The organism is Amphritea sp., assembly GCF_048266285.1.
GTDB lineage: Bacteria > Pseudomonadota > Gammaproteobacteria > Pseudomonadales > Balneatricaceae > Amphritea.
In genome coordinates, this window is sequence record NZ_JBLWZV010000001.1 from 263,034 (window position 1) to 492,224 (window position 229,191).

Consider the following 229,191-nt stretch of genomic DNA (forward strand, 5'->3'; position numbering starts at 1 on the left):
GGGATCAGGGTGTGCATCTTTACCGGTACACAGTGCTGCCGTTATGGCCGCAATGGCGGTCGTGATCCCCCCAAACAATGCGGTGATGAGCGAGATGCCGCCGGTACAGAGAAAGATAGGCCTGGCCGGCGTATTAAACCCCGAGGCTTTGAGGATGGCAAAGCCCGGTAAAAACTGTCCGCTCAGGCTCACAATCACCAAGGGTAAGGCAAGGCTAAGGGTTGCACTGAAGGTGAATTCAGGGGCGATAAAGATCGGTACCGTAAGGTTGAATGACACCGACTGCAGATTCGTTTCACCCAGAGCGATGGCTCCGAGGAGGCCGATGCCTAGCAGCAGAAGCAGGCAGTATTTGGGCAGCAGTCGACGAAAAATAAGGTAGCTACTGATCATCAGAATGCTCAGTTCCGGCATGACCTCGATGGAGAGGAAGGCATTCACACCAAACTGAAATAGGATACCCGCTAGCATGGCATAGGTTATGCCTCGAGGGATGATATTCATAATACGGTCGAAGTAGCCGGAAAAGCCGATCATGATCAGTATGACCGCCGCCGTAATATATGCCCCCACCGCTTCATTTAGTGAAAGTTCGGGAAATAGAGTGATCAGCAAGGCGGTGCCCGGTGCAGACCAAGCGGTAATGATCGGAGCCTTAAACCAGATGCTAAGAAAAATGCCGGATACGGCCGCGCCCATGGAAACGGCCCAAACCCAGGAGGAGATCATCTCGCTGGAGATATCGGCACTCAGTGCGGCTTGGTAGAAAATAACCAAAGGCCCGGAATAGGAGATCAACACAGCCAGTAAGCCCGCCGTAACCGCTGATATTGAAAGGTCTTTTCGCATAAGGGGTACGCTTCCGGTTATTTTATTATTGTTGGTTGTGCTGAGTATACCGCAAGGTGGCGATGCACTCCTGAGCGCTTATTGACGCTCTGCTTGTCAGGCTAATGCCGCCAATGAGATTAGGCTGAATAGCGTGGTCAAAACCAGTAGCTGGGCAATACGTTGGGTATGTATGCCATACAGCATCCCAAAAGAGAATACTGCGGTGGTGATCGGCCCAGCGGAACTGAGCATATAGAGGCTGCTATCTTGCGTTTGTGGGGCAAAGAAGGCCAGGGTGAGCCAAACAAAGAGTGGCAACACAATTAGTTTCAGTCCGGTAAACAGCCAGACGATTTTATCTGGATGCAGTGATATTTGTGATAGCACCACGCCCAGTGCCAGTAGCGCAAGGGGGGCTGCGGCTTTGCCATTAAAACTAATGAAGGTTGCTATCGCATCTGGGAGTTGTATTTGAAGAAGGTTTAGCAGTAAGCCTACTGCGATGGCAATAATCAGCGGCAAACGTGCCACAATGCTAATAACGCGGCCTAATGAGGGGCGCTCTGGGCGGGTCAGTTCGAGGGCAAACAAGGTGCCGGTAAATAACAAAATGGTATCCAAGGTCACAATGGCAATGATCGCGGTAGTATTTTCACTGCCGAACAGGAATTGACTGATGGGTAGTACCAGAAACACATTGTTGACGAAGACGCAGCCGACTGACATCAAAACGGCTTCCTGTTTTTCCAACCCAAGCTTGCGCCCTAACCAGAATGCCAGCGTTATCAGTACGGCCTCAGCCGATAGGTAAGCGCATAGCGGTGCGAGACTAAACTGCTCAATCGGCGCATTGCTGACCAAGCCTAAGACGAGGATGGGGAGAAAAACAGCGGTCGCGACCCAGTTAATGCTCTTCGCCTGCTCATCACTGAGTTTTTTACAGCGGCCTAAATAAAACCCTAACGCCAAAATGGCAAAAACCGGTAATACCGGGTTAATCAGCACCGCTAACATCTGCATCGGTTGTCTCATTTCATTGTTATTTTTATCAATGTGCATGCACATCAAGGCGCAAGCTTAAGGGGGAAGGGCGTGCGACTGCACCCATGATATATGTGTAACTTTATGATCTAAAGCCGTTTTGTGGGTATTTTTTTAGTTGTAGACAGTAGCGTGAAGTGTGGGGGAGTCACTCAGGCAATATCATAACGATCCTATTGGCTGTACTGGTCGTTGTGAATGTCAGTAAAATATGACGAAAGACCTGTGTGATCGATATACATTGTCGATGTGAAAAAGTGGCCGTGGTTGGACGGTAGCTTTTTAGGCTAGCTGAATGTAACGCCGCTGGCGCTTTGATTAGTGACGTATCAAGTAATCAAACGCCCCAAGGAATCTGTTTTATGGGGCTCCTATCTGATCTCTATGATGGAAACGCCGATCAGTATCGGTCTGATTCTTCATGGTTTAACCCACGGTCAGCTATCTGCTTCTTTAACCTATCGGGTAATCGTGATGAAGTGTTCTGTGGGGAGATTGCTATCTCAATTATGAACCAAGCACTTGGAAGACAGAATATCTGGTTAAGGCCATTTTCTATCATTATAGGGTATTGAATGAGCGCTTTTTAAGTGTGCTGACCCGAGCGAAAAGAGCACGTAGTTCTTAGTTCGAAACGATTGTGTCGTTTGCTTGAGGGACGCGACTCGATCGAAAATTCTTTATTCTGTTTTAAAATCATAACGGTTAGCATTCGGGTCACCTTGCTTCATCTTAACGCTGGGTGAACGCACAGAATTCACCTTCTTGACAGCATGACTGCCTTGAACGGAGGTCCCGCTACCACTTGCACTGGGAGCAATCGGTGCTTTTTCATCACAGTGTGGGTGGCACAGTGCGGATTTCTTGATGATGATATCAATGCCTGGGATGGGATCATCGCCGCCAATTGCCAGAGCTGTCGATGAAAATGCGATAGAGATCGCGATGCTAGATAGTAGTAATTTAAGTTTCATGCATGTCCCTATTGTGATTTATATTGCGAGAGCTGAGTGTTCACTCCCTCGTTACTGTTCAGAGTATATAGCATGGATGAATGGAACCTTAAAACAACCTTGTAATGCGAATGCCGCAAGTTCTTTACCGCTGTATCACACGTCACTCGGGCTCGACGGGACTCGCTTGCAAAAGCCAGAGCATGCCACCCGTCATCGATAGGGCTGTAATGAACAATCTGATGGCTATATCACGCTATTGTTCAGGCATAAGGAAGATGGAAAAGCCACCGCTGTTGGGCGGTGGCTTTTTAGATGAATTGAATGCAACGCCGGTTGACGCTTTGATTACTGACGAATCAAGTAATCAAATGCCCCGAGTGCAGCGGTTGCACCGGCGCCCATGGAGATAATGATCTGCTTGAACGGCACGGTGGTGACATCACCGGCAGCAAACACGCCAGGCATACTGGTTTGGCCACGGTCGTCGATAACGATCTCGCCGCGGTTGCTCAGTTCGATAGTGCTTTTCAAAAAGTCGCTGTTGGGCACTAAACCGATCTGGACGAAAATACCGTCTACATTGACAATGTGGCTTTCGTCGGTGGTGCGATCCTTATACGAAAGGCCAGTGACCTTATTGCCATCCCCCAGTACTTCGGTGGTCATCGCCTCTTTAATGATGGTGATGTTAGGCAATGATTCGGCCTTCTTCACCAGTACCGCATCGGCCCGTAAAATATCGGAAAACTCCAATACCGTTACATGTTCAACAATTCCAGCAAGGTCGATCGCGGCTTCGATGCCGGAGTTGCCGCCACCAATGACGGCTACGGGTTTGCCTTTAAATAGAGGGCCATCACAGTGCGGGCAGAAGGCGACCCCTTTGGTTTTATATTGCTCTTCGCCGGGGACGTTCATTTCGCGCCAGCGGGCACCGGTGGCTAGAATCACCGATTTAGCCGTTAAGGTGGCACCGTTCTCCAGTTCGACCTGTTTGATCTGTTGGCCATCAGGCCCAGCTATGTCACGGATATCGACGGCACGCTGGTTCGTCATCACATCGATGTCATACTCTTTGACGTGCTCTTCTAGTCCCGCGACCAGCCGAGGGCCATCGGTTGCCTTAACCGAAATAAAGTTCTCGATAGCCATGGTATCCATCACCTGGCCACCAAAACGGTCAGCGACAATACCGGTACGAATGCCTTTACGGGCAGCGTAAATCGCGGCGGATGCGCCGGCGGGGCCGCCACCGACGACCAGCACATCAAAGGGTGCTTTAGCGGCGAGTGCTGCGGCTAGTTTCTCGTCGGCACTATCATCGACCTTGTTAATAATCTCTTCTAAGGTCATGCGGCCATTGCCAAAGGGTTGGCCGTTTAACATTAGGGTTGGCACTGCCATGATACCGAGTTCTTCCACTTCTTGTGGGAAGACTCCTCCATCGATCATGGTTGCGCTGATGTTGGGGTTCAGTATCGCCATCAAATTAATGGCCTGAACTACATCGGGGCAGTTGTGGCATGAGAGCGAGATATACACTTCAAAATTGAGTGGCTTGGTCAGGCTTTTTGCCTGCGCCTGTAGCGCTTCACTTTCTTTACTCGGGTAGCCACCGGCTTGTAGCAGGGCTAACACTAGCGAGGTGAACTCATGCCCCATCGGCACACCGGCAAAGGTGACTCTGGCGACTTCTCCTTTAGGCGCAATCGCCATGCGGGGTACGCGGCCTGAATCATCGGTTTTGATGTTTAGGGTTATGTTGGCTGATAGCTCAGCGATCTCTTTCGCGAGAGCTTCCAGCTCGTTTGATTTTGGAGTTTCGTTTACAGACACCGTCAACTCAATCGGACTATCGATTTTCTGAAGGTAGGTGCCCAGTTGTTGTTTCATGTTGCTGTCTAACATAAATCACCATCCGGATTGAATTGAGTTAAAAGATATTGAGCGGTAGGTTAAACCCCCCACCATCAACGCTTTTAAGAAGCGTGATGGCGGGTGTCTTTCTTCGGCGATGGGGTAGCCTATAAAAGGCCCGTCATCGCTGGTGGATCAGATTTTGCCGACGAGATCGAGTGATGGTGCTAAAGTCGCTTCACCTTCTTTCCATTTCGCTGGGCAAACTTCACCTGGGTGAGCTGCAACATATTGTGCGGCTTTGATTTTGCGCATCAGGTCGTCAGCATCACGGCCAATACCTTCGGCAGTGATTTCCATCGCTTGAATCACACCTTCTGGGTCGATCAAAAAGGTCGCACGATCCGCAAGGCCTTGGCCTTCACGCAGTACACCAAAGTTGTTAGTAATAGTGGCAGTCTGATCACCAACCATGTAATAGTTGATAGTGCCGATAGCGTCAGAGGTGTCGTGCCAAGCTTTATGGCAGAAGTGTGTGTCGGTAGAAACAGAGAACACTTCAACGCCCATTTTTTTCAGCTCTTCATATTTGCTGCCGAGGTCTTCCAGTTCGGTTGGGCAGACAAAGGTGAAGTCAGCAGGGTAGAAAAAGAAAACAGCCCATTTGCCTAATACATCCGCTTCGGTGATATCGACGAATTCGCCCTGTTTGAACGCTGTAGCTGAGAAAGGTTTGATAGTTGTGTTGATCATGATAGTCACTCCAGTGAGTAATGTGTTTGGGAACGAGATCTATGATGCATCACCGGGGTGTATAGGTTAAATTGATTGTATTTAAAAAGTTAATAGTCAATACCAATCGAATTTAAGTTAAGCGACTTTGATGAGGGAGAGCAGAAGAGAATGCAAATGCATTGATGGCTTGCTCTGAGTGGGGGAGCGCTTAACAAGGGATACGGACCAATGTCGTGGCCCGCAATAGCACACCGGCTGAGCAAGCCAGTGCTATTCTATTTTTAGCCTCAGATGAAGCCGCTTACATTACAGGTCTTGTCTTGCCTGTGGGCGGGGGGATCAGGGGTAATACTCAGAGTGTCAAACGAGGGTTCTCAGACCATAGCGATGATGGCCTGAGAACAAATCAAAAGTACAAACTTGACGATGGGGCTAGATTACTCTGGTTTTAAAACCAGATGACCCACGGCAGTGTTTGAACCTGGTACGTGATAGTGGCGGTGTAACGGTTTAACATGATCGCCCAATGCGCCACGCATAATCAGCCACATAACCATCTCAATACCTTCAGAGCCTGCTTCACGCAGATATTCGATGTGATGCATCTCTCTTAGGCGTTGGGGGTTGGCGGTCAGATCATCTAGGTAGGCGTTATCAAATGCTTGGTTAATTAGTCCTGCCCGTGGCCCTTGTAGCTGGTGGCTCATGCCACCGGTTCCCCAAATTTGTACATTGAGGTCTTCAGGGAAACTCTCTACGGCGCGGGCAATGGCCTCACCTAACATCCAGCAGCGATTGCCTGTTGGTGGCGGGTATTGCACAACATTAACGGCAATTGGTACAACTTTAACCGGCCAAGCATCAGGCTGGCCAAACATCAGTGACATCGGTACGGTCAGACCATGATCAACATCCATTTTATTAATAATGGTCAGATCGAATTCATCTAAGATGCAGGACTGGGCAATGTGCCATGCTAGATCAGGTTCGCCAACGACCGGTGGTACTGGTCTTGGGCCCCAACCCTCATCCGCCGACTGATACTCTTCAGCGCAGCCGATAGCGAAGGTCGGGATTATATCCATCGAGAAGGCGGACGCATGGTCGTTATACACCAGAATAACGACATCGGGTTTCTCGTCTTTTAGCCACTGCTTGGTCCAGTCATAGCCTGCAAACAGGGGTTGCCAATAGGCCTCTTCGGTTTTGCCGTTATCGATGGCCGCGCCAATGGCGGGGACATGACTACTGGCGATGCCTGCGGTAATTCTTGCCATGATTAATTTCCATCCTTTATTGAGCGCAGGCCTTCTGGCGAGCGGCCGCCGGCGATCATCATTGCTTGGTAGTCTTCTGGGGTCATGCCGGTCATGGTGCCGACCGCTTGTAAGAAGCTTAAGCCATCGGTTGAAAATACCTTGGCTAAAAAGTAGATGTTGCCGCCTTCATCGAGGGCTGCATTGTAATCACGATTAAGAATGGTCTGTTTCTGAGCTTCAGTCATTGCCCATTCATCGAGGTAGGCTCGCTCATCCGCTTTAAAGCGTTCGCGGTTTTCCGGTGTCATCAGACTCATGCAAAACTGATTTAGCCAATAGCCTTTCCGGCCTCTTTGGGCGGTATACACCCGGGTGCCGGGTATGTCTTCAAACTCGGCAAGATACTCATGAATTGATTGTTTCATTATAATTTTCTCATTTTTCACAGCGATAGAACGTGCATCGCTCGCCCAAACAACTCATTGTCGCGAGGCGATTAATCAAAGCGCTAAACGAATTTCTTCCTCACTCTAGAGGTCTCCCCGAAGGTAGTCAGATAGCTAAAACGATGGATGGAAAGAGTATAGGGTATCGAAAAGGCTAACCCAATAAACAGAAAGGCCGTATATGGCATGTCAATCATTCAATTTTTGCGCCGGGCTATAAGTAATCAGCTTTGCTTGAACCATCCCTGTGTATTATCCCGTTTTGATACAGTACTGCAGAGCTTAGTCCGTCGATGATTAAGGCCTAAAGGCGACACAATTGTGGCTAGATTATCGCTGTCATTCATACCCAAAAGCGCACTACTAAATCTCATTTTATGAGGGTTGTGATCGGTTGGTTATCAGTGAAATACCAATATAGTTTTGATGTTACTTTTATTTTTAGATCTTTATTTCTGTGTCAAAGTGCTGAGTTATTATTTTAATTTACTTTAAAAACAATTAATTAAATGGCTATTTAGATTGTGTATAGGCCGACTTGTAATCTCAATTGGTATGCTGACAGCGTTCCGGTAGTCTGGTTTGAGTCCTAATGACTATGAAGACCCCTAACAAAAACATTAACAAGGGATACCGAGATGAAAAAGACCTCTTTGCTATTTGCAGGTGTCGCACTTGCGTTAAATATAGCCAGTGCTCAGGCTGCTACGTTAAGAATGGCCTATGATGCAGACCCTGTTTCTCTTGACCCATATGAACAGCTTTCAGGCGGTACGCTGCAGCTTTCTCATATGACCTATGACCCATTAGTTCGTTGGGATAGGGATTTAGGCTTTGAGCCGCGTTTGGCGGAAAAGTGGGAACGTATTGACGATAACACCATGCGTTTCCATCTGCGTAAAGGCGTTAAGTTCCACAGCGGAAATACGCTCTCGACAAAAGATATTGAATTTACCTTTAAACGCTTACAAGACTCCCCAGACTTTAAAGGTGTGTTTGCGCCGTTCAAAGCTCTCAATGTTATCGATGATTACACTTTTGATTTAGTCACCGCTAAGCCATTCCCGCTCGTCCTCAATAACATGACCTATCTGTTCCCGATGGATAGCGTTTTCTTCTCTGGTGAAGATGCTAATGGTAAGCCAAAAGACTTGCTCGTTAAGCATGGTGATTCGTTTGCCTCACGGACTATTTCGGGTACCGGACCGTTCACAGTTTCTTATCGCGAGCAGGGGGTAAAAGTTGAGTTTGCGCGTAACCCGGATTACTGGGATACCAACTCCCCGGGTAACGTTGATAAGATTGTCTTCACACCGATCAAAGAAGCGCCGACCCGGGTAGCGGCTCTGCTGGCAGGAGATGTCGATTTTATCGCCCCAGTGCCACCGACGGATCATAAGCGTATTGAAAGCAGTGATAATGTTGATCTGGTCACCATGAGTGGCACACGCATCATTACCTTTCAGATGAACCAAGAGCGCAATGAAGCCTTTAAAGATGTACGCGTTCGTCAAGCGGTTAACTATGCGATCAACCAAGAGGGCATCGTTAAGAAAATCATGAAGGGGTTTGCGACGCCTGCGGCACAGTTCTCTCCTAAGGGCTATTTAGGTTATAACCCTGCCTTAACGCCACGTTATGATCTTAAAAAAGCGAAAGCGTTGATGGCCGAAGCGGGCTATAGCGATGGTTTCTCAATCACCATGATGGCACCTAATAACCGTTATGTGAATGATGAGAAAATTGCTCAGGCGGTGGTGTCTATGTTGGCAAAAATCAACATCAAGGTTGATTTGAAAACCATGCCAAAAGCACAGTACTGGCCTGCCTTTGATGAGCGTGCTGCTGATATGATGATGATTGGCTGGCATTCAGATACTGAAGACACCAACAACTTCTTTGAGTTTTTGTCTGCCTGTGCCAATAAAGAAACAGGTGCTGGACAATACAACAGTGGTAACTACTGCAATCCTAAAGTTGATGCGATGATGGCTGAAGCGAATGCAATGACTGACTCGGTCAAACGTGCCAGCTTGATGCAAGCGATGGAAAAAGCCGTCTATGACGATGCTGGCTTTGTGCCACTGCATTGGCAGAACCTCAGCTGGGGTGCGCGTAAAGGTGTAGATATTGCGCCTATTGTTAACGGCATGAACTTCCCCTATATCGGTGACCTTGTCATCAAAGAGTAACGCGCTTTAGTTTAAACCTCGCGTTTTGTAATGCCTGTTTACAGCTTTATGTATTCAGGCATTACTATAGCCTTTGGGGAGCGTTGCCCCCCTAAAATAATAAGCAGATAACCTGGCGTTGGAACAACAACGCCAAACCCTAAGGCTGATCATCATGATTGCGTTTTTTGTAAAACGGTTTTTTCAAGCGGTTGTTGTGATGTTTGTCATCAGCCTTATTAGTTTTTCTATTCAGGATAACTTAGGTGATCCTTTAAGAGAGCTAGTAGGGCAATCCGTTTCAGAAGAGGAACGTCAAGCGTTGCGTGAAGAGATGGGCTTAAATGATCCCTTTCTGGTGCAATATCTGCGTTTCGCTAAAAAAGCAGTGCAGGGTGACCTTGGTGATTCCTATTTTTTCAAGAAACCCGCGTTTGACGTGATTATGAAAAAACTACCGGCGACATTGGAGTTAGTCTTTGGCGCCACCATTATTATCATTCTTTTTTCAGTACCGACTGGTGTGTACTCTGCGATAAACCCCCAGAGTTGGTTTTCAAAAACAGTGATGGGCTTGAGCATCGTCGGTATATCGATTCCAGTATTCTTGACGGCGATAGGGCTTATTTACCTGTTTGCCATTGAGTTGAACTGGCTACCCTCCTATGGGCGTGGCGAAACCTCCAACCAGTTAGGTTGGGAAACCGGCTTTTTGACGGTCGACGGTTTAAAACACCTGATATTACCGAGTTTCACCTTAGCATCCATTATGTTGCCGCTGTTTATTCGCCTGATCCGTTCAGAAATGATGGAAGTGTTGCAGTCTGAATATGTGAAGTTTGCTTGGGCTAAGGGGATCTCCCCAAGACGTATCTACTTTGTACATGCGCTCAAAAATACCATGTTGCCGGTTATTACGGTGGGCGGCGTGCAGATAGGCACCATGGTGGCTTACACCATTTTGACCGAAACGGTTTTCCAATGGCCAGGTATGGGCTTTTTGTTTCTTGAAGCGGTGAATCGCGTCGATACGCCATTGATTGTGGCTTATTTGATAGTGGTGGGTGCCATCTTTGTTGTGACCAATACCTTGGTTGATCTTATTTATGGTTTGGTTAATCCGACCGTTAAGCTGGCAGGTAAAAAATAATGTCTGATTCTAGTTTAAAGATGGAACAGTCGCCGACCGCTTTACAGCGTTTTAAAGCATCGCACTTTTGGCATAGTTTTAAAATTGACCGGGTCGCCCAGCTAAGTTTTTTGATTTTTTTAGCCTATGTGGTACTGGCTGTCTCCGCTTCATTGATCGCACCGTATGATCCATACGATGCCTCTCAAATTGATATTATGAATTCAGAAATACCGCCTAGTTGGCAAGAGGAAGGTGAAAGCGACTTTCTTCTGGGCACCGACGCGCAGGGCCGGGATATGCTGTCGACCATTCTCTATGGCACACGGGTGTCCTTGATGATTGGGCTTTGTGCGGTGGCGTTGCAAGCACTGTTGGGGATTGTTATCGGCTTGACGGCGGGTTATATCGGCGGGCGGGTCGATAGTTTCTTGATGCGTATCGCTGATATTCAGCTGTCTTTCTCGACGCTCATGGTCGCTATTATTGTGTTGGCGGTGTTTCAGGCAACCTTCGGCACCGAACTGTATCAACAGCTGGCCATGATCATGTTGATTTTGGTGATCGGTATTGCCGAGTGGCCGCAATATGCACGTACGATTCGTGCTTCGGTGTTAGCCGAGAAAAAGAAAGAATATGTCGATGCGGCGCGGGTGATGGGTTTTGGGCGGCTAAGAATTATGTTTCGCCATATTCTACCGAATACACTGTCGCCTATTCTGGTGATCTCGACCGTGCAGATAGCCAATGCGATTATCTCGGAAGCCTCGTTGTCTTTTCTAGGGCTCGGAATGCCGGTTTCACAGCCTTCGCTGGGGTCGCTGATTTCCAGCGGCTTTGAGTATATTTTTTCTGGTGTGTGGTGGATTACCGTTATTCCTGGCGTTGTGCTGATTGTGCTTGTTCTGGTGATGAACCTGCTAGGCGACTGGATGCGCGATGTTCTTAACCCAAAACTGTATAAGGGGTAACGCATGCCGTTATTAGAAGTTAATAACTTAGAAGTATGCTTTGGCCTTCGCAGTGGCGCGGTTAAAGCGTTGCGTGATGTGAGTTTTACCCTCCAGCGCGGTGAACGCCTTGGCGTGGTAGGAGAGTCCGGTGCGGGCAAATCCGTCTTGGGCTTCTCGATTATCAATCTGCTATCACGCCCCGGCCATATCTCATCCGGCAGTGTTCATTTTGAAGGTAAAGATCTGGCAAGTTTAGCCCCAGAAGAGCTACGCTCTATTCGCGGCAATCGCATCTCGATGATTTTTCAAGACCCGATGATGACCCTCAATCCGGTGCTGACCATCGGTGTACAGATGGTCGAGTGTCTTTTAGCGCATCGCAAAATCTCGAAGGCGGATGCTAAACGTATCGCCCTGAAGAAGTTGCAGCAGGTGCAGATCCCCTCACCGGAAAAACGTTTGGATCAATACCCCCATGAACTCTCTGGTGGTATGCGTCAACGTATCGTGATCGCTATCGGCTTATTGCTTGATCCTGACATCATTATCGCTGATGAACCCACCACCGCGTTGGATGTCACCATCCAAGCGGAAATTATGGATTTGATGCTGAATCTGTGTGAGCGAAATAATGTGGCATTGATCCTCATTACCCATGACTTGGGCGTTGTTTCGCAGGTAACTCAGCGTATGTTGGTGATGTATGCTGGGCGTATTATCGAGCAGGGGCCGACGAAAGAGATCATCAATGATGCACAGCACCCCTATACGCAAGGGCTTATGAACGCCTTGCCGCAAATGGCGCTGCCGGGCCAGAAGCTGAATCAAATCAAAGGCACGATGCCGCCTTTACAACGTATTCCTAAGGGCTGTTCGTTTAACCCTCGGTGTGAATATGTCATGGATATCTGCAAACAAACACTGCCGTCTTTCACTCAGTCGGGTAACTGTCAGGTTGCTTGCCATATGGTAGCTGAACCCATGCAAGATAAATTGCTGATTAAAGAGGTCTGATGATGGCAGAGCAAGCTAATTCACTGGTACAGATCCGAGATTTATATAAACGTTTTTCTATCTCTGGCGATTTGCTAGACCAGTTGCAATTTAAGGGTGGCAAGTTAACCCGTCATCGAGAGTATGTGCATGCCATCAATGGGGTTTCTCTTGATGTGATGCAGGGCGAGGCCTTGTGTGTGGTCGGTGAGTCTGGGTGTGGTAAATCAACGGTTGCCAGAACGGTGATGGGGTTACTCTCGCCGACCGCTGGGCAGATTGCTTATCGAGGCGAGCGTATTGATAACTTGAGCGATAAGCAGATGTTGCCTTATCGTAAAAAGATGCAGATGATTTTTCAGAATCCCTATGCCTCGTTGAATCCGCGGATGACCATTGTCGAAACCTTGCAAGAGCCGATTAAGTTTCATAATCCGTCGATGACTAGCGGTGAGATTCAGGACAAAATCGCCGAGGTAATGTTATCGGTCGGGGTTGACCCTAGTTGGGGGGAGCGTTATTCCCATGAGTTTTCGGGTGGCCAGCGACAGCGAATCAGCATAGCCCGTGCGTTAGCGGTTAATCCTGAGTTTATCGTGGCCGATGAGCCTATTTCAGCGTTGGATGTGTCAATTCAGGCGCAGGTGCTGAATTTGATGATGGATGCACAGGAACAGCGTAATTTAACTTATCTGTTTATTACCCACGACCTTTCGGTGGTCGAGCATTTTGGCACCCGTGTGGCGGTAATGTACTTAGGTTCACTGTGTGAGCTGGCATCAACTAAACAGCTATTTTCTAGCCCTCGTCATCCCTATACACAGGCGTTGATGTCGGCTATTCCGCGTTTAGAAGATGACCGTCCCGACTACATTAAGCTAAGCGGCGAAGTCCCCACGCCCGTTAACTTGCCTTCTGGCTGTGTGTTTCATGGCCGTTGCCCCCATGCTAACGAGCGCTGCAAGCAGGAAATTCCCGTACTGACGCTGCTTGATGATGGTACTCAGGTAGCTTGCCATGGTGTCGAAGAGGGTCGTCTTTAAATGGGGCGCTTAAGCCGATAAAGTAGCGATAATGACGTTTAAATATCGCGCTACTTGTTTTTAAAAAATTGTTATAACCTTTTTTATATAGGCATGAGCATGCTCAAGATCAGCAGCCAGTTTGATGCGGGCAATATTGAGGTTGTCGAAGCTTCATCGTTACAAAATATTCAGCTTAGCATTCGCAAAGATCAGCATTCAGATTTTTTTCAGTGGTTCTATTTTCGCGTGCAAGGCGGTCAAGGTGAAGCGCTGAGAATGCGTCTAGTGAATGCTGGTGAGGCGGCTTATCCCGATGGTTGGGATGATTATAAAGCGGTGGCTTCTTATGATCGTCAAACCTGGTTCCGGGTGCCGACCGTCTATGAAAATGGTGAATTGATCATTGAGCATACACCAGATCAAAACAGTATTTATTATGCGTATTTTGCCCCTTATAGCTTTGAACAGCACCTTGATTTAATCGCTGCGGCGCAGCAGTCTTGGCGCTGTGAGGTTGTCGATGTCGGCAGCACCTTAGACGGTCGAGATATTAATCTGTTGCGTATAGCGCCCGATGAATCAGCCGCTGACCATCGAATGAATATCTGGATAACGGCACGCCAGCATCCAGGCGAAACCATGGCAGAGTGGTTTGTCGAAGGGGTGTTAGAGCGTTTGCTTGACGAAGACGATGCACTGGTCAATTGGTTATTAGAGCGTTGTGTTTTTTGGCTGGTGCCGAATATGAATCCTGATGGCTCTGTTCGAGGGCACCTGCGTACTAACGCTGCCGGCGCTAACCTCAACCGAGAATGGCAAACACCGAGCTTAGAAAAAAGCCCTGAAATTTTATTTGTCAGAGATCAGATGATGGTTCATGGTGTCGATCTGTTCCTTGATATTCATGGTGATGAAGCGTTACCGTGTAATTTCATTGCTGGGCAAGCAGGCGCGCCCGATGTGACGGATAAAATCTTAGCTGAAGAAGCGCAGTTTGTTGCAGAGCTTTGTCGTGTTAACCCAGATTTTCAAATGGACCGGGGATATGAGCCGGGTAAGTTTGGCCCAGAGACCCTGACGGTGGGTTCATTTTGGGTTGGCCACCATTTTAAGTGCCCAGCGATGACGATAGAGATGCCGTTTAAGGATTACGATAAACGTCCAGACCCTGTTTATGGTTGGTCTCCTGAACGTTCTCGAAAACTGGGTGCATCTATATTGCATCCCATTCAAGATTGGCTGGCGACGCGCTAATAACATTAGGGATAGGGATAGGGATGTGGGGTGGATAATGTTCGGAGCATATAGCGCATGGAACTGAGGTGGCTTGATGATTTTATCGCCTTGGCTCGTACACGCCATTTCTCACGAGCAGCGGAGGAATGCAATGTCACTCAGCCAACCTTGAGTCGTCGCATCAAGTTGCTTGAGGATGAGATGGGGGTCACACTGATTGATCGAAATACCCTGCCATTGAGCTTAACGCCCGCCGGTGAGGTGTTTCTATCAGGCGCTGAGAATATGTCGCGTATTGCACGCGAGACCAAATCGCAATGCCGTGAAATACGCAAACAAGTCGAAAGCCGTTTGCGGTTTGCCACCACCCAAACCCTGTATTTGCTATTTTATCGCAACTGGTTAATGCCGGCTTCTGAGCGGCACAGCACGCCGGTGGATTTGAACCTGAATTCAACCTCTTGGGCCGCCAGTGATTTTGTCACCGCGTTAACACAGGGGAAGTGTGATCTGGTGTTGTGTTACTGGCATCCATTGACCCATGTATTTCAAGAGCTGGAAGGGCCGGAATTTGAACACATCGTCGTCTGTGAGGAGGAGTTAGTGCCGGTTACAGGATTAGGGGAGGATAATCAGCCTCTGTTTCAGCTACCGGGCAGCTCCCGTAATCCGCTTCCTTATATCAACTATCACGCTAGCTCATATTTAAGGCCATTGGTTGATCATTCGCTATTGCAGGTAGAGCAGCCTCCACACTTGGTGACCATTAATGAAAATATGCACTCGGTGAATGTCAAAGCGATGGTAAAAGAGGGCTTTGGTGTGGGGTGGTTACTGAAGCGTTTGGTGAGTGAAAGCCTAGCGTATAACAGCCTTGCCTTGGCAGGAGATGAGCAATGGAATATCCCGCTACAAATTCGTTTATACCGTTTAAAAAATAGCCACCGTACAACGCTCGATTCTTTTTGGCGAAAGCTGAGTGAAGAGCTAGAAACCGATGGTCTTATAGAGGTGCCGAATTAATGACAGAGTTTCTGTTTAAAGATCACTTAGCGATTCTGCAACAACGCAGTGCCGATCTATTAGCGCAAGAGGCGCTGGATGCCCTGCTGATTCACTCAGGCAGTAGTAAAAACTACTTTCTCGATGACTATGCCCCAGCGTTTAAGCCCAATCCACACTTTGTACAGTGGATGCCGTTTCTAACCGAACATCCCGAATGTTGGCTGCTCATCAAACCCGGTAGTAAGCCGAGTTTATATATCTACTCGCCGGATGATTTTTGGCATATGACCGCATCAACGCCCACGGGCTTTTGGTGTGAGCTATTTGATGTGCAGTTATATACGGACCGCGCCGCTCAGATAAAGCAGATGAAGGTCAAGGGTGAGGTTGCTTTGATCGCTGAAGATTATATCGAGTTTTTACAGTGCAAGGTGCAGCATAATCCCGAAGCATTGATGCACGCCTTGCACTATCGACGCGCCGAGAAAACGGCATGGGAGCAGCACTGCATTCGTGAAGCTAACGCTATCGCCGTTAAAGGGCATCGTTATACTCAGCGTGGTTTCTTAGCAGGATTGAGTGAGTTTGAATTGCACCAAGGTTATCTGAGTGCTACGGTTCATCTTGAAAAAGAGTTACCGTACAGCAATATCGTCGGCCTTAATGAACATGCTGCGGTATTGCATTATCAGTATAAAGATCGTATTGCTCCCCCACAGATGCGTACTTTATTGGTTGATGGAGGGGCGGTATATCACGGTTATGTCGCCGATATTACCCGCACGGTAAGCCAAGGTAATCAGGACTTTCAAGCGTTGTTGTCTGCGATGGATCAAGCACAACAGGCGCTGATTGAAACCATTAAGCCGGGTATCTCGTTTGTTGCGCTGCATGAAACGATGCATCAGCAGCTGTTTGCGATGCTGTGTGATGCCGGCATTGTTAAGCATGATTCGCTGCTTAGCCCTTCTGATCAACTGATCATCACCCGCACTTTCTACCCACATGGCTTAGGCCATTTATTAGGCATACAGGTGCATGATATCGGTGGTTGGCAGCAGGACAAGCATGGCCTAATGGCCGCACCGCCGGAGCCGCATCCCTTTTTACGCTTAACGCGAACGCTGACTGAAAATATGGTCGTGACGATTGAGCCGGGCTTATATTTTATTCCCTTACTGCTGGAGCAGTTGAAAGCTACCGCGCTAGCCAATCACATCAACTGGGCGTTAGTAAACCAACTGATACCTTGGGGAGGCATTCGTGTTGAAGATAATGTCTGCGTGACGGCTAATGGGGTCGAGAACTATACTCGTGATGCTTTTAATGGATTAAATTAACAGCGTATCAAAACCTTAAAAAAGCCGCGCCAAAGAGCAGCAAAAAAGCACAGCACTAAAGCTTTGCACAAAAGCGTGGCACAAAAGAGTAGAGGGTTATGGCAACTGACAATAAGGCCGATCATCCAACCGATGATAGTTTTAGCTATGATGACGAGCAACGGCACAAACAGGTTGATGATCCGTTAGCCGCCATTAAAAAAATGCGTTTAGAGCAGTTGGCGGTATGTCGCCTAAAAACAGAGAAAGAGCTGCAAGCGATGCAAGACAAAGCTAACAAGAGTCAGGGTAAAACCTCGAGCTAAAGCGTTGTTATCGCAAATTATCGCAAAGGGTGGGGCATTATTGATTCCCCAGCCCTGAGCGCTGTGTATTGATTGGTGTCGGTCGGTTCAGATATTGAGGGTATCCCGTGGGCTTAGAAAGAGCACCGGTTTGCCTTTTGCTACCATCTCTTCTGTGTAGTTGACCCAGTCAATTCTGGCGCCCTGTTGATCATACAATTTGATAATATCACCCTTATTGGACAGCCTTAATGGCGATAGCTTTCTCAGTATAACGGAGCAGCCCGGTTGTAAGAGGGTGTTATCAATTAGGCTGGTTAAAGGGATGGTTCTATCTGAGTTATCCGCGAGTTGCCAGCCGGCAAGGTCAATCTCTGTTGCGCCAAGGTTTATCAAGCTAACCCATTCATGACCCGAATCAGTTCCGACGGGGTCAACTAATGCGGCACAGATGAAAATATCACAAATATCATCATGAACCGTTTGCCGAGTTTGTCCTTTGGCTAGGATATCGGCGGGTTTAGCTATTTCAATATTCTCTGGAAAATGACTGACATTCTCTTCAGCGGTGACATGATCGCCGGTGTAATACAATGGGTTGGCTTGATAAATTCGGTTATCGAAACGTAAACCGGTTAGCGCCTCAATCTCACTCACGGTCACTTGATAGTGTTGGTTATTGTAACGGGACCGTCCTTTTTTATCGCTCAGGGCCTCTTCATCTTGATAAATAATAAAGGCACGTACGTCGAGGCTATTGGTGTTTTTATTGATGAAACAAACAATCTTAAAAAAGCCGGCGGGAATTAACGCGGTTTCTCTACCTGAAGGTCTTACCGTCCTATCGTTTGCGCCGTAAAAAGGTCCCGAGAATGAGGTGATTTTGCCATCGGTATCAAGATCGAGATCGAAAACCCAATCCTCTAAACCGCGCCACTCATCTCGGTTGAGGTTTTCATGCTGTAAACAACTGTTTGAGTAGTAGAAGGTTTCATTTGCCGCATATTGAGCATCTCTGGCGGTTTCGCCCTGTGCTGCCGAGGTTCTTTTGGCCATGTGGCCTTTATCCCACGGATTACTCGCGTAATAAGCGTTATCCAATTGGTGACTGAAACCAATACGATTATCTATTTTCCAGGCATCCGAGCGAGTGGTATTTTTCAGGTTACTTTGATCAATATTGAGGCAGACGATCACGGCTGATCGCTTTACTTGGGCACTATTCATAATGATTGAATAGTTGGGGTAGTCGAATACTTTGCCCACATCCAGCACTTCTTGGGATAGCTCTGTTGAGAATGTGGGTAGCGGTAAGACGATGCCTTTCAGAAAATCTTGACGGTAACCTTGCATCGGGCTCTCCCTAGACGTTATTTCCAGCGCTACAGTTTAAGCGCATAAAAAGCCTAGCCGTTGTTGGAGAAAGAGCAACGTTAAACTCGCTATAGACTAATGATTGATCAATTTTTGGCTGTTTTTTACACATTATCATCAGAACTGAGCTATACCGAATGACTCGTACTGACGAAATGCTAAATAACGATAAAGGGTAAGGAGTGTGGATATGGCTGCAAAATTTGAGATATATGAAGATAAAGCGGGTGAGTTTAGGTTTCGTTTAAAGGCGGGGAATGGCGAAAACATCGGTGCTTCTGAAGGCTATAAGGCTAAAGCGAGCGCCAAAAATGGTGTTGAATCCGTCAGGAAAAATTCGGTGTTGCCAGAACGGTTTACGGTATTTGAAGGAAAGAGTGGTAAGTGGTACTTCAATCTTAAAGCCGGCAATCATGAAATCATTATGACCAGTCAAGGGTATACAACGGAAGCGGGGGCTAAGTCTGGCACTGAAGCGGTCACTCGTGCTGCGCCAGAGGCCGAAGCGGTAAGTGTCTAAAGGGTATTTTAATCAGCGGACATAAGGGCCTTTAACAGCCCTTTTTTTGTGCCCACTACTTAGCAGGTCTATATACTCATAAAAGATTTTAGCGACTTCATCTTTAGCATCCACTATACCGCTACAGCCTACAACAGCGGTTGTATGTAGAAGGGCTAAATGTAGAAGGACTAAAAAACGGCTACAGGCGTAACCGTTTATGTTTTAGGGTATCTTTCTAAAGTTACAATCCTAGCTTCTCAGCCACGTAGTCAGCGTCTTTATCACCACGGCCGGATAGGTTAACCAGAATGGTTTTATCTTTGCCAAGCTTCGGTGCTTCACGCATCGCCCAAGCGACCGCGTGGGCGCTTTCCAGTGCCGGAATGATACCTTCCACTTGGGAGAGAGTCATAAAGGCATTGAGGCATTCGTCATCGGTGACGGATTGGTACTCAACCCGTTCGATATCTTTCAGATAGCAGTGTTGTGGGCCGACACCGGGGTAATCGAGACCCGATGCGATGGAGTGAACCGGCAGCGGCTCGCCATTCTCATCCTGTAGAACATAGCATTTGAATCCGTGGATTTCGCCGGGTGTGCCTAGTGTTAAGGTAGCGGAGTGGTCTTTGGTATCCAGTCCTTTCCCTGCAGGCTCGACGCCGACGATTTTAACATCATCATCGTCTAAGAACGCGGTAAACAGACCCATCGCATTGGAGCCACCACCGACACAGGCGGTGATAATGTCCGGGTTTTTGCCATGCCTGTCGTTAAACTGCTGACGCGCTTCGCGGCCAATAATGCTTTGGAAATCACGTACCATTTTCGGGAACGGGTGCGGGCCAACCACGGAGCCGATGGCATAGATGAACTCTTCCGGGTTTTTCAGATATTCTTCAAAGGCGCTATCGACTGCATCTTTGAGGGTGGCAGTACCACGGGTAACGGGCACCAGTTTACAGCCGAGGATCTTCATCTTGGTGACATTAGGGTGTTCTTTCTCAATATCGACCTGACCCATATGGATTTCACAGGGGATGCCCACTAAAGCACAAGCCGTCGCGAGGGCAACACCGTGTTGGCCAGCACCGGTTTCGGCAATGACTTTCTTTTTGCCCATGAACTTGGCCAGTAGCGCTTCACCTAAGCAATGGTTAATTTTGTGCGCCCCGGTGTGGTTGAGATCTTCACGTTTAAGATAGATCTGTGCGCCGCCGAGCTGTTCGCTTAGACGTTTCGCATGATAGACCGGGCTTGGGCGACCCACATAATCCTGATTGAGTTGCATCAACTCGGTTTGAAATGATTCTGTATGACGGATCTCTTCGTAAGCCCGATCGATATCATCCATCACTTTTTTCAGTTCTGGGGGAAGTATCTGGCCACCGTAATGACCAAAGAATCCCTCTTTGTCGGGCATCGGGGCAAAATCAAACTTACTCATAGGACCTCTCTTAGTGCATCCGCAACGGCGCTATAACGTGATACCGTCAGTGACGAATAACTGAAATGTTTGTAATGTTTTTGCAACAAGAGAAGAAATATATCGCTGCAGCCAGTGGATGCCAACTGTTCGGGGCAATTATTTGCCTAATAGCGGGGTGTTGTGCAGAGGATTAGCCGAAATCGAGTTCGATCTGCTGCTCTTTGGTGGCGGTTTTTTTAAAGCCGAGGGCTTTCTGGCGACGACTGATCTCACGCAGTTGCGCCCGCGCTTCATGATAGCAATGAAAAATGGTGTGATTGATCGCATCTTTGTTATTCTGGCTGTTGCTCCAGGATTCGCTCAGCACCCAGTCCCCCATCAGATCCTGATAGAGTCGGACAATAAAATAATCCTGATGCTTGCGCCAACGAATAATCAAAAAGTAACCTGAACTTATTTCCCGAGAAATGATGTCAAACCGTAAGGCGGGCAATTATAATCGGCGTTTCCTCCCTTAACCAGCTGATTTTATAACCTTTGGAGTGATCTTTGAAACAATCCAGACTGAACATCGTTGCCGACGAAAATATTCCTGCATTGGAGCGCTTATTTGGTGATCTAGGTGAGATCCATAAGGTGTCAGGCCGGACGATGAGTCACGCTGATGTAAAACATGCCGACCTTTTATTAGTGCGCTCCGTCACCCAGGTCAATCAGCAACTGCTTGAAAATACCCCGGTGCGCTTTGTTGGTACCGCGACCATTGGTACAGATCACATTGATACCGCTTGGTTGGCGCACCAGCAGATCGGTTTTGCCAGTGCGCCGGGTTGTAATGCGGATGCAGTCGCTGAGTATGTGATCAGTAATCTGTTGCTGGTGGCCGGTGAGCAAGGTTTTGAGTTGACCGATAAGGTGGTGGGCATCATCGGGGTAGGGAATGTCGGACGACGTTTACAGCAACGCTTGGAGCGACTTGGTGTGCCGTTGTTGCTAAATGATCCTCCTCGGGCGGATGCCGGTGAAGCTGGTTTTGTCGCTTTGACACAACTACTGCAAGAGGCGGATATTATCTGTTTGCATACACCGCTAACCATCGCTGGTAATCATCCGAGCCATCACCTGTTGAATGCTGAGAATCTTGAGCTTATTCGGCCCGCAGCCGTGCTGTTAAATGCAGGTCGAGGCCCGGTGATTGATAATGAGGCGTTGTTGGCTTGGCATGAAAGACGTACAGATGTCACCTTGTTACTCGATGTGTGGGAGCATGAGCCTCGTGTCAACGGTCAACTAGCGCAACGGGTTCGCATCGGCACTCCGCATATCGCTGGCTATACCCTGGATGGTAAAATTCGCGGTACCTGGATGCTTTATCAAGCGTTTTGTCAGCACCAAGGGATCGATCCGGCGATTAGGTTGTCGGATTGTTTGGCCGAGGTGGCCGTGCCCCAGGTTCAGTTGCAGGGCACAGAGAACCTCAGCGATATTGTCCATGCGATTTATCAACCGGAGGCTGATCATCAGCGCTTTATGGCGTCGTTAGTCGATGTTGCCGCTCAGCCATTGGCGTTTGATCAGTTGCGTAAACATTACCCAGTGCGACGGGAGTTTGTCGCGGCGCAGTTGTGTGGTGAGAAACCCACTGGATCACTGTTGGCGCAACTTGAAGCGGTGGGGTTTGTGATCGATTGACCGGTCAGTTGAAACTGTTGCGCGTTGCTGGGCTGCTATTGGTTGGCGGATTTGCTTTAATCGCGCGATTGAGTGATTTAACTTTTATGATTCAGAATGCGGAAACGGTCTAATGGCTCGGAAACTGGCATCCATTCAAACGGAAAAAACACTAGCGGATCTGCGTGTGCAGATTGGCGATCCTGTTCGTGTTGAGATCCGTTCACCTCGAGCAAAATTTACCGCTCGGTTGGTGGGGTATATGGACAACGGCGGCATTATGATTTCGGCACCGTCGGCCACCAGTGGCGTGCCCACACTGATTAATGAGGGTAATTTAGCCAGTCTGCGTTTGATTACGGGCAACCGTATCTGCAATATGACCTGCAAAATCCTCAAGCAGTATGATCAGCCATTTGGCTATTGGGTGTTGGAATACCCTCAAGCGGTCGAGTCTAAGCGGATTCGTGGGCATAGCCGAGTGCCCGTCAGTCTAAGTTGTTCCATCGATGACTATGATGAGATGTCTGAACGGGAAGGGCTGCCGGCCAGCGCACTCTGTGTGGATATTAGCCAGAGCGGCTTATGCCTGCAATTGCCCTATACCTTGGGCGAGGTGGGTGAGCATTTTTATCTCACCACGCGGGTGCAGATCGGCGATATTGATCAGGTGTTGTTGGTGCCTGTTGAGTTGAGAAATGTTCATAGTAACTCGGTGGAATCAGGCAGTTTATATCATCACGGATTTAAATTTTTTGAGCTGGATGAAGATACCCGACTGATCATCGCGGCCTTTGTCTATCAGCAGTTATTAGTAGAAACCGGTAATCTCGATCAGACCGGACAGGAGTTATAGATGTTTCGGCTTGGTTTGATTGTGAATCCTTTGGCGGGAGTGGGTGGCAGTGTTGCGTTAAAGGGCAGTGATGGTGACGCGACGGCCCAGAAGGCACTGTCGCTAGGTGCCGAGCCCAAAGCCAATCTACGCACGCAGCAGGCATTAGCGGCGCTGACTGGGCTGGAACTTGAGATCTTAACCTACCCCGGTGAGATGGGTGAAGAGAGTGCCCGACAAGCAGGGTTTGATCCGCAGGTGATCGGCCAGATTACCGCCGGACAGACGGGCGCGGAAGATACTGAACGGGCGGCTCGAGACATGGCGGCTCAAGGGGTTGATCTGATTCTGTTTGCCGGTGGTGATGGCACTGCGCGGAATATTTGTCATGCGATCGGCGACTCGACCCCGGTATTGGGAATTCCCGCCGGCGTGAAAATACATTCCGGTGTTTATGCTGTCACCCCGAGCGCTGCTGGCGAAGTGGTTGCGATGCTGGTGCGCGGTGAACTGGTGACGCTAGCGGACCAAGAGGTTCGGGATATTGATGAAGAAGCGTTTCGTGCAGGGCAGGTGCGGGCCAAATATTATGGTGAGCTGTTAGTACCGGAAGAGGGGCGTTTTTTGCAGCATGTCAAACATGGCGGCCGAGAAGTTGAAGAGCTGGTACTGGATGATATCGCTGCCGATTTTGCTGAGAATATGCACGATGATGTGCGCTATATCATGGGTTCCGGGTCTACAGTGCAGGCATTGATGGATAACCTTGGGCTGGAAAACACCCTATTAGGTGTCGACCTGATTGAGAATGGTGAGTTGATCGGTGAGGATCTGACGGCTCAGCAATTATTGGATATGACGGCGGGCTACGATACTAAACTGGTGATTACAGTGATCGGCGGACAGGGGCATATTATTGGTCGCGGTAATCAGCAACTCAGCCCCGAACTGCTGCGTCGACTCGGGCGTGAAAATATTATTGTGGTGGCGACTAAAAGCAAGATAAAGGCGCTAGAGGGACGTCCTCTGATTGTTGATAGCGGTGATCTTGAATTGAATCATCAGCTTGCAGGATTAATACGGGTCGTGACCGGTTATCGCGATGCCATTCTCTACCGTGTCGCTGATCTATAATTACCTTACGTATTGCCGGCTCAAACGGGCAAAATGCTGATTCTTTGATAAGCTGAATACAGGTTTATTAAAGGAGTAAGACGATGGGGTTGGCATTAATACGCTTTTATCTGCAACTGCTATTACCCGAATGGATGCGTGATAATCGTCCCGATAGAGATCACTTCTTCCGCCGTAAGTTTACCGAGGCCTATAAAGCCCGCTTACGCTGGGCATATCGTATCTGGCTAGGATCAGCTCTGTTGATGCTAGCGATACCCTCTCCGCCGGTGATTATTGGCTTAGGGTTATTTACCACTTTCATCTCTTTTTCATTGCTAGACGAGAGCTAAGTTATCTCTACCGTAAGTTGTTCGCGGGTCTTTATCATGCGAGGGGCTGTCACTTTTTTACTGTATTAATGGAGCCTCAGCCTCCTGGATACGGCCCTGACGGCGTTACATCGGTCATTAATTGCTGGCGTAAAACACCACGCTGCAGACTCTTCTGTTTTTAATTATGGCTCAATGGGCAAGATGAAAAAAAGCCGGGCAGAGCCCGGCAAAGATGTAGAAACTGTTTTGGGTGATCAAAACAGCAGGGCCTTACGGGGACGCGTAAGGTAGATCTGGCAGACAGGGGCCATCCTGCCTGCCGGATAGGAGATCAGGCCGCTAGGAAAAGATAGCTGCCGATGCCCGCAAGCATGAGGCCTGCATAATGGGTTATCCGTGGGGTAATCCAACGGTTTGTCGCCAGCGCCACCATACCGGTGAAATGTAATATCGCCGAACTGCCTATAAAACCTAACGCAAACAGCAGAGTTGAGCCGCTCGCTGCTTCTAGACCGTGGGCTTGGCCGTGAGCCAAGGCAAATAGCATGGTTAATGTCAGACTGATAGCCGCAGGCAGGCGTGCGGTGGTGGCAATGATCAGGCCGCCGATTAATACAGAGGCCGCAATAGTTTGTTCAATAAAGGGTAATACCGCGCCGTTAATCGCGAGGGCAAAGCCAACTCCCAGAAAAATCAGGAACGCGAAGGGAATACTCAGCTGCTGTGATTTTTTTTGCATGGCGGCCCACACCCCGATGGCTAACATCGCCAACATATGATCTAGTCCTGTAAACGGATGGGTTAGTCCTGCCTGTAGACCTGTAGCCGCCCCGTGGCCGGTATGTGCCATGGCGGGTGCAGCAACAAGAATGGAGAGAAACGTTGCACTGCTTAGCAAAGGGCTGAATTTCATCGGTGCTACCTTTTATTGTTGGATTCACATTTATGGTGTGATTGCGCTGTGCAGATCGATCACCTTTGTTCTGAAAAATGTCACGAAACATCGAATACAATAGCAATAAGCAAATCTAAGGCCAAGATAGTCAAAATGATGCAGGTATTCTTAACGTTTACTACAGCCCTCACCGTTAACCGGTTGAGGGAGCTAAACGATTAGCAACCCCTTCTATAGTGACTACAATAGACTGGAAAGTAGCTTTCCATTTGATGCTGAAAGTGGCTTTAAACTGTATTTTCACACTTTTAGTTAGGGCTTTATGATGTTAGTCACGTTTTTCTGCTAATAATGTTTGTGCTGCACCTGCGTAATATGGAATATATACATTTGTCGTTCGATTAAATTTCTGATCGGTTCTAATGGCCTACGGAGTAAGTCTCTTGAGTACACGATATCTCAAACGCTTTTTTAAACCTAAATCGATTGCGGTGTTTGGAGCCTCTGACAAAGAAAACAGTATGGGCGGCGTGGTGCTGCACAACCTTATTGAGGGTGGCTATCAGGGCAAGCTGATGGCGGTTAATAAGCGCGGCTACGATACGGTGCATGGCATCACCTGCTATAACGGTTTAGCGCAACTTCCCGAGATGCCCGATCTCGCCATTATTTGTTCGCCTCCTGAGAGCGTTGCCGATCTAGTGCGCAGGTTGGGGCTGAAGATGGTAAAGGCAGCGATGATCCTCACCGGCGGTTTGTCCCGGGCCCGTGATCCGATGGGTAAAAATATGCGTGATGAGATTACCGAAGCGGCTAAGGCCCACGGAGTGCGCATACTCGGGCCTGATTGTATGGGCATGCTGGTGTCGGGCCATCATATGAATGCCAGCTATTCACACCTGAATATCCGCAAGGGTAAGGTCAGTTATGTTGGCCAGTCTGGCCTGTTGGGCACCGCGATGATCGATTGGGCCAATGGTCAAGAGATCGGTTTCTCACACTTCCTGACCTTGGGTGAGGGGGTCGATATCGACCTGCCGTCGATTATTGATTACTACGCCCAAGATCCATATACCCAGTCGATTTTGATTCAGTTGGATCACCTCGTGGGGTCATCCCGCAACCTGTTGAGTTCGCTGCGTTCTGCTTCGCGGAATAAACTGGTGCTGGTGCTGAAGTCCAATATGATCTTCACCGAAGATAAAGAACACCTTCCTGCTTTGGGCATCAAAGATGAAGACCTTGTGTATGATGCGGCGCTGCGTCGTGCCGGTGTCGTGCGAGTGAGTACGGTCGATCAGCTGTATAACGCGTTAGAAACATTGTCGCGAATGAAACCGATGCGCGGTGAGCGCTTAGCGTTGGTTTGTAACGGTATGGGGCCTAATGCATTGGCGACCGATCAGTTATTGCGCAATGGCGGTGAATTGTCTCAACTGTGTGATGAAACGGTTAGTGCTTTGCGAGAGGTGTTGGATAACCACTGGAATCTGAAAAACCCTATCGATCTGCATGCCGATGCGACCCCCGAGCGGTTTGCTAAAGTTACTCAGTTATTAACGAAAGATCCCAATGTAGATGCCGTATTGGTGATTCATGCGCCGACTCGCATGGCTCCCGGTGCCGACACCGCCAAGGCGGTCATCAATGTCGCCCGCAATACACCGCGTAATATTCTCACCTGTTGGATGGGGCGTAGTACGGCGATCGAATCACGTAATCATTTTAACGCGGCGGGTTTGCCTACCTTTATTACTCCGGAAGAGGCGGTTGATGCCTTTATGCATATGGTGGAGTTTCGTCGCAACCAAGAAGTGATGCGACAAACCCCGGCACCCTTTGTCGACCCGAACGAGCAAAACCATCTACAGGCGAAAAACCTGATTGCGAATGCCTTGGCTGAGGGGCGTGATTATTTGAGCCACAGTGAAGCGACCGATCTGTTGGATCAATATGATATTCCTGTCTCCCACAGCCAATATGCCGAAGATGTTGATGGGGTGGTTGAGATTGCTAAGCGGTTGGGCGGAACTGTCGCCGTTAAAGTGATGCATAAGGATAATGTTTACCCCTTTAACTATGACAATCGCGCTCAACCACGTTGGAAGGATCTCGCGCTTGATCTGTTTTCAGAAGAAGAGGTGCGACAGGCGGCGACTAATTTGGCTTTTCGGGTGCAGGAACGCTTTGGCGAAGAAGGGCCAAAGGGGTTCTGTGTACAACAGATGAAGCGTGGATTTCAGTCGTTGCAGTTTAATATGGGTATCACTCGAGACCCGGTATTTGGTCCCTTGTTGCTGTTTGGCAAAGGCGGTTATTCGGTCGATGTGCTGGCGGATCGTCAGGTGATGTTACCACCGCTGAATTTGAGTCTAGCGCGTCGGCTGATCAGTACCTCGCATATGTTCTCGGTGTTAAAAGAGAGTAGCACGCAGTTGGAACGGGATCTGGAACAGCTCAGTGATCTGTTGATTAAGTTGTCACAGATGGTAGTCGAACTGCCCAACCTTAAAGGGCTGGAGATTAACCCGCTGCTGGTTAATCGGCGGGGTGTCTTGGCGGTCGATGTTTCGGTGTCATTAGGCGAACCATCGGTCTTAGCGATTTCACCCTATCCTGAGTATTTGAGTGAGCATATCTCGCTACGTAAATCGGGCCGTAAAGCAATTGTACGGGCGATTCGGGGGGAGGATGAGCCGAGCCATTTGGAGTTTTATAATAAGCTCAGCCCTGAATCGATTCGCTTACGCTATTTTTACAGTCGCGGCATACCGACCCATCAGGAACTCGCCAATTGGACTCAGATTGATTATGACCGGGAGATGGCTTTCATAGTCACAGCGCCAAAACAGGGTGAGCCCGGTTGGGAAACCCTCGGGGTTGTTCGGGCGGTGACCGATGCTGATAATGTGCGTGCTGAGTTCTCAGTCGTCATTCGAGACGACCTGCAGGGCGAGGGATTAGGTGCGGTGCTGATGAAGAAGGTTATTGATCATTGTAAAGCGCGAGGCACGCTACTGTTAATGGGGTCGACACTGACATCCAATAAAGGCATGCAGGGGCTAGCGCAAAAGCTTGGCTTTAAAAACCACTACAATATGGAAGAAGATGTGGTGGAAATGGAGATGATGTTGAACGAGCCAACCGAAGACTGGCAGCGAACACGGTTGCAGGGGTAATTGCAGTGTAAAAAAAAACCACCGTTATCGGTGGTTTTTTTATGCCGAACGTTTTTACAACCTGCGTTGGTGATCGTGGGTGTTTATACGTTGGGGCAAAACATCTCATGCAGCGTATGAATAATACGTGTCGCGGTATTACCCGAGAGAGAATAGTAGATGGTTTGTGACTCGCGTCGAGTGCTGACCAAACCGTCCTTGCGCAGCACGGCTAAGTGTTGGGATAGCGCGGATTGACTCAGGTCGAGGCAATTGTTTAATTCGGTAACCGAAAGTTCTTTACCATCGAGATAGCATAAAATTAAGAGGCGACTTTCGTTGCCCAATGCCTTCATGAGTTTGGCGGCTTTGGTTGAGTTCTCTTTCATCATCGCGAGTGTTTCGGGAGTCATCTGTTGGATCGCTGTATTCAATCGATATTCCGCCTGTTGTTATTATTTTACGGAACGTTAACAACTGATCAAACGCCCGACAATAGAGCCGTTATTCTACTGTAGCAGCGCTTGAATCTCAATTTACTAATGTAGTGCTTTTAAATATTAGCACATACTAATATAATAGTGACATTAAAGTGCCGATATAAAAAACAGGAACAACCGATGCTGCAAACTTCACTGGTTAATCTGTCCATGAATCGCCCTAAGTGGGTGTTTTTGGGCGTATTACTACTGACCTTGATAGCGGGATTGCAAATTCCCTCGATTCAAGTCGATACCGATCCCGAAAATATGTTGCCTGCTGATAATGAGGCACGAGTGTTTCATGATCATGTCAAAGAGCGTTTTGGTCTGCATGACATGATTGTGGTTGGGGTGGTGAATAACTCAGCTAAGGGCATCTATAACCCGCAAAGCCTCGCGGAGTTACAGCAGCTTTCCGATGCGATTGTGCAGATGGATGGGGTGGTCAGCCAAGACCTGATGTCACTCGATCGGGTGGACAATATTAGTCAGGAAGGGCCGGGCACTATTCGTTTCGAGTGGATGATGAAGCAGGTGCCGCAAGACCAAGCCGGCGTCGAACAAATTCGGGCTTCGGTTGAGCGCTTACCCTTGCTGAACAATACCTTGGTATCGGGGGACGGTAAGGCGGCTGGAATCTATGTGCCGATTATTAAGAAATCGGAAAGTTATCGAATTTCGGGACTGATTCAAAATGAGATTCAGACTCTCAGCGGCAGTAATGAATATTATATTTCCGGTTTGCCCGTGGCGGAAGACACTTTCGGTGTTGAGATGTTTCTGCAAATGGCGATTTCTGCGCCGTTGGCTGGGTTAATGATTTTTATCCTGATGTGGGTGTTCTTTCGCAGCTTACTGCTGATCACTGCGCCGATGCTGGTGGCGATGGCCGCTGTGATCGTCACGATGGGACTGTTGATCGGGCAGGGTTACACCGTTCATATCATGAGTTCGATGATTCCGATCTTCTTGATGCCGATTGCCGTGGTGGATTCTGTGCATATTTTGTCGGAGTTCGCTGATCGCTATCGTCCCGGTGAAGATCCTAAAGCCGCTTTGAAAGAGGTCCTAGGGCATCTGTTTACACCCATGTTATATACCTCGGTGACTTCTGCGGTAGGCTTTGCCTCTTTGGCGTTTACGCCCATACCGCCGGTACAGGTGTTTGGCTTGCATGTGGCGTTTGGAATTATGCTGGCGTTCCTGCTTACCATTACACTGGTGCCGGCTTATATTATTAGCCTTTCGCCCGCGCGTATGGCGCAGATGAAAGACCATAATATCGATGAAGATGACCAGTCATTGCTTGGCCGCTTATTGATTTTTATTGGCCGTTTCTCGATTGCCCGGGCAAAAGGTTTGCTCGTGCTGTTTATCCTGGTTGTGGTTGGCAGTGGTTATGGTGTGTCACAGATTCAAATTAACGATAACCCTGTGCGTTGGTTTAAACCGGATCATCCATTACGGGTGGCCGACCGAGTTATGAATCATCACTTTCCGGGCACCTATAACGCCTTTTTAGTCCTCGACAAGACCAGTGATATTCGCGGTGAGTTAGAGCGGCAATTATTGAGTCGCGCGGCGCAAGAGGGGGTCGAGTTACAGCAGAAATTGGATAGCGTTAAGACCGACAGCTTTATCGAATATACCAACGGCCTGATCAATTTATTTGATCAGCTGAGTTATGACGATAGTGCCCATGAATCGATGTGGCTTGCATTGCTAGAGATGAGTGAGCAGGCGCAGATAGGCAGCAAGTATTTTCTGACGCCGGCAGCGATGCACTATCTTGATGAGTTGCAGACCTTCTTGGATCAGTCTGACTATATAGGTAAAAGCAACGGTTTACCGACACTGTTGAAAACCGTATATCGGGAGCTTAACGGAGGGGTTGAAGAGCAATTTAAACTGCCTCCCAGCGCCGCCGCTGCCGCGCAAACCGTGTTGAGCTTTCAGGGATCACATCGTCCGGATGATCTATGGCATATGGTGACACCGGATTTCCGTTCGACCGTGTTGTGGCTACAACTTAGCAGCGGTGATAATCAGGATATGAGCCGGGTGTTGGCGCTGGTGGATGGTTATGTGGCCGAGCATCCGCTGCCCGAAGGTGTTGCCCTAAACTGGGCGGGTCTGACCTATATTAATGTTGTCTGGCAGGATGAGATGGTTAACGGCATGTTGAGCAGCTTAATAGGCGCGTTCTTTATGGTGCTGCTGATCATGGTGGTGCTGTTTAGATCGATCAAGATTGGTTTGTTGTCGATGCTGCCGTTAACCGTCACTATTCTGTTTATCTATGGTCTGATCGGCTTGGTCGGTAAAGATTATGATATGCCGATAGCCGTATTGTCGGCACTGACATTGGGTTTGTCGGTGGATTTCGCGATCCACTTTCTGGAACGCACTCGGGCGATTTATCGTCAATGTGGTGACTGGGAGCAAACCGTTGCTGAGGTGTATCGCGGGCCTTCACGCGCCATCAGCCGTAATGCGGTGGTGGTGGCTATCGGCTTTACTCCGTTGTTGTTTGCCCCATTGGTGCCCTACATCACAGTGGGCTTCTTCTTAGCCACCATTATGGCGGTGTCAGCGGTGGTCACCGTGATGTTATTGCCGGCGGTGATGCAGATGATTAACGATAAAGATAGTTTGTTTGGTGTTAAGTCCGCAGCAAAGGAGAGTAACTCATGATTAAGCAACTATTTACCACATTAGTGATTGGGCTAACCTTGAGTACGCCGGTTCAGCTCAATGCGGCCGATCTTACTGATGTGAACGAGATCGTTAAGCAGGCTAACCTAGCATCCTATTATCAAGGTGCCGATGGCCGCTCTGAAGCGCGGATGTTGATTCAAGATTCCCAAGGGCGTCAACAACAACGTCAGTTCACTATTTTGCGCCGGGATTATGAAGACGGCGGTGATCAGCAGTTCTTGGTGGCCTTTAGTCGCCCTGCGGATGTTCGGGATACGGTTTTTTTGGTTGAAAAGCATACCCAGAAAGATGATGACCGCTGGCTCTATCTACCGGGACTCGACCTCGTTAAACGGATTTCCGCCGGGGATAAACGTACCAGCTTTGTTGGTTCCCATTATTTTTATGAAGATGTTTCTGGCCGAAATCCTGAAGAGGATCAGCATAAACTATCGGATATTACCGCTGAGAATTATGTGCTCGATAACATCCCTAAAGATGCCAGTGGAGTTGAGTTTAGTCGTTATCGGGTATGGATCGATAAAACCACGATGTTGCCAGTGAAAACCGATTATTACGATACCAATGATAAGTTGTATCGTCGGGTCGAAGTGTTGGAAACCGAGGTTATTCAAGGTGTTCCTACGGTGACTAAATCGCGGGTTAGCGACCTTGTTAGTGGCGCCAGTACGACCATGGAGTTTCGCTTTATTCGTTATGATCTCGGCATGGACAGTGTGGTCTTCTCCGAGCGTTCATTGCGTAATCCGCCTCGTCAGTGGCTTAAACGTCCAGCGTCATGAGTAGGCCGGATATGAATATGCCGATAAAAAGTATCGTGTTGTCGATGGCATTGGTTTTTGCTGCTGAGGTGATGGCGCAAGAGGATGTACCTGTCGGGTCCGCGCCGAGTGAGCAAGACTGGGGCGACGATGGGTGGGGTGACGATAGCTGGAGTGAAGACAGTAGTGCTGAGGCGAGCATTCAGGTCTGGCATGGCTTTATTGAAGCGGGGCTAGGCAATCGGGTCGGTTATGATCCAGCGCTCAATGAGCGTTTTTCACCGATGGATGATGCTAGCCTCGCGGATTTACGAGTACGCTTAGAAACCAGCGGCTTTGTTGGTGATGACCGTTATGCATTGAAGGCCGATGTGTACGCGGATGGGGTCGAGCGAGGGGGGCGAATCGATCTGCGTGAAGCTTCCTACACTTTGTCCCCGAGTGAGCGTACGGACTTGAAACTGGGTCAGCAGGTGTTGACCTGGGGGACTGGCGACTTATTGTTTTTGAATGATCTATTTCCGAAAGATTGGCAGTCGTTTTTTTCCGGTCGAGATACCGAATACCTGAAAGCGCCGGTGCTGGCGGCGAAGGCTAGTTATTACGGTGATGCTGCCAGTATTGATCTGGTATGGATGCCGGATTATACCTCTGATCGCTATATTAATGGTGAGCGGTATTCATGGTTTTCGCCCCAGGCAGGGCAGAATGTAGCGGCACCGCAAGGCCGTATCGATGCGCAAGAGCCTGCGAATAGCTTTGCTAATGGCGAGTTTGCTGTGCGTATCTCCGGTAATATTGATAGCACCGAATGGGCGCTTTATGGTTATCGGGGATTTCAGAAGCAACCGAATGGCTTGGATAATGCCGGAAATGCCATCTTTAGCCGTCTGAATGTATTGGGTGCCAGTGTGCGGGGTAATCTCGGGGCGGGTTTAGCCAATGCAGAGGTTGCTTGGCATATGGCGGACGATAGTGATGGCAGTGATCCTGCGTTGCCTAATAGTCAGTTCCGCTTTTTGTTGGGTTATGAACGGGAACTACTGCCAAGGTTAACCTTGGGATTACAGTATTATCTTGAGCAGACCTTAGACTATCAAGCGCTAGAAGCGGCATCCGCTTCGCCTTACAACCCGGAAGAGTTCCGTTATCTCTATACAACGCGACTGAACTACCGAATGTGGCAGGATAATCTGGTGTGGTCACTGTTTGCATTCTACTCACCCAGTGATGAAGATCATTACTTCAGACCTTTGGTCAGCTATCGCTACAGTGATAATCTGAGTTTCGCCGTGGGAGCGAATATCTTTGAAGGGGCTAAGGCGCATACTTTCTTTGGTCAGTTTGAAGATGCCAGTAATGTTTATGGTCGCATACGCTATGCTTTTTAACGGATAAGTTTGTCTCCGAGGTAAAACAGAAAACCGGGCGATGCCCGGTTTTTTTAAGTCAGTTCTGCTGCGACTTTATTCTGCCTGTTTAAGCTTGCTCGTCAGTACTATCCGCTAAGGTTTGTGTTTGTTTCAGCAGGGTATCGGTGAGAGCAGAGAGTTTATCCTGCACTAGCTCATAGGTCTTATCGATATTGGCGGCGATATCACCATCGAGTACCTGCAGTCCTTCTAAAATGTCGCGGGCCTCGGCGAACCCTTGATTAATACCACCGCTAATGATGTCAACAAAGCTTTGCGCTTGAGTTTGGCTATCCATTTCTGGATGTTGTTCTTGATAGCTACTAAAAAACGCCGCACTCAATGACACAATGCGCTCCGCGGTGGCTTCCGGGGTGACGTCTAGGCCAGAATCATAGGCTTGCTGAATAGAGGATGCACCTAGGTCCGCTTCGAGGACGTTGTTTAGCTCGTTTACGGCGGTGCGATAGAGCAGCGCTAAAGAGTCATTTCCCGAGGAGATGCTGACTTCCAACGAGGCCTCTAAAATCGCTTGATTATGCGCGGTCTTAGTCTGCTGTGCCTGAGTAGCCTCGGTTTTACTCTGATCGGTGATCGTCTGGGTTGTAGATTTGATCTCCATATCATCTCCTTTATATATAAGGTTGCAGGGTGGCTGTGTTCAGCCGCTCCCAGTCAGGTAGAAGGTTATCGGCAGCAAGGTGGATTTCTGTTATGAAAGTTTTTCATCGGTAGCCTGATGTTTCGTCCTGTATCGCACTGGGCTATTTCATCATTCTTATCATGGGACTGTGATGCGTTATTGTTACTGCGGGTTTTGATGGGGGTAATCTAATGAAGAGTGATAAAAAAATGCCGCAATGGCGGCATTTTCAGCTGTTCTGTTAGCGCGTTGAGAGCACTAATATAACGCGATTATGAGACTTTCTTAAAGCCCAGTAATGAGGCGATAGTAAAGGCTGGGCACCAGCCGGTGAAAGCCGATTGCAGCAAACTGGCACCGACGATGGTGGTGATATATAGCACCCATTGTGGTGCAGCAAAAATCAGATAAGCGGCCACGGTGCCCAGTACCAGTGAACCCGCAATAATATGGACACCCTGGTGTACACTCATACCCGTTATACAGGTTTGCTCTTTTAGCTTGAACATCCGAAAAATCGTCATGGCGGGACACCATTGGGTAAAGGCTGATTGCAATAAATTTAGGCCAACAAAGCCGGTGAGGTAATACCACACTGGGTTGAGATAAGTGCCTAGCACTAGGCTAATAAGAATAACTGATCCGGCTAATAGGCGAAGCGCAGCGTTAAGCGTCATAGAAGTTAACCTCGTTGTTAGTTAATGTGCCTTTAGGCTTGATGACAAGTATATATTAGAAATCACTAATATTAAATGAGATTTACATAGTCTCGTATTTCGTCGTTGTTTGGCGAGGTGATTAAGGCTAATTTATTTGTGCTGCATCAACGATTTGAGTTGGCAAATGAGGCTGGCTAGCTCATGCTTTAAGCATAACCACTAAGGAGGTTCTATTGTGGATATCAGTAAAATTTTGGTGAACATCGAACAGGGGGCTGATTCGGCACTGCTGTTAGAAAAAGCGCTGCGTTTGGCCGAGGGTAGCGGTGCCAAAGTAGAACTTTTTTGCTGCTGTTACAATGCCTCATTACGTAATAGTTACCTCTTTGATAAAGCCGCTCTCAGCCATGCCGAGCAAGCTTATCAGCGCCATATTGAAGCAGAATTAGAACCGCTCACCACACCTTTCAAGGAACTCAATATTGAGGTTGATATGGATGTGTGTTGGCACCGACATCAGGCCGAAGCGGTGGTGCAAAAAATTTTGCGTTTTGGGCCTGATATTGTGTTACATCCGGTTAAGCAGCACAGTCGTCTTGGCCACTATATTTTTGATCAAGCGGATTGGCAGTTAATTCGGGAGTGCCCGGTGCCCCTGCTATTAGTGAAGCAGAAGGTCTGGTCTGATGGAGGGCATGTTGCTGCCGCCGTAGACCCTTTCCATGAATGCGATCTTCCTGCCGCGTTGGATCATATGATTTTAGAGTGGGCGCGGCGCATGGTTCATGCCCTCGAAGGGGATCTGAAAGTGATGCATAGTTTCAGTGTGCTACCCCATTCCGTTATTTTTGATGAGCACCTCGTGACCGATTTTGAAAGCATGCAACACACGGTGAGAACACTGCATGTTGAGGCGCTAGCGAAACTGCTTAAACCCTATGGTTTGACGACGGATAGCCCGGCGGTCACCCTCAAAGAAAAAGAGACACCACAGGCGATTTTGGAATATGTGGATGAAGCTCATATCGATATTTTAGTGGTCGGTGGTGTGGCGCGGGGAATGGTCGATCGAATCTTAGTGGGTAGTACTATCGAACGGATTCTAGATGACCTGAAGGCGGATTTAATGGTGGTTAAACCGCCGGGATTTGTTAGCAGCATCGATCACAATGGCTAACGCCTGACGTTGATCTGGTTGCCGGCAAAGTCGATAGTTAGTAAAAAGGAGCCGATGGCTCCTTTACTTTTATTGACGATGGCGACACCGATTGCATGAGTCGATAGAGTATCGATTAACGCAGGTAGTTTTGGCTAAACTCTCTAAATTGATCGGTGCCTGATGTTTGAATCCATTCAAAGCCGACCATCTCTTTGGTGACAATATGAATGCCGCAGTGGCGCATTCGTTCTAATGCCGCGGCTTTATCGGCGGGGTTACGCGATGACACTCCATCGGCTACCACAAATACTTCTCGGGCTTGCTGCTTGATCTGTATTGCCGTTTGTAAAACGCATACATGGGCTTCCATACCGACGATAACCACCTGATTAGGTTTAATGCTGTTGATCTTTTCATTACAGCTAGGCTCTGCCATACAGGAAAAGTGCATCTTTTCCATGAAACCCTCTTTCGGTAAAACATCCTGCAGCTCTGCAACCGTTGGGCCTAAGCCTTTGGGGTATTGTTCGGTGGTCAGCACGGGCACATTGGCGAGTTTGGCGACTTCGGCCAGCCAGCGGACATTGGCGATAACCGCATCGCCTTCATGTATTGCCGGTGCGAGTTTTTCCTGAATATCAACGACCAAGAGGCAGGATGAGTTTGGGTAGATCAGCATATCAATTCTCCGCATTACAGTGGCTGAAGCCAAGCTTAAATATCGGACTTACATGCTTTATTGATTAAGTGAAAGCAGGCCGACAGAAACCTAATGCTGGTAAGAATATACCCTCGGTTTGTATTTGGCTATGGCCTTGCTAGGCGGTGATTTTAAAGGACTAACGGGGTGTTTTTGCGGGCAGTACCCAACAGCGAAAGCTTATCAATGACAGTAATCCCATCAGCGCGATGGTGGTAGCCATCGTCGTGGGGGTGCCGCTGTGATAGTGACCTACCAGCATACCGACACTGGCGGCGATCAGCGATTGAGTAAAACCAAGTAGTGAGGAGGCGGTGCCGGCCATCTTGGCGAAAGGGGCCAATGCACCAGCCATCGCCTGTGGCATCACCATTCCAACTCCACACATATAAACCACCTGAGTGATGGCGGTCAGCCAGAGGTTATGTATGCCAAATAAGGCGGGCAGTAGCATACAGAATCCGGCTGTCACGCTGACAAGTGTACCCCGTTTAAGTACGCCATTGATGCCCCGTCGAGAACCGATGCGCTGGGCAATTAAGGTACCGCTTATAAAACCGCCGGAAGCTAAGGCATAGAAAATACCACTGTGTTCGGCGGGTACCTTAAAGTAATCGATCAGTACAAAAGGGGCACCGGAGAGAAAGGCAAATAGACCTGCAAAGATAAAGCTACAGCAGAGGGTGTAGCCAAGATAAACCCGATGTGTCAGCAGGGTTGAAAAATTGGCCGCAATGATAGCCGGTTTTAATGAGCTACGATTCTCAACTGTGAGTGATTCTGGCACTTTAAAGGCAATCAGTAACAGGGAGATCAGGGCATACGCGGTGAGAAAGATAAAGGTCGAGCTCCACTCGAACCAGACGATCATATAACCGCCAATGATCGGAGCCGCCGCCGGGGCTAACGCCATCAGACTACCCATCATTGAGAGCACTTTGGCTGCGTTTACTGGCCCGTGAATATCACGCACCATGGTGCGCCCTAACACCGGCCCGCTACAGGCGCCGAGAGCCTGTAGGAAACGATAGAGGATTAACTCTTCAATGGAGCTTGCTTGAGCGCAACCAAACGATGCGATAGTGAAGAGTGCCAGACCTGCTAGCAGGATGGGTTTGCGTCCAAAGCGGTCAGCCAGCGGGCCATAAAACAGTTGGGCGACGGCAAAGCCATAGAGAAAGACGGAGAGGGTTATCTGCACCCGATCGACGCTGGTATTAAAGGTCTCTGTTAGTCCCGGTAAGCTAGGTAGATACATATCGGTCGATAACGGCCCTAGCGCAACCGAGGCGGCGAGGGTGATGATGACAGCGGTGGAGTGCGGTTTAAACATCGAATTTCCGTCGTAACGTTCAGCCATGCGAGCTGGTTGCGGTGTTGGGTAAAAAGTTAAGCTGCATCATAACAACAAGTTACTTAGCATGTTAATTATATTCGGTGAAAATATAAATACGGGTATTCCTGTATATAAGAATGCGCTAAAATAGCACCCATGTGAGAATAATCAGGAAAGTGGATATTACATTATGAAAGTCTATGCAATCGATGGTATTACACCCGTGGTTGATCCAACCGCTTATGTTCATCCAACCGCTGTGCTAATTGGTGATGTGATCGTCGGGCCGGGATGTTATGTCGGCCCTAACGCTTGTCTGCGCGGTGACTTTGGTCGCCTAGAGTTAAAGCGCGGTGCTAATCTGCAAGATACCTGTGTGATGCATGGCTTTCCTGGCACCGATACGACGGTTGAAGAAGACGGCCATATTGGCCATGGAGCGGTGCTGCATGGCTGTGTGATTGGCAAAAATGCGTTGGTCGGCATGAACTCTGTCATTATGGATGGCGCGGTCGTGGGTGAATCATCCATTGTGGCAGCGATGTCCTTTGTGAAAGCGAAGATGGACGTGCCTGATCGCACGTTGGTGGCAGGTTCGCCGGCGCGTATTATCAAAGAGTTGACCGATAAAGAGATCGACTGGAAATCGGCAGGTACCCGTCAGTATCAAGATTTGACGCTGCGTAGCATGAATACCATGCAGGAAGTTGAAGCCTTGTCGGAAGTGGAAGCTGATCGTCTCCGTTTAGATGTAGGTGTTGAAGGGGCGATTCCTAAATATAAAAGTTGAATAATATCATCGTCAGATCGGGCTTCTAGCTACGGGAACACCTACCCTGTGGCTGTTTAATCTCGGCTGAGCGAATATCACTAAGTTAGTCTTGTTAGACTAACTTAGGATTTGACGGTGTATCTCCCTCTGCATCTTTGAACGCCTTCTATTGGCTAACTAAGGTTAGCGCACGGATTATTACAGCGACTTAAGCTGCCGTTATTTCTTGAATATCATCGATAAATGCCGAGCATCACTTTAGTGGTGATGCCTCATACCGTGAGATCTATTGATATCTTCGTACAATTCCACGTTGATTCTATCCCCTATCTCCTATCTCCTATCTCCTATCTCCTATCTCCTATCTCCTATCTCCTATCCCTAATAGGCTTGTTGCGCAGAGTCGTTGACAGGGTAGAGTGTTTGTTCTACTTACGAGGTAGTCATGCTTAAAACGCAAATAGCCGCGCGTCTTGAGGCGGCATTTAGTCAATACGGTTTTGCCGAACCCAGCGTTGCACAGTTAAAAGAGGCCTGTGAGGTCAGCCTTCGCACTCTGTATAAACACTATCCCTCGAAAGAGGCGATGGTGGTGGCGGCATTGGCCTATCGTCATCAACGCTATTTGGCATTTCTATTACATGAGCATCCGCCAGCAGGTGTTGAGTCGATTATTTATATTTTCAATCGGCTAGAGCAGTGGATGGCGGAGTATGCGCCGCACGGTTGCTTGTCCATGAATGCCATCGCGGCTTTTCCTGATAATCAGCAGATAAACGCGGCGGTACAAGCGCATAAGACGGCGGTACATCAGTTTTTGGCTGAGCAAAGCCTACGAGATGATCTAGCGACGGCGATTTTTCTCTTACACGAAGGCGTCTCCAGCGCTTGGCCAGTACTAGGCCGGGATGCGGTGATGGCGGCTCAACAGGCGCTATTAACACTTTTTAATGAGGATCAATGATGACTATACCAACAACGATGCAGGGTATTCAGCTAATCGGTCACGGTGGCCTGGAGATGTTGCAACTCAATGAAACGATTGTCGTGCCAACGCCCTCAGCGAATGAGGTATTGATTCAGGTGGCGGCGGCAGGAGGTAATAATACCGACATCAATACGCGTATTGGCTGGTATTCCAAACAGGCTGTTGACGGTGATAACACTAGGAGTGAGATCTCCGCGGAGGATGCCAGTTGGGCTGGGAATGCCTTACGTTTTCCGCTGATTCAAGGGGCTGATGTGTGCGGAACCATCGTTGCGGTTGGTGACAATGTTGACGCCCAACGTATCGGCGAACGTGTGTTGATTGAGCCCTGCCTTCGCGAAGCCGGTGGCCAACGGTTGGATCAGCCTTGGTATTATGGTTCTGAATGCAATGGCGGATTTGCACAGTATACAGTGGTCGCCGCGCGGCATGCCTATGCAGTTGATAGTGCGTTGACGGATATCGAACTGGCCTCTTTTCCATGCTCCTATTCCACCGCCGAAAATATGCTGACCCGTGCTAAGGTTGTCGCACAAGATCGGGTATTGGTCTCTGGTGCCTCGGGTGGTGTCGGCTCGGCGGTGGTACAGTTGGCCAAAGCACGGGGTGCTTATGTCATCGCCATTACGAGTTCGAGTAAAAGTGAACAGTTGTTAGCATTGGGGCCGATGAAGTCGTTCTACGGAATTCTGATTTAATCGAAGTCTTGGCAGAAAACAGTGTCGATGTTGTGATTGATCTGGTGGCTGGACCGCAGTGGCCACAATTTTTACAGTTGCTAAAGCCGGGTGGCCGTTATGCGGTATCGGGCGCGATTGGTGGACCTTTAGTCGAGTTGGATGTTAGAACGCTGTATCTGAAAGATTTAAGTCTATTGGGCTGTACAGTGCTTGGCGAGGAGGTATTCCAAAACCTAGTGCAGCGGATTGAGCGGGGAGAGATTAAACCGATTGTGGCGCAAACTTTCCCTTTGGCACAGATCGAAGCGGCCCAAGCGCAGTTCTTGAAAAAACAGCATGTTGGTAAAATAGTGTTAACACTAGCACCCTAATACAGAGGCTTTATATAAGGTGTTGTTCTGATGGCACATCTTGCCATCCATCACAGCCGGTTACGATGTCTGTAACTCGGCTGTGTATTTTAAACCGGCGTCAGACGCCGAGTCTCTTCTTAGTAAGCAAGGCAGATCCGCTGTTGTGGATGTGCACCGGATTCAACTTCATCGAGTAAACCTACAGCATAATCCTGTACGCTGATTTTGCAGTTACCTTCGGCATCGCTCAGGAGTTGATCGCCACCCACGCGATATTGCCCCGTTTTTTCACCCGGGAAAATGTCAGCCGCTGGGCTAATAAAGGTCCAGTTAACAGTGCTACCACTGTTTTTGAATATATTAAGCGCTTCGCCTTGGGCGAGGCCTTCATCTTTAAACTCTGCTGGAAACTCCGGAATAGAGATTAGCTTAACACCCGGTGCAACTTCAAGAGAGCCTGCGCCACCGACCCAGACCAGACGGTTTAGTGAAGTAGTTGGTAGTGCCGCTAACAGTTTTTTGGCGCTAGCCGCGACGATCTCATGGTTTCCCTTTGCGCGTCCGCTAATGGAGACGATCAACGCATCCGCACCGTCAATAACGCTGGCGATATCATCTTTTTGAATATCAAAATCACGCTTGGTGATGTTATCAGCCAGTTTACTGCTGTCTCGCGCGAGGCCAATGACGTTATGGCCCCGTGCCGTTGCTTCTGTTGCGATAGTCGAACCGATCCAGCCGGATGCACCTAAAATTGCTATGTTCATGTTTGTACTCCTGGCGTTTGTTATGCCTGTTGATTAAGGATTGAGTACAGTTTATTGATAACAAATTAAGTGATAAATATGTAAAATTGTTCTTCTTTGTAACAGATAAGGATCTAATTGATGGTGCAGTTGGATGCGATGCGCAGTTTTGTTGAGGTGGCTGCACTGGGGAGTTTCACGCAAGCGGCAGATCAGTTGAATATTCCGCGTATGCGCATGACACGACATATTCAGGAACTTGAAGACTGGCTACAAGTGCGCTTGTTACATCGGACTACTCGACGGGTGAGTTTAACCACCGCGGGGGAGGAGGCCTTACGTATTTGTGAACGAATACTCAATGATGCCGCCGCGCTTGAAAACAGTGCCCAGCAATATACTCAAGGTTTGGTGGGTGATATTCGTATTGCCGCACCGATTGGCGTCGGCCAAGGAAAATTATTACAGCTGATAGAGGGTTTCTGCCAGCAGCATAAAAATGTCAGTTTTCAGTTTTTACTCTCCGATAAAAATGCCCAACTGGTGGATGAGCGAGTGGATATCGCCCTGCGATATACCCATCAACCGGACGATAATCTAATCGCGCGTCAGTTGTTTGAGTCGGGGCCGGTGTTATGTGCTGCACCGGCTTATCTGGCGGAGCAGGGCACCCCGACTACTGTGGCTGAGCTCAGTCAGCATCGCTGTTTGGTGCACCTCAATCAATCCCAGTGGCACTTTCCCTCCGGCGAAGAGGTTAAGGTGCGTGGCCCTCTAAGAGCCAATGACGCGGTAACACTGGTTGATGCCGCACGTGCGGGAATGGGAATCGCTCGTTTGCCTTCGGACTTGGTTGACGGTTTTCTAGAAAATGGTGAACTCGTTGCATTACCGGACATCTTTGCATTGTCGACACAGGCGGTGTGGGCGGTATATCTATCGCGTAGCTATCAACAACCGGTTGTTAGGGCCTTTATCGATTACGCGGTCGAGCAGTGGCGCTGATGGACTATCTTGGCGTTTAAGCGGGCTCATCTGAGCGTACATACTGACAAGTAGGGCATGAGTGTGCGTTGCTGATGAGTCGCAGCCCGAGTAGGGCTTGCCTGAAGCCGTTGCAACACCCGCTTAATCCGGTAGAATCTGCGCACACATTTACGAATCACTGCGAACCATTCAATTCGCATTTGCCATTATTTAGGAGTCGCTTGTGGAACTCGCATGTCTTGACCTAGAAGGTGTACTGATCCCTGAGATCTGGATCGCTTTTGCTGAAGAAACTGGAATTGAAGAACTGAAAGCGACTACCCGCGACATTCCTGATTACGATGTGCTGATGAAACAGCGTCTGCGTATTCTCGATGAGCACGGTCTGACACTACCACAGATTCAAGCCACCATCGATCGTTTGTCGCCGCTAGAAGGGGCACGGGAATTTATCGATTGGCTGCGCGAGCGTTTTCAGGTGGTGATTTTGTCGGATACCTTTTACGAGTTTGCCGCTCCGCTGATGAAGCAACTGGGCTATCCAACCCTGTTGTGTCATAAGTTAGAAGTAGATGAGACCGGGCGGATTACCGATTATACCCTGCGTCAGAAAGATCCTAAGCGTCAGTCGGTACGTGCCTTTCAGTTACTGAACTACCGGGTAATCGCGGCGGGTGATTCCTATAACGACACCACCATGCTAACCCAAGCGGAAGCCGGCGTACTGTTTCATTCGCCGCAGAATGTGATCGATGAATTTCCGCAGTTCCCCGCAGTACAGACCTTTGATGATCTGAAAAAAGAGTTTATCAAGGCCAGTAATCGCGATCTGACGCTGTAATATTTGCGGCTAGCCAGACAACGCGCCTTTAGCTGATTAAAGGTGTAGTTCGTCAGGCTAGCACAATCATAAGAAGAGCGCTGAGGCGCTCTTTTGTCATTCATGCTGCGACGTTTGTGCGATGCGATTAGATAAATTTATCTGTAAAAGTAGCGAATATTCGTTGCCCGAGGCATTAGCGTTAATCAAACAGCAACGGCTTGTGGTCAATGATCAGGTTGTCACTGAGGCATCCCATCAGATACACCAAAATAATGTTGTCACGCTGGATGCTCAACGTTTAATTCCACGTCCCTTTCGCTACTTTTTACTGCATAAACCTGTCGATATGATCTGCTCCAATATTGATGAGCAATACCCGTCCGTGTTTAATCTTTTGACGGTTGATCGTCCAAGTGAACTGCATATCGCTGGCCGTTTGGATGCCGATACCACCGGACTAGTGTTATTGACGGATGATGGTCATTGGTCTTATAGACTCACATCACCTAAACATCATTGTGAAAAAATGTATAAAGTGGAGCTAACACGGCCACTGACGGCTGATGCAGCGCAACGCTTTCAGGCAGGTATGCTACTTCAAGGGGAAGCCGTACTAACACGACCGGCAACGCTGCAGGTTATTGATCCTTACCATGTGTATCTAACCCTTACAGAAGGGCGTTTTCATCAGGTTAAGCGGATGTTTGCCGCGATCGGTAATCGGGTGAAGGCGTTGCACCGCCAGCAAATAGGTAGTCTTTCGTTGGATGTCGAGCTGGGTGATTGGCGCAGCTTAACGGCAGCAGAAGTTCAATCTCTTGCCGGGGATGATAAGAGTTATCATGCAACAACTATTGCTGCCACACATCCGACTAACACTCCTTATTCGTAGAGTTATAATTCAAGACCATGACGAGAAAAACATTAAGTTTAAAGGTTAAAAAAGATAAGGCCGCGGATAAGGTAAGCGAAGATCCGTTTGAGGCTGATCCGCAAAAGCGTTTTTTAAATGGGGTGGCGATTCATCCGACTCCCTGTATTCGTCTTGAAGCGGGTTCTGCCGAATTGTCTATGCGGGCAATGGATCTGATTACCCCCATCGGTATGGGGCAACGAGGGCTGGTGGTTGCACCGCCGGGTTCGGGTAAATCGACGCTGCTAAAGCATATTTGTCAGTCGGTCGGGACGGCCTATCCTGAGATCAAGCTTTATGCGCTACTGATTGATGAGCGGCCTGAAGAGGTGACGGATTTTAAGCGCAGTGTGACCGCAGAGGTGCATGCTTCATCGTCGGATGAAAGTTATGCTCAGCATGTGCGCGTGGCGAATGAGTTACTGAATAAGGCGCGTCAGGAAGCCGGTGAGGGTCATGATGTAATGATCGTCATTGACTCACTCACACGGCTGTCTCGGGTTCATAATGCCGAGCAAAAGAGCAGTGGTCGCACGATGTCGGGCGGTGTCGATGCCCGTGCATTGGAGATACCACGTAAGCTATTTGGTGCCGCGAGAAAAATTGAAAACGGTGGCTCTCTGACGATCTTGGCAACCATCCTTGTGGATACCGGTAGTCGTATGGATCAGGTCATCTTTGAAGAGTTCAAAGGCACCGGTAATATGGAAGTCGTACTGTCACGGGAGATTGCCAGCTACCGTATTTTCCCTGCGTTGGATATTGCCAAAAGTAGCACCCGTCGAGAAGAGCTGCTGTTGGATGCAAAAGACATCGCTAAAATTCACACGTTGCGCCGCTCATTGACGAACCTGAAACCGATCGATGGGGCGAGACGCTTAGTTGAGCTGTTAGAAACATATCCAACCAATGCCGAGCTTTTAAATGCAATGGTGACGGATTAGCACTGACGTGATCGTTACCCAAGAATGAGAAAGAGCGCGAAGGCGCTCTTTTTTGTTGAAGGCTTTAAAGGGCGATTTAGAAAAGGGTTTAGAAAGGAACGGCATTTTTTGACTTTTTCGAATCATGCAGTTGAGAAACTCGCTTTTGTGGTGTTTCAACGATTGGCAACTTGAGTATGTAAATTTGGCTAGGCCATTATGTCCTACAGGGAGGGGGAACAATCCGAAAGTCTCCCCCTCACCTCAATAAATAGCGATAGAGCAGTGGCCGTTATTCGACCATCCTGAACTGCCCACCCGAGCTGGTGCAGGCCTGCTTTACTTGCTCCGGCTCGGAGCCGTAAAGATAATCATGCGTTTGAGTTTCCCCGATAGCACTGTGGTGGCTGCAAATGGCCTGTCGGGTAGTATGATCACAGCTGGCTATTACCTTGTTTGTACCCTGGGAGCACTGACTCCGGAACTGATCCGCTTTAGCCCGGCTGTAAAGTGTATAATCGATACAAATGAATGAACCAGGATCGTAGCAACTTAACTGAAATATACCCTTATCGTCCGCTGATATGGTTTGCCCTTGCCCAGCCGGTGCAAGCTTCTGTTTTAGCGTATTAAGGTTCTGGCCGTCTCCGCCGACGAGTACATCCTTTGCAAAGGCATTGCCTATATCCACTTTCTTTGTATCTGAAATCCCCGCGCTACCGATCACTGCCAACCCGGCCCCCAAAGCAATAAACTTGCCTAGATCAGGAGCCGCGCTATCCTCTATACCATCATCGATCAATTTGTCATCGGAATAAATTCTCGTAAAATGCTGAACCCGGTCTCCTATGTCGGCTATTGTTTGTACCCTGAAAGCCCCTTCACGCTTGCCGTTAACGTAGGTTCCTGTGTAGCTCTCATTGGTGTAGTATTGGTTGACATAGGCGCCGTATCCCTGTCCGTGAAGTTTACCTTCCTTCCAATATCCAACTAGTAGCTTACTCACACCATTGGTCCAAGCTCCGGGCCCATTCAGCTCTCCATCAGCATAATTACCTATCCAGGTATTCCATACTTTGCCGTCACCCCAAGGCCTGAGTTTCTGCTGGGCGGCAAAACCCTCAAAAGCCCCATTTTTGTATTCACCAATAGATCTGACGATCATAAGGTTGGTGTAGCCCCAGATGTTTATGCCAAAACCGTTTATTACCCCGTCTTTAAAATCACCGTACCGGTGCCATTGGTAACCGTCCTTTCTTACTTTGGTGGTCAACAGGCGAGCAGTGTGATCCTTACTGGGGACTTCTCCCATCTGAATAAGCTTCATGCCATCTTTTAGGGGCATAGTGAACACACCCTCAACCATCACTCCCTGATCAAAGCGCCCAACAAAATGAGCGTTTAGTTTCTCATCAACGGTTTCACCGACCCCGTGAGCCAGGCCATCGGAACATTCGCCTCGCACAAAGCGCCATTTAAATTGTTCCTTATTCACTTCGTCAGTCACCGCATAAGCGCCGTTATCCACGAGATCACACCCTCTCTCTGAACCTATATGAGGGTAATGGGCTGCCACCGCTGCATCATACCCAGCACGAGCCAGATTGATCATCTCCATCATGGTTGGTTTGTTGAAACTGTCTTGGAAATAACTAATGATGGCTTCATTGCGTGGGTCAAAGATAAGGTGATAGGGAGCATCATACTTCCTTTCGGCCATGGCAATGGATTGGACTTTTTCCTCAAGATCTTTAAGTTCGGGCTCAAGGATAAAGGGATTATCCCCTTGCTTATGAAGATCGGAAACAAAGTTTTCACGAGTAGTGGAACATCCGCCCATTAGCAGCGATGTGATAAACATTAGAGTTATTACATTGGTTTTTGACATATTTCCTCCGCTAAAAGTATGTCGTTATGTCTATGATATTTTTATCTCGAGCTAGTCAACCCATAAGCATCTCTGCACGCCCTGAATTAGACATTCGAGTAGCAAACACAACAAGCAGAAAGAGCTCCAAATATTGTCGGCGGAGAGCCTCCTGAAAGTTTTATCCCATAGACTGGGCTAGGGGGGCTAGATACATAGGCTCGGTATAGGGTTTCGGGACATAAGCAGAGTCCTGTTCTCTGGGCTATTGAAATGGCCAAATCGACTAGGTTGATTTTTCCAAGAGTATAAATGGACAGGAACATAGCATACCTTTGTCTGGCTCCATATCTCAACTATTTCAGGCGCAACAGGTTTCGACTGATATTCCGTAGCCCTTAGGGATACTTGATGTCATCACATTAGAAAATCAGAAAAAGTTAGACGTTAAGCGTTAGAAAGAGGTTAGAAAGGACAGGCACTTTTTAAAAAACATTTTCTGACAAAAGTGATTAGCTTAGTCGTTGAATAGGTTGTCTTGTTGGCTGTGGGATAATTAGGAGATTGTTTCTAGCTGTTTTCTGTTATTTTTAGATGTGTAAATGACTCAGAGTTGAACTGAGTATTGGTAGGGCTGAGGCTTAACTTAAGCCGTTTGTTTCGATTGTCTTCGAGGTCGTCGTTTAGCTGCAACTTTCTTAGGATAGTGTTGCTCAAAACCACTCGCATTGTTTAGCCAATTTTGTGGGGCTGCTTCGAATGTAGAGTAAATGTAGAGGAGTAGCACCTCGTTTGCCTTGTCGAATGATTCGTCTCGTGCTGACTTTGGGCTTAGGATCAGAGTATCGACTTGTTAATTAAGTAGCAATTAAGCAATGCCTGTCCTTGTTTGGAATCTGAAACCGATCGATGGGGCGAGACGCTTAGTTAAGCTATTAGAAACATATCCAACCAATGCTGAGCTTTTAAATGCAATGGTGACGGATTAGCACTGACGTGATCGTTACCCAAAAATGAGGAAGAGCGCCAAGGCGCTCTTTTTTGTCGACGATGTTTACTCAGCTCTTAGCCCCAAATATGTTTATTGGGTCGGTCGTCATTTTTATCGACAGAGGCTTTTTTACCCCGGCTTTTATGCGCGGCATTCGCTCTGTTTTGTGGTGGCGCTGTGTTGGATCGAGATTTTTGTGAACCGCTTTTAGGCATCGGAGGCTTGCTGGTACGAACAAAATTTAACACGGAGACCGGCACCTCTTTTCTCACTGCGAAACCATCAATCTCCTTACGTTCGATAATCTGGTCAAGACGACTTTCAATGGCACAAAGGTTTTTAAAATCCCCCATGGCGACAAAAGAGATCGCTTCACCCGTAGCGCCGGCACGACCGGTACGGCCAATACGGTGGATGTAATCTTCCGGCTTGAAAGGTAGATCGTAATTCACAACCCGACTGAGTTCGCCAATATCTAAGCCTCGGGCGGCAACACCGGTGGCCACTAAGTATTTAAGCTTACCCGACTTAAAATCCGCCAGAATTTTCTCACGCATCGCTTGGCTTCGATCACCATGGATGGCTTCCGCGACAATGCCGCGCTTCGCCAATTGAACCACCAGTTTAGCCGCTGCGTGTTTCTTCTCAATAAAAATTAGCGCCTGATCCCACTGCTGCTCATTAATCAGGTGGCTCAGCAATGCGGATTTGGTGTCTTTATCGACCGTAATTAACCACTGATGAATGGTGTTGGCCGCCTTAGTCTTGGGTGAAACCGATATCTCAACGGCAGGGCTGGCGACTTTGCTATCGGTGAAGCGATCGGCGATATCACGGACATCGTCACTCATGGTGGCTGAAAATAGCAGGTTCTGGCGGGCTTCAGGTAAGCGGTCGATGATCTTATTAATATCCCCGACAAACCCCATATCTACCATACGATCCGCTTCATCAAGCACCAGTACTTCCAGCTCATCAAAATGCAGCGCACGTTGATGGGCGAGATCAAGCAGACGGCCGGTTGTCGCTACTAAAATATCCACCCCTTCGATCAGCCGCTCTTTTTGTGGCTCAACATCCACTCCGCCATACACCGCCATCGAAGTAAGATTGAGATGACGACTGTATTGCGCAACATTGTCCGCCACCTGAATCGCTAATTCCCGTGTAGGGGTAATAATCAGTGCGCGTACGCGCTTACCCCGCAGTGTACGTTCCTGATTAAAACGTTCCAGTATCGGGAGAACAAAGGCTGCGGTTTTACCGGTGCCGGTTTGGGCAGTGGCAATCAGATCTTTACCAGACAGAATGATCGGAATCGCTTGCTTCTGAATCGGTGTAGGGGCGGTATAACCCAGTTCGTTAATGGCGTGTAGAATCGGATCGGATAATCCAAGGTTTGAAAATGGCATAGAGGTTCGGGTAGCTCGGCAAAGGAGAGTAGAGCGCAGTATAGCTTAAAAGCATGAAGGCTGGTGCGAGTTGTTAGATGTGGCTTCGCCACATGCTAGAGCGTCGCAGTGCTACTCACTAGAAAACACAACGGTTGTCGTCATCGGTGGGACAATTGCGATAGCGTTAAATCCGGTAGGTTACTGGCGTAGCCGTATTTTAGTTGGTAACTTTGATCGGTCTATGTAGCTCGGCTAGGGACTGAATAGACCCTGTACATAGCATTGTGTAACAAACCAACACTTTGTATAGCAATGTAACTACTAGAAAGCGACGCAGTGACGCCTAGCCACTGCGCTTACCAATTGTCTCTTCCAACGGCCACAATAGGTTGTTCACCTTATCGTAAGTCTCCTGATATTCGTTGGCGGTTTCTGAATCGGCGACGATGCCACCGCCGGCCCAGCAGTGGACCTCTCCTTTTTGGCAGATCAGGGTACGGATGGTGATGCTGGTATCGATCTGGCCGGAAAAGCTAAGGTAGCCGATTGAACCACAGTAAACTGAGCGGCGGTGGGGTTCGAGTTCTTCGATAATTTCCATGGCGCGAATTTTGGGAGCGCCGGTGATTGAACCGCCAGGGAAGCTGTGTTCGAGTAATTCTATCGGGCTTTTATCCGCTGCGAGTTTGCCGGTAATGGTACTCACGAGGTGGTGCACGTTGGCATAGGATTCGACGGCAAAGAGTTTAGGCACGCGGACACTGCCATGTTCACACACTTTGCTGATATCGTTGCGCATCAGGTCAACAATCATTAGATTTTCAGCCCGGTCTTTTTCGCTGTCATGCAGTGCCAGTTTAAGCTGTGCATCCAACGCCGGATTGTCACCCCGTGGGCGGGTGCCTTTAATCGGCTTGGTGGTGACTTTCGCATCACGGACTTCTAGAAATTGCTCGGGCGAATGGGATAGGATCGCGCCGTTGGCAGTTTCGATATAGGCTGAATAGGGTGTTGGCGCATGTTCTCTTAAGCGTTTATAGGCATTCCAAGGATCGCCTTGATAACGGCTGCTGAAACGCTGGGCAAAATTCACCTGGTAGCAATCACCTGAGTGGATATAGTCGTTTATCCGCGCCAGAGAGGCGTGATATTCCGCTTCACTCATATTGCTGCTAAAAGGGCAGCTAAGCTGAAAGTCGTCGGTTTGCGCTACTGGTTCACCGTTAAGTCGCTGCAGAATCGTGGTGGCCTCGGTCTCATTCACCAGCGGCGTGGTCATTAAGATAGCTGTTTGTAACTCATGGTCGACGATAACGGCCCAGCCGTAGATGCCCACCTGCATATCCGGTAGATCAATATCACAAAGGGTCTGTTCAGGCAGGGTTTCAAGGCTGCGGCCGAGGTCATAGGCGAAATAGCCCAGGATCCCCCCACAGAAAGGCAGCGCTTGGACATCGGCCTGTTCCGGGTGTGGGCAACGGATTTGATATTGATTAAACAGCTGTTGTAGGTGGGTAAAAGGGTTACCACTGAATTGCTGTTCACTGGACTGACGGTTAATCCGGGTGACTTGGTTTTGATAACTTAACTGCGCGTCAGGGTCGGCAGCGATAATATCGTATCGTCCGTATAAACCTGCGGGCTTACCACTATCGAGAAAAACTGGCGCCGCTAAGTGGCGGATACGTTCAAAATAGTGGGTTGAGTTGGGCAAATAAGGAAGCGGAAAAAGTCTGTACACCCGATAAACCTTCGTTCTTGCCTGTCTTGCGTTAAGACTGGTCGTTGTTATGTCAGTGACTCGCTACCAATGTATAGCGGTGCCGTTAAAGTCGGATTGTTAAACCCACTTATTCATGTCGTACTAACGCTCTGAAGCCAAGGTTTCAAGCGAATGTGAAAGCCGATTGTAGCTGGCTGGGGTAGTGAAAGCGAGATGCACAGGTTTTTTCGCCCACGACAGGCATTCTGCCGCGCAACAGGCTATCATTCTTCTTTTTTGTCTCGCCCGGATTCGTATAAACCAGAGTAATCAGACAGAACGATGATGAAACACCCGTACAAGATCAGTTTGCACCAATTTAATCTTCCCGATCAACAGATCAGTTATCAGCTTTATCGCAAAACCTGTGAGGGGACGCCCCGCCGTCTAGTGGTGTTGCATGGCGCGGGTGTTGCTGGCCAAGATACTTGGGCTGCCATTGCGATGCTGGTGACCCAGTGGGATGAAATTTTAATTCCAGACCAGCGGGGCACCGGTAATACCCGTTATCCTGATGGTGAAGAATATCCTTTTACGGTGAATGAGCTGGTAAATGATCTCAGTGGTCTCGTGGATCACCTGGGGTGGTGGGCGTTCGATCTGGCGGGCTATTCGATGGGGGGGATGGTCGCACTGTTATATAAGCAGCGTTACCATGATCGGGTGCAAAAACAGTTTTTGTTGGAAGCGGCAGTATTGGATAGGCCGAGTTGGGCATCGACGGTTGATCTTCGTCTTCAGTTTAGTGCGGCGGCCGAACAACTTAAACAGGACCAGGCGGAAAGCGGTATTAAAGCGTTTCTCGATACGATTTCACCCCATCGTAAAGTAACGCCTCAGACCGAGTTGTTGACAATCCAAAGGCTCGGCGCTCGACCACTGGGCTTTGCGAATGCCTTGAACTGTGTCACTGAAGCCATTAATGGGATTGATCGGGAGGCACTTGTCGCCGCTCAAGGTGATGTGACCAGTTTTATTGGTGGTCACAGTGTCGAACAGATGCATCAGTACCAGCGTGATCTGGCTGAACGCCTGCCAAATTGGCATTATTTTATCGTGCCAGGCACCGATCATTCCCTGCCATTCCAGAAACCTCGCCAGATTGCCCGTATTATGGATGCGGAGTTAAGCCGCTTTCTGGCCTGACCTAAACTTCTCTACTAGACTTAGAGCCTCGATTTCCGGGGCTTTTTTGTATCTTTCCTATACCCTAGGGTGATGCTAGGGTATACCCCTATACTTTTGTGGTATGTCGACAGTTTCGCCTTTAGTATGGTTGACGATCTACTTATTGGGCTGTATTGTTACCGAAATAACAAGATTGTCGACAATCCACCAAGAAGGTTGTAATGACAGAAATAATTGAATCAAGCGAGAGTGCCGCCGCAGTACGCACCTTAGCAGACCGAGTAAGCGGGCAGTTAATTACCGCCATTGTGCGCGGCGATATCCCCCCGGGTCAAAAAATCAGTGAACCGGAATTAGCGCGTACTTACGGCATCAGTCGTGGGCCACTACGTGAAGCGATTCGTCAGCTGGAAGGGCTGCGTTTGGTGGTTCGAATTCCCCATGTTGGCGCCCGTGTGGTGTCTTTGACACCGGAAGAGCTGATTGAGATTTACCGTATTCGTGAAGCACTCGAAGGCATGGCTTGTCGTTTGGCCGCCGAAAACATGTCGACAGATGAGATTAACAGTCTGCGCGAGCTGCTTTATCAGCATGAGAAAAATATTCAGGAGATCGATGGTCGCGCTTACTTTCAAAAAGAGGGCGACTTGGATTTCCACTACCGAATTGTTCAGTCCAGCAAGAATGCTAAGCTGTTTGAACTACTTGGTGGCGAGCTTTATCACCTGGTACGGATGTACCGTTATCAATTCAGCGTTTCTAAATCGCGTCCACAACGTGCCCTAAAGGAACACCATCGCATTTTGGATGCGATAGAAGAGCGGGATGGCGAGTTAGCAGAGCTGCTGATGCGTCGGCATATAGGCCGAGCACGCCGCAACATTGAAGAACGTCTGAATCCAACGAACAAAGAAGAGAGGGAGTAACCCATGAGCAAGCTAACCGCAGGCGGCCGTTTCCGCAAAGCACTAGAAGAGACTAATCCATTACAGATCGTCGGTACTGTTAATGCGTATCACGCCATGATGGCTGAGCGTGTTGGCCATCGTGCGGTTTACCTGTCCGGTGGTGGTATCGCTAACGCATCTTATGGTCTGCCTGATCTAGGCATGACGACCATGAATGACGTGCTTGAAGATGTTCGTCGTGTTTCCAGTGCTGTTGAAACGCCACTGATTGTTGATATCGATACCGGTTGGGGTGGGGCGTTCAATATTGCCCGTACCATTAAAGAAGTGATCAAGTCCGGTGCGGCGGGTTGTCATATCGAAGATCAGGTAGCGCAGAAGCGTTGTGGTCATCGTCCGAATAAAGAGATCGTATCAACCGCTGAAATGGTCGACCGTGTTAAAGCGGCTGTGGATGCCAAAACCGATGATGATTTCTTCCTGATTGCCCGTACTGATGCGTTCCAAATGGAAGGTCTGAATGCTGCGGTTGACCGTGCTCAAGCTTGTTTAGAAGCCGGTGCTGATGGCATCTTCGCTGAGGCGGTGCATACTTTGGACGATTACAAAGCTTTCGCTGAAGGTATCAATGGCGCGAACTTGCTGGCCAATATTACTGAATTTGGCGCAACCCCTCTGTTTAATACGGCTGAACTGGCTGAAACCGGCGTGAACATGGTGCTCTATCCATTGTCGGCATTCCGGGCGGCCAACCAAGCGGCGCTGAATGTATTTGAAGCGATTCTGCGTGACGGCGATCAGAAAGCCGTGGTTGATACCATGCAGACCCGTATGGATCTGTATGATTTCCTTAACTACCACGACTTTGAACAGAAGCTTGATGCGCTGTTTAAAGAAGGTAAGAACAAGTAATCAGCCTGTAGCTGAGCCCGGTCTTATCTGGCCGGGTATAAAACAACCTTAAAGCAATAATACTGTAACGGGTCGCCATGGTTGTCCAGGCTCGGAAGCAGAAAGGAGAGATAGGATGGCAGAAGCTAAGAAACTGAGTGGTGCGGGTTTGCGTGGTCAATCCGCCGGCGAAACAGCACTCTGTACGGTTGGGCAGTCAGGCGCAGGTTTGACTTACCGTGGTTATGACATCAAAGAACTGGCGGATAAAGCCCAGTTTGAAGAAGTGGCTTATCTGCTGCTGTACGGCAAACTCCCTAACCAAGGTGAGTTAGATGCCTATAAAGCCCGCCTTAAGGGGATGCGCGCTCTGCCGGACGCTCTGAAAACAGTATTGGAACAGATCCCGGCCGATGCTCATCCGATGGATGTGATGCGCACGGGTTGTTCAATGCTGGGCAACTTAGAAACGGAAATGAGCTTTGCTGAGCAACACGATCATATTGATCGTATGCTGGCAGTCTTCCCGGGCATGATCAACTACTGGTACAACTTTAGCCACCACGGCAAACGTATCAATGTTGAAACCGATGCGGACTCTATTGGTGAGCAGTTCCTATGGACGCTGCATGACAAAAAGCCAGAGCCACTGCATGTGGATGTGATGCATGCCTCGCTGATTGTGTATGCCGAGCATGAGTTTAATGCTTCGACCTTTACGGCTCGGGTGTGCGCTTCAACATTGTCGGATATCCATAGCTGTATCACGGCGGCGATCGGTTCGCTGCGAGGACCTCTGCATGGTGGGGCTAACGAAGCGGCCATGGCGATGATCCAAGATTGGCGTTCTCCTGAGGAAGCCGAGGCGGAAGTCATGGGCATGTTGGCGCGTAAGGATAAGATTATGGGCTTTGGTCATGCGATCTACCGTGAATCGGATCCGCGTAACGCGATCATTAAAGAGTGGTCGAAAAAGCTTTCAGAGCAGGCGGGTGATAAATACCTCTACGCTGTGTCTGAACGGGTTGAAGCGGTCATGTGGCGGGAGAAGAAACTTTTCTGTAACGCTGATTTCTTCCACGCGTCTGCCTATAACTTCATGGGTATTCCAACCGAGCTATTCACACCAATCTTTGTGTGCTCTCGGGCAGCCGGTTGGGCGGCACATGTGATGGAGCAGCGGGCCAATAACCGTATCATTCGTCCATCAGCCGATTACACCGGTCCAGAAAGTGCTGAGTGGGTTGATATTGCCGATCGCGCTTAAGCCCTCTCCAATAAGCCTTTGAGTAAGACAAGAAGGGGCGTTGCCCCTTCTGACTGACGATAATATTTTCAAGACAGGTGTTATATGAACACTGAATACCGTAAATCATTAGCAGGCACCGACCTGGATTATTTCGATACCCGTGCGGCTGTCGACACAATTCAGCCGGGTGCTTATGCAAAACTGCCGTACACCTCACGGGTATTGGCAGAACAGCTGGTGCGTCGCTGCGAACCTGAAGCGCTGACCGATTCCCTGAAACAGCTGATCGAACGCAAACAGGATCTGGATTTTCCATGGTATCCGGCCCGTGTTGTTTGTCATGATATTCTTGGCCAAACGGCGCTGGTTGACCTTGCCGGTCTGCGTGATGCGATTGCCGATCAAGGTGGCGATCCAGCCAAAGTAAACCCAGTGGTTCCTACTCAACTGATTGTTGACCACTCGCTGGCAGTTGAAGCGCCGGGGTTTGATCCCGATGCCTTTGATAAAAACCGTGCCATTGAAGACCGTCGTAACGATGACCGTTTCCACTTTATCGAATGGTGTAAAACCGCCTTCGACAATGTTGATGTGATCCCTGCCGGTAATGGCATTATGCACCAGATCAACCTTGAGAAGATGTCACCGGTGATTCAGTCCCGTGATGGCGTTGCTTTCCCTGATACCTGTGTCGGCACGGATAGCCATACCCCACACGTTGATGCACTGGGTGTTATCGCTATCGGTGTAGGCGGACTCGAAGCCGAAACCGTTATGCTCGGTCGTCCATCCATGATGCGCCTACCGGATATTATCGGTGTTAAGTTGATCGGTAAACGTCAGCCAGGCATTACTGCGACGGACGTTGTACTGGCGATAACTGAGTTTCTGCGTAACGAGAAAGTTGTTTCTGCCTATCTAGAATTCTTTGGTGAGGGCGCTAAAGACCTGACCATCGGTGACCGTGCGACGATCTCCAATATGACCCCCGAATTCGGTGCCTCTGCCGGTATGTTCTATATCGATGAGCAGACCATTGATTATCTGAAGCTGACTGGCCGTGAACCTGAACAGGTGGCACTGGTTGAGCAGTATGCCAAAGAAACCGGCCTGTGGGCGGATGACTTGGTTGATGCTGAATATGGTCGGGTGTTGGAATTTGATCTGTCGAGCGTGTGCCGTAACATGGCCGGGCCTTCTAACCCACACCGTCGTTTGCCAACCGCCGATTTAGAATCCCGCGGTATTGCGGTTCATCTTGATGAAGCGCTGGCAGAAGAAGCCGAAGGGCTGATGCCGGATGGCGCCGTTATCATTGCGGCGATCACCTCCTGTACGAATACCTCTAACCCGCGTAACGTGGTGGCGGCTGGTTTGATCGCCCGTCGTGCGAACGCGTTAGGCTTGGTGCGTAAGCCTTGGGTTAAGACCTCTTTTGCGCCGGGCTCTAAAGTAGCTAAGCTCTACCTAGAAGAAGCAGGCCTGCTGTCTGAGATGGAAAAGCTGGGCTTCGGTATCGTCGGTTATGCCTGCACGACCTGTAATGGTATGAGCGGTGCGCTTGATCCTAAGATTCAGCAAGAGATTATCGACCGTGACCTGTATGCTACGGCGGTTCTGTCGGGCAACCGTAACTTCGATGGCCGTATCCATCCTTACGCGAAACAGGCGTTCTTGGCATCTCCTCCCTTAGTGGTTGCCTACGCGATTGCCGGTACGATTCGTTTTGATATCGAAAAAGATGTATTGGGAACCGATAAAGAGGGCAACCCGATTACGCTGAAAGATATCTGGCCAAGTGATGAAGAGATCGATTCGATCGTCGCCAGCTGTGTTAAACCTGAACAGTTTAAACAGGTTTATATCCCGATGTTTGATCTGGGTAAGGTCGAAAAATCGATCAGCCCTCTCTATGACTGGCGTCCACAGACCACCTACATTCGTCGTCCTCCTTATTGGGAAGGTGCGTTGGCCGGTGAGCGAACCATGAAAGGTATGGTGCCGTTGGCGGTATTGGGTGACAACATCACCACCGATCACCTGTCACCATCGAATGCGATTCAGGCATCCAGTGCGGCCGGTGAATACTGCGCCAAAATGGGCTTGCCGGAAGAAGATTTCAACTCCTATGCGACTCACCGAGGCGATCATCTCACCGCACAGCGGGCCACGTTTGCCAATCCTAAGCTGCTGAATGAGATGTGCCGCGATGAAAACGGTGAAGTGAAGCAGGGCTCGTTGGCACGTATCGAACCTGAAGGCACTGAAAGCCGCATGTGGGAAGCGATTGAAACCTATATGGAACGTAAACAACCGCTGATCATTATTGCCGGTGCAGACTATGGTCAGGGTTCTTCCCGCGATTGGGCTGCGAAAGGGGTACGGCTGGCGGGTGTTGAAACCATCGTTGCTGAAGGTTTTGAACGTATTCACCGTACCAACCTCGTGGGTATGGGGGTGTTACCGCTGCAGTTTAAAGCCGGTGATAATCGCAATACTTACGGTATTGATGGTACTGAAACCTATGACGTTGTTGGCGAAATTAGCCCACGCTGTGACCTAACAGTCGTGATGACACGTCGCAATGGTGAGGTGGTTGAGATTCCGGTGACTTGCCGTCTGGATACTGCAGAAGAGGTGCATGTCTACGGTGCCGGTGGTGTCTTGCAACGTTTTGCACAGGATTTCCTCGAAGCAAACGCATAATACCGTACGGCTATAACGAGGGTTGGACAGCGCTGTTGTCTGACCCTTTAGTTAACTCTTTGAAATTGCTTAATCAGTTGATTGCTCACTATCCTACGGCATTTAACGCGATGACCTGATTAAGCATTTTCTGAACAGAAACATCATCGAGGGATGATGTTTAGAGACACAGGAAGATAACCATGACATTTGTACCGCAGATCAAAATTCCCGCCACCTATATCCGTGGCGGTACCAGTAAAGGTGTTTTCTTTCGTCGTCAGGACTTACCTGAAGTGGCTCAGGAGCCGGGTGCCGCACGGGATAATATACTCTTACGGGTGATTGGTAGCCCTGATCCTTATGGTCAGCAGATCGATGGAATGGGGGGCGCAACGTCCAGTACCAGTAAAACTGTGATTTTGGATAAGAGCGAACAACCGGACCATGACGTTGATTATCTGTTTGGTCAGGTCGCGATTAACAAAGCTTTTGTTGATTGGTCGGGCAACTGCGGTAACCTCACTGCTGCGGTCGGCGCTTTTGCCATTAGTAATGGCTTAGTCGATGCTGCGCGTATACCGGATAATGGTATCTGCGTGGTGCGTATCTGGCAGAAAAATATCAACAAAACCATTATCGCCCATGTGCCGATCACCAACGGTGAAGTACAGGAAACCGGCGATTTTGAACTCGATGGCGTGACCTTTCCCGCCGCCGAAGTGGTGATCGAATTTATGGACCCCGCTGATGGCGAAGGGTCTATGTTCCCAACCGGTAATTTGGTGGATGAGCTTGAAGTGCCGGGCATTGGCACCTTTAAGGCGACCATGATTAATGCGGGTATCCCAACGATCTTCCTGAATGCGGCGGATATTGATTATACCGGTACCGAGCTGCAAAAAGATCTTAATTCAGATGCGGCGGCGCTAGCGCGTTTTGAAACCATCCGGGCTTACGGTGCGGTCAAAATGGGGCTGATCAGTGATATTAGCGAAGCCGTTGCCCGTCAGCATACGCCAAAGGTTGCTTTTGTAGCCCCTGCGACTGATTACACATCCTCCAGTGGCAAACAGATTTCAGCGTCTGATATCGATGTCTGTGTACGCGCCTTGTCGATGGGTAAACTGCATCACGCCATGATGGGTACAGCATCCGTAGCGATCGCGACTGCCGCGGCAGTTCCGGGCACGTTAGTTAATCTGGCGGCCGGTGGTGGTGAGCGGGAAGCCGTCACCTTTGGGCATCCGTCTGGCACATTGCGGGTTGGTGCGGCGGCAGAGCAAAAAGCCAATGGCGACTGGACCGCGAAAAAAGCGGTAATGAGCCGTAGCGCTCGAGTCTTGATGGAAGGTTTTGTACGTATTCCCGGTAACAGCTTCTGATCTATTGATGAAATGAATGATATGTCCGGCGACAGTTGCGATCGCCGGCATATTTCCCTGTCGAAGTGGCAGTCAGACGTTCGGGCCTCCCTATCAAGGATCGTGCGTTTCACTTCACGCTTAGGCCCTGCACCGTCGTGCGGGGCCTTTTTTTATATTTTTTCAATGAGCGATTAACGCTTCTTTTGTGTTTGTCTTGCTTCTTCGTTTTCCTTTCCATGATTGTATGTCACCTGTTGTGACGCTCATCATATTCCCTGTGTTGCTTTTGCTGTGATCACGGCAGATTAGCGATTTCGTGTTATGGGTTCGCTATATCGCCTAAGCATGTCTATCACCGTTCATCCATGTTGGCCCCACGTTGATTGTGCTCATAATTTTAGATTCATCGTAAATGTGTTGACCCATCGATAGGGCGCCAATCACGGTGGCAAGTGATTAACCGCTTTGGTGAACGGCTGGATAGATAGTTGTCCTCTGAGTATGAGTGAATGCTTTGTAGCACCCGTGGATCAACGCCTTGGTCGAGTTGGAACGTAATTTGCTGAAATCAATAAGATTAATAATAACGAGAGACGGTACGAACAGTTCCTTAGCGTTTGCATTTCCTCCGGGCAGAGGATGAGCCGATCGTAAAGCGGACTCTTTGCACCTTCCACAAGGCGAGCCTGCTGACGGAGATAACCGCAATGCCTCAATCGATTGAAACCTTCTATGAAGTGATGCGACGCCAGGGAATTACGCGTCGTAGTTTTCTGAAGTACTGTAGCCTGACGGCTGCTGCATTGGGTCTGGGGCCGGCGTTTGCCCCCCGTATTGCCCATGCAATGGAAACGAAGGAACGCACCCCGGTTATCTGGGTGCATGGTTTGGAATGTACCTGTTGCTCTGAATCCTTTATCCGTTCGGCACACCCGTTGGTGAAAGATGTCGTGCTGTCGATGATCTCGCTCGACTACGATGACACGCTAATGGCCGCCGCAGGTCATCAGGCAGAAGCGGCGCTAGAAGAAACTATTCAGAAATATAAAGGTAAATATATTCTGGCGGTTGAGGGTAATCCTCCGCTTAACGAAGACGGTATGTTCTGTATTGTCGGCGGTAAGCCTTTTCTTGATCAATTGAAACATGCGGCCAAAGATGCCGCCGCCATTATCGCTTGGGGCTCTTGTGCATCTTGGGGCTGTGTACAGGCGGCTCGACCTAATCCCACACAAGCTGTGCCAATCCATAAAGTGATTACCGATAAGCCGATTATCAAAGTGCCTGGTTGCCCACCAATAGCCGAAGTGATGACTGGGGTGATCACCTATATGTTGACCTTTGGTCGGTTGCCCGAACTGGATCGTCAGGGTCGTCCTAAGATGTTTTACAGCCAACGAATTCATGATAAATGCTATCGACGTCCGCATTTTGATGCTGGTCAGTTTGTTGAGCATTGGGATGATGAAAGTGCGCGCAAAGGTTATTGCCTCTATAAGGTGGGCTGCAAAGGGCCGACCACCTACAACGCTTGCTCAACGGTGCGCTGGAACGAAGGCACCTCCTTCCCGATTCAGGCCGGTCACGGTTGTATCGGTTGCTCTGAAGATGGTTTCTGGGATAAGGGCTCATTCTATGACCGCCTAACCAATATTCCCCAGTTTGGTATTGAGAAAAATGCCGATGAGATCGGTATGGCGGTTGCCGGTGGTGTTGGCGCGGCCGTGGCGGCGCATGCAGCCGTGAGTGCCATTAAGCGGGCGCAGCACAAAGGAGATCAGGAATAATGAATACCCCGATGAATACTAACGATCTTGATAACTCTGGTCGCCGTATTGTGGTTGATCCCGTGACCCGGATCGAAGGGCATATGCGTTGTGAAGTCAACGTCGATGAAAATAATGTAATCCGTAATGCGGTATCGACCGGCACGATGTGGCGCGGGCTAGAAGTGATTCTAAAAGGTCGTGATCCCCGTGATGCATGGGCCTTTGTAGAACGAATCTGTGGTGTTTGTACCGGTACCCATGCACTGACATCGGTGCGGGCTGTTGAAGATGCCTTGGGTATTCAAATTCCGTTGAATGCGCACCTGATACGTCATTTGATGGATAAAACCCTGCAGGCCCATGATCATATTGTGCATTTCTATCACCTGCACGCGCTGGATTGGGTTAACCCGGTTAATGCTTTGAAGGCCGACCCAGTAGGGACTTCAGATCTACAAAAAATGGTATCACCGCACCATCCAAAATCGAGTCCTGGTTATTTTAAAGATGTGCAAACGCGATTAAAAAAGTTTGTTGAGACTGGTCAACTCGGGCTGTTCTCTAACGGCTATTGGGATAATCCCGCCTATAAATTACCTCCCGAAGCGGATTTGATGGCGGTGGCTCACTATCTTGAAGCGTTGGATATGCAGAAAGAGATCGTCAAAATTCACACGATCTTTGGCGGTAAAAACCCACATCCTAACTTTATGGTGGGTGGGGTTGCTTGCGCGATTAATATCGATGGGATTGGTGCATCCGGTGCGCCGGTGAATATGACCTCGCTTAACTTTGTTTTGCAGCGTATTAAAGAAGCTCAAGCGTTTACCAACAATGTTTATCTGCCGGACGTGTTGGCCATTGCCGGCCTTTATAAAGACTGGCTCTATGGTGGTGGGTTAGCCTCGCAGAATGTATTGGCTTACGGCACCTATCAAAAAGTGCCTTATGAAAAATCCACCGATCTATTGCCGGGTGGCGCGATCGTCAATGGTAACTGGAACGAAGTACATGAGGTCGATGTCCGCGATCCTGAGCAGATCAAAGAGTTTGTTGATCACTCTTGGTACACCTACGAAGGTGATAAGAAAGGTCTGCATCCTTGGGACGGTGAAACCGCGCCTAAGTTTGAGCTAGGGCCGAATACTGTCGGCAGTCGCACTAATATCAAAGAGATCGATGAAGGCGCTAAATATTCCTGGATTAAGGCGCCACGTTGGAAAGGGCACGCGATGGAAGTGGGCCCGTTGGCACGGTATATCATCGCGTATGCTTCGGGTAATGATTATGTACAGGATCAAGTGGACCGTTCGTTAGCCGCCTTTAATCAAAATACAGGCTTGTCATTGGGCTTAAAGCAGTTCCTACCTTCTACTCTTGGTCGTACTTTGGCACGGGCGCTGGAGTGTCAATTATGTGTTGATACGATGTTGGATGATTGGCATCAGTTGGTTGGCAATATCAAGAATGGTGATAGCTCGACCGCCAATGTTGAAAAATGGGATCCGGCTAGCTGGCCAAAAGAGGCGATCGGGGTGGGTACTAACGAAGCGCCCCGGGGAGCGCTAGGTCACTGGATTAAGATTAAGGATGGCAAAATCGAAAACTATCAGGCGATTGTACCGACTACCTGGAACGGTTCGCCGCGCGATGGTGAGGGCAATATCGGTGCATTCGAAGCGGCCTTGATGAATACGCCGATGGAGCGTCCGGATGAACCGGTTGAAATACTGCGGACGCTGCACAGTTTCGATCCTTGTCTGGCCTGTTCTACCCATGTGATGTCTGAAGATGGTCAAGAGCTGACTAAGGTCAAAATTCGTTAAGACGAGCCCCATGCGGGTCGCCCTGCGGCCCGTATGTTGGAGGTATGCTATGGAAACAATCAAACAGAGAACGCAGACCGCGGTGTATGTGTACGAGGCGCCGCTGCGTCTATGGCACTGGACAACGGTATTGTCGATTATTGTACTGTGTATCACCGGTTACTTTATTGGCTCGCCTTTGCCAACGATGCCCGGTGAAGCCAGTGATCACTTTCTGATGGGCTATATTCGCTTTGCGCATTTTGCCGCCGGTTACGTTGTGGCGGTTGGTTTTTTAGGGCGCATCTATTGGGCTTTTGTCGGTAACAGCCATTCCCGGGAGCTGTTCCTGGTCCCTTTTTTCAGTAAGAAGTGGTGGAAAGAGGTGCTTCATGAGGTGCGCTGGTATCTGTTTCTTGAGAAAACTCCGAAAAAATATATTGGTCATAACCCGTTGGGTCAGCTGTCGATGTTCTGTTTTTTTGTCATCGGTATCACCTTTATGATCATTACCGGATTTGCGCTGTACGCCGAAGGACTCGGGCGGGGTAGTTGGGCGGATACGCTGTTTGGTTGGGTGATTCCCTTGATGGGGCAGAGTCAGGATGCGCATACTTGGCACCATCTGGGTATGTGGTATCTAGTCACCTTTATCATGATGCATGTCTATGTTGCTATTCGTGAAGATATTATGTCGCGGCAGAGTCTGATTTCGACCATGATCGGCGGCTGGCGTATGTTTAAAGATAATCGCCCCGATTGAATCAGTGATCGATGATCGGGTGATTCATGCGCTATGGATCACAGGCGAGTGAGCTTGCCGGAGCCATGCTCCGGCCTTTTTTGTTTATCAATCAGTCGAGGAGACGCTGATGCAGCCGCTACGGTTTCATGGACGACGCCCTGAGCACCCCGGCGCCTTTCTGGAACGCTGCTATCTAACGCCGCTGCATCTCAGCCAGTCCCGTTTGGCTAAAGAGTTAGGTATTTCCCGCCGCAGGGTCAATGAAATTGTTAACGGCCAGCGAGCAATTAGCGCCGATACCGCATTACGATTAGCTCACTTCTTTCAGACCTCGCCGATGTTTTGGTTGGAAAAACAACAACGTTGGGATCTGTATCAAGTGGGACGAGAATTAAGCTAAAGATTTGATCACCTAGATACCAAACTGATAACTAACTATCCACTTAGTCTTCTCCTGCCGGCTGTAACCCCCTCTGTAACACCCCCATATTAGGTGCTTCGGCGAAATCGTTCGAATTGGCATAAAGCTTGTAGTCTTAGTGATGAGTAACAACATAATCGGTGCAGGGAGTGGTAGGTCGCATGTCAGGATCTCAATCAGAACTTAGCGGAAGCAGTGGGTCAGTCAATTCAGCGGATCAGACGCAGCCATTGCGGGTGATCATTATGGGTATCGGTAATCTGCTCTGGGCCGACGAAGGCTTTGGTATTCGAGCCGTGGAAACCCTGCATCAGCGTTATCAGTTTGCTGACAATGTTGAAGTGATGGATGGCGGCACGCAAGGGCTTTACCTGGTGCAGCATGTGCAGCGCTGCGACCTGCTGGTGGTGTTTGATGCCATTGATTATGGCTTGGCTCCCGGCACCATGAAGGTGATTCAGGGTGATGATGTGCCTAAATATATGGGGGCAAAAAAGATGAGCTTACACCAGACCGGTTTTCAGGAGGTGTTAGCGATGTCGGAGTTTACCGGTAACTATCCGCAGCATCTGCTTTTGATCGGTGTGCAACCGGTTGAGCTTGAGGACTTTGGCGGCAGTTTAAGGCCTGCCGTACAGGCTCAAGTGGATCCAGCCATTCGTACCGCCTTGGATTACCTACAGGGTTTTGGGGTTATCCCTCAGCCTCGTCAGCAGCCTCTGCCACCCCAAGAGCAGTTGGCTCCGACAGAATTACAGCAACATCGCTATGAAGCCGAACGTCCTTCAGAGGCCGATGCTTGTCGGGTCGGTGATGAGCGCTTTCTTAATGAGCGTCAAGACTGATGTGTATCGGTATCCCTATGCAAGTTGTGAGCTGTAACGGTTTGCAGGCGGTGTGCGAGGCTGATGGTGAACAGCAAACGGTGGACTTGAGCTTGGTGGGCGAATTAGCGTTGGGTAGCTGGGTATTAGTATTTCTTGGCACGGCCCGTGAACATCTTAGCGTTCAGCAGGCGAAAGAAACCGCGGAGGCTGTCAATGCATTACGCAGTGTTATGCGAGGGGAGGCGGTCGATCTTGATCGGGTGTTCGCCGATCTTGTCCAACGGGAGCCACAGCTGCCGGAGCATCTTCGCAGCTCAATAGAGGAGTCATAAAGGTATGTCTGTATTGATTGAACGCTTAACGAGTGAGTTAGGGTATCCATTACTGGATCACGCTAACGTCGATGACTTTATTCAGCAGCAACCTTACTCGGTGCTGTTCTTTACGGAAGATTCTAGCCGCTTTCCTGAGTCGTTGGATGTCGCGGTGATTCTGCCCGAATTGTTGAAAGTTTTTCCTCAATTAGTCCCTGCGGTAATTCACCGTGATGCGGAAAAGAGTCTGCAGGGACGCTATAACTTTACTGTTTGGCCGACCCTTGTGCTGCTCAAGCAGGGCCGTTATTTAGGGGCGATCAGTAAAGTGCAGGACTGGGATCTTTACCTGAGGGATATCGAATCGTTACTGCAGCGAGAGCCAACCCGTAATCCCGGTATTGGTATTCCGGTGGTGGTTAATCCTTCATCGCATTCGCCGTGCGGTTGATGTACTCGCGTGAACAATAAGACTCACAACGACAGGACTGAGAAGATGAACCAGGCTGATATTCCACTGATCAATATGCCCGTAGGCCCCGGTAGCCAACGCGCCAGCGATGATAATGCTGTGCTCGACTATATGCCGATGCCCAAGGAGATGCATACCTATGATATTCCGATGTTGCCGGATACGGAGCAGTTAGAAAGTTGCCCTGAAACACTGGCGTTACTGGAGCATCTGCAACAGCAATTAGATAGCTATACTCCTGAGCAACCGGTGATCAGTCTCGACCTGAATAAACTCTCTGCCGATGGACTCGAGTTGATCAATCAAATCCTTGGTGAAGGCGAGGTGAGTTTGATCTGTAAAACCCAAGATCATAGCGGTGAAGAGGTGAGGGCGCAGGAGACGGTGTTAGCTGGTGTATGGCGTTTGCGTTATATGGATACTGATGGTCGGCAGTTGCGGGAAACCCTTGAGATTGCCGATGTGCCCACCGTGGCTCGCGAGTATGCTTTTTCCCAAGCACAGCCATTGGCGGTTGAGCAGGCAGCATGGCCGGTAGGTGTTTTGAATGCTCCGCCGGTGTTAATTGAGTTGCAGCATAAGAGTGATCGTTATCAGGTCGGCGATGAACCCCATGTGATCAATCTGTCGTTACTGCCATTCTCACCGGCGGATCATCAGTTGCTCGAAGAGTATTTAGGTCAGGGGTCATTGGTAGTGCTATCCAGGGGCTATGGTAATTGCCGCATTAGCAGCACCGCGATCAAGCCGATCTGGCGGGTGCAGTATTTTAATTCAACTGACCACCTGATTCTGGATACCCTTGAAGTGGTAGATATGCCTGCAGTGGTGTGCGCCGCCCCAGAAGACTTGCAAGACAGCGCGTTACGACTCAAAGAGATCAGAGAGGTTTTAGTGTGATGAGCAGTGAACCGGGGCAACGATTTGAGGGCAGTTATCTGGGGCAGAATGATCAACTGAGCGACAATACTCGCTTGGAGTGTAAGATCTGCTGGTATGTTTATGATCCATCTCAGGGCGATGACGTTTGGCAAATTGCGGCGGGTACGCCATTTAGCCAACTACCAGAACATTGGCGTTGCCCGGAGTGCGATGGCGATAGAGATCAGTTTATGGTGTTGGATAACTGATGATTGAGACGGCGCTGATTGAGTCCCGCTATAACGATATTCTCCATACCAAAATGGAGGGGGTGGCGGTACTTAATCACAAATTACAGGTTAAAGCGGTAGGCTTTCAAGCCTTCGGTAACGAGCAACTTGGGGTACTGATAACCCCTTGGTTTATGAGTTTGATGTTGCTGCCTGAGGCGCCAGGCGAATGGACGGAGAATGATGTCGGTCGTAAGGTAGTGCGCACATTTCCTTCGGGTGTTTATGAATTTATTCTCGGTTGGGATGACGCTCTTGAGGGGTATGCTATGTGCGCATTGTTTTCCCCGATGTTTGACTTTGTCGATCAGGCCGCGGCGCTGGCGACGGCCCGTGAAGTGATGAAGGCATTATTTGAAAGCGAATATTTTGCCCCGACGGATCGCCAGCGGGAACAGCAAAAGCAGCGCTTAGCGGCAGCAGAGTTGCAGCAGCGTGATACTGATCGTGATGATAGCCTGACGGCTGGTCAGGTAGCTAATGTATCCGATCACACCCGTTCGGTTATAACGAATGATCCGAAAGTCGATAGCGGCGTTGCAACCGATAACCAACACAGTGCGGTTGTAAGTCGTCGGCAGTTTTTACAGGGACGGATTCGCACCAAAGACGGTGGCGAGCATGGCTGAACTCGCAGGACGCATTGCCGCTGAACTGGATTGGCAGCAGGGACAGATTGTCGGCTTGAATTTAAACTCGAGTCGGCCAGCACAGCTCGGGCGATTATTTTATGGCCGCAGGGTTGATGAGGTGGCCAGAATGTTACCGTTGCTCTTTTCAGCCTGTACCGTAGGGCAACGATTGGCCTTTGCGCGAGCCGTAGAGCAATGTCGAGGTATCGTTATTAGTGATGATGTTGCGGTGGCCCGGCAAGTGTTATTACAGCTGGAAAACGGCCGTGAGCTGTTATTTCGCCTAGTGCAGCATTGGTTGCCTTCAACGCCCAAGCAATTGCAGCTATTACAACCGTTGCAGCGACTGATCAGCACTATGGAGCAACGCTGGGGTTTCTTGCTAACGCCTGTTGCGCCAACATTGTCAGGGGCGACGCATCGCTTAGATCGGGAGGCGCTTAAGCGGGATCAACAGGATGTTGTTAGGCAGTTGAGACAAATATTAGAGCCATTATTGGGCATGCCACTTGAGTGCTTAGCATCGTGGTTACAGCAAGCAGCACCGACAACCATAGCGGTTGGGATATTGTTGCAGCCACTGACGAGTTTACAGCAGCGCTTTGCTGGCCTTTGTTTAGGCCCTGATCTGGCCGAGCTGCCTGACTTGCAACAAAGACAGCAGCGGCAGATACTGGGATCAAAAGATGCGAAACTGCAGCAAACGCTGTTTTGCGCGACGCCTCGGTGGCAAGAACACTGTTGTGAAACCGGTAGTTACGTGCGTTATCGAACGGAATTACAAGGGATGAGGCAGCAGGGCTGGCATGAACTTTGTTGTCGCTATGGCGCTATTTTGTTGCAACTCAGTGATATTCCGAAGAGGCTATTGGCAACAGAGAGTATTCAAATGGTTAGTTCGAATATTGCAGCGGAGGTTGGTTTGGCTGTCGTCGATACCGCCAGAGGTCAGCTGTTACACCGACTGGTGCTAGATGCCGAACAGATTCGTTGTTATGACATAGTGGCGCCTACCGAGTGGAACCTACATCCTCAAGGGCTTGTGCCAAGTAAGTTACAAGGTGTTGCGACAGCGACCGTATCTGAAGCATTGGCCTTGAGCCGAACCATGCTGCTATTGGCGGATCCCTGTGTTGAGTTTGATCTTAAGTTAAAAACAGAGGACGCTATCTGAATGCACGAAATGTCGATCTGTGAGGGAATTATTCAGGTGTTGGAGGAGCAGGCCGCCAGTCAGCACTATCAGCGAGTTAAAACCGTTTGGCTTGAAATTGGCCCGTTAGCGATGGTTGAGATTGATGCTCTGCGTTTCTGTTTTGAGGCGGTCACCCTTAATAGTTTGGCGCAGGGCGCACGGCTCGAAATTATTGAGTTACCCGGGCAAGCCTGGTGCCTGCAGTGCGCCAAAACGGTCAGTATCAGTAAGCGTTATGACGCCTGTTGTGAGTGTGGCAGCTTTCAGTTGCAGGTGACTCAGGGTGACGAACTAAGAATAAAAGAGTTAGAGGTGGAATAAGCATGTGTACAGTTTGCGGTTGTAGTGAAGGTGAGGTTTCTATTGAAGGGCATCACCATCATCATGGACATTCACATAGCCATCAACATGAGGCGGAGCACGCGGCTGACAGTGCCAGTGTAATGGTGAGCGAAGGTGACAATCTGCATTTTGGTCAGGGCCCTGCTCATGCACACGCACCGGGTTTAAGTCAGGGGCGGATGGTGCAGATTGAACAGGATATTCTTGGCAAAAATGATCGCTATGCCGGGCAGAACCGCCAACGCTTTGAGGCGATGAACTTGTTTGCACTGAATCTTGTCTCCAGTCCCGGGTCTGGTAAAACGACACTCTTAACGGCCAGTATTGAACAGCTTAAACGCTGTCCGGTGGCGGTTATTGAAGGGGATCAACAAACGGCAAACGATGCCGAGCGGATCCGCGCCACCGGGGTTCAAGCGGTACAGGTAAACACCGGGAAAGGCTGTCATCTGGATGCTCATATGGTGGGTCATGCAATGGCTCGTTTTGAAGATTTGACCGGCGGTATCTTGTTTATTGAAAATGTTGGTAACTTAGTCTGCCCTGCGGCCTTTGACCTCGGCGAGGCTCATAAGGTTGCGATTCTGTCGGTGACGGAAGGGGAAGATAAACCTTTGAAATACCCGGATATGTTTTATGCCGCTGATCTGATGTTACTGAATAAGACCGATCTGTTGCCCTATCTCGATTTTGATGTTGAGCAATGTATTGCGGCGGCTAAACAGGTGAATCCTGATATTGAAGTGATTCAGGTCTCCGCCCGTTCAGGAGAGGGCATGAGCGAATGGTTGAACTGGATAGAGCAACATCGGGTGGCTAGAATTCATCAACGCATTGAGCAGTTAAATCATCAGGTCGCTCTACTTCAGGAGATGGTGTAAGGATGCAGTATAAACGCCCAACGGTATTATGTGTCGATGATGAAGTTCGCTCACTGGAAACCCTGGAGCGCACCCTTGATGAAGAGTTCGATGTATTGACGGCCAACAGTGCCGCCGCAGCGATGGCTATTCTTGAGACCAAACAGGTTGAGGCGATTATCTGCGATCAACGTATGCCTGAGGTTACTGGTGTTGAATTTCTCACCGAAGTGAGACAGCGCTGGCCTGAACCTGCACGGTTGATTTTGTCGGGTTACACCGACTCAGAAGATATTATTCGCGGGCTTAATGACGCTGGCATTTATCAATATATCACTAAGCCTTGGCACCCTGATAATCTGTTAATGGTGGTGCGCAATGCGTGTAAATTATGTCAGTTGCAGAATGAAAATGATCAGCTCAGCATGGAGATGCGGCTGACCGCAAAGCAGGTTGAGCGAAATATTACCGATAAGAAGGCTTTGCTAAAATCCAGCTTTACGATGGATGAAATTCGCCGCAGTGAGGAGAGTCCGTTAAATGAGCAATGCCAGCAGGCGGCCCGTTTCTCACCCTTTGATGTTTCTGTTTTGATTACCGGTCCTTCGGGTACGGGTAAAGAGTTATTTGCTCGGGCACTGCACTACAATAGTTTACGTGCGGACAAGCCCTTTGTGGTGGAAAACTGCGGCGCGATGCCGGATGAGTTACTGGCTTCGGAGTTGTTTGGTCATAAGAAAGGCTCATTCACCGGGGCGATCTCAGATCATATGGGCATGTTTGAACAGGCGGATGGCGGTACTATTTTTCTTGATGAGATTGGGGAGATTACGCCTGCGTTTCAGATTAAGTTATTACGGGTTCTACAGGAACGGGAAGTCAGGCCACTAGGTGATTTTCAGCGTCGTAAGGTGGATGTTCGGGTAATCGCCTCGACTAACCGGGATTTAGAAGAGGAGGTGCGTGAAGGTCGTTTTCGCCAGGATCTGTATTTCCGTTTAGCGGAGGTCACTTTGACGCTGCCTGAGTTAGCACAACGAAAAGTCGATATTCCACTGTTAGCACAGGGGTTTCTAGATAAGTCGATGGTGGAGTTCGATAAGCCCGTTAAAGGTTTTACCGATGAAGCACTGGCCTGTATGCAGTCCTACTGCTGGCCGGGCAATGTCCGAGAGCTGCAAAATGAGGTGCGGCGTATGTTGGTGCTGGCCGATGATGACTATCTAGGTGCCGATCTATTGTCTCCTCGGGTATTACGTGCGGCGCCACAGGATGAAAATGGTGAAATGGAATTGTTAGCCCGCTTGGATGGTAGCTTAAAGGATCGCATAGAAACCTTGGAAAAACGGATATTGAGGGAAACATTGATCCGTCATCGTTGGAACAAAAGCCAAGCGTCTCGTGAGTTAGGTCTGTCCCGGGTGGGGTTGCGTTCAAAGTTAGAGCGTTATCAACTCGAGCGAGCAACGGTTGTACAAAACACCGATAAACATTAATACTGTCCATTGATGGCGGTATATTCGTCGCCCTGAAATACCTCAATGAGCAGGGTTCTTCTCGCAGTTGGAGTGAGCCTTGTTGCGATGATTCTCTTTCTTACTTCTGCATTGATCGTCTCCATTCTAATATTTAACGTATGTTTATTGCGCGGGTATGCACGGTTTTTAGTGAGTGCTTCTGTTAGATATCGGCCCCTTGCTCAGTCAATAGGATCAATTCATTTTCGTATTTGGTTTGGCATGATAACGGCTGTGATGGTGTTTTCATTGAATGTCGATATCAGCGATGTGACATCAAGCGTATTGGTCACGTAGAGTAGAGAGGTTGTTATACTCGGAGTGGATATTGACAAAGGCGTCATAGAGGACTGAGGAGAATAACAGTAGAGAAGGCTAGAAATAAAAAAAAGCCCTGCATAAGCAGGGCTTTAAAGGGAACTAAGTGAAATTTACTTAGTTAATTTTGTTACTTCAGCCATAGCATTTTCGCCAGCTGTTTTAGCCAGTTCAGTGAATGCTTCACCTTGTGCTTTCAGCATTTCGAACAGTGAAGTGTTAGCTTCAACGTTGAATTTAACAACGTCTTCTGGCGTTTTCAGTGTCTTAGCTTTTTCAGCTTCAGTTTTGAAGAAAGCAGCCAGTTGTTCGCCAGCTTGCTTCTGCAGTTCAACAGATTTGCTGATAGTTTCAGCCTGCATTTCCATAAGGGTTTTTACAGACTCAAAAGATTTAGTGAAATCGATAGGGTTAGTCATGGTCGTTCTCCGGTAATAGTATGTTGCAGTGCACAATGGAGTCTATTTTAGCGATCCTTGTCGGGAAGTCAACGGTTATTTTTGTGCACTGCACAAAAATAACATAGAGCCGCTTAACTTGATTCTGACACCGTCATTTTAGCCTATAAAAAAAGCCCGATAGCTTTCACTATCGGGCTTCTTGAAACTAGGATAGCTTAGCTAGCCAGTTTGGTAATTTCTGCAATAGTTTCTTCACTGGATTCTTTAGCCAGCGCGCTGAATGCCTCGCCCTGTGCTTTCATCAATTCGAACAGTGCTTTGTTAGATTCGAGGTTGAATGTAATAAAGTCTTGTGGTGTTTTAAGTTCTTTCGCTTTTTCAGCTTCAGCTTTGAAGAATTCAGTCAGCTCTTCAGCAGCTTTCTTCTGCAGTTCAACCGTCTTAGTTACAGCCGTTGTTTGCAGGCCCATCAGCGTTTGAGCAGATTCGAAAGGTTTTTTTAAATCGAAAGTTGTGTTGATCATGGTATTCTCCATAAAGTTATGATGCACTGCACAATGAAAACTATTTTAGTTGAAAAAAGTGCTTGGTCAAGTACTTTGTGCGACGCACAATAAAATATTTTCACACTCAGGTTAGCAGTGCAATATGACGCAACAGTGACAACTTAGCGACGCACCGATGAAGCAGTGTTTAGCGTTTAATCGTCGGCTTACGGTGCGCCGTCGTATCGAGGAGAGCGGGTTATTCGTCTTCTGTGTGGAGGGCTTGTTTTAGCTGCTCAATCACTTTAGTGGATAGGCGGTTGATCCGCAATGAGTTGGTTTGTGGGTCGAACTCAATCTCACTATTACTATTGGGCTGACCAAGCGAGCGTTTGGCAAAGTCGAGTTGCCAGTTGTCCATTTTCGCTTTTACTTTTGTGTACGAGTTGATAGTGCTGGTGTGTGGTTGAAACTCTTGGCTTACCTGATAGTTCTCAGAGTTGGCGAACTTACTGAAGGTTCCACTTGCTTGTTCCGCCTGCTCGGGCGGCAGGTGATTATCAAATATTTGTTCTACATCGGGAAGGTAAGCTGATTGTCGGTCGTCACGTTGTCGAGACAGGTAGCTGACAACATCTTCGACAATTTCCTCCTGCTTTTCTTCAAGATGATAATGGCGACAGAAATCTTCGCTGGCTCGGATAAGGTCGGAGGTCGATTTTTTTGATGGGACTACATCGGTACAACCCAAAGCATTAGAAAAGTAGTGGGTTATATCACCTTTACGACGGGTGCCGATAAAGCTTAGGTAGCTATCGCTGCCCTCTTTATAGGTGGTGATATTGATCTTGGCGGCTTGATGTAACTTTTCTAAGTCAACTTCAATGACTTTGGTGGGGTTTAAGTCCTGATCGAAGGCCACCCCCGATTTATCACGTACCAATCCAATCAGGAGGTAGTCGAATACATCTGAGGAGTAGTACATAAAGATCACATAGCCGCCGGTGGCCGAACGGGCTGAAGGTTGCTGCAGCGATGCGGCTAACTGTGCCAGTGCCTGATCACAGAGCGACAAAAAGGTACCGTCATCAGGCGTACTGTTGATAAACGTCTTAAAGCCGGAAATAAATGGGTAGCCTTCACTATTTTCATCATTAAATGAGCCGTGGGTTAGTGCCGAGCGTCGGCCGTAGGCAGATACCAGAGCGTTAAACAGTTGCTGTGCCATTGGATCGGAGACATCGATTGCACCCCCTTTATCGCTGATGGTGGCAATACTGTCGTCGGCTTCTTTAATCAGTTCACGAATGGCGAGAAATTTAAGGTCCATTAAGGCGGTTTCCGGTGCTTTTACTTTGGGCGAGGGTTCGCAAGCTAGGCCTATAGTGTAGCGGATTGGCCCGTCGGGTTAAATATCCGGGGCGGTTTCCCGCTCTAGACGGGCGAGTATGATTAAGGCTTGTTGTTGCGTTTCGCCGCAATGTTCAGCTTGTGCTTGGAATGCATGACACAGCGGTGGGAAGTCAGGGGTGTTCCAGATGGTGCAGTTAAAGGCATCATCTAAATTGACGCAGGGAACGCCGGCAGGTTTGCCGTTCGGCATATTGGGGATCGCGCTACTTATCTGTGGGGCAATACAGCAGGCGCCACACTGAGGTCGGCATTTCATTCAGGAATATTATCCAGGGAGTAAACCGCTATAATAGCGTATTTAGTCTAATAAATGCCCTCAATATAAGGTTAATTCCTATGGCGCTGAAGCCAACAATCTATAAAATCGAACTACAGTTGAGTGATACGGATCGTCACTGTTATGAAACCTGTCATCTCACCTTAGCGCAGCATCCATCGGAAACGTTGCAGCGGATGATGGTTCGGTTGCTGGTTTACGGTATTAATTATCATCAGGATTTGAGTTTTACCCGGGGGTTGTCCAGTACCGATGAACCGGAACTCTGGCAGGTCGGCCCTGATGGGACAGTCGAACACTGGATCGAGTTGGGACAGGCATCGCCTGATCGATTACGTAAAGCGGTTAGCCGGGCACCTAAGATCTCTCTGTATGCCTACGGACGTGAAGTTGATGTCTGGTGGGATAAACAGGGGCAAGCGCTTGGAGAGTTGCCTAAAGTCAGTGTTTGGCGCTTTCACGATAGTGATGTTGCACAGCTGGATATGTTTGTTAGCCGCAGCATGCAGTTGTCACTGACGATTAGCGAGGGTGAGCTGTTTTTGAGTGATAACGAGCATCACCTGACTTTACAGGTTAATCGTTTAGATGCAGGTGCATAAAGGGATATTGAGCGTTAACGAAAGGAAGTATTGATTGTTGCTGTTGTTGTTGGAAAAGACCCGGGCCCCACTGCAAGGGTAGGTTCTGCTGGAAAGAACCTTGCGTCGGTCAGAGAAGGGCCCGGATAAGGCACAGTTTATACCCTTTTACGGGAGGTGCAATTCATCTGCTGCAACGCCAATCGAGGTTTTACCCAATCTGGGTAGTTAATAAGGCTATAGCCCCTAATACTGGCATGGTTATAGCGTAAGTTTAAGTGGCAACTATCTACGGTTGTTTGGCCGGAGCAGTTTTCCCCATCATCTCGATCATCTTCATTTCTTGCTCAGAAAATCCTGCTTTTAGTCGAGCTTCGTGATTAAAAGGGCCCTTTAACGGCTCTTTTATATATTTCCAGAGCAGGTCGATAAAGGTTTGATTAGGGTCGAGTTGACGTTGTTGGCATTGATAATGATACCAGCGGGTGCCTGAACTGACGTGGCCGATCTCTTCATTACCGATCATGGTAAGGATATCGATCATCTTTTTATCACCGGCTTGGTCAAACCGCTGAATCGCTTTGGGAACGACATCCAGCGCGCGGGCTTCAAGTACGCGGTGCACCATGCCCATTCGTTCTAACATATCATCAGCTGTGTCGATGGCCATGCTCCAGAGTTCGCCATGGGCCTTAAAGCTACCATAGTCATAACCCATTTCTCGAAGACGGCCACGTAGTGCCATAAAATGATTGGCCTCTTCACCTGCACACTGAATCCAATCAGCATAAAATTCTTGCGGCATACCGCGATAACGATAGACAGAATCCAGTGCTAGATTGACGGCGGTTAACTCGATATGGGCGAGGGCATGAATAAGCGCAGCGCGACCCTCTTCTTTACCGAATTTTCGTTCGTTAACTTGAGACGGAGGGACTATTTCGGGTTTGTCTAACTGTCCTGGCTGCAGGAGCCACTCGGGTGCGTCGCCTTCCAGCCATTCCAGCTCTCCAGCATTCCAGCGGCTAACGGTTTGCCGGGTCAGTTCGATTTTCTGATCCGGGTCGGCGGTTAAGAAGGCCTCTTTGGTGTATGCGTATAGATTTTGCAAAGACAGTTTCGCTCGATTGATAACAGACGAGAGGCATTGTACCTGTTAGAGGCTTCGCCGTGGAGAGGCAGAAGGGTTTTATCTGTGTTATGACCGGCGGAATGAGTCGAAGGTTAATCCCATTGTGAACGTCGAGCCTGTCTTGATTCGCGTGGGTCACGTAAGCTAGGTTGAGAAAAAGATTGACGATGATGGTCTTCGTTGCGATGTGCTCGTCGGTGTGAACGGCTATCGTGAATAATGACCCTATGTTGATCTATACGACGATCTGAACCTTGATGTTGAGATTGATGGTATGGGTGATGCGTGGATTGCTGGTACGGGGGGTGGCGATAGTAGCTTCGCGGTGAGTCTCGGTTGATCATGTGGTGTGAGTGGGTTGGTTGGCGGTTTATATAGCCTCGTGAATAGTGTCTGGAGATCGAGCCGGGGGCTGAGAGGAATAGCCTTCGATTGCTGTCGAGGTAATGCTCGGTGGCGCGGTGGGTGTAAATGTGGCCGCTAACTAAGCGGTCGCTGATATGCAGTCGAAGATTGCCGCTATCGATTGAGATACCACTATGAATACGGGTATGACCATCCGCGTAGCTGTTAAATGAAAGCAGCAGTAGCATGGTGATCAGTGGTGTGAGTAGATATTTTAAGTAAGCCATAATTTAACCTCTGTATAAGGTTAAATTTTAGTGCAAAAGCGTAGCTGAGTGTGGTCCATCTAGTGGATGATTTTTCAGTTTGAAAGGTGGCTTTATTCAGCGAGGATACACTTTGTAACGGGATAAGGTCTGACGTAAAGCACCAAGTATAGACCTTATCCCTGTTTACTATGATGCTTTGTGGCTGCATCGTGTTCATTCGAGAGAATTATAGCTCGGGTACAAAACGGGCGGCCCAGCGACCCCGCAACGGGCCAAAGATTAGACGTCTAAGTTTATACCAGTAGGTCCCGAATAGAACGATAAAGACACCAAAACCGATAAACACCATCAAGGGCAGATTGTTGCTATCGAGTAGGTTGCTGCTGACAACTTTGAAAATCGCATAGATGGCGTATGACAAGCTCGATACCAACATGGCGCGACGATCCACAAACAGAGCGATTAATAAAAAGACCACGAAAAATAGCAGTAGGGCAATTTCACGGTTGCTGCCTGATGCTAAGAGGCCGCTATCATTAAACAATAAAGTGGTCATCATGCCATGCACAATCAGCGGTGATGCCAGTAGGTGTAACCAGAAACCACAATCACTGGCGCGCAGTTGACGCTTGCGATCGCGGGCATCGAAGCTCATTGCGGCGATAAAGACACTAAAGCCGAGTACTGAAAAGAGTATCTGGTGCTTGAGTATATCAACTCCGAGGCTGCTGATAACCGCCGCGATGAGACCGGCGGCAACGGGCAATAAGCTGAACGGCATGCGGTAACGTAAGTAGAACAGTAATGAGGCGCCACTGAGGGTTATAAATTGCAGGGTTGCCGTTTCAAATTCGGCAATACCCAGTGCTTTGCCGAGAAAGTAAAGCGTCGAAATTAAGATGGCGATGCCGGGTAGGGCTAGCCTGCGGATGCGTACCAGCCATTCGGCCGCCCCGAGAAATAATAGGGCGGGCACCAGCCATTCAAATTGACTGAGGTGCATGGCGGCCACAGAAAATGCAACAAATAAGACCCCTAGGGTGATGAAAATATCGCCGAAGTTGCGTACAAATCGAAGCTGCTCTTCGCCCACATCTTCATCCTGTTGTTCAGCACGACTGAACAGAATCAGTTGCTGCAGCTGCTGTTGCGAGATGATGCCCCGTTGTGCGGCCCTTTCTAATGTCTCTCTGTCCACAGTCTTTCCTAGTGATGAGTAATAGCCGTAGCGTATCGGGTTTCGTTAAAGGAATGCTTAGCGGCGGCGAATACCAATGGTACGTCCGATACCGCTCGGTGTTACAAGGCTGGCTTGCTGTTTAGCCATGAGTTCGATTTTCTGAGCCACGGTATCGGGAAACGCGCAGCTACTGCGGCTGCTTAAATCGACACACATCGCCATCTGCTCGAGTGTTGAGGCAAGGTAGTCAGTGCCATCTGGATTTTTGGCGATCATTTCAAAATAAAGGTGTAGCCGTTTGCTGTCATGATCAAGCAGCTGGCAGCGAACCTCGACGGGCTGATCAAGAACCACTTCGTTGTTATAGGTGATGTGGTTTTCCAGTACCATCCAGGAGATATCGGTGGCCTTAGTAACCGCTTCACTCAGACCTAATTGGCCGACGAGTTCACTACCTGCTAGATCAAAAATGAGAACATAATAGGCGACATTCATATGGTTGTTATAATCAAGCCACTCAGGTTTGATGTGGGTGCGGTAGATAACTGCGGCAGTATCAGACATCGGTATTAATCCTTATTCGCTGGGTTGTGTTTCAGGCATTTGCGGCTTGGCGTCTTTGGCCGCGTTTATCGCTGCTTTTTGTTCGGCATTCCACGCGTTGAGTTGTTCGTAATAGGTGTCCCAGACGCAAGGAGAACAGCCGCTTTCACAGCATTCGTAATTGCCGGGTGGAGTGGGTTTTTCTCTCGTCATCGTTGTTAATCTATTGCGTTTAATTCCGACTATTTTACTATGTCTATACCCGCAGGCCCAGTAAACGTAAGAATCAAACCGGTTTTTACTATCTGTCGGCGGTGGTTTCTGCGACAATTACTATCCCCCATAAATAGTTGTCTCACTGATATATCCATGAAAAAAACTGCCCCAGATCTGTTTTCCTATCCCCGTTATTGGGCTGAATGCTATGGCATTGCGCCTTTTTTACCGACCACTCGAGAGGAGATGGATCAACTAGGCTGGGATAGCTGCGATATCATCATCGTGACCGGTGACGCCTATGTCGATCATCCTAGCTTTGGTATGGCGGTGATGGGCCGTTTGCTTGAAGCCCAAGGGTTTCGTGTCGGTATTATCGCGCAGCCAGATTGGCGTAGTGCTGATGCTTTCATGAGTTTGGGGAAGCCAAATCTCTATTTTGGTGTGACCGCGGGCAATATGGATTCAATGATCAATCGCTATACAGCTGATCTGCGGTTACGTCATGATGATGCCTATACCGCAGGTGGTAAGGGCGGCAAGCGACCTGACCGCGCGGTGATTGTTTATAGTCAGCGCTGCAAAGAAGCGTGGAATGATGTGCCGGTGGTCTTGGGTGGCATTGAGGCGAGTCTGCGCCGGATCGCGCAATATGATTATTGGAGTAATAAGGTTCGCCGTTCAGTCTTGCTAGATGCGACCGCTGATATTCTGTTGTATGGCAATGCCGAACGGGCGATTGTTGAGTTGAGTCATGGCCTAGCAGCGGGTAAAACCATTGATGAACTATGGAATATTCGCGGTACCGTTCATATGCGGCAGGCGCCTCCTGCGGGCTATGTTGAACTTGATTCGAGCCGGATCGATTGGCCGGGTAATATTGATAAGCTACCGAATCCTTACGATTTCGGTACTGATCAAAGCGGTGCGGATAAATTAATCGACCCCGCAACTAAACGCTGCGGGGCGGATAGTTCTGTTGCGCCAGTCGAGTCAGCGACGGATGAGCATGTGGCGCCAATTCGTATTATTCCTATGCCGTTGAAGCGTAAAGAAAAGTTGAATCCTGAGACGACTTATATTCGTCTTCCCTCTTTTGACAAGGTTGCTAAGGACTCGGCGCTCTATGCTCATACCTCGCGGGTGTTGCATCAGGAATCTAATCCTCATAATGCCCGAGCGTTGATCCAGAAACATGGCAACCGGGAGCTGTGGGTGAATCCACCGCCGATTCCCTTGGAAACCCCCGAGATGGATGGCGTGTTTGGCTTGCCCTACCAGCGGGTGCCACACCCATCGTATGGGAATAATAAAATTCCTGCCTACGATATGATCCGCTTCTCGATTAATATTATGCGCGGTTGCTTCGGTGGCTGTACTTTTTGTTCGATTACCGAGCATGAAGGGCGCATCATTCAAAGTCGTTCACACGAATCGATCTTAAATGAGATGGCTGAAATCCGCGATAAAGTACCGGGTTTTACCGGGTCTATCTCTGATCTGGGCGGCCCGACCTCGAATATGTATTTCCTTAACTGTAATGATGATGATATTCAGTCGAATTGCCGTAAGCTTTCCTGCGTCTATCCGACCATCTGTAGCAACCTAGTAACGGATCATAGTCAGACCACCGAGTTGTATCGTAAAGCCCGGAAAATGGAAGGGATTCACAATATTGCCATTGCTTCGGGGCTGCGTTATGACCTTGCCGTGAAAGATCCTGAATATGTCCGTGAGCTGGTGACTTATCATGTGGGGGGCTATCTTAAGATCGCGCCGGAGCACAGTGAGCAAAACACCCTCAGTAAAATGATGAAGCCGGGTATGGATACCTATTACGACTTCAAGAACATGTTCGATCAATTCTCGGCGGAAGCGGGCAAGAAACAGTATTTGATTCCCTATTTCATTGCGGCCCATCCAGGCTGTGATGATGAGGATATGCTGAGCTTGTCTCTCTGGCTGAAACAGAACGATGTTAAAGTCGATCAGGTGCAGAATTTTTACCCGTCACCGATGTCTCTGGCAACGGCCATGTATCATTCGGAAAAAAATCCGCTAAAGCAGATTACCTATAAGAGTGAGACGCTTTATATTCCAAAGGATAAAGCGCAGCGAAAATCCCACAAAACCTTATTGCGTTATCATGATCCTGAAAACTGGTCCGATTTGCGGGTTAAGTTAAAGGAGATGGGGCGAGAAGATCTTATCGGCACTAAGCCTAGCCACCTGGTGACGCCTGAAGAGGCACCTAAACGTCGTGACAATAGTCAGGCGGGTGTCCGTACAGCTGGGGCGCGGGTAGTGGCTAGGCCGGCAGTGAAAGGTAAGAAGGCGGGGGCTTCTCGGTCAGCTAAAAAGCGTAAAGGGCAAAGTAGTATTAAGAAACAGCAGCACTGATAACAGTGCGCTGCTCGTTCAACCGTTCGTTCAATAAAGGTCGTATGACTCTGTCAGGTGCTGTTTGAGCGAACGTTCCTCCATATAATCTTCAATCATCTTACGTTTGCGGGTTTTCTTGTCGATTTTTTTCTGTCTGCCAGGCGTAGGATTGATGAAGAAATCATTGTCCATCTCATCTAGGTTTTCAGTGGACAGATCATCCAGACGAATTTTGTTGCTCATAAATACTTACCAGAGTTTTGTTATAGGTGATGTGTTAATAAAACCCTCTGGGGATGACGCTTGTGTGACACCGATATGAAGCTTTGGTAACAAAGTGGTGAGAGTTAATGGTGGGCTGATGGATAGGCGCGCAGAAGCCCTATGCTGCTCATTAACAGACATTCAAAGGGTGTTGAAAAGATAAAGAAAAGGCAGCAAGCGCTGCCTTTAGTCGTAGAATTCTCGTAATTCCTGTTCTAGGCGACGCTGTTCAATCAATAACTCAATGCGTCTTCTTTTTTCGGCATCACAGCAGAACTTCTTTTCTTTAGCGTCGATTTCTATGTCGATATCTTCATCGATTATGTCATCGACGATATCGAGATCATCGGTAATTTCTTCTTTTTTTGTCATGGCTTCGCTCTTCACATGAATTTGGCTATCTCTGTTCGAGATGCGCCAATACTTATAGATCACATGATCAAACCCACTTGCCTTGCAGGTTCGCGTCAATTTCGATTATGAGGTAAAAATGATGGGCGTAAAATGAATTTTTCTAAATTGAATATTTTTTTTCATGAAATATTTAAAGGTGTAAATAGCTGGTAAAAAATGGAAATAATGCTACGAAAAAATGCCGTGTATTCATGCTAGGGATAAATGGAGGTTGTATCAATTAAGCGTGTCGAAGGGGTATGGGAGCAAAAAAAACGCCTCGAGTGAGGCGTTTCAGTGTTGGGTGATTAGTATTTTTGCAGTGCTGCAATTCGATCATCAAGTGGAGGGTGAGTGGACAGAAGTGCCATAAAGCCTTGTTTCATATGGCTACTGATACCGAATGCTGTCAGCGTTTCAGGCATCTGATCTGGCACGTTATATTCTGCTTTTAGACGCTGTAAGGCTCCGATCATAGCGTGTGGTGACGCTAGTGTTGCTCCGGCTTCGTCGGCTTTGAACTCTCGACGGCGGCTAAACCATGCCACAATGGTCGAGGCCAGAATGCCAAGCACGATTTCAGCGACGATGGTGGTAATGAAGTAGCCGATACCATGACCTTGCTCGTTTTTCAGTATTGCTCGGTCAACAAAGTGGCCGATGATACGGGCGAAGAACATAACGAAGGTGTTTACTACCCCTTGAATCAGGGTCAGCGTCACCATGTCACCATTGGCGACGTGGCCGATTTCGTGAGCCAGTACTGCGCGGATCTCTTCTTTACGAAAACGCTGCAGTAAACCTAAGCTAACGGCGACTAAGGCGTTATTTTTATTCCAACCGGTAGCGAAGGCGTTAGCTTGTTGAGCTGGGAAAATACCGACTTCAGGCATGCCTATCTTCGCTTTATCAGCCAGTTCTTTCACGGTGTCGAGTAGCCATTGTTCGTCCGCTGTTCGAGCTTGAGTAATGATCTCCGTGCCGCTACTGCGTTTGGCGAGAAATTTAGATAGAAATAGTGATACAAAGGAACCCGCGAAACCAAATACCGCACAGAAGGCGAGCAGGTTGCCGAGATCCATATCGACACCGTTGGCTTGTAGGATTGAACCTACACCAAACAGGCTCAGCGTTATGCTGGCTAAGGCAATAACGGCAATGTTGGTTAATAGGAAAAGACCGATTCGCATCATGATAGGGTAGCTCTTTGTAATGAAGTTGATGTTATAGATATAGGCGATGCGAATAAGTTTCAACTGCTTTTTCGTTTATGATGATAAAAAACTAGCCCAATGCCGGGTGGGTTACTATAATCGCGGCTTTTTATCCTGATACAGGCCTGAGTGGAACCTTATTATGCAAGCGATTTTTGATTCTATTTCTGCCCAGCTTAGCTTGTCTCAGGGTGACGTTCGGCGGTTGTTTCATGGTCGAGGAAGATGCTTTTCTGGCTTCGAGCAATTGATCATCGATCTGTTACCGCCTTTGGTGATAATTCGTTTGTTTGAAGAGCATCCGCCTGAATTGATCGAACAGCTCGATCAGTTTTTTCAGCAACTTGATGCCACTATCAAACCGGACGCGCTGGTTGTGCAACACCGCTATCGGCGTGAAAATGCCGTCGAGGTGCTGTGGAATCATGGTGAGGTCGATCCTGAACAGCTGCTGCAAGTGACTGAGTTGGGTTTGAAATATAGCGTCAGGCCATTAAAAAATCAGAATAGTGGATTGTTTCTGGATATGCGCGAAGGGCGGCGTTGGGTGCGGCAAAACAGTCAGGGTAAAAATATACTCAACCTGTTTGCTTATACCTGTGGTTTTTCGGTGGCGGGGGTTGCCGGTGGTGCCGATCGGGTTGTGAATCTAGATATGAGCCGGGGTGCGCTAAATACCGGCCGGGAAAATCATCGTATTAATCAATTGCCGACAGATCATGTGAAGTTTTTAGGTCATGACCTGTTCCGCTCATGGGGTAAGCTCAAACGGGAAGGGCCCTATGATTTGGTGATTATCGATCCACCGAGCTTTCAGCGGGGCAGCTTTGTTGCCACTCAAGATTATCGTAAGGTACTGCGGCGTCTGCCTGAGTTAACCATGCAAGACGGGCAGGTACTACTGTGTCTTAATTCACCTGCACTTGGGAGTGATTTTCTTCTGCAGCTGGTGGAGGAGTGCTGTCCTGAATTTAGTTTTTCTCAGCGTATTGCTCATCCGGAGGACTTTCCGGACCAGGACCCTGAGCAGGCACTTAAAGTGTTATTGTTCAATAAGACTGTTTGAGTCGCTACAACATAAAGTATTAATAAATCAGGATTGTTATGAATTTGATCTGCCTGGATCTGGAAGCCAGTGGCTTGGGGCCTCACTCTTACCCGATCGAAGTCGCTTGGAAAAGTGTCACCGGTGAAAGCGATAATTTTTTAATCAATCCGGACACGGTGGTGGGTTGGGATTTCTGGGATGAGTACGCTGAGGAGCTGCATAACCTCTGTCGAAGCGAGTTGCGAGAAAAAGGGATCTCGGCGGTTGCTGCGTGTGAGCGCTTGAATCAGCAGTTGCAAGGGCAGGATGTACTCAGTGATGCTTGGGAATTTGATGCTTTCTGGCTAAGCCGCTTGTTTGAGGCGGCAGAGCAGACCATGGGGTTTCGTTTGATCGCCCTTCCTGCGTTGCTGAACCCGCATGAGTTGAATCAGTTTCAGCTCGTTTGTAAGGGGCAGATGCGCCAGCATCGGGCCATGAGTGATGTCGACCATATCATTGAGGCGGTGCAGAGCGTTTGGTCTGAACGAGAGGCTTAGTTAACATTGCCGGTGCGAGCATCGTTTGTGTCGATGTTTCAGGTGATCTCCACAACGTAAAAAGGCAGCTTTAGAGCTGCCTTTTGTGTCTTGATTTCACGGGCTTTAAGTGGCTAGGCTACTGGTGAATCAGAGATTCAATACGTGTTTTTCGATATGAGTACGCAGGTCTTCGTACTGGCCCATCTCTTCTGGTTTAAAGTAGAACTTATAGAAGTTACGTTCAACGATGCTGCCTTTGGTGTCGCCGATCTTTTCTTTGGTACTGGAATAGCGATAAGCCATTTGCAGATGAATAACGCGTGTGTGCGGTGGTACGGTGATCTGATGGCCTTCGAGATCGTAACGTGTCTTGGCCTCTTTAATGGTATAGAAAGAGATCTCGGCTGCATGACCTAGGTTGATCAGAAAGTTACTGGTGACCGGCAGGATATGGTTTTTTTCCATGCCGTTGTGTTCCATGTAGATACCGCAATTTTTCTTGATCTTAATAAACATACTGATTCCGCGAGAGTAAGTTAATTGTTAAGGAGGCTGCGCTGCTCAATAGGGCTGTTGTGCTGCTTAACAACGCTAAGCAATAGCCGCATGATAGCTGTACTTCCTTGGCTCTGAGCCGCTTTTATGTGGCCAGATTATATGTCTGTTTTATAACAGAAATATGACTAAGTATAGAGCCTGATGAGAGAAATAAAAAAGCGATCTTTCGATCGCTTGGTAAAAATGTTAGTCCTGAGAGTAGTTTTTCAGGAATAAACCGATTCGATCGATGGCTTCAATTAGCTCATCTTCACGGGGTAGGCAGACTAGGCGGAAGTGCTGAGTGTCGGGCACATTGAAGCCGCTTCCTTGAACAATCAGTACTTTCTGCTGTTGAAGTAAGTCTAAGGCCATCTTTTCGTCGTTTTTGATTGGGTAGACTTCGGGATCCAGTCTAACGAATAGATATAGGGCGCCTCTAGGTTTAACGCAAGATACGCCGGGTATTTGATTGAGTTTGCGCCAAGCAATATTACATTGGTCATATAAGCGCCCGCCTGGGGCTGTCAGTTCGTTAATGCTTTGATAACCACCCAAGGCGGTTTGAATAGCATGCTGCGCTGGAACGTTCGCGCAGAGACGCATACTGGCGAGCATATCCAAACCTTCAATGTAATCGCGGGCTTGATGCTTTGGCCCGGTTAAAATCATCCAGCCAGAACGGAAGCCTGCGGCGCGATAGGCTTTGGACAAGCCGTTGAAGGTGATGCAGAGGATATCATCACTGAGTGAGGCCAACGGAATGTGCTGGGCATCATCGTAGGTAATCTTATCGTAAATTTCGTCGGCAAAGACAATTAGCCCAAACTCTTCAGCAAGAGCAATAATCTGCCGTAGGATAGCTTCTGAGTAGACCGCACCGGTTGGGTTGTTAGGGTTGATGACCACGATACCCTTGGTGCGTTCGGTGATCTTGCTACGGATATCATCGATATCGGGCGCCCAGTCCTTTTGCTCATCGCAATGGTAGTGGATAGGGTTGCCGCCGGCGAGGCTTGCTGCCGCCGTCCAGAGTGGATAGTCTGGCGCAGGGATGAGGAGTTCATCATTGTCATTCAGTAGACCTTGAGTCGCCATCACGATCAGTTCGCTGACGCCATTGCCAAGATAGATATCTTCAATGGTGACGTTTTTGATACCTTTCTTTTGGCTTTCCTGCATCACCGCCTTGCGGGCAGAAAACAGGCCTTTTGAATCGCAGTAACCCTGCGCAGAGGGGAGGTTGTAGATAACGTCCTGAACGATCTCTTCCGGCGCCTCAAAGCCAAACGGGGCTGGATTACCGATATTCAGTTTAATAATGCGTTGGCCCTCTTCTTCAAGACGCTTAGCTTCCTGAAGGACGGGACCACGGATGTCATAACAGACGTTGATCAGCTTATTCGATTTTCTGATAACGGACATGGATTAATCCTGTAGTGGTGTCCTGTAATATTCTATGATCGGTAAGTAAACATAGAGGTGAGAAGGGTAGCTGCTTACCGAAGGGTCGAAATAATACGCTTTTTAGCGGATGTTGGACAGTAACAGATTGATCTTTTCGTTTTCGTTATCTGTATTGGAGTTTTTTATGGCAAGTCATGATTTTAAAGTGAAAAAAACTGAAGCGCAGTGGCGTGAAGAGCTGACACCAGAGCAATATTACGTCTGCCGAGAGAAGGGCACTGAGCGGCCAAGCACGGGTCAGTATGATCAGTTTTTTAAAGAAGGTGAGTATCATTGTGTCGCTTGCGGCGAAAAACTGTTTGATAGCCAAAGTAAATTTGATGCGGGCTGTGGCTGGCCGAGTTTTGATGCCCCGGCGGTGGCAGACAATATTACCGAAAATCATGATAGCTCTCACGGTATGATTCGCACCGAAGTGGTTTGTAGTGGCTGTGGTGCTCATTTGGGGCATCTGTTTCCTGATGGTCCGACGGATACGGGGATGCGTTACTGTATCAACTCTGTATCCATTGATTTCAGCGCGGAGGAGAATTAAGCGGTGAAGTCGTTTAACTGGATCTATGAGCATGTTGAAGCCCACAAGGCGGGGCAGGATGTTGAGGCATTGTTACCTCAGGTGAAGTCAATCGATGAGTTGAAAGCGATTGGTGATGATCGCTTTTTATCGGAGATTAGTTTGCGGGTGTTTCGAGCCGGTATTAGGCATGCGGTGGTGGATGCTAAATGGCCAGCATTCGAGGTGGCGTTTTATGGCTTTGAGCCTGAAAAAATCATTTTAATGAGCGATGATCAATTAGAGAATCTGATGCAGAATGATCAGATTATTCGGCATTGGGGGAAGATTAAATCGGTACGCACCAATGCGTCGATGATCACTGAGTTGGCCGCACAGCACGGGAGTTTTGCTAATTTTATCGCGGATTGGCCGGTAACGGATATTATCGGTCTTTGGGCCTTATTGAAAAAACAGGGGCAGCAGTTAGGGGGTAAATCCGGTGCTTATTTCTTGCGTCAGGTCGGTAAGGATACCTTTGTGCTTACGGATGATGTGGTAGCCGCATTAAAAGCACAGGATATTATTGATAAAGCACCGACATCTAAGCGCGATTTGCAACGGGTGCAGGATTGTTTTAATCAATGGCAACAGGAATCAGGCCGGCCAATGGCTCATATCAGCCGGCTGTTGTCGTATACCGTTGGTTGGTAAGTGTTGTTAGCGAGCCAAAAAGTTGATCAGTTTAGTATCGTTGAATGCTCGGTTGATGGTCATGAGCAGGATTTCGTTGACCATCTTCTGGTTATCCGCCAGTGAAGGGGTTGTCGCATACTGATATTCCTTCTCTGTGCTGTAATTGCCGCTAAGGAACTCACCATGCTTTTGCGCAACCACGTTAATAGTGGCGTTCAGCTTGACTGATTGCAGTGTCTTTTGAGTGGCGCTGTATTCAAGGTTTTGTAATTGAACCGTGAGGCGTGTGTCAGATGATGGTGCCGGTGCAGCCCCAAGTCTGACCACTGCGATTTTAGCTCCCTGTTGTAGTGCTTCAGTGGCTGGGGTTGGTAGATTGACAGGCGCGCGATCACTCAGGCGACTGATGCGGTAACCGATAGTATCGCTGTTACGCATATCTTGACTGTGGACTTCGATTTGAAGATCGCTTGGTAGAGAGGCTTGAGCGCTAACAGTGGGGTGCAGTGGTTCGATGGATACCTGGTGAGGTTTAAAGGTGCTGCATCCTGATAGTAGGATTGCCCCAGTGATAATCGATAGTAATGCTTTGCGCATAGGGTATTACTCCAGATCGGGGATCGGTTTCGGGGTTAGCTTATCTAAAAATAGTGCCAGTGAGTCCGCTAACTTCATAATAGGCTTCTTACCCGGTTGTTCCAGCCATACTTCCCCGGTTTGGTTGTCGATTGATAAAAACTTTTCGCCATCGGGTTCTGTGCAGGCAAAAAACAGGGTGGGTGGCCGTTTTTGTTTTTGCTTAGTCAGCAAATGGCCGACCAGGTTCCCACGAAGGCGCTCACAATCTTTATCGCTCCAAAGAAAGAGTAAGCTAAGATCGCCCCAGTTGGAGGTTGCCGGGAGCGGCTCTGACCAGTAGCGGCGATACCATGTGCGTAGATCCGCATGGATGCTGTAACCCAGCGCTTGCTCTAAGCGATCGAACATATCATCCGCGCTATTAGGGCTATCAGGTTGGCGTACCGGTATCCAGCTAACAGATTGACCAGCCTCGACTGATGATTGCAGGCATTCAGATGGCCATTCAGGATCATAAATAGTTAATGGTTGGCGGCCTGTATGGTCAAGCTGCTGCTCAACCGCTAGCTCTATAAAGGCGTCAATTTTAGCAATAAGAGTTTGGGACATATTTATGGGGTCCGATACGTCTGGATATAGGTGGGTGTAGCCGTCAGGCTGTCCTGTGGTGAGTTTACCAGAGTAACGGTCGATCGTTGTAAAACTTCAGGCGATTATGGTTAACCGTCAAAAGGGGATTGTCGCTTTGAGAATGAATTATTTTAGGATAAACGTTTGACATGCCAAGCAAAATCATTAGAATTCGGCTCTCGATTTAAGGGGCGTGTAGCTCAGTTGGGAGAGCGTCGCCCTTACAAGGCGAATGTCGGGAGTTCGAGCCTCTCCACGCCCACCACTAAGTTTAAGTTTTGCTTAAACCACTGCGGAGTGGTAGTTCAGTTGGTTAGAATACCTGCCTGTCACGCAGGGGGTCGCGGGTTCGAGTCCCGTCCATTCCGCCACTTCTTCTAAGTTATAACCTACTTGTCATTTTCATTGTTACGGTCTGCGGTTCTGAGTTTTTTATTCGCCACTTCTTTCAAGTCGGAATACCTGTGTGTCATTTTTCGGTGTAATCGTTCGCAGCTTTGAATCGTCCATTTAGCTGCTTCTTTCAAGTTACAATACCTGTCTGACATCTTTTAGTGTAACGGCTCGCGGTTTATAGCTTTGATTATGGTGTTGCTACAATGGCGATTGCTTGCAGTAAAAAGCGTTTATGTATTATCCATTCTTTGTGGATTTGCTGGCATGACTGTCTAGATAGGTTGTTCTATCTATTGGGTTATCTTGCTGAATTTTAGGCCTTGTTGCTGTTAAAATTGTTTGATCAGTCTGTCATTTTGAGTAATTAATACAGGTCTATGGGTGATTTACGTGTTATAAATACCCGACAATTTTATGTCCTTGCTCTATTTTGTTGGTAATCCCTGTGGATACGTATCTAATCAAATGCATTTGAATATTAATCAGGCTGAGTTAGTCTCAATTTGTCCGGACCCTGTTATTGCGATTAATCGTCGCGGCGTTATTTCTGTGTTTAATCGATCAGCTGAAAGCTTGCTTGGCTATCAGGCGGATCAGGTTATCGGCAAAATGAATATTCGTCAGATCTATCCTAGCGATGTTGAAGCACGAAAAATTATGCGGTTGATGATTGACGATGAGTTGTATGGTGCGGGCCGAATAGAGGGCTATGAAACCTATGTCCTTAATAATCGCAGGGAGCGAGTACCGATCCGGCTTTCGGCAGCAGTGTTGATGAAGGCTGGGCAATATCGTGGTAGCGTTGGCTTTTTTCATGATATGACCCGCCAAAAAGCACTGGAAACATCGCTGTTAAAGCAATCAATAACAGATGATCTCAGTGGTCTTTATAATCAGCGTCACTTTTATGTTCAAGTGGCCAGTGAGATGATGCGGGTTAAGCGCTATGGCGGCGAGTTGAGCCTCGTGTGTATCGACCTTGATGGGTTCAAACAGGTCAATGATAGGTTAGGGCACCTTGAGGGTGACCAAATTATTCGCCAGATTGGTCGCGTCCTGCGCGATGGCTTAAGAGGTTCCGATCAGGCATTTCGCTATGGTGGCGATGAGTTTATGCTGATGCTGCCCAATACTTCACTGAAGGATGCTTGTCAGCTTGCCGGAAGAATACGCGAGTCGTTTAATCTGGAGTGTAGTTATTCACCTGATTCGTTGAATAATACCGGTGTTAAGGTATCGATGAGTCTAGGGGTTGTGTCATGTTCTGAAGCCGAACCGGTTGATTATTTTGTGCAGAAAGCGGATATGGCGATGTATAGCGCTAAAGAAGCTGGCGGTAACTGCATCAATCAGTTTTCGGTCAATCCGTGTTGATTTGATTTGATTTAGTTGCGTTTTTCTGTGTTACATCTCCTCCCCGTCGTCATATTCAATATCGTCCTCAAACTCTTCGTTGAGGCTTTCCAGTAGTCGCTCTTCTGTGTAGTCTTCCATTATATTCTCCTTTATTTTGACGTCGCTATTGTCTGGCATCTTGATGAAGAAAAAATAACAGGATTATGACTACGTTATGAATGTCCTTTCATCTGTCGCCGCGCCTCCGACTATTCCCGTTGAGACTATTGAGTTGCCTGAATTTAAGCAGGCAGGTGTGCAGTTAGATCTGTTGCGTCTTGACCTTGTGCACCCGCTTATTAGTGGCAATAAATGGTTTAAGCTTAAATATGCTTTGCAGGCGGTTAAATCGTCGGCTTGTCAGCGTGTTCTTAGCTTCGGCGGTGCTTGGTCTAATCATATTCATGCATTGGCCTATGCAGGGTTTGAGCAGGGTATTGAAACGGTGGGCGTTATTCGTGGTGAACGCCCGGCAGTCTTGTCGCAAACGCTGATCGATGCTGAGCGTTGGGGGATGCAGTTGGTATTTGTGTCTCGGCTGGAATACCGAGATAAAGATAACGCGGTGTTCTTGTCCCGGTTAGCAGAAAAGTATGGTGAATTTCACTGCTTGCCTGAAGGTGGCTCGGGGGAGTGGGTTATTGCCGGTTGTCTAGAAATTATCAGTCTATTTGATGCGGCTAATTATGATTTGATTTGTTGTCCTTGTGGTACCGGGGGAACCTTGGCAGGTCTTATTGCAGGCAAACCTGTTGGGGTGTCCTTGCTCGGTGTGTCGGCCCTGAAAGGTGGTGAGTTTTTGTATCATGATATCCGTGGGTTGCTGGCTAGGGCGGGTATTGTTGATCCGGAGGGTTGGTCGTTACAGCTTGATTGTCATGAGGGGGGATATGCCAAGGTATCAGCTCGGTTAGCGGTCGCTATGCAGCGGTTTAGTCAATGCTCTGGGGTTGAGTTAGAGCCGGTATATACCGGTAAGGCTTTGCTCGCGTTGTTGCAAAAGTTGGAGCAGGGTGGGTTTGCTCCAGGTGATCGAGTGATGTTGATCCATACCGGCGGAATGCAGGGGTTAAGAGGCATGAAAGAGACACTATTACGTAAGTTATCATCGTCGCTCAGGCCTAAGGCAGAGCCGAGTTAGCATGCGGGTGCAGCTAAATCATTATAAATATGAGTATAATGTTTAAAAACAATCGGATAGGCATGGTTGCAGTGCAATCATAAGGTTTCAGTGGAGTGGCAATGGATAACTTTCGTAATATTGGTTTGATAGGGCGCCTAGGTAGCACCAAGGTTCTCGATACCCTGAAACACCTCATTCGGTTTCTTGATGAGCAGGGGCTGACCCCTATTTTAGATCAGAAAATTGCCGCGGTGATGCCGGGTCATGGACAGCAAACCAGTTCGCCTCGATTAATGGGTGAGATATGTGATCTGGTTATTGTTGTCGGGGGGGATGGGAGCCTGCTCGGTGCGGCTCGCAACTTGGCGCAATCCAATGTGCCGGTGCTTGGGGTTAACCGGGGTAACCTTGGGTTTCTAACTGATATCTCGCCGGCTGAGATCGAAGAAAAGGTCGGTGAGGTGTTGCATGGTCAGTATACGGTCGACCGACGCTTTCTGATTGATGTGCTAGTGAAGCGAAATGGTGAGCCGATCGGCGAATCGACCGGACTGAATGATTGCGTCTTGCACCCGGGTAAGTCGGCACGGATGATCCAATTTGAGCTTTATATTGAAGGTCAATTTGTCTATACCCAGCGTTCAGATGGGTTGATTGTGGCAACGCCTACTGGATCTACGGCTTACGCGTTATCAGGTGGGGGGCCCATTATGCACCCTCGGTTGGATGCGTTAGTGTTGGTGCCGATGTTCCCGCATACGCTCTCTAGCCGGCCGATCGTTGTCGATGGGAACAGTGAGCTTAAGTTAGTGATTAGTGATAATAACGAGACTTATCCTACGGTTAGTTGTGACGGGCAAAAGCATATTAACTGTGCCCCTGGAGATACCATTACGATTCACAAAAAGCCTCATAAATTAAAGCTTTTGCACCCCCTGAGCCATAATTTCTATCAGACCTGTCGAGAAAAGCTTGGTTGGGCCACAAGGTTGGGTGAATAACCGGAGTGCCTATGGAACGTACTTATCAAGGCTACGATCTCATTGGTGATGTCCATGGTTGCGGGCAGTCGCTCGAGCTATTGTTGAAAAAACTAGGTTACAGTCGCAAGAAAGGTATTTATCAGCATCCACAGCGTCAGGCGGTCTTTTTAGGCGATATTGTTGATCGGGGGCCGCGTATCCGAGACGCTCTGCATATCGTCCGCGATATGGTGGATGCCGGGTATGCCCAGATAGTGATGGGGAACCATGAGTTTAATTATCTGTCATATCTGACACCGGGGTTGCCTGGGTCTGGCATGGAGTATTTAAGAACTCATAATCGGCGACATCTGCGCATCTTAAATGAAACCCTCGAGCAGTTTGCTAATTATCCGCAAGAGCAGAAAGAGTTTCTTCAATGGATAAAAGAGATGCCGCTGTTTTTGGATTATGAACAGTTTCGTGTAGTCCATGCTTGTTGGTCTTCACAGCATATTAATCGCTTTCTGCAAACCCAGAGCGGTAATCGGATCGATGATGCTTATCTCCATCGTTCGGCTCATGAAGGTTCGATTGAGTGGGAAACCATGGATCGTTTGTTGCGAGGTACTCACCTTAAACTCCCCAACGAGGAGATGATGGTAAGTAAAGATGGCTATAAACGCCGCTTCTTCCGTACGAAGTTTTGGGCGGAGAATCCCCAGTATTATATTGATGTCGTGTTTCAGCCTGACCCTCTGCCGGAACATGTGGCGCGGATGAGATTGAATAAGCAGGATTATCAAGATCTGCTTTATTACGGTGCGGATGAAACATTGCTGTTTATTGGCCATTATTGGTGTGATGGTGAACCAAAGCCGTTAGCTCGTAATGTCGCGTGCATTGATTACAGTGCGGTGAAGTTTGGCAAATTGGTGGCTTACCGTTTGGATCAAGAGACAACCATTGATCCAGCTAAATTTATTTGGGTCGATGTATTGAAGGAGATTAATGATGCACCCTGAGTTCGTATGGCGCAGCTATCTATTATGAATGAAGTGTTCCGGGTTTCTCTCGATCAAGACCTGTCTGGTTTTACCGCCATACTCTGGCAACATAAAATTCCTCACCGGGTGTTAGAACAGGAGGGCGAGCAGCGCTTATTAGTACCCTATAATGTTGACACTGAACAGATCGCACATCTGTTTGAGCTATGGCAACAGGGGGAAGACCTGTCCGGCTTGCAAGTTCAGCGCAGTTGCGATCAGCCGCTCAATCTTTTGCGCAGTGGCTTAACGCTACTGTTGATTGCGTTGAGTGTGATTATTACATTGATGGTTTCGCTGGGTGAAAATACTCAGATGATGGGTTGGTTTACCATTGTCGAGTTTCAGGTACAGGGTAATAAAATCTATTACTCCGATGTGCTATCGATGCTATCGGATGGTCAGGTTTGGCGTTTGCTGACGCCCGCGTTTATGCATTTTAATCTGCCTCATATCCTCTTTAATTTACTCTGGGTTTGGGTGGTTGGTCGACGTATTGAGCTATTGCTGGGGTGGCCGGTGTTATTAGGTTTGTTTGTGTTTTCAGCGGTCATTGCCAACCTAGCACAATTTTGGATTAGTGGACCGATGTTTGGTGGCATGTCGGGATTTGTGTTTGCTTTGTTAGGCTTTGCTTGGCTGTGGGATCGGCTAAAACCGAGTAAACGGGTCGGAATGCCGCCAGCTCTGATGGGGTTTATGATGTTTTGGTTGGTGCTGGGTTTTACCGGTGCGCTAGAAAGTTTAGGGTTAGGCTCTATTGCTAATACAGCTCATTTGGCTGGGTTGATTGCGGGGCTTGCGCTGGTCCCTGTTGTCAGGCTGTTAAAGTATTAAACGGTCTGTTGATTTGGCTGTCTGGATGCCGATTGCGGCTGTGATATTATGGCGCCCCATTGTGGAGATAATGAATGAATTTTGAAAAGATGATTGAGGCGATGACCCCTGAGGTTTATCAAAGCTTGAAGCGGGCAGTTGAATTAGGTAAATGGCCAAATGGCGATCGATTGACGGATGAGCAGCGGCAAACCAGCTTACGGGCGGTGATTGCCTATGATCAAACCAAGCTGCCTGAACATGAGCGTACTGGCTTTATTAACCGTACTAAAACTGATGGTAGTCAGCACGGTTCCGATCCGCTAGAGCCTCAGGTTCTGAAAATATTGAACGATCATTGATGGACGTTATTGCGCAGGGGGCGCTGGTGAAAATGCCAGCGCAAGTGGGCCCTCAAGTCAGTTACCAGTTAAAGTTAGATGATCAGTTAATTGATCTAAACAGCTATCTCGGTAAGCCTATAAAACTGACCTATGTGGGGCAGATAAACTGCACCCACTGTGGTCGCAAAACCAATAAGAGTTTTGCTCAGGGGCACTGCTACCCCTGCTTTAAAAAGCTTCCCCAGTGTGACCTGTGTATTATGAGTCCAGAAAAGTGTCATTATGATCAGGGCACCTGTCGCGACCCGGCTTGGGGTGAACAGTTTTGTTTTCAGAGCCATTATGTTTACCTGGCTAACTCATCGGGTGTTAAAGTAGGTATTACTCGTGGCACCCAGATTCCGACCCGTTGGATCGATCAGGGGGCGATTCAGGCATTGCCTATCTTGAGAGTTGAGACGCGTTTTCAGTCGGGCCTTGTGGAGCGCATCTTCGCTGAGCATGTGACTGATAAAACCAACTGGCGAGCGATGCTGAAAGGTCAGATTGATCCAATCGACCTCTATGCTGAGCGGGATCGATTGATGCAGTTGTGTCATGACGGGCTAAGTGAGCTTGAAAACCGTTATGGTTTACAGGCTATACAGCGGTTACCCGATGCTGAGATGTTAGTGCTAGATTTTCCGGTGTTGAATTTTCCCAGTAAAATAACCAGTTTGAATTTTGATAAAAACCCCGTCGTTGAAGGGGTGTTGCAAGGCATTAAAGGGCAGTATTTGTTGCTCGACAGAGGTGTCATTAACCTCAGGAAATTTACCGCGTATCAGATTGAATTTAGTGCCTGAGGTAGGTATAGCTTTTAGGGTCGCATGACCGCCCGAGCGTTATCCGGGTCGAAAGCGTGTGTTGTTAATCGTGTGAATGTTATTACAAGGTGAGTGAATGAGTCAGTCCGTTATCGAACAACCCAGTGTTATCTATTTAAAGGACTATGAGGTGCCAGCCTTTCTAGTCGAGCAGACAGAGTTGCGCTTTGAGCTTGAAGAGGATCAGACCCTGGTTCGCTCTCAAGTGCGTTATGCCCGCAACCCTGACTGTTCAAATCGACAACACCCGCTGTTGTTAGATGGACATGAATCGCTCGAACTGCAGCGGCTGAGTATCGATGGTGAAGTGCTGAGTGATAAAGACTTTCGTCGTGTCGGTGAGCAGTTGAGCATTGCTAATCTACCGGATCATTTTACTCTAGAATGTATCACTCGCATTGAACCGCACAATAACACCGCCTTAGAGGGTCTGTATAAATCCGATGGTATGTTCTGTACTCAGTGCGAAGCTGAGGGCTTTCGGCGGATAACCTTCTATCAGGATCGTCCCGATGTAATGGCGCTGTTTGAGACTACAGTGGTGGCAGATAAGCAGCGTTATCCGGTGCTACTGTCCAATGGTAATATGGTTGACGCGGGCGATGAGGACGACGGGCGTCATTGGGTTAAATGGCAGGATCCGTTCCCTAAGCCGGCTTATCTGTTTGCCTTGGTTGCGGGTGATCTAGAGTGCATTGAGGATCGTTTTACAACGGCGTCCGGACGGCATGTGTCATTAAAAATATTTGCTGAATCTAAAGATCTCGATAAGTTAGATTATGCGATGACCTCGCTGAAGCAGTCGATGAAATGGGACGAAGAGGTGTATGGTCGTGAATACGATCTAGATATCTTTATGATCGTGGCCGTCGACTTCTTTAATATGGGCGCGATGGAAAATAAAGGTCTGAATATATTTAATACATCCTGTGTCCTAGCGCATCCTGAAACCACCGTTGATGCAGGCTTTCAGCGGGTTGAAGCTGTTGTTGCTCATGAATACTTCCATAACTGGTCAGGCAACCGTGTAACGTGTCGCGATTGGTTCCAATTGAGTCTTAAAGAGGGCTTTACCGTCTTCCGTGATTCACAATTTTCAGCGGATATGAACTCTCGCACGGTTAAGCGCATCGAAGATGTTACTCTGCTGCGCACTGCGCAATTTGCAGAAGATGCGGGCCCAATGGCTCACCCGGTACGGCCGGCTTCCTTTATTGAAATTTCTAATTTTTACACCCTGACGGTTTATGAAAAAGGTTGTGAAGTGGTGCGGATGTTACATACGCTGCTGGGCGCCGAGACTTTCCGTAAAGGTTCCGATCTCTATTTTGATCGCCATGATGGTCAGGCGGTGACCACGGATGACTTCGTACAAGCGATGGCGGATGTGTCAGGTCGAGATCTGAGCCGCTTCAAGCTTTGGTATAGCCAATCAGGTACGCCTCAGGTGTCGGTTACCGGTGAATACGATGCGGCCAATCAGCGTTATACATTGCACATGCATCAGCGGTGTCCGGCAACGGCCGATATGGCCACGAAGCAGCCGTTTTTGATTCCGGTTGCGGTGGGCCTGCTGGACGCCCAAGGTAATGATATTCCTCTAAATGATGGCAATACCACCGAAGTGCTGGAGTTTGTGGCTACTGAGCAGAGCTTTGTTTTTGATAATATACCCGTCGAGCCGACACCATCACTCTTGCGTGATTTCTCTGCACCGGTAAAACTGAAATTCCCTTATGATCGTGATCAACTGATCTTTTTGATGCAGCATGACAGTGATGGCTTTAATCGTTGGGATGCGGCGCAGCAGTTGGCGGTGGGTGTCATGAGCGAGCTGATTATCGATCAGCAGCAAGGGCGTGAGTTAGTGCTGGATCCTGCTTTGATTAACGCTTACCGGCAGGTATTGAGTGATACGAGCCTGGATAAAGCGATGGTGGCAAAAGTGCTAACACTGCCTTCTGAGGCCTATCTGTGTGAATTAGCCGACGAGATTGATGTCGATGCTATCTATCAAGTACGCCGCTTTGTTCGAGATTCAATTGCTACTGAGTTAGCACCACTGTTCCTGCAGGTTTACCAAACCAATAACACGGCGGAAAGTTATCAGCCGGATGCTGTCTCGGTGGCACGCCGCAGTCTTAAAAATCTGGCGCTGTCCTATCTGATGGCGACTGAGCAGCCAGCCTATCTTGAGTTAGCGCTACAGCAGTACCAGCAGGCGGATAATATGACGGATAGTCAGGCGGCGCTGACACTGATTGCGCATTCAGGTTTCGACGCTGAAGCGGCAGAAGTGCTGGCCAGTTTTTATCAGCGTTGGCAGGCAGAATCATTGGTGGTAAATCAGTGGTTGGCGGTGCAGGCGAGTGATCCAAAATTAGGTGCGTTAGAGCGAGTTAAGGCTTTGCAGCAGCATGCCGCCTATGATGCATCAAACCCAAACAAGATACGTTCACTGGTTTCGGTGTTTTGTGCGCAGAATATGCTTAATTTCCATAATTCTGATGGCAGTGGCTACCGTTTTCTTGCAGATCAGATTATTGTATTAAATAAGAAGAATCCACAAATCGCTTCCCGGTTGTTGACGCCGTTAACTCGGTGGAAGAAATATCCAGCAGCGCGCAGTGGATTGATGAAAGCTGAGTTACAGCGGATCAACAATAGTGGTGATCTGTCCCGTGATGTTTTTGAAGTTTTAAGTAAAAGTCTGGCTGGTTGAGGCCTGTAAAGAAAGGGTAATAAAATGGACAGAACTATCCCAGAGCAGGATAAATTCGAACTACAACAGAACTATCGTCGCTACCTGAAATATCAGGATCAATACGATGATGCCTTCAATGCACTAAAGCAGTCCCGGGCGAGTCGAGTGTGGATTGCTGGTGTGGTCACATTGTTGTTTGGCTTAGGGTCTGAGTTTTTCTTTGGTGTTGCTGCAGGTCTGTTCGGCCTGTATTTCTATCGTATCGGCTCTGCTTGGTATAAGAGCTTTCAGATCGATGAAGGGCGAGAAGAGGTGGTGCGTTGGTTTTCATCTAAGGGGCTAACGTTCGAAGGCCGTATTCTCTATTTCCGTGATGATGTTGTGTTAGCGCAGCCGGTCGACCCTTTTGCTGATGAAAGCTACGCCTAAGGTGTGAGGCCTGACATGCCGGTCAAGCGTGAATACCGGGGTATCAGTCAGCGGGCTAAACGCCTGCTGGCAAACCCTGAAGGTATTGATGTCGATTTCAAACGCGAAATCAATGGTATAAAAAGCCGCGATTTAGTCTCCTTTGCGAACTCTCCGCACGGCGGCGCGATTTTAGTTGGGGTTGATGAATATACCAGCCCCGATGGCCTTCAACGGGGGCGTATTGTCGGCTGTGATGTTGATGATGGTGCCCGGCTTAGCCTGATAAATAAAGCCACCGATTGTTATCCAATCGTCGATTTAGAGTTGGTGGTTGAGAACATTAGCAGCAAACCCTTTTTTCGTCTGGAAATAGCCTCCGGCAATAAACGACCTTATTGCACGCAGCGCGGTGAATATGCCATTCGCGCCGATGCCCGTTCTAGGGCGCTCTATCCTGAAGAATTATTAGCGATGTTTATGGACCGCGAAGGGACGCTGTTTCTCAACCGTTTTCGCGAAGCGGTGGGGCAATTAGAGCAACGTTTAGGGCAGATGGATCACGCGTTTGGCTCGGGTATGGAGCAGTTGGTTAATCATTTAGATGATCTCGATAATCAGGTCCGCCGCACACTGACGCGGGTGGATCAGATGACTGATAGCGCGAAAAAGCGTTCACGAACGATGCTGCAAGCGCTGCGTGACTCACAAGAGAGTATTGCCGGCTTAGAGGCGATGCTCATTGCACAAAACGGTAATCCTGCCGGTCGATTGGATATTATGCGAGATATTCGAACCCGGTTAGATCAGTTAACGGACAATTTAATTCCAAATGATGAAGATAATGATTGAGCGTATCCGTCAAGTTGATCACTGGATTTTTGATCTCGATGGTACGCTGACGCAGCCAGTTCATGATTTTGAGCGGATCCGTGCCGAGCTTGGTTTGCCTGCGGGTTGTGATATTTTGGCTACCATTGCCGCGCGTCCCGAAGCGGAGCAGCAGGGCTTGAATCAACAGCTTGATGAGTGGGAGTATTTCTACGCGGATATGGTTCAGCCTGCGGTAGGGGTGAATGAGTTTCTTACTTGGCTGGCAGAGCGTGATTGTCATTTAGGTATTTTGACGCGCAACAAGCGCGAAGTTGCATTGCGTTGCTTAGAGGTGATTGGCGTCGGCTCGTTGTTTGATACGGCGGCTGTATTGGGGCGTGATGATGCATTAGCAAAACCGGATCCACAGGGTATTCATTTTTTACTTGATCAATGGCACGCAGGTGCTGCTCAAGCGGTTATGGTGGGGGATTTTCGTTTCGACCTTGAAGTGGGGCGTGCGGCAGGGGTGGCAACTATTCATGTGGATCAGCGTGCTGACCGCGAGTGGCCAGCATTAACGGATCTCAAAGTTGACACCCTCGAGCAATTACATCAATTGTTAATTGTCTGAGACGCTTCTGTTGATACCCGTCAAGATCGCATCCTAAAGCTGAGGTATAGTGTGTATGTCTCAGAGGAGGTCGTTATGACAGTATTGAACGATTTACATCAGGATCATGTTAACCTAAATAAGTTGCTGGCGGTGTTAGATCATAAGCTTGAAGAGCTGAAGCAGGGTGAGATGCCTAACTTTGTTTTATTAAGCGATGCGGTGGATTACATCACCAGCTATGCCGATGCCTATCATCATCCACTTGAAGATCAAATGTATGAAGCGTTTAAAAATTCGGGCTGCCAAGAGTTAGATGAAGCGATTGTTCGCTGTGTCGATGAGCATAAGCTTCTAAAACAAAGCAGTCACGATATTATTGAGGCAGTGGATTGCATATTGAGCGATGCGGTGGTGCCTATGGATCAGTTTGCCGCTAAATTGGAGCGTTTCCTGGATGAGCAGATAGAGCACCTTAACCTTGAAGAGGGGACGCTTTTCCCTCTGTTAGATGAGGTGGCAACGGATGAGCAGTGGCGGGCACTCGAGTCAGGCCTGCCAAAAATGGATGATCCATTGTTCGGCGAGAAACAGAAGCAGCGTTATATTGATCTTTACAGCGAATTACTTAGGGATATGCACTAGTTTTCGCTTTGTTAAGGTCTGAGCTTACTGTTCGGTTGGCTGAGTAGCTCGGCTGTTATAGCTGGCAGGGCTCGGTATTCTATCCGGTTCCTGCCTTTTTCTTTTGCCCGATAGACCGCGTCATCTGCTGCTTTTAATAGTGCATGGGCTTGTGCGTGCAGATCATTAACATGAAAGCTATGCGAGGTGCAGTGGGTGACGCCGATGGAGGCGCTGATTCTAAAGGGGGCATTATTATTGTCATGGACAACCATATGCGCAATTTTCTTGCGTAACTGCTCGCTGATTTGAATGGCTTTTTCGCTCTCGCAATTAGGCAGTAGTATCGCAAACTCTTCACCCCCATAGCGGGAAATAAAGTCAGTCTTACGCAAATTCTGTTTGAGCAGTAGACCTATTGCCCGCAGCACTTTGTCGCCTATCTGGTGGCCAAAGCTATCATTAACGAGTTTAAAATAATCTAAGTCTATAAATAAACAGCTTAAGGGGGTTTCATGGCGGCTCGCTCTAGAGAGTTCTTTGATGATCTCCTGATCAAACGCGCGGCGGTTATACACCTTAGTTAGCATGTCGATAATGCTCAGCCGTTTAAGGTTCTGCTGATTGATACAGTTTTCAATACAGACGGCGATAACTGAGGATAGGTGATCGATATAGTCACAATCTAAGCGTTCGTTGTACCGTGCCGGGTCGTTGCTGCCTAAATGTAGACTACCAATGAGACAGTTATGGCGAATAAGCGGTAATAAGGCGCTGCTGAATATATAGGGTGAGCGGGGGAACGCGATGCTTTTTAAGGGTGGGCTAAGCTCGCCAATTCTGAGCTTTTGCGTTGGGAATAGGCTTTTAAGTAACTGCTGGTTATCGACAAAACGAAGGCAGTGATCAGGCTGGGGCGGTATGTACTCATCGAGTAGGTCGCGGGCAGCATTTTCAGGGTCGAACAGAATCAGGTTAACGGCGGAGAGATGAAAGTGATCTCGGAATTCGATTAAAATGAGTTCTAGCAGTTCGGCTAGCGTGCTGCAGCTGAATAGGCGAATTTCCATATCGAAGAATGAGCGCAAGACGCCTTCGTTTTGCTCTACCTTCGTTGTCAGTCGTCGCAGTGATCTTCTTAGATCTGTGTTCTCTTTTTCGAGCGATTCCATAAAACGCCTGTTTTGCGCCTGTAATGAAAGCGTTATCGGCAACAAGCGCTAACAATAAAGGGGAAGTCGTCAATAATTGTAAAAAAAATACTGATTGGGCGTTAGGCTGAGGCAGCGAGGCTTCGCTGTTGATGAGCAGAGCTAGATAGTAATAGAAAAACCACCGCCCATGATAGGCAGTGGTTTTTGGGATGTTTAGCCTACCTTGTCCATGCGACCCTGGTAGTTAGGGTGCGTTTTAACAAAGTGTTTGAGCACATGACGCAGAACCCTTTCGTGTTCTGTATCGCCTTTGCGTTGAGCCTTGGCAATATCATCTAGGATTATTCGTTTTACTTTGCTTTCACCCTGATGACAGCATAGGTAATGTCCCATGGCCATCGCGATGATTGGGTCGGTATGCTCATGCTCCGCTATAGCCTCGACTTCATCTTGCGTGAGATCACTCAGATGGAGGCATTCGTCATAGGTTAACATTGTGTAACCCCCTTATTGTTTTGGTGCTGCTGATTCGTCTGAAAGAGCAAAGGCTCATACGTTGATAAATATGTACTGCCGCCTGATATTCATTCTAGCAACAGATGGCTAGATAACGAGTTTAATCGGCCGTTTAAAAGGGAATTCGTGCAATGAGTGATGTTTAATTGATATGGCTCATATTTATTGGGTCTAGAGGCTAGGTATTTCGGTACTAAGAGGTTTTGGTTGACGCAATAAATGTGCTAGACAGTAGGTACGGCTGCCGGGCTCCAACGGGCCCGGTAGATTGCCTCAGGTCTTTTTAAAAGGTAGGCGCTCGCGCAGGGTTGCCATTTCTTGGCGCAAAAGAGATTCCTCTTCCTCGGTAAATTGTTGTACCGCTTGCTGGAATCCTGGATGGGCCAGCCAGTGGGCTGACCAAGTTTCAATGGGCTCGAAGCCTCGTTGAATTTTATGCTCGCCTTGTGCGCCAGGATCAAAGCGTTGAAGTTGATGACGAATGCAGTGCTCAATGCCTTGATAGTAGCAGGTCTCAAAATGTAAGCTGTCATATTCGGCTAAAGCCCCCCAGTAGCGACCGTACAGGGTATCACTGTCTTGAAAAAACAGAGCGCCGGCAACAGCCTCGGTATGACTGTGCTGCGGGTCGTAAGCAAAGCAGATATGCAACTGGTCGGCAAGACTATCGCGTAGCTGATGAAAAAAGGCTTCGTTTAGATAGCCGCGACGGCCACGTTTTAAATAAGTGATTTGGTAAAACTGATAGAACTGCTTAAGCATGGCGTCGGTGAGTTGAGCGCCGCTGACAATGCGGTGTTGAATTCCGTGTTGAGTGATTTTCTCGCGTTCCTTGCGGAGGTTTTTGCGTTTGCGTGAGCTAAAGGTGTCAAGAAAATCATCAAAGCACAGATATTCTCGGTTAAACCAGTGGTATTGAGTGCCTAGGCGGTAATTCAGTTGCGGGTATTGATCTTTATTGCGCAGCGTTTCGGTGATAAAGAGTCCGTGCCAGCCCGTGGCTTGATACTGGGATGCTAGCTGCATGATGGCAGATAATATGTCCTTTGTCAGTGATTGCTGTTCTGGTTCGCTAAGGTCGCTGTGGAGCATAAGTCTCGGGCCATAGCAGGGTGTAAATGGGATCGCGGTAACCAGTTTTGGGTAGTAGTCTAAGCCGTTACGTTGATAGGCATCAGCCCAGCTCCAGTCGAAGACATATTCGCCATAGGAGTGGCTTTTTAGATAGAGGGGCATGATAGCGATGGCGCGTTCATTTTCGCTTACTACTAAATGACAAGGCTGCCAGCCGGTGTCCGCCGAGACGCTGCCGGATTGTTCCAGTGCGTGTAGGTATTCGTAGCGTAAAAATGGATAATCGCTTTGGCACAGGCTGTTCCAGCGTTCTGAGCCGATCTGGTCAATGGCGCTATAAAAATTGAATTGTGGCATATTGTCCTATACTGTTCAGATCGCGTATTTATTATCTAACTACCCGATAATAAAGCATTAAATTTTAAGCGAATGATACTGACGGTAGACTATCTAGTGCTCGCATGGGATTGTGCTTTGTCAATATAGTATGTTTGCAGCGGCCTTTAAGCTAGGAGAAAAACAATGGATGAGCTAGAGCTGGAATTTGAACTGGATGCTCGCCTGAATAATGATTGCATCACCTTAGGGGACTTTCCATTATCTCGCTTGTTACTCATGAATGATGCGCATTATCCTTGGTTTATTTTGGTTCCTCGGCGGGCCGACGTGAGTGAAATCTATCATCTGTCCCATGCTGATCAGGCGCAGTTTCTGCATGAGTCTTCATTTTTAGCAGAAAATCTGCACGATGTTTTTGATGCGGATAAAATCAATATCGCTGCACTGGGTAATGTGGTGAATCAGCTGCATATACATCATGTTGTGCGCTATGAAGGGGATGCCGCTTGGCCAGCACCTATTTGGGGTGTCTGCCCTGCAACGCCTTATAGCGCAGCTCAGGTTGAGGAAATTCGTCAAAAGTTACAGCTAATGATGCCGCAAGAGGTTAATTTTGTGGCGCGAGGTCTGATCGACTGATTTCTCATTTAAAAGCCTTAAATGGCCCTGTCAGCGGCCAATATTTCAGGTATAATTCGCCCTTTTCTGGGCAAGGCGGCTGTTAGTCGGTGTTCGTTAACCGGTGATTTAGTTATCGAACAGGCTGAAATACAGGCAGTCGCTTTGTGGTGTGTCTCTATTTCATAGGAAAAACTGCTAACGATGCCGATCTTTGATTTCGCATGCCGTCATTGTGGTCATGAATTTGAAAAGCTGGTGCTGAAATCTGATGCACCTGCGCCTGAGTGCGCTGTCTGTGAGTCTGCAGACGTGATTAAAAAAGTATCCGCGTCAGGTTTCAGGCTATCCGGTACCGGCTGGTATGAAACTGATTTTAAAACCGGAAAGAAAAAGAATCTGGCGGGTAGCCAGAGCGACTCCGGTAACTGATTTTTAATTGTCTGAATAAACACTGATTCAGCTTGCTAAGTAACAGGAACATTTAACTATGCGCAGTCATTATTGCGGCGATCTCAGAAAAGAGCATATCGGCGAAGACATTACTCTGACGGGGTGGATTCACCGTCGTCGCGACCACGGTGGGGTTATTTTTCTGGATCTTCGTGACCGTGAAGGTCTCACCCAGGTGGTATTCGACCCTGATCGTGAAGAGAGCTTCGCGCTGGCCGATAGCTGCCGGAATGAATATGTCGTCGAGGTTAAGGGGACTGTTCGTGGTCGTCCAGACGGCACTATTAATTCGGATATGCCAACCGGTGAGATCGAAGTGCTGGGTAAAGAACTGATTGTTTTAAATAAGTCAGAAACCCCGCCGTTCCAGTTGGATGAACACCAGCAGGTTGGCGAAGAAGTGCGTCTGCGTCATCGTTATATCGATCTGCGTCGTCCAGAAATGCAAGAAAAAATGCGTTTCCGTTCGAAAGTGACCATGGCGATTCGTAACTATCTAGATGAGCATGGCTTCCTGGATATCGAAACCCCAATCTTAAACCGTGCGACCCCTGAAGGTGCTCGTGATTATCTGGTACCAAGCCGGGTTCATGAAGGACATTTCTTTGCGTTGCCACAATCCCCTCAGCTATTCAAACAGTTGCTGATGGTGGCTGGCTTCGATCGTTATTATCAAGTTGCTAAATGCTTCCGTGATGAAGACTTGCGGGCGGATCGTCAGCCTGAGTTTACTCAGATCGATATTGAAGCGTCATTTCTTGATGAGCAGGAGATCATGTCAATTGCTGAGACAATGATCCGTAAGTTGTTCCTTGAGTTGAAAGGGGTTGATCTGGGTGATTTCCCACGGATGCCTTATTCTGAGGCTATGCAGCGTTATGGTTCTGATAAGCCTGACCTACGTTACCCGATGGAACTGGTCGATGTTGCTGACCTGATGGCTGAGATCGAATTTAAAGTATTTGCTGGGCCAGCGAAAGATCCTAAGGGTCGTGTTGCTGCATTGAAAGTGCCTGGCGGCGCTAAATTGACCCGTAAGATTATCGATGAATACACCAAGTTTGTTAGCATCTATGGTGCTAAAGGTTTGGCGTGGATTAAAGTCAACGAGCTCGAAAAAGGCGTTGAAGGTCTGCAGTCGCCAATCGTTAAGTTCTTGGGGGCTGATGTGGCGATGGCCATCATGGAGCGTCTGGGGGCGGAAAATGGCGACATCGTTTTCTTTGGTGCAGATAAAGAAAAAATCGTATCTGAAGCGTTGGGCGCATTGCGTATCAAGGCCGGTGAAGATCTGAATATGGCGCAGTGTGAGTGGGCGCCTATGTGGGTTGTCGACTTCCCAATGTTTGAAGAAACCGATAACGGTGGTCTGACGGCACTACATCATCCGTTCACTGCACCTAGCTGCAGCCCGGAAGAGCTTAAAGCGGATCCGCTGACAGCCTTGTCCCGTGCGTATGATATGGTCTTGAATGGTTGCGAGCTAGGTGGTGGTTCAATCCGTATCCATGATCAGGCTATGCAGGCATCTGTATTAGATATTCTCGGTATTTCTGAAGAGGAAGCCGATGATAAATTTGGCTTCCTGTTGAATGCGCTGAAATATGGTGCGCCACCGCACGGTGGTTTGGCCTTCGGTTTGGATCGTCTGATTATGTTAATGACCGGTACCGACTCTATTCGTGAAGTGATCGCCTTCCCTAAAACCCAGAGCTCTGCTTGTATGATGACGCAGGCACCGGGTGAAGTGAGTGCGGCTCAGCTACGTGAATTGAATATCAAATTGCGTAAAACGCCTTAAGATAGTGGGCGTTTAATGATAAAGCCGTGCACTGCACGGCTTTTTTTATGTCCGTATCTAGGGTATTGTTATCTGTATAAATAACCAGTACTTTGAGTTGATAATGCAGTTATGTTGATTTTAGGGATAGATCCGGGCTCACGGATTACCGGATACGGTATTATCAATACAGTGGGGGCGAAGAATGAATATGTTGCCAGTGGCTGTATTCGTCTTAAGGGTGATGAGTTAGCTGTGCGGTTGACGCAGATATATGCGGGTGTGACCCAGCTGATTGAGCAGTTTTGTCCGCAAGAGATGGCGATAGAGCAGGTCTTTATGGCCCGAAACCCTGATTCTGCGTTGAAGCTAGGCCAGGCCCGTGGCGTGGCTATTGTGGCGGGTGCAAACCAAGGTTTAGAGGTGGCTGAATATGCAGCCCGTAAAGTTAAGCAGGCGGTGGTCGGTAACGGCTCTGCAGATAAATCCCAAGTTCAGCATATGGTCAAATCTATTTTGAAACTGCCGGGGCTGCCGCAGGCAGACGCCGCCGATGCGTTGGCTATTGCTCTGTGTCATGCACATACCCGTAGTAGTCTGATTATGATGGCGGGTGCCAAAAGTAGCCGAGGTGGCCGTCTGCGATGAACGCAGTGTTACATTAGTTATGAGTAGCCTAAAAATTAAGCCCTGTCAGTGGGGCGAGTTGGAGAGAAAAGCGCCGTGATAGGACGATTGAAAGGTGAATTGTTAGAAAAGCACCCGCCGCAACTGGTTATTGAGGTGAATGGGGTTGGCTATGAAGTCGATGCCTCAATGAATACTTTTTACCAACTACCGGAAGTAGGGCGACAGATAACCTTGTTTACCCATATGGTGGTTAGGGAAGATGCTCAGCTGTTGTACGGATTTTATGAGCGCACCGAGCGCTCGCTGTTCCGCATTTTGATTAAAGTAAATGGTGTGGGGCCTAAGCTGGCATTAACGATTCTGTCGGGTATCAGTGTGAATGAGTTTGTTTTGTCGGTGCAGCATCAGGATACAGCCGCTTTAGTGAGGTTACCCGGGGTTGGTAAAAAGACTGCTGAACGCCTTATTGTCGAGATGCAGGATAAGCTGAAGGATTTTGTCTTTAACGATGTCGATGAGTTCACCTTAACTGATGGTTTAGGCGGACCGGCACCTGCTGTACAAAGTGATAATAGGGCTGAGGCTGAAAGTGCTTTGGTTGCGTTGGGCTATAAGCCGGTGCAGGCGACTAAATCGATTGCTCAGGCTGAAAAGTTGATACCCGGCGCCTCCTGTGAAGAGCTTATTCGTGCGGCCTTGAAGAGTATGGTGCAGGGTTAGTAACGCAATGTTAGTGATAGGGTATTAATCATGATCGAAGCGGATCGCTTTGTTACTCCTGTGGTTACCGCGCCACAAGAGGAAGTTCAGGATCGGGCGATTCGTCCGAAAGCGTTGCAGGACTATGTTGGCCAGCCAGTGGTCAAAGAGCAGATGGAGATCTTTATCGGTGCTGCGCGCAAGCGTCAAGAAGCGCTCGATCATACGCTTATTTTTGGACCGCCGGGGCTGGGTAAAACCACCTTGGCGAACATTATCGCCAATGAAATGGAATGTAATATTAAATCCACCTCGGGGCCGGTGTTAGAAAAAGCCGGTGATCTTGCGGCGATGCTGACCAATCTTGAGCCGGGTGATGTGCTCTTTATTGATGAAATACACCGTTTAAGTGCTTCGGTTGAAGAGGTGCTATACCCTGCGATGGAAGATTATCAGCTGGATATTATGATCGGTGAAGGGCCGGCAGCTCGTTCAATTAAGTTGGAATTGCCGCCGTTTACTTTAGTGGGGGCGACCACACGAGCAGGATTGTTAACGTCGCCGCTGAGGGATCGCTTTGGTATTGTGCAGCGACTCGAATTTTATAATATTGATGATTTGACCTCCATCGTTGAACGTTCTGCACGTCTGTCGGGTAGTGGCGTTGACCGTGAAGGGGCGATTGAAATTGCTCGTCGTGCGCGAGGTACGCCACGGATCGCTAACCGCTTGTTGCGACGCGCCAGAGATTACGCGGAAGTTAAGGGCGATGGTCGGATCTCATTAGAAATGGCTGATCTTGCGTTGAATATGCTAAATGTCGATGAGCATGGTTTTGATCATATGGATCGACGCTTATTATTGGCCATGATTGAGAAGTTTGGCGGTGGCCCGGTCGGGGTCGATAGCTTAGCTGCGGCGATTAGTGAAGAGCGAGATACCATTGAAGATGTACTCGAGCCTTACTTGATACAACAAGGCTTTATGATGCGTACACCGCGTGGGCGGGTGGTGACAGACAATGCTTATCGTCACTTTGGTCTTGAATTGCCTGACCGGGATCAATAGAACCGGCATCAGCTGAAGATAACTGATTTAAGTCAACGCAGAGTTGCGACTAAGGGTTTAACTTTTAGCTTATGAACATAAAAAATAATGTTTAGGGCGTTAAGGTATGAACACTATGAAACTCGGTTGCATCAATGTGGCGCAACTTAAACATCTGAAGCGTGAACTGCAGATTTTATTGCAGCAGTTGCAGACCGATCTTAAAGCTGAACGGTCAGATCAGCAGGCTGAGATGGGTCAATTAAGTTGCACCGAGGTGCTCGATCGCGCCGAGGCATCAGCCGTTGTTGGTCTTCAGCAAACGAGTCTGTCACATATAACGCAGTTGGAAGAAGAGATTCGTGAGTGCCAAAATGCATTGTTGCGGGTTGAAGCGGGTCAGTATGGTTATTGTCAGAGTTGCGGCGAAGAGATAGAACTGAATCGCCTTATGGCTAATCCGACAGCTGTTTTATGTGTCGCGTGTCAATCGAAAGATGAGCACCGCCGTAATGGCCACTTAGTCTCTGTATAAGCTTATTGGTGTTTATTAGCCGCCTTCTTGGGCGGCTTTTTTATGTTGGGTTGTTCATTTTGTTTGAACTTTCAAACGCTTGCTCGCTCCAATCGCCGAACAGTTGAGTCGCTAATGGATAAAGCGTGCTGCAAAATTGTTTAATCGACGTAAATCTGATTTTTTGTCAGAAAAGGGGCAGATTTTGCCCGCTGATCTCGCTACTATCAGAACCAGTTTTTCAGATTTCATCACAAGGGGTTATAAACGTGCCGGATAAAATGTCGATCTGGAGCCTGGTGGCTAATGCCAGTTTTGTTGTTCAGATAGTTATGTTGTTGTTGTTGCTGGCGTCAGTGCTGTCTTGGATTATGATTTTCCAACGCCACTTTGTGTTGCGACAGGCACAGCGTAAATTGCGGGCATTTGAAGACCGCTTCTGGTCCGGGGTTGACCTGAGCCAGCTATTCCGTGAAGTGAATGCTGATCCGGATAGTGATAATGGCGCTGAAAATATTTTTCGGGCAGGGCTGAAAGAGTTCAGCCGACTGAGTCAGCAGTCAGGCGCCGATCGTGATGCGATTATGGAAGGGGCGCAGCGCAGTATGCGGGTGGCCTTAGCCCGCGAAGAGGAAAAGCTTGAGATGCATTTGCCATTTTTGGCCACCGTGGGGTCAACCAGCCCTTATGTCGGATTGTTTGGCACCGTGTGGGGGATTATGAATTCATTTCGAGGCCTGGCGAATGTTCATCAGGCGACGCTGGCATCGGTAGCGCCGGGTATCTCAGAGGCCTTGATTGCCACCGCGATCGGACTGTTTGCAGCTATTCCCGCGGTTATTGCCTATAACCGTTTCTCGGCTAAAACGGAAACGCTGATGAATAGTTATGAAACCTTTGCGGATGAATTTTCAAGTGTTTTGCACCGCCGAGTGCACGCTTCAAACTGATCTGTAACAGGCCGCTACTATGATTCGCAGAGTAAGAAAGAAACGTAAGCTAAACGCTGATATCAATGTGGTGCCATACATCGATGTGATGATGGTGTTGCTGGTTATCTTTATGATTACCGCGCCTATGTTGACGCAGGGCGTTGATGTACAGCTACCTAAAGCTGGCTCAGACCCGGTTGATACTCAAGATAATGAGCCATTGATTGTGACCGTCGATAAAGAAGGGCGTTACTATATCGATGTGGGCGGCGATCCGCTCAAGCCTATTAGTGGTGAGGTGGTCGAAGAGCGGGTTGCTAAAGTGTTGAGTAACAATCCGAAGAAACTGTTGCTGGTGCGTGGTGATAAAGGTGTCGATTATGATCATGTTATTCAGCTAATGACTCTTTTGCAGCAGGCGGGTGCAGAAAGTGTCGGCTTGGTAACAGAGTAATTTGATTGTGAATTTACGAAGTTACTTATTCCCCGCACTATTAGCCCTGATTCTGCATGGCGTGATACTTAGTGCGCTATTTTATAGCTGGCTAGGTTATGCTGAAGATGAGAAACATCTTACGCCTCGGCATGTCAAAGCCCAGATCGTGGATATTAAATCACAACTGCAGGCACGGCAGCGCGACCAGCAGGCGGAGGCGAAAAAGAAAGCCGATGCACGCAAGCTAGCGGATGCGCGTAAAAAAGAAGCGTTGAAAAAAGAGCAGCAAAAGCAAGAGGCTCTTAAGCAGAAGCAACGCAAGCAAGAGGTCGCTAAGAAAGAGCAACAGGCCCGTGAAAAAGCCCAGGCTTTAAAGCAGGCCGACGCTAAGAAGAAAGCTGAAGCTCTCAAGCAAGAGGCCGCACGTAAAAAATCAGAGGCGCTGAAAAAAGAGCAGGCGGCTCAAGCGGCTAAGAAAAAGCAACAGGACGAAGCGCGTCGTCAGGCTGAAGCTAAAAAAGATGCCGAACGTAAGCGCGCCGAGCTGCAGCGTGTTGAGCGTGAACAGCAAGCTCAGCAGCGTCGAGATGCCGAGTTAGCGGCGGCGCTTGCCGCCGAAGAACAGGAGATGCAAGCATTGCAAGATCAGCAGGCAACGGCGGGTTATCTCGAATACATTGCTGCTGAGATTGAAAGTAACTGGCGTCGTCCACCGAGTGCACGCAACGGCATGAAAGTGGTGTTGTCATTGCATCTACTGCCTACCGGCGAAGTAGATAATGTTTATGTCGTAAAAAGTAGCGGCGATAGCCATTTTGATGAAAGCGCTATCCGAGCAGTGAAACGGGTTGGACGATTCAGTGAATTACAAAACATGGACCCAATACTGTTTGATAGAAATTTTAGGAAGTTAACACTTGAATATAATCCATCAGATCTTCGCAGGTAATCCGTGATGCAGCGTAGTTTTATATGTCTATTCTTTTGCTTGTTCAGTTTGCTAGCGCGGGCTGAGTTGACCGTTGAAATTACTCAAGGGGTCGATGAGCCAACGCCGATAGCGGTGGTGCCATTTGCCTGGAGTGGCAATCAGGCGCTGCCGGATGATATCGCTAAGGTGGTGGGTGATGATCTGTATCGTAGTGGTATGTTCAAGGTCATGCCGCGGGAAAATATGCTGAGCTTCCCGTCGGATCGTAATTCGCTCTATTTTCGTGATTGGCGTATCAGCGGTAGTGATTTTATTGTTATCGGTCGTATCAGTGAATCTGAAGGGCAATTGAATGTAGCCTTTGAATTATATGACATTCTTAAGGAAGAGCGCATTCTCGGTGAGGATATCAAGGCGAGTCGTGATAATTTACGCGCCGTGGGCCACTATATCAGCGACAAAGTGTTTGAGGCGTTAACCGGTGTGCGCGGCGCTTTCTCGACGCGTATCGTTTATGTGACGGCTAAGCAATTGGCACCGTCGAAATATCGTTATCGTTTGATGCTGGCGGATGCCGATGGCCATAATCCACGAACCATTCTGGAATCCAGAGAGCCTATCTTATCTCCGGCTTGGTCGCAGGATGCCTCTAAACTGGCGTATGTGTCTTTTGAGTCGGGACGTCCAGCCGTCTATATACAGTACTTAGCAACGGGCAAGCGAGAAAAGGTTCAGTCATTCCGCGGTTTGAATGGCGCCCCTGCGTGGTCTCCCGATGGTAAACAGCTGGCTTTGGTGCTGTCTAAAGATGGTAACCCGGAAGTTTATGTGCTGGATCTGCAGCAGCGTCGCCTAACCCGGATCACCCACCATTTTGGTATTGATACAGAGCCTTCTTGGTCACCAGATGGTCAGTCACTGATCTTTACCTCTGATCGTGGTGGTCAGCCGCAGATCTATTCTATCTATCTGCCGAGCCGTGATGTGACCCGCCTGACCTTTGACGGGCAGTCTAATGCGCGCGGTCGTTTGACTCAGGACGGGCGTTTTTTGGCCATGGTGCATCAGAACAATGGGGCATACCATATTGCCGTGCAAGATCTGCGGACTGGCCGGGTGGATCTGTTAACGGAAACCTTTATGGATGAGTCTCCGACGATTGCTCCCAACGGTAGTATTATTCTTTATGCCACCCAGGAAGGTATTCGAGGCGTATTGGCAGCGGTATCCCTTGATGGGCGAGTTAAGTTTCGTTTGCCGTCAACAGATGGCGATGTTCGTGAACCCGCTTGGTCTCCTTTCTAGATAAGTGTTTAGTAACGTCTATTTGAGCCGAAGTGACGGTGTAAAGTGACAAGATGACTGCGTAAGCCTACAAAGTTAAATCAATTAGTTAGAAAAGCTGATCGATTGTATTGCGGCTATTGCATTCAGACGTAGCAACCTTTACTTTAGGCAGGATTAAGGTTGTTTCGCATATGATTGGCTAATTATTAGGAGTATTTCATGCGTGCTATAAATATTGGTAAAGCTACTGCTTTGGCGCTGACAGTTGTTTGGGCGGCGGGTTGTAGTACTACAAAGACGACAGATACCGATACTATGGGTGGCGGTGATACTGCACCTGTAACGACTACTCAGGCTGTTTCAGACTCTTCTATGTCTGGCACCTCTATGAGTGATGTTAAGAATCTGGCAACTGTTTTCTATTTTGACTTCGATCAAACTCAAGTTAAAGCTGAAGCGGTTCAGGCATTGCGCGGTCACGCTAAATACTTGGTTGCAAACCCTTCCGCGACAGTTGTTCTGGAAGGTCATGCTGATGAGCGTGGTACCCGTGAGTACAACATGGCACTGGGAGAGCGTCGTGCTCAAGCGATTGCCCGTGTATTAACGGTTAATGGCGTTTCAAGCAGTCAGATTGAATTGGTTAGCTTTGGCGAAGAGAAGCCTGTAGTGATGGGTCACAACCCAAGCTCATGGGCTCAAAACCGTCGCGTTGAACTGAAATATTAATCGCGGGTTTTGCTCTCTATGCGAAAAGCATATAGCTTAGCGGCGGCACTGGTGCTATTCAGCACCGGTGCTATTGCTGCTGATCCCGTTCAGGTGATCGAATTAAAAATTGATGAAGGCTCTGCTAACCGTTCTACGGTGAATAGTGGCGGTGCACAGTTCAATGGCCGTAATGACACTGCGATGGTGTTGCAACAGCTGCAGGATGAAGTACGCACATTGCGCGGCATGGTCGAGCAGCAGCAATATCAGCTACGGCAGATGGAGCAACAGCAGCGGGATCGCTACCGTGATTTAGATCGTCGTTTATCGACCGGGCAGGCTGCGCCGCAACCATCGAGTTCGTCGGCTTCGAGTGCTGTGCTGAGTCCTTCAAGCGCTTCATCAGTCGCTTTGCCTGCTGCTGATAGTACCCCGACGGATGCCCAAGCTTATCAGCAAGCTTTCGGGCTAGTGCGCTCGAAAGACTTTCCTGCTGCCCTTGATGCCTTTGACCTGTTTATTGAGCGCTATCCTGATAGTGCGAGATTGCCCAATGCCTATTATTGGGTAGGTGAGGTTAACTTGGCTGAGCAGAAGTTAGCGCCGGCTAAGGCAGCTTTTGAGCAGGTATTAAATGCTTTTCCTGAACATCGGAAAGCTGCTGATGCCTCTTATAAGCTCGGCGTGATCTATCATCAGATGGGTGATCAGGCAAAAGCGAAAGATATGTTTAACAAAACCATCTCCCGTTATCCTGATAGTTCAGCCGCCAATTTGGCACGTGACTACCTGCAACGATAACCACTCAAATCTTTAAGGTTTTTCAATGAGTACTTCTTCCAACAATGCTGTTGTATTGTTATCGGGTGGCCTTGATTCGGCTACGGCACTCGCAATGGCCGTTGAACGCGGTTTTAACTGTTATGTGTTGAGTTTTGATTATGGGCAACGTTCACAAACAGAACTGACGGCAGCTAAAAAAATTACGGCTAATCTGGATGTAAAAGAGCATCGCGTGGTGCGTTTAAATCTAGAAGATTTTGGCGGTTCAGCCCTGACCGATAATAGCATTGATGTGCCCGATCACGAAGAAGAGGGTATTCCGGTCACTTATGTTCCTGCGCGCAATACTGTCTTTATGTCACTGGCATTGGCGTGGGCTGAAGTGTTGCATGCGCAACATATTTTCATCGGTGTTAATGCAGTTGATTACTCGGGTTACCCTGATTGCCGACCTGAATATATCGCGGCCTTTGAGAATATGGCTAATCTGGCGACGAAAACCGGCGTTGAAGGTGAGCGTCTGACGATTGAAACCCCGTTGATTGATTTGACGAAGGCACAAATCATACAGGAAGGTACCCGTTTAGGGGTTAATTATGGTTTGACGGTTTCCTGCTATCAGGCCGATGATGATGGTAGGGCCTGTGGCGTTTGCGATAGTTGTCGATTAAGGGCTAAAGGGTTTGAGGATGCCGGAGTGGCTGACCCTACACGCTATATCGCTGGTATATGATATTAATGAGGGTGATTAGACAATAATCGCTAAAAAATCTTAAGAGGAGCCATAAAAGGCTCCTTTTTTGCTATTTATGTTGACACTTTACATAGAATTAACATGCTCTGATGGACAGGGGTGGTATAATATCGCTTCGTTTAAAGTCAGTTACTGTTACATTACCCGATTAAGAAAATTTGTCGATGTTGAATAAAGAAGAGCTTTCAGATCGTATCCTAGTTCAGGAATATTTTGCTAAAGAGCACCTTCCAGGCGAGCTAGATCTACAGCAGCAGGAAGAGTACAAGGCCCGTATTAAGCAACTTCTTATTGAGAAGGATGCCTGTCTCGTGGCGCATTATTATACCGATGAAGTGCTTCAGCAACTGGCTGATGAAACCGGTGGCTGCGTATCTGATTCGCTTGAAATGGCTCGCTTCGGAAATAATCACCCGGCTAAAACGTTGATTGTTGCCGGTGTTAAGTTTATGGGCGAAACCGCCAAGATATTGAATCCTGAAAAACGGGTTTTGATGCCAACGCTGGAAGCAACCTGTTCTCTTGATTTGGGTTGTCCTGCGGACGAATTCACCGCATTTTGTGATGCTCATCCTGACCATGAAGTAGTCGTTTATGCGAACACCTCTGCTGCCGTTAAAGCGCGTGCCGACTGGGTTGTGACCTCGGGTATTGCGCTAAAAGTGGTAGAGCATCTGGCCGACCAAGGTAAAAAAATCATCTGGGCCCCCGATAAGCATTTGGGCGAATATGTGCAGAAGCAAACAGGCATCGAGATGTTGATGTGGGATGCCGCCTGTATCGTCCATGAAGAGTTTAAAGCGCAACGATTATTAGATTTAAAGCAGGTTTATCCTGAGGCCGCCGTGTTGGTGCATCCCGAATCTCCGGATGCGGTGGTCGAACTCGCCGATGTGGTCGGATCAACAACTCAAATTATTAACGCGGCCCGTGAGTTGCCTAACCAGCAGTTTATTGTCGCGACTGATCGTGCCATTTTTTACAAGATGCGCCAAGCGGCACCGGATAAGCAGTTTATCGAAGCGCCGACCGGTGGCTCAGGTGCAACCTGTCGCAGCTGTGCTCACTGTCCTTGGATGGCGATGAATGGGCTTGAGAATGTGCTGCATGCCCTTGAGCATGGTACTGATGAAATTGTTGTCGATGAGGCGTTAATTGATGACGCTCGTCGTCCGTTACAGCGGATGTTAGATTTTTCAGCTCAAAATGGCTGAGTGATTCGTACTGACTAAAAAGCCTGCAACTGCAGGCTTTTTTGTTTTTTATCTTGGGCGGTTAGCGGTTAGGCTTCGCGACGGTCAACCATGAACGTGCCGTAGCCTGTGGCTACCAGTTTGTCACCCACATGCACATCGGTGCGCATTTTAACACGGCGGCGCTTCTCATCGATCTCTTCAATGGTGCCGGTTGCTTTAGCGGTGTCACCCATATATACCGGGGCTTTGAATTTGATGGTTTGGTCGATGTAAATCGCACCGGGTCCAGGTAAGCGGGTGCCGGCAACGGTAGAAATCAGCGCTGCTGAGAACATTCCATGAACGATGCGCTTCTTGAACTGGGTCGTTGCCGCATATTCACTGTTTACATGGATTGGGTTGTTATCACCGGATATGCCTGCAAACATATAGACATCGGATTCGGCGATCGTTTTTGCGTAAGAGGCGCTCATGCCAACTTCCAGATCTTCCAAGTAATAACCGTGCAGCTCATCCATTGTTAATTCCTCTTTATGACTATGCGCTCTTACGAGCAACTTCTATCAGCGATTGGCTGTGGCTGATAATTATTTAGTAATACTGCGACTGGGTCTATCTGTTTAGTGTTAAACCTAACCTAGTCGGACAGCGCTTTCAATGCGCTCTGTGGGTATCTTGTTTAGTCAAAATACTTTTTGTTGCAATGCGGTATTATTGTAGCATTTTAGCGGGACAGTGCTCGCTGTTATCGTTGATATAAGGGCGTCGCATTAAGGCTATGCTGGATTTATGAGAGAATGTTGAATAGCGATGGTCAGCGACTCTTTTGTGTTGCAGTTTTAGTGGGGCTATGGACAATGAGCTACTCAATCGAGTGCAGGGGTGTAGCACGTTATGGTAACTAAGATATTTCTGACCCTGTTGGTGCTATTGATCGCCTATGTGTATTTACAGCGTCGGGCGTTAGCAGCAAAATCCACTCGCCGGCGGGCGTCTACTGAGCGGCCGGTTAAGCCTGAGAGCGGGCTAGTGGGTTCAATAAAGAAGGATGAGCCTATTAAGTTGATTGCAGTCTTGTTTGTGTTGGTGTCCTTTGTGCTAAGCCTAAGTTTTTTTGCATATCGTTGGTATGATGGCCATCAACTACTTAATGTTACGTTGGTATCGCCTCAGAGCAGCGAGCCTCTGTATTATCAGGTGCATAAGTCGGCGTTGCAGGAACGTAGTTTTACCACCACTACGGGCCAAATTATTCGCATAGGCGCGCAGGACCGTCTCCAGATTGAGCCGTTAACGGATTGATCTAGTTGGTGTTTTTATGCCTTGAGTCGCTATAATGTCGGCGCGCTAAGCTGGGCTTAAGTATATTGTGTTATTTTTCCCATTTATTCTGAGTTAATCACCCCTCAACGCTGAACTTCATTTACACTATATTCAGCTGCATGATGAGTATTACAGGGATTTTTATGTTTCAACGCACCAGTCTCCATAGTCATAAAACGTTACCATCACAGATCAATAGCGATGATGATCATCGCCAGTTAGCCAACTCTGGTTATCAGTTGCCGCTTTGTTGGCTGATGCTGTTTCAAGAAACTGATCTTCAGGTGCAGCAGGTCTATAGCAATGATGGCGTGCAGACTTGCGAATATACCACCTTGATCTGCGCCAAAAGTGCAGGGTTATCCCGTTATTCGTTAGTGGCTGAACGCTTTAAATCTTTACTGGGAAATCGTTGCGATACGTACTTCGACTACTGGCACCAATATCTAGAATACAATGCGGATGAATATCTTTATCTCGATGCCACTGCTCTCTGGATGACGGGTGATGAACAGGCCTACCTCGATAATCTGATTTTGAGCCTGAGCGGTATTGCTTGGCTGATGTCGGATCAAGGTCGGTGGCAGCGCAGTCGACTGGCGTCATTGCCTTTTGTCGGGCGTTTTTTTGACCCACTAGACCCCGCATTGCAACACGAGGGTATTCGTCACCTATTGATTCAGAGTGGTGTATTGGATGCTGATGGCGGTATCTATATCGATAAGACGGTACTTCAGGGTACTATCTAGTACTGACATTATTGATCTTGATGGGCCAGTGAGGGCTGTGTAGTTATGAATATGACCGTGGTTTTGTTGTCCCTGTGTCAGGCATTATTGACTACCGGTAATGTGTTATTAATCTCAGTTAATGCGTTGATTGGTCAGCAGCTTTCGCCCTCACCTGAATTGATTACCCTGCCAATTGCGATGCAATTTGTCGGCTTAATGTGCGCCACAATACCTGCGTCATTAATCATGGCGAGAGTGGGGCGAAAAAATGGCTTTTACCTCGGTAACAGTATCGGTATCGCCGGTGCTCTATGTTGTATTTTAGCCCTGCAGCTCGGCAGTTTTTTTCTGTTTTGTGGTGGTACCTTTTTATTGGGTATTGGTATTGGTTTTGGCACACTATATCGTTTTGCGGCGGTTGAAGCCTGTGCGGCTGAGCATAAAAGTCGAGCCATTTCATTGGTCATGGCCGGTGGGGTGATTGCTGCGGTGTTAGGGCCTAACTTAGCCATTAGCAGTCGTAGTTGGTTAGATGATAGCGTCTTTAGTGGCGCTTTTATCGGTTTATTGCTGTTGTATGTTGTGGCGCTGGTATTGCTGAGTTTTGTGCGTCTAGCAAACGGCGACGGCAGTACTCATGAGGTAAAGACAAGCCGTCCTATTAGCGAGATTGTACTTCAGCCGGTGTTTATTGTTGCCGTAACGGTTGGCATGGTTGGTTATGCCGTGATGAATCTGATTATGACGGTGACTCCGGTGGCCATGGCGCGCTGCGGTTTTGAATTTAGCACTGCGGCTTGGGTGATCGAATGGCATGTATTGGGTATGTTTTTGCCCTCTTTTATCACGCCAAGATTGATTAGCCGGTTAGGTTTGTTATCGGTGATGCTGCTTGGGGCAGTGTTAATGCTGCTGTGCATTTTGTTAAATCTCCATGGTGTCAGTGAATGGCATTTTTGGGGGGCTTTGCTGCTACTCGGTGTCGGTTGGAATTTTATGTTCATTAGCGCCACGCAGTTGGTGACCTCGACCTATAAACCTGCTGAAAAATCTAAAAGTCAGGCGGCGAATGAGTTTTTAGTATTTGGCGTGGTGACGATCTCCGCTTTTAGCTCTGGTTGGCTTGAGTCAGTATTGGGGTGGCAGATGTTGAATACCCTAATGATACCGGTGTTGGCTTGGGCGGTGCTGGTGATTATGGTCTTCCGTAAAGCCGTTGAGCGTCACCTTGCACTACCATCGGCAGTGACTCGGCATTAGTCGTTACGCCTAAAAAAGGCCACAGACAAACGTCCGTGGCCTTGATGATTAAAGCGGTTGATGAAACGGCATGAAGCCTTACTTTAATCCTTACTTTAGGTTTTGCTTTAGGTCTTACTTTAAGGGGAGACCCTGGTTTAAAGCAATTCAGGCTCTACTAAAAGAGGCTGTTTGGCGTCAGTTTATCAGCGCTGCTTAGAGGGACATCAAATGCCCTTTAATTGGCATTTACCTAGTCAACATGGGCTTAACCGACCCTTTCTGTTTCTACGTGCTTTAGCTGCAGGGAGTTTTAGTATTGGTCGGGATCTGAAATCCGTCAAGAAAATTTATCAGGATTTGCAACGGCGGATGGCTGTGGGGCTTGTGCCAGCCAATAAATTATAGTGCAATGCTGCACGTTAACCGATGTGGAATGAGTTGATGAAAAGTTACCTGTTTACAACTGAAACGGACCGCGGCGGCGTGATGCTGTGTGACATTAATGACTTTGACACGGCTGTTGCATACCTGTGTAAGCGTTTCGATGGGGTTGTGAAAATTGAGTCGGCCGAGCAGGTATGGCAACGGCCCGAAGCTCCGCAAAAGGACGTGGCGCAAATAGCAACCGCTTCAGAATCTTCCGCTGTTGTGGTGGCTGATAAAGGCAATGTCGCGGCCACGGATACACCCAATGCTGACTCGGCAGATCTATTTGGCTGAGCGGATTAAATGCTAAAGCAGTGCGATGATTTCCAGTCCGTATAATCAAAGGATGAACGAGGGGGCTGAATGTTTCAGATTTACCATTCTAATAAGCTTGATCTACAAAAGGACTTGTTGGTAAAGCTGATCAGCCGACAGCCGCTTGCCGATCCCTTCCAGCCAGAAACCATTTTAGTGCAAAGCCCAGGCATGGCACAGTGGCTGAAGCTGGAGTTGGCCGATAAGCTTGAGATCGCCGCGAATATTGATTTTCCTTTACCCGCGAGTTTTCTCTGGAGCAGTTTCTCATTAGTGTTAAAGGATGTGCCCGAGCGTTCAGCGTTTAATAAAGAGGCGCTAACTTGGGCATTGATGGAACTGTTGCCTCTGCAGCTTAGTCGGGATGAGTTTGCGCCATTACAACGCTATCTCGAGCAAGATGAGGGACAGTACAAGTTGTATCAGCTCTGCGGTAAGGTGGCTGATATCTTTGATCAGTACTTGGTTTACCGGCCTGATTGGATCGCTAGTTGGGAAAACGGCGATGACCTACCAGAGATCAGTCATTCCCAGCCTTGGCAGCCGATTCTTTGGCGTATTCTGCAGCAACATATTCTCGGGCTTGGATTATCACACTGGCATCGAGGCAATATGTTTAATGGCTTCGTTGAGGTGCTCAGCAAAGGCCAGTTTGATCTATCACGGTTACCGGCCCGGCTGTTTGTTTTTGGTATCTCGGCATTGCCACAAAACTTTGTCGAAGCGTTGCAAGCGCTCGGTCAGCGTATTGACGTTCATCTAATGGTGTGTAATCCCTGTCAGTATTATTGGGGTGATATTGTCGACCCTAAATACCTTGCACGGTTGAATCAGCGCTGGTTATCCAAGCCGGGTATGAGTCCTGAGACACTGGCGGATAATTATTACAGTCATGGTAATCCCATACTTTCATCCATGGGTAAGCTTGGACGAGATTACCTGTTTCAAATACAAGATTTAGCCGCGCCAGAGATGGAATTGTTTGAGCCCTGTGGCCGGGCATCCCTGCTGCAATCGGTACAGCAGGATATTTTAGAATTGGAAGATCCATCGGCGGACGCTGTGCTTGATGCCGAACAGAAACACAGGTTAGCGTTGGTCGACCGTTCTTTACAGCTTCACAGTGCTCACAGCCCATTGCGGGAAGTCGAGGTGCTTTATGATCAGTTGTTGGCGATGCTGGATCAACAACCCGAGCTGTCGCCGCGCGATATCATCATCATGATGCCCGATGTGGCATCTTATGCTCCCTATATCGAAGCGGTTTTTGGTAATGCGCCCTTTGAACGCTATATCCCGTTTTCTATCTCTGATAGAACATTGCAGCAGGAGAGTCCGTTACTGCTGAGTTTTTTGCGCTTATTGGGGTTACCGGAAAGTCGTGTGACCGTGTCAGAAGTGTTAGATATTCTTGAGGTTCCGGCGGTGTTACGCCAGTTTAATTTGGACGGTGACCGGTTTGAACGGATCTGTCGCTGGATCGAAGCCTGTCAGATACGCTGGGGTATCGATGCTGAGCAGCGTAGCCATCAAGGGGTGCCGGCTTTTGAGCAAAATAGCTGGCGGTTTGGCTTGCGCCGCATGTTGGCTGGTTTCGCGATGGGGCCTAGTGAATCCTTGTGGCATGGCATCGACCCCTATGCTGAAATTGAGGGCTTAGAGGCGGAAGACCTCGGCCAGCTGGCAGAATTTGTCGAGTTATTGGAGTTCTGTTGTGAGCGTTTAGCGCAAGATAAACCGATCGCCGAATGGTTTAATGTTATCAATGATATTCTGCAACGTGCTTATCAGCCGGATGAACAAGATGAAATCCTTCTCAGTCAGGTTCGTCAAGTGCTTGAACGGTTGCAGCAACAACTGAGTGACAGTGGTTATCAGGCGCCACTGAGTTGGGCCATTATGCGCGATTATCTGACCAATGAGCTGGGTAATAGCCGCGCTAGCCAACGTTTCATGATCGGTGCGGTTAATTTCTGTACCTTGATGCCGATGCGTTCGATCCCTTTCAAAGTGGTGTGTTTGCTCGGTATGAACGATGGTGTTTACCCCCGTTCGATTCCGCCAATGGGCTTCGATTTGATGGCTGAGTCACCGCAACGGGGAGATCGATCCCGCCGTGATGATGACCGCTACCTCTTTCTCGAAGCACTGCTATCGGCCCGCGAGACTCTGTATATCAGTTATATTGGCCGTAGCGTACAGGACAACAGTCCTAAAGTGCCTTCCGTGCTAGTGACTGAGTTGATGGAATACTGCCAGCAAAACTATCGTTTTGAGGGTGAAGCATCACTGCTACAGCATTTGCTGATTGAGCACCCGCTACAGCCCTTTAGCGAGCGTTATTTCTCAGCTGATTCGCCGTTGTTCAGTTATGCCGAGGAGTGGTTGCCGTTACTGCGCAAAGAAGGGTCTATTGAGCAGAGTTTCATGAGTAAGCCGTTAGTGCCAGAAGTGCTTGAGGAATTAGAACTGTCAGATCTGCTCAGCTTCGCCCGCAATCCGATTAAACACTTTTTTCAACGTCGTCTGAAAGTTTACTTCAATAACAGTGCACTGGAACTGCAGGATGAGGAACCCTTTCAGCTCGATGGCCTGACGGGGTATCAGCTTAAAGAGCGGTTATTAGACGCCGCTATTCATGAGCAGCAGCCTGAATGCTTTGAGCGGCTGGTCGCATCGGGTCTCTTACCGGTGGGCATCGCTGCACAGTTACAAACGCGTAAGGCACGGGATGACAGTCAAAACATGGCGGATAAGATTCGCCACCATCTTGATCAACCGAGCCGGGTGGAATGTCAGTTGGATGTCTCCGGGATACAGCTCAGTGGCTGGCTGACGGGTTTGCATAGGGAAGGTCTAGTGCGCTATCGAGCGGCCAATGCAAAAGGACGAGATGTGGTCCAGTTGTGGCTGGAACATCTGGTACTGTGCGCCAGCGGCTATTCGTTGCGAGCTTACTTTTTTGGCCTTAACGGGCGACATTGGTTTGAGCCGTTGGCGCAGGGCAAGGCGTTTAACTATCTGCAAGAGTGGCTTAATGCTTATCGACAGGGGATGTGCGAGCCATTGCCATTGCCCGCCGATACCGCCTGGGTGCTCGCTTCGAAGACCTTAGAAAAAGGCCAAGATCGCGGCGAAATGGAGGCTATCAAGTGCTTTAGTGTTGATCCTTTTACGCAGTTGGGTGAATCCCGCGATCTATACATCAGTCGGGTCTACCCCGACTATGCCGCTCTAGGCCCGCGCTTTAGCGAATTAGCCGAATTGTTGTATTGGCCCATCGCCGAAGCACTTGAAACCGGTGATGCGGACAGTGAAGAGGAGCCGTCATGAGTAATGTACAGATTCTGGACCCGCTGCACTTCCCACTGTCAGGCAGACGTCTTATCGAGGCCAGCGCCGGCACCGGTAAAACCTATACCATTACCGCCCTCTATCTGCGTTTACTGCTCGGCCCACAAGGGCTGTCATCGGCGTTGCGAGTCGATCAGATTTTGGTGGTGACATTCACCGAAGCGGCAACTGAAGAGTTGCGGGATCGAATCCGTAGCCGTATTCAGGATGCCTTTATGGTGTTCCGGGGAGCTGAAACTAGCGATCCATTCTTATTGGACCTGCGTGATCAGCAGGAGGACCTGCAGCGTTCGGCGCGAATACTTGAGTATGCCGGTCGGCAGATGGATGAAGCGGCAATCTTTACCATTCACAGTTTTTGTCAACGAATGCTACGCCAGCACGCCTTTGAAAGTGGCAGCTTATTTGAAACCCAACTAGTCGCTGATATTGCGCCGCTACAACGGCAGGCATTATTGGATTGCTGGCGTGAATTGATCTATCCAGCGGCCAGTGATCTGAGTGAAGCCATTCAGCAGATTTGGTCGAGCCCCGATAAACTGCAGGCTGACCTTAAGCCTATGTTAGGTAAGCCGGACCTAACATTGATTCCGGCGTTGGACACGACCTGCCTGGAACAGAAGTGGCAAGTCAGTCAGCAAGAACGAGAGGTCTTTTGTCAGCAATGGCGGGATCACTTAGAGCAGTCAGATGAAGATCTTGCCGAGCTTATTCAGGCGTCGGGGGTGAATAAAAACAGCTATCGCAAAACCTCAGTAGCAAAGTGGTTGGCGGCGATTTATGCCTATGTTTTGGGCGAGAGCTCCGTTTTTCCTGAAGAGGCGTTAGAAAAGCTCTGTCAGTCTCGGTTAGCAGAAAAAACACCCGCCGGTAAAACCGTGCCCGAACACTATTTGTTTCAGTTGTGTGATGAGTATTTGGTCTCCCGTTTACCGCTGCGTGAACTGTTGCTAACAATGCTGCGTCAGCGGGTAGAGCAGCGTTTTGCCAAGCTCAAGCAGGATTATCGATTACTCTCATTTGATGATCTGCTCAGTCAGCTCGATGCGGCGTTACAGCAAGATTATAGCGGCTTGCTTGCATCAGCGATAGGTAAACAGTATCCGGTTGCGATGATCGATGAGTTTCAGGATACCGATCTACTGCAATATCGAATTTTTAGTCGTCTCTACCCCGATAATCCGGAGCGGGGGTTGTTTATGATCGGTGATCCTAAACAGGCGATCTATGGTTTTCGCGGTGCAGATATTTTTACCTATATCAAGGCGCGCCGTGAGGTGGCCGATCATTACACCCTGGAAACCAACTGGCGTTCATCTAAGCAGATGATACAGGGGGTTAACGCATTATTTGCCAACAGCCCATCGCCCTTTATTTATAACGATGATATTCCGTTTTTACCGGTGAAAGGGGCGGGTAAGGCGGATAAAACGCCCTTTACCCTGTATGGCCGCACACCGGCTGCGCTGCAATTTTGGTTCGACGGCGAGCCGTTCGTCAGTAAACAGGATTATCTGGAGCAGATGGCACTGGCCTGTGCCTGTGATATCGATATTAAGTTACGGGCCGCGGCCGAAGGGCAGGCGTTAATCGGTGAACAGTCTCTGCAAGCTAAAGATATCGCGATATTGGTGCGTAATCGGAGCGAAGCGGCCGCCGTGATGGCAGCACTCGCTGATCGTGGTATTCCGAGTGTCTACCTAAGTGGTCGAGACAGCGTGTTTAATAGTCGCGAAGCATTCGACTTGAAACTATTGTTGTTAGCCGTGGCCGAGCCACAAGATGAAAGTCGGCTGCGGGCGGCGCTGGCCAGTTCGTTACTGAATTATCCTGCGAGCTGGTTAGATCGGCTGAGTCATGATGAGCAATTATGGGAGCAGTTGGTCGCTGAGTTTACCGATTACCGTGAGAAATGGTTACAGCTTGGGGTATTGCCGATGTTGCGCCGCCTGATGCGGCAACGGCAGTTAGCGGAAACCTTACAGCAGCTGCCCCAGGGGGAACGGCGGTTGACGGACCTACTGCACCTCGGTGAAATATTACAGCGTGCCAGTATGGAGCAGGAAGGCATCGCGGCGCTTTTGCGGTGGTATAACGATCAGCTGATGAACCCTAATGGCGAGAGCGATGAACAGCGTCTACGGCTCGAAAGTGATGCTGGTTTGGTAACGGTGATCACGGTGCACAAAAGTAAAGGGTTAGAATATCCGCTGGTGTTTCTGCCGTTTGCCTGCACGTTTAGAAAAGCCAGTACCCCGCTGTTTCATGACGAACAGGACGGGCTCTGCTTTCACCTCGACGCGAAAGATGAAGATAGCTTAGCACTGGCCGAACGGGAGCGTTTGGCGGAAGATTTACGGTTGCTGTATGTGGCACTGACCCGTTCGGTGTATGGCTGCTATATTGGCTTAGCGGGCATTGCTGACGGCCGGGCAAAAAAGAGTGGTTTACATCGTACCGCCCTCGGCTATCTATTATTGCAGGGGGGCGGGGATGATGCTGATCTGCAAGTACGATTAGAGGCCCTCTGTACTGGTTCATCGATTGCCTGCAGTCAGCCTCCCAGTGGCGATCAACAGCGAGGATTATTCGATCTGCCCGAGACACCTTTGCCCCGTTGTGAAGCGCGCCAATTCAATCGCCGCTTGCGCCGTGATTGGCGTATCTCCAGTTATTCTGCGTTAGTTAGTCATCATACGAGTGCTCCTTTACCGGGTTTAGATCTTGAGGTGATGGATGAGAAAGATGCACCGGATGAGCTACAGGTTGATGCCGTGGATGATATCTTCAGTTTTCCAAAGGGGGCTCAGGCGGGTACTTTTTTACACGAATTGTTTGAGGTTATCGATTTTACCGACCACGAGCCGGGCTTAGAGGCGATGTTAGAGCAGAAATGTCAGATCGCAGGCTATGAGCCACGCTGGATACCTGTGTTACAACAGCTCTTGAATGATGTGCTCTTTACGCCACTCGGGTCTAGTGACGAGCGTTTACCGTCACCCCGGTTAGCCGATATCAGTCCTCGGCAGCGGCTGGTGGAGATGGAGTTTATGTTGCCCTCAGCGGGTTTAAATGCCAGCCGATTGAATCAAATCATTGCCGAGTATGACCCATTATCCCAGCAGGCGGGTGTGTTAGCCTTTGATACGCTTAAAGGGATGTTGAAAGGCTTTATCGATCTGGTGTTTGAATATCAGGGCCGTTATTACATTCTTGATTATAAATCTAATCATCTTGGGCATCAGCCCGAACTGTATGCGGGGGCGGCGTTAGAGCAAGCAATGATTGAGCACCGCTATGATCTGCAATATCAGCTGTATACTCTGGCTCTACACCGGTTACTGAAGATGCGCCTGCCCGATTATGACTATGAACGGCATGTCGGAGGGGTGTTCTATCTTTTTTTACGCGGGATGAGGCCGAACTTACCTGGCAGTGGTGTTTTTCATTGCCGTCCCGATCGTCAGTTAGTCGAGCAACTTGATCGGTTGTTCCGGGAGGGACAGTAATGGAGTTACTGCAAGCATTACGTCAGTTACAACTTATTCGCCCACTGGATCTTCAGTTTGCTCGGTTTGTCCGCGACGAGGCTGTTCGCGATGGTGATGAATCCGCAAACGATGGGCCATTGGCATTAATCGCTGCCCTAGTAAGTCTGCAACTGGGTAAAGGTGAAGTTTGTCTGCCACTTGATCGTTATGACGCCATTATTGAGCATTGGCCGATCCGGTTGAGAGAGTCCGCTCGGCGGTTGCTTAATGGGTTAACGGAGGAGGCGTTGCTAGCCTTTACAGTGATCTGCGATGGTCAGCAAGAAACACCGCTGGTGTGCAGTAACGGCCGTCTATACCTTTATCGTTATTGGTACTATGAAACCCAGGTGGCTAACACCATTGAAAGGCTTACTACGCCTATTGAGCTTGACCCTAATGTCATCAAAGCGGGTTTAAAGCGACTCTTTACGGCTCCTGCTGCTGATGAGACTGATTGGCAGCAAGTGGCGGTGGCGATTGCGTTGAGTCGACGTTTTTCGGTTATTAGTGGCGGCCCGGGTACGGGTAAAACCACCACAGTGGCGCGATTGTTGAGTCTCTATGCCGAACTCTTCAGCCAGCGGGTGCAACGTCCGCCGGTTATTCGATTAGCCGCCCCTACCGGTAAAGCAGCAGCAAGGCTGAGTGAATCTTTAGCTAAGGCGCAACAGACATTAGCCACGTCAGTCGCGGTGCAGGGCATGATTCCCGAGCAGGCGGTGACTCTACATCGTTTGTTGGGGCCTCGCCCGGACAGTAAAAACTTCCGTCATCACCGGGATAATCCATTACATCTGGATTTATTGGTGGTCGATGAAGCATCGATGATCGATTTGCCGATGATCTTTCGTTTGCTGGATGCACTGCCCGCCCACGCCCAGTTAGTCATGATTGGTGATCGAGATCAGTTAGCTTCGGTTGAAGCGGGCAGCGTCCTAGGGGATATCTGCGCCTGGCAGCAACAGGAGCATTCTGGTGAGCTTTGCTATCGTCCAGCCCAGTTGGATTATCTGCAGCAGGTATGTGACCTCCCTGCACCGGCTTCGTTACCGGGAGAAAATCCGGTTGCCGATGCCTTAGCTCTGTTGCGCAAAAGTTTTCGCTTCGATGCGGATAGCGGTATCGGTCATTTGGCCAGGGCGGTTAACCTCGGGGATGGCGAACGGGCGATTGCTTTGCTGCAACAGGACTGGCGCGATATCCATTTTGTACCTCTATCCGAGCATGGCTATCAGCAGATGGTTGTCGAAGTGGCGGCTGATTATGCCGGTTACCTTCAGTTAATGCGTGACGGTGGCGAGCCTAAGCAGTTGTTAGCAGCGTTTAATCGGATTCAATTGTTAGCCGTGGTGCGTCAAGGTGTGTACGGTGTTGAGGGGCTAAATCTGGCGATTGAAACACAGTTGCAACGACAGCGGTTAATCAAGCTGACGGGGGCTTGGTATAGTGGCCGTCCGATAATGATCACCCGCAACGATTATCAATTGGGACTGTATAACGGTGATATTGGTATCACGGTCGCGGATGCCGATGGTAAGCTGCGTGTCTGGTTTGAGCTGCCCGATGGCGAGATGAAAGGGGTATTGCCCGGACGGCTGCCGGAACATGAGACCGTTTATGCCATGACGGTGCATAAAAGCCAGGGATCTGAGTTTGATAAAGTAGTGATGATCTTGCCAGCGGACGATAGCCCATTACTGACGCGGGAGCTGATCTACACAGGTATCACCCGGGCGAAACAGCGTTTTGTCTTGCATGCCACTGTACAGGCGTTGAAAACAGGAAGTCACCGCCGAACAGAAAGAGCCAGCGGGTTAAGCTGGCGCTTATGGCATTCGAGCGGAACTTCCTAGTGCGCGGTAAGAAGATTAGGCTTTAGCTTCGGCTTCTTGGGCATCAACGAAGGCTGCAAACTCGGTATAGCCACCGATGTGGTCCTTACCGTGAAAGATCTGAGGAACGGTGTCGACAGGCTTGCCCACGGTTTTTTCTAGATCTTCTTTGGTGATGCCTTCTTCATGGATATCGATATAACGATGATCCAAACCTTTCATTTCACATAGTTGTTTTGCACGGGTACAAAAGCCGCAGCCTTTACGGCCAAATATAGTAATTCGTTGCATAGTGTGGTCTCCTTAAATCTGTTTGAATGTATTGGAACAGTTTACCAAGCCTGAGGCTAATTGCCTTTTTTAATGTTTTAGATAGACAAAGGTTATCGCGAGGGCATTCTTGGTTTAAAATAAAATCTTAAAGAGATAACGGGTAGTACTGTGCCAGAAAATATTCCGATCCATCGGCTTAAAGATATGCCGGTATTTGGTGGGTTGCGTGAAGATATCATTAAGTTGATTCTTGATGGTAGTCATTATGTTGAGCGTGAAGCCGGTGAACCGTTCTTTCTTGAGGGCGAACGAGGTGATTCCTCCTATATCATTGAGACGGGCAGCGCTGCTCTGATCAAAGTAGGGGCATCCGGGCAGCCGCATCAGATCCGTTCTTTTTTACCGGGTGAGTGTTTTGGCGCAATGGCGCTGCTCGGGGTTTATCCTCGCAGTGGCGTGGTTCAAGCGTTGGAGCCTTGTCGTGTGGTTGAAATCAAGGCGGATCAACTGTTCTCGGTCTATCAGGCCGATCCTGAACAGTATGTGCTCATTTTTATGAACATGGCTCGGGATCTAAGCCGCCGTCTGCGGGATACTGATGATCAGTTGGTTGCCTGTTTAGATGAGCTTCATTGTCGCTAGACTATATCCCCTGCACATCATCCCCTAGACGATTAGCGCTAGGACATTCTTATTACGCAGGCTAAATGTCTTTAGCTTGCGGTCACGCAACGGTACAATTTCCCGCACTTAATGAAGACGCTTAATCAAGGTGCTTAACGATACCCTTGTATTCACATAGCCCGATAAAATAGCGATAACGGAGAGAGAATGAAAAATAGGTATGATCTGTTAATCGTTGGCGGCGGTATGGTCGGGGCCACTATTGCGGCTGCTTTAGGTAATACCGATCTGAGTATCGCCGTTGTCGATCAGGCATATCCGCAGTCTTTCGTGGCTGGGGCTGAGCATGACCTTCGAGTGTCGGCGTTGAGTATCGCTTCAGAAAATATTTTTAGAACGCTGGGTGTCTGGGATGGCATCATGAATCGCCGTGCTTGCCCTTATCAGCGCATGAAAGTGTGGGAAAGTGACGAGCAGCGTGCCGCTACGGAGTTTGTCAGTCAGGATATCGGTGCCGATCATTTGGGCTTCATTGTTGAAAATAGAGTGATTCAATTGGCACTGCTTGAACGATTAGGGCAGTTAGATAATGTTGATCTCATCTGTCCGGCAGAGATTAGTGATATCGATTACTCACCCGGTTGCAGTGTCGTTCAGTTGTCTGATGGCCGTGAACTCATCGGTAAATTAATGGTTGCTGCTGATGGGGGCGGGTCTCGGGTACGAATGGCGTCGGGCATTGGCGTGCATAGTTGGGATTATGATCAACATGCGCTGGTAGCCTCGATTGTTACGTCACTGCCACAGCAAGATATTACTTGGCAACAGTTCACCCCGAGTGGACCGCTGGCCTTCCTGCCATTGACTGGGCAACGCGGTTCACTGGTGTGGTATAACCGCCCGGCTGAGGTAAGGCGGTTGCTAGCGTTAGACAGCGACGCCTTTATTCAAGCGGTTGAAACTACCTTTCCAGATCGGCTTGGGTCGATCGAAGGATTACTTGAGCGAGGTGCATTTCCACTGCGCCGGCAACATGCAAGCCAATATGTTAAAGAGGGAGTAGCGCTGGCAGGCGATGCGGCGCATATGATCAATCCATTGGCCGGTCAGGGCGTGAATATTGGCTTATTGGATGCGGCGACCTTAGCTGAGGTGATACTCGATGGACATCGTGAAGGGTTAGATATCAGTGATCTGTCGTTGTTACAACGTTATGAGCAGCAGCGGCGTAATCATAACCTGATGATGATGCAGTTGATGGATGGATTTTATCGGGTGTTTTCCAATGACTTATTGCCGCTCAAGTTGTTAAGAAACTTAGGGCTTGGTGCCGCAGAACGATTAACCCCGGCTAAGAACCGAGTGATGCGCTTTGCGATGGGGTTGGAAGGTCGTTTACCGGCGTTGGCCCGCGGCGAGCAACTGGACTGTTGAGCTTTAATGATGCGTGAGTCTATCAACTCGGCGGTGTAAGCTGATGGGCGTAACCTGACAGAAGTGATCGACAAAAAAACGGAGCGCGAGGCTCCGTTTTTTTGCTTAGAAATACTTACTTAGGCGCGTCTGCTTTTTTAGCGGCAGGTGCGGCTGCAGGAGCAGCGGCTTTAGCGACAGGTGCTTTAGCGGCGGGTGCAGGTGTCGTTGCTGCTGGGGTTGCTGGCGCTGCTTTTTTTGCCGATGTAGCGGCTTTCTTAGCAGGAGCAGCAGGTTTCTTAGCGGCAGGCGCGGCAGCTTTTTTGGCTGCTGCAGGCTTAGGCGCTGCTTTTGGTGCAGCTGCTTTTTTCGCGGGAGCAGGCTTAGCGGCTGGTTTAGCAGCGGCTTCAGGCGCAACAGGTGTCATGAACTTGCTCAGGTCTTCAAAGTAATTCATATCTTTCAGACCGAGGCCCGCAAAGCTTTTTTCGATAATAGCGGTTAACTCATCTTTAGCTGAATTGAGGGCCGCCATTTCTTCTTCAGCTACGTTGCTGAGTTTTGTTTCAAGTTGCTTAACATAGTCAACCTGAAGTTCAATCGCTTCTTTAGGGTCTTTGATAGAAGACAGAGCCTGCATTTGCGCCATGGTGGCGTTAACAAAGTCAGATACATAACCGGATTGCAGTTCAATCAGTTTCTCAACCGCTTTTTTGTTGATTTCAGCCATATCAACAACGGGCTTCATATTTTCCTGAACGTCTTTCATCATTTCTTCGTACATGTTTGTTCACCTGTGATCGCAAGAGTTTCAATCTTTGTGCGTTGCAGCAATTTTACTCACTATATTAGGCAGTCACAATAAAGTCAATTAAATTGTTGCGGTGCAGCAAAGCGGCATTTTATAAAAGAACACAACTGTTTAGCAGAAGTTCCCGGTAGTACTACCCTAAAGGTCATTAATGAAATAAACATGACATTTGTTGGATATAGGTACTGTTTAAGGTCTTTCAGCTTGTAACTGTAGCTCAGTTATTTACGGCTGTAAGATGAATGTGGCATTTCTTTGATGTGGGCAGGCGAAAAGGTGTTGATTTAGTTACAATGATCTCAATATCTAGAGATTGAGATCACAGACATTGGATAACGCCATGACCCGCCAACCGGCTTTTCAACTTAAACGCACGGAAACCATTGAGTCACTGGGCATCGATGTACAAGAATATGTGCATTCCCGTACCGGCGCTTTGCATTATCATATCGCCGCCGATAATCAGGAAAATGTTTTTCTAGTGGCATTTCGTACCGTGCCGGAAGATAACTGCGGCGTCGCTCATATTTTAGAGCACACCGCCCTGTGTGGCAGCGCCAAATATCCGGTGAGAGATCCGTTCTTCATGATGAGTCGCCGCTCTCTGAATACCTTTATGAACGCCTTTACCAGTAGTGATTGGACCGCCTATCCGTTTGCCAGTCAGAATCGTAAAGATTATTTTAACCTGCTTGATGTTTATCTTGATGCGACGTTTTTCTCCCGTCTGGATCCGCTCGATTTTGCGCAAGAAGGTCATCGTATCGAGTTCAGCGAGCCGGACAATACCGATAGCCCGTTGGTCTATAAAGGTGTGGTCTATAATGAGATGAAAGGGGCGATGAGTTCGCCAGTGTCGACACTGTGGCAGACATTGACTCGTCATCTGTTTCCCTCCACAACCTACCATTACAACTCCGGTGGTGATCCTGAAGCGATTCCCGATCTTACTTATGAACAGTTGCTTCATTTTTATAAGACCCATTACCATCCCTCTAACGCAGTGTTTATGACCTTTGGTGATATTCCAGTGGAGGAGTTGCAGCAGCGCATTGAAGACCAAGCGTTGGTTAATTTTGACAAACTCAGTGATGAGATTACGGTAGAGGATGAAAAACGTTATTTCTCGCCGATCAAAGTTGAAGAGGCTTATGCGCTGGACGAGGACGATTGCAGCGCTAAAACCCACCATGTTCTGGCGTGGTTGTTAGGCCCTAGCATTGATTTAGAACAACAGCTAAAAGCCCATCTGTTATCCCGAGTGTTGTTGGATAACAGTTCATCTCCACTGCGCTATGCGTTGGAATCAACCGACCTTGGGGCGTCACCTTCACCGCTGTGCGGCTTGGAAGACTCTAATCGTGAGATGGCCCTGATGTGTGGTATCGAGGGCAGTGAGCCGGAGAACGCTGTCGAGTTTGAGCAGTTGGTACTCGATACCTTGGCGAATGTGGCTGAAAACGGTGTACCGCAAGAACATCTTGAAGCAGCGTTACATCAGTTGGAGCTGAGTCAGCGTGAAATCAGTGGCGATGGCTACCCTTATGGTATGAGCCTGATTTTGGCATCCCTGTCATCCGCTATTCACCGGGGTGATCCTATCGCCTTGTTAAACCTTGATCCGGTTTTGGCAAAGCTGCGTGAAGCGATTAAAGATCCCGACTTTATTCCGGCAATGGTGCGAGAGCTATTAGATAATCCTCACCGGGTTCGCTTAACACTGAGGCCGGATGCTAAGTTGGCAGAACGTCGTGATGCGGCGGAAGCGGCTAAGCTAGAAGCGATTCGACAACAGTTGGATGATACACAGAAACAAGCGATCATCGACCAGGCGAAGGCGCTTGAACAGCGTCAGAATCAGGTTGATGATGAGTCGGTACTGCCTAAAGTAACCATCACTGATGTTCCTGCGAAGATGCATATCCCTCAGGGGTCTGAAAACCTGTTTAAGGGTTTTCATTATCACTTCTATCCGCAGGGAACTAACGGCTTAGTCTATCAGCAGGTGATTATGGATCTGCCCGCGTTGAGTGAGGCAGAGCGGCAGATGTTACCACTCTATAGTAACTGTCTAACCGAGCTTGGCTGTGATGGTATGAGCTATCAGGATACTCAAGCACTTCAGTCACAAGTGTGTGGTGGTATTCACGCTTACTCGTCGGTACGGGCCGATATTAATAATGAACAGCAGGTCAGCGGTTATCTGACATTGTCAGGTAAAGCCCTGTTGGATAAGCAGTCGCAGTTGACCGATCTCATGTATAAAACATTGGCAACCGTACGCTTTGACGAGTTAAGCCGCATTCGTGAATTGGTGTCACAGCAACGTACCCGCAAAGAACAGAGCGTCACCGGTCAGGGTCATAGCCTTGCGATCATGGCGGCGGTCAGCCAATTATCCCCGGCGGGACAGTTGGCACATAATCTGCGGGGGCTGCAAAGTATTCGGGCGATTAAGACATTGGATGAAGCATTGCGTGATGAGGCTAACCTGAAACAACTGGCCGCTGATCTACAACAGTTACATCAAAAAATGCTCAGCGCACCAAGGCGCTTCCTCATCGTCACTGAAGCGGAACATCAGCAGCAATTGGCTGAATCCATGGCGGCCCGTTGGCCGAGTGTCGATAATAAGGGTGAGTTTGAGGCTTTATCTTTGCCATCGACTCGTGAGGCGGTTCAGCAGGCTTGGACGACCAGTACACAGGTTAACTTCTGTGCTAAAGCGTATCCAACCGTGCCCGTGGAGCATCCAGATGCGGCGGCACTGACGGTCTTGGGCGACTTTCTACGTAATGGCTTTCTGCATCGGGTGGTGCGGGAGCAAGGCGGTGCTTATGGCGGCGGTGCGGGTCAGGATTCTGCTGATGCAGTGTTCCGTTTCTTCTCCTACCGTGATCCTCGCTTAACTGAGACGCTGGATGACTTTGATGCGTCGATTGCTTGGGTGCTGAATAGTGAACTGGAGCCGCAACAACTGGAAGAGGCGATCTTGGGTATTGTCAGTAGTATTGATAAACCAGGCTCACCCGCCGGTGAAGCGAAACAGGCCTACCATAGTGCACTGTTTGGCCGGACCCCTGAGCAGCGTGAAGGGTTCCGGCAACGGATACTGACGGTCACGTTAGACGACCTTAAGCGGGTAGCAGGAGATTACTTTAAACCTGAGCTTGCCAGTGTTGCCGTGGTGACCAGCCCTACTGCAGCCGCCGGGTTGAACGATCAGTTCGATATTATCGCTATTTAAGTTATCGTGGGAGCTCTCTAAGCCCTTCTGTCATTGGCAGAAGGGCTTTTGTTATTTATGAAAAGTAATCATCTTCTTGTGGGTGCTGTCCTGATACTGCTATCTGAGATGTTTTTGGTGTTATCCGGCATGGTGATTAAGCAACTTTCTGGGGATCTGCCAACAGAAATGATCGTGTTTTTTCGCAACTTTCTCGGTTTGGCGCTGTTTATGCCTTGGTTAATGCGTAAAGGCACCGGCGTGTTGCGTACTAGCACCTTACGTTTTCATTTTATGCGGGCGGCGGTGGGCGTGACGGCGATGACCTGTCTGTTTTATACCTGGGGGCATCTGCCCTTGGCCCAGGCGGCATTATTAAAACAGACCGCCCCTTTCTTTATGCCTTTAATTGCTTTTTGGTGGTTGGGTGAGCGTATTACCCTGCGGGTTAAGTTAGCTATTCTGGTGGGCTTTGTGGGTGTGGCACTGATTCTAAACCCGCAGGAAGCCGCGGTGAATCTCGGTATCATTATTGCGCTGTTGGGTGCCTGTTTGGGGGCCTTGGCTAAAGTTACGGTGAGGCGGATGCGGGAGACCGAATCACCTCAGCTGATCGTGTTTTACTTTGCTTTTTTTAGCGCTATTTTATCGGCTGTTCCCGCATGGCTGACCGGTGCAGGCCTAACGTTCGTTCAGTTTTGCTGGCTGATTGTGTTGGCCGCGACCTCAACCATAGCACAATTATTGTTGAGCAAAGCTTATGGTATGGCGCCGGCGGGGCAGCTCGCACCCTTTACCTATGGCTCAGTCGCGATGGCGGCGGTACTCGGCTGGTGGGTTTGGGGCGAGATCTTGGGTTGGCATACTTTGTTTGGGATCCTACTGGTTAGCTGTGCCGGAATGGTGGCGATGCTAGGCAAGCGGAAGGTCGTCACCGACCCTGCTGTCAGCTAGCATGCCATTTGAAGGGTTAGCTTGATTCGCGAACGGGTGCGGCGCCTAGCGCTGCTTGTTCTGAACTAGACTTTGAGTCTATCGTTATCGGTGATAGCGATTGAATTTGTGAGTCGCTGCGATAGGGCACTTGGCTGCTGGGCACATGCTTTGATGCCTGAATTAGATGCGCCGGTTGATCATCAAAAAAGATATGTGGGCGCAGAGCGCTTAATACTGGCTCCTTGCTCATGCCGCCGAGAAAAAACGCTTGATCGACATTCACATCCCATGCTCGTAAGGTTTTAATGACACGAAGGTGAGCGGGGCCGTTGCGAGCGGTGACAATGGACAGTCTCAGCGGGGAGCGGTCGGCTCCGAGTTTACGGTTGAGTCGTGATAAAACCCGAACCAGTTTGGCAAAGGGGCCATCGGGTAGGGCGATATCTTCTTTGTCTGATTCATTTTGTTGAAATCGTTCTAGCCCTTCGGTTTTATAGATATATTCAGATTCATCTGAGAACAGCACTGCATCGGCATCAAACGCGATACGAATTTTATCATGATCGGGCTGGTAGCTTTCCGGTGGATCATAGATCAGTGCGGCGGCACAATCCTGTGTATCGATGGCGACCTGTGCATCATCGGAGTGCCGAGTGAGCAGTAAATCAACACTGTAAGCCTGCAAAAATGGACTCAGGGGATCGCCGCCGGTAAACGCAGAGCGGGTGATGTCGAGGTCATAATGCTGAATGGATTTGAGTATTCTCAAGCCGGTGTCGGGGCTGTTTTTTGACATGACCACTACTTCGACGAGCCGTTCATCCGATAGTTTGTTAAGACTTAGGAGGGCTTTCACGAGGTGGAAAGCGGTGCCTTTACCGAGCAGGGTATTTTCGTGTTCATACTGATAACGGCGATATGCCTCAACGTCTTGTTGCTGATAAATGCTGTTTTCGTGTTCAAGGTCAAACAGTGCTCGGCTGGAAACACCGATGACTAGCACCTCATTAAGATCAAATGTCATCTTTGAGCCATCCTATGACGGAAATTGAACGTATTCTATCGGTTTAGGTTAGGCTAGTTAAACACAGTGTAGCGGATGATTCACTCGAAACAATTGTTCATAAAAACACCAGTATTAGGTATTATGCGGCCTCATCATGTATAGGATTGTCTACATTGAGTGTTTTTCGGGTTTTTCGGGTTTTTCGAAAGTGGTTAGTGCGCACCTTATTGATCCTGATTCTGGTGCCGGTGTTGTTGGTACTATTATTACGGTTCGTCGACCCGAGTGTCTGGATGTGGCAACTACAGCGGGATATCAATCCCCCTGCCGGTTACCCTGCCCAAAGCCAGCATGACTGGGTGCCGCTGGAGCAGATATCACCGGCAATGCAGTTGGCGGTGATCGCCTCGGAAGATCAAACTTTCCCGTCGCACTGGGGGCTGGATTTAAACTCGATCCTTGATGCGTTCAACGCTAATCAAAACGGCGAGAGAGTCCGAGGAGCCAGTACATTAACGCAGCAGACGGCTAAAAACCTATTTCTCTGGCCTGCTAAAAGCTACCTGCGTAAAGGGTTTGAAGCCGGGTTGGCGTTGTTGATGGAGGGGTTGTGGAATAAGCCACGCATTCTTGAAGTTTATCTGAATATTGTTGAGTTTGGCCCGGGGATCTATGGCGTGGAAGCAGCCAGTCAGGCTTACTTTCATAAATCCGCTAAACGGCTTTCGGCAACGGAAGCGGCGCGGTTAGCCGCGGTGTTACCAAACCCTTATCGGTTAAGTGCGGCGCAGCCTAGCGAGTATGTTTGGCAACGTGTTCAGTGGATTCAACATCAGATGCGGTTGCTAGGGCCAAATCATTGGCGGCCATAGTAGCGGCTGTCGGTCGGTTAGCCTAGCGTTCCAAGGTATAGAAAATGTCCCCGCCGTTATGTTCACTGGCGGTTTGCGTCTCAACACTCCAAGATTGATTCAGTTTATACCGCATAAAAAAGGTATGGGTTGGCTCTAATAGCCCCACGCCGTATTTAACATAGAGACGGGGCGAGAGGTATTTTCCGATATAGAGCGAGGTATCGGTGGATGTATCGCCGCCCGCGACACCAAGATCATCAATGTTAAAGGTTTCTGATATCTGCTCTGCAATGGTGTTGCCACCTTTCAAGGTTAGGGCTGAGGCCGCTTTAAACAGTAGCTCCTGTTCGGATAGCGAGTTGCCCCCCGCACCTGGTGCATGACCAAACATCAGATAAGAGAGTTGGCTGCTTTCAGGCATCACGGGATCAGAAAACAGCGATAGCCGAGGGTCACTGAGGGTGCCGGATACTTTGGCGCCGGCAGTGACTTCATCAATGGTGCGTGAAACGCGCAGATCTAAACCGGGGTTGTCGATCGGGCCGCCACTGTAGATTAAGCTGCCTCGATCGATATCAAGATCCTGCCCATAGAGGCGGTATTGACCACTGGCTACCTGCATAATACCGGTGGCGCGGGTCACTTGCCGGCCATTATCTTCCACCAAAATACTGCCTAATAACCGACCCTCGAAGCCGAGCGCTTCTAAATAGACTTTATCTCCGAGAGTGATACGTAACTGGGCATCGAGTAAGCGTTTTGGGTTGCCTTGCGCGAGTGGGTTGGATTCGCTGTCGGCAGGGTCAAGAATAACCACATCGTCTGATAGGGGCGAACTGGCATCGATGCTAGGTGGTTGGATATTGGCTTCTGGAATGGTTAATTCACCCCGCAAGGTGATCAGTTTAGGGGTGATGTTGAGGGTGATGGCCGGTGAGATCCAGGCTTGAATCTCTTCAGTCGCGATAGCTTTAAAATGATCGCCCAGTAAGGCAATATCGCCGGTGTCGGTGACCGGATTGTATTGGCCATCGATCTTGATCGGGCCTTTGCCTGACTCCAGCGAGCCTTTCAGTTGCAAGTTGTTATTACCGGGTTCGCCGGTCACCGCGAGGTTGATTTTTTCCAGTTTGATACCAAGAGCTGGTAGGTCGGTAGAGGCATCACTGAGTGTTAGGTGTCCCTCGACAAGGGGGTTATCAACACTGCCAGTTAAAGTCATATCGGCATTGACCTGCCCGGTGATGGCTTGGAGTTGAGGGGTAAACAGCGAGATAAACTTAAGGTCACTCAAGGCGAGATCAAGCTCGGCATTGAGTCTTTGGCTCGCATTGATGTCTGCCACTTTAATGCGGGCTGTTAGCTGTCCAGTAGGTTGTTGTAAGGGAATCGAAAGGGCTGCATCGAGTTGATTGTTCTGGCCATTGAGATCCAAGGTGATATCACCGGCAATGACCTGTAAATCTTCCTCTTCTAGCTGTAGCTCTGCCCCATTGATTCGGGCAAAGCCTGTCACTAATGGTGTTTTTTCGGGCGCTTGTGAGAAACGGATATCCGCCTCAAGTTCACCCGCTAAGACCGCTTGGCTTGGAATCCAGCGCTGCACGTGCTTGAGGGATAGTTGTTGTGTCTTGAGGCTACCCGCCAATCCACCTTTTGTGGACCAGTCGCCGCCTAAACATAGGGAGCCGTTGTAGTTAAGGGGACGTAGGCAGAGGTCTGTTAAGACGGCTGCATCACTGCTCAGTTGCAGAGGGGCTGGGCGTTGTATCTGCCATGTGCCGAGGTCGGCTTGGGTGAGATCGAGTTGGCGAATGAGGCCGCGCCATTGACTGTTTTCCCAACGGCCATTTAAGTTTACATCGATATCGACAGGGCCCTGAGAGGTTGTCAGTGTTAATTGATGCTGTGCGGCGCTACCTTGTCCGGTTAGGGCTAGCTGTTGCCACCGTTGTCCCGCCAGCGAGAGCTGTGAAGCGTTTAGCTCAATATGGGATTGTTTGTTGGCACTGAGGTTAACATCGAGATCGGCGGATAACGTATCACTACGGTATTGATTAAATTGCAGGTTTTGGCCATCGATCTTAGCGATGAGGTGGGGTGCGCTTTGGCTGCCGGTTAATGAACCCGAGCCGTTGAGAACGCCTTGTAACTCAGGCATCAATTGACTGAGGTCCGGAGAGCGGATGGCCCAGCTGAGATCCAGAGTGCCATCTAATTTACCATGGGATTCGATTTCGGTGTTGGCAACGTTTAATCGTAGCTGCGGCACGGCGACGCTCTGGCCGTTAATGTTGACGGTGGCGTGTCCGTTAATAGGTTCATCACGCAGCACCCCGTTCAGTGAGGTTAACTTTACCTGTAACTTTAATGGTTGGTCTGTCGGCAGACTGCCGTTAATTGCAGCCTTGAGATTTAATTTACCCGGCCATTCGGGCCAGTGACTAGCGGGGTTTAATTGCTGTCCGGCGAGGTTCAATGTCCAGCTCACGCTTGGCTGCCAACTGACCCCACCGGTGAGCTGTATACTGCCCTCGAGGGTTTTACCGGTGAGGGAGAATGTGTCTAATGCCTGTTGGTTGCCGCTACCGGTTAGCGTCCATTGGCCGGCCGGTATATTGGCACCGGCGACCGCGGCGCTGAGCTTGAGATCGTAGTGTTGTAAATCGCCGTTAAGCTGTAACTGACCGGCTGGACTGAGATAGCTGGCGGTGCCGTTAAAAGGGTAGCGCAGATTATGCCACTGGCCTTGGATGGCAAAGCTAAGGGGGGTACTGGCGAGATCAAGGGTGCCCTGCAATGCCAGTGTTAATGGTTTTATCGGCTTTTGCCCTGGCGAGGATGACAGTTGTGTCAGTTTCAGCTGATCTACTTTTAACTGACGACCGGCTAAATGGAGCTTCAGTGTCAATTGGGTAGAGCCGATATCCGGTAGATTTGTTTGCCACAGACTGTCGAGTTGTAGCTGGTCCGCATCACCGCTGGCCTTGGCTGAGCCCTGTAGGTTGCTCCCTGCGAGTAACGGGGTGAACTGTTCGAGTTCGGTTTTGACATCGTTGAGCTTTAGCTGGCCAGATGGTTTCTCGAGCAGGTTTTGCACTGATGCCGAGAGTGCGGTATTGATTAAGCCACTGAGCCGCTGTTGTACGGTTAAGCTATTTTGCTCTCCCTTTAAGGTTCCTTCAATGGAACCTTCGCCAGACAGAGGTTGCTGTTCGGCTAGGGTGACGGACCATTGTGTGTCGAGCTTAAGTGGAAATTGGCCACTGGGTGTTAGTTGACCACTTAGCGCTAGTGTCGCTTGAGGAGCTGCGATACTTAACCGCCTTAATATCAGTGTTTGTCCATCGGTGTGTAGTGATAGTTGCAGAGCTGATATTTCGGTTGCTGTCGCTATCTCTTCGCCCGCTTGGGATGGTTGATTCAAAGTGAGCTGGCGGACCTGTATTTGATCGAGCTGCAGTTGTAATGGCAGGATAATATCGGTCAACTCCAATGGTTCAGTCGGTGTTTCAGGCTCGCTGGCGGTGTTATTCGTAAGGGTGATAATCGGCCGGTCAACCAAGAGCCGAGTAATGTGCAGCCGCCCGGATAACAGTGCGGCGGGTTGCCAGTCCAATTGCAGGTTGTCGACGGCTAACGTTAATTCCGGCTGGGTATAAAGAATTTTCCCGAGTGTCAGCACACCGAACAGTGGGCCGTCGATCTGCTCAATCTGTAACTCACCGGGGAGCCACGCTTGACTGAGATTGATGAGTCGATGCAAGCCACTGCTCGTGCCGAGTAGATAATAGCTGGCAGCGATTAAGAGGAGACACATTAGCGCCGCCAATGAGAGAGCGGCTTTAACGAACCGTTTAATCCGAGAGGTGCGTGGCGTTGGGGTGTCAGCGCTGCTCACAGATCGGCTCCTAGATTGAAATGCAGGTGGATACTATTATCATCGCCGTCATCTTGCGGCACGGCTAGATCAAAACGGACGGGACCAACCGGAGAGAACCAGCGGAGTCCGACACCAATACCGGTGTGTAGACTGAGATCCATATCATCAAAGGCGTTGCCTGTATCGATAAAGGCAGCGACGCCCCAGTTTTCAACCAAGCGGTAATCGACCTCAATACTGCCGACCAAGAGGTTGCGACCGCCGACTACATCATCACTGTCATCGCGTGGCCCGAGGCTTTTATAGTCATAACCCCGCACACTGTTATCCCCCCCGGCAAAGAAACGCAGACTAGCAGGCAAAGCATCGAAATCATTTACCCAAGTGGTGCCTAATTCTGCACGCCCGAGGACCCTAAATTTATTGGTTATGCTGTAGATGCCTTTGCCGCTGATGCGGGTTTGGACGAAATCTTCGGTGGAGATGACCGCTTTACTACTGCCTCGCAGTTGTGACGACAGGCTATAGCCGTTTTTAACCCGTAAGCGGTCCTTGGTGGAGAAGGTATTGTAGTTAATCTGTGGGATGAGGAAGTAGGATGTTTCGGTTTCGCCGCTAAAGGTTGATTCCTCTTGCTGGTAATTCAGTGCTAACACCTGTTGCCAACGGCCGCGCTGTTGCTGCTTTGACACCCCAATCGAGTAGTTACGGGTATCGATGTTATCCGAATTCTCATCCAGTAGACTTAGCTGAACAGCATAACGGTCTTCACGGGGATTTAAGCCGGGTATTGAATATTCGGCGGATAGATTGGTGATGATTTCCGAGGCGAGTAACTGAGTATTGAATTGATGGCCACGGCTATTCACCCAGCGCTTAGTCATACCGAGTTTGGTGCGTGCGCCGGTATCGGTGCCATAACCTAGTCCGGCGTGGTATTTGGTTTTCTTATTGGTGTCGAGGTCAACAAAGATGGGAACCTCGGTGTCGCTCATTTGATTCCATAAAGGCCTGACTTCGACCCGCTGAAAATAATCACTATCGATCAGCGCGGACTGCAGATCGATTAAACTGCTGTTTTGGATCGGATCGCCGCTGTTGAAGGAGGCATAAGACTTTAGAAAGGCATCATCAATAGGGTTGGGAGCAAAGGTAATGTCACCGACACTAAACCGTGGCCCACTTGCCATGTGAAGGGTGATGGCGGCACTGTAATTCGTTAGATCCACCTCCACACGATGTTGCGTCAGATCCGCCTGATAGTAACCTCGTTCAACGGCTAGCGAATTCAGTTGTTTTTTGAATTGTTCGTATTGGCTGTGAATTAAGGTTTGACCCACCCGCAGGGATGTTTTGGCAACCAGTTGCTGAAAGGCAATATCGTCTTGTGCCGCACCGGATAATTGGATCTCCAGTGTTGCGATGGGAAGGGGCGTGCCGGGTTTAATATGATAGCGGGCCTGCCAATCCTCACCGTTTTTAGTCAATGAGCTGTCAATGGTGGGACGATAGAAGCCGAGTGGCTGGAGCGCGGTTTTAATCTCTGCGTCGGCAAGGTTGTGTAGATAGCGCAAGCGGCTCGGGTTGGTTATAGGCTTGCCTTCTAGGGCTTCTATACTGAGAAAGCTGCGGATATTAAGAGACTGTTCTGTGTTGACCCCCTCGAGGGTTATCGACAGTGTGCCAGCCATTAGATGCAATGAGGTACTGCTCAGCAGTAGCAGGAATATTAGGCGTGTCAGAGTCATCATTCGGTTTCTATGGCATAGGGTCAACAGATACCGTAATTATACCGGCTCATGGCGTTTTTAATACTATAATCAATTAGCTTGAAGGTGTTATAGCACATTAGGTTAGCGAGTGGTGGAGCCGCATTGGTGGATTAACTCTGTAGCCCGTTAGACTGATTTATTAGCGGGTATTCATCCGTTGCATCAGTCGAGAAAACGACAGAAAGCGGGCCTGATGTCGGCTTATTTGGTGGTTATGGGGGATGTTTTAATCAGCCTGTTCGGATCATGCTCATAACGCCGATGTCGGTTAATTGGGGCCGGCAGTGTAATTATTTTGCGCAAGTGAATCTCTTTACTATCCGTTGGATCAATAATGATGTATATCGTCATTAGCAAAGTCTCTAACACGACGGTTGGTGTGTTCTGGGTTTGTCCTGTCTTCTTACAAAGCTCAGTTGGGTGAGCGGAGGAGTTGTCTTGAGCAACGAACAAAAAAAAGTAATCGGTTGGCGGGAGTGGGTGTCACTTCCAGAACTTGGCATTGAACAGATGAAGGTCAAAGTTGATTCTGGCGCACGTACCTCGGCGCTGCATGCCTTTAGGGTTGAGCCGTTTCAACGAGACGGAAAAAACTGGGTCAGTTTTGATGTTCACCCTCGTCAGCATGATGTTGAAGAGGTGGTTCGCTGCGAAATGCCGGTTAAAGATATTCGTACAGTAACGGATTCTGGTGGGCATCAGAGTGAACGCTATGTGATAGAAACCAATGTGGTGATTGGTGATCAGCAATACCAGATCGAACTGACATTAACCAGTCGGGACACCATGCGCTTTCGGATGTTACTGGGAAGAACGGCGATGAATGGCCGCTTCGTTATCGACCCTGCAGGTGCGTATTTAATTTCACAAGGCATTCATCAGCCTGAGTCATGAGTCAAAAGGATTTATATGAAAATTGCAATATTGTCGCGAAACCCATCGTTATATTCCACCCGTCGCTTGATCGAAGCGGCTGAGGCGGCAGGCCATGAAGTTAAGGTCTTAGATGTCTTACGTTGTTACATGAATATCAACTCTGAAGAACCGAGTATCCACTTTAAAGGGGAAGATTTAGGCAGCTTTGATGCGGTGATTCCCCGTATCGGCGCTTCAGTGACCTTCTATGGTACGGCGGTGTTGCGTCAGTTGGAAATGATGGGGGTTTACCCACTTAATGAGTCGGTGGCGATCAGTCGTTCGCGTGATAAGTTACGTTCGATGCAGCTGTTATCCCGTAAGAAGGTGGGTATGCCGATCACTGGGTTTGCCAGTAAACCAGGCGATATTCCCGATTTGCTGGATATGGTTGGTGGCGCCCCCGTCGTTTTGAAATTATTGGAAGGTACTCAGGGTATTGGCGTGGTATTGGCCGAAACCCGTAAGGCAGCCGAAAGTGTGTTGGAAGCCTTTATGGGCATGAAGACCAACATCATGGTGCAGGAATTTATTAAAGAGGCCGGCGGTGCCGACATTCGTTGCTTGGTGATCGGTGATAAGGTGGTTGCCGCCATGAAACGTCAAGGTAAAGAGGGCGAGTTCCGTTCTAACTTGCACCGTGGTGGTTCAGCTTCATTGGTGCGTATCACCCCTAAAGAGCGCGCTACCGCAGTGTTAGCCGCTAAAACTATGGGCTTGAATGTTGCTGGGGTTGATTTGTTACGTTCCGAGCGCGGTCCTTTGGTAATGGAAGTAAACTCCAGCCCAGGTCTTGAAGGGGTTGAGCGGGCAACCGGCAAAGATGTGGCAGCCAGCATTATCAGCTTTATCGAAAAAAGCATGGAAGCGAAAAAAGTATCAACCCGTACCCGTGGCAAAGGTTAATCCATCATGTCTAAACTGAATCAGCCAATAGAGATTGCCGGCTGCACCGTACAGCCCGGCGAAAGAAAAACGATCCATGTTGATCTAGCGCGTCTGTATACCAATACCCATCTGGATTTGGATATTGAGGTGATTCATGGACGACGTGCTGGACCGACCTTAATGGTGTGTGCCGCGATTCATGGGGATGAACTTAACGGCGTCGAGATTTGTCGTCAGTTGTTAAAGCATAAATCGTTGCACCGAATTACCGGGACGTTGATTATTGTGCCAGTGGTGAATATCTTTGGCTTTATTCAGCAAAGCCGTTATCTACCCGATAGACGTGATCTCAACCGTTGTTTTCCGGGTAGCGAAAAGGGTTCTCTGGCGAGTCGGATTGCTTATATCTTTCGTACTCAGATTCTGAGTCATTGCACCCATGTTTTGGATCTACATACCGGGGCTATCCACCGCAGCAATATGCCGCAAATTAGAGCCAATTTGGATAACCCGATTGCCAGAGAGATGGCGAATGCTTTTGGTGCACCGGTCATTATCGATTCAAAGTTGCGTGATGGATCGCTGCGTCAGTGTGCCGATGAAGCCGGTATCTCGTTGATTTTGTATGAAGCGGGCGAAGCGCTACGGTTTGATGATAGTGCTATTCGTGGGGGTATTCGTGGCGTCATGAATGTGGTGCGCTACTTGAAGATGTTACCGGCCCTGAAGCGCTCGAAAAAAGAGTTAACCTCGGTTGTTGCCAACTCTTCTTCTTGGATTAGAACTAACTCTGACGGTGTGTTTCGATCCGTGGTGTCGGTGGGGCAGCGGGTGAGTAAAGGGCAGTCGATGGGTATAGTCGCGTCGCCTTTCGGTACCCAAGAAGAGGAGGTGGTGGCACCTAATTCGGGCATTATTATTGGCCAAAATAATATTCCGGTGGTGAATGAGGGGGACGCTCTGTATCACCTAGCGCGTTTTGAAGAGAGTAGCCTAGCGGCGGAAAAACAGGTTGAGCGGATTACTGAGCAGATTGATGCTCACCCGATGCCTGAAGATCTTGATAACGAGCTGGGCTAACATAATAGGCTAACTTTATGGGCTAGACGTTACTGGCTAATCCTCACGGATGGGCAATTGCATAGGTTGATCATCACCACTTAGCTAAATTCTTATTGTTCTGTAAAAAGCCTGCCTTCGCGCAGGCTTTTTTATCGTTGTCGTTGACTGATTATTTAAGCTGATATTGCGGCGAGGTTCGCGACGCTTAAGCGTGCTCTTGCGTTTGCTTGCTGGACTCAAGGTAATGGTTAACCGCTGCAGTGGGGTCGGTCTCATCGGTAACCAAGGCTTCAACGCCGTACCGTGCTAACCGTTGCGGCAACCCTTTGCCCATACCGGCTGTCAGCAGTACATCAATCATCTCCACAAGCGGCCCCGCTGTTTTGCTGTTATGAAAGGATTGCTCTTTACTCAGTTCAAGCAACTGTTTATCGGTAATTTGTTGATACTCTACAGTGTAAATCCAGAAATTCCGGCAGACGCCCGCGTGGGGCGTCACTGTTTTACGGTTTTGACTGGTGACGGCGATTTTCATGAGGGTCTCTCCTCGTTGTGTTCTTTAGGTGTAACGGCGTCTTCCTGTTCAGACTCGTAACCGGTAATCATCGGTTTAATCAGGCTGAGCGGGGTTTTACCCATCGTCGCCATATACACATGCGCAATGATAAAGATAAGCATGAGAAAGGCTGCAGCGGTATGTGTCAGAGCGATCCATTCGAGTGGTAGGTTGCCAAGGCCGACTTGATCCAACTGGTTATAAAATAGATAGAGTAAACCAGAAACCCAGATAAGGGGTGAGATCATCAGTTTGAGCCACAGGTAGGCCAGCCGTTGTAATGGGTTGTGTTTTGCCAAACTAGTTTTCTTGAATGGATGTGAGGCGCCGGTAAAGGTACCCACGGCATAGTAATAAATAACTGCGCCGAGTTTATCTTTAACCGGTATATATTGACGCCATTCGCCGGTGGTGAAGTGCCAAAAGATAGCAAACACCCATAGGGTAATAAGTGCCCACGCGGCGGTTGAGTGTAGTTGAACGGCTTTACCAAACCCCAGCACGCTGTAGCTGCCATGCACTTCGAAGCCGGTGAATAGCAGGAAAAAGATTAACGCGGCTTGAGACCAATGCCAAAATCGTTCAAAACGTTTGAATACCATGACGCTGCTCATTATTTTTTCCTCCTTCTGCGTAGGGCGGCAATACCACGCCCACCCGCATGAGCGGCACTACCGATAAGCATCAGCAGGGCAGTACCCCAACCGACCTTATCGAGCAGTGAACTGTGATCCCGTGCCGGAATATAGATATCGGCTACGCCGTTTAATCGGCTATTAGCGGCATGACAGCTACTGCATCTAACGGCACTGTCTGCAGGCCCGACCATATGGCTGATAGGCCAGTACATCTCGGTTTCGATGAAATCGAACTGACCGCTGTAGGGCTGCCCAGCAATGGTGGTACCGGCTTGTAGCGCTTTGGCCCAGTCAAAATTGGTCCATAGAGCACTATCATCGGTCGGGCTGTAAACGTGATTGATTAGCAATGTTTTGTTGACCGTATCAAACGGCTGTTTGCCGTGCATGATTTTGAATGGCCAGATCCGTGAATCAGGATCGTCAGCGCTGCCTTCTATCCAGTTAACTTGCACCGGTGGATTATCACTATCGATCGTGTCGGTTTGCAAGGTGTAGTGAACGGTGCCGTTAAACCAGCGATAGTCGGGGGTAACATTTTCGGCATAATGAAAGTCACCTTTGGTACTCAGATAACTGAGATGACCGTTTTCATCATAAAGGGTCATCGGTTTATTGTTTTCATCCAATCGACCTGCTGTTGACCAATCCCACCAAGTTTTTGTGGCCACGCCACCCCGAGCAAAGGTAGGAATATGGCAGCTTTGACAGGCAACACGGTCAACATGTTCGTTGAGTTTGGCTTTATCGTGTGGCGCACTGCCATGACAGGACTCACAAGAGGCGCGACTCATATCGGTATGGCCTGGGACATCAATACCCAAGGTGTCGTGAGCGTTCCCTTGGTAGCGGCTACCGGCGGTGATATGGCCGGTGGTGGTATGACAATCCGAACAGGTTAAGTTGGCGCCGTCGTGTGAGAGGTGAACATCCAATGATTTAGGTGGATTGACCAAGGATGAGTCGAGATCACCATGTTTAACACCATCACCGCCACCACCATAAAAATGGCAGGAGCCGCAGTTGGCGGGTTGGCTATGGCCGACATTCTGAGCAATAGCCGTCAGGTCAGGTGGTGCTTGCATATGGCCACTACCCGCAGGAGACTCCATCGGCTTATAGGCAGGGTGGCCAGCGGCCGCGGGCAGTTTAATGTATTCGCCGGTGGTATCGTGGCAGACTAAGCAATCAACGCTGGTTTCATCGCTGGGTGGCGGTTGTTGCATATCGGTCCAACCGTAGCCGGCGTGACAGCTCGTACAGCGCGGCTCGTTGGAGGTGACCGAACCACAAAAACTGTTAATGACATGACGCTTGCCCAATGTCTGGAAGGTTTTTGGTTGCACATACTCCCACGTCCAATGGAGGCTTTGTTGTACCTGTTTAGCGGCTTCGGTGTGACATTTCAGGCAGGTCTTAGTGACCTCTGGACCGCTTTGAAAAGGCTGCTGCAATTCGGCGAATGCGGCGTGGTCGGCGGTAGAGACCATGTGGTTCAACTTGCCGTTAGTGGTCGCCGCTGAAACATCTGTCGTTAGGCATGAGAGTATGACTAACGCTAGCCGCCATCTACCCAGAAAATCCATCGTTGACTCCTTTCGATTAGCTCGAGTTGTCACTTAAGATCTTTATATTAGCAATAGCTAAATTAATAATCCACGATGTTGTCGTTATCTTTAGATTTTCGTCAATGGAATGACACTAACCTAGGGTGGACAATGAAGGGCAGCGGAGGTGCTTCGCACGATCGTGAATATGACTGCACGACAGCGCGAAGGTCGGGAGCGGGTGTTATTGAAACTGTGCTGTATTGAGCGACTTACTGTCGCCAAGCCACATAATATATTTAGTGTGATCATCAAGATCATTGCCGGTGACCGGGTGGATAAAAATAGTCAGGCCATTACGGTTGAGGATCAGCCACGGGAGTACATCACCCAGTTGTTCGGCACTGAATGACAGTTGGCAGCTCCATTCTGGATGTGGACCAACGCATTTCTGATGCATCCGACCCATGGCTACACCTAATGTATAACGGGCTTGTTCGCACAGTTCTTCGGCTTGTAGAAGGCTCTTGGCATCGAAGTAAACATGGGCGTGGTAGGCTAAAATTTCTGAAGCGGCCTGAGTCATAATGTTTCCTGTTTTCTTGGGACGCTTAGATCATAGAGTAAAGCGATTTGTAGAAGCAATTGTTATCGAAAAACTGAATAGTCTGTGAGCAAATAAGATCGGAGGGGAGGGCTTTCTGAGTTTCACTTAGCCTGTTCTTAAGTACAATGAGCCTAGCTACCAATAGTCGATAAAAGGACGATAGATAGATGAATAAAACCCATGTGCAGGCTTCACTTACCCTCGATGCTGCGTTAGTGATGGCTAAAGCGGCGATTGATAAAGGTCATCAGCTAGGTATTAAGATTAATGTTGCCGTGGTTGATACTGCCGGCCATCGGTTGGTGTCTCTACGCGAGCCCGGTGCGCCTATGCCGTCGATGGATTATGCCGAGAAAAAGGCCTATACCGCGGTGCATTTTAAACGGCCTACTGATAAGTGGGCCGAGGCGCTTGAGGGACAAGCGGTGCTGGCGAACGGTCTGGCACAACATGAAAAAGTCGCGTTGTTTGGCGGTGGCTTGCCGGCCGTGGTTGATGGGGTTGTAGTCGGTGCTGTGGGTGTTTCCGGTGGTAAAGTCGTTGAAGATATTGTTTGTGCTGAAGCGGCCTTGCAGACGTTGAACGATTTGGCTTAAAACGGATGGGCGTGTGTTGAGTTGGTTTAAGCGTTTTCGAACAGCAGCGTATAAGCCGCTGATCTTAATAGATATCGGCTACCCAAGTCATCAACTCTCACAGGCGTTGCTGGAGACCGGTCAATATAAGATTGTTGCGTATATTGATGAAGAGCCTTGGAGTCATTTGACACAGATGAATGGTGCAAACATTCATTACCCGAGTGAGTTATTAGCCTTGGCTGAAAAAAATCGGGTCGTGGCGGTGATTAAATTCGAGGGAGCGGGATGGCAGCCAGATGATCGTTGTCTTTCATTATTGGCAAATCTAAAGGTGAACTATATAACCTTGGCCTCTGATGAGACTCTCGCGCAACAAGTGGAGCGGGTTATTAAACTGACAGCGATTGATCGGTAGAACAACTGGCTCGCTTAGCGGTGAGCCAGTGGACCTGAGATGAATGCAGGCAGTTCAGCAGAGAACAGGTTGACTACTTTTTTAGCCGCATTAGACAGGATTTCTTTGAGATAAGCCGCGCGTGCTTCATTAGCTTGTGCAACGACCACATTGAGATCAAGGTTGATGGTATCAGCGTTGTAGTTATATGGGGTCATGGTTTTTTCCTTTGCGTGTTTAAGATAGGAGTAATGTTAGACCTTAGTCGCAAGTGGAACAAACGAGTAATTTTTGTATAAAAGGTTAGAAAAATTCACCATTGGCGTTTAAGACTTCCTGCTTTTAATCTCGCGTAAACTGGGCCTCGGGATGAGGTTGGTCATCTCATAAATCGATAGCAAAAAGCATATATCGATGTCGTTTAGCCGCTTGTGCCACTCTATAATAGCGCTTCGTTATCAACTGTTTTCTTTTCCTTACAGGCTAAATTGAGTGTCTAATCTACTCCGTAAATTTTTTCTGCCGGTGATCTGTCCCTCGGCCATTGTGTCAACGATTCAGCAGGCGTTATTGGTGGTGTTACCACTGTATGTCTTATCCATTGGTGGCACATTGGCTGAATCAGCTATGATTATTGGTTTTAAAGGCATCGGTATGATGCTTGGTGACCTGCCGGCGGGTCTATTGTTGGCTCGTTTTGGCGATAAGCGTTTGATGCTGACAGCCGCGGTTATCTCTTCTTTATCTCTCGCGTTAATGGCTCTTTTCCCAACGCTGCCAGTGTTAACAGCGGCGGCATTATTATTAGGCTTGGCTCACGGTGGTTGGCTGGTGGGGCGAATCTCCTATGTTACCGATGCGGCGGCACCGGGTGAGCGTGGCCGGGTGATGTCTTTGTCGGCCGGCACTATCCGTTTGGGCAATGTGATTGGGCCGTTGTTGGCGGGATTGTTAATTGCGGCTCAGGGTTATCAGGTGACGTTGGGTGTGTTCGCACTGAGTTCCTTATTGGCGGTGCTCTTTGTGGCCATGTGGGTGGTTTATACCAAACCCCATGGGCAAGATAATCATAGTGTCATGGCCTTGCGGGATGCATTGGTGGATAACCGTCAGGTGCTGTTAACAGCAGGCGTAGCGTCACTGGCTCTGATGCTGGTGCGGGCATCACGAGCGTTATTATTACCATTGACTGGGGCGGCGTTGATGCTGGATGAAACCAGCATCGGTATGGCGATCTCTATTGGTGCGGTGGTTGATACACTGCTGTTTTACCCTGCCGGTAGCTTGATGGACCGGGTCGGTCGTAAACCCATGTTTATCGCGAGTTTAACCCTGCTTGGGTTGAGTATTAGTTTATTGCCTTGGGCCCAAGGATTATGGAGTTTAGTGTTGATCGCTGCATTGATGGGGTTGGGGAACGGGGTGTCCGCCGGCGTGATTATGACGGTTGGTTCTGATCTAGCCCCGCGGTTAAATCGGGGTGGTTTTATCGGCATCTGGCGGCTGCTATCGGATGTGGGATCGACCTCAGGGCCTTTGATTATTGGTTTAATGGTTAAGGTGTCGGGTTTAATGATGGCGACTTACAGTATTGGATTGCTAGGACTGATTGGCGGGGCTTTTGTGGTGAAAGCGGTAGCTGAAACCCGCCAATCAACTCAATCATCCGGGGATTAATAGCGCTGGCGGGGTGACGAGTCGTATGGCTTATAGGCTTTCTCTTTTGGCCACTTTATGACGATCTTCGGTCATGCCATGTTGCCAGTAACTGCTGATATACAGGCTGCCTGTTTCAATCGCCGGCTGTGCTTTGATATGGCGGCGAGCCTTTAGGACCTCATCTAACTCGGCGGCAACCCAGATAGAGGGTTGCCCCTCAAGCCAAGGCAGTTGGCATATCGCATCACTAAATTTTTTCAGATCTCCTGGGTGAGGGTTGAGGATCCAGATGACCTCAAGTCCTGCTGGAATCGTCTCGATGTCTATGGCTTGTTTATCGGCTTCAGTAATGATTTCTAATAGCAGATAACCGCGGGCATCTTCAGGTAAGCGCTTAAGATTATTGTCAATCGCTGGCAGCGCGGTCATATCACCTGCGAGCAGAAACCAATCGGCCGGCAGACTGATCCGTTTAGCGGGGCCTGGGCCACCGATATGGAGTGTATCACCGGCTTTAGCACTGTCTGCCCAGCAGGACGCAGGACCTCCATCCGCATGGATAACAAAATCAAGATCCATCCACTGAGCGGCATAATCGATCTGGCGGATGGTATAGGTGCGTAACAGCGGTTTTGACTCGCTGTCCTGAGGAAATACTAACTTAACGTAGCAGCCTTCAGCATCGTCCGGGTAGTTGGCAATAGCCTCACCCGATAAGCGTATGCGCCGCATATTAGGGCTGATTAGGTGCGTTGATGTAACGGTGAACGGACGAGGCATTGGTTTGGCCATTGGAACTCCGGAAATTATCGAAAGTAATGGTTAAAACGGTAACATTATTAACCGATAAATTAAATACCCGACTTAAATGCTAGGGTATTGTTGGCTATCTTTTATCAGCCTTGGTCTTGAACGTGATCTTGCCGTTTTTGAAGCTGTTTGATGGCGCGAACCACTGTAGCTGAGAAGATAAAAAAAGGCCTCAAAAGCGAGACCTTTGACACTGATACAAATGCCTGTATCAGTGAGGGACACCGTCAGTATAAACCGGCACCAATGGTTATCGGTGAGGTTTATTTTTGCCAATAAAGGCGCATTGGGTTGTCTATCAGCAATGCCTGTTGCAGTGCTGCTGTAGGTGCAATGTGTGGGATTACATCGACTAACTTACCGTCATCCGGTACGTGGGACTTCATATTAGGGTGTGGCCAGTCGGTGCCCCAGAGAACGCGGTCGGGGAATTTTTCAACTAAGGTGCGGGCAAAAGGAACCACATCGCTATAATCGGGTGCTTGTTGTGTCAGCCGCTCAGGGCAGCTTACCTTCGTCCAGATATTGGGGTTGTCAGCCATCAGACTAACAAAGCGTTGGAAATCTTCATGATCGACACCGTTAGCGACATCGGGACGACCCATATGGTCAACCACGATGGTGGTGTCCAGTTGTTTAAGGAAAGGAATGAGCTCTTCCAGATCCGGTGCTTCAAAATAGACAACAATATGCCAGTCTAGCTGTTTGATTTTTTCAGCTACGCTGAGGAACACTTCTTTAGGTGTACTGTCGACTAAGCGTTTAACAAAGTTAAAGCGTACTGCGCGCACGCCCGCTTGATGCATCGCTTCGAGCTCTTCCATACTGATGGCTGGGTCGACTACAGCCACACCACGGGCACGTTCACCCGCGGTATTGAGTGCATCGAGCAGGGCTGCGTTATCAGTGCCGTGACAGGAAGCCTGAACGATAACGTTGCGCTCAAAGCCAAGGAAATCACGCAACGCGAATAACTGTTCTTTAGAGGCGTCGCAAGGGGTGTATTTACGTTTCGGATGGTAGGGGAATTTATCCGCCGGACCAAATACGTGACAATGAGCATCTACCGCACCGGCTGGGGCGGTGAATGTTGGCTTGCTTGGGCTTGCATGAAATGGAAGGTAATCAGCGTCCATTGTTTATTCCTGTTGTTTTAGTTGGCAAAGGCCGTGTTAATGGCGTTTTAATCGGCAAACACTTCGCCATCAAATAGTTTACGGGCGGTACGCAGAATTGCAGCACTTTCTGTGTCACCCTGGTCATTCATTTCAAGAATGACAGTCATCTCACCGATGGGGTGCTCGACCGGCATGGTTTTACTGGATCCAGGCGGAATACTTGCCAGCGTGTGAGCTGGCGAGTCTGGCAGAATACAGGCTGTGGCGACGCTGACGGCACCTAAAACACCGATCGATGCGTGGCAACGATGGGGAATAAAGGTGCGGGTCGAAATTGAACCGCCTTGGGTTGCCCGGCTGACCATGCTCATTTTAGGCACCGATTTATGGGTCACATCACCTAAATTCATCATCGGTCCCGCTTGCAAGCGTATCCCTTCGAGGCGCGATTTTAGTGCCTCGTTCTGTTCTAACTGCTCCCGTGTTTCAGTGCCAGTAATGCCGAGGTCTTCAGCACGCATCACCACAACAGGCATACCGTTATCGATACAGGTGAGGGGAACACCATCTATGATATCAACCTGATTGCCCGTAGGCAGTAGCGCGCCGCAGCTTGATCCGGCGGTATCTTGAAACGTTACCGGAATGGCACTCGCGGTGCCCGGTACTCCATCAATACGGGCGTCGCCGGTATAGCAAACCTTGCCATTCGGGGTAGCGACCCGCTCAATCGCAGTTTGGCCGGTGTTTTCCATATAAATGGCGACCGCTGTTTCACTTTCAGTCGCAGTAACAAGACCGCGCTCGATGGCAAAAGGGCCAACACCTGCGAGGATGTTGCCGCAGTTTTGTGCATCCGTAACGGTTGCTTGATCGACAAATACCTGCAGAAAAAGGTAGTCAACATCAACACCTGGCCGTGTCGAACGTTTAACCACGGCAACCTTTGAGGTGAGTGGATCTGCGCCACCGATGCCGTCAATTTGACGGGGATCGGGTGAGCCCATGATGCGTAGTAAAAAGCGGTCGCGGGTGGCGGTATCTGCAGGCAGATCTTCAGCGAGGAAGTAAGCCCCTTTTGAGGTGCCCCCTCGCATCCACATACAGCGTACAGAGTTAGACATACTTTAGACCTTTCTCTTTTAGGCGAGGGCGCATGTTGTAGATATCTAGCCCCAGTTCACCGTTAGCCATGCGTACACGTTTGTCTTCTTCCCGTGCTTCACGGGCCAGCGCTTCGCTAAGGACTTCTTCGGCTTCTTCACGACGAACTACCACCACGCCATCATCGTCGGCAATGATAATATCGCCGGGATTGATGATCTGGTCCGCACATGCCATCGGGATGTTGACCGATCCTAAGGTCTCTTTGATGGTGCCCTGTGAGAAGATATGTTTTGCCCAAACAGGGAAGTTCATCTTGCGCAGGTCACGGGTATCTCGCACGCCCGCATCAATAATCAAACCGGCAACGCCACGAGACTGCGCTGAGGTTGCCAGTAGATCACCAAAGAAGCCAAAGTTAGAGGGTGAAGTCGGTGCAAACACCATGATGTCACCTGCTTGGCACTGTTCGATAGCGACGTGCATCATCCAGTTATCACCCGCAGCACCGGAGATCGTAATGGCGGAACCAGCGATGGTAACATCCATCTGAATCGGTCGCAGGTGATCGGCTAATAAGCCTCGACGACCCTGTGCTTCGTGCACGGTGGCCACACCGCACTTACCCAACGCTGCAATGACGGCCGGGTCGGCGCGTTCAATCTTTTGTACAACAACATTCTCTTGCATAGCGGCTTTCCTGAATCATTAGCGGGAAACGGCTAGCCGGGGGGCAGCTAGCCGCAAATAGCAGGTATTATTCAACAATCTTTAAACGGCTAAAGACCCGTCGTGCGTTACCTTCAAAAATCATCGACTTCTGCTCGGCTGACAACTGCGTGTTATTGTCGATATAGCGCTTGGTATCATCGAAATAGTGGCCGGTTTCTGGGTCAATACCCCGCACCGCACCGATCATCTCGGAGGCGAATAGAATGTTTTCAGTTGGTACGATATCGAGCAACAGATCGATCCCTTTTTGGTGATAAACGCAGGTATCGAAGTAGATGTTTTTCAGTGCGGAGATTTCCAGTGGCTCATAGCCTTGATCTTGCATCAAGCCACGGAAGCGACCCCAGTGATACGGTACCGCGCCGCCACCGTGAGGAATAATAATCTTCAGCTCGGGAAAATCTTTAAACACGTCAGACATCACTAACTGTTGGAAGCCGGTGGTATCCGCACCCAAGTAATGCGAGCCGGTCGTGTGGAAACAATCGTTACACGAGGCGCTGACGTGAATCATGGCTGGAACGTCCAGTTCGCACATTTTTTCATAGAGCGGGTAGAACGAACGGTCTGATAAAGAAGCATCCTGCCAGTGGCCACCGGATGGGTCGGGGTTGAGGTTGCAGCCGATAAAGCCCATCTGTTCAACGGTGCGAACCAGTTCGGCTACGGATTTAGCGGGATCAACACCCGGTGATTGCGGTAATTGCGCCACAGGAGCGAAGTTTTTAGGATACAGATCGCAAACCCGTTTAATCAGGTCGTTCTGATGCTCGGTCCAATACTGGCTGGTGTATTCATTACCGATATGGTGTCCCATCCAGCTCGCACGGGGGGAGAAAATCGTCAGATCGGTACCACGCTCCTGCTGCAGACGTAACTGGTTGTTCTCGATGCTTTCGATGATTTCGTCATCACTGACGATCACCTTGCCTTTTTCACCTTTAAAAGAGGGGTCTTTGGCAACCGCTGCTTTTTGCTGTTCGCGATATTCACCAACGCCGGGAGGTGTCGTTGTGTAGTGTCCATGACAGTCGATAATCATCTTCGATTCTCTCATACCTTGTTGTTGTGGTACGGCCACGGTTTTCTGGATAGGTGCTATGAGCACTCTGCCCGTTGACTTAAAGCCGTAAAGTTAGCCTAAAGATATGCCACCGAGTTGCTTTGTGGCTATTCAGTTTTTAAAGTGATGGTATTAGTTTTTGCGATAGGCTATGTTTTAAGGGTGAATTTTTAAAGGGCCTGAATTGTGTTTGAAGTACCGAATATAAGGCATCTCAGAGTTTTTCTTGAAGTTGTTAGTTGCAAAAGTATTAGTAAAGCCTCTGAACGAGTGTTCCTCTCGCAACCGGCCATTACCCAGGCGATCGCTAAACTTGAGGTGGCTTTGGGCACCTCGTTATTTAATCGGCGTAGTGATGGCATGTTCGTCAGTGAATCTGGTGAAGTGTTTGCGCTGCGGGTGAATCGCGCGCTGGATATGATTCTTGAAGGGCTTAAAGGGGCGGTGCGGCTAGGGGGAAGTAAGCTGCAACCCGGACATCTTTTACAGATGCTAACCACCACCCAGTTAAGGGCGTTAATCGCTGTTTCCGAAGCGCATAACTTTAGTATTGCTGGGCGTAACCTAGGTATCTCTCAGTCATCCCTGCATCGTGCTGCGCGGGAGCTGGAAGCGTTGCTGGAGGTGGTGCTGTTTGAGAAAACTAGTACGGGAATCAGCTCAAGTAAAGCGGCCCGGGCTTTGGCGCGTGCCAGTAAGTTGGCGTTTTCTGAGATTAGTCAGGGGCGTGATGAGGTCGATGCATTACATAATCGCGAGATCGGTCAACTGGTGATCGGCAGTATGCCGCTAGCGCGAACCTCTTTATTACCTAAGGCTATTATTGAGTTTTCGCGGCGCTTTCCTGATTTTCGCATTCGGGTCAATGATGGTCCCTATGATGATCTGTTGTTTCATCTACGTCATGGTGATATCGATCTACTATTAGGCGCCTTGCGGTTTCCGGTGCCGGCTGATGATGTGGTGCAAGAAGAGCTGTTTTCCTCGCCGGTAGAGATCGTGGCAAGACCCGACCATCCGTTATGTCGGGATCCGCAGGTAACCTTGAAAACCTTGCAGCAATATCCTTGGGTTGTGCCGGGAAAAGGAACCCCGACCCGGACTATTTTTGAATCCACCTTCACCGAAGCGGGGCTCGATGTACCCACTCGGTTGGTTGAAACCGGTTCTCAGATACTGATTCGTGCGTTGTTAATCGGCAGTGACCGTTTGACGATGGTATCCGAACATCAGATTCAGCATGAACTCTCGATGGGGGTTTTTAAAGCGGTTCCTTATGAGGTTTCTCACGCGTATCGGCCCATTGGTTTAACGGTTCGAAGCAGTTGGAAACCAACAGCGACGCAGTCTGCGTTCATAAAACTTCTCAGTGCCGTAGATCATGGCATTGATCTTGAAGATCTTTAAAATATTAGCTCTATGCAAAAATTGAATAGCTGTTTCGGTTAATTGATTATCCAGTCGGGTTGACCAATGATAGTTTTGTCATAATACGAGTTAAAGTTAGTTAATAAGTTAATTAATGTCTCTGTGCCTAATGTTTGCGCCATTACCTATGATATTGCGACTGCCTTAATCGTGTCGTTTTGTTCGTATGGATGAGTAGTCTTACAACATTATGTCAGAGAGATAGTTGAGACAAATTGGAGAAAATTCAATGAGAGTATGTATCGCCGGTGCTGCAGGCGCCTTTGGCATGAAACACTTAGAAGCGATCAGTGCAATTGAAGGTGCAGAGGTTGTTTCGGTTGTTGGTAGTTCTAATTTAGAGAAAATTAAAGCTTTTGCTGCGGAACATAACATCCCTCATTACACCACTGATCTGGCAGAAAGCTTGGCCCGTGATGACGTTGACTGCGTTATTCTTGCGACGCCAACGCAGATGCATGCAGCGCAGGTTAAGCAGTGCCTGCAAGCTGGTAAGCATGTGCAAACTGAGATCCCTATGGCCGATAACATTGACGATGCCAAAGAGATTGTTTCGCTGCAGAAAGAAACTGGATTAGTCGCGATGGCGGGGCATACCCGTCGCTTTAACCCAAGCCATCAGTGGATTCATAATAAAGTCCAAGCGGGTGAGCTGAAGGTCTTGCAGATGGATGTGCAAACCTATTTCTTCCGTCGTACTAACACCAATGCTAAGGGTGAAGCTCGTTCATGGACCGATCACCTACTATGGCATCACGCCTGCCACACGGTTGATCTGTTCCAATATCAGACCGGTGAAACCGCTAACCAAGTGCAAGCCATGCAGGGGCCGGTGCACCCTGATTTAGGGATTGCCCTGGATATGAGTATCGGCATGAAAGTGCCGAGTGGTGCGCTCTGTACATTGTCACTGTCCTTTAATAATGATGGTCCATTCGGCACATTCTTCCGCTATATCTGTGATAACGGCACCTATGTTGCTCGTTATGATGACTTAGAGGACGGTAAAGGTAATCCGGTTGACCTTTCCGGTGTTGCTGTGTCGTTTAACGGTATTGAGCTGCAGGACCGCGAATTCTTTGCGGCTATTCGTGAAGGGCGTGAACCTAATTCAAGCCTGAGCCAGTGCTACCCCGCGATGGAAACCCTCGACAGCCTCGAGAAGTGTTTGCAAGCAGCCGAGTAAGCTGCTTAACGAAATATCAACACAGCAGGAGATACGGTGGTATGAATACCCGCAAACTAGGCTCGTTTGAATGTTCGCCGATAGGCTTAGGCTGCATGAGCCTGTCACATGCATATGGCACGCCGCCTTCTGAAAAGGCGGCTGAGCAAATTTTGCTGCAGGCACTCGACCTTGGTTACAGCATGCTGGATACCGCCGCGCTATATGGCTTCGGTAATAATGAGACTCTGCTTGGTAAAGTGCTCAAAGGGCGCCGCAATGAATTTGTCTTGGCCAGTAAATGCGGCATGTTCAAGAATGATGCGGGTGTACGTGAAATAAATGGTCGTCCTGAGGTAATTACGAAAACCTGTGAAGACAGTCTGCGTCGCCTGCAAACCGATGTTATTGACCTGTATTACTTACATCGCTGGGATCGTAATGTGCTGATCGAAGACAGCGTTGGGGCTCTCTCTGACCTCGTGGCGGCCGGAAAAATTCGCGAGATTGGTTTATCTGAAGTGTCGGCGGATACGCTGCGTAAAGCCCATAAAGTCCATCCAATTGCCGCTGTTCAGACAGAATACTCCCTCTGGACCCGTAATCCTGAAATTGCCATCTTGGCGGCGTGCCGTGAGTTGGGCGCATCCTTTGTTGCCTTTAGTCCATTAGCGCGGGCTTTTCTGACAGGTAAATTGAAGGATGTCAGCGTGCTAGAAGCGAAAGATATTCGCCGAGGGATGCCGCGTTTTTCGCCTGAGAACTATGCGCAAAACCTGCAATTGCTTGATCAAGTGGAAAAGGTGGCTAAGGCCGAAAATATGACCTTGACGCAACTTTCGCTTGCCTGGTTGTTAGCTCAGGGTGACAACATTATTCCGATCCCAGGCACCACAAACTTGGATCATTTAAAAGAAAATATCAGCGCCGTTGAGTGCTCCTTGAGTGCTGAAGCATCTGCTCAGCTTGATCAACTTATCAATCAGCAAACGGTTGTTGGTCATCGTTATAACCCGGCCACTCAGGCTGAGATTGATACTGAAGAGTTTTGCTAACCAACAGCTCTCTGCTCGTTTGACCCCATAATAATTAGACCTGAAAAATTGAATGTTTTACCAAATTTAGACTGAGGAGTCTCACATGAAAAAGCCAATGTTTACGGCTGCAATGGCATTGACTGCTGCCATGATGGTTCAGGCACCGGCGCAGGCTGCTGAATACACATTGCGTTTGGCACATTTTTTTCCACCGGTTTCAGGACAGCATAAAAATATCGCACAGAAATGGGCTGATAAAGTTGAAGCTGAATCCGATGGTCGTATCGACGTAGAGGTTTATCCTTCATCAACGCTGGCTAAACCGCCAGCACAGTACGATGCGGTTAAAAACCGTATTGCTGATGTCACACTCACCGTACTGGGATACACGGCTAACCGCTTCCCGCTGAGTCAGGTGGTTGAACTGCCGGGTATTGCTAAGAACGCTGCCAATGGTTCATGTGTGCTGGAAAGCCTCTATGATGAAGGGCTGATTGCTGCTGAGTTTAAAGATACTAAGCCGCTGTTTCTTTTTACCCATGGTCAGGGGCACATTCATACCACGGAGAAAATGGTTAAGGAACCGGCTGATCTGAGTGGCTTACGTATTCGCCGTCCATCTACGGTCGTTGCCAATATGTTAGACGGCTTAGGTGCTAAGCCTGTGGGTATGCCAGCGCCGCAGTCGTATCAATCGGTTCAGCGGGGCGTTATCGACGGTGTTGCTCTGCCATGGGAAGGTCAACTAGTCTTCCGTATCAATGAGTTGACGCCGAAGCATACCGAAGTGGGTGGTTTGTACTCTACCGCTTTTGTCATGACGATGAATAAAAGTGTTTATAACAGTATGCCTGCCGATCTGCAAAAGGTGCTGGATAACAACTCTGGTTCTGAATGGTCGCAAATTGCCGCTAAAGTGTTTGATGATCTGGACTTGAAAGGGCGTATTCAGGCGGTTGAACTCGGCCATGAGATCTACACCGTTGAAGGTGGAAGTGAAAACCCTGCGTGGAAACCGGTGCTGGATGCTGCGACTGAAAATTACCTAGCAGACTTGGAAGCAAAAGGTTTGCCTGCACGTCAGGTGTATGCCCGCGCTCAAGCGTTGTCTGCGAGCTGCAACTAAGTTTGACCTCCGTTCCGGCTATTCGTATAGGGTAGTCGGACAGGGGCCTAGTCGGTGTTTAGACTGGGCTTCCTCTCTTTTATTCCGGTTAATGGAGTAGTTTATGATGGCATTCAGCCGGCTGTTTGATCGTATTACCCATGCAATGCATGTGATCAGCGGCGCCATTCTTGTCTCTATGATGTTTATCACCTTGGCAGATGTGCTGACCCGGGCGCTGTTTAAAGCGACCGATGGCTCGGTTGATCTGACCTTTATTGGTGGTGTCGAATTGATTAAATATGGCTTGTTGTTAATGGTCGTATTTGCTCTGCCGTATTCAGTGGGACGTTCACAGGTGATTGTTGATCTGTTTACTGAAAATTTTTCCGAGCGGGCTAAGGCATGGCTTGAAGGGTTTTACATGCTGGGCTTTGTGATGCTCGGTGGTGGCATGAGTTATCGTTTCTATCATGCGATAGGACAGGCTGAGATGTCGGGTGAAACAACTCAGGATCTATTGATTCCTCTGAGTTATTTGTATGCGATTACCTCCTTTGCCACGGCTTTTTTAGCGCTAGCGGCATTGCTGATTAGTCTTCGTCTGTTTTTCTTCCGTCACGAGGGGCATCAGTCATGAGCGGATCACTTATTGGCTTTATCTGTATCATCGGTATGTTGGTGATGATTGCCGTTCGTATGCCCATCGCACTCGCGATGGCAATGACCGGTTTTATTGGCTTTGGTTGGATTGTTGCCTTTGAACCGGCGTTATCTATCTTGGATAGTGGCCCGTTTGAAACACTATCGAACTATAGCTTTAGTCCGATTCCTATGTTTATCCTGATGGGTGTTTTTGCCTCAAAAGCAAAGATGTCGCAGGAGCTTTTTGAAGGTGCGCGCACACTGTTTGGTAGCTGGCGTGGTGGGATGGCGCTGGCGGCAGTGACCTCCTGTGGTATTTTCTCGGCGATATCTGGTTCCTCTTTGGCCACGGCGGCAAGTATGTCGCGCGTTGCACTGCCTGAAATGGAAAAGAATGGTTACGCTAAATCGCTGGCATCAGGCACACTGGCCGCCGGTGGTACTCTGGGTATTATGATTCCGCCCTCGATTGCGCTGCTGCTCTACGCACTGATTACGGAGCAATCTGTAGGTGAGATGTTTATTGCCGGTGTGATTCCGGGCTTACTGGGCTTGGCGCTCTACTGTGTCACTATCGCGATTGTGGTGTTTCTTTTTCCACACTTAGCTCAACCGGGTAAAAAAACTACCTTGATGGAGAAAGTTGTCGGCTTGAAAGGGCTAGCACCCTTTACCGGTGTTTTTGCCTTGATTATCGGTGGCATCTATACCGGCTTCTTTACGCCCACTGAAGCGGCTTCGGTCGGTGCGGCGGGTACTTTCTTTATCGCTATTTTCCGGGGTATGAAGTTCCAGCAGTTTAAAGAAGCGGTAGAAGAAACCTTATTTATGTCAGCAATGATCTTCTTTATGATTATCGGCGCAGAGATCTTTGGTTATTTCCTCTCGGTATCACGTATCTCGTTTTCGCTGGTAGAGTTGGTCGAAAGCTTACAACTATCTCCCTATATGGTGCTGTTCTGTGTGCTGCTGCTGTTTGTCGTACTTGGCTGCGTAATGGACAGTATTGCTATGCTGCTATTAACCGTACCGGTGGTCTACCCACTGATTCAAGCGTCCGGCTTTGACCCTATCTGGTTTGGTATTATTGCGGTCATCACCGTGGAGTTAGGGCTTATCACTCCGCCCGTTGGGATGAATGTGTTCGTGATAAAATCGGTTGCTCCTGAGATACCGCTGAAGGAAATCTTCAAAGGCGTGTTCCCCTTTGTGTTATCCGATATCGTGCGCTTGGGATTGATTATTGCATTCCCGGTTCTGGCATTGGGGCTGCTGTAACAGCACTGAATGAAGCTAAGTATTGAGACTGTTTGATAGGGTTGCTGCCTTAGGTGCAGCCTAAATAGAAAAGCGCTGGCGACTAACGTCAGCGCTTTTTTTGTCTGTGGTGAGTGTATATGGAAAAACGCAAACCTCTTTGGCTTGAGGTTTGCTGTTACCGGATGAGCTTTCTTTGGGTCAGTGCGCTGCGAACGCGCTTGGAATCAAGCTTCGCTGCTAGGCGGGCTAGAGTGATGGAATCACAGTGTCATCTTTACCTTTTCCTTTAATACCACCGAGTAAAATAGTTTTATCTTGAGTGATGGTACGTACCAGTGCAGCATAATCGGCGGCACCATCGCCGTCGGGTAGGAACTCAAAGATAGTTTCACCGTGTGAAGGTGAGCGGCTCAGTTGCTCGTCGTAGCGTATGGGAGTGCATACCTTGTCATCATAGAGGCTTTGGAGCTTACGGTAGATGTTTTTAGGTTGCTCCACCCGGGTGTCGAGAAAGGTTGGCAAAATATAATTAAGATCGATATCTTTGTATTTTTTGATCGCATGGAGATTTTTAGTAAATTCGGCCAAGCCATGTAGCGACATGACTTCGAGTGATACCGGTGTGAGCACTTCGGTGGCGTAAAATAGCACATTCACCGTCAGTTGATCCCACCCAGGTGAGGTATCGATAATGACAAAATCGTAGGCCTTATCAATCTCTTCCATCGCTTCGGATAGGGTCCATTCAGAACCAAAACTTTTTTTATCGATAATTCGTTTAACGCCTGCTAAAGAGCGGCCACCGCCGAGTAGCCAGAGGTTGGGTCTCGCCTGAACAATGGTCTCTTTCGGCGTCAGCTCACCGGTGAGTAATTCAGTTAATCCTGCAGGCGGTTTTTTACCCAACATAAATGAAGATTGACCCTGGGTATCCGTATCGATTAATAAAACCTTATATCCAGCCATCGCTAAGCCGGCGCTGAGGTTAACCGCAGTGGTGGTTTTGCCCACGCCGCCTTTACTCAAAGAGACACAGATTTTACGCGGCGTTTTATGCGTACTCGGTGTAGCGCTAGGCGCTTCCGCCAGTTGAGGCGCAGCGTTAACCGTGGGGATTACCGGCGCTGTCGGCTTAGCTGTCGCGGCGGTTTCGGCATCGGGTAGGACAACACCGCTATGATCAAGGTTAATGATGAACTTGTGTTCACAGGCTTTGCAGCGTACAACAAACCTTTTTTTCTCGGCGAAACGACTGGTATCGGCATGATGCTTACGCGAACAGTTTGGGCAAACAATAATGGTCATGGGTTAGCCTTCTTAAGGTCTTCCAAAATGGCATTTAATGCCACCTTAGCGAGCCTTTCTACTGAGACGTTAGTTTTCGACTTAGTGATAAACTTAAGGCTGATTTTGCCCTTTAACTTCCAAGCATGGATCGCAAACTGATCATTTTCGGTTTCCCAAATCAGTTCGCCCTGATCTTTAGGTGCAGCTTTTGTCGCTGTCTCTTCGCTATCGCAAAAAATAAAATTATTCAGTTGTTGAAGTTCATCGATATTGTCATCGACCTCTTCGCTGAGTAATAAACCCATAATATCCAGATTCTTATAATCAGGCATCGTCGAAGATCTCTTTGCGCAGGCCGAGCAGGGCGTGTTCTAAGGATTGAACGGTGTCGTTATCCATATTCTGCCACTGAATACCACAGATCCAATTACCGTTCTCATCGAGGGAGGAGTGTACTACCTCGCCAACTAGTCCGTTAAATTGCTCTTGTCCGAGCACGATTTTGCATTCTGGCGAGATATCAGAAGAGGTGAGGGGCGCCGTGGCATCGATACCAATACAGACCCCTTCAACACTGATATCGAGTAGCGGATAGGTTGAGCCATTGGTGATCAGTGAGGAGGTTTGGCGGTCTTTAACCGGAATACGGTATGACTTTCGTGAAACGAGTATCGAGTCTGAGTCCGGTGAAATTTCTTCAAATTCCAGCGTATCATCAAGTGTTAATTTCATTGCTTAGCCTCGTTGTACATCTGTCTTTTCCGTACTGCTATGAATAATGACTATTTTTCTATCGCTTGTTAAGCGATAGGTTAGCGAGTTCGACTACTAGGCATCGGTTATATAACCGACTGACGGGCAGTCAGCGGTGATAAATCGGTGCTGTAACGCCAATCTTTAAACAGTATCAATAAGGTAATCAAAGCAGTAATTAGGTAGTAGCACAAGCAAGACACCTCTTAAAATGGGTATGCATGCTGAGTTTTGTTGGGGAGGTTTGCCCGATGCCGCTTAAGCGGAATTCGGGCGCTGTGGTGCCCAGATGATTCTGTTGGAAGCGCCTAGAGTGAGTTTTTTATCTGCTCTCTAACCCGTTCGGCTTCCCGTTTACGTTCTTCGAGTCTGGCGATATCGCTGCTGGAAAGATTTTTTTCCCGCAGGGCGAAGTCTATCTGACGAAGGGCTTTATCGGTTGATCCGGTAAGTAGGAAGTACTCTGAGCGAGCTTCGTGAACCCCAAGGGTATTGCCGGCTAGCCCATAGGCTTCTGCTAGTTCATACCAGATATAGCTATTGGACGGGAAACGCTGACTGAGTTCGCTGAGAATGCGAGCCGCTTTTTTGTACTGACGATTTGCGCTAAGTGCTTTTGCATAGCGCTGGCTAACGGGATAACTGTCTGGATAAAGCTGAATTAATTGCTCCATCTGCTGCAGAGCTTGTTGGTGTTTGCCAGCGGCGAGGGCGAGTTCAGCATAGGTCAGGCGGATGTAAAGGTGGCGTTGTAAGTTATCGGGCAGTTTAGCCAGAGCCTTCTCTGCTTGGTCGTAGTCGCCTTTTTTAATTAACGCTAATGCTAGTCCGTAAGCACTTAACTGGTCGTCTGATGCGCTGACTTGATAGCCTTTAATCAACTGGTTCAGGTCGCTAGCATAATGTACTTCGACGCGTTTCTTTAACAGCTGATATTCATAACTCTGTTGTTTGAAGGCGGGTTTTGTTAGTTGGCCAGCACGGTTTTCCGCATCGGCAATACGAGATTCGGTGACCGGGTGGGTCAGCAGAAACTCGGGAGGCTTTTGTCCCAAAAACCGGCTCGCGCGTTGTAGCCGGGAGAACATCCGTGGCATCGCATAGGGGTCAAAACCGGAATTGACCATGTTTAACATGCCAATACGATCGGCTTCCTGCTCATTACGACGGGTAAAGTTGATGCTTGATTGTTGTCCTGCCGCCATGGATGAGGTGATGCCGGCCATGCCAGCTTGAGAATCGGCGCTGGCAATCAAGATACTGGCTAAGATACCCGCTAAGAGTAAAGGGGTGTTGCGACGGCTCTCTTCTAACTGCTGTGCATAATGGCGTTGCGAAAGGTGGGCAAGCTCGTGGGCAATAACCGATGCAAACTCTTGCTCATCTTGGGCGCCAAGAAATAGACCCGCATTTATGCCGACAACGCCTCCGGGAACCGCGAACGCGTTAAGTACGGGAGTGTCGAGTACGATTAGGTCGAGGCGGTGATCCTGTAGCTGGCTGTTGGCGGCGATTTTCCACAGTAATCCATCGATATAGTTGACCAGCAGAGGGTCACCGTATTCAGGGGCACTACCACGTAGCATACGAGCCCAAGTTCGACCGAGTTGATACTCCTGATCAAGCGAGATGGTCGAAGAGCTGTTAGCGATTAGGGGTAGGTCGTCAGCCTGAATGAGCGAGACAGGGCTGATTGATAGGATGCCTGCTAGCAGGTATCGTGAAAGTCCGGTACGCAAATTAATGATCCTTTAGCTGAGTTTCTATGGCCACAGAAAGAGTTAAGTGTAATTGTGGTTTATAATACCCCGTTTTTTGGTATATATTGCTGACCTCTTATCTGTATCTGGAACTTTTTCATGACTGAGACCCACTGGGACGAACAACTCGACACCTGCGGACTGAATTGTCCGTTGCCTTTATTGAAAGCCAAGCAAGCGTTACATAAGCTAGAGTCGGGTAGCATTCTCAAAGTGGTTGCCACGGATGCTGGTTCACAGCGGGATTTTAAGGCCTTCATCGATCAGTCAGACCATCAAATGTTGGAATCGTTCAGCGAAGATGGTCGCTATACCTATATCATCCAGCGCAGCTAAAGGGAGCACAGCGTGAGAAAGATTTTTAATAAATGGATCGACAACTACTTCTCGAATGAAGAGGTGTTGCTTTTGTTGGTGCTCCTCGCCTCCGCACTTGGGGTCATTCTCTATCTAGGGCAGGCACTGACACCGGTCTTCACCAGTATTATCTTGGCATTTCTGATGCAAGGTATGATCGTCTGGTTAAAAGAGCACCGGGTGCCGCATCTCGCCTCGGTGTTACTCGTTTTTGCGTTATTTATTGGCGCGTTACTGTCGTTGTTACTGTTTATTATGCCGTTGGCATGGAAGCAATCAGTGAATCTGTTTAATGAACTGCCCGGTATGGTGACCCAAGCGAAAGAGGTTTTGTTGTTGTTACCGCAGCAATATCCAGATGTGTTCTCGGAAACGCAGATCACACAGATAATCGACCTAGCTACCGCTGAATTGAGAAAGCTGGGGCAGATGGTGGTGACGTATTCTCTAAGCTCGATTACTGGGCTGATCGCGCTGCTGATCTATGTTGTTTTAGTGCCGATTCTGGTGTTTTTCTTTTTGAAAGATGGCAGCAATTTGGTCCGCTGGTGGGTTTCCTTTCTGCCTCAGAAAAAAGCGATGTTGACTCAAGTTTGGACTGAGATGGATCAGCAAATTGCCAACTATGTTCGGGGTAAAGTGATTGAGATTTTGATCGTCGGCTCGGTGACTTATGCTGCATTTGCTTTGCTGGGTATTAATTATGCGGCTTTGTTGGCGATTATGGTGGGGTTGTCGGTGCTAATTCCTTATATCGGTGCGGCCTTGGTTACCTTGCCGGTCGCCTTGATTGGATTTTTTCAATGGGGCTGGACGAATGAATTTTGGTATCTGATGTTAGCCTACGGCATTATTCAGGCACTTGATGGTAATGTGCTGGTGCCGCTATTGTTCTCTGAAGCGGTCAATTTACATCCGGTATCTATTATCATCGCCGTGCTGGTTTTTGGTAGCATCTGGGGATTCTGGGGTGTGTTTTTTGCGATTCCGTTGGCAACCTTGATTAAAGCGATTCTCAATGCTTGGCCTAAGAGTCATGCATTTATCCAAGATGATCAAAGTGCTGAGACCAAGTGATTTGAGCTTTGCTTTGATGTGTCATAGTCTAGCCATAATGTTGTCAATTGAAGATCAGAGGTTGGTATCTTTATGGCTGGTAGCGATGAGATTTAAGCGGGTACGCGTGAATAGTCTTGGGGTAGTTCGGTTGTCTTCTGGCCATTATTGATATGCTGTTGTTATGAAAAGTGATACCAATATGCCCTATAAAACGTATGAACACGATACGGTAGATGATGCCGATTTGACGCTGAATACCATCATTGATCTGATCGTCGAGGGTAGTTGGGATTGGAACGCGGAGACCGGTTATGTGGTTCGTAGCCCCGGTTGGTACCGTATGCTCGGTTATCCTGTCGGGACATTGCTGGCCGATGTGTTTACATGGGAAGAGATCATCCATCCTGATGAATACCCTCAGGTTATGCTGCATATCGAACAGTATATACGGGGCCAAAGTGACACCTACCATATTGAATATCGATGTAAAAAAAGTGATGGTAGTTATCTGTGGATCGAAGATCGAGCGCAAGCAGTAACGCGGAATGAAGAGGGCATAGTGACCCGTTTGATGGGCGCCCATCATGATATTCATGCCCGCAAAGTCGCCGAACAAGCATTGCAGACACAGATGCGCTTGCTTCAGGAGGGTAATAAAACCTTAGAAAAACTGCTCGCCCATAAAGCTAAGGAATTAGAAGGTAAAAATAACCAGCTGCAAGCGCAGGTGGTTAATGTTGAAAGACTCTCCCACACCGATGTGTTAACGCAAATCGCTAATCGTGAAAAAGTAAATATCGAGTTAGCCAAAGAAGTGGCGCGTTCGCAGCGTTACAGCCACCCGTTATCATTGATCTTTTTCGATATTAATCATTTCAAGCGTATCAATGATACGCATGGACACAATGCCGGTGATGAGGTGTTGGTTGTTCTTGCTAAAACGATTGCAGCGAATTTGCAGAGCATTGATTGTTTAGCGCGTTGGGGTGGTGATGAATTTTTAATTCTTCTACCGTGCTCTGATCTTGAGCAAGCCTCAAATGTGGCGCTGAAATTAAGAGCCGTGATAGGCGCAACACGCTTCGTCAATGATATCGATCTCAGTTGCAGTTTTGGGGTGGTTGAATACCAAACAGGTGAAACGATGGATGCTCTGTTTCAGCGAGCCGATCAGTCGATGTACCAAGATAAAGCCAAGTTTAATAAGGCTTGAGGCATAAGGTTCGTTTAAGTGAACGTTTTGTTTTGATACTCAAACTTATACCAAGAATATCGGTATCAACCCAGCGCAATTTTATTGCGCTGGTGTTTTAGTTGATCAGTGATTAAAGTGCTTGTGCGGCTTCAAGTACTTCGGCGACATGCTCTTTAACTTTTACCTTGCGCCACTCTTTTCGTAATACCCCTTCGGCATCAATCAAAAAGGTGCTGCGTTCGATACCCATATGTTCTTTGCCATACAGTTTCTTAAGCTTGATCACATCGAATAGTTTGCACAATGCTTCGTCCGGATCGCTAATCAGCTCAAAAGGGAATGATTGCTTTGCTTTGAAATTTTCATGGGCGCGCATGCCATCCCGTGAAACACCAAATATCAATGTGTTGGCCGCTTCGAATTGGCTGAACATATCACGGAAATCTTGACCTTCGGTGGTGCAGCCGGGGGTGCTGTCCTTCGGATAGAAATAAATGACCACGTTGGAACCTTTGAGTTCTGATAGCGTCACAGTGGTATCGCTAGTGGCTGCTGCGGTGAAGTCGGTTACTGGTTGATCAATTGTAGGCTGGCTCATGCATTTTCCTTAAAAATCGGGCTTAAATACTACGCTTATCGGATAGAGATCAGTTAGAATGATACGCTTTTTATACGATAACAGATTACACAGTTTTGGCAGCCCCTGTAGACACCGTTTTTTGAATATTCAGATTACGCTAACTTCTTGAGCTGAAATGGGTTGAGCCGCAAAACGCGGGCAAGTACCATAGGACCATACTGTACACCTCTTGATGGAGACCATGATGATTACTGGCAGCATTGTTGCTCTTGTTACCCCGATGAATTCAAACGGTGAGGTCGATTGGGACGCACTGGATAAGCTGGTCGATTTTCATCTGGAAAAGGGCACCGACTCAATTGTCGCTGTAGGTACAAGTGGCGAATCGGCAACATTGAGCTGTGATGAGCATTGTCAGGTTATTAAACGGGTGGTCGATCGTGTTAGCGGTGCCATTCCTGTGATTGCCGGAACCGGTGCGAACTCCACCAGAGAAGCGATTGAGCTAACAGAAGCTGCAAAGAGCGTCGGTGTCGATGCCTGTTTGTTAGTGACCCCTTATTACAATAAGCCGACCCAAGAAGGTCTGTATTTGCATTTCAAAACTGTTGCCGAAGCCGTCGATATTCCACAAATCCTTTATAACGTGCCGGGTCGCACTGCCTGTGACATGTTACCTGAAACGGTATTACGTTTAGCAGAGATACCTAACATTATTGGTATTAAAGAAGCGACGGGTGATTTAGACCGCGCTAAAACCTTGATTGATGCGGCGCCAAAAGAGTTTGCTATCTATTCTGGTGATGACGGCACCGCCGTTGAGCTAATGTTACTTGGTGGTGATGGTAATATCTCCGTGACCGCCAACGTGGCACCTGCGCAGATGGGTGAGCTGTGTCGCTTAGCGATTGCCGGTGAAGCGGAAGCTGCGCGTGCTATGCAAACTGCGCTCATGCCGCTGCATACAGCGATGTTTGTTGAGTCGAACCCTATTCCGGTGAAGTGGGCCGTTGCTGAAATGGGCTTGATCGGGCTGGGTATTCGTTTACCGCTGACAGTCTTGTCTGAGCCATTCCACAATCAGGTGCGTGAAGCGCTGAAAGCCTGCGAAATTATCTGAAACTAACGGACGAGCATAATGAGAATAATTGCCTTGTTGCCTCTGGCAGCAGCTGTGTTGAGTATTGCTGGATGTGGTTCCTACTCAAACCCGATTTACGGTGAGAACGGAATTATTAACGATCGCAGCCAAAACTACGAAGAGGCGCAGGCAACTAAACGGCTCGAGTTACCGCCTTCTATTCAAGCACGTTCTAAAGCGATGCAAGACAGTTTGGATATACCGAGTGCCGGACAGACAGCTTCGCAGCGTAGTAGTGCCTTTGAGGTGCCTCGTCCTGAGTTTTTCTATGCGGATGCAGGCAGCGGTACAGTTAATCTGAAGCGACAGGATGGCGATAAAATCCTTGTGGTTGATGAGCCTATTGGCGATGTCTGGGTTCAATTGCAGGATTTCTGGCGTTTCAATAATGTTGCCCTAGCTAAATCAGCGCCTCAGGAAGGGATTATCGAAACCGATTGGATTGATGTCGATGGCGAAGAGCTGAGCTTTGTCGATAGCATGATCAAACGGCTGACCTTCCAAGACATTGAAGGTCCTGTTAGCGATAAACTGCGGGTATCTGTGCGTCCCGTTGCAGATGACTTTAATCGTACCACTATCGCTATGCAGCATGTACGGGTATCTCAGGATGAAAAAGATCAGCCGGTAAGCTGGTCTGAAGATGCGGCAGATGTTGGTTACAAAACCGATATGATGTTTGAAATGCTGCGCTATCTGAGTAAGTCGACCAGTAATGCTGAAAGCATGAGTATGCTTGAGCTGCGTCGCCAGCAGAATAATCTACCGCAGATGGGTCGTGACTCGAATGGCTTCCCGGCACTGAAGATTACGGTTCCGGTTGATCAGGCTTGGGCGCAGATCAATCAGGCCATCGATAAGACTGACCTAGATGTGGGTACCCGTGACCAGCAAACGGGTGTGATCTATATGACGTACACCACTTCAACACCATTCGATGATGTTGAAAAAATGGGCTTCTTTGAATGGCTGCACTCCGACCGTAAAAAAATTACCTTCGATACCGGTAGCTTTGGTCGAGCGTTTGGTTTTGATGATAGAAACCCAGGCGATGGGCCCTTTTACAGTGCTAAGGACGCTACAGAAGCGAGTGTAGAGCAAGCTGGTGATGTAGGCGATGTGGCAGAAGAGATTTACAGTATCGATGGTAATGAAGATGATGCTGCTAATCGTAAGGGCTTCAAAATCTGGTTTGGCGGTGAAGTGCTGTACGTCTTCGGGAGTGAGCAGGATGGCGTCTATAATGATGACTCTGGTAAGTATGAGCATGTGGGGCAGTATAAGCTGCATATGAATCGTACTGCTAATGGTGTCTTCCTGACCGTCAAAACACCTGATGGTTATTCAGCACCGGCTGTGGTTGCCGATGAGATTCTCTGGCAGATTAAAGAGAAGATCTGATCGGTTAAACGCCGCTACCTAGTTCTGCTAGGTAATAGATAAACGTTAAAGGGGCCTCGCAATCGAAGGCCCCTTTTTTATAGTAAACGTGATGGAAAATAGTGATGAAAGCGGTATTTCTTGATCTCAATAGCCTTGATTGTAATGACCTTAACCTCGCCGAGTTGGAGGCTCAGTTCAGCGAATTCACGGCGTATCCTGCGACCAGTGCTCAGCAGGTCGCTGAGCGAATCGCTGCCGCGGATGTCGTTATTGTCAATAAAGTGGTGCTGGATGCTCCAACTTTGGCGACTGCTAAACAATTGAAGCATGTGTGTATCGCAGCCACGGGGACGAATAATGTTGACCTTGTCGCAGCGGCTGAACAGGGTATCAGTGTGTCGAACTGTCAGGCTTATGGTACGGCATCGGTGGCGCAGCATGTGATGACGCTGATGTTGGCGCTACATACGAACTTGGTCGCCTATAACCAAGCGGCACGTAATGGTCAGTGGGCTCAAGCGAAGCAGTTTTGCCTGTTGGACTATCCTATTCAAGAGCTTAACGGCAAAACGTTGGGCATTGTGGGGTATGGTAATCTGGGTGCAGGTGTGGCCCAGCTAGCCGAGGCTTTTGGTATGCAGGTACTGATTGCGCAGCGTATTGGTGGCGATAGCGTGGCTGGTCGCGTGGCGCTAGATGAATTGCTACCGCAGGTTGATGTGTTAAGTTTGCATTGTCCGTTGACGGCGCAAACCCGTGATTTAATCAACGCCCAGACTATCGCGCAGATGAAAAACGGCGCGTTTATTATCAATGCGGCCCGTGGCGGTATTGTGAATGAAGCCGATTTAGCTGAGGCTTTGCGCAGCGGGAAATTAGCCGGTGCGGCGACCGACGTTTTGAGTGAAGAGCCACCGGTACATGGCAATCCTTTGTTAGCGGATGATGTGCCTAATCTTATTATTACCCCACATAGTGCTTGGGGAAGTGTGCAGGCGCGACAGCGCATTGTTGATCAGTTGACCGAAACCATTGCTGGCTTTAAGCGAGGTGAGTTGATTCGGGTGATTAATTAAATGGGCTGAAGACACTTAAACGGTGCTTTTGCCGTTTTCTAGAAGGGGCACGGGGTGCTAAAGGATAGCGGTTCTTGGCTGCTAGGGTGAGTAAAGCTAAGTGCTTGGGCGTGCAGTAATAAACGTTCGGCTCGGGCGAGTTGCTCGGGTTGGGCGTAAAAACGGTCGCCGAGTATGGGGTGCCCAAGATATTGCATGTGTACCCGAAGTTGATGCGAACGACCGGTGATAGGCGTCAATTTGACCCGTGTGGCATTATCTAAGTGCTGCATTACTTGCCAATGGGTCTGTGCTGACTTTCCCTGTTCGGGATCAATCATCTGTAATGGTCTGTTATCCCAGTCACAACGCAGAGGCTGATCCACCGTGCCGCTTTCCGGCTCAAGTCGTCCGGCGATAATTGCTTGGTAGTTTTTCTCTGTTAGGCGGTCCTGAAATTGAATACTCAGGTGGCGGTGGCTTTCTGCCGTGAGCCCCAGCACCATGATGCCGGATGTCGCGTAATCAAGCCGGTGAACGATTCTGGCCGTTGGGAAGCGCAGTTGTACCCGTCGCCAAATGCAATCTTGCTTATGTTCGCCTCGGCCGGGTACTGAGAGTACGTCGGCCGCTTTGTTAACCACTACAATCGCATCGTCGGCGAAGAGGATGTGCTGCTCGTCAATCGCGGTTATCATGTCAGCGATTGATGCCTTTGCCCGCAAATAATTTCTTTTTCTGCTGTTTCTTTTTGCCCCGAATAAAAAGTGCCATCGATTCTATGTGATGGGTTTGTGGGAACATATCCATGACTAGAAACTGCTGTAGTTGGTAGCCCTCTGTTGCTAGTAGTTCGCTATCGCGTGCCAGTGCGCCAGGATTGCAGGATATATACAGAATCAATTCGGGCCGCTGGTTGCAAATTTGTGGAATCAGTGAGGCGGCACCGCTGCGAGGTGGGTCTAAAATGACCTTGTTGTAAGACTCGCGAAACCATTGCAGGCCCGTTAAGTCATCCGCCAAATTGCCACAAAAGAAACGACAGTTGTCGAGTTGATTCAATTGGGCATTTTGTTCCGCCTGGGTCACCATATTCATGCTGCCCTCAACGCCGGTTACCGCTGCGCCTGACTGGGCGACAGGCAGAGAGAAGTTGCCTAAACCGCAGAACAGATCGAGGACCTTATCTGTTGGTTTAAGGTCGAGTAATTGGCAGGCGGTGGCGACCATTTTTTGGTTGATCTCAGCGTTAACCTGAATGAAATCCCCGGGTCGAAACTGTAACGTTAACTGATTAAGCGTATAGCTCACCGGCTCGGCTAGGCTGTTATCGAGCTCGGTACCAATAATGTTGAGTTGTAAGCTTAATGCATAGTGGTCGGCCAGTGCGGTAAAGCGTTCTAGGTGTTGCTCATTGAGCTGTTTTTTCAGGCGTAAAGAGAGGTATCCGCCCTGATCACCCAGATCGATATCCAGTTGGGTGATATGTTTTATATCGCCGGTGTCGCGCAAAGCCTCACGTACGCGGCTAAAAATATCGCTAACCCGTTCATCCAGTACGACGCAACGGTCAATTTGGCTGAGTAGGTGGCTGCCACGACGACGAAAACCGACAATGGGCTCGCCATCGGAGAGTTGGTTAATGCCAATCCGTGCGCTGCGTCGATAGTGCCATGATTCAGCGGTCAGCGGGGCGGCAACTTTTGCCGGTTTAGTATGGCCTATCCGTTCGAGTTGTTCGACCACTAGTGATTGTTTTAAGCTCAGCTGTTCGGTGTTGTCTAGATGTTGCAGGTCGCATCCGCCGCATTGTTGATAGTGCGGGCAGACCGGTTCGATGCGGTGACTCGATGGCGTCAAGATTGCATCTGTATGGCCGAGGTAAAATTTTGCTTTCTCCTCTGTCAGACGTGCCTGAACCTGTTCTCCGGGTAAGGCGTTGGCGATAAACGCTGTTTTACCCTGATAGCGTCCGATGCCTCGGCCGTCATGGCTCAGGGATTCGATATTCAACTCGACCGCTTCGGTCGGTAGCGGGTGGGCTGGCTTGCGGGCCGGGCGCTGATTTTTAGGGCGGGAACGGTTCGGTTTCATGGGCTTCTCCTGACGAAGCGCGGATTCTACCAGTGACGGCAAATTAAAGCATCCGCCGAGGTGCTAATGAGGCTTAGATCGGCCATATGGTTGGATTTTTTAATCTTTTGTCGGGTCGGTTGAGTCATAATCGGTGGTTATCAGATTTTATCTGCGTAAATGCTTCATGCCGTTAGGCTTGAGGGTATAAAATCGAACGACATTCATATGATAAATCAGAGCAGGTCTATGTTACAGAAACAGCCGTCAGCGGAGCATCCTTTCGCTCCCTTTGTGCGTATTCTAGGTAAAGGTAAGCAGGGTTCGCGCTCTCTTAGTCAAATTGAAGCCCGTGAAGCAATGGAGATGATTTTAGCGGGCCAGGTAGAGCCTGAGCAACTGGGTGCTTTTCTAATGTTGCTGCGGGTGAAAGAGGAGTCACCAGAAGAGTTGGCTGGTTTTATTGAGGCGGTTCGTGGCCGCTGTGGTGCGCCCGAACAGTTGCAGGTCGATTTGGATTGGTCTACCTATGCGGGTAAGAAGCGTCAACTGCCTTGGTTTATTTTGACGGCGCTGTTATTGGCGGAACAAGGTATTCGGGTGTTTATGCATGGGGCTAGAGGCCACACCCCTGAGCGGATTTACACCGAGGATTGTTTGGCGCTGTTCGGTATCCGCGGCTGTAGTAACTGGGATGAAGTTGCCTCCGCGTTAGATGCGACGCAATTCGCTTTTATGTCCATCGATGTGCTGAGTCCGCCGATGAGCCGGATTATCAACTTACGGCCGGTGTTGGGGCTGAGGTCGCCGGTTCATACACTGTGTCGGTTGATCAATCCGCTGCATGCACGACATACCGTGGATGGCGTGTTTCACCCGGCATATGGTCCGATGCATCAGAAGGCGGCTCAGTTGTTAGGAGTTGAGAATGGCTTGACGATTAAAGGTGATGGCGGCGAAGCAGAAGTTAAACCAGATGCCGAGTGTGATCTACAATGGACTCGCGGGAGCGACTATTCGGCCAGTCAGTGGCCGCGTTATTATCCTCGCCGGTTGGTTAAGCAGGCGCTTGATAGTGCCGACTTAGTAAGGTTGTGGCGCGGAGAAATAGAACATGAGTATGGTGAAGGGGCGGTGATCTCAACCCTGGCGCTGTTGCTTAGGCTGCTGAATAAAGCCACTGAGGTTGATTGCTTTGAACACGCTGCAGCAATGTGGCAGGCAAGAGACAAACAGCGCTTCTGAATTTGCCCGCCATGACGCTGATACGATGACTTATGTGACTTTGCGCGATTAGAGGCAGCCTACTAATCGCGTCTGAGTTTATCGGATACCGCAATGGGGTTGGGGTAGTTAAAGATGACAATATAGGTCGATAGCAGAAAGGTCAGAATGGCGGTTGCCTGAATAACATGGGACGCTTCTTGGCCGATCATAGAGGCGCTAGTGGCCATATAGGCAATCAGTAGAGAAAACTCACTGATCTGCCCCAGACGGAAGCCGACTTCCCACGCCAGTTGTTTGCTGTCGCTGATATTGTGCAGTAAAAAGCGAAATACGATCGGCTTAATCACCAGAACCAGCAGCGCCAAGATGATTGATGGGACAATAATCTGGCCGAGTAAGCCCAGATTGAAACTGGCACCGATCGAAAAGAAAAACAGAATGAGGAAAAAATCCCGCAACGGTTTTAGGCTGGTGGCGATGTATTGGGCGATAGGGCTGGTTGCTAAACTGACGCCGGCAATAAAAGCGCCGATCTCTGCAGATAGGCCAACCGCATGGGCGAGTTCGGCTAGGCCGAGACACCAGCCGATTGCTAACAGAAAGATGTATTCGTGAAAACGGTCAAATTTCTGAATCAGCGGGAGTAATACATAGCGAACAAAGAGCAGCGCGGCGCCAATAATGAGTGGCAGGGCGATGGCGGTTTTCAAGAAGGTAAATAGCTGGCTCGCTTCACCATCACCACTATTAAGCAATAGCAGCACTAAAATGGCGATAACATCCTGTAGCAGTAGCAGGCCGACCACAAGCTCACCGGTATATTTATGATGCAGTACGGTGGTCGGTAGCAGTTTGATACCGATGATCGTGCTGGAAAACATCAAGGCGACGCCAATAATGATCGCTTCTGTGCGGGTAAAGCCAAATGCAATGCCGACACCGTAGCCGATGGCCATGAAAATGATCGCGCTAAAAATAGCCACTAATGTCGCCTTTTTCAGCATATGTACCAAGTGACTAGGTTGCATATCCAGACCGAGAAGGAATAGCAGAAAGATGATGCCGACATGGGAGATATCCGAGAGCAGAGCGGTATCCTGAATATAGCTGTAACCGTAAGGCCCTAAAATTGCTCCGAGTACGATGTACGCAACCAGCAGGGGTTGGCGGGTATAAAGAGCCACCGAAGCCAGTACTGCTGCGCCGGTAAAAATCAGGAAAAAAGAGAAAACGAGGCTCTGTTGCATCATAGCTAAGGGTATATCCGGTCGATTCAGGGCAGGGGCTTTATCGGTTCAGCGCTTTTTCATAGAGCGCTCTTTAGTTTAACTAATCTATAGGCGGATATGAACCCAGTTCCGGCGCATCCAGATATAAATAAAAATAAACGATGATCCGCAGCGATGGACGACCTGTAATATCCAGATGCCTGTCAGGCCGAAGCCGAGCCAAGGGCCGATGAGCCAGGCTAACGGCAAGTAAAAACACCATTGCCCTAAAATACTGATCAACATCACGCTCCGGTTGGCGCCTGCGCCGAGTAGCGCTTGAGTTAATACAATAGCGGCAGCATCCAGTGAGATGGCTAAACCGGTTAACATCATCGGCAGATGGGCTTGGCTGACAGCCGCTTCGGTGGCCAAAAAGAGGCGCAACAGTGGCTCGGGGAAAAGCCACATAGGCAAGCTTAGGAAAACGATGATGACGCTGGCGGTCAGGATAGCATCCCAGCCCCAGCGACTGGCAAGGCTGGGGTTTCTCTGACCGAGGGCATGACTGACCAGTGTTGTGCAGGCCATGCCGATCCCCACGCCGGGTAATATTAACAGTAATGCTAGGTTGACGAGGACGTGGCCAATTGCTAGTTCGGCAGTGCCTAGTTGGCCGATGATCCAAAACAGCACAGCGATCGACATGGCAAAAAAGAATTGTTGCGTCGAGTGAGGTATGGCGAGTTTGAGGAGCGACTGCAGTACTGCTCGATCATCGCTGCTTCGGCGAAATAAGCCCTTGTAGCGGGCGTGAGGGAGCGTCAGCGCGGTGCACAGTAGGGCGCCAATGCACAAAGATAAGCTAGTACCAAGAGCGGCTCCCGGTGCGCCCATGGCTGGTATGTCGAAATAGCCAAAAATAAGGACATAGCTGATGGGGATATTAAGCAGTTGCACTAACAGTAAAATTCGTAAATAAACCAGTGGCTTATTGATACCATTCCAATAGCCGCGAAAACTCAGATTAAGAGCCACGCACACTAATGCTGGTATGCGGTAATTGAAATAGTGTTCAGCAATCGACTGGGTTTGAATATCATCGCTCATGAGTGCGGTTAACCACTCAGAATGAAGATAAAAAAATAGGCTTAGAGGGGGCGTAATGATAAGAGCTAGCAGGATACCCCAGCGCAGCGGTACGGCGCAGTCGTGATCACGGCCTTGGCCTTGTCGACGAGCTATCGATGCTTGTACTCCTGAAGAAAGTCCCAATATAAGACTCACGGCCAGAAAATTACTATAACCGCCGAGGGCAACACCGGCCAAGGCTGTTTCGCCCAAGCGGCCGACCATTGCGGCATCGACTAAGTTGAGTAAACTTTGCGATAACATGCCGCCTATGATTGGCAGGCCAAGGGTGAGAATGGTTGTAATGCGCTGTCGGCGATTCAAAAAAATATCCCGATGTAAACGATAGGGCTAGCAAAGCATCTGAATCCGTATTTGCAGTGAGTCGTAATACAGATCAGAATAGTGCGTAGCCAGCCTTAATGGTGTAAGCGGGCCAGTTTAACAGATTTAAGAAGCGGCAAAAACGCTGATTTGGCTAATAACTGAGCATTTTACTCGGGATTAGAAAGAGTGTATCCTGAGGCCCATATTGAGTGAGTGATTTAACAGGAATTTTGATGAATATTACCGTAACCGAATCAGCTGAAATCTACCTTGCTGAGCTACTTGAAAAGCAAAATGTAGAAGGCATTGCTGTGCGGATGTTCGTTACCCAGCCGGGAACGCCTTACGCTGAAACCTGTCTGGCTTACTGTCGTCCTGACGAAATCGTGGAAGACGATGCCGTTATGCCGATGGAGAAGGTAACGTTCTACTTTGAAAAGAACAGCCTGCCCTATCTTGAAGAAGCCACCGTTGATTTCGCGACTGATCGGATGGGTGGCCAGCTGACGATCAAAGCCCCGAACGCTAAAGTGCCAAATGTGTCGGATGATAGTCCGATGGATGAACAGATTAACTATATTCTGTACTCCGATATTAATCCGGGTCTGTCGTCTCACGGCGGTGAGGTGAAGTTGATCGAGCTGATCGAAGAGGCTGACGGACAGGTCGCTATCCTGCAGTTTGGTGGCGGTTGTCAGGGCTGTAGCGCTGTTGATATGACCCTCAAGGATGGTGTCGAGAAAACCCTTGTTGAGCGTGTTAAAGGGCTGGTGGGGGTGCGGGATGTAACCGATCACACTGTTACCGATAATGCCTATTATAAATAAGGTGTTGTAAACGTAAAAAGCCCGGACTTTCCGGGCTTTTTTGATTGCAAATATAATGCCCACCATTTTGGTACGTTGTGCGTCGTTCAATGAACTGATAAAAGGGTATTAATAGTTGTTACTTTTTTATGTAACTTTTACAGTGATGTGGTTGATTTTTATAGTCTAAGCCCCATTTATCAGTAAGAGCGATATATCGTACAGCCCGTAACTGCTGTATCTCCCGCAGTTTCTTTCGACAAAGGAGTAAGGTCCAATATGGCACCACTCGAGAATGATAAAGAGATCACCACCACCCTGATGCCGGTTTTGCCGTTGCGTGATGTTGTTATATATCCACATATGGTGATCCCGCTGTTTGTAGGCCGGGAAAAATCAATTCAGGCCCTTGAAGCAGCGATGTTGCAGAATAAAGAGATTCTGCTGATTGCTCAGAAAAATGCTTCAGATGATGAACCAGACGGTAAAGACCTGTTCGCTATCGGTACGGTCGCTAGTGTGCTGCAAATGCTTAAATTGCCCGATGGTACGGTTAAAGTACTGGTCGAGGGTGATTACCGTGCGCGGATTGAAACACTGCACACCACTGAGCCTCATTTCACCGCCGATATTACCGTTTTGCCAATTGATGAAGTCAGTGCAAACGAAGCGGAGATCTATAAGCGCACCGCGCTAGATCAGTTTGAGCGCTTTGTTCAGGTGAATAAAAAAATTCCAGCTGAAGTGCTAACCTCTTTAGGTTCGATCGATGAGATTGGTCGCCTAGCGGACACCATCGCTGCACACATGTCCCTCAAGCTAGAGGAAAAGCAGCAAATTCTAGAAATTCTCGACGATAAATTACGTCTTGAGCACTTGATGGCGCTGATGGAATCTGAGATCGACCTAGTTGAAGTTGAAAAACGGATCCGTGGTCGGGTCAAGAAACAGATGGAAAAAAGCCAGCGTGAGTACTATCTGAATGAGCAGATGAAAGCGATTCAGAAAGAGCTGGGTGATCTGGACGAAAATGGCACCACGGATATCGAAGAGCTGAAAAAGCGTATCGATGAAGCCGGTATGCCAAAAGAGGCATTGGATAAAACCCTTAATGAATACAATAAGCTGAAGATGATGTCACCGATGTCAGCGGAAGCGACGGTGGTTCGGGGCTATATCGACTGGATGTTGCAAATTCCATGGTCTAAGCGTTCTAAGCTGCGCCATGATATGAAGCGTGCAGAAGCGATTCTGAACGAAGATCATTATGGCCTCGAAGAGGTTAAAGATCGGATTCTTGAATATTTAGCGGTTCAGCGCCGGGTACGGAAATTAAAAGGTCCGATTCTCTGTTTAGTCGGGCCTCCTGGTGTGGGTAAGACCTCCCTTGGGCAGTCCATTGCTCGGGCGACCAATCGTCAGTATGTACGGATGGCGCTAGGCGGTGTTCGAGATGAAGCTGAGATCCGTGGACACCGTCGTACTTATATCGGCTCTATGCCGGGTAAGCTGATTCAGAAGATGTCAAAAGTTGGCGTCAAGAATCCGCTGTTCCTGCTGGATGAGATCGATAAGATGGGTATGGATCAACGGGGTGACCCGGCGTCTGCGTTATTGGAAGTGCTCGACCCAGAGCAGAACAGCACGTTTAACGATCATTATCTCGAAGTTGACTACGATCTATCAGACGTCATGTTTGTCTGTACCTCGAACTCAATGAATATTCCTGGGCCTTTGTTGGACCGTATGGAGATCATTCGAATTCCGGGTTATACCGAAGATGAGAAATTAAATATTGCTCGTAAATATTTGATTCCTAAGCAGATGAAGACAAATGGTCTGAAGGAAAAAGAGCTGACCATTGCTGATGAAGCGGTGACCGATCTGATTCGCTACTACACCCGTGAAGCCGGTGTTCGTGGACTCGAGCGTGAGATCGCCAAAATCTGTCGTAAGGTGATCAAAGAGGTTGCCTTAGGCGATGATAAGAATGCCTCGATTGTGGCTAACAGTGCCAACCTTGAGCAGTATTCCGGCGTGCGTAAGTGTAGCTTCGGGGTGGCGGAAGAAGAGGATCGTATCGGTCAGGTAACCGGCTTAGCTTGGACTTCGGTCGGCGGTGATATCCTCACTATCGAATCGGCGGTTGTGCCGGGTAAGGGACGTCAGATCCGTACTGGTTCGTTGGGTGATGTGATGCAGGAGTCTATTCAGGCGGCGATGACGGTGGTGCGTAGCCGTGCAGAATCCCTGGGTATTAATCCTGATTTTCATGAAGAAAGTGATATTCATATTCATGTTCCTGAAGGTGCGACACCAAAAGATGGCCCAAGTGCTGGTATCGGGATGTGTACTGCATTAGTATCTGTGCTCACCAGTATCCCTGTTCGCTCTGATGTAGCGATGACCGGGGAGATTACATTGCGTGGGCAGGTGTTGCCTATCGGTGGTTTGAAAGAGAAATTGCTGGCGGCACACAGGGGTGGCATTAAAACTGTCATTATTCCGGATGAGAACAAACGTGATCTGAAGGAAATCCCTGACAATATAAAAGCAGATCTCAAAATTTGTCCGGTTAAATGGATCGATGAGGTGTTGCAAATTGCTCTTAAATATAGTCCAGAACCATTGACTGAAGAGCAGAAAGCAAGCTTTTCTGAAAAGAAAAAGCAAGCAAAAAATGAGCGTGGGCAAATAAAGCCGCATTAACTCAAAATAGTGACAAAACGGGCTGCAACCCGCTTGACACCTGAATTGCGCGCTTGGTATAAGTTGTCCGTTAACTTACTGGGCTTGGGCTACAGAATATAAAAATGATTCATATAAGGGGAACAATGTGAATAAATCTGAATTAATCGACGCAATCGCCGCATCTGCGGATATTCCAAAAGCAGCAGCTGGCCGTGCGCTGGATGCTACACTGGAATCTATCTCAGATGCTCTGCAAAAGGGCGATTCTGTTGCTCTGGTAGGCTTTGGTACCTTTGGTGTAAAAGAGCGTGCTGCGCGTACGGGTCGTAACCCTCAGACTGGTCAGCCAATTCAGATCGCTGCTGCGACTCTGCCGACTTTCAAGCCTGGTAAGGCTCTGAAAGACGCTGTAAATAAGTAATAAAAAGTTAGCGCCTGATCCGTAAGGATCATTGGCACCCGGAGCGGTAGTTCAGTTGGTTAGAATACCTGCCTGTCACGCAGGGGGTCGCGGGTTCGAGTCCCGTCCGTTCCGCCAAATGTGAGATCATTAACCGTAACAGTTAGTGCTTCTCTGGGTAACGGTAACTGGCTTGAGCCGTTCCGTATTGCCAAACATATAAAAGGCGCATCCTGTTATGGATGCGCCTTTTTTTCTATTTGTACACTACCTTAGAGGCCCAGAGGCATCATGCTTCAGAATATCCGAGATAACTCCCAAGGAATTGTTGCCAAGATCATCGTTGGTCTGATCATCGTTACCTTTGCACTGTTTGGGGTTGAGTCCCTGGTCAGCCTGTCCTCAGGTTCAAATGCGCCGGCGACGGTTAATGGTGTTGAAATCAGCGAGCGCGATCTGCTGCAAGGTGCCGATCTGCAGCGTCGTCAGCTATTGGCCCAGATGGGTGAAAATGCTGATCCTACTCTGCTAGATGACAATCTTATTAATAAAGCGACCCTAGATAACCTGATTCAACAAGAAGTGCTGCTTCAGTCTGCGGTTAACCAGGATATGGCCATCTCAGACCAGATGCTGGATCAGATCATTATTAATACGCAAGACTTCCAAGTGGATGGTGTGTTTAATCCTGATCAGTATCAGGCGGTGCTGCGTAATGCCGGACTGACACCGATGATGTATAAAGATCTGCTGCGCAAAGAGAGTCTGATTGATTACGAACGTTCTGGTTATATGCTGTCAGCTTTTGTGTTGGATAGCGATGTTGAGAACATCATTAAGCTCGATCGCGAAACCCGTGATATGGCTTACCTCAAAGTAGGCTTGAGCGATTACCTCGCAGGTGTGTCTATTTCTGCCGCTGAGTTGAGCGCTTATTATGATGCTCACCTGCAGGATTTCATGACCGAAGAGCAGGTTGCCATTGAGTATCTGTTGGTCAATAAAGCTGACCTACTGAAAGAAGTGAATATTGATGAGTCCGAACTGCAGGCTCAGTTTGATCAACTAAAGGCGGTGTTTAAATCCGAAGAACAGCGCCGTGTTGCACATATCATGGTCGAAGTCTCTGATACGGTTGATGATGAGGCTGCGTTAGCTAAAGCCCAAGCGATTGAGCAAAAGCTAGCAGCCGGTGAAGACTTTGCCGCTTTGGCGCAAACTGAATCCGATGATCCGGGTTCTGCTGCTAGCGGTGGTGATTTAGGGGTCTATCAAAGTGGTATGCTGGATGGCCCGTTTGAGCAAGCGGTTTACGCGTTGGAAGAGGGGCAGGTGTCTGAGCCCGTTCGTACTGCGTTTGGTTATCATATTATTAAGCTAACCGGCTTATCGGCTTCTACGCCACCGGTGTTTGAAGATGTGAAAGATCAACTGATTGCTGAGCAGATGGAAAATAAAGTTGAGCAGCTCTATGTGGAGCGAGTCGGTCAACTGACTGATCTGTCGTTCTCTGCCGGTGACCTGCAAGAGCCTGCGGCTGAGCTTGAGCTATCCATAATGGAAGCCAAGCCATTTTCTCGTCAAGGTGGCGATGATGAGTTGACATCGAATCCTCGAGTTATTCGTGCGGCATTCAATGAAGAGCTGATTCGTGATGGTTTGAATAGTGATCCGATTGAGTTGGATGCGGGCCGTACGTTGGTGCTGCGAATCAAACAGCATATTCGTCCCCGTCAATTGACTGAAGAGGAAGTTGCGTCGCAGATTACTGAGATTCTTTCCCAGCAGAAAGCGGGTGAGGCATTACAGGCTTCTCTTAGCGCTGAGTTAGAAAAGCTGGAGCAAGGTGCAGAGCGTACGTCTGTCAATGGTGCTGAATGGCAGGTTGCCGAAGCGGTTGCTCGTACGGATCGTACTCAGCCCGTTGAAATCATGTTAGCAGCTTTTAAAATGCCTAAGCCTGATGCCAGCGCATCTTATGATTTGATCACGCTACAGGACGGTTCTAAGGCGCTTGTTGCGGTAACCGCTGTGAATGCGCCAGATTTGTCGGATGTTACGGCAGAAGAGCGAGAAGGTATGTTGAACGTGCTAGCTCAGCGGGCCGGTCAGTTTGACTATCAGGCGATGATTGAAGCGCGTAAAGCGGCTGCTGAGGTCGAGCGCCTCTAATCACCAGTAGAGATAAAAGCAGCGCTATAAAAAAAGGCTGATACGTGATGTATCAGCCTTTTTTCGTTTAGGTCGGTATCGCTATATAGCTACCGCTGTTTATGAGCGGGCAAACGCGGCATCGAGTAAGCGGCGGGTATAAGCCTGTGTCGGTTGTTTGAAAATATCAGCGGCCAACCCCTGCTCAACGACATTACCCTGTTGCATCACCAGTAGATCGTGGCTGAGAGCCTTCACCACGGCGAGGTCGTGGCTGATAAAGATATAGCTGAGTTGGTAGCGTTGTTGCAGAGTGCGTAACAGGTCGATGATTTGTGCCTGTACGGTACGGTCTAATGCGGACGTGGGTTCATCCAATATGATCAGCTCGGGTTTCAGAATAACAGCCCTAGCTATCGCAATACGTTGTCGCTGACCGCCGGAAAATTCATGCGGATAACGATGCCTGTCCTGCGGTTCAAGTCCGACCTCGCGCAGCACATCAATAATCATCTGTTGACGTTCGCTCGCTAGGCCGATGTTATGAATCTCTAGCCCCTCATTAATGGAATCGGCAACAGACATTCGTGGGCTGAGACTGCCATAGGGGTCCTGAAAGACGATTTGCATTCTGCGTCGTAGCGGTTTTATTTCCCGCTGGTTGAGTGAGTCAATGGCTGTGCCGGCAAACTCTATGGCGCCGTCTGACTTAATAAGGCGTAGGATCGCGAGACCTAATGTGGTTTTTCCTGAGCCGCTCTCACCGACAACCCCTAAGGTGCGGCCGGGGTAGAGGGTGATATCACAGGGGTTAACTGCTTTGATATGATCCACGGTCTTTTTTAGTAGCCCGCGTTTGATCGGAAACCAGACTTTAAGATGACGGGTATGCAGTATGGGGGTGTCACTCTGCGCGACCGGTTGAGGTTGGCCGCTAGGCTCTGCATTCAGTAGCTTGAGTGTGTAGGGGTGTTGTGGCTCGGCAAATAATGCGGCAGTGCTGTTGTGTTCAACGATAGAGCCTTGATACATCACGCAAACATCATCGCTGTAGCGGCGCACAATATTAAGGTCGTGGGTGATTAAGAGAACCGACATCCCCATTTTTCGTTGTAGTGACTGCAGTAGCTCGAGTATCTGTTCCTGAATTGTCACATCTAAGGCGGTGGTCGGTTCATCGGCGATCAGCAACTCAGGGTCATTGGCCAAGGCCATCGCAATCATCACCCGCTGACGTTGCCCGCCAGATAGCTCATGAGGGTAGCTTGTCAGGCGTTTCTCTGCGTCTTTGATACCTACTAACTCTAACAGTTCTAGCGAGCGTTGGCGGGCTTGTAGGCCGGTTAGGCCTTTATGTAGCAGCAGTGTCTCACCGATCTGACGGGCAATGTTGTGCAATGGGTTAAGCGAGGTCATTGGTTCTTGAAAAATGACGCTGATGCGATCCCCCCGCAGGGCTCGCATCTCTGCTTCGCTGTTTTGTAGTAGGTTTTTACCTTGATATAAAATCTCACCCTCAGGGTGGCTAGCTTTAGGGTAGGGCAATAGCTTCAGGATCGACATGGCGGTCACGGATTTGCCGGAGCCTGATTCGCCCACCAAGGCCATTATTTTGCCGGTTTTGATATCAAAGCTAACCCGTTTGACCGCATCAACAGCCTGACTATCTTGGCCGAAGCGTACCGACAGATTGCGGACGGATAACAGAGCTTCAGTCATTGAATGTTTTCCTCGGATCAAAGGCATCGCGCACCGCTTCGCCGATAAAAATTAACAGTGTTAGCATAATCGATAGTGAGACAAAGGCGGTGAGTCCAAGCCATGGAGCGTGGAGGTTCGCTTTGCCTTGCGCCACTAATTCCCCGAGTGAGGCAGACCCAGGAGGGAGACCGAAGCCAAGGAAATCCAATGCCGTCAGGGTGACCAGTGAGCCATTGAAAATAAAGGGCATAAAGGTGAGTGTGGCTACCATCGCATTGGGCAGAATATGACGGAACATGATTAAGCGGTTTCCTAGCCCTAGCGCTCGCGCGGCCCGCACGTATTCTAAATTACGCCCGCGAAGAAACTCAGCCCTGACAACATCGACCAGCTGCATCCAGGAAAATAGCAGCATGATGCCAAGCAACCACCAGAAGTTAGGTTGGACAATACTGGCCAAAATAATTAGTAAGAATAGCACCGGCATGCCAGACCAAATTTCGATAAATCGTTGAAAGAATAGGTCTACTTTGCCGCCATAATAACCCTGTACTGCGCCTGCGGCGACACCAATGACCGAGCTGATCAGGGTGAGGGTGATGGCAAATAACACCGATACTCGAAAGCCGTAGATAACTCGGGCTAGCACGTCGCGTCCCTGATCATCGGTACCCAATAGGTTATCGCTGCTCGGGGGGGAGGGGGCTGGCACAGGAAGGTCTTGGTTGATGGTGCGATAGCTAAAGCGTATCGGAGGCCAGAGTATCCAGCCACCCTGATCGATGATTAGGTCTTGAATATAAGGATCTTTATAATCGGCGAAGGTATCAAACTCACCGCCAAAGACGAGTTCCGAATAATCCACCATGACCGGATAGTAGAAACTATTGTCATAGCGAATCAGCAAGGGCTTATCGTTGGCGATGAGTTCGGCAAATAGGCTGCTGATAAATAACGCCAAAAATAGCCACAGCGCCCAGTAACCTCGACGGTTATTGCGAAAGTTCTGCAGCCGGCGTTGGTTGATGGGGCTCATTTTGTTGTGTTTGAACAGTGACAGCATGTGCTCAATTTTCTCTACTTTCAAAATCTATTCGGGGATCGACCGCGACATAGGTCAGATCGCTTACCAATTTCAGCAATAGGCCAATCAGGGTGAAGATGTAGAGGGTGCCGAAAATAACCGGGTAATCGCGTTTGATGACGGCTTCATAGCCGAGTAAGCCAATGCCGTCGAGTGAGAATATCACCTCAATGAGCATTGAACCGGTAAAGAAAATACCGATCAGAGCAGCGGGCATGCCGGCGATAATCAGCAGCATGGCGTTGCGAAATACATGGCCATAAAGGACTTGGTTTTCTGATAAGCCCTTGGCACGGGCGGTGATAACATATTGCTTATTGATCTCATCGAGAAAGGAGTTTTTAGTCAGCATGGAGAGTGTCGCAAAGCTGCCAATAACCGAAACCAAAACCGGTAGAGTGATATGCCAGAAGTAGTCTTTAATCTGCCCCCATGCGCTGAGTTGATCGAAATCCGGGGAGGTAAGCCCTCGCAGAGGAAACCAACTGAAATAGGTGCCACCGGCAAATAAGACAATCAGCAGGATGGCGAAGAGAAAGTTGGGAATCGCATAGCCGATAATAATAATCGAGCTACTCCAGACATCGAACGGTGTGCCATCACGTACCGCTTTTTTGATCCCCAGTGGTACAGCGACCAGATAGGTGATCAGGGTAGTCCATAGGCCTAAGGAGATCGATACCGGTAGTTTTTCGATAATCAGATCGGTGACTTTTTTGCCGCTAAAGAGACTTTCGCCAAAATCGAACACCAGATAGTTTTTCAGCATCTGGAAAAAACGTTCATGGGCGGGTTTGTCAAAACCGAACTGGGCTTCAATCTGTTTCACTAGCTGGGGATCAAGGCCGCGACCGCCACGGTAGGTGCTGCTATTCTCGGTGGCGGAGGGTGATCCGCCGCTAAGATCCGATTGCGCCGATCCATCGAAGCGTGCCGTGGCACTGGTATTGAGCCCCTGAAGGTTGGCAATGGTTTGCTCTACCGGCCCGCCGGGGGCGGCTTGTACAATGAGAAAATTGATGGTCAGTATGCCGAATAGGGTCGGAATGATCAGCAGCAAACGCCGCAGGATATAGGCCGCCATTGCGGTTATTGCTCCGCTTTATCGGGTTTAACCCACCAGGTATCAAACCCCAGTGAGTATTTAGGATGTACTGCCGGGTAGCCAAACTTATCCCAGTATGCCACCCGGTAGCTGTTGATATGGTATTGCGGGATCACATAATGGTTCCATTGTAATACGCGATCGAGTGCGCGGGTTCTTAGTACTAGCTGTTCACGGTTGGGTGCCTGAATCAATTGTTCCACTAGGTAGTCAACGGCAGGGTTCTTGATGCCGATCATATTACGGCTGCCGGGTTGGTCGGCGGTGCTAGAGTGCCAGTATTCCCGCTGTTCGTTACCGGGCGAACTGGACTGACCAAAGCCGCTAACGATGATATCGAAATCGAAACTACGCACCCGGTTGATATATTGAGAGGCGTCGATAACGCGCACCGTGGGTTTGATACCCATGCGCTCTAAATTACGGCTAAAGGGCGCGACAATACGTTCAAAGGCGGGTTGTACCAGCAGAATTTCAAAGGTCATCTGCTTGCCGTCAGACCCTAAGAGCAGGCCGTCTTTGAGTGCCCAGCCTGCACTTTTGAGTAATCGCAAAGCGGAGCGTAATTGCCCTCGGGTTTTGCCATCACCGTTGGTGGTTGGTGCTTGATATACCTCGGTAAAGACTTCTGCCGGCACCTGATCACGAATCGGTTCGAGAATACGAAGTTCTTCGGCTGTGGGTAGTGCCCGAGCTGCCATCTCTGAGTTAGAGAAAAAACTGTGGGTGCGGGTGTAAGCGTTATAGAAAATATTTTTATTGGTCCATTCAAAGTCGAAGGCGTAAGCCAATGCCTGTCTTACGCGGCTGTCAGCAAAGTAGGGTTTGCGGGTATTGAGGATAAACGCCTGCATACCGGTAGGGTTTTCGTGGATGATGTTGCGGGTGATGATTTTACCCTCATCAAACACCGAGCCTTTATAACCGGTAGCCCACTGTTTAGAGGAGGTTTCTTGACGGAAGTCGTATTCGCCACCTTTAAAGGCCTCCAGAGCAACATTGCCGTCTTTGTAGTAGTCGTAGCGCAAGTTATCAAAATTAAAGCGGCCACGGTTGACGGGCAAATCGGCGGCCCAGTAATCGGGGTTACGTTTATAGTTAATGGTGCGGCCTGCATCAAAGCTGTCAATCACATAAGGACCGGAGCCGATCGGTACATCAAGGCTTGGTTGACTGAAGTCGCGCTGTTCCCAATAGTGTTTAGGCAAAATACTGACTTCGCCGACAATCAGCGGCAGTTCTCTGTTTTCGCGGGCACTGAAACTGAATTTAACCCGCCGTTCAGACAGCGCTTCAATGGAGGAGATCTCGCGATAATAAGATTGATAGAAAGGCGAGCCTTGTTCACGTAGCAGTTTAAAGCTGTAGATGACGTCTTCGGCGGTCACTGGTTGGCCATCGCTGAAGCGGGCTTTGGGGTTGATGTTGAAAATGATCCAGCTGCGATCGTCGGCCACTTCAAGGGATTCGGCTAGCAGGCCATAGAGGGAGAACGCCTCATCTTGGGCACGGGTAAGCAGGGAATCGTAGATCATGCCGATGCCGTCGGCGGCCGCGCCTTTAATAATAAAAGGGTTAAAGCTGTCGAAGGTGCCAATAGCATCCTGAGAGGCGGTGCCGCCTTTTGGGGCGTCCACGTTGACGTAATCAAAGTGTTGGAATTCAGGTGGATATTTCAAATCACCGTACATGGAAAGACCATGCTGCGGCGGTGCCGCCTGTAGCGGGGTGATGAGTGAGGCAAGTAGCGTTGCAGATAACAGGCAGAGTGTTGCTACCTGCTTAGATAACTGTTTGAAATTCATCCGTAATTATCCAGCCAGATTGATAATCTGTTAATTTATAACAGGGGGAATGGGTTATAGCTAGTTATATGAGTACGGATCAGCGGTTTTGTTCAAATTCAGTGGCAAGATCGGTCAGACGTTGATGTTGTAGTTTGCGTTTGACCTTGGCAGCTTTCATATCGATTAATTGTTGTGTCAGAAAACGATGCTTATTCGCATCGCCCTCTGCTAGCCCTTTGATGAGGTCTTGATCCATCCAGTGGCAGATCTTATGGTAGAGCACAAACTTGAACAGCAGTGCCGTTGCCGTGGCAATAATGATGATGCCAATGCTGAGAGCGTCCATAGTGTGATCCCTGTATTAGCCGGATATAGCTCGATTAGCGTGTTTTAGTAATATCAACATAGAGTGTTAGGTTTTGTCCAGGCTGAAGGTAGTGGCTCTGCTCCAGTTTGTTCCAACGTTTGATATCACTGACTGAAACACTAAAGCGGCTCGCAATAGTGGATAGTGAGTCGCCGTTGCGCACTGAGTAGCCCACGCGCTTGATCATCTGTTCATCGCTACGGCTAAGCACTTTCTCCGTCCCCGTTTTCCAAATGGTGAGGCTGCGGCCAGCTCTCAATGAGTCACTCGGGGCCATCTGGTTCCACGCGGTGAGTTCGCTTACGCTAATATTGTGGCGTCGAGCAATACTCCAGAAACTATCGCCAGATTTTACTTTGTAGCTGGTTTTGGTGCGATTACTCGATGCCAACTGATTTTGCTTGCGGCTAAAACGTTCGGACTCACTCAGAGAGTATTCGCTAGCGCTATGTTTGGCGCTGGGAATGAGAAGGTAACGTCCGGCCCGAATCCTGTTATCGCTCAACTTGTTGGCATGACGAATGACCGATGAGGTGGTTTTATACTGTTTGGCGATGGTGCTGATCGTGTCGCCAGGGCGAATTTTATGACGACTCCAATTAACCCGTTGTTGGGTCGGCAGTGCCGCCAACTGGTCGCGAAACTGATCGGCGGTGGCCGCTGGAATAAGTAGCCGATGAGGGCCATCCGGATCGGTCGCCCAGCGATTAAACCCCGGGTTGAGCTGATATAGCTCTTGGGTTGAAATTGAACTGAGTTCGGCCGCTTGGGCTAGATCGATTTGGCTGTCGAGTTCAACCTGCTCGAAAACAGGTTTGTTGGCCAGCGCGGTCAATGTCAGGTTTGACTGATCGGCGTCTCTGATAAGTCGTGATACGGCTAAGAGTTTCGGCACATAGGCGCGGGTTTCTTTGGGCAGATTAAGCGACCAAAAGTCGGTGGCTAAGCCTTTGTTTTTGTTTTTGCGGATAGCTTTAGAAACCGTGCCGCCACCGCAGTTATAGGCGGCTAATGCTAGCTCCCAATCACCAAAGCGGCCGTATAGTTGCTGTAAGTAGGTTAACGCGGCATCGGTGGAGGCGATAATATCGCGACGGCCGTCATACCACCAACTGGATTTTAGGCCGAAATGTTTCGCCGTGCCGGGAATGAACTGCCAAGGTCCCGCTGCACGGCCATGGGAATAAGCGAAAGGGTCGTAGGCACTTTCAACGATCGGCAGCAGGGCAATCTCTGCCGGCATGTCGCGCTTCAGCACTTCATTAAGAATGTAATAGTAGTAACGACCGGCACGGTTAGTAACCCGTTGCATATATTCGGGGTGCTTTTTGTACCACTCAAACTGCTTTTGTAGACGGGGATCTTGATTATCTAGATTGAGTTGCAGATTAGCGCGCGTCAGTTGCCACAGGTCATCAGTATTCGCATGGTCTGTTGGGCGAGGGAGGCTGGCATTCGTTTCGCCCGCATCCAGCATATCCGTATTCAAGTCGGGCGTGATGACATAGGCCTTGGGCGTAAACTCAGGTGTAGAGTGGTTGTTAACCAAGGTATTCTGACAGCCTGTGAGCATAAGCCCAGCAGCGGTGAGTACAACAAATTTTCTGACCAACTGCATTGAACGCGATGCCCCATGATAAATTTAAGGCAGCATTTTATGGGGCTGGTATCGATGGGTCAACCGTTATCGGCCTTCGATTGCCCCATATCAAGGTTGTTGATAGCTAACGTAAATTGGTCGTTAGAACTGATTCTTCCATTCGCGGATAGCGGCGAAGATCGCAACCTCAGAAGCTAAAGGGTGACCGGAAAACTGCTCCGCCGCTTGTTTTACGCCGGCTTGGTTGTAGCGCAGAAAAGGGTTGATCTGCTTTTCGGTGGCGATAGTGGTTGGCAGTGTTGGTTGTAGGCTCTGCCGTTGTTGGGTGCAACGTTCAATCACGGCAGTGATCTGTGGGTTGCTGGGCTCGACTGCGGCAGCAAATGCAAGATTGGCGAGTGAGTATTCATGAGTGCAGTAAATCTGGGTGTTATCGGGCAAACTGTTGAAGTATTCCATCGCTTGATGCATCTGCTCAGCGGTGCCTTCAAAGAGTCGACCGCAGCCTGCTAAAAATAGCGTGTCACCGCAAAAAACTTGTGGCGTCGCAGCGGCACAATAATAGCTAATATGATCGAGGGTATGGCCTGGTACTGCACGCACCGTCAATGCCTGCCCAAGTAGTTCAATTTGATCGCCATCGGATAGTTTATCGGTGATCCCTTTGAATGGTGAGTTAGCCGGGCCGTACACTTTAACCGAATGCTCATGGCTCAGTTGAGTAACCCCGCCGGTATGGTCATGGTGGTGATGGGTAATCAGAATGGTCGTAAGTTGCAGGTTGTTATCGTGCAGGTAACGGTTGACCGCCTCCGCATCGCCAGGGTCAACCACCGCTACGGCTTGTGTACCCGGTACTGCTAGTGCCCAAATATAGTTATCATTAAAAGCAGGGATCGGGGTGACATTAAACATTTTAGGCCTCGGCGGAATCAGATTTGTCAGATATAGTAGTACAAGATAAATGATACGGGCGTATATAGCCCGGTGTATGGCAAGATTAACCTATTCAACGCGGAGCGTTAAGCGCTAATCATCTATGGTTTTTAAACGACAGCCTTCCCTTAGTGAGTGGTTACCCGAACTACGGCAGTGGTTCGAGAAAGAGTTGGGCCAGCAGCTATTAATATCTGAGCGGGCGCTTCTCGATCGTTTGCTGCCGACAATGTTTGGTTATCATCTGTTGCAATTGAGTTTTGATAATCGTTTAGATCTGGCGCGCGAAAGTCCCGTGCGGCATCAGATTATGGTTAACCCGCTAACGGAGTTGGGGTTACCCGACAGCGCCGTGATTGCGCGTAATGAAGAGCTGCCGTTCGAGCATAATAGTATCGATGTGGTGGTGCTTCATCATGCCTTGGATTTTGCCCAAAGCCCTCATCAAGTATTACGGGAAGCCGCACGGGTATTAAGGCCCGGTGGCTACCTGATCAATGTTGGTTTTAACCCTATCAGCTGGTGGGGGCTATATCGCAAACTGAAATTTAATAAAGAGACGGTGCCTTGGCAGGGCCATTTTATCAGTCCACAGCGGATGGATGACTGGTTATCATTGCTTGAGCTGACGATGGTGAAAGAATTGTCCGATTACTACCGGTTGCCTTTTGAAAAAGAGACGTGGCGACAACGGACGCGCATGATCGATGCGATGACCCGGCGATGTTCATCTCACTGTGGTGCGTTTATGTTGCAGGTGGCACGCAAAGATGTTGGTGGTATGACCCCTATCGAACCTGTTAGAAAGCAGCGTAAGCTGTTAAATTTGCCGCGGGTTGAACCCTCAACTGGCGGTGCTCGAGGAAGTGTGAGTGAAGAAAAAAGTTAATATTTATACTGATGGTGCCTGCAAGGGTAATCCTGGCCCTGGTGGCTGGGGTGCCGTGCTGCAATATGGCGAACATGCCAAAGAGCTCTGTGGCGGTGAATTAACAACCACGAATAATCGTATGGAGTTAATGGCAGCAATTGAGGCCCTTACGATGTTAAAAGAGCCCTGTGAGATTACGTTAACGACCGATTCTCAGTATGTACGTAAAGGTATAACCGAGTGGTTGGCGGGTTGGAAACGTAACGGTTGGAAAACAGCGGCGAAAAAGCCGGTAAAAAATGCCGATCTCTGGCAGCGTCTTGATGAGCAGAATGCCCGCCACCAGATAGCGTGGAAGTGGGTTAAAGGACACAGTGGTCATCCAGGCAATGAGCTGGCGGACCAGTTGGCTAACCGAGGGGTCGAATTGGCCCTGCAACAACGTAAGTGACAGATAAATAATGAGACAGATTGTACTGGATACCGAAACCACCGGTATTGACCCCAAGGAGGGTCATCGAATTATTGAGATTGGTTGTGTGGAGATGATGAATCGTCGTTTAACGGGACGTACCTATCATCGTTATCTCAATCCGGATCGTGCGATTGATGAGGAGGCGATACAGGTTCACGGTATTACCAATGAATTTTTGAACGATAAACCGCGGTTCCCGGAAATTCAGGATGAGTTTCTGCACTTTATTCGGGGGGCTGACTTGGTGATTCATAACGCGCCCTTCGACGTGGGTTTTATGAACCATGAGTTAAAGCTGAATAATCATAATGAACGCGTTAATGATTTTTGCCATATAACCGATACGTTAGCGTTAGCGCGAAAGAAGCACCCGGGTCAGAAAAATAACCTTGATGCGTTATGTCGTCGGTATGGCATTGATAACAGTCACCGTGAATTACACGGCGCCTTGCTTGACTCTGAGATACTTGCTGACGTTTATCTGATGCTCACCGGTGGACAGAAAAATCTGTTGCTCGCCGGCGAAGAGGATGGCCATGACGGAGTCGATCAGATTCGCAGAATGAATACCAGTGATCTGAATCTGACGGTTCAACCGGCGAATGAGGCTGAGCTTGAAGCGCATCAGGCTTATATTAGCCGTTTAGATGGTAAGGCTGGCAGTATCTGGAGTCAGATTGGCGTGGTGCCGTCCGAGGCGGAATAAAGGCTGCACATTAGCACTTCGCAAGGCAGCGATAAGAAAGGGTTCTAGGTGTACTACACCTGTCTTCTCTAAGGCTGATCTGCTGTCCTGTTTTTGCGGTTATAAAAAAGGCTGATGCTTAGCGCATCAGCCTTTTTTATTTACCTCAGCCGAGGTGTTTGATTGAGGCGCTTGTTGCTTATAAGAAGTGGGTCACCGCAAAGTAACCTGTCAGGCTCATCACTATTGTATAAGGTAATGCCATCCATACCATCGTGCCGTAAGACAAACGGATTAGCGGAGCGAGGGCTGAGGTTAGCAGGAACAGAAAGGCAGCTTGACCGTTAGGGGTAGCAACACTTGGGATATTAGTACCGGTGTTGATGGCAATCGCTAGCAGATCAAAGTGTTCGCGGGTAATTGAGCCTTCATGAAGCGCCTCGAGAACTTCATTGATATACACCGTAGCAACAAAAACATTATCGGAAATAGCGGATAACACGCCGTTAGCAATAAAGAAAATGCCTGGTTGAACATGGGTATCCATCGCCAGTACGGAAGCGATGATCGGCTGAAACAGGTGCTGTTCATGAATCACTGAGACGATAGAGAAAAACACCACCAGCAGTGCAGTAAAGGGCAGTGCTTCTTCGAATGCTTTACCGATCTGATGCTCTTCGACGATACCATTAAAGGCAGTCAGCAGAATAATCACGGTTAGACCGATTAAACCAACGGCCGCCAAATGGAAGGCGAGCGCCAAGACCAAGAAAAACGCCACCAGAATCTGTACAAACAAGGCAAGCTTATCGGATTTGGTTAGTTTTTTGTCCTGTTCAGCTGAGAACTCTTCCAGAATAGCGCGAACAGAGGGAGGAATGTCGGCGCCATAGCCAAACCACTTGAGTTTTTCCAGCAGCATACAGGTGGCGAGACCGGCGAACAGTACCGGCATGGTGACCGGTGCCATAAGAATAAAGAATTCAACAAAATCCCAACCGGCTTTTTGTGCGATTAACAGGTTTTGCGGTTCACCGACCAGTGTACATACTCCACCTAGCGCCGTTCCTACAGCTCCATGCATGAGCAAACTGCGCAAAAAGGCACGAAATTGATTGAGGGTTTCGTGATGGTCTTGGTGTACATGCTCATCATCGCCGTGGTCATGGGCTTCTTGTTGAAACTGTTTACCTGAAGCTACTTTGTGGTAGACCGCATAAAAGCCAACGCCAACGCTGATTAATACTGCAGTGACGGTCAATGCATCAAGAAATGCTGACAGAAGCGCGGCAAATAGCGAAAACATAAGTGAAAGAATAATTTTAGAGTGAATTTTTAGCAGCAGCTTGGTAAACACCCATAAAAGCATGTTCTTCATGAAGTAGATGCCTGCTACCATAAACATCAGCAGTAGGATGACCTCAAGGTTGGCTTGTACTTCGTGATAAACCGTGTCTGGGCTTGCGAGGCCAATAATAATGGCTTCTAAGGCGAGCAGACCGCCGGGTTGCAGTGGGTAGCATTTAAGGGCAAGCGCCAGGGTGAAGATAAACTCAAAAATCAGTGTCCAGCCCGTTATGACTGGGCCTACCGTGTAGAGAAGAATCGGATTTAAGATAAGAAAAAGTACTATGGCCTGCTTATACCAAATAGGAGAGTTGCCAAGAAAGTTCTTAATAAGAGCCTGCGTAGTGGTCATCGATACGGGGTCCTGTGCCAATTCGGGCTTATGGAAAGTTTCTGTACATCATGTTAAATGTAGTGATTACAGTCTTTCCAACATATGTTAAGTAGTTAAAGTTGTTACTATTTCGCCGTAGGTTAGCAGGAGTTGTGTTAAATCAAAAGCCTGCTTAACCTGTTAAGCGTACTCTAATCTTTAGGTGAGCTGTATGTCTGAAATCACAGTTCAGCGATCTACTTTTGTTTAGGTTCCCATAAAATGATGAAAATTGAGTATATTTATGCCGCCGGTCAGCGAGTCTGGTCCGATGTCCAAGGACGGTGGTTGTTTGATCAACCTTGTTGTGATCATGCTCTCGCATTAGATGAATATGATCTTACGCTGCTGCCTGAGCAGCCGGTGAAATTGCTGGTTATGCCTGAGACGGCGTTGCCGGTTGATGGAGCGGGTTTTAATCTGCGACAGCTATTATCGCATGCCGAGGAGGGGGATTTTCCGCTGATCTCGCGAGCGGCACAGGTTATCACTTGGAGTCGTGACCATTGTTTTTGCCCTCGTTGTGGTGATGGCTTGGTTCATCATGCGCAAGATCTGGCTAAGCAATGTAATGGGTGTGGTTTAACTCAGTACCCTCGGCTATCCCCCTGTATTATCACCTTGGTTACTAAGGGTGAGTATTGTTTGTTGGCTCACGGTATTCGCTTTACTGAGGTGCGCTATAGTACCTTAGCCGGTTTTATTGAGGCGGGAGAGAGTGCTGAGGATGCTTTGGCCCGTGAAGTGCGTGAAGAGGTGGGCGTTGAGGTAAATAATATTCGCTACTATTGCAGTCAATCGTGGCCCTTCCCTCATTCATTGATGTTTGGCTTTTTTGCCGATTATGTTTCCGGTGAGATTGTTCCCGAACCCGATGAGATCATTGATGCCCAGTGGTTTCATTATACCGAACTGGATGATGCGCCAATCCCACCACCGTTCACCATCTCTCGGCAGTTGATCGACGCGTTTCAGGCGCGTTGGCAAAAAGCCGATTAACGCTGCTTTTTCTTACTGAAAAATTTACCTAACCGGGTCGCTAGCATCACATTGCCTTCGGCCCTGAGTTTACCGCTAAGGTAGGCACTCATACCGTCTTTTTCGCCGGTCACTACGCTGATGAAGGTTTGGCTGTTGGTGATGAGGGTGATATCGGGATCTGGGTGTTCGCCGAGTTCAACGGTTAGTTGTTGGTCGGCGATGCTGAAATAAAAATCATCGGCATCGTCCAGCACAAATTGAAAAGTGGCAGTTATACCTTGGGTGTTTTCCGGTATAAAGCGACTGGAAAGCTTTTCGATAACCTGGGTGACGGTAATGGTATCAGACATGTTTGATTCGGCTCTCCAAATTTATCTTTCAGTGATATTGCCTAAGAGGGTTGTATGTTACATTACCCGACCATAAATCAATATATTGAATTGCCCGCAGTGGGCGTATTTATTTGGAGTGTTAGGTGGTTGATTTTCTAGCAAGTTACGGGTTGTTTCTGGCAAAAGCGCTGACGGTTGTCGGCGCTATTGTTATGGTGCTCATGGCGGTGGCAGCTGTGGCGTCACGGAATAAAAAAGATAATAAAGAGGGCTATCTGAGTGTTCATAGTATGAATGAGACACTTGAAGATATGGAGCACGCCCTAAAAGAAGTGGTGTTAGACCCCGAGGTGTATAAGCATCAGCTTAAAACCGAAGAGAAACAGGATAAAGCCGATGCTAAGGCACGTAAAAAAGCGCTGAAAAAGGCTACACCGGTGCCTGAGGCTGATCGTAAGCGTGTCTATGTTCTGGATTTTGATGGCGATATTAAAGCCTCAGAGTTGGAGCCTATGCGGGAAGAAATTACCGCGGTACTAACCATGGCGACCGAGCGGGATGAAGTGGTTATTCGTTTGGAAAGCCCTGGCGGTATGGTGCATAGCTATGGCTTGGCCTCATCGCAACTCGAGCGTATAAAGCGTCAGGGCATTCCATTGACTGTCTGTGTCGATAAAGTTGCGGCCAGTGGTGGTTATATGATGGCCTGCCTGGCGGACAAAATTGTTGCTGCTCCGTTTTCGATTCTCGGTTCAATCGGTGTTGTCGCGCAATTGCCTAACTTTCATCGGTTGTTGAAAAAGCATGATATTGATTATGAGATTTTAACGGCTGGTGAATATAAACGTACGATGACGGTAATGGGTGAAAATACTGAAAAGGGCCGTCAGAAGTTCATTGAAGAGCTTGAAGATACCCATAGCCTCTTCAAAGAGTTCGTAGGTGAATTTCGTCCGCAGGTTGATCTGGAAAAAGTTGCCACGGGTGAAGTGTGGTTTGGTCGCCGGGCGTTAGATGTCAACTTGATTGATGAGATCTCAACCAGCGATGAATATTTGACGAAGGCTTGTGAAGAGTCTGATGTGTACTTAGTGCGTTTTGAATATAAGAAAACCCTGCAAGAGCGTATTTCAGAGATGTCAGTTAAAACGACTGATACGCTGTTTACCAAGTGGGCAGGACGTATTTTGAATTCTCGTTTGTTAGCTAAGTAACCAAAATGGTAAGGGAAATTTCTGCACACCCCTGAATCATGCTTATAATTCTGGAATGAGCGTTTCAAACATATAATTGCTATCATGTGTGAAGCAAGTAAGGATTATAACCCGAGACGGGGGCGTCGATGCGACAGTCTGCAACCGCAAAGAAAATTATGTTATCTGCTGAGGCCCTGTTCGCAGAACAGGGTTTTGCTGAAACCACGATGCGAGAAATTACCAGTGCGGCTAAGGTGAACCTGGCTGCTGTTAATTATCATTTTGGTTCTAAAAAAGGGTTAATTACCGCGGTGGCTGAAAAATACCTCACTCCCTTGGTTTCTAATCTCAAAGAGGCGATTGAAGAGCGGTTATTGTTGGAAACGGATAAAACCATTCCGGCGGAAGAGTTGTTAGAAATTCTGATGCGTACTCTATTGAGGGTGGGTAAATCTAAGCAATTTGCCTTGCCGGTCTTCATGCGTTTACTTGAGCTAATCTACATGAAAAACCAGGCCGAATTGCGGGATGAGATGGTCAGTCGTTACCGCAGTTCATTCAGTTGCTTTGTCGATCTATTGCGTAAAGATTCGGCGGTGATGAGTGATGAAGAGTTTTTTTGGCGGCTGCACTTTTTGATGGGCTCGATTATCTTTACGCTGTCTAATTTCCAAACCTTGGTGGCGCTCGAAATGCGAGAGTTTGAACGTGCTGCTGAAGTTGAACGTACCCTACATCGAATGATCCCAGTGCTGGTGGCGGGTTTGCATGCACGTGCCGACCACACGCCGTTTTCACGTCTTTGATGGCGTTGATGGTACTGTGACTGCGATTATTATTTCAATTACCCGGCAGCGCCTTGAGCTATGGCGGGACTCATCCTGTATTGCTCGCTATTCAATCTCGACTGCATTGAATGGCCCCGGCGAGCAAAAGAATAGTGGCTGCACACCCCGTGGCAAGCATTTTATTCGCGCTAAGATTGGCGCAGAAAAACCGATCAACACCGTTTTTATAGGCCGCCGGCCTACCGGCGAGGTCTATTCCTCCGCGCTGGCTAAGCGTTATCCCGCACGAGACTGGATTCTTAGCCGTATTATCTGGCTTTGCGGCTGTGAAATAGGTCGCAATCGCCTCTCCAGCGTTGATACAATGCAGCGCTATATATACATTCACGGCACGCCGGATAGCGAACCGATGGGGCTACCCTTGTCCCATGGCTGCATCCGGATGCGCAATACTGATATTGTGGCGTTGTTTGAGCAAGTGAGTGTAGGTACCCGAGTTTTCATAGAAGAGTAAATTGCTAATGTCTGGAGCATTGATGCTGGACATCGCCGGCCTGAGTCTAACAGCAGAAGATAAAGCTTTGCTGCAAAATCCTCAGGTGGGTGGTCTTATTCTGTTTAGTCGTAATTATCAGTCCCCGCAACAACTGTCTGATTTGATTCAAGAGATTCGCGCCTGTGCGCCGCAAATTTTGATCGCCGTCGATCAGGAAGGTGGGCGTGTACAGCGTTTTCGTGAGGGCTTTATTCGTTTACCGCCGATGGCCTCGCTCGGGGCGCTGTATCAAACTGAGCCGGCTAGCGCCTGCCAGGCAGCGACGCAATTGGGCTGGCTGATGGCGGCAGAGTTGGTCGGTTATGGTGTTGATATCAGTTTTGCCCCAGTACTTGATCTTAATTTTGGTGTGAGCCAAGTGATTGGGGATCGGGCGTTTTCGGCCGATCCGGAAGAGGTTGCTGTGCTTGCGGGGGCCTTTATTCGCGGGATGCGTGACGCAGGCATGGCAGCGACGGGTAAACACTTTCCTGGTCATGGCTGGGTGGTGGCTGATTCACACCTCGAGATTCCGGTTGATGAACGTAGCTTAGCGGATATTGAGGCGCAAGATCTGATCCCCTTTGCGTGCTTGATGCAGCAAGGCTTGGAGGCGGTGATGCCTGCCCATGTTATCTACCGTCAAATTGATGAGCATCCTGCGGGCTTCTCGCCTTACTGGATCGGCCAGCGCTTGCGAGGGGAGATGGGGTTTGATGGGGTGGTGTTCAGTGATGATTTGACCATGGAAGGCGCTAGTGTTGCAGGTCGCTTTGAAGCGCGGGCTGAGCAAGCGCTGACAGCCGGCTGCGATATGTTGCTGGTGTGCAACAATCGTTCTGCTGCGCTACAGGTTTTGCATTATTTGGAAAGCATCGATCATCTTGGCTCGCCGCGGATTGAGCGGATGCTGGCGAAGCGCCAGATTGATCTTAATGATCTTCGCACCACTGAGCGCTGGCATCAGGCGGTGGCTTTAGCGAAGCAGTTAATCAGTATTCAATAAGCGTTTAGGAGTGACATGATGCAGGAGCAACTTGCTGATGTTTTTACACAGTTAGGCCTAGCAGGCTATAAAGATGCCTGGATATTTCAGGTGTTTGTGGTGGTGTTCATCACCATGTTGGCTAATTTTGTCTCTAATCGGCTGTTTCAGCGGTTGGAAACTCAGTTGGCTAAAACCCGTAATATTTGGGATGACATCTTACTGCATGCGGCGCGACGTCCTATCGCATTGCTAATCTGGGTGTTGGGGCTGAGTTTAGCCTTCGAGTTGACCGACCCAGAGACTGGCTCGGTGTTGGTCAAGCTTATTGAGCCGCTACGCAGAGGCTTAGTGATTGTGATGATCGCTTGGTTCCTGATCCGCTTTATTCGTCAGGCAGAAAGCGCCTTGGTCAGTGATGAAAAAGTCAAAAACCCGATGGATGAAACGACCGTGGGGGCCTTGGGTAAGTTGCTGCGACTGTCGATTATTATTACTGCCGTGCTGGTGGTATTACAGACCTTTGGTTATAGCATATCGGGGGTGTTGGCGTTCGGTGGTATCGGGGGCTTAGCGGTCGGTTTTGCGGCTAAAGACCTGCTGGCAAACTTCTTTGGCGGCCTGATGATCTATCTCGATCGCCCCTTTAAAGTAGGTGATTGGGTGCGTTCCCCGGATAAAGAAATTGAAGGCACGGTGGAGGATATTGGCTGGCGTCTCACCTGTATTCGAACCTTTGATAAGCGTCCTCTCTATGTGCCGAATGCGACTTTCGCCAGTATTTCGCTGGAGAACCCTTCGCGGATGAGCAATCGTCGAATCTATGAAAAGATCGGTCTGCGTTATGAGGATTCGGCTTTAATTAATGCGGTGGTTGATGATGTTCGAGATATGCTGCGTAACCATCCTGAAATCGATACGCAACAAACCTTGATTGTGAATCTCAATAGCTTTGCGCCTTATTCACTCGAATTTTTTATCTATACCTTTACTAAAACGACTAACTGGGTGCGTTTTCATGAGATCAAACAGGATGTCATGGGGAAAATTATTAGCATCGTGCATCAGCATGGGGCCGATTTTGCCTTTCCTACTCAGACGTTACATCTGGAAAGTGGCGAATCTCATCCGCTAGTCGATCGACCTGATGGTGTAACGCAGTGATCGTAGCGTGTTGGTTAAATTTTGCCCTGCAGGGCGTTGGAGATATGTGTGACTGCTGAACAAAATGAATTGGATAAGATCGCGACCTATGATGCGGAGCAGCGCTTCGATTATCTGATCAGTCGGGTTGTTGAAACGGGTGAACTGTGGATTTTGACTGACGAGCAGGGTAGTGTGATGCTCAATACCGACGATGAGGACTGTGTTCCGGTTTGGCCTGATCTTGCCTTTGCGGAGCAATGGGCTACCGGTGAGTGGTCAGATTGTGAGGCGATGCCGATCACACTTAAACAGTGGAATCATCGCTGGACACCGGGCCTCGAAGCAGACGGTTTTGCGGTGATCGTGTTTCCGTTAGCGGGCGAGGGTGAGGATGAAAACGGCTTGGTCGTGTGGCCTGAAGAGCTGGATATGATGCTCACTCGTGAAGTTAAGCGGGCACGCAAGAACAAATAAGCTCTGTTTCGGTTGAGAAAAAGGCTGATGTGTAACACATCAGCCTTTTTTTGTTTGTGCTATTGGCTGGAAGAGGTATTCGCAGCGGCATAGCGCTCAATAGATAGCGCTATTGGCCAACCCGCGTGATTCTCACTAGCATACCGAATAGTGGGTGATCGATGTAGTGCAGTTCATCACGACGCATCCGGCGGGCTGAGGCCATTTCAACCGTGAGAAAGTCTGGTACGGTGGTTTGAGTTAGATAGCGATTGCCGTTGCTGCTATCGCTGTCGGTCTCAATGGGGGCTTCAACCGGCGTGTCGACTGTTTTGGATGTGAGTAATAGTTGGCTTTCGGCGGGGCTTAATCGGCGGCTGTGAAAGAGGTCGCTGCGGAAATGCAGGTAGCGGCCCTTATCAACCGAGATATAACCATCGAGCTCATAGAGGCCATTGTCGAGAATGTCACCACCATTGATACGCACACGGTTCTGGTTTTTTACACTGCTAATTGGCTGTATCCAGGCTTCATGAAATAAGACGTGATAGGCTGCGCTGCGTCTTAGGCTGGCTTGTTTAGCGCTGAGAGAGAGGGATGATTTTGGCAAGCGGGTAAAATATCCGTTTGCTTGGCCGGCTTGATAGTAGCCAAGTGAGCGGCTAGGGAGCACGGGAATACTGTTAATCGCCGGCCAGATCTCATCATCGAGGGTGTCGGAGGTGAGATGACTAAACACCAAGACTTCGACCTTATAGTTGCTGGTAGCGGCCTGTGCCGTTGTGCTGTTTAACAGTATCAGTATCAGTGTCAGGGCCGTTATGATCCCTGAGGTGAGCTTGGTCATTATTAATTCCCGGTCAATTGCTGGAGTAGCTGTTCCACTGCCTTAAAGCGTTGCTCTATTTTATCCATCTTCATGGTGAACTTCAGCTGACTAGCGCCGCCAAACTGAAATTTTTGTGGTTGTTGCTGTACAAGTTGCACCAGTTTAAAAGGATCTACCTCTGTATCGGCTTCAAAGTCGATTCGGCCACCATTTTCGCCTGCATCGATTTTACAGATGCCGAGCTGTTCTGCATGAAGTTTGAGTAGTGTCTGCCGAAATAGATTTTTGGTTTGTTCCGGGAGGATGCCAAAGCGATCGATCATTTCGATCTGTAGCTCTTTTAGCTCGGTTTCATTTTTGCCATTAGCAATTCGCTTGTACATGATCAGGCGGCTATGCACATCGGGTAGATATTCGTCGGGAATCAGCGCGGGAACCCGAAGGTTGATTTCGACCCCGAGTTTTAGTGGTGCATCGAGGTTCGGTGTTTTGCCTTCGCGAATGGCGTCAACCGCCTGTTCTAGCATCTCCATATAGAGGGAGAAACCGATATTTTGAATCTGACCACTTTGACCTTCGCCGAGCAGTTCGCCGGTGCCTCGGATTTCCATATCATGGGTAGCGAGGGTGAAACCTGCACCGAGTTCATCGGCACTGGCGATGGCATCTAGGCGTTTGGCGGCATCGGTGGTCATCGCTTTGGGGTGAGGAGTCATCAGATAGGAATACGCCTGGTGATGAGAGCGGCCCACCCGGCCACGTAATTGATGCAGTTGCGCTAGGCCAAATTTATCGGCTCGGTCGATAATGATGGTGTTGGCATTGGGGACATCGATACCGGTTTCGATAATGGTGGTACAGACCAGAACGTTAAAACGTTTGTGATAAAAGTCGGACATCACTTGTTCAAGTTCACGTTCACGCATCTGGCCATGGCCAATGGCGACCCGGGCTTCTGGGATCATGGCACTAATTTCAGCGGCGGTTTGCTCGATATCTTTGACTTCGTTATGCAGGTAGTAAACCTGTCCACCCCGGAGTAACTCGCGCAAAATAGCTTCTTTCTTGAGTGCTTTGTCGGCTTGGCGGACAAAGGTTTTAACGGATAGGCGGCGCGCCGGGGGAGTGGCGATAATCGAAAGATCGCGGATGCCAGACATCGCCATGTTGAGTGTACGAGGGATCGGTGTGGCGGTTAGCGTAAGGATATCGACTTCAGAGCGCAGTGATTTTAAGCGTTCTTTCTGTTGCACGCCAAAGCGGTGCTCTTCATCGATAATCAGCAGGCCTAAATCACTGAATTTAATATCGCCCTGTAATAGTTTGTGGGTGCCGATGACGATATCGGTTTTACCCTGTTGCAGTGATTCGATGACCGCATTGCTCTCTTTGCCAGAGCGAAACCGGGATATCAACTCGACATTGACCGGCCAGTCGGCAAAGCGGTCACGGAAATTTTCATAATGTTGTTGTGCCAGTAGTGTTGTCGGCACCAATATTGCGACCTGTTTGTTGCTTTGTATAGCAATAAAAGCGGCGCGCATGGCCACTTCGGTTTTACCGAAACCAACATCGCCACACACCAGTCGGTCCATCGGTTGTGGCGACTGCATATCCTGTACCACTGCTTGGATGGCATTGGCTTGATCGACGGTTTCCTCAAAGGGGAAGGCGGCGCTGAAGCTGGCATAGTGCTCGTCAGGCGAATTGAATTGATGGCCTCGGCGGGCTGCACGACGGGCGTATATATCGAGTAATTCGGCGGCCGTGTCGCGAACCTTTTCAGCGGCTTTGCGGCGTGCTTTGCTCCACTGTTCGGTGCCCAAACGGTGGAGTGGGGCTAGCTCGTCACCCGCACCGGAATAGCGGCTAATGAGGTGCAACGATGTCACCGGTACATAGAGGTTGGCGTCGTTGGCGTATTCGAGTTTGAGAAATTCTGAGGTTTGTGAGTCCAGTTCTAAGGTGACCAGTCCACGGTAACGGCCAACCCCGTGATCGATATGAACCACCGGTGCGCCGAGATTGAGTTCGGTGAGATTTTTGATGATCTGGTCGGATTGTTCCTGCTCTTTCGAGCGCCGACGGCGCTGAAAAACCTGATGCCCGAATAGCTGTGTTTCGGTGATGAGGTGAAATTTCCCCGGTGCGCTGAGGCCCTGCTCTAGCGGGAAAATACAAATATTGATTGGGTAGCCATCGGAGAAAAACTGCGCAAGGCTGTCGACTTGATGGGGTTTGATATCGATCCGCCCGAGTAATTCAATTAAGGCTTCACGGCGACCGGCGGATTCTGCGCAAAACAGGACTTTGTCTTGGGTTTTGCTCAGGAAGTCTTCGACTGCAGCGAGTGGCTGAGTTGCCTGCGCCTTGACGGTCAGGGTGGGTGGCTCGACCAAAGAAAGGTTGTAGCGTCCCGACGTGGCTTTTGCTTGGGTTTTGTTTTGTTGTACTTGAATGCGTTGTCGCTGTTTTAAAATGCTGAACAGCTCGGTTGCCGGGGTAAAGAGTTTATCCGGCGCGAGAATGGGGCGTTCGATATCATAGCGGCGCTCTTCATAGCGCTCTTGAACATCTTGCCAGAACTGTTTGCAGTGATCTTCCAGATCTGTTTCCGCCAGAATCATGACATTTTGTGGTAAATAGTCGAAGATCGTTGCACATTGTTCGAAGAATAGCGGTAAATAGTATTCGATGCCCGGTGGTGTCATACCATCACTGATATCGCGATAAACGGTGCAGCGTTTATAGTCGACATCAAAGGTTTCTCGCCAGCGTTGTTTAAATAGGCTGATAGCCTTTTCATCGAAAGGAAATTCTTTAGCCGGTAAAACACGTATTTTATCGACTTTGTCGATCGAGCGCTGTGATTCGGGATCGAAGCTGCGCAGGGTGTCGACTTCATCGTCGAACAGTTCGATGCGGTAGGGCACGTCACTACCCATCGGGAAGATATCAATAATAGCGCCACGAATAGCAAACTCACCGTGGCCGTAAACGGTTTCACTGAGTTGATAGCCTGCATCCGTCAATTTATGGCGCATCTCGTCGAGATTGAAGGGCTGGCCCTGATCAAGGATGAGTGCATTGCCATCGAGAAACTGTTGCGGCGCAACGCGATGCATCAAGGTGCTGGCGGGAATAATAATCACGCCACGTTGAAGCTGTGGTAGCTTGAATAAGGTGTTGAGGCGCTCTGAAATAATGTCTTGGTGAGGAGAGAAGCTATCGTAGGGCAGGGTTTCCCAGTCGGAGAAAACCATGCATTCAAGACTGTTATTGCTATAGAAACGGATCTCGGACTGCAGTCGGCTAGCGCTATCGCTGTCGTTGGTAATGCAGAGTATCAAGCCCGAATGTTGTTGGGCGATTTCGGTGGTCAGTAGGCCGCGGCCGCTACCGGACAGGTTGCCTATCCGGCGGATATCGCCTGAGGATTGGGGTAGTTGATATTCTTCTTTAAACACTTAAGGCTAACTCCATTAGGCTGATGTGGGTGTCTGTTAAGAATAAAGACGGCAACAGCAGCGTACTGATCAGGCCGCATATCTTACGGCGCGTGGGGCAAAAGTACACCCCATAGGGCGCAATATATGGCTGTCCTTATTGGGTGTGTTTTTGTCTGAAAGCGATGATTTTATGGCATTAAAGAGTAATCTAACCCTAAAGTGTAGTGTTTCCGATTTGCTCATAGGGGGTTAAAAGAGGATAATCCGCTCCAGCAAAATTGACTGCTATTAAGACTACTACCTTTTTGGAGTGAGCCGTGAGCCAAGATAAAGTGTTAGCTGACTGGAAAGGTCGCGAAGCATTAGCTGAAGAGATGATCCCTCTTGTTGGGCGTCTGTATCGTGACAAGCATGTTGAGACGTCCGTGTATGGTCGCCTTATCGTTAAACGTTCTGTTGTTGATGTGATTAAAGCCCATCGCTACGTACGCCAGCTTGAAGATCAGGAATTGTCAGTCCATGACACCTTCCCTGTTTTGAAAGCGCTGGATAAACTTGATGTTAAGCGTGCCCACGTTGATATCGGGAAGTTGGCCGTTAAGTTCCGTGAAGAAGCTAATGGCGCGTCCATTGAAGACTTCCTGGCAGCTGAGTTGGCTCCGGCAATTGATGGTGCTGCATCTGAACCGACTGATGTCGTTCTCTATGGTTTCGGTCGTATCGGTCGACTGCTGGCGCGGTTGCTGATTGAGCGTACCGGCGGTGGTCAGTCTCTGCGTTTACGTGCGATTGTTGTGCGTAAGGGTAAAGCGTCTAACGATTTAGAAAAACGTGCTAGCCTGCTGCGCCGTGATTCTGTACACGGTTCATTCCGCGGTACTATTCAGGTTGATGAAGAAGAGCAAGCGATTATTGCTAATGGTAACCTGATCAAAGTCATCTATTCTGATGGTCCTGATCAAGTTGATTACACGCAATACGGTATCGATAACGCACTGGTATTGGATAATACGGGTATTTGGCGTGATGAAGCTGGCCTATCGTTGCACCTGAAATCAAAAGGTGTTGCTAAGGTTGCGCTGACAGCACCGGGTAAAGGTATTAAGAATATTGTTATGGGTGTTAACCATGGCGATATCGATGACAGTGATAAAATTCTGTCAGCGGCTTCTTGTACTACCAATGCGATTTCACCTGTCCTGAAAGCGATGGATGCTAAGTATGGCGTGACCAATGGTCATGTTGAAACTGTCCATGCTTACACCAATGACCAAAACCTGATTGATAACTATCATAAAGGTGATCGTCGTGGTCGTGCGGCGGGTCTGAACATGGTTATTACTGAAACAGGTGCGGCTAAAGCGGTATCTAAAGCGCTGCCTCAGTTAGAAGGTAAGTTAACCGGTAATGCGATTCGTGTACCGACGCCAAACGTGTCGATGGCTATCCTGAATCTTAACCTGGATACGGCCACTGACAAAGAGGAACTGAATAGCTACTTGCGTGATATGGCGTTGCACTCACCTTTGCAGAAGCAGATCGACTACAGCAACTCTCCTGAAGCCGTGTCATCTGACTTTGTTGGTTCTCGTGCCGCCGGTGTTGTTGATGCCTTGGCGACTATTGCTGAAGGTAACCGTTGCGTACTTTATGTTTGGTATGACAATGAGTTCGGTTATAGCTGTCAGGTGATCCGTATGGCTCAGCGTATGGCTAAATGTACTCTGCCTGCGTTCCCTAAAGCTAAGGTCTAACAGTACTTTAGTGGCTTAAAAAACCGCCCTAAGAGGCGGTTTTTTATTGGGTTTTTATTTATATTCATAAAAATTATATTCTTAGATCTTAATGATCTATCAATGTTTTGCGAATAATGACCTAAAAGGCCCCTTTAATGGTCGCTCTTGTAGAAAAATTACCTCCCGATCTTTATACTTAACCGGTTTTTGGGTTGGGGTTATCCCGTCCGTGGTAGAGTTATTGCTTTGTTTTTGCGACATCAGGGGACAATGTTGCAGAGTCGGAGGCATAGTGCTCTGCAGGGGGGGATCCTGAAAAAATTATAATAGAAATTGGGTGAGGCGGATGATCAAGATCAAACAGGGTCTAGATCTACCTATAACAGGCACACCAGAGCAGACTGTTTCGGCAGCTGTTGAGGTTAAGTCTGTCGCCGTGATCGGCTTCGATTATCCAGGCATGAAGCCTACGATGCGGGTCAAGGTGGGAGATCGAGTAAAACTCGGTCAAGTGATCTTTTCCGATAAGAAAACGGAAGGTGTTGATTTTACAGCACCAGCTGCGGGAGTGATCAAAGAGATCAACCGCGGTGATAGACGTGTTCTTCAATCGGTTGTTGTTGAAATAGATGGTAATGAGGCGGAGCAATTCGCAAAGTATGAAGCAGCTCAGTTGTCTTCCTTGACAGCTGAACAAGTACAGGAAAACCTCGTTAAATCGGGTGCCTGGACTGCTTTGCGGACACGTCCATTTAGCAAAGTTCCACAGCCAGGCACTCAGCCTGCGTCGATCTTTGTGACAGCCATAGATACTAATCCATTGGCGGCTGATCCAGCCGTTGTGGTGGCTGAACAGAAAGAGGCGTTTGTTAACGGTTTAACGGTATTAACCCGTTTGACTGAAGGTAAGGTCTTTCTGTGTAAAGCCGCAGGCGCTGATCTGCCAACGGCAGCAGGCGTGACGGTTGAAGAGTTTGCCGGCAAACATCCAGCCGGTAATGCCGGTACACATATCCACTTTTTGGATCCTGTATCAGCGAATAAAACCGTTTGGACGGTGGGCTACCAAGACGTTATTGCTTTTGGTCAGCTGTTTACCACGGGTGAGCTGTATACCGATCGTGTTGTTGCGGTAGGTGGGCCTCAGGTTAGCAAGCCAACACTGTTACGTACTCGCTTAGGGGCTAGCCTCGATGATTTATTAGCTGGGCGTACAGAAGGCAATCATAACCGTGTTATTAGCGGTTCTGTCTGGAATGGTCGTCGTGCCGAAGGGCCGTTGGCTTATCTGACACGTTATGCCACGCAGGTTTCCGTACTAGAAGAGGGTGATCAGCGCGAACTGTTAGGCTGGATTAAACCGGGCGCTAACAAGTTCTCTGTGCTGAATATGTTTGCTTCTGTACTGAGTCCGTCTAAGAAGTTTGACTTCACCACGACGACGAACGGTTCTGAGCGAGCCATGGTGCCTGTGGGTCAGTTTGAACGACTGATGCCGTTAGATATTCTTCCTACGCAGTTATTGCGTGCTCTCGTCACCGGTGATGTCGTTCATGCGATGGAATTGGGTTGCCTCGAGTTAGATGAAGAAGACCTCGCGCTATGCACATTTGCCTGTCCAGGCAAGTATGAGTATGGCCAGATCCTTCGCTCCAATCTGGCGCGCATAGAGAAAGAGGCCTGATCATGAGCTTAAGAAATATTCTCGATAAAATGGAGCCGCATTTCCATAAAGGCGGCAAATATGAAAACTGGTATGCGCTATATGAAGCGGCAGATACTATTTTTTATACTCCGGGTCATGTAACAAAGGCCGCTGCACATGTTCGTGATGCAGTTGACCTGAAACGGATCATGATTCTTGTCTGGATGTGTACTTTCCCAGCCGTATTCTTTGGCTTGTACAATGTGGGCTTTCAGGCAAACACTGCCATGGCGGCGATGGGTATTACTGAGCCATCAAGCTGGCAGGGCGGTCTTGCTGCGCTGTTTACCGGGTTTAACCCCGATAGCTTGTGGGACAATCTTATCCACGGTGCGATGTACTGGTTACCGATCTATCTGACAACCTTTGTTGTTGGTGGTTTCTGGGAAGTTTTGTTCGCGATGAAGCGTGGTCATGAAGTTAACGAAGGTTTCTTTGTTACTTCTATCCTGTTTGCGCTGATTTTGCCGCCAACTATCCCTTTATGGCAGGTTGCGCTCGGTATCAGTTTCGGTGTTGTGATTGGTAAAGAAGTTTTCGGTGGAACCGGTAAAAACTTCCTTAACCCAGCACTGACAGGTCGTGCCTTCTTGTTCTTTGCTTATCCGGCACAGATGTCAGGGGATGCAATCTGGACGGCCGTTGATGGCTTCTCGGGTGCTACGCCTCTGGGCTTGGCTGCTGCGGGTGGTGTCGATGCTATTCTGGCGCACAACATTACTTGGTTTGATGCCTTTATCGGTAACATTCAGGGTTCTGTTGGTGAAGTATCTACCTTTGCGATTGCCTTGGGTGGCCTCGTGTTGCTGTTTGCTAAAATCGCTGCTTGGCGGATTGTTGCTGGTGTGTTCTTGGGCATGACCGTTATGGCAACCTTGCTGAACCTGATAGGTTCTGACACTAATGCGATGTTCTCGCTGCCGTTCTACTGGCATTTGGTGCTGGGTGGTTTCGCGTTCGGTATGTTCTTTATGGCAACCGATCCGATCTCAGCGTCTATGACCAATACGGGTAAGTGGTACTTCGGTGCTCTGATCGGGGTGATGGTTGTTCTGATCCGTGTAGTTAACCCAGCGTTCCCTGAGGGAATGATGCTGGCGATTCTGTTCGGTAACCTGTTTGCACCACTGATCGATAACTTTGTCGTGCAGGCGAACATCAAACGGAGGGCGATGCGACATGTCAGCGAGTAAAGATTCTATCGGTAGAACGCTTACCGTAGCTGTTTTGTTGTGTGTGGTCTGCTCTGTGGTTGTATCAGCAGCAGCCGTGCTGTTAAAGCCAAAACAGATTGCAAATAAGAACCTTGACCGTCAAACGAATATTCTGGCTGCGGCCGGTATAGCGACCGATGGCAAGGATGTTCAGGCGTTGTTTGATGAACTGATCGAAAAACGCTTTGTTGATCTGCGCACCGGTAAATATACCGATGTTGCTGATCCTGACCGTTATGATGCGCGTAAAGCCGCTAAAGAAGCGGACACGGGTATTAAGCTAAGTCGTGAGAATGATATTGCTTCGATCAAGGTACAGGCGAAGGTTATGCCGGTGTATCTGGTTAAGAGCGATGCGCCTCAGGGCTTCGATAAGATGATCCTTCCCGTTCATGGATATGGTCTCTGGTCTACGCTGTATGGCTTCCTAGCACTGGAATCCGACTTGAACACGGTAGTTGGTTTAGGGTTTTATTCCCATGCGGAAACCCCTGGGCTGGGTGGTGAAGTCGATAATCCTAACTGGAAAGCGCTGTGGCCTGGTAAGCAGGTTTACACTGCTGACTCTATGAAGCCGGTTCTGGGATTGATTAAAGGTAGTGTTGATCAAGCTTCAGCGGATGCTAAATATCAGATTGATGGGCTTTCCGGTGCGACGCTGACCAGCCGTGGTGTCACTAACCTGGTTCACTTCTGGATGGGTGAAAATGGTTATGCACCATTTCTGTCAAATCTGAAAGCAGGGGGGGCGTAAATTATGTCTCAAGTTAAAGATGTCCTATTAGGACCGATTTTTAACAACAACCCGATCGGGCTGCAGATTCTCGGTATTTGTTCCGCACTGGCGGTAACATCTAACTTAGGGACTGCCTGTGTAATGGCGTTGGCTGTAACGGTTGTTACTGCCTTTTCCAACATGTTTATCTCAATTATCCGTAATCAGATACCCGGTAGTATTCGGATTATCTGTCAGATGGCGATTATCGCCTCTTTGGTTATTGTGGTAGACCAAATCCTGAAAGCCTATGCTTACGAAATTTCTAAGCAGCTCTCAGTCTTTGTTGGTTTGATCATTACTAACTGTATCGTTATGGGTCGTGCTGAAGCGTTTGCGATGAAAAACCCACCTGGGATCTCTTTCTTAGATGGTATCGGTAACGGCTTAGGCTATGGTGTTGTGTTGCTGTTTGTTGGTTTCATTCGTGAGCTGTTCGGCGCAGGTAAACTGTTTGGTATTGAAATTCTACCGCTGATCACTGATGGTGGTTGGTACCAAGCAAATGGTCTGTTGTTATTGCCACCAAGCGCATTCTTCATTATCGGTATGTTTATTTGGTTAGTACGTACCTTTAAGAAGGATCAGGTTGAAGCACCTGAGTTTGAACTGGCGAAGAACACTCAGAAGGAGGCTGCGTAATGGAACAGTATATCAGCCTTGCGGTTAAGGCGATCTTTGTTGAAAACATGGCGTTGGCATTCTTTTTGGGAATGTGTACGTTCTTGGCTATTTCAAAGAAGGTTCAGACCGCGATCGGTTTGGGGATTGCAGTTATCGTTGTATTGGCGATCACGACCCCAATTAACAACCTGATCTTCAATTTGTTGTTGCGTGAAGGGGCGCTGGCTTGGGCCGGTTATCCTGATGTTGATCTGAGCTTTTTGGGTTATATCTCCTATATCGGTGTTATCGCTGCGATCGTACAAATCTTGGAAATGTTCCTCGATAAGTATGTTCCCGCGTTGTACAACGCATTGGGCGTATTTCTGCCGTTGATCACCGTAAACTGCGCCATCATGGGTGCTGCACTGTTCATGGTTGAACGTGACTACACCTTTGGTGAATCTGTTGTTTATGGTACCGGTGCGGGTGTTGGTTGGGCGTTGGCAATTGCTACCCTGGCCGGTATTCGTGAAAAACTTAAATACAGCGACGTACCGGAAGGTTTACGTGGCCTGGGCATTACCTTCATTACCGTTGGTTTGATGTCTCTGGGTTTCATGTCTTTTTCCGGCGTGCAGCTGTAATTGCTGTCGCATGATCAACTAAAGAAGGATTAAGCTAATGAATGCAGAAATCGTTCTCGGCGTTGTCATGTTTACCGCGGTGGTGCTTGCACTGGTCGCGGTAATTCTGGCAGCCCGTTCTAAATTAGTAAGCAGTGGTGATGTAACCATTACCATTAATGATGACCCGGACAAGAGCGTGACTGTTCCTGCCGGAGATAAGCTGCTACAAACGTTGTCCAATGCAGGGATCTTTGTACCCTCTGCCTGTGGCGGCGGTGGTACTTGCGCTCAGTGTAAGTGCCAGGTGTTAGATGGTGGCGGTTCTATGCTGCCAACGGAAGAGTCTCACTTCACTATGCGCGAAGCTAAAGAAGGCTGGCGCTTGTCATGTCAGGTTGCGGTTAAGCAGGACATGAAAATTGAGCTCGAAGATGAAATCTTTGGGGTTAAGAAGTGGGAATGTACCGTTGAGTCTAACCCTAACGTAGCGACCTTTATCAAAGAGCTGACACTGCGTCTGCCCGAAGGCGAGAATGTTGACTTCCGCGCCGGTGGTTATGTGCAGCTTGAATGTCCTCCTCATGAAGTTCACTACAAGGACTTCGATATTGAAGAGGAATACCGAGGTGACTGGGATAAGTTTGATCAATGGCGTTTTGTGTCGAAAGTGGATGAAACCACCATTCGTGCATACTCTATGGCCAACTACCCAGAAGAACGTGGGGTGGTTAAATTTAACATCCGTATCGCTTCTCCACCTCCAGGTACTGATTACCCACCGGGCAAGATGTCTTCGTTTGTGTTTGGTCTGAAGCCTGGCGACAAGATCACAGTTTACGGGCCATTTGGTGAGTTCTTTGCCAAAGATACCGATAACGAAATGGTCTTTATCGGTGGTGGTGCAGGTATGGCGCCAATGCGGTCACATATCTTTGATCAGCTGAAACGTTTGAACTCGAAGCGTAAAATTTCATTCTGGTATGGTGCTCGCTCTCTGCGTGAGTGTTTCTACAATGAAGAGTACGATAAGCTTCAGGAAGAAAATGATAATTTCAGCTGGCATCTAGCACTGTCTGATCCGCAGCCAGAAGATAACTGGGAAGGTAAAACCGGCTTCATCCACAATGTCTTGTACGAAAACTATCTGAAGGATCACGATGCGCCTGAAGACTGTGAGTACTACATGTGTGGACCTCCGATGATGAACGCAGCGGTTATCCAGATGTTGGTTGATCTGGGTGTTGAGCGTGAAAACATCTTCCTTGATGACTTCGGTGGCTGATTAACAGATGTCTGATATGTCCAGGCGTAATATTAAACGGCCGGCAGCTTTGCTGCTGGCCGCTTCGTTTATGTTGCTTGCCCTGTTGGGGTGCAGCAAACAACCTCAGATTGTTAGCCATCAAGGGCCTACAATGGGGACTTCTTTCTCGGTAAAATGGGTCTCTACTGATACCGCAGTGGATGCCATATTACCCGCCAAAATCGATCAACTTTTGGTTGATGTTAATCACAGCATGTCTACTTACCAAGATGATTCAGAACTCAGCCGCATTAATCAGATGTCGGCCGGTGAGTCTGTTATGCTATCGGTTGGTTTGACGCAAGTTTTAAAACAAGCTTTAGAGATTAGCCACACCTCAGGTGGTGCATTCGACGTGACCGTGGGTCCGTTGGTTAATCTGTGGGGCTTTGGGCCGGATGGTCGTATTATTCGTGCTCCCGCTGATGCCGATATTGAGGCATTACGTCAGCGGGTTGGTTATCAGTATCTGACGCTTTCGGGTGAGCAACTTACCCGTGAACGAAATGTCTATATCGATCTATCCGCTATCGCTAAGGGCTATGGTGTTGATCAGGTCGCTGAGCTTCTTGAAGCGGCAGGTGTTAACGCTTATCTGGTTGAGGTGGGCGGTGAGTTGCGCGCTAAAGGTGTTAAGCCTGATGGTCGTCATTGGAAAATCGCGATTGAAGCGCCTGTTTCCGGTGAGCGTATTGTTCAGCGTATAATTAAAGTCAACAATATCGGTATCGCCACTTCGGGCGATTACCGTAACTATTTTGAGGAAAACGGGGTCCGTTTTTCCCATACGATTAATCCAGTGACCGGCAAACCAATAAATCATAAGTTGGCGTCAGTCACCGTATTGGCTAAGGATTGTGCCACGGCTGATGCGCTGGCAACTGCGATGATGGTGTTGGGTCCTGATAAAGCAGAAGCCTATGCTGAGCAGCAGGGCGTTGAAGCATTAATGATTGTTAAGTCTGGTGAAGGCTTTGTAGAAATAATGACGCCGGGATTTAAAGATTATCTGGTGGAGTGAGGACATAGTATGAGTACGATGATTTTAACCTTTGTAGTGTTGTTGTTAGTGGTCGCGGCCATGTCGGTTGGCGTGATGATGGGACGTAAGCCGATAGCGGGTTCCTGCGGTGGCCTTGCTGCCGTTGGTATCGATGAAGAGTGTGCTATCTGCGGTGGTAATCCTAGTAAGTGTGAAGAAGAGCAAGATAAGCAGAGCCGCAAGGAAGAGCTAGCTGCGCTGGCGTATGACGCTAAATCTGGACGTTAATTTAGTTAATGCAAGCATGTTTGGCATCTGTCACTCGGTTTCGCTGTTACGGTTGGCGCAAGGCGCTATTGAGCTGTCGTGACCCGAGATAACATGCTCGGTTCCATCCTAAAGAATATAGAACAATTAACAGATAGCAGGGGAAAGTGATGGCTGTATATGACTATGATGTCATTGTAATTGGATCGGGTCCGGCCGGCGAAGGTGCAGCAATGAATGCTGCCAAAAAGGGCCGCCGGGTTGCTGTGATTGAGTCACAAAATTCGGTGGGCGGAAACTGCACTCACAAAGGGACTATTCCATCCAAGGCGCTGCGTCATTCGGTTAAGCAAATCATCGAATTCAACACCAACCCCATGTTCCGGGATATCGGTGAGCCGCGTTGGTTCTCCTTTCCTAAAGTGCTTAAGCGTGCGGAAAAAGTTATCTCCAATCAGGTTATGATGCGCACTAACTTTTATGCACGCAACCGTATCGATCTCTTCTTTGGTGAGGCGGAATTCGTTGATAAAAACACGGTTCTGGTATCCGGTACGGTGAAAGGCGATGAAACCCTGCGAGCGAAGAATATTATTATTGCAACCGGTTCACGCCCTTATAAGCCGGATAATATCGATTTCACTCATCCGCGTATCTATAACAGCGATACTGTACTGACGTTGAGTCATACACCCCGTACACTGATTATCTATGGTGCTGGTGTTATCGGTTCAGAGTACGCCTCTATCTTTAGTGGTTTAGGGGTTAAGGTTGATCTGATCGACTCGATGGATCGGCTGCTATCCTTTTTGGATGCTGAAATTTCTGATTCATTGAGTTATCACCTGCGTAACAACGCGGTAAAAATTCGCCACAATGAAGTTTATGAAAAAGTAGTCGCCGATGAGCGTGGTGTCACGCTGACTCTTCAGTCCGGTAAGATGATTCGTGCAGATGCTTTCCTTTGGTGTAATGGTCGTAGTGGTAACACTGACATGCTCAAGCTTGATAATATTGGCCTTGAGGCTAATGGTCGTGGGCAGATAGAAGTTGATGAGCATTACCGCACTAAAGCTGAAGGTATCTACGCCTGTGGTGATGTGATCGGTTGGCCTGCACTGGCTTCTGCGGCGCTTGACCAGGGGCGTGCAGCATCCTCTGATATGCTAAAAGCGGATGATTTCCGTTATATTAATGATGTGCCTACTGGAATCTACACTATCCCTGAAATCAGCTCAATCGGTAAAACTGAAGAGCAGTTGACCCAAGAGTGTGTGCCCTACGAAGTGGGGCAGGCCTTTTTCAAAGATACCGCGCGGGCGCAGATTTCCGGTGAACCGGTTGGGATGCTGAAGATTCTCTTTAATCGCGATACCCTAGCGATTCTAGGTATTCACTGTTTCGGTGACCAAGCGTCTGAGATCGTGCATATCGGTCAGGCGATTATGAACCAGCCGGGTGAGGCGAATACGATTAACTATTTCGTCAATACCACCTTTAACTATCCGACGATGGCAGAAGCCTATCGGGTAGCGGCAATTGCCGGCCTCAACCGTATATCTAATCTCTAAGGCTCTTTCGAGCGACAAAAAACCGCCCAATGTGGCGGTTTTTTTATTTCCGTATCGCTGATCACGGGCTTATTTGATCATCGTTACTTGGCCTTATCGTTGTGTTTTTCTGGCTCTTTATAAAAACCATCTTCGTAATATTTACCGGTGACGCCGAGTTTTTTCTCTACCCAGCGGTTGTAGTATTTCCAGAGAAAGAAGCCGGGGGTCATACCGATCATAATGCCTAGCATTAAGCCGGAGCCTGCGTATTTTACCGGTAACTGTGAGGTGATCCAGTCGTAAAAGCCTGTACTATCGATGAGTAGATAGTAACCGGTCAGCAGCAGTAGGCCGAAGCCGGTTGCTACATGGTGTAGCAGCTTATTGTGCGTCTGGGGCGTTGCTGCGCCGGGTGTGTTTGCGTTCGAATCGTCGGCCATGAGGTCGGTTATCCCAAGTAGCGGTGGGCTCTGAGGCTCGGCAAAAAAGGTTGTGGATCTATCTTAAGATCACTGCGCTCTAATCTGCTGCGTGTCTCTGGAGGTGTTAGCGGAGGCTCATTATACGCAGGCAAACATGGATTTTCACTGTTCAAGGCAATAATAATCGGTAGTGAGGTATTGCGGGCCTTGCGTGCGACTTGGTCTTGGTTTTTCCAAATCATATTGGCGCGCATGACCGGCACTTGGTTTTGAATCTGCGCCAGCATATCTCCTGGGCGAAGGTTGCCCACCGCTTGCAGTTGTTGTTGGATGTGGGGCTGGCTAACATCCATCTTTTGGAGCTTTAGTTCAGCCTCAGTGGGTGTCAGTTTGCGTATGCTACGGCCGCTGGTGTACCAACTAAACCCAATTTTGTCTGGGCATTGCATTAGCAGTGGAATTTGGCGATAGCACTGTTTTAGATGAAGCCTTGCAGCACCATGCCGATGTAGCAGTGCCGCAATTTTTTCACTGCGTTGGTGCAGTTGTTCCAGCAGGTCAGTTGTTTGGCTCAAACGATACTGGGTAGCTAGGCGTTGAAAATCTGCTTTAGCTTGGTTGAGCTTGAGGGTGGCATCTATTAGTTGTGAATCTGCGCCAATAATGCCGTGCTGACTCAGCGTGGTGCGACCGTCTTGACCATCTTGATACCAGATGTCGGTACAGAGTGCCGCCGCTTGGGGCAGGTTTCGGGCCGTAGGGCCCGGTAACCAAAAGGGTAGAGTGCTTGCGGATAGTTGTTGTGAAAAAATCAATAACGCCTGATGCAGGCCGTTCAGACTATCAACGAGCTCGACGGCGCTAGTATTGCTCATCCGTCGCTCATCCGTCGCTCATACGGCCACGGGTTTGGCTGGTGAGAATATAACGAGCAACGGTCATACGACTGCTCTCTGGCATTTCACTAAATTCGACGCCTATCTTGTATAGACCGTCGTCATTCTGTTCGCCACAATAGAGCGTCTGTCCATAGAGTAATAAGCCGCTATGAGTCTCTTCAAAAACTACTTTTAGGGCGAGATAGCTTTTCAGTTCAACCGGCTGGGTGCTGTTGAAGGACATGCCGCCTTCACTGAGGTTGATCTCTTGGGCGGTGAGGTTCTCGAATTCAACTTCGCTTTTTGCAACCGCATGGGCAATGGCGTCGATTTTTTCATTCATCAACTCGAGGTAGGAGGCGATCATCGGCTCTTTTTGAGCAATCTTGCGTAGCTGATAACTGCTATCGTGATTGCATTCTTGAAGTTGTGTTAGCAACTGAAAGAAAGGCGATACCTGAAATTGAGTCGGAAGGCGTCCGTGTTGCATCTCATCTTCGGTGATAACCTTATAGTCTACCGCTACCTTGCCATTAATACGGAAATACTGACGTCGTTCCTGATTCAAAATTACAGCCCTCGAGATTTTGTCACTTTAACTGAGTATAGCGAATATTATTCTGATTTTGTTAGAGAAATTCATCCGTCTGTGATTTAATCCTCAGCCATGTTTAGACCATTCTCTTTGTACGTTGGATTGCGGTATACCGCAGCCAAGCGGAACAATAATTTTATCTCATTTATCTCGCTGGTCTCAATGTTGGGGCTGATGCTGGGTGTCGCTGCGCTGATTGTCGTACTTTCGGTCATGAACGGTTTCGACCGAGAATTGAAAGATCGTATTTTGGGGATGGTACCCCATGGAACAATCTCTGATTACGGCAAGCCCCTAGAAAATTGGCAGGCAGTCGCTGAGAAAGTCAATCAGCAGGCAGGCATTGTTGGCACTGCACCTTATATACAAGCGCAGGGTATGCTGACGAATCGTGGGGTCGTACGCGGTGTCTTGATCAATGGTATTGAGCCGGAGATGGAAACACAGGTCTCTATCCTAGGCAATCATATTAAGGCCGGTAGCCTGTCGGCATTGCAGCCTAAGAGCTACGGCATCGTACTGGGTTCTCTGTTAGCTCGCTCAATGGGAGTTAATATTGGCGATAAAATCACCTTAGTGTTGCCTGAAGCATCGATTAGTGTGGCCGGGGTTATTCCCCGGTTAAAGCGCTTTACGGTGGTTGGCTTGTTTGAAGTGGGGGCCGAGTTGGATGCTAATTTGGCCTACATTCATATTGCCGATGCGGCTCGCATTAAGCGGATGGATAGTGGTGTCGATGGGCTGCGGCTGCAGTTTGATAATTTGTTTGATGCGCCTCGTCGTATTAAGCAGATCATTGCCGACCTAGGTGAGTTTTATCGTGCTAGTGACTGGACCCGGACCCATGGAAATCTGTTTCAGGCGATTCAGTTAGAAAAGAAAATGATCGGCTTACTGCTGTTTTTGATCGTCTTTGTGGCGGCATTTAATATTGTTTCAACGCTGGTGATGGTGGTGACCGATAAGAAAGGTGACATTGCTATCTTACGGACTCTCGGCGCAACCCCTGGCTGCATTATGCGTATCTTTATGGTCCAGGGGACAGTGATTGGTGTAATGGGGACGCTGCTAGGTTCTCTGCTTGGTGTGGTTCTGGCCTTAACGATCACTGATCTTATCGCTTGGGTTGAACACACTTTTGGGATTCAGTTTCTTAGTGCCGATGTTTACTTTATCAGTTATCTGCCTTCGCAATTGCAGTTAAGTGATGTGCTTGTGATTATCTCCGTAGCGCTCAGTATTAGTTTCCTCGCGACTATTTATCCTGCTTGGCGGGCATCCCGCACACAACCAGCGGAGGCATTGCGTTATGAGTGATCTGGTATTGCAGTGTCTTGATCTAAAAAAACACTACGGTGATGGTGATATCAGGGTTGAAGTTTTGCGGGGTGTTCAACTTGAGGTTAAACGGGGTGAAACCCTCGCTATAGTCGGTAGCTCAGGCTCCGGTAAGAGTACTTTGTTGAATATGCTCGGTGGCCTCGATCTACCGAGTTCTGGTGATGTTCGTGTCGATGATCAATCTCTGTTTGAGATTAGCGAGCAGGCACGGGCCAAGCTGCGTAATAGTTCGCTCGGGTTTGTCTATCAATTCCACCATCTGTTGGCTGAGTTTACCGCCCTTGAAAATGTTGCAATGCCGCTATTAATTCGTGGTGAAGCGATTGATAAGGTACGTGAGCAATCGGCTACGATACTCGATTCGGTTGGTTTATCGCACCGGTTAGAGCATAAGCCATCGATGCTTAGTGGTGGTGAACGACAGCGTGTGGCGATTGCTCGGGCGTTGGTGACGAATCCCGCCTGTGTCTTGATGGACGAACCTACGGGTAATCTTGATCGTTATACTGCGCAAGAGGTGCAGAGCTTGATGAACACCCTTAATCGCGAGTTTGGTATCTCTTTTGTGGTGGTGACTCATGATTTAGAATTGGCGCATAAGCAGGGACGAGTGGTTGAACTAAAGGATGGTTTGTTGCAGCCCTCGACCATGTAATGCTATTTTTTTTTGCTACTAGCGTGATTTGAGAAGCCGGAACTTATTCCGGCTTTTTGTTTTCTGAATGGGGTGTTTTAGACTCGAGTGACGGGGGTGCAGAGGGGGCGGGTTGTTCTGCTTTTGTTTTGCGCAGTGTGAATTTGCGACCTTTACGGTTGCGCCAGCTTTTATTCACATGCCATACCCAGAAGCGTTGCATGAGTAAATAGCCTAAGGTGCCGCTAACGATAGCGCAAACAAGCGAACCGACCACTAAGGGCAGCCAGATATGATCGATTTCTGCTTTCAGCCATTCGAGACTGACTTCAAAATCGATGGCGACAACATCGACGCCAATAATTAAGGTACCAATCCAATAAGCGAAATAAAACATCGGTGGAATAGTGAGTGGATTGGTAAGCCATACGAGGCTCACTGAGATCGGCAAGTTACTGCGGACAAACAGGGCTGCCACCGCAGCAATGAGCATCTGCGATGGTAGCGGAATAAAAGCACAGAAAAGCCCCACAAAAAACGCCCGACTGACTGACTTGCGTGTCAGGTGCCAGAGGTTTGGGTCATGTATATGGCTCCCCAACCAGCTAAGGTAGCGGTTGGCTTTGAGCTTTCGCTCATCTGGCATAAATTTTTTTATAAGTTTGCGCGGCATCAGGGTGGAACTTATAGTTAGCTGATGGGGGGCTAATTATGCCTCCTTCAAACCATTAAGCCAACCGGTAATCAAGGATGATTGGTATAGCGTTAGGTGTGTTGTTGGTTGCTTGGCTGCCGCAACTGTCTTCATATTGGGTACTGGCGGTACTGAGTATGGTGCTGCTGGTTTTATGTCTACCTGTTTGTCAGGTCGTATTGCGGCCTTGGCTATTTAAGACGCGCAGGCACTATTGGGATCAATTAGTTGTTCGTTGGCGTGTACAAATTGCGGGTGTGCTGCTGGGGGTGATCTATGCATCAGGTTGGGGGTATTACAACCTGAGCCAGCGGATGCCTCTCGATATGCCCGCACAGACCATCACCGTTGAAGGGCTGGTGAGTCATTTACCCGAAACCATGCCAGGCATGAGCCGATTTCGCTTCGACGTGGAGAGTTATTCTCCAGCTTTAGTCGATACTGATTTAAAACACTTATTATTGAGTTGGTACAATCCCGATCAAGAGATCATGCCTGGTCAGCGGTGGTCGTTGGTAGTGCGGTTGAAACCGCCACGGGGGCTAATGAACCCCGGTAGTAGCGATTATGAAACGCGACTATTTGCCGAGCAGGTAAATGCTAGGGGTTATGTGAAGCGTGCTCAACTGCTCAATAGCGCTAATGAAACCGGCCAGTATCCATTGGAAAAGTGGCGCTACCAGTTCGCGCAATGGTTAACGCAGTTGTCGTTGGCCGCGCCCACCGATGCTACGATCAGAGCGCTGGTGCTTGGTGACAAGCAGGGTTTGCAGGATGAGCAGTGGCAGATGTTGCGTCAAACTGGCACGGTTCATCTGGTGGTCATCAGTGGTTTACATATCGGTATCGCCTGTTTATTGGGCTATGGGCTGGGTTGGTTTTTGCAGCTTAGTTTAGGGCGTCTTATGCCCGCGTCGACTGATATTCGTGCTTATCGCATAATCCCTGCGTTATTGTTGGCGTCGGGCTATGCGTTGCTGGCGGGTTTTAGCATTCCCACTCAGCGAGCCTTAATTATGTCGTTGGCGATGTTGTTACCGGCCCTCTTTAATCGCCATGTCGGTATTTGGCAGCGTTATCGATTGGCGCTGGTTATGGTGTTGTTGCTTCAGCCGCTGAGTTTTTATCAGCCCGGCTTCTGGTTGTCGTTTGCGGCCGTAGCCGCGTTGTTCTTAACGGTTAACCAAGAGGGTAGTCGTCGGCCTATTGCCACTATTTTGGCCACTCAGTGGGCGGTGTTTCTAGGCTTGTTGCCGCTGTTGTTGCTCTGGTTAGGGCAGGTAGCACTGCTTGCTCCTTTAGTTAATCTGTTGGCTATCCCGCTATTAACGTTTGTGTTGCTGCCCGGTGTAATGCTGGGGTTGCTGCTAAGCCTTGGCGACTCCAGTGTGGGGGTGGTTCTGTTAGATGGATTGATCAATTATTTTTGGCAGTTATTGGCATTCTGCTCACCGGCTGGTGGGATGTTGAGCGGTCATCCGGCAATGTTTGCTGTGATGCTGGGGGTCATGGCGGCAGCCCTGTTGATTTTGCCTCGCTGGCTTGGTGTTAGGTCTTTTGGTGTTTTTTTGCTGCTGGGATTAATCTTTCCGGCAAAACCGTCACTCAGGTCAGGTGATTTTCGAGCGACTGTTGTCGATGTTGGGCAGGGGTTGTCGGTTTTAATAGAAACAGAAACGAAAACCTTAGTTTTTGATACCGGTGCGGCTTATAACGGTCGTAGTATTGCTCGATTTACGTTGCTGCCGTTATTGGCAAGCCGTCAAATCGAGCGGATTGATCGTGTCGTCCTGAGTCATAAGGATAATGACCATGCTGGCGGCTATTCGGCGCTTAGCGAGAGCGTTGCCATTGGGGATATTCAGACAGGTAGTCCTAAATTGTTACGCAGGTTATCGGCCCAGCGCTGCGTATCAGATGATAGCTGGCAGTGGGATGGCATCCGCTTTCGCTATATTCAACCCGCCCGCTTAGCGGTTGTTAATGAGAATAACCGCTCCTGTGTTCTGTTGGTGGAGTCTGAGCATTGTTCGTTGGTCATTCCCGGGGATATCGAAAGCAGCATTGAGTCACAGATTCTTAGCCGATATCCTGATTTGGACGCTAACTGGTTGGTTGCGGCGCATCATGGTAGTCGTTTTTCAAGTTCGCCAGAATGGCTGGCGCGACTTGATCCGCAGCAGGTTCTGTTTAGTGCGGGCTTCGATAATCCCTATGGACATCCGGCAGAAGCGGTAACTCAGCGGTTGGATGACTTACAGTTACCTAGTTTGAATACGGCAGAGAAGGGCGCGCTGATCCTGGAGAGCAATGCCAACGGTTGTTTGACTCATGCCTATAGAGAGCAGAAAAAGCGTTACTGGACAGCGGGTTAATCACTACTCTGCCGTCTGACTCTATGCTAGAGTATGGGCCGATCCAAAGGAGGAATACTGGTGTTTGAATTGATTCAATCGGGTGGTTGGCTAATGCTGCCAATTATCGCCTGTTCTATTTTGTCTCTGGCTATCTGTCTAGAGCGTTTTTGGGTGTTACAGAAAAAGCGCGTAGCGCCAGCCAACCTGTTGTCCGATGTCTGGACGATGGTGCGTAATGGCGAAATGACACCTGATCGATTGCAACAGATCCGCAGTGAGAGCTTCTTGGGGCAGATTATGGTGGCCGGTTTAAATAACTCCACCCATGGTCGGGAGATCATGAAGGAAAGTATCCAAGAAGCAGCCCAGCATGTGATGCATCAGATGGAGCGGTTTCTGAATTCTCTGGGTACCATTGCAGCGATTTCACCCTTGCTGGGGTTGCTCGGTACTGTTATCGGTATGATTAAAGTTTTTGCTGAAATCATGTTGCAGGGCACGGGTAATGCCAATGTACTAGCCGGTGGTATCTCCGAGGCGTTAATCACTACGGCGGCAGGCTTATCCATCGCCATTCCTGCGCTGGTGTTTCATCGTTATTTCCAGCGTCGTATTGAGACGTTGCTCATTGAGATGGAGCAAGAGTGTCACAAACTGGTTGAAGTTGTTCATGGCGACCGTGAAGTAGATTTCGAGTAATCCATGAGCCGATTGAAATTCAGACGAAAACAAGCGGAAGAGGTTTCCGTAAATCTGACACCCTT

The 229,191-nt window shown here is 48.8% G+C and carries 220 protein-coding genes, 3 tRNA genes and 1 pseudogene (1 of these 224 cut by a window edge); 145 read left to right on the forward strand and 79 right to left on the reverse strand.

Going from position 1 to position 229,191, the window contains the following annotated elements:
* Both ACN0T0_RS01250 and ACN0T0_RS01255 read right to left on the reverse strand, forming a co-directional pair.
* Window positions 1-849, reverse strand: an 849-nt coding sequence (locus ACN0T0_RS01250; protein ID WP_417222311.1) for a benzoate/H(+) symporter BenE family transporter, incomplete at its 3' end; no start/stop codon positions are given.
* 96 nt (window positions 850-945) lie between these two features.
* The gene (locus tag ACN0T0_RS01255) at window positions 946-1,851 is read right to left on the reverse strand and encodes an AEC family transporter (RefSeq protein WP_417222314.1); all 906 of its coding nucleotides are present in this window, start codon (window positions 1,849-1,851) and stop codon (window positions 946-948) included.
* A 390-nt stretch (window positions 1,852-2,241) separates the two neighbouring features.
* Here ACN0T0_RS01255 and ACN0T0_RS01260 point away from each other — a divergent pair.
* Window positions 2,242-2,500 (forward strand): annotated as a pseudogene (locus ACN0T0_RS01260) (hypothetical protein); the annotation flags it as partial.
* A gap of 52 nt (window positions 2,501-2,552) precedes the next feature.
* On the opposite strand, the gene ACN0T0_RS01265 reads toward ACN0T0_RS01260, so the two are convergent.
* The 3 genes from ACN0T0_RS01265 to ahpC all read right to left on the reverse strand — a co-directional run bounded on the left by ACN0T0_RS01265 (window position 2,553) and on the right by ahpC (window position 5,438).
* Window positions 2,553-2,846 (reverse strand): hypothetical protein, encoded by a 294-nt coding sequence (locus tag ACN0T0_RS01265; RefSeq protein WP_417222316.1) that lies wholly within the window; start codon window positions 2,844-2,846, stop codon window positions 2,553-2,555.
* Between the two features lie 327 nt (window positions 2,847-3,173).
* Entirely contained in the window at window positions 3,174-4,736 is a 1,563-nt protein-coding gene (gene ahpF, locus ACN0T0_RS01270) for an alkyl hydroperoxide reductase subunit F (protein ID WP_417222317.1), read from the reverse strand.
* Between the two features lie 144 nt (window positions 4,737-4,880).
* The gene (gene ahpC / locus ACN0T0_RS01275; RefSeq protein WP_215952754.1) at window positions 4,881-5,438 is read right to left on the reverse strand and encodes an alkyl hydroperoxide reductase subunit C; all 558 of its coding nucleotides are present in this window, start codon (window positions 5,436-5,438) and stop codon (window positions 4,881-4,883) included.
* A gap of 215 nt (window positions 5,439-5,653) precedes the next feature.
* Here ahpC and ACN0T0_RS01280 point away from each other — a divergent pair, with 215 nt between their 5' ends.
* The gene (locus ACN0T0_RS01280) at window positions 5,654-5,872 is read left to right on the forward strand and encodes an SDR family oxidoreductase (RefSeq protein ID WP_417222321.1); all 219 of its coding nucleotides are present in this window, start codon (window positions 5,654-5,656) and stop codon (window positions 5,870-5,872) included.
* Here ACN0T0_RS01280 and ACN0T0_RS01285 read toward each other — a convergent pair.
* Both ACN0T0_RS01285 and ligA read right to left on the reverse strand, forming a co-directional pair.
* Window positions 5,858-6,697 carry a class III extradiol dioxygenase subunit beta gene (locus ACN0T0_RS01285; RefSeq protein WP_417222324.1) on the reverse strand — a complete coding sequence of 280 codons (840 nt, stop codon included), beginning with the start codon at window positions 6,695-6,697 and terminating at the stop codon, window positions 5,858-5,860. The genes ACN0T0_RS01280 and ACN0T0_RS01285 overlap by 15 nt on opposite strands.
* Window positions 6,698-6,699: 2 nt before the next feature.
* The gene (gene ligA, locus ACN0T0_RS01290) at window positions 6,700-7,104 is read right to left on the reverse strand and encodes a protocatechuate 4,5-dioxygenase subunit alpha (protein WP_417222326.1); all 405 of its coding nucleotides are present in this window, start codon (window positions 7,102-7,104) and stop codon (window positions 6,700-6,702) included.
* Between the two features lie 659 nt (window positions 7,105-7,763).
* Between ligA and ACN0T0_RS01295 the strand changes: the two genes are divergently transcribed.
* From ACN0T0_RS01295 to ACN0T0_RS01335, 9 genes are all read left to right on the forward strand, one after another.
* Window positions 7,764-9,317 (forward strand): ABC transporter substrate-binding protein, encoded by a 1,554-nt coding sequence (locus ACN0T0_RS01295; protein ID WP_417222329.1) that lies wholly within the window; start codon window positions 7,764-7,766, stop codon window positions 9,315-9,317.
* Window positions 9,318-9,471: 154 nt separating this feature from the next.
* Entirely contained in the window at window positions 9,472-10,446 is a 975-nt protein-coding gene (locus tag ACN0T0_RS01300; protein WP_417222332.1) for an ABC transporter permease, read from the forward strand.
* Window positions 10,446-11,396 carry an ABC transporter permease gene (locus tag ACN0T0_RS01305; protein WP_417222334.1) on the forward strand — a complete coding sequence of 317 codons (951 nt, stop codon included), beginning with the start codon at window positions 10,446-10,448 and terminating at the stop codon, window positions 11,394-11,396. The genes ACN0T0_RS01300 and ACN0T0_RS01305 overlap by 1 nt, the downstream gene beginning before the upstream one ends.
* Before the next feature lie 3 nt (window positions 11,397-11,399).
* Window positions 11,400-12,392, forward strand: a complete 993-nt coding sequence (locus ACN0T0_RS01310) for an ABC transporter ATP-binding protein (protein WP_417222337.1) — start codon at window positions 11,400-11,402, stop codon at window positions 12,390-12,392.
* Window positions 12,392-13,414 carry an ABC transporter ATP-binding protein gene (locus ACN0T0_RS01315; RefSeq protein WP_417222340.1) on the forward strand — a complete coding sequence of 341 codons (1,023 nt, stop codon included), beginning with the start codon at window positions 12,392-12,394 and terminating at the stop codon, window positions 13,412-13,414. The genes ACN0T0_RS01310 and ACN0T0_RS01315 overlap by 1 nt, the downstream gene beginning before the upstream one ends.
* A gap of 99 nt (window positions 13,415-13,513) precedes the next feature.
* On the forward strand, window positions 13,514-14,650 hold the full coding sequence (locus ACN0T0_RS01320; RefSeq protein ID WP_417222342.1) for a M14-type cytosolic carboxypeptidase: 1,137 nt from the start codon (window positions 13,514-13,516) through the stop codon (window positions 14,648-14,650).
* Window positions 14,651-14,707: 57 nt separating this feature from the next.
* Window positions 14,708-15,655, forward strand: a complete 948-nt coding sequence (locus ACN0T0_RS01325; protein ID WP_417222345.1) for a LysR family transcriptional regulator — start codon at window positions 14,708-14,710, stop codon at window positions 15,653-15,655.
* On the forward strand, window positions 15,655-16,977 hold the full coding sequence (gene pepQ, locus ACN0T0_RS01330; RefSeq protein ID WP_417222348.1) for a Xaa-Pro dipeptidase: 1,323 nt from the start codon (window positions 15,655-15,657) through the stop codon (window positions 16,975-16,977). Before ACN0T0_RS01325 ends, pepQ begins: the two co-directional genes overlap by 1 nt.
* A 98-nt stretch (window positions 16,978-17,075) precedes the next feature.
* Complete coding sequence (locus ACN0T0_RS01335; protein WP_417222350.1) at window positions 17,076-17,282, forward strand: hypothetical protein; 207 nt, start codon at window positions 17,076-17,078, stop codon at window positions 17,280-17,282.
* 87 nt (window positions 17,283-17,369) lie between these two features.
* On the opposite strand, the gene ACN0T0_RS01340 is transcribed toward ACN0T0_RS01335, so the two are convergent.
* Entirely contained in the window at window positions 17,370-18,614 is a 1,245-nt protein-coding gene (locus ACN0T0_RS01340) for a DNA/RNA non-specific endonuclease (protein ID WP_417222352.1), read from the reverse strand.
* 211 nt (window positions 18,615-18,825) lie between these two features.
* Here ACN0T0_RS01340 and ACN0T0_RS01345 point away from each other — a divergent pair, with 211 nt between their 5' ends.
* Window positions 18,826-19,155: a YegP family protein gene (locus ACN0T0_RS01345; protein ID WP_417222354.1), complete on the forward strand. Its 330-nt coding sequence runs from the start codon at window positions 18,826-18,828 to the stop codon at window positions 19,153-19,155.
* A gap of 223 nt (window positions 19,156-19,378) precedes the next feature.
* Here ACN0T0_RS01345 and trpB read toward each other — a convergent pair whose 3' ends face one another.
* Together trpB and ACN0T0_RS01355 are read right to left on the reverse strand one after the other, a co-directional pair.
* Window positions 19,379-20,581 carry a tryptophan synthase subunit beta gene (trpB, locus tag ACN0T0_RS01350; protein WP_417222356.1) on the reverse strand — a complete coding sequence of 401 codons (1,203 nt, stop codon included), beginning with the start codon at window positions 20,579-20,581 and terminating at the stop codon, window positions 19,379-19,381.
* 172 nt (window positions 20,582-20,753) lie between these two features.
* On the reverse strand, window positions 20,754-21,002 hold the full coding sequence (locus tag ACN0T0_RS01355) for a hypothetical protein (protein WP_417222357.1): 249 nt from the start codon (window positions 21,000-21,002) through the stop codon (window positions 20,754-20,756).
* A 110-nt stretch (window positions 21,003-21,112) separates the two neighbouring features.
* Between ACN0T0_RS01355 and pdxB the strand changes: the two genes are divergently transcribed.
* From pdxB to ACN0T0_RS01375, 4 genes are all read left to right on the forward strand, one after another.
* The gene (gene pdxB, locus ACN0T0_RS01360) at window positions 21,113-22,255 is read left to right on the forward strand and encodes a 4-phosphoerythronate dehydrogenase PdxB (protein ID WP_417222360.1); all 1,143 of its coding nucleotides are present in this window, start codon (window positions 21,113-21,115) and stop codon (window positions 22,253-22,255) included.
* A gap of 112 nt (window positions 22,256-22,367) precedes the next feature.
* Window positions 22,368-23,090 carry a flagellar brake protein gene (locus ACN0T0_RS01365; RefSeq protein WP_417222362.1) on the forward strand — a complete coding sequence of 241 codons (723 nt, stop codon included), beginning with the start codon at window positions 22,368-22,370 and terminating at the stop codon, window positions 23,088-23,090.
* Window positions 23,091-24,203: an ATP-NAD kinase family protein gene (locus tag ACN0T0_RS01370; protein ID WP_417222365.1), complete on the forward strand. Its 1,113-nt coding sequence runs from the start codon at window positions 23,091-23,093 to the stop codon at window positions 24,201-24,203.
* Window positions 24,204-24,286: 83 nt separating this feature from the next.
* Window positions 24,287-24,535, forward strand: coding sequence for a hypothetical protein (locus ACN0T0_RS01375; RefSeq protein ID WP_417222367.1), 249 nt, complete (start codon window positions 24,287-24,289; stop codon window positions 24,533-24,535).
* 313 nt (window positions 24,536-24,848) lie between these two features.
* Here ACN0T0_RS01375 and ACN0T0_RS01380 read toward each other — a convergent pair whose 3' ends face one another.
* Window positions 24,849-25,430: a HupE/UreJ family protein gene (locus ACN0T0_RS01380; protein WP_417222368.1), complete on the reverse strand. Its 582-nt coding sequence runs from the start codon at window positions 25,428-25,430 to the stop codon at window positions 24,849-24,851.
* A gap of 425 nt (window positions 25,431-25,855) precedes the next feature.
* Between ACN0T0_RS01380 and ACN0T0_RS01385 the strand changes: the two genes are divergently transcribed.
* Entirely contained in the window at window positions 25,856-28,591 is a 2,736-nt protein-coding gene (locus ACN0T0_RS01385) for a GNAT family N-acetyltransferase (protein WP_417222371.1), read from the forward strand.
* A gap of 83 nt (window positions 28,592-28,674) precedes the next feature.
* Here the strand turns inward: ACN0T0_RS01385 and ACN0T0_RS01390 are convergent, their stop codons facing one another.
* The gene (locus ACN0T0_RS01390) at window positions 28,675-28,983 is read right to left on the reverse strand and encodes an ArsR/SmtB family transcription factor (RefSeq protein ID WP_417223374.1); all 309 of its coding nucleotides are present in this window, start codon (window positions 28,981-28,983) and stop codon (window positions 28,675-28,677) included.
* Window positions 28,984-29,190: 207 nt separating this feature from the next.
* Between ACN0T0_RS01390 and ACN0T0_RS01395 the strand changes: the two genes are divergently transcribed.
* The 3 genes from ACN0T0_RS01395 to ACN0T0_RS01405 are packed head-to-tail and all read left to right on the forward strand — an operon-like array spanning window position 29,191 to window position 33,922.
* On the forward strand, window positions 29,191-31,746 hold the full coding sequence (locus ACN0T0_RS01395) for an efflux RND transporter permease subunit (RefSeq protein WP_417222373.1): 2,556 nt from the start codon (window positions 29,191-29,193) through the stop codon (window positions 31,744-31,746).
* Window positions 31,743-32,552, forward strand: a complete 810-nt coding sequence (locus ACN0T0_RS01400) for an outer membrane lipoprotein-sorting protein (RefSeq protein ID WP_417222376.1) — start codon at window positions 31,743-31,745, stop codon at window positions 32,550-32,552. The genes ACN0T0_RS01395 and ACN0T0_RS01400 overlap by 4 nt, the downstream gene beginning before the upstream one ends.
* 17 nt (window positions 32,553-32,569) lie before the next feature.
* Window positions 32,570-33,922: a hypothetical protein gene (locus tag ACN0T0_RS01405; protein WP_417222377.1), complete on the forward strand. Its 1,353-nt coding sequence runs from the start codon at window positions 32,570-32,572 to the stop codon at window positions 33,920-33,922.
* An 88-nt stretch (window positions 33,923-34,010) separates the two neighbouring features.
* Here the strand turns inward: ACN0T0_RS01405 and ACN0T0_RS01410 are convergent, their stop codons facing one another.
* Together ACN0T0_RS01410 and ACN0T0_RS01415 are read right to left on the reverse strand one after the other, a co-directional pair.
* The gene (locus ACN0T0_RS01410) at window positions 34,011-34,565 is read right to left on the reverse strand and encodes a DUF5610 domain-containing protein (protein WP_417222380.1); all 555 of its coding nucleotides are present in this window, start codon (window positions 34,563-34,565) and stop codon (window positions 34,011-34,013) included.
* Between the two features lie 293 nt (window positions 34,566-34,858).
* Window positions 34,859-35,263 carry a DUF2892 domain-containing protein gene (locus ACN0T0_RS01415; RefSeq protein WP_417222381.1) on the reverse strand — a complete coding sequence of 135 codons (405 nt, stop codon included), beginning with the start codon at window positions 35,261-35,263 and terminating at the stop codon, window positions 34,859-34,861.
* A 217-nt stretch (window positions 35,264-35,480) separates the two neighbouring features.
* On the opposite strand from ACN0T0_RS01415, the gene ACN0T0_RS01420 reads away from it, so the two are divergent.
* Window positions 35,481-36,422 carry a universal stress protein gene (locus tag ACN0T0_RS01420; RefSeq protein ID WP_417222384.1) on the forward strand — a complete coding sequence of 314 codons (942 nt, stop codon included), beginning with the start codon at window positions 35,481-35,483 and terminating at the stop codon, window positions 36,420-36,422.
* 115 nt (window positions 36,423-36,537) lie between these two features.
* Here the strand turns inward: ACN0T0_RS01420 and ACN0T0_RS01425 are convergent, their stop codons facing one another.
* Together ACN0T0_RS01425 and ACN0T0_RS01430 are read right to left on the reverse strand one after the other, a co-directional pair.
* Window positions 36,538-37,083 (reverse strand): hydrolase, encoded by a 546-nt coding sequence (locus ACN0T0_RS01425; protein ID WP_417222387.1) that lies wholly within the window; start codon window positions 37,081-37,083, stop codon window positions 36,538-36,540.
* A gap of 160 nt (window positions 37,084-37,243) precedes the next feature.
* Complete coding sequence (locus tag ACN0T0_RS01430; protein ID WP_417222388.1) at window positions 37,244-38,437, reverse strand: Bcr/CflA family multidrug efflux MFS transporter; 1,194 nt, start codon at window positions 38,435-38,437, stop codon at window positions 37,244-37,246.
* Window positions 38,438-38,630: 193 nt separating this feature from the next.
* Here ACN0T0_RS01430 and ACN0T0_RS01435 point away from each other — a divergent pair, with 193 nt between their 5' ends.
* The 4 genes from ACN0T0_RS01435 (at window position 38,631) to ACN0T0_RS01450 (ending at window position 41,251) form a co-directional block, all read left to right on the forward strand.
* Window positions 38,631-39,230: a phenylacetic acid degradation protein PaaY gene (locus ACN0T0_RS01435; protein WP_417222391.1), complete on the forward strand. Its 600-nt coding sequence runs from the start codon at window positions 38,631-38,633 to the stop codon at window positions 39,228-39,230.
* Between the two features lie 427 nt (window positions 39,231-39,657).
* A complete protein-coding gene (locus ACN0T0_RS01440) occupies window positions 39,658-40,176 on the forward strand; it encodes a TetR/AcrR family transcriptional regulator (protein WP_417222393.1) in 519 nt (172 codons plus the stop codon).
* On the forward strand, window positions 40,176-40,898 hold the full coding sequence (locus ACN0T0_RS01445) for an alcohol dehydrogenase catalytic domain-containing protein (protein ID WP_417222396.1): 723 nt from the start codon (window positions 40,176-40,178) through the stop codon (window positions 40,896-40,898). The genes ACN0T0_RS01440 and ACN0T0_RS01445 overlap by 1 nt, the downstream gene beginning before the upstream one ends.
* 8 nt (window positions 40,899-40,906) lie before the next feature.
* Window positions 40,907-41,251, forward strand: a complete 345-nt coding sequence (locus ACN0T0_RS01450) for a zinc-binding dehydrogenase (protein ID WP_417222398.1) — start codon at window positions 40,907-40,909, stop codon at window positions 41,249-41,251.
* A 119-nt stretch (window positions 41,252-41,370) separates the two neighbouring features.
* On the opposite strand, the gene ACN0T0_RS01455 is transcribed toward ACN0T0_RS01450, so the two are convergent.
* On the reverse strand, window positions 41,371-42,000 hold the full coding sequence (locus tag ACN0T0_RS01455; RefSeq protein WP_417222401.1) for an NAD(P)-dependent oxidoreductase: 630 nt from the start codon (window positions 41,998-42,000) through the stop codon (window positions 41,371-41,373).
* A gap of 120 nt (window positions 42,001-42,120) precedes the next feature.
* Between ACN0T0_RS01455 and ACN0T0_RS01460 the strand changes: the two genes are divergently transcribed.
* The 4 genes from ACN0T0_RS01460 (at window position 42,121) to rho (ending at window position 45,646) form a co-directional block, all read left to right on the forward strand.
* Entirely contained in the window at window positions 42,121-42,984 is an 864-nt protein-coding gene (locus ACN0T0_RS01460; protein WP_417222403.1) for a LysR substrate-binding domain-containing protein, read from the forward strand.
* A gap of 205 nt (window positions 42,985-43,189) precedes the next feature.
* On the forward strand, window positions 43,190-43,807 hold the full coding sequence (gene thrH, locus ACN0T0_RS01465) for a bifunctional phosphoserine phosphatase/homoserine phosphotransferase ThrH (protein ID WP_417222406.1): 618 nt from the start codon (window positions 43,190-43,192) through the stop codon (window positions 43,805-43,807).
* A 121-nt stretch (window positions 43,808-43,928) separates the two neighbouring features.
* Window positions 43,929-44,681, forward strand: a complete 753-nt coding sequence (locus ACN0T0_RS01470; RefSeq protein WP_417222409.1) for a pseudouridine synthase — start codon at window positions 43,929-43,931, stop codon at window positions 44,679-44,681.
* Between the two features lie 17 nt (window positions 44,682-44,698).
* A complete protein-coding gene (gene rho, locus ACN0T0_RS01475; protein ID WP_417222411.1) occupies window positions 44,699-45,646 on the forward strand; it encodes a transcription termination factor Rho in 948 nt (315 codons plus the stop codon).
* 271 nt (window positions 45,647-45,917) lie between these two features.
* Here the strand turns inward: rho and ACN0T0_RS01480 are convergent, their stop codons facing one another.
* The 3 genes from ACN0T0_RS01480 to pabB all read right to left on the reverse strand — a co-directional run bounded on the left by ACN0T0_RS01480 (window position 45,918) and on the right by pabB (window position 51,618).
* The gene (locus ACN0T0_RS01480) at window positions 45,918-47,513 is read right to left on the reverse strand and encodes a hypothetical protein (protein ID WP_417222414.1); all 1,596 of its coding nucleotides are present in this window, start codon (window positions 47,511-47,513) and stop codon (window positions 45,918-45,920) included.
* A gap of 1,044 nt (window positions 47,514-48,557) precedes the next feature.
* Window positions 48,558-49,895, reverse strand: a complete 1,338-nt coding sequence (locus ACN0T0_RS01485; protein WP_417222416.1) for a DEAD/DEAH box helicase — start codon at window positions 49,893-49,895, stop codon at window positions 48,558-48,560.
* 325 nt (window positions 49,896-50,220) lie between these two features.
* A complete protein-coding gene (gene pabB, locus ACN0T0_RS01490; protein ID WP_417222419.1) occupies window positions 50,221-51,618 on the reverse strand; it encodes an aminodeoxychorismate synthase component I in 1,398 nt (465 codons plus the stop codon).
* A 306-nt stretch (window positions 51,619-51,924) separates the two neighbouring features.
* Between pabB and ACN0T0_RS01495 the strand changes: the two genes are divergently transcribed.
* From ACN0T0_RS01495 to ACN0T0_RS01590, 20 genes are all read left to right on the forward strand, one after another.
* On the forward strand, window positions 51,925-52,785 hold the full coding sequence (locus tag ACN0T0_RS01495) for an alpha/beta fold hydrolase (RefSeq protein WP_417222421.1): 861 nt from the start codon (window positions 51,925-51,927) through the stop codon (window positions 52,783-52,785).
* Between the two features lie 203 nt (window positions 52,786-52,988).
* Window positions 52,989-53,693: a GntR family transcriptional regulator gene (locus ACN0T0_RS01500; RefSeq protein WP_417222423.1), complete on the forward strand. Its 705-nt coding sequence runs from the start codon at window positions 52,989-52,991 to the stop codon at window positions 53,691-53,693.
* Between the two features lie 3 nt (window positions 53,694-53,696).
* Window positions 53,697-54,587 carry a methylisocitrate lyase gene (prpB, locus tag ACN0T0_RS01505; RefSeq protein WP_417222425.1) on the forward strand — a complete coding sequence of 297 codons (891 nt, stop codon included), beginning with the start codon at window positions 53,697-53,699 and terminating at the stop codon, window positions 54,585-54,587.
* Window positions 54,588-54,702: 115 nt separating this feature from the next.
* Window positions 54,703-55,833 carry a bifunctional 2-methylcitrate synthase/citrate synthase gene (prpC, locus tag ACN0T0_RS01510; RefSeq protein WP_417222428.1) on the forward strand — a complete coding sequence of 377 codons (1,131 nt, stop codon included), beginning with the start codon at window positions 54,703-54,705 and terminating at the stop codon, window positions 55,831-55,833.
* Between the two features lie 84 nt (window positions 55,834-55,917).
* Complete coding sequence (gene acnD, locus ACN0T0_RS01515) at window positions 55,918-58,521, forward strand: Fe/S-dependent 2-methylisocitrate dehydratase AcnD (protein ID WP_417222431.1); 2,604 nt, start codon at window positions 55,918-55,920, stop codon at window positions 58,519-58,521.
* Between the two features lie 182 nt (window positions 58,522-58,703).
* Window positions 58,704-59,885 carry a 2-methylaconitate cis-trans isomerase PrpF gene (gene prpF, locus ACN0T0_RS01520; protein WP_417222434.1) on the forward strand — a complete coding sequence of 394 codons (1,182 nt, stop codon included), beginning with the start codon at window positions 58,704-58,706 and terminating at the stop codon, window positions 59,883-59,885.
* A 689-nt stretch (window positions 59,886-60,574) separates the two neighbouring features.
* Window positions 60,575-61,654 (forward strand): hydrogenase small subunit, encoded by a 1,080-nt coding sequence (locus ACN0T0_RS01525; RefSeq protein ID WP_417222436.1) that lies wholly within the window; start codon window positions 60,575-60,577, stop codon window positions 61,652-61,654.
* A complete protein-coding gene (locus ACN0T0_RS01530; protein ID WP_417222439.1) occupies window positions 61,654-63,462 on the forward strand; it encodes a nickel-dependent hydrogenase large subunit in 1,809 nt (602 codons plus the stop codon). Before ACN0T0_RS01525 ends, ACN0T0_RS01530 begins: the two co-directional genes overlap by 1 nt.
* A 49-nt stretch (window positions 63,463-63,511) precedes the next feature.
* Window positions 63,512-64,204, forward strand: coding sequence for a Ni/Fe-hydrogenase, b-type cytochrome subunit (gene cybH, locus ACN0T0_RS01535; protein WP_417222442.1), 693 nt, complete (start codon window positions 63,512-63,514; stop codon window positions 64,202-64,204).
* Window positions 64,205-64,313: 109 nt separating this feature from the next.
* Complete coding sequence (locus tag ACN0T0_RS01540) at window positions 64,314-64,586, forward strand: HigA family addiction module antitoxin (RefSeq protein WP_417222444.1); 273 nt, start codon at window positions 64,314-64,316, stop codon at window positions 64,584-64,586.
* A gap of 182 nt (window positions 64,587-64,768) precedes the next feature.
* Window positions 64,769-65,452 carry a HyaD/HybD family hydrogenase maturation endopeptidase gene (locus ACN0T0_RS01545; protein WP_417222446.1) on the forward strand — a complete coding sequence of 228 codons (684 nt, stop codon included), beginning with the start codon at window positions 64,769-64,771 and terminating at the stop codon, window positions 65,450-65,452.
* Window positions 65,452-65,766: a HypC/HybG/HupF family hydrogenase formation chaperone gene (locus ACN0T0_RS01550; RefSeq protein ID WP_417222448.1), complete on the forward strand. Its 315-nt coding sequence runs from the start codon at window positions 65,452-65,454 to the stop codon at window positions 65,764-65,766. The genes ACN0T0_RS01545 and ACN0T0_RS01550 overlap by 1 nt, the downstream gene beginning before the upstream one ends.
* A gap of 4 nt (window positions 65,767-65,770) precedes the next feature.
* Window positions 65,771-66,199, forward strand: coding sequence for a hypothetical protein (locus ACN0T0_RS01555; protein WP_417222451.1), 429 nt, complete (start codon window positions 65,771-65,773; stop codon window positions 66,197-66,199).
* Window positions 66,200-66,244: 45 nt separating this feature from the next.
* Window positions 66,245-67,120, forward strand: coding sequence for a hydrogenase expression/formation C-terminal domain-containing protein (locus ACN0T0_RS01560; RefSeq protein WP_417222454.1), 876 nt, complete (start codon window positions 66,245-66,247; stop codon window positions 67,118-67,120).
* Window positions 67,120-67,350, forward strand: coding sequence for a rubredoxin (locus ACN0T0_RS01565; RefSeq protein WP_417222456.1), 231 nt, complete (start codon window positions 67,120-67,122; stop codon window positions 67,348-67,350). The genes ACN0T0_RS01560 and ACN0T0_RS01565 overlap by 1 nt, the downstream gene beginning before the upstream one ends.
* Window positions 67,350-68,000, forward strand: coding sequence for a [NiFe]-hydrogenase assembly chaperone HybE (gene hybE, locus ACN0T0_RS01570; RefSeq protein ID WP_417222458.1), 651 nt, complete (start codon window positions 67,350-67,352; stop codon window positions 67,998-68,000). Before ACN0T0_RS01565 ends, hybE begins: the two co-directional genes overlap by 1 nt.
* The gene (locus tag ACN0T0_RS01575) at window positions 67,993-69,177 is read left to right on the forward strand and encodes a hypothetical protein (protein ID WP_417222460.1); all 1,185 of its coding nucleotides are present in this window, start codon (window positions 67,993-67,995) and stop codon (window positions 69,175-69,177) included. The genes hybE and ACN0T0_RS01575 overlap by 8 nt, the downstream gene beginning before the upstream one ends.
* Window positions 69,178-69,519 carry a hydrogenase maturation nickel metallochaperone HypA gene (gene hypA, locus ACN0T0_RS01580; protein WP_417222462.1) on the forward strand — a complete coding sequence of 114 codons (342 nt, stop codon included), beginning with the start codon at window positions 69,178-69,180 and terminating at the stop codon, window positions 69,517-69,519. It begins immediately after the preceding gene.
* Window positions 69,520-69,521: 2 nt separating this feature from the next.
* Window positions 69,522-70,421 (forward strand): hydrogenase nickel incorporation protein HypB, encoded by a 900-nt coding sequence (gene hypB / locus ACN0T0_RS01585; RefSeq protein WP_417222464.1) that lies wholly within the window; start codon window positions 69,522-69,524, stop codon window positions 70,419-70,421.
* Between the two features lie 2 nt (window positions 70,422-70,423).
* Window positions 70,424-71,896, forward strand: coding sequence for a sigma-54-dependent transcriptional regulator (locus tag ACN0T0_RS01590; RefSeq protein WP_417222466.1), 1,473 nt, complete (start codon window positions 70,424-70,426; stop codon window positions 71,894-71,896).
* A 452-nt stretch (window positions 71,897-72,348) separates the two neighbouring features.
* On the opposite strand, the gene ACN0T0_RS01595 is transcribed toward ACN0T0_RS01590, so the two are convergent.
* The 4 genes from ACN0T0_RS01595 to ACN0T0_RS01610 all read right to left on the reverse strand — a co-directional run bounded on the left by ACN0T0_RS01595 (window position 72,349) and on the right by ACN0T0_RS01610 (window position 74,790).
* Window positions 72,349-72,654 (reverse strand): hypothetical protein, encoded by a 306-nt coding sequence (locus tag ACN0T0_RS01595; RefSeq protein ID WP_417222468.1) that lies wholly within the window; start codon window positions 72,652-72,654, stop codon window positions 72,349-72,351.
* 197 nt (window positions 72,655-72,851) lie between these two features.
* Window positions 72,852-73,160, reverse strand: a complete 309-nt coding sequence (locus ACN0T0_RS01600) for a hypothetical protein (RefSeq protein ID WP_417222470.1) — start codon at window positions 73,158-73,160, stop codon at window positions 72,852-72,854.
* Between the two features lie 220 nt (window positions 73,161-73,380).
* On the reverse strand, window positions 73,381-74,451 hold the full coding sequence (locus ACN0T0_RS01605; RefSeq protein WP_417222471.1) for a nucleoid-associated protein: 1,071 nt from the start codon (window positions 74,449-74,451) through the stop codon (window positions 73,381-73,383).
* A 78-nt stretch (window positions 74,452-74,529) separates the two neighbouring features.
* Window positions 74,530-74,790 (reverse strand): YkgJ family cysteine cluster protein, encoded by a 261-nt coding sequence (locus ACN0T0_RS01610; RefSeq protein WP_417222473.1) that lies wholly within the window; start codon window positions 74,788-74,790, stop codon window positions 74,530-74,532.
* 80 nt (window positions 74,791-74,870) lie between these two features.
* Here ACN0T0_RS01610 and ACN0T0_RS01615 point away from each other — a divergent pair, with 80 nt between their 5' ends.
* Window positions 74,871-75,413 carry a YaeQ family protein gene (locus tag ACN0T0_RS01615; protein ID WP_417222475.1) on the forward strand — a complete coding sequence of 181 codons (543 nt, stop codon included), beginning with the start codon at window positions 74,871-74,873 and terminating at the stop codon, window positions 75,411-75,413.
* 268 nt (window positions 75,414-75,681) lie between these two features.
* Here the strand turns inward: ACN0T0_RS01615 and ACN0T0_RS01620 are convergent, their stop codons facing one another.
* The 5 genes from ACN0T0_RS01620 to ACN0T0_RS01640 form a co-directional block, all read right to left on the reverse strand.
* On the reverse strand, window positions 75,682-76,503 hold the full coding sequence (locus tag ACN0T0_RS01620; protein WP_417222478.1) for a ferritin-like domain-containing protein: 822 nt from the start codon (window positions 76,501-76,503) through the stop codon (window positions 75,682-75,684).
* Between the two features lie 113 nt (window positions 76,504-76,616).
* Window positions 76,617-77,156: a hypothetical protein gene (locus ACN0T0_RS01625; RefSeq protein WP_417222481.1), complete on the reverse strand. Its 540-nt coding sequence runs from the start codon at window positions 77,154-77,156 to the stop codon at window positions 76,617-76,619.
* Window positions 77,157-77,364: 208 nt separating this feature from the next.
* On the reverse strand, window positions 77,365-78,336 hold the full coding sequence (locus tag ACN0T0_RS01630) for a hypothetical protein (protein WP_417222484.1): 972 nt from the start codon (window positions 78,334-78,336) through the stop codon (window positions 77,365-77,367).
* Window positions 78,337-78,393: 57 nt separating this feature from the next.
* Window positions 78,394-78,882: a thioesterase family protein gene (locus tag ACN0T0_RS01635; protein ID WP_417222486.1), complete on the reverse strand. Its 489-nt coding sequence runs from the start codon at window positions 78,880-78,882 to the stop codon at window positions 78,394-78,396.
* Between the two features lie 12 nt (window positions 78,883-78,894).
* On the reverse strand, window positions 78,895-79,074 hold the full coding sequence (locus ACN0T0_RS01640) for an oxidoreductase-like domain-containing protein (RefSeq protein ID WP_417222488.1): 180 nt from the start codon (window positions 79,072-79,074) through the stop codon (window positions 78,895-78,897).
* A 156-nt stretch (window positions 79,075-79,230) separates the two neighbouring features.
* On the opposite strand from ACN0T0_RS01640, the gene ACN0T0_RS01645 reads away from it, so the two are divergent.
* Entirely contained in the window at window positions 79,231-81,477 is a 2,247-nt protein-coding gene (locus ACN0T0_RS01645; RefSeq protein ID WP_417222491.1) for a YgiQ family radical SAM protein, read from the forward strand.
* A 30-nt stretch (window positions 81,478-81,507) separates the two neighbouring features.
* On the opposite strand, the gene ACN0T0_RS01650 is transcribed toward ACN0T0_RS01645, so the two are convergent.
* The 3 genes from ACN0T0_RS01650 to htpX form a co-directional block, all read right to left on the reverse strand.
* Window positions 81,508-81,702, reverse strand: a complete 195-nt coding sequence (locus ACN0T0_RS01650) for a PA3496 family putative envelope integrity protein (RefSeq protein ID WP_417222493.1) — start codon at window positions 81,700-81,702, stop codon at window positions 81,508-81,510.
* A gap of 207 nt (window positions 81,703-81,909) precedes the next feature.
* The gene (locus ACN0T0_RS01655; RefSeq protein ID WP_215952831.1) at window positions 81,910-82,095 is read right to left on the reverse strand and encodes a hypothetical protein; all 186 of its coding nucleotides are present in this window, start codon (window positions 82,093-82,095) and stop codon (window positions 81,910-81,912) included.
* Window positions 82,096-82,424: 329 nt separating this feature from the next.
* The gene (htpX, locus tag ACN0T0_RS01660) at window positions 82,425-83,309 is read right to left on the reverse strand and encodes a protease HtpX (RefSeq protein ID WP_417222495.1); all 885 of its coding nucleotides are present in this window, start codon (window positions 83,307-83,309) and stop codon (window positions 82,425-82,427) included.
* A 163-nt stretch (window positions 83,310-83,472) separates the two neighbouring features.
* Between htpX and ACN0T0_RS01665 the strand changes: the two genes are divergently transcribed.
* Window positions 83,473-84,396 (forward strand): class I SAM-dependent methyltransferase, encoded by a 924-nt coding sequence (locus ACN0T0_RS01665; protein WP_417222498.1) that lies wholly within the window; start codon window positions 83,473-83,475, stop codon window positions 84,394-84,396.
* A gap of 38 nt (window positions 84,397-84,434) precedes the next feature.
* Window positions 84,435-84,917 carry a hypothetical protein gene (locus ACN0T0_RS01670; RefSeq protein ID WP_417222501.1) on the forward strand — a complete coding sequence of 161 codons (483 nt, stop codon included), beginning with the start codon at window positions 84,435-84,437 and terminating at the stop codon, window positions 84,915-84,917.
* 129 nt (window positions 84,918-85,046) lie between these two features.
* On the opposite strand, the gene ACN0T0_RS01675 is transcribed toward ACN0T0_RS01670, so the two are convergent.
* The gene (locus ACN0T0_RS01675) at window positions 85,047-85,415 is read right to left on the reverse strand and encodes a hypothetical protein (RefSeq protein WP_417222503.1); all 369 of its coding nucleotides are present in this window, start codon (window positions 85,413-85,415) and stop codon (window positions 85,047-85,049) included.
* Between the two features lie 228 nt (window positions 85,416-85,643).
* The gene (locus tag ACN0T0_RS01680) at window positions 85,644-86,861 is read right to left on the reverse strand and encodes a pyridoxal phosphate-dependent aminotransferase (protein ID WP_417222505.1); all 1,218 of its coding nucleotides are present in this window, start codon (window positions 86,859-86,861) and stop codon (window positions 85,644-85,646) included.
* Between the two features lie 166 nt (window positions 86,862-87,027).
* Here ACN0T0_RS01680 and msrB point away from each other — a divergent pair, with 166 nt between their 5' ends.
* Entirely contained in the window at window positions 87,028-87,438 is a 411-nt protein-coding gene (msrB, locus tag ACN0T0_RS01685) for a peptide-methionine (R)-S-oxide reductase MsrB (RefSeq protein WP_417222507.1), read from the forward strand.
* A 3-nt stretch (window positions 87,439-87,441) separates the two neighbouring features.
* On the forward strand, window positions 87,442-88,110 hold the full coding sequence (locus ACN0T0_RS01690; RefSeq protein ID WP_417222510.1) for a DNA-3-methyladenine glycosylase I: 669 nt from the start codon (window positions 87,442-87,444) through the stop codon (window positions 88,108-88,110).
* A gap of 6 nt (window positions 88,111-88,116) precedes the next feature.
* Here the strand turns inward: ACN0T0_RS01690 and ACN0T0_RS01695 are convergent, their stop codons facing one another.
* Window positions 88,117-88,689 (reverse strand): YajG family lipoprotein, encoded by a 573-nt coding sequence (locus ACN0T0_RS01695; protein WP_417222513.1) that lies wholly within the window; start codon window positions 88,687-88,689, stop codon window positions 88,117-88,119.
* 6 nt (window positions 88,690-88,695) lie between these two features.
* On the reverse strand, window positions 88,696-89,280 hold the full coding sequence (gene syd, locus ACN0T0_RS01700) for a SecY-interacting protein (protein WP_417222515.1): 585 nt from the start codon (window positions 89,278-89,280) through the stop codon (window positions 88,696-88,698).
* Between the two features lie 210 nt (window positions 89,281-89,490).
* On the opposite strand from syd, the gene ACN0T0_RS01705 reads away from it, so the two are divergent.
* The 14 genes from ACN0T0_RS01705 (at window position 89,491) to ACN0T0_RS01770 (ending at window position 101,432) form a co-directional block, all read left to right on the forward strand.
* Window positions 89,491-89,566, forward strand: a tRNA-Val gene (locus tag ACN0T0_RS01705).
* A 29-nt stretch (window positions 89,567-89,595) separates the two neighbouring features.
* Window positions 89,596-89,672 (forward strand) — tRNA-Asp (locus ACN0T0_RS01710).
* A 490-nt stretch (window positions 89,673-90,162) separates the two neighbouring features.
* Window positions 90,163-91,071, forward strand: coding sequence for a GGDEF domain-containing protein (locus ACN0T0_RS01715; protein WP_417222517.1), 909 nt, complete (start codon window positions 90,163-90,165; stop codon window positions 91,069-91,071).
* A 196-nt stretch (window positions 91,072-91,267) separates the two neighbouring features.
* On the forward strand, window positions 91,268-92,233 hold the full coding sequence (locus ACN0T0_RS01720) for a 1-aminocyclopropane-1-carboxylate deaminase/D-cysteine desulfhydrase (protein ID WP_417222520.1): 966 nt from the start codon (window positions 91,268-91,270) through the stop codon (window positions 92,231-92,233).
* A gap of 101 nt (window positions 92,234-92,334) precedes the next feature.
* Complete coding sequence (locus tag ACN0T0_RS01725) at window positions 92,335-93,216, forward strand: NAD(+) kinase (RefSeq protein ID WP_417222522.1); 882 nt, start codon at window positions 92,335-92,337, stop codon at window positions 93,214-93,216.
* An 11-nt stretch (window positions 93,217-93,227) separates the two neighbouring features.
* Window positions 93,228-94,202: a metallophosphoesterase gene (locus tag ACN0T0_RS01730; RefSeq protein ID WP_417222524.1), complete on the forward strand. Its 975-nt coding sequence runs from the start codon at window positions 93,228-93,230 to the stop codon at window positions 94,200-94,202.
* 6 nt (window positions 94,203-94,208) lie between these two features.
* The gene (locus tag ACN0T0_RS01735) at window positions 94,209-95,060 is read left to right on the forward strand and encodes a rhomboid family intramembrane serine protease (RefSeq protein WP_417222527.1); all 852 of its coding nucleotides are present in this window, start codon (window positions 94,209-94,211) and stop codon (window positions 95,058-95,060) included.
* 74 nt (window positions 95,061-95,134) lie between these two features.
* Window positions 95,135-95,401 (forward strand): YeaC family protein, encoded by a 267-nt coding sequence (locus ACN0T0_RS01740; protein WP_417222530.1) that lies wholly within the window; start codon window positions 95,135-95,137, stop codon window positions 95,399-95,401.
* A complete protein-coding gene (locus ACN0T0_RS01745) occupies window positions 95,401-96,228 on the forward strand; it encodes a DUF2797 domain-containing protein (protein ID WP_417222531.1) in 828 nt (275 codons plus the stop codon). Before ACN0T0_RS01740 ends, ACN0T0_RS01745 begins: the two co-directional genes overlap by 1 nt.
* 97 nt (window positions 96,229-96,325) lie before the next feature.
* A complete protein-coding gene (pepN, locus tag ACN0T0_RS01750) occupies window positions 96,326-98,971 on the forward strand; it encodes an aminopeptidase N (RefSeq protein ID WP_417222533.1) in 2,646 nt (881 codons plus the stop codon).
* A 24-nt stretch (window positions 98,972-98,995) separates the two neighbouring features.
* Window positions 98,996-99,382, forward strand: a complete 387-nt coding sequence (locus tag ACN0T0_RS01755; protein ID WP_417222535.1) for a hypothetical protein — start codon at window positions 98,996-98,998, stop codon at window positions 99,380-99,382.
* Between the two features lie 15 nt (window positions 99,383-99,397).
* Window positions 99,398-100,213, forward strand: a complete 816-nt coding sequence (locus tag ACN0T0_RS01760) for a helix-turn-helix domain-containing protein (protein ID WP_417222536.1) — start codon at window positions 99,398-99,400, stop codon at window positions 100,211-100,213.
* Window positions 100,206-100,808 (forward strand): HAD family hydrolase, encoded by a 603-nt coding sequence (locus ACN0T0_RS01765; protein ID WP_417222539.1) that lies wholly within the window; start codon window positions 100,206-100,208, stop codon window positions 100,806-100,808. The genes ACN0T0_RS01760 and ACN0T0_RS01765 overlap by 8 nt, the downstream gene beginning before the upstream one ends.
* Window positions 100,809-100,883: 75 nt before the next feature.
* A complete protein-coding gene (locus tag ACN0T0_RS01770) occupies window positions 100,884-101,432 on the forward strand; it encodes a hemerythrin domain-containing protein (protein WP_417222541.1) in 549 nt (182 codons plus the stop codon).
* An 11-nt stretch (window positions 101,433-101,443) separates the two neighbouring features.
* On the opposite strand, the gene ACN0T0_RS01775 is transcribed toward ACN0T0_RS01770, so the two are convergent.
* The 3 genes from ACN0T0_RS01775 to ACN0T0_RS01785 form a co-directional block, all read right to left on the reverse strand.
* Window positions 101,444-102,583 carry a DUF484 family protein gene (locus ACN0T0_RS01775; RefSeq protein WP_417222543.1) on the reverse strand — a complete coding sequence of 380 codons (1,140 nt, stop codon included), beginning with the start codon at window positions 102,581-102,583 and terminating at the stop codon, window positions 101,444-101,446.
* A gap of 195 nt (window positions 102,584-102,778) precedes the next feature.
* Window positions 102,779-103,060 (reverse strand): hypothetical protein, encoded by a 282-nt coding sequence (locus tag ACN0T0_RS01780; protein ID WP_417222546.1) that lies wholly within the window; start codon window positions 103,058-103,060, stop codon window positions 102,779-102,781.
* A 294-nt stretch (window positions 103,061-103,354) separates the two neighbouring features.
* A complete protein-coding gene (locus ACN0T0_RS01785; protein WP_417222548.1) occupies window positions 103,355-104,512 on the reverse strand; it encodes a GNAT family N-acetyltransferase in 1,158 nt (385 codons plus the stop codon).
* 165 nt (window positions 104,513-104,677) lie between these two features.
* Between ACN0T0_RS01785 and ACN0T0_RS01790 the strand changes: the two genes are divergently transcribed.
* From ACN0T0_RS01790 to nadA, 15 genes are all read left to right on the forward strand, one after another.
* Entirely contained in the window at window positions 104,678-105,133 is a 456-nt protein-coding gene (locus ACN0T0_RS01790) for an HIT domain-containing protein (RefSeq protein ID WP_417222551.1), read from the forward strand.
* Between the two features lie 183 nt (window positions 105,134-105,316).
* Window positions 105,317-105,544 (forward strand): FmdB family zinc ribbon protein, encoded by a 228-nt coding sequence (locus ACN0T0_RS01795; protein WP_417222553.1) that lies wholly within the window; start codon window positions 105,317-105,319, stop codon window positions 105,542-105,544.
* 58 nt (window positions 105,545-105,602) lie between these two features.
* Window positions 105,603-107,366, forward strand: a complete 1,764-nt coding sequence (gene aspS, locus ACN0T0_RS01800) for an aspartate--tRNA ligase (RefSeq protein ID WP_417222556.1) — start codon at window positions 105,603-105,605, stop codon at window positions 107,364-107,366.
* 111 nt (window positions 107,367-107,477) lie between these two features.
* Entirely contained in the window at window positions 107,478-107,993 is a 516-nt protein-coding gene (gene ruvC / locus ACN0T0_RS01805; RefSeq protein WP_417222558.1) for a crossover junction endodeoxyribonuclease RuvC, read from the forward strand.
* A gap of 75 nt (window positions 107,994-108,068) precedes the next feature.
* Window positions 108,069-108,695, forward strand: coding sequence for a Holliday junction branch migration protein RuvA (gene ruvA, locus ACN0T0_RS01810; RefSeq protein ID WP_417222560.1), 627 nt, complete (start codon window positions 108,069-108,071; stop codon window positions 108,693-108,695).
* A 30-nt stretch (window positions 108,696-108,725) separates the two neighbouring features.
* On the forward strand, window positions 108,726-109,742 hold the full coding sequence (gene ruvB, locus ACN0T0_RS01815) for a Holliday junction branch migration DNA helicase RuvB (RefSeq protein WP_417222562.1): 1,017 nt from the start codon (window positions 108,726-108,728) through the stop codon (window positions 109,740-109,742).
* Between the two features lie 106 nt (window positions 109,743-109,848).
* Window positions 109,849-110,256, forward strand: coding sequence for a TraR/DksA family transcriptional regulator (locus tag ACN0T0_RS01820; RefSeq protein ID WP_417222565.1), 408 nt, complete (start codon window positions 109,849-109,851; stop codon window positions 110,254-110,256).
* Between the two features lie 260 nt (window positions 110,257-110,516).
* Window positions 110,517-111,185 (forward strand): protein TolQ, encoded by a 669-nt coding sequence (tolQ, locus tag ACN0T0_RS01825; RefSeq protein WP_417223377.1) that lies wholly within the window; start codon window positions 110,517-110,519, stop codon window positions 111,183-111,185.
* A 19-nt stretch (window positions 111,186-111,204) separates the two neighbouring features.
* Window positions 111,205-111,621 (forward strand): protein TolR, encoded by a 417-nt coding sequence (gene tolR, locus ACN0T0_RS01830; protein WP_417222567.1) that lies wholly within the window; start codon window positions 111,205-111,207, stop codon window positions 111,619-111,621.
* A gap of 7 nt (window positions 111,622-111,628) precedes the next feature.
* Entirely contained in the window at window positions 111,629-112,552 is a 924-nt protein-coding gene (gene tolA / locus ACN0T0_RS01835; RefSeq protein ID WP_417222570.1) for a cell envelope integrity protein TolA, read from the forward strand.
* A 6-nt stretch (window positions 112,553-112,558) separates the two neighbouring features.
* Complete coding sequence (tolB, locus tag ACN0T0_RS01840; protein ID WP_417222573.1) at window positions 112,559-113,839, forward strand: Tol-Pal system beta propeller repeat protein TolB; 1,281 nt, start codon at window positions 112,559-112,561, stop codon at window positions 113,837-113,839.
* A gap of 201 nt (window positions 113,840-114,040) precedes the next feature.
* Window positions 114,041-114,550 (forward strand): peptidoglycan-associated lipoprotein Pal, encoded by a 510-nt coding sequence (gene pal, locus ACN0T0_RS01845; RefSeq protein ID WP_417222576.1) that lies wholly within the window; start codon window positions 114,041-114,043, stop codon window positions 114,548-114,550.
* Window positions 114,551-114,568: 18 nt separating this feature from the next.
* Window positions 114,569-115,333 (forward strand): tol-pal system protein YbgF, encoded by a 765-nt coding sequence (ybgF, locus tag ACN0T0_RS01850; RefSeq protein WP_417222578.1) that lies wholly within the window; start codon window positions 114,569-114,571, stop codon window positions 115,331-115,333.
* Between the two features lie 25 nt (window positions 115,334-115,358).
* Entirely contained in the window at window positions 115,359-116,048 is a 690-nt protein-coding gene (gene queC / locus ACN0T0_RS01855) for a 7-cyano-7-deazaguanine synthase QueC (RefSeq protein WP_417222581.1), read from the forward strand.
* Between the two features lie 185 nt (window positions 116,049-116,233).
* Window positions 116,234-117,283, forward strand: a complete 1,050-nt coding sequence (nadA, locus tag ACN0T0_RS01860) for a quinolinate synthase NadA (protein ID WP_417222584.1) — start codon at window positions 116,234-116,236, stop codon at window positions 117,281-117,283.
* Between the two features lie 68 nt (window positions 117,284-117,351).
* On the opposite strand, the gene ACN0T0_RS01865 is transcribed toward nadA, so the two are convergent.
* On the reverse strand, window positions 117,352-117,783 hold the full coding sequence (locus ACN0T0_RS01865) for a MaoC family dehydratase (protein WP_417222586.1): 432 nt from the start codon (window positions 117,781-117,783) through the stop codon (window positions 117,352-117,354).
* 376 nt (window positions 117,784-118,159) lie between these two features.
* On the opposite strand from ACN0T0_RS01865, the gene ACN0T0_RS01870 reads away from it, so the two are divergent.
* The 7 genes from ACN0T0_RS01870 to recD all read left to right on the forward strand — a co-directional run bounded on the left by ACN0T0_RS01870 (window position 118,160) and on the right by recD (window position 130,042).
* Window positions 118,160-118,567, forward strand: a complete 408-nt coding sequence (locus ACN0T0_RS01870) for a hypothetical protein (protein WP_417222589.1) — start codon at window positions 118,160-118,162, stop codon at window positions 118,565-118,567.
* A 164-nt stretch (window positions 118,568-118,731) separates the two neighbouring features.
* Window positions 118,732-119,337 (forward strand): hypothetical protein, encoded by a 606-nt coding sequence (locus ACN0T0_RS01875; protein WP_417222591.1) that lies wholly within the window; start codon window positions 118,732-118,734, stop codon window positions 119,335-119,337.
* A gap of 45 nt (window positions 119,338-119,382) precedes the next feature.
* Window positions 119,383-120,579: an MFS transporter gene (locus tag ACN0T0_RS01880; protein WP_417222592.1), complete on the forward strand. Its 1,197-nt coding sequence runs from the start codon at window positions 119,383-119,385 to the stop codon at window positions 120,577-120,579.
* A 423-nt stretch (window positions 120,580-121,002) separates the two neighbouring features.
* Complete coding sequence (locus ACN0T0_RS01885) at window positions 121,003-121,281, forward strand: hypothetical protein (protein WP_417222595.1); 279 nt, start codon at window positions 121,003-121,005, stop codon at window positions 121,279-121,281.
* Between the two features lie 69 nt (window positions 121,282-121,350).
* A complete protein-coding gene (gene recC, locus ACN0T0_RS01890) occupies window positions 121,351-124,635 on the forward strand; it encodes an exodeoxyribonuclease V subunit gamma (protein WP_417222598.1) in 3,285 nt (1,094 codons plus the stop codon).
* Window positions 124,632-128,165 (forward strand): exodeoxyribonuclease V subunit beta, encoded by a 3,534-nt coding sequence (gene recB, locus ACN0T0_RS01895; RefSeq protein ID WP_417222600.1) that lies wholly within the window; start codon window positions 124,632-124,634, stop codon window positions 128,163-128,165. The genes recC and recB overlap by 4 nt, the downstream gene beginning before the upstream one ends.
* Complete coding sequence (gene recD, locus ACN0T0_RS01900; RefSeq protein ID WP_417222603.1) at window positions 128,165-130,042, forward strand: exodeoxyribonuclease V subunit alpha; 1,878 nt, start codon at window positions 128,165-128,167, stop codon at window positions 130,040-130,042. Before recB ends, recD begins: the two co-directional genes overlap by 1 nt.
* 15 nt (window positions 130,043-130,057) lie before the next feature.
* Here recD and ACN0T0_RS01905 read toward each other — a convergent pair whose 3' ends face one another.
* Window positions 130,058-130,312 (reverse strand): GrxA family glutaredoxin, encoded by a 255-nt coding sequence (locus tag ACN0T0_RS01905; protein ID WP_417222604.1) that lies wholly within the window; start codon window positions 130,310-130,312, stop codon window positions 130,058-130,060.
* 150 nt (window positions 130,313-130,462) lie between these two features.
* Between ACN0T0_RS01905 and ACN0T0_RS01910 the strand changes: the two genes are divergently transcribed.
* A complete protein-coding gene (locus ACN0T0_RS01910; protein ID WP_417222605.1) occupies window positions 130,463-130,936 on the forward strand; it encodes a Crp/Fnr family transcriptional regulator in 474 nt (157 codons plus the stop codon).
* A 189-nt stretch (window positions 130,937-131,125) separates the two neighbouring features.
* Window positions 131,126-132,352, forward strand: coding sequence for a UbiH/UbiF/VisC/COQ6 family ubiquinone biosynthesis hydroxylase (locus tag ACN0T0_RS01915; RefSeq protein WP_417222608.1), 1,227 nt, complete (start codon window positions 131,126-131,128; stop codon window positions 132,350-132,352).
* A gap of 115 nt (window positions 132,353-132,467) precedes the next feature.
* On the opposite strand, the gene ACN0T0_RS01920 is transcribed toward ACN0T0_RS01915, so the two are convergent.
* Window positions 132,468-133,115 (reverse strand): phasin family protein, encoded by a 648-nt coding sequence (locus tag ACN0T0_RS01920; protein ID WP_417222609.1) that lies wholly within the window; start codon window positions 133,113-133,115, stop codon window positions 132,468-132,470.
* Between the two features lie 367 nt (window positions 133,116-133,482).
* On the opposite strand from ACN0T0_RS01920, the gene ACN0T0_RS01925 reads away from it, so the two are divergent.
* The gene (locus tag ACN0T0_RS01925; RefSeq protein WP_417222611.1) at window positions 133,483-136,389 is read left to right on the forward strand and encodes an insulinase family protein; all 2,907 of its coding nucleotides are present in this window, start codon (window positions 133,483-133,485) and stop codon (window positions 136,387-136,389) included.
* A gap of 57 nt (window positions 136,390-136,446) precedes the next feature.
* Window positions 136,447-137,322, forward strand: a complete 876-nt coding sequence (locus ACN0T0_RS01930; RefSeq protein ID WP_417222614.1) for a DMT family transporter — start codon at window positions 136,447-136,449, stop codon at window positions 137,320-137,322.
* A gap of 16 nt (window positions 137,323-137,338) precedes the next feature.
* Here ACN0T0_RS01930 and ACN0T0_RS01935 read toward each other — a convergent pair whose 3' ends face one another.
* Window positions 137,339-138,328, reverse strand: coding sequence for a 5'-nucleotidase (locus ACN0T0_RS01935; RefSeq protein ID WP_417222617.1), 990 nt, complete (start codon window positions 138,326-138,328; stop codon window positions 137,339-137,341).
* Between the two features lie 155 nt (window positions 138,329-138,483).
* Here ACN0T0_RS01935 and mtgA point away from each other — a divergent pair, with 155 nt between their 5' ends.
* Window positions 138,484-139,182: a monofunctional biosynthetic peptidoglycan transglycosylase gene (gene mtgA / locus ACN0T0_RS01940; RefSeq protein ID WP_417222619.1), complete on the forward strand. Its 699-nt coding sequence runs from the start codon at window positions 138,484-138,486 to the stop codon at window positions 139,180-139,182.
* A 22-nt stretch (window positions 139,183-139,204) separates the two neighbouring features.
* On the opposite strand, the gene ACN0T0_RS01945 is transcribed toward mtgA, so the two are convergent.
* Together ACN0T0_RS01945 and ACN0T0_RS01950 are read right to left on the reverse strand one after the other, a co-directional pair.
* Window positions 139,205-143,065 (reverse strand): translocation/assembly module TamB domain-containing protein, encoded by a 3,861-nt coding sequence (locus ACN0T0_RS01945; protein ID WP_417222621.1) that lies wholly within the window; start codon window positions 143,063-143,065, stop codon window positions 139,205-139,207.
* Window positions 143,062-144,798: an autotransporter assembly complex protein TamA gene (locus tag ACN0T0_RS01950; RefSeq protein ID WP_417222624.1), complete on the reverse strand. Its 1,737-nt coding sequence runs from the start codon at window positions 144,796-144,798 to the stop codon at window positions 143,062-143,064. The genes ACN0T0_RS01945 and ACN0T0_RS01950 overlap by 4 nt, the downstream gene beginning before the upstream one ends.
* A 459-nt stretch (window positions 144,799-145,257) precedes the next feature.
* On the opposite strand from ACN0T0_RS01950, the gene ACN0T0_RS01955 reads away from it, so the two are divergent.
* The 3 genes from ACN0T0_RS01955 to ACN0T0_RS01965 are packed head-to-tail and all read left to right on the forward strand — an operon-like array spanning window position 145,258 to window position 147,702.
* Entirely contained in the window at window positions 145,258-145,713 is a 456-nt protein-coding gene (locus ACN0T0_RS01955) for an ATP-dependent zinc protease (protein ID WP_417222627.1), read from the forward strand.
* Between the two features lie 15 nt (window positions 145,714-145,728).
* The gene (gene rimK, locus ACN0T0_RS01960) at window positions 145,729-146,640 is read left to right on the forward strand and encodes a 30S ribosomal protein S6--L-glutamate ligase (RefSeq protein ID WP_417222629.1); all 912 of its coding nucleotides are present in this window, start codon (window positions 145,729-145,731) and stop codon (window positions 146,638-146,640) included.
* Between the two features lie 6 nt (window positions 146,641-146,646).
* The gene (locus tag ACN0T0_RS01965) at window positions 146,647-147,702 is read left to right on the forward strand and encodes a succinylglutamate desuccinylase/aspartoacylase family protein (RefSeq protein ID WP_417222630.1); all 1,056 of its coding nucleotides are present in this window, start codon (window positions 146,647-146,649) and stop codon (window positions 147,700-147,702) included.
* A gap of 187 nt (window positions 147,703-147,889) precedes the next feature.
* On the opposite strand, the gene ACN0T0_RS01970 is transcribed toward ACN0T0_RS01965, so the two are convergent.
* The 4 genes from ACN0T0_RS01970 to ACN0T0_RS01985 all read right to left on the reverse strand — a co-directional run bounded on the left by ACN0T0_RS01970 (window position 147,890) and on the right by ACN0T0_RS01985 (window position 151,011).
* Window positions 147,890-148,219 carry a NifB/NifX family molybdenum-iron cluster-binding protein gene (locus ACN0T0_RS01970; protein WP_417222632.1) on the reverse strand — a complete coding sequence of 110 codons (330 nt, stop codon included), beginning with the start codon at window positions 148,217-148,219 and terminating at the stop codon, window positions 147,890-147,892.
* Complete coding sequence (locus ACN0T0_RS01975; protein WP_417222634.1) at window positions 148,216-148,854, reverse strand: cytochrome b/b6 domain-containing protein; 639 nt, start codon at window positions 148,852-148,854, stop codon at window positions 148,216-148,218. Before ACN0T0_RS01975 ends, ACN0T0_RS01970 begins: the two co-directional genes overlap by 4 nt.
* The gene (locus ACN0T0_RS01980) at window positions 148,854-150,464 is read right to left on the reverse strand and encodes a tetrathionate reductase family octaheme c-type cytochrome (RefSeq protein WP_417222636.1); all 1,611 of its coding nucleotides are present in this window, start codon (window positions 150,462-150,464) and stop codon (window positions 148,854-148,856) included. The genes ACN0T0_RS01975 and ACN0T0_RS01980 overlap by 1 nt, the downstream gene beginning before the upstream one ends.
* Window positions 150,465-150,669: 205 nt before the next feature.
* Window positions 150,670-151,011: a DOPA 4,5-dioxygenase family protein gene (locus ACN0T0_RS01985; protein WP_417222638.1), complete on the reverse strand. Its 342-nt coding sequence runs from the start codon at window positions 151,009-151,011 to the stop codon at window positions 150,670-150,672.
* Window positions 151,012-151,199: 188 nt separating this feature from the next.
* Here ACN0T0_RS01985 and ACN0T0_RS01990 point away from each other — a divergent pair, with 188 nt between their 5' ends.
* Together ACN0T0_RS01990 and ACN0T0_RS01995 are read left to right on the forward strand one after the other, a co-directional pair.
* Window positions 151,200-151,628: a GlcG/HbpS family heme-binding protein gene (locus ACN0T0_RS01990; protein ID WP_417222640.1), complete on the forward strand. Its 429-nt coding sequence runs from the start codon at window positions 151,200-151,202 to the stop codon at window positions 151,626-151,628.
* 13 nt (window positions 151,629-151,641) lie between these two features.
* The gene (locus ACN0T0_RS01995; RefSeq protein WP_417222642.1) at window positions 151,642-152,025 is read left to right on the forward strand and encodes a hypothetical protein; all 384 of its coding nucleotides are present in this window, start codon (window positions 151,642-151,644) and stop codon (window positions 152,023-152,025) included.
* Window positions 152,026-152,039: 14 nt separating this feature from the next.
* Here the strand turns inward: ACN0T0_RS01995 and ACN0T0_RS02000 are convergent, their stop codons facing one another.
* The gene (locus ACN0T0_RS02000) at window positions 152,040-152,222 is read right to left on the reverse strand and encodes a hypothetical protein (RefSeq protein ID WP_417222644.1); all 183 of its coding nucleotides are present in this window, start codon (window positions 152,220-152,222) and stop codon (window positions 152,040-152,042) included.
* Window positions 152,223-152,496: 274 nt separating this feature from the next.
* On the opposite strand from ACN0T0_RS02000, the gene ACN0T0_RS02005 reads away from it, so the two are divergent.
* On the forward strand, window positions 152,497-153,681 hold the full coding sequence (locus ACN0T0_RS02005) for an MFS transporter (RefSeq protein WP_417222647.1): 1,185 nt from the start codon (window positions 152,497-152,499) through the stop codon (window positions 153,679-153,681).
* 30 nt (window positions 153,682-153,711) lie between these two features.
* Here the strand turns inward: ACN0T0_RS02005 and ACN0T0_RS02010 are convergent, their stop codons facing one another.
* The 5 genes from ACN0T0_RS02010 to ACN0T0_RS02030 form a co-directional block, all read right to left on the reverse strand.
* On the reverse strand, window positions 153,712-154,455 hold the full coding sequence (locus ACN0T0_RS02010; protein ID WP_417222649.1) for a siderophore-interacting protein: 744 nt from the start codon (window positions 154,453-154,455) through the stop codon (window positions 153,712-153,714).
* A gap of 281 nt (window positions 154,456-154,736) precedes the next feature.
* Window positions 154,737-155,609, reverse strand: coding sequence for an amidohydrolase family protein (locus tag ACN0T0_RS02015; protein WP_417222651.1), 873 nt, complete (start codon window positions 155,607-155,609; stop codon window positions 154,737-154,739).
* A 47-nt stretch (window positions 155,610-155,656) separates the two neighbouring features.
* A complete protein-coding gene (locus ACN0T0_RS02020; RefSeq protein WP_417222653.1) occupies window positions 155,657-156,715 on the reverse strand; it encodes a 4-oxalomesaconate tautomerase in 1,059 nt (352 codons plus the stop codon).
* Entirely contained in the window at window positions 156,708-157,385 is a 678-nt protein-coding gene (locus ACN0T0_RS02025) for a 4-carboxy-4-hydroxy-2-oxoadipate aldolase/oxaloacetate decarboxylase (protein WP_417222655.1), read from the reverse strand. Before ACN0T0_RS02025 ends, ACN0T0_RS02020 begins: the two co-directional genes overlap by 8 nt.
* Window positions 157,386-157,452: 67 nt before the next feature.
* Window positions 157,453-158,469, reverse strand: a complete 1,017-nt coding sequence (locus ACN0T0_RS02030) for an amidohydrolase family protein (RefSeq protein ID WP_417223379.1) — start codon at window positions 158,467-158,469, stop codon at window positions 157,453-157,455.
* A gap of 207 nt (window positions 158,470-158,676) precedes the next feature.
* Between ACN0T0_RS02030 and ACN0T0_RS02035 the strand changes: the two genes are divergently transcribed.
* From ACN0T0_RS02035 to ACN0T0_RS02060, 6 genes are all read left to right on the forward strand, one after another.
* Window positions 158,677-159,897, forward strand: a complete 1,221-nt coding sequence (locus ACN0T0_RS02035) for a LysR family transcriptional regulator (protein WP_417222658.1) — start codon at window positions 158,677-158,679, stop codon at window positions 159,895-159,897.
* Window positions 159,898-160,147: 250 nt separating this feature from the next.
* Complete coding sequence (locus ACN0T0_RS02040; protein ID WP_417222659.1) at window positions 160,148-161,104, forward strand: Gfo/Idh/MocA family oxidoreductase; 957 nt, start codon at window positions 160,148-160,150, stop codon at window positions 161,102-161,104.
* A 41-nt stretch (window positions 161,105-161,145) separates the two neighbouring features.
* Window positions 161,146-162,138, forward strand: coding sequence for an aldo/keto reductase (locus tag ACN0T0_RS02045; RefSeq protein WP_417222661.1), 993 nt, complete (start codon window positions 161,146-161,148; stop codon window positions 162,136-162,138).
* 85 nt (window positions 162,139-162,223) lie between these two features.
* Window positions 162,224-163,246: a TRAP transporter substrate-binding protein gene (locus ACN0T0_RS02050; RefSeq protein ID WP_417222662.1), complete on the forward strand. Its 1,023-nt coding sequence runs from the start codon at window positions 162,224-162,226 to the stop codon at window positions 163,244-163,246.
* A 103-nt stretch (window positions 163,247-163,349) separates the two neighbouring features.
* Window positions 163,350-163,865 (forward strand): TRAP transporter small permease, encoded by a 516-nt coding sequence (locus ACN0T0_RS02055; protein WP_417222664.1) that lies wholly within the window; start codon window positions 163,350-163,352, stop codon window positions 163,863-163,865.
* The gene (locus ACN0T0_RS02060) at window positions 163,862-165,148 is read left to right on the forward strand and encodes a TRAP transporter large permease (RefSeq protein WP_417222667.1); all 1,287 of its coding nucleotides are present in this window, start codon (window positions 163,862-163,864) and stop codon (window positions 165,146-165,148) included. The genes ACN0T0_RS02055 and ACN0T0_RS02060 overlap by 4 nt, the downstream gene beginning before the upstream one ends.
* A gap of 228 nt (window positions 165,149-165,376) precedes the next feature.
* Here ACN0T0_RS02060 and ACN0T0_RS02065 read toward each other — a convergent pair whose 3' ends face one another.
* The 4 genes from ACN0T0_RS02065 to ACN0T0_RS02080 all read right to left on the reverse strand — a co-directional run bounded on the left by ACN0T0_RS02065 (window position 165,377) and on the right by ACN0T0_RS02080 (window position 168,909).
* Window positions 165,377-166,435 carry an AAA family ATPase gene (locus ACN0T0_RS02065; RefSeq protein ID WP_417222670.1) on the reverse strand — a complete coding sequence of 353 codons (1,059 nt, stop codon included), beginning with the start codon at window positions 166,433-166,435 and terminating at the stop codon, window positions 165,377-165,379.
* A complete protein-coding gene (locus ACN0T0_RS02070) occupies window positions 166,432-166,749 on the reverse strand; it encodes a hypothetical protein (RefSeq protein WP_417222672.1) in 318 nt (105 codons plus the stop codon). The genes ACN0T0_RS02065 and ACN0T0_RS02070 overlap by 4 nt, the downstream gene beginning before the upstream one ends.
* Entirely contained in the window at window positions 166,742-167,149 is a 408-nt protein-coding gene (locus ACN0T0_RS02075) for a PilZ domain-containing protein (protein WP_417222674.1), read from the reverse strand. Before ACN0T0_RS02075 ends, ACN0T0_RS02070 begins: the two co-directional genes overlap by 8 nt.
* 329 nt (window positions 167,150-167,478) lie before the next feature.
* Window positions 167,479-168,909 (reverse strand): M48 family metalloprotease, encoded by a 1,431-nt coding sequence (locus ACN0T0_RS02080; RefSeq protein ID WP_417222676.1) that lies wholly within the window; start codon window positions 168,907-168,909, stop codon window positions 167,479-167,481.
* Between the two features lie 120 nt (window positions 168,910-169,029).
* On the opposite strand from ACN0T0_RS02080, the gene ACN0T0_RS02085 reads away from it, so the two are divergent.
* From ACN0T0_RS02085 to ACN0T0_RS02095, 3 genes are all read left to right on the forward strand, one after another.
* Window positions 169,030-169,266 (forward strand): sulfurtransferase TusA family protein, encoded by a 237-nt coding sequence (locus ACN0T0_RS02085; protein ID WP_417222679.1) that lies wholly within the window; start codon window positions 169,030-169,032, stop codon window positions 169,264-169,266.
* A 12-nt stretch (window positions 169,267-169,278) separates the two neighbouring features.
* Window positions 169,279-170,364, forward strand: a complete 1,086-nt coding sequence (locus ACN0T0_RS02090) for an AI-2E family transporter (protein ID WP_417222681.1) — start codon at window positions 169,279-169,281, stop codon at window positions 170,362-170,364.
* A 181-nt stretch (window positions 170,365-170,545) separates the two neighbouring features.
* Entirely contained in the window at window positions 170,546-171,559 is a 1,014-nt protein-coding gene (locus ACN0T0_RS02095) for a diguanylate cyclase domain-containing protein (protein ID WP_417222684.1), read from the forward strand.
* Window positions 171,560-171,671: 112 nt separating this feature from the next.
* Here the strand turns inward: ACN0T0_RS02095 and ACN0T0_RS02100 are convergent, their stop codons facing one another.
* Window positions 171,672-172,139 (reverse strand): peroxiredoxin, encoded by a 468-nt coding sequence (locus tag ACN0T0_RS02100; RefSeq protein WP_417222686.1) that lies wholly within the window; start codon window positions 172,137-172,139, stop codon window positions 171,672-171,674.
* A 226-nt stretch (window positions 172,140-172,365) separates the two neighbouring features.
* On the opposite strand from ACN0T0_RS02100, the gene dapA reads away from it, so the two are divergent.
* The 3 genes from dapA (at window position 172,366) to ACN0T0_RS02115 (ending at window position 175,721) form a co-directional block, all read left to right on the forward strand.
* The gene (gene dapA, locus ACN0T0_RS02105) at window positions 172,366-173,241 is read left to right on the forward strand and encodes a 4-hydroxy-tetrahydrodipicolinate synthase (protein WP_417222687.1); all 876 of its coding nucleotides are present in this window, start codon (window positions 172,366-172,368) and stop codon (window positions 173,239-173,241) included.
* 18 nt (window positions 173,242-173,259) lie between these two features.
* A complete protein-coding gene (bamC, locus tag ACN0T0_RS02110; protein ID WP_417222690.1) occupies window positions 173,260-174,663 on the forward strand; it encodes an outer membrane protein assembly factor BamC in 1,404 nt (467 codons plus the stop codon).
* Window positions 174,664-174,767: 104 nt separating this feature from the next.
* On the forward strand, window positions 174,768-175,721 hold the full coding sequence (locus ACN0T0_RS02115; RefSeq protein WP_417222692.1) for a 2-hydroxyacid dehydrogenase: 954 nt from the start codon (window positions 174,768-174,770) through the stop codon (window positions 175,719-175,721).
* A 38-nt stretch (window positions 175,722-175,759) separates the two neighbouring features.
* On the opposite strand, the gene ACN0T0_RS02120 is transcribed toward ACN0T0_RS02115, so the two are convergent.
* Both ACN0T0_RS02120 and rlmD read right to left on the reverse strand, forming a co-directional pair.
* Window positions 175,760-176,398, reverse strand: a complete 639-nt coding sequence (locus tag ACN0T0_RS02120; RefSeq protein WP_417222694.1) for an RluA family pseudouridine synthase — start codon at window positions 176,396-176,398, stop codon at window positions 175,760-175,762.
* 1 nt (window position 176,399) lies between these two features.
* Complete coding sequence (gene rlmD, locus ACN0T0_RS02125) at window positions 176,400-177,794, reverse strand: 23S rRNA (uracil(1939)-C(5))-methyltransferase RlmD (RefSeq protein WP_417222697.1); 1,395 nt, start codon at window positions 177,792-177,794, stop codon at window positions 176,400-176,402.
* A 228-nt stretch (window positions 177,795-178,022) separates the two neighbouring features.
* On the opposite strand from rlmD, the gene ACN0T0_RS02130 reads away from it, so the two are divergent.
* The gene (locus tag ACN0T0_RS02130; protein WP_417222699.1) at window positions 178,023-179,018 is read left to right on the forward strand and encodes a glycosyl transferase family protein; all 996 of its coding nucleotides are present in this window, start codon (window positions 178,023-178,025) and stop codon (window positions 179,016-179,018) included.
* A 62-nt stretch (window positions 179,019-179,080) separates the two neighbouring features.
* On the opposite strand, the gene ACN0T0_RS02135 is transcribed toward ACN0T0_RS02130, so the two are convergent.
* Window positions 179,081-180,250 carry a cation:proton antiporter gene (locus ACN0T0_RS02135; protein ID WP_417222702.1) on the reverse strand — a complete coding sequence of 390 codons (1,170 nt, stop codon included), beginning with the start codon at window positions 180,248-180,250 and terminating at the stop codon, window positions 179,081-179,083.
* 84 nt (window positions 180,251-180,334) lie between these two features.
* Complete coding sequence (locus ACN0T0_RS02140; protein WP_417222704.1) at window positions 180,335-181,663, reverse strand: MATE family efflux transporter; 1,329 nt, start codon at window positions 181,661-181,663, stop codon at window positions 180,335-180,337.
* 236 nt (window positions 181,664-181,899) lie between these two features.
* On the opposite strand from ACN0T0_RS02140, the gene nfuA reads away from it, so the two are divergent.
* The 5 genes from nfuA to ACN0T0_RS02165 all read left to right on the forward strand — a co-directional run bounded on the left by nfuA (window position 181,900) and on the right by ACN0T0_RS02165 (window position 187,735).
* Window positions 181,900-182,493, forward strand: coding sequence for a Fe-S biogenesis protein NfuA (nfuA, locus tag ACN0T0_RS02145; protein ID WP_417222707.1), 594 nt, complete (start codon window positions 181,900-181,902; stop codon window positions 182,491-182,493).
* 258 nt (window positions 182,494-182,751) lie between these two features.
* Complete coding sequence (lon, locus tag ACN0T0_RS02150; RefSeq protein ID WP_417222710.1) at window positions 182,752-185,181, forward strand: endopeptidase La; 2,430 nt, start codon at window positions 182,752-182,754, stop codon at window positions 185,179-185,181.
* Between the two features lie 127 nt (window positions 185,182-185,308).
* Complete coding sequence (locus tag ACN0T0_RS02155) at window positions 185,309-185,584, forward strand: HU family DNA-binding protein (protein WP_126158608.1); 276 nt, start codon at window positions 185,309-185,311, stop codon at window positions 185,582-185,584.
* Between the two features lie 40 nt (window positions 185,585-185,624).
* Window positions 185,625-185,701, forward strand: a tRNA-Asp gene (locus tag ACN0T0_RS02160).
* A gap of 153 nt (window positions 185,702-185,854) precedes the next feature.
* Window positions 185,855-187,735 (forward strand): SurA N-terminal domain-containing protein, encoded by a 1,881-nt coding sequence (locus ACN0T0_RS02165; protein ID WP_417222713.1) that lies wholly within the window; start codon window positions 185,855-185,857, stop codon window positions 187,733-187,735.
* A 99-nt stretch (window positions 187,736-187,834) separates the two neighbouring features.
* On the opposite strand, the gene ACN0T0_RS02170 is transcribed toward ACN0T0_RS02165, so the two are convergent.
* The 7 genes from ACN0T0_RS02170 to gloB all read right to left on the reverse strand — a co-directional run bounded on the left by ACN0T0_RS02170 (window position 187,835) and on the right by gloB (window position 196,273).
* On the reverse strand, window positions 187,835-189,433 hold the full coding sequence (locus ACN0T0_RS02170) for an ABC transporter ATP-binding protein (RefSeq protein ID WP_417222716.1): 1,599 nt from the start codon (window positions 189,431-189,433) through the stop codon (window positions 187,835-187,837).
* Window positions 189,426-190,451 carry an ABC transporter permease gene (locus ACN0T0_RS02175; RefSeq protein WP_417223381.1) on the reverse strand — a complete coding sequence of 342 codons (1,026 nt, stop codon included), beginning with the start codon at window positions 190,449-190,451 and terminating at the stop codon, window positions 189,426-189,428. The genes ACN0T0_RS02170 and ACN0T0_RS02175 overlap by 8 nt, the downstream gene beginning before the upstream one ends.
* Before the next feature lie 31 nt (window positions 190,452-190,482).
* The gene (locus ACN0T0_RS02180; RefSeq protein WP_417222718.1) at window positions 190,483-191,583 is read right to left on the reverse strand and encodes a microcin C ABC transporter permease YejB; all 1,101 of its coding nucleotides are present in this window, start codon (window positions 191,581-191,583) and stop codon (window positions 190,483-190,485) included.
* A 5-nt stretch (window positions 191,584-191,588) separates the two neighbouring features.
* Window positions 191,589-193,409, reverse strand: a complete 1,821-nt coding sequence (locus tag ACN0T0_RS02185; RefSeq protein WP_417222721.1) for an extracellular solute-binding protein — start codon at window positions 193,407-193,409, stop codon at window positions 191,589-191,591.
* A 79-nt stretch (window positions 193,410-193,488) separates the two neighbouring features.
* A complete protein-coding gene (locus ACN0T0_RS02190; protein WP_417222723.1) occupies window positions 193,489-193,737 on the reverse strand; it encodes a hypothetical protein in 249 nt (82 codons plus the stop codon).
* A gap of 34 nt (window positions 193,738-193,771) precedes the next feature.
* A complete protein-coding gene (locus tag ACN0T0_RS02195) occupies window positions 193,772-195,376 on the reverse strand; it encodes a LysM peptidoglycan-binding domain-containing protein (RefSeq protein ID WP_417222726.1) in 1,605 nt (534 codons plus the stop codon).
* A gap of 123 nt (window positions 195,377-195,499) precedes the next feature.
* A complete protein-coding gene (gene gloB / locus ACN0T0_RS02200) occupies window positions 195,500-196,273 on the reverse strand; it encodes a hydroxyacylglutathione hydrolase (protein WP_417222729.1) in 774 nt (257 codons plus the stop codon).
* Between the two features lie 124 nt (window positions 196,274-196,397).
* On the opposite strand from gloB, the gene ACN0T0_RS02205 reads away from it, so the two are divergent.
* The 3 genes from ACN0T0_RS02205 to dnaQ are packed head-to-tail and all read left to right on the forward strand — an operon-like array spanning window position 196,398 to window position 198,346.
* The gene (locus tag ACN0T0_RS02205; RefSeq protein WP_417222731.1) at window positions 196,398-197,183 is read left to right on the forward strand and encodes a class I SAM-dependent methyltransferase; all 786 of its coding nucleotides are present in this window, start codon (window positions 196,398-196,400) and stop codon (window positions 197,181-197,183) included.
* On the forward strand, window positions 197,167-197,616 hold the full coding sequence (gene rnhA, locus ACN0T0_RS02210) for a ribonuclease HI (protein WP_417222734.1): 450 nt from the start codon (window positions 197,167-197,169) through the stop codon (window positions 197,614-197,616). Before ACN0T0_RS02205 ends, rnhA begins: the two co-directional genes overlap by 17 nt.
* Window positions 197,617-197,626: 10 nt before the next feature.
* Entirely contained in the window at window positions 197,627-198,346 is a 720-nt protein-coding gene (gene dnaQ, locus ACN0T0_RS02215; RefSeq protein WP_417222737.1) for a DNA polymerase III subunit epsilon, read from the forward strand.
* A gap of 178 nt (window positions 198,347-198,524) precedes the next feature.
* On the opposite strand, the gene nhaB is transcribed toward dnaQ, so the two are convergent.
* Window positions 198,525-200,024 (reverse strand): sodium/proton antiporter NhaB, encoded by a 1,500-nt coding sequence (nhaB, locus tag ACN0T0_RS02220; protein ID WP_417222738.1) that lies wholly within the window; start codon window positions 200,022-200,024, stop codon window positions 198,525-198,527.
* 246 nt (window positions 200,025-200,270) lie between these two features.
* Between nhaB and nudC the strand changes: the two genes are divergently transcribed.
* Window positions 200,271-201,044, forward strand: coding sequence for an NAD(+) diphosphatase (gene nudC, locus ACN0T0_RS02225; RefSeq protein ID WP_417222741.1), 774 nt, complete (start codon window positions 200,271-200,273; stop codon window positions 201,042-201,044).
* On the opposite strand, the gene ACN0T0_RS02230 is transcribed toward nudC, so the two are convergent.
* On the reverse strand, window positions 201,041-201,376 hold the full coding sequence (locus tag ACN0T0_RS02230) for an SCP2 sterol-binding domain-containing protein (RefSeq protein ID WP_417222743.1): 336 nt from the start codon (window positions 201,374-201,376) through the stop codon (window positions 201,041-201,043). The two genes, nudC and ACN0T0_RS02230, sit on opposite strands and share 4 nt — an antisense overlap.
* Before the next feature lie 125 nt (window positions 201,377-201,501).
* Here ACN0T0_RS02230 and sohB point away from each other — a divergent pair, with 125 nt between their 5' ends.
* The 6 genes from sohB to ACN0T0_RS02260 all read left to right on the forward strand — a co-directional run bounded on the left by sohB (window position 201,502) and on the right by ACN0T0_RS02260 (window position 206,482).
* Window positions 201,502-202,572 carry a protease SohB gene (sohB, locus tag ACN0T0_RS02235; protein ID WP_417222745.1) on the forward strand — a complete coding sequence of 357 codons (1,071 nt, stop codon included), beginning with the start codon at window positions 201,502-201,504 and terminating at the stop codon, window positions 202,570-202,572.
* 128 nt (window positions 202,573-202,700) lie between these two features.
* The gene (locus ACN0T0_RS02240) at window positions 202,701-203,360 is read left to right on the forward strand and encodes a TetR/AcrR family transcriptional regulator (protein ID WP_417222747.1); all 660 of its coding nucleotides are present in this window, start codon (window positions 202,701-202,703) and stop codon (window positions 203,358-203,360) included.
* Window positions 203,329-203,856, forward strand: a complete 528-nt coding sequence (locus ACN0T0_RS02245) for a L,D-transpeptidase family protein (protein ID WP_417222749.1) — start codon at window positions 203,329-203,331, stop codon at window positions 203,854-203,856. Before ACN0T0_RS02240 ends, ACN0T0_RS02245 begins: the two co-directional genes overlap by 32 nt.
* 7 nt (window positions 203,857-203,863) lie before the next feature.
* Entirely contained in the window at window positions 203,864-204,883 is a 1,020-nt protein-coding gene (nagZ, locus tag ACN0T0_RS02250; protein ID WP_417222751.1) for a beta-N-acetylhexosaminidase, read from the forward strand.
* Between the two features lie 18 nt (window positions 204,884-204,901).
* Complete coding sequence (locus ACN0T0_RS02255; RefSeq protein ID WP_417222754.1) at window positions 204,902-206,026, forward strand: mechanosensitive ion channel family protein; 1,125 nt, start codon at window positions 204,902-204,904, stop codon at window positions 206,024-206,026.
* Window positions 206,027-206,074: 48 nt separating this feature from the next.
* On the forward strand, window positions 206,075-206,482 hold the full coding sequence (locus ACN0T0_RS02260; RefSeq protein WP_417222756.1) for a DUF2750 domain-containing protein: 408 nt from the start codon (window positions 206,075-206,077) through the stop codon (window positions 206,480-206,482).
* Between the two features lie 109 nt (window positions 206,483-206,591).
* On the opposite strand, the gene ACN0T0_RS02265 is transcribed toward ACN0T0_RS02260, so the two are convergent.
* Together ACN0T0_RS02265 and mfd are read right to left on the reverse strand one after the other, a co-directional pair.
* Window positions 206,592-207,308: a CsiV family protein gene (locus ACN0T0_RS02265; protein WP_417222759.1), complete on the reverse strand. Its 717-nt coding sequence runs from the start codon at window positions 207,306-207,308 to the stop codon at window positions 206,592-206,594.
* A gap of 2 nt (window positions 207,309-207,310) precedes the next feature.
* The gene (gene mfd / locus ACN0T0_RS02270) at window positions 207,311-210,757 is read right to left on the reverse strand and encodes a transcription-repair coupling factor (RefSeq protein ID WP_417222761.1); all 3,447 of its coding nucleotides are present in this window, start codon (window positions 210,755-210,757) and stop codon (window positions 207,311-207,313) included.
* Between the two features lie 299 nt (window positions 210,758-211,056).
* On the opposite strand from mfd, the gene ACN0T0_RS02275 reads away from it, so the two are divergent.
* The 10 genes from ACN0T0_RS02275 to sthA all read left to right on the forward strand — a co-directional run bounded on the left by ACN0T0_RS02275 (window position 211,057) and on the right by sthA (window position 221,524).
* On the forward strand, window positions 211,057-212,493 hold the full coding sequence (locus ACN0T0_RS02275; protein ID WP_417222763.1) for a glyceraldehyde-3-phosphate dehydrogenase: 1,437 nt from the start codon (window positions 211,057-211,059) through the stop codon (window positions 212,491-212,493).
* Window positions 212,494-212,821: 328 nt separating this feature from the next.
* A complete protein-coding gene (locus ACN0T0_RS02280) occupies window positions 212,822-214,159 on the forward strand; it encodes a Na(+)-translocating NADH-quinone reductase subunit A (RefSeq protein WP_417222766.1) in 1,338 nt (445 codons plus the stop codon).
* 2 nt (window positions 214,160-214,161) lie between these two features.
* Complete coding sequence (locus tag ACN0T0_RS02285; protein ID WP_417222768.1) at window positions 214,162-215,373, forward strand: NADH:ubiquinone reductase (Na(+)-transporting) subunit B; 1,212 nt, start codon at window positions 214,162-214,164, stop codon at window positions 215,371-215,373.
* Window positions 215,360-216,148: a Na(+)-translocating NADH-quinone reductase subunit C gene (locus ACN0T0_RS02290; protein WP_417222771.1), complete on the forward strand. Its 789-nt coding sequence runs from the start codon at window positions 215,360-215,362 to the stop codon at window positions 216,146-216,148. The genes ACN0T0_RS02285 and ACN0T0_RS02290 overlap by 14 nt, the downstream gene beginning before the upstream one ends.
* 3 nt (window positions 216,149-216,151) lie before the next feature.
* Complete coding sequence (locus ACN0T0_RS02295) at window positions 216,152-216,811, forward strand: NADH:ubiquinone reductase (Na(+)-transporting) subunit D (protein WP_417222774.1); 660 nt, start codon at window positions 216,152-216,154, stop codon at window positions 216,809-216,811.
* Entirely contained in the window at window positions 216,811-217,419 is a 609-nt protein-coding gene (gene nqrE, locus ACN0T0_RS02300; protein ID WP_417222776.1) for an NADH:ubiquinone reductase (Na(+)-transporting) subunit E, read from the forward strand. Before ACN0T0_RS02295 ends, nqrE begins: the two co-directional genes overlap by 1 nt.
* A 37-nt stretch (window positions 217,420-217,456) precedes the next feature.
* The gene (gene nqrF, locus ACN0T0_RS02305; RefSeq protein ID WP_417222779.1) at window positions 217,457-218,683 is read left to right on the forward strand and encodes an NADH:ubiquinone reductase (Na(+)-transporting) subunit F; all 1,227 of its coding nucleotides are present in this window, start codon (window positions 217,457-217,459) and stop codon (window positions 218,681-218,683) included.
* Between the two features lie 16 nt (window positions 218,684-218,699).
* Window positions 218,700-219,725: an FAD:protein FMN transferase gene (locus ACN0T0_RS02310; RefSeq protein WP_417222782.1), complete on the forward strand. Its 1,026-nt coding sequence runs from the start codon at window positions 218,700-218,702 to the stop codon at window positions 219,723-219,725.
* A gap of 9 nt (window positions 219,726-219,734) precedes the next feature.
* On the forward strand, window positions 219,735-219,974 hold the full coding sequence (gene nqrM, locus ACN0T0_RS02315; RefSeq protein ID WP_417222785.1) for a (Na+)-NQR maturation NqrM: 240 nt from the start codon (window positions 219,735-219,737) through the stop codon (window positions 219,972-219,974).
* 149 nt (window positions 219,975-220,123) lie between these two features.
* A complete protein-coding gene (gene sthA, locus ACN0T0_RS02320; protein ID WP_417222788.1) occupies window positions 220,124-221,524 on the forward strand; it encodes a Si-specific NAD(P)(+) transhydrogenase in 1,401 nt (466 codons plus the stop codon).
* Between the two features lie 83 nt (window positions 221,525-221,607).
* On the opposite strand, the gene ACN0T0_RS02325 is transcribed toward sthA, so the two are convergent.
* From ACN0T0_RS02325 to ACN0T0_RS02335, 3 genes are read right to left on the reverse strand one after another with little or no spacing between them, the layout of a single operon-like run.
* The gene (locus ACN0T0_RS02325; protein WP_417222790.1) at window positions 221,608-221,946 is read right to left on the reverse strand and encodes a hypothetical protein; all 339 of its coding nucleotides are present in this window, start codon (window positions 221,944-221,946) and stop codon (window positions 221,608-221,610) included.
* A gap of 8 nt (window positions 221,947-221,954) precedes the next feature.
* Entirely contained in the window at window positions 221,955-222,803 is an 849-nt protein-coding gene (locus ACN0T0_RS02330) for a DNA replication terminus site-binding protein (RefSeq protein ID WP_417222793.1), read from the reverse strand.
* A 7-nt stretch (window positions 222,804-222,810) separates the two neighbouring features.
* A complete protein-coding gene (locus tag ACN0T0_RS02335) occupies window positions 222,811-223,374 on the reverse strand; it encodes a PilZ domain-containing protein (protein ID WP_417222796.1) in 564 nt (187 codons plus the stop codon).
* 99 nt (window positions 223,375-223,473) lie between these two features.
* Here ACN0T0_RS02335 and ACN0T0_RS02340 point away from each other — a divergent pair, with 99 nt between their 5' ends.
* Complete coding sequence (locus ACN0T0_RS02340) at window positions 223,474-224,718, forward strand: lipoprotein-releasing ABC transporter permease subunit (protein ID WP_417222799.1); 1,245 nt, start codon at window positions 223,474-223,476, stop codon at window positions 224,716-224,718.
* Complete coding sequence (gene lolD, locus ACN0T0_RS02345; RefSeq protein ID WP_417222802.1) at window positions 224,711-225,397, forward strand: lipoprotein-releasing ABC transporter ATP-binding protein LolD; 687 nt, start codon at window positions 224,711-224,713, stop codon at window positions 225,395-225,397. The genes ACN0T0_RS02340 and lolD overlap by 8 nt, the downstream gene beginning before the upstream one ends.
* A 43-nt stretch (window positions 225,398-225,440) precedes the next feature.
* Here the strand turns inward: lolD and ACN0T0_RS02350 are convergent, their stop codons facing one another.
* Window positions 225,441-226,022: a DUF2062 domain-containing protein gene (locus ACN0T0_RS02350; RefSeq protein WP_417222804.1), complete on the reverse strand. Its 582-nt coding sequence runs from the start codon at window positions 226,020-226,022 to the stop codon at window positions 225,441-225,443.
* Between the two features lie 104 nt (window positions 226,023-226,126).
* Here ACN0T0_RS02350 and ACN0T0_RS02355 point away from each other — a divergent pair, with 104 nt between their 5' ends.
* The 3 genes in view from ACN0T0_RS02355 to ACN0T0_RS02365 are tightly spaced (at most 60 nt apart) and all read left to right on the forward strand, a layout consistent with a single transcriptional unit that may run on beyond the window.
* The gene (locus ACN0T0_RS02355; protein WP_417222806.1) at window positions 226,127-228,445 is read left to right on the forward strand and encodes a DNA internalization-related competence protein ComEC/Rec2; all 2,319 of its coding nucleotides are present in this window, start codon (window positions 226,127-226,129) and stop codon (window positions 228,443-228,445) included.
* A 60-nt stretch (window positions 228,446-228,505) separates the two neighbouring features.
* Window positions 228,506-229,126: a MotA/TolQ/ExbB proton channel family protein gene (locus ACN0T0_RS02360; protein WP_417222809.1), complete on the forward strand. Its 621-nt coding sequence runs from the start codon at window positions 228,506-228,508 to the stop codon at window positions 229,124-229,126.
* Between the two features lie 12 nt (window positions 229,127-229,138).
* A protein-coding gene (locus ACN0T0_RS02365) for an ExbD/TolR family protein (protein WP_417223383.1) crosses the window boundary here: on the forward strand, window positions 229,139-229,191 show its start. Its footprint extends 367 nt past the window's final position; 53 of the gene's 420 nt are visible here — the first part of the coding sequence; the start codon lies at window positions 229,139-229,141; the stop codon falls past the right edge of the window.

Excerpts from the sequence above, each read along its gene's own strand:
- ACN0T0_RS01395 (WP_417222373.1), top strand. The coding sequence starts at position 29,191 with ATGCTGCAAACTTCACTGGTTAATCTGTCCATGAATCGCCCTAAGTGG.
- nudC (WP_417222741.1), top strand. The coding sequence starts at position 200,271 with ATGAAAATTGAGTATATTTATGCCGCCGGTCAGCGAGTCTGGTCCGAT.
- ACN0T0_RS02070 (WP_417222672.1), bottom strand. The coding sequence starts at position 166,749 with ATGCCTGATTATAAGAATCTGGATATTATGGGTTTATTACTCAGCGAA.
- ybgF (WP_417222578.1), top strand. The coding sequence starts at position 114,569 with ATGCGAAAAGCATATAGCTTAGCGGCGGCACTGGTGCTATTCAGCACC.
- ACN0T0_RS02135 (WP_417222702.1), bottom strand. The coding sequence starts at position 180,250 with ATGATGCAACAGAGCCTCGTTTTCTCTTTTTTCCTGATTTTTACCGGC.
- ACN0T0_RS01425 (WP_417222387.1), bottom strand. The coding sequence starts at position 37,083 with ATGCTGATCTACCCAAACTCATCCTGCCTCTTGGTCGTTGATATTCAG.
- ACN0T0_RS02190 (WP_417222723.1), bottom strand. The coding sequence starts at position 193,737 with ATGGACGCTCTCAGCATTGGCATCATCATTATTGCCACGGCAACGGCA.
- ACN0T0_RS01760 (WP_417222536.1), top strand. The coding sequence starts at position 99,398 with ATGCCGGTCAAGCGTGAATACCGGGGTATCAGTCAGCGGGCTAAACGC.
- ACN0T0_RS01460 (WP_417222403.1), top strand. The coding sequence starts at position 42,121 with ATGGTGCAGTTGGATGCGATGCGCAGTTTTGTTGAGGTGGCTGCACTG.
- ACN0T0_RS01880 (WP_417222592.1), top strand. The coding sequence starts at position 119,383 with ATGAATATGACCGTGGTTTTGTTGTCCCTGTGTCAGGCATTATTGACT.
- ACN0T0_RS02075 (WP_417222674.1), bottom strand. The coding sequence starts at position 167,149 with ATGAAATTAACACTTGATGATACGCTGGAATTTGAAGAAATTTCACCG.
- ACN0T0_RS02025 (WP_417222655.1), bottom strand. The coding sequence starts at position 157,385 with ATGCAAGAGAATGTTGTTGTACAAAAGATTGAACGCGCCGACCCGGCC.
- ACN0T0_RS02240 (WP_417222747.1), top strand. The coding sequence starts at position 202,701 with ATGCGACAGTCTGCAACCGCAAAGAAAATTATGTTATCTGCTGAGGCC.
- ACN0T0_RS01695 (WP_417222513.1), bottom strand. The coding sequence starts at position 88,689 with ATGCGCAAAGCATTACTATCGATTATCACTGGGGCAATCCTACTATCA.
- ACN0T0_RS01555 (WP_417222451.1), top strand. The coding sequence starts at position 65,771 with ATGTCTGTATTGATTGAACGCTTAACGAGTGAGTTAGGGTATCCATTA.
- ACN0T0_RS01305 (WP_417222334.1), top strand. The coding sequence starts at position 10,446 with ATGTCTGATTCTAGTTTAAAGATGGAACAGTCGCCGACCGCTTTACAG.
- ACN0T0_RS01885 (WP_417222595.1), top strand. The coding sequence starts at position 121,003 with ATGAAAAGTTACCTGTTTACAACTGAAACGGACCGCGGCGGCGTGATG.
- ACN0T0_RS01715 (WP_417222517.1), top strand. The coding sequence starts at position 90,163 with ATGCATTTGAATATTAATCAGGCTGAGTTAGTCTCAATTTGTCCGGAC.
- ACN0T0_RS02050 (WP_417222662.1), top strand. The coding sequence starts at position 162,224 with ATGAAAAAGCCAATGTTTACGGCTGCAATGGCATTGACTGCTGCCATG.
- acnD (WP_417222431.1), top strand. The coding sequence starts at position 55,918 with ATGAACACTGAATACCGTAAATCATTAGCAGGCACCGACCTGGATTAT.
- rho (WP_417222411.1), top strand. The coding sequence starts at position 44,699 with ATGACGAGAAAAACATTAAGTTTAAAGGTTAAAAAAGATAAGGCCGCG.
- nagZ (WP_417222751.1), top strand. The coding sequence starts at position 203,864 with ATGTCTGGAGCATTGATGCTGGACATCGCCGGCCTGAGTCTAACAGCA.
- ACN0T0_RS01325 (WP_417222345.1), top strand. The coding sequence starts at position 14,708 with ATGGAACTGAGGTGGCTTGATGATTTTATCGCCTTGGCTCGTACACGC.
- ACN0T0_RS02010 (WP_417222649.1), bottom strand. The coding sequence starts at position 154,455 with ATGGCCAAACCAATGCCTCGTCCGTTCACCGTTACATCAACGCACCTA.
- ACN0T0_RS01655 (WP_215952831.1), bottom strand. The coding sequence starts at position 82,095 with ATGACAAAAAAAGAAGAAATTACCGATGATCTCGATATCGTCGATGAC.
- ACN0T0_RS02185 (WP_417222721.1), bottom strand. The coding sequence starts at position 193,409 with ATGAATTTCAAACAGTTATCTAAGCAGGTAGCAACACTCTGCCTGTTA.
- nqrM (WP_417222785.1), top strand. The coding sequence starts at position 219,735 with ATGAGTACGATGATTTTAACCTTTGTAGTGTTGTTGTTAGTGGTCGCG.
- hypA (WP_417222462.1), top strand. The coding sequence starts at position 69,178 with ATGCACGAAATGTCGATCTGTGAGGGAATTATTCAGGTGTTGGAGGAG.
- ACN0T0_RS01405 (WP_417222377.1), top strand. The coding sequence starts at position 32,570 with ATGCCGATAAAAAGTATCGTGTTGTCGATGGCATTGGTTTTTGCTGCT.
- ACN0T0_RS02120 (WP_417222694.1), bottom strand. The coding sequence starts at position 176,398 with ATGATAACCGCGATTGACGAGCAGCACATCCTCTTCGCCGACGATGCG.
- ACN0T0_RS02040 (WP_417222659.1), top strand. The coding sequence starts at position 160,148 with ATGAGAGTATGTATCGCCGGTGCTGCAGGCGCCTTTGGCATGAAACAC.
- ACN0T0_RS01545 (WP_417222446.1), top strand. The coding sequence starts at position 64,769 with ATGTCAGGATCTCAATCAGAACTTAGCGGAAGCAGTGGGTCAGTCAAT.
- ACN0T0_RS01345 (WP_417222354.1), top strand. The coding sequence starts at position 18,826 with ATGGCTGCAAAATTTGAGATATATGAAGATAAAGCGGGTGAGTTTAGG.
- ACN0T0_RS01295 (WP_417222329.1), top strand. The coding sequence starts at position 7,764 with ATGAAAAAGACCTCTTTGCTATTTGCAGGTGTCGCACTTGCGTTAAAT.
- ACN0T0_RS01625 (WP_417222481.1), bottom strand. The coding sequence starts at position 77,156 with ATGGCTTACTTAAAATATCTACTCACACCACTGATCACCATGCTACTG.
- ACN0T0_RS01985 (WP_417222638.1), bottom strand. The coding sequence starts at position 151,011 with ATGACTCAGGCCGCTTCAGAAATTTTAGCCTACCACGCCCATGTTTAC.
- ACN0T0_RS01645 (WP_417222491.1), top strand. The coding sequence starts at position 79,231 with ATGAAAAAAACTGCCCCAGATCTGTTTTCCTATCCCCGTTATTGGGCT.
- ACN0T0_RS01795 (WP_417222553.1), top strand. The coding sequence starts at position 105,317 with ATGCCGATCTTTGATTTCGCATGCCGTCATTGTGGTCATGAATTTGAA.
- ACN0T0_RS01590 (WP_417222466.1), top strand. The coding sequence starts at position 70,424 with ATGCAGTATAAACGCCCAACGGTATTATGTGTCGATGATGAAGTTCGC.
- ACN0T0_RS01380 (WP_417222368.1), bottom strand. The coding sequence starts at position 25,430 with ATGAAATTCAGCCCTTTGCTAAGCAGTGCAACGTTTCTCTCCATTCTT.
- tolB (WP_417222573.1), top strand. The coding sequence starts at position 112,559 with ATGCAGCGTAGTTTTATATGTCTATTCTTTTGCTTGTTCAGTTTGCTA.
- rimK (WP_417222629.1), top strand. The coding sequence starts at position 145,729 with ATGAAAATTGCAATATTGTCGCGAAACCCATCGTTATATTCCACCCGT.
- syd (WP_417222515.1), bottom strand. The coding sequence starts at position 89,280 with ATGTCCCAAACTCTTATTGCTAAAATTGACGCCTTTATAGAGCTAGCG.
- ACN0T0_RS01485 (WP_417222416.1), bottom strand. The coding sequence starts at position 49,895 with ATGCCATTTTCAAACCTTGGATTATCCGATCCGATTCTACACGCCATT.
- ACN0T0_RS01560 (WP_417222454.1), top strand. The coding sequence starts at position 66,245 with ATGAACCAGGCTGATATTCCACTGATCAATATGCCCGTAGGCCCCGGT.
- ACN0T0_RS01540 (WP_417222444.1), top strand. The coding sequence starts at position 64,314 with ATGCAGCCGCTACGGTTTCATGGACGACGCCCTGAGCACCCCGGCGCC.
- tolQ (WP_417223377.1), top strand. The coding sequence starts at position 110,517 with ATGTCGATCTGGAGCCTGGTGGCTAATGCCAGTTTTGTTGTTCAGATA.
- ACN0T0_RS01720 (WP_417222520.1), top strand. The coding sequence starts at position 91,268 with ATGAATGTCCTTTCATCTGTCGCCGCGCCTCCGACTATTCCCGTTGAG.
- ACN0T0_RS02255 (WP_417222754.1), top strand. The coding sequence starts at position 204,902 with ATGCAGGAGCAACTTGCTGATGTTTTTACACAGTTAGGCCTAGCAGGC.
- ACN0T0_RS01375 (WP_417222367.1), top strand. The coding sequence starts at position 24,287 with ATGGGGTTGGCATTAATACGCTTTTATCTGCAACTGCTATTACCCGAA.
- ACN0T0_RS01470 (WP_417222409.1), top strand. The coding sequence starts at position 43,929 with ATGCGATTAGATAAATTTATCTGTAAAAGTAGCGAATATTCGTTGCCC.
- ACN0T0_RS02020 (WP_417222653.1), bottom strand. The coding sequence starts at position 156,715 with ATGTCTAACTCTGTACGCTGTATGTGGATGCGAGGGGGCACCTCAAAA.
- nfuA (WP_417222707.1), top strand. The coding sequence starts at position 181,900 with ATGAATATTACCGTAACCGAATCAGCTGAAATCTACCTTGCTGAGCTA.
- cybH (WP_417222442.1), top strand. The coding sequence starts at position 63,512 with ATGGAAACAATCAAACAGAGAACGCAGACCGCGGTGTATGTGTACGAG.
- dnaQ (WP_417222737.1), top strand. The coding sequence starts at position 197,627 with ATGAGACAGATTGTACTGGATACCGAAACCACCGGTATTGACCCCAAG.
- ACN0T0_RS01300 (WP_417222332.1), top strand. The coding sequence starts at position 9,472 with ATGATTGCGTTTTTTGTAAAACGGTTTTTTCAAGCGGTTGTTGTGATG.
- ACN0T0_RS01365 (WP_417222362.1), top strand. The coding sequence starts at position 22,368 with ATGGCTCGGAAACTGGCATCCATTCAAACGGAAAAAACACTAGCGGAT.
- sthA (WP_417222788.1), top strand. The coding sequence starts at position 220,124 with ATGGCTGTATATGACTATGATGTCATTGTAATTGGATCGGGTCCGGCC.
- ACN0T0_RS01670 (WP_417222501.1), top strand. The coding sequence starts at position 84,435 with ATGAATTTGATCTGCCTGGATCTGGAAGCCAGTGGCTTGGGGCCTCAC.
- ACN0T0_RS02330 (WP_417222793.1), bottom strand. The coding sequence starts at position 222,803 with ATGAGCAATACTAGCGCCGTCGAGCTCGTTGATAGTCTGAACGGCCTG.
- ACN0T0_RS01980 (WP_417222636.1), bottom strand. The coding sequence starts at position 150,464 with ATGGATTTTCTGGGTAGATGGCGGCTAGCGTTAGTCATACTCTCATGC.
- aspS (WP_417222556.1), top strand. The coding sequence starts at position 105,603 with ATGCGCAGTCATTATTGCGGCGATCTCAGAAAAGAGCATATCGGCGAA.
- ACN0T0_RS02340 (WP_417222799.1), top strand. The coding sequence starts at position 223,474 with ATGTTTAGACCATTCTCTTTGTACGTTGGATTGCGGTATACCGCAGCC.
- prpB (WP_417222425.1), top strand. The coding sequence starts at position 53,697 with ATGAGCAAGCTAACCGCAGGCGGCCGTTTCCGCAAAGCACTAGAAGAG.
- ACN0T0_RS02100 (WP_417222686.1), bottom strand. The coding sequence starts at position 172,139 with ATGAGCCAGCCTACAATTGATCAACCAGTAACCGACTTCACCGCAGCA.
- ACN0T0_RS01990 (WP_417222640.1), top strand. The coding sequence starts at position 151,200 with ATGAATAAAACCCATGTGCAGGCTTCACTTACCCTCGATGCTGCGTTA.
- ACN0T0_RS01615 (WP_417222475.1), top strand. The coding sequence starts at position 74,871 with ATGGCGCTGAAGCCAACAATCTATAAAATCGAACTACAGTTGAGTGAT.
- ACN0T0_RS02060 (WP_417222667.1), top strand. The coding sequence starts at position 163,862 with ATGAGCGGATCACTTATTGGCTTTATCTGTATCATCGGTATGTTGGTG.
- recC (WP_417222598.1), top strand. The coding sequence starts at position 121,351 with ATGTTTCAGATTTACCATTCTAATAAGCTTGATCTACAAAAGGACTTG.
- ACN0T0_RS02355 (WP_417222806.1), top strand. The coding sequence starts at position 226,127 with ATGATTGGTATAGCGTTAGGTGTGTTGTTGGTTGCTTGGCTGCCGCAA.
- tolR (WP_417222567.1), top strand. The coding sequence starts at position 111,205 with ATGATTCGCAGAGTAAGAAAGAAACGTAAGCTAAACGCTGATATCAAT.
- ACN0T0_RS02085 (WP_417222679.1), top strand. The coding sequence starts at position 169,030 with ATGACTGAGACCCACTGGGACGAACAACTCGACACCTGCGGACTGAAT.
- ACN0T0_RS01665 (WP_417222498.1), top strand. The coding sequence starts at position 83,473 with ATGCAAGCGATTTTTGATTCTATTTCTGCCCAGCTTAGCTTGTCTCAG.
- ACN0T0_RS01870 (WP_417222589.1), top strand. The coding sequence starts at position 118,160 with ATGGTAACTAAGATATTTCTGACCCTGTTGGTGCTATTGATCGCCTAT.
- ACN0T0_RS01265 (WP_417222316.1), bottom strand. The coding sequence starts at position 2,846 with ATGAAACTTAAATTACTACTATCTAGCATCGCGATCTCTATCGCATTT.
- nqrE (WP_417222776.1), top strand. The coding sequence starts at position 216,811 with ATGGAACAGTATATCAGCCTTGCGGTTAAGGCGATCTTTGTTGAAAAC.
- ACN0T0_RS02195 (WP_417222726.1), bottom strand. The coding sequence starts at position 195,376 with ATGCAGTTGGTCAGAAAATTTGTTGTACTCACCGCTGCTGGGCTTATG.
- ACN0T0_RS01575 (WP_417222460.1), top strand. The coding sequence starts at position 67,993 with ATGGCTGAACTCGCAGGACGCATTGCCGCTGAACTGGATTGGCAGCAG.
- ACN0T0_RS01970 (WP_417222632.1), bottom strand. The coding sequence starts at position 148,219 with ATGAAAATCGCCGTCACCAGTCAAAACCGTAAAACAGTGACGCCCCAC.
- ACN0T0_RS02000 (WP_417222644.1), bottom strand. The coding sequence starts at position 152,222 with ATGACCCCATATAACTACAACGCTGATACCATCAACCTTGATCTCAAT.
- ACN0T0_RS02180 (WP_417222718.1), bottom strand. The coding sequence starts at position 191,583 with ATGGCGGCCTATATCCTGCGGCGTTTGCTGCTGATCATTCCGACCCTA.
- nqrF (WP_417222779.1), top strand. The coding sequence starts at position 217,457 with ATGAATGCAGAAATCGTTCTCGGCGTTGTCATGTTTACCGCGGTGGTG.
- ACN0T0_RS01455 (WP_417222401.1), bottom strand. The coding sequence starts at position 42,000 with ATGAACATAGCAATTTTAGGTGCATCCGGCTGGATCGGTTCGACTATC.
- ACN0T0_RS02205 (WP_417222731.1), top strand. The coding sequence starts at position 196,398 with ATGGTTTTTAAACGACAGCCTTCCCTTAGTGAGTGGTTACCCGAACTA.
- queC (WP_417222581.1), top strand. The coding sequence starts at position 115,359 with ATGAGTACTTCTTCCAACAATGCTGTTGTATTGTTATCGGGTGGCCTT.
- ACN0T0_RS01530 (WP_417222439.1), top strand. The coding sequence starts at position 61,654 with ATGAATACCCCGATGAATACTAACGATCTTGATAACTCTGGTCGCCGT.
- ACN0T0_RS02030 (WP_417223379.1), bottom strand. The coding sequence starts at position 158,469 with ATGATTATCGACTGTCATGGACACTACACAACGACACCTCCCGGCGTT.
- ruvB (WP_417222562.1), top strand. The coding sequence starts at position 108,726 with ATGATCGAAGCGGATCGCTTTGTTACTCCTGTGGTTACCGCGCCACAA.
- msrB (WP_417222507.1), top strand. The coding sequence starts at position 87,028 with ATGGCAAGTCATGATTTTAAAGTGAAAAAAACTGAAGCGCAGTGGCGT.
- ACN0T0_RS02115 (WP_417222692.1), top strand. The coding sequence starts at position 174,768 with ATGAAAGCGGTATTTCTTGATCTCAATAGCCTTGATTGTAATGACCTT.
- ACN0T0_RS01500 (WP_417222423.1), top strand. The coding sequence starts at position 52,989 with ATGACAGAAATAATTGAATCAAGCGAGAGTGCCGCCGCAGTACGCACC.
- ACN0T0_RS02095 (WP_417222684.1), top strand. The coding sequence starts at position 170,546 with ATGCCCTATAAAACGTATGAACACGATACGGTAGATGATGCCGATTTG.
- ACN0T0_RS01480 (WP_417222414.1), bottom strand. The coding sequence starts at position 47,513 with ATGTCAAAAACCAATGTAATAACTCTAATGTTTATCACATCGCTGCTA.
- ACN0T0_RS01925 (WP_417222611.1), top strand. The coding sequence starts at position 133,483 with ATGACCCGCCAACCGGCTTTTCAACTTAAACGCACGGAAACCATTGAG.
- ACN0T0_RS01605 (WP_417222471.1), bottom strand. The coding sequence starts at position 74,451 with ATGGACCTTAAATTTCTCGCCATTCGTGAACTGATTAAAGAAGCCGAC.
- ACN0T0_RS01285 (WP_417222324.1), bottom strand. The coding sequence starts at position 6,697 with ATGGCAAGAATTACCGCAGGCATCGCCAGTAGTCATGTCCCCGCCATT.
- ACN0T0_RS01320 (WP_417222342.1), top strand. The coding sequence starts at position 13,514 with ATGCTCAAGATCAGCAGCCAGTTTGATGCGGGCAATATTGAGGTTGTC.
- ACN0T0_RS01255 (WP_417222314.1), bottom strand. The coding sequence starts at position 1,851 with ATGCAGATGTTAGCGGTGCTGATTAACCCGGTATTACCGGTTTTTGCC.
- ACN0T0_RS01950 (WP_417222624.1), bottom strand. The coding sequence starts at position 144,798 with ATGATGACTCTGACACGCCTAATATTCCTGCTACTGCTGAGCAGTACC.
- ACN0T0_RS01765 (WP_417222539.1), top strand. The coding sequence starts at position 100,206 with ATGATTGAGCGTATCCGTCAAGTTGATCACTGGATTTTTGATCTCGAT.
- ACN0T0_RS01965 (WP_417222630.1), top strand. The coding sequence starts at position 146,647 with ATGTCTAAACTGAATCAGCCAATAGAGATTGCCGGCTGCACCGTACAG.
- hypB (WP_417222464.1), top strand. The coding sequence starts at position 69,522 with ATGTGTACAGTTTGCGGTTGTAGTGAAGGTGAGGTTTCTATTGAAGGG.
- ACN0T0_RS01650 (WP_417222493.1), bottom strand. The coding sequence starts at position 81,702 with ATGAGCAACAAAATTCGTCTGGATGATCTGTCCACTGAAAACCTAGAT.
- ACN0T0_RS01875 (WP_417222591.1), top strand. The coding sequence starts at position 118,732 with ATGTTTCAACGCACCAGTCTCCATAGTCATAAAACGTTACCATCACAG.
- ACN0T0_RS01310 (WP_417222337.1), top strand. The coding sequence starts at position 11,400 with ATGCCGTTATTAGAAGTTAATAACTTAGAAGTATGCTTTGGCCTTCGC.
- ahpF (WP_417222317.1), bottom strand. The coding sequence starts at position 4,736 with ATGTTAGACAGCAACATGAAACAACAACTGGGCACCTACCTTCAGAAA.
- gloB (WP_417222729.1), bottom strand. The coding sequence starts at position 196,273 with ATGTTTAATGTCACCCCGATCCCTGCTTTTAATGATAACTATATTTGG.
- ACN0T0_RS01400 (WP_417222376.1), top strand. The coding sequence starts at position 31,743 with ATGATTAAGCAACTATTTACCACATTAGTGATTGGGCTAACCTTGAGT.
- ACN0T0_RS01675 (WP_417222503.1), bottom strand. The coding sequence starts at position 85,415 with ATGTTTATTAAGATCAAGAAAAATTGCGGTATCTACATGGAACACAAC.
- ACN0T0_RS02280 (WP_417222766.1), top strand. The coding sequence starts at position 212,822 with ATGATCAAGATCAAACAGGGTCTAGATCTACCTATAACAGGCACACCA.
- ACN0T0_RS01390 (WP_417223374.1), bottom strand. The coding sequence starts at position 28,983 with ATGACTCCCGAAACACTCGCGATGATGAAAGAGAACTCAACCAAAGCC.
- ACN0T0_RS01445 (WP_417222396.1), top strand. The coding sequence starts at position 40,176 with ATGACTATACCAACAACGATGCAGGGTATTCAGCTAATCGGTCACGGT.
- ACN0T0_RS01440 (WP_417222393.1), top strand. The coding sequence starts at position 39,658 with ATGCTTAAAACGCAAATAGCCGCGCGTCTTGAGGCGGCATTTAGTCAA.
- ACN0T0_RS02170 (WP_417222716.1), bottom strand. The coding sequence starts at position 189,433 with ATGACTGAAGCTCTGTTATCCGTCCGCAATCTGTCGGTACGCTTCGGC.
- ACN0T0_RS01920 (WP_417222609.1), bottom strand. The coding sequence starts at position 133,115 with ATGTACGAAGAAATGATGAAAGACGTTCAGGAAAATATGAAGCCCGTT.
- ACN0T0_RS01315 (WP_417222340.1), top strand. The coding sequence starts at position 12,392 with ATGATGGCAGAGCAAGCTAATTCACTGGTACAGATCCGAGATTTATAT.
- ACN0T0_RS02165 (WP_417222713.1), top strand. The coding sequence starts at position 185,855 with ATGCTTCAGAATATCCGAGATAACTCCCAAGGAATTGTTGCCAAGATC.
- lolD (WP_417222802.1), top strand. The coding sequence starts at position 224,711 with ATGAGTGATCTGGTATTGCAGTGTCTTGATCTAAAAAAACACTACGGT.
- nadA (WP_417222584.1), top strand. The coding sequence starts at position 116,234 with ATGTTGAATAAAGAAGAGCTTTCAGATCGTATCCTAGTTCAGGAATAT.
- ACN0T0_RS02265 (WP_417222759.1), bottom strand. The coding sequence starts at position 207,308 with ATGACCAAGCTCACCTCAGGGATCATAACGGCCCTGACACTGATACTG.
- ACN0T0_RS01635 (WP_417222486.1), bottom strand. The coding sequence starts at position 78,882 with ATGTCTGATACTGCCGCAGTTATCTACCGCACCCACATCAAACCTGAG.
- ACN0T0_RS01820 (WP_417222565.1), top strand. The coding sequence starts at position 109,849 with ATGAACACTATGAAACTCGGTTGCATCAATGTGGCGCAACTTAAACAT.
- ACN0T0_RS01740 (WP_417222530.1), top strand. The coding sequence starts at position 95,135 with ATGAATTTTGAAAAGATGATTGAGGCGATGACCCCTGAGGTTTATCAA.
- ACN0T0_RS01775 (WP_417222543.1), bottom strand. The coding sequence starts at position 102,583 with ATGGAATCGCTCGAAAAAGAGAACACAGATCTAAGAAGATCACTGCGA.
- ACN0T0_RS01785 (WP_417222548.1), bottom strand. The coding sequence starts at position 104,512 with ATGCCACAATTCAATTTTTATAGCGCCATTGACCAGATCGGCTCAGAA.
- ACN0T0_RS02350 (WP_417222804.1), bottom strand. The coding sequence starts at position 226,022 with ATGCCAGATGAGCGAAAGCTCAAAGCCAACCGCTACCTTAGCTGGTTG.
- prpF (WP_417222434.1), top strand. The coding sequence starts at position 58,704 with ATGACATTTGTACCGCAGATCAAAATTCCCGCCACCTATATCCGTGGC.
- ACN0T0_RS01415 (WP_417222381.1), bottom strand. The coding sequence starts at position 35,263 with ATGACGCTTAACGCTGCGCTTCGCCTATTAGCCGGATCAGTTATTCTT.
- ACN0T0_RS01770 (WP_417222541.1), top strand. The coding sequence starts at position 100,884 with ATGACAGTATTGAACGATTTACATCAGGATCATGTTAACCTAAATAAG.
- ACN0T0_RS01525 (WP_417222436.1), top strand. The coding sequence starts at position 60,575 with ATGCCTCAATCGATTGAAACCTTCTATGAAGTGATGCGACGCCAGGGA.
- ACN0T0_RS01730 (WP_417222524.1), top strand. The coding sequence starts at position 93,228 with ATGGAACGTACTTATCAAGGCTACGATCTCATTGGTGATGTCCATGGT.
- lon (WP_417222710.1), top strand. The coding sequence starts at position 182,752 with ATGGCACCACTCGAGAATGATAAAGAGATCACCACCACCCTGATGCCG.
- ACN0T0_RS01595 (WP_417222468.1), bottom strand. The coding sequence starts at position 72,654 with ATGACTAACCCTATCGATTTCACTAAATCTTTTGAGTCTGTAAAAACC.
- ACN0T0_RS02055 (WP_417222664.1), top strand. The coding sequence starts at position 163,350 with ATGATGGCATTCAGCCGGCTGTTTGATCGTATTACCCATGCAATGCAT.
- pepQ (WP_417222348.1), top strand. The coding sequence starts at position 15,655 with ATGACAGAGTTTCTGTTTAAAGATCACTTAGCGATTCTGCAACAACGC.
- ACN0T0_RS01340 (WP_417222352.1), bottom strand. The coding sequence starts at position 18,614 with ATGCAAGGTTACCGTCAAGATTTTCTGAAAGGCATCGTCTTACCGCTA.
- ACN0T0_RS01600 (WP_417222470.1), bottom strand. The coding sequence starts at position 73,160 with ATGATCAACACAACTTTCGATTTAAAAAAACCTTTCGAATCTGCTCAA.
- ACN0T0_RS01335 (WP_417222350.1), top strand. The coding sequence starts at position 17,076 with ATGGCAACTGACAATAAGGCCGATCATCCAACCGATGATAGTTTTAGC.
- ACN0T0_RS01495 (WP_417222421.1), top strand. The coding sequence starts at position 51,925 with ATGAAACACCCGTACAAGATCAGTTTGCACCAATTTAATCTTCCCGAT.
- ACN0T0_RS02015 (WP_417222651.1), bottom strand. The coding sequence starts at position 155,609 with ATGGACGCTGATTACCTTCCATTTCATGCAAGCCCAAGCAAGCCAACA.
- nhaB (WP_417222738.1), bottom strand. The coding sequence starts at position 200,024 with ATGACCACTACGCAGGCTCTTATTAAGAACTTTCTTGGCAACTCTCCT.
- pal (WP_417222576.1), top strand. The coding sequence starts at position 114,041 with ATGCGTGCTATAAATATTGGTAAAGCTACTGCTTTGGCGCTGACAGTT.
- htpX (WP_417222495.1), bottom strand. The coding sequence starts at position 83,309 with ATGATGCGAATCGGTCTTTTCCTATTAACCAACATTGCCGTTATTGCC.
- recB (WP_417222600.1), top strand. The coding sequence starts at position 124,632 with ATGAGTAATGTACAGATTCTGGACCCGCTGCACTTCCCACTGTCAGGC.
- ACN0T0_RS01780 (WP_417222546.1), bottom strand. The coding sequence starts at position 103,060 with ATGTTAACCTATGACGAATGCCTCCATCTGAGTGATCTCACGCAAGAT.
- ruvC (WP_417222558.1), top strand. The coding sequence starts at position 107,478 with ATGTTGATTTTAGGGATAGATCCGGGCTCACGGATTACCGGATACGGT.
- ACN0T0_RS01725 (WP_417222522.1), top strand. The coding sequence starts at position 92,335 with ATGGATAACTTTCGTAATATTGGTTTGATAGGGCGCCTAGGTAGCACC.
- ACN0T0_RS01640 (WP_417222488.1), bottom strand. The coding sequence starts at position 79,074 with ATGACGAGAGAAAAACCCACTCCACCCGGCAATTACGAATGCTGTGAA.
- ACN0T0_RS01610 (WP_417222473.1), bottom strand. The coding sequence starts at position 74,790 with ATGAAATGCCGACCTCAGTGTGGCGCCTGCTGTATTGCCCCACAGATA.
- ACN0T0_RS01745 (WP_417222531.1), top strand. The coding sequence starts at position 95,401 with ATGGACGTTATTGCGCAGGGGGCGCTGGTGAAAATGCCAGCGCAAGTG.
- rlmD (WP_417222697.1), bottom strand. The coding sequence starts at position 177,794 with ATGAAACCGAACCGTTCCCGCCCTAAAAATCAGCGCCCGGCCCGCAAG.
- ACN0T0_RS02310 (WP_417222782.1), top strand. The coding sequence starts at position 218,700 with ATGTCCAGGCGTAATATTAAACGGCCGGCAGCTTTGCTGCTGGCCGCT.
- ligA (WP_417222326.1), bottom strand. The coding sequence starts at position 7,104 with ATGAAACAATCAATTCATGAGTATCTTGCCGAGTTTGAAGACATACCC.
- ACN0T0_RS01915 (WP_417222608.1), top strand. The coding sequence starts at position 131,126 with ATGAAAAATAGGTATGATCTGTTAATCGTTGGCGGCGGTATGGTCGGG.
- ACN0T0_RS02290 (WP_417222771.1), top strand. The coding sequence starts at position 215,360 with ATGTCAGCGAGTAAAGATTCTATCGGTAGAACGCTTACCGTAGCTGTT.
- ACN0T0_RS02325 (WP_417222790.1), bottom strand. The coding sequence starts at position 221,946 with ATGGCCGACGATTCGAACGCAAACACACCCGGCGCAGCAACGCCCCAG.
- ACN0T0_RS01755 (WP_417222535.1), top strand. The coding sequence starts at position 98,996 with ATGGACAGAACTATCCCAGAGCAGGATAAATTCGAACTACAACAGAAC.
- ACN0T0_RS01930 (WP_417222614.1), top strand. The coding sequence starts at position 136,447 with ATGAAAAGTAATCATCTTCTTGTGGGTGCTGTCCTGATACTGCTATCT.
- ahpC (WP_215952754.1), bottom strand. The coding sequence starts at position 5,438 with ATGATCAACACAACTATCAAACCTTTCTCAGCTACAGCGTTCAAACAG.
- ACN0T0_RS02285 (WP_417222768.1), top strand. The coding sequence starts at position 214,162 with ATGAGCTTAAGAAATATTCTCGATAAAATGGAGCCGCATTTCCATAAA.
- ACN0T0_RS01550 (WP_417222448.1), top strand. The coding sequence starts at position 65,452 with ATGTGTATCGGTATCCCTATGCAAGTTGTGAGCTGTAACGGTTTGCAG.
- ACN0T0_RS02295 (WP_417222774.1), top strand. The coding sequence starts at position 216,152 with ATGTCTCAAGTTAAAGATGTCCTATTAGGACCGATTTTTAACAACAAC.
- ACN0T0_RS02230 (WP_417222743.1), bottom strand. The coding sequence starts at position 201,376 with ATGTCTGATACCATTACCGTCACCCAGGTTATCGAAAAGCTTTCCAGT.
- ACN0T0_RS02130 (WP_417222699.1), top strand. The coding sequence starts at position 178,023 with ATGTTACAGAAACAGCCGTCAGCGGAGCATCCTTTCGCTCCCTTTGTG.
- trpB (WP_417222356.1), bottom strand. The coding sequence starts at position 20,581 with ATGAGTAAGTTTGATTTTGCCCCGATGCCCGACAAAGAGGGATTCTTT.
- ACN0T0_RS01790 (WP_417222551.1), top strand. The coding sequence starts at position 104,678 with ATGGATGAGCTAGAGCTGGAATTTGAACTGGATGCTCGCCTGAATAAT.
- ACN0T0_RS01935 (WP_417222617.1), bottom strand. The coding sequence starts at position 138,328 with ATGACATTTGATCTTAATGAGGTGCTAGTCATCGGTGTTTCCAGCCGA.
- ACN0T0_RS01565 (WP_417222456.1), top strand. The coding sequence starts at position 67,120 with ATGAGCAGTGAACCGGGGCAACGATTTGAGGGCAGTTATCTGGGGCAG.
- ACN0T0_RS02045 (WP_417222661.1), top strand. The coding sequence starts at position 161,146 with ATGAATACCCGCAAACTAGGCTCGTTTGAATGTTCGCCGATAGGCTTA.
- ACN0T0_RS01435 (WP_417222391.1), top strand. The coding sequence starts at position 38,631 with ATGAAAGTCTATGCAATCGATGGTATTACACCCGTGGTTGATCCAACC.
- ACN0T0_RS01865 (WP_417222586.1), bottom strand. The coding sequence starts at position 117,783 with ATGGATGAGCTGCACGGTTATTACTTGGAAGATCTGGAAGTTGGCATG.
- ACN0T0_RS01370 (WP_417222365.1), top strand. The coding sequence starts at position 23,091 with ATGTTTCGGCTTGGTTTGATTGTGAATCCTTTGGCGGGAGTGGGTGGC.
- hybE (WP_417222458.1), top strand. The coding sequence starts at position 67,350 with ATGATTGAGACGGCGCTGATTGAGTCCCGCTATAACGATATTCTCCAT.
- bamC (WP_417222690.1), top strand. The coding sequence starts at position 173,260 with ATGAGAATAATTGCCTTGTTGCCTCTGGCAGCAGCTGTGTTGAGTATT.
- pepN (WP_417222533.1), top strand. The coding sequence starts at position 96,326 with ATGAGTCAGTCCGTTATCGAACAACCCAGTGTTATCTATTTAAAGGAC.
- ACN0T0_RS01975 (WP_417222634.1), bottom strand. The coding sequence starts at position 148,854 with ATGAGCAGCGTCATGGTATTCAAACGTTTTGAACGATTTTGGCATTGG.
- ACN0T0_RS01735 (WP_417222527.1), top strand. The coding sequence starts at position 94,209 with ATGGCGCAGCTATCTATTATGAATGAAGTGTTCCGGGTTTCTCTCGAT.
- prpC (WP_417222428.1), top strand. The coding sequence starts at position 54,703 with ATGGCAGAAGCTAAGAAACTGAGTGGTGCGGGTTTGCGTGGTCAATCC.
- ACN0T0_RS01410 (WP_417222380.1), bottom strand. The coding sequence starts at position 34,565 with ATGGAGATCAAATCTACAACCCAGACGATCACCGATCAGAGTAAAACC.
- dapA (WP_417222687.1), top strand. The coding sequence starts at position 172,366 with ATGATTACTGGCAGCATTGTTGCTCTTGTTACCCCGATGAATTCAAAC.
- ACN0T0_RS01905 (WP_417222604.1), bottom strand. The coding sequence starts at position 130,312 with ATGCAACGAATTACTATATTTGGCCGTAAAGGCTGCGGCTTTTGTACC.
- ACN0T0_RS02065 (WP_417222670.1), bottom strand. The coding sequence starts at position 166,435 with ATGACCATTATTGTTTGCCCAAACTGTTCGCGTAAGCATCATGCCGAT.
- recD (WP_417222603.1), top strand. The coding sequence starts at position 128,165 with ATGGAGTTACTGCAAGCATTACGTCAGTTACAACTTATTCGCCCACTG.
- ACN0T0_RS02175 (WP_417223381.1), bottom strand. The coding sequence starts at position 190,451 with ATGAGCCCCATCAACCAACGCCGGCTGCAGAACTTTCGCAATAACCGT.
- ACN0T0_RS01430 (WP_417222388.1), bottom strand. The coding sequence starts at position 38,437 with ATGTTTAAACCGCACTCCACCGCTGTCATCATCACCCTCGCCGCCTCG.
- ACN0T0_RS01680 (WP_417222505.1), bottom strand. The coding sequence starts at position 86,861 with ATGTCCGTTATCAGAAAATCGAATAAGCTGATCAACGTCTGTTATGAC.